The sequence below is a fragment of the Xanthomonas graminis pv. graminis genome (genome assembly GCF_030168915.1).
Lineage (GTDB): Bacteria > Pseudomonadota > Gammaproteobacteria > Xanthomonadales > Xanthomonadaceae > Xanthomonas_A > Xanthomonas_A translucens.
The window spans coordinates 3,375,677-3,600,772 of the sequence record NZ_CP076255.1 but is presented as its reverse complement, the minus strand read 5'-3'; the positions used below and the strand labels follow the sequence as shown (position 1 = coordinate 3,600,772).

At 66.8% G+C, this 225,096-nt stretch carries 200 protein-coding genes, 1 tRNA gene, 1 other RNA gene and 11 pseudogenes (2 of these 213 only partly in view); 103 read left to right on the top strand and 110 right to left on the bottom strand.

Features of this window, described 5'->3' with window-relative positions; all coding sequences use genetic code 11:
- From KHF85_RS15670 to KHF85_RS15650, 5 genes and pseudogenes are all read left to right on the top strand, one after another.
- Positions 1-321, top strand: partial view of an ABC transporter substrate-binding protein gene (locus tag KHF85_RS15670; RefSeq protein WP_284567374.1) — the 3' portion only. Its footprint begins 780 nt before the window's first position; only the last 321 of its 1,101 coding nucleotides appear in the window; the start codon falls outside the window, past its left edge; it ends in the stop codon at positions 319-321.
- 178 nt (positions 322-499) lie between these two features.
- A complete protein-coding gene (locus KHF85_RS15665; protein WP_003465225.1) occupies positions 500-1,138 on the top strand; it encodes a LuxR C-terminal-related transcriptional regulator in 639 nt (212 codons plus the stop codon).
- Positions 1,139-1,433: 295 nt separating this feature from the next.
- Positions 1,434-2,552 carry a hypothetical protein gene (locus KHF85_RS15660; RefSeq protein ID WP_284567373.1) on the top strand — a complete coding sequence of 373 codons (1,119 nt, stop codon included), beginning with the start codon at positions 1,434-1,436 and terminating at the stop codon, positions 2,550-2,552.
- A gap of 152 nt (positions 2,553-2,704) precedes the next feature.
- A pseudogene (locus KHF85_RS15655) lies at positions 2,705-2,824 on the top strand (LuxR C-terminal-related transcriptional regulator); the annotation flags it as partial.
- A 93-nt stretch (positions 2,825-2,917) separates the two neighbouring features.
- Complete coding sequence (locus KHF85_RS15650; protein WP_064540664.1) at positions 2,918-3,259, top strand: DUF5713 family protein; 342 nt, start codon at positions 2,918-2,920, stop codon at positions 3,257-3,259.
- 173 nt (positions 3,260-3,432) lie between these two features.
- Here KHF85_RS15650 and KHF85_RS15645 read toward each other — a convergent pair whose 3' ends face one another.
- The 3 genes from KHF85_RS15645 to KHF85_RS15635 all read right to left on the bottom strand — a co-directional run bounded on the left by KHF85_RS15645 (position 3,433) and on the right by KHF85_RS15635 (position 8,589).
- Complete coding sequence (locus KHF85_RS15645) at positions 3,433-4,389, bottom strand: IS1595 family transposase (protein ID WP_284566649.1); 957 nt, start codon at positions 4,387-4,389, stop codon at positions 3,433-3,435.
- Between the two features lie 123 nt (positions 4,390-4,512).
- Positions 4,513-7,161 carry a hybrid sensor histidine kinase/response regulator gene (locus tag KHF85_RS15640; RefSeq protein WP_284567372.1) on the bottom strand — a complete coding sequence of 883 codons (2,649 nt, stop codon included), beginning with the start codon at positions 7,159-7,161 and terminating at the stop codon, positions 4,513-4,515.
- A 243-nt stretch (positions 7,162-7,404) separates the two neighbouring features.
- Positions 7,405-8,589 carry an OprO/OprP family phosphate-selective porin gene (locus KHF85_RS15635; RefSeq protein ID WP_284567371.1) on the bottom strand — a complete coding sequence of 395 codons (1,185 nt, stop codon included), beginning with the start codon at positions 8,587-8,589 and terminating at the stop codon, positions 7,405-7,407.
- A 476-nt stretch (positions 8,590-9,065) separates the two neighbouring features.
- Here KHF85_RS15635 and KHF85_RS15630 point away from each other — a divergent pair, with 476 nt between their 5' ends.
- The 6 genes and pseudogenes from KHF85_RS15630 to KHF85_RS15605 form a co-directional block, all read left to right on the top strand.
- Complete coding sequence (locus KHF85_RS15630) at positions 9,066-10,430, top strand: dicarboxylate/amino acid:cation symporter (protein WP_284567370.1); 1,365 nt, start codon at positions 9,066-9,068, stop codon at positions 10,428-10,430.
- A 150-nt stretch (positions 10,431-10,580) separates the two neighbouring features.
- Entirely contained in the window at positions 10,581-12,872 is a 2,292-nt protein-coding gene (locus tag KHF85_RS15625; RefSeq protein WP_284567369.1) for an NADP-dependent malic enzyme, read from the top strand.
- A gap of 211 nt (positions 12,873-13,083) precedes the next feature.
- The gene (locus KHF85_RS15620) at positions 13,084-13,440 is read left to right on the top strand and encodes a helix-turn-helix transcriptional regulator (protein WP_284567368.1); all 357 of its coding nucleotides are present in this window, start codon (positions 13,084-13,086) and stop codon (positions 13,438-13,440) included.
- A gap of 262 nt (positions 13,441-13,702) precedes the next feature.
- Positions 13,703-13,969 carry a hypothetical protein gene (locus KHF85_RS15615; RefSeq protein ID WP_284567367.1) on the top strand — a complete coding sequence of 89 codons (267 nt, stop codon included), beginning with the start codon at positions 13,703-13,705 and terminating at the stop codon, positions 13,967-13,969.
- Positions 13,966-15,231 carry an HlyD family secretion protein gene (locus KHF85_RS15610; protein ID WP_284567366.1) on the top strand — a complete coding sequence of 422 codons (1,266 nt, stop codon included), beginning with the start codon at positions 13,966-13,968 and terminating at the stop codon, positions 15,229-15,231. The genes KHF85_RS15615 and KHF85_RS15610 overlap by 4 nt, the downstream gene beginning before the upstream one ends.
- Before the next feature lie 40 nt (positions 15,232-15,271).
- Positions 15,272-17,143 (top strand): annotated as a pseudogene (locus tag KHF85_RS15605) (peptidase domain-containing ABC transporter); the annotation flags it as partial.
- A 145-nt stretch (positions 17,144-17,288) separates the two neighbouring features.
- Here KHF85_RS15605 and KHF85_RS15600 read toward each other — a convergent pair.
- Positions 17,289-17,549: a helix-turn-helix domain-containing protein gene (locus KHF85_RS15600; RefSeq protein ID WP_256032034.1), complete on the bottom strand. Its 261-nt coding sequence runs from the start codon at positions 17,547-17,549 to the stop codon at positions 17,289-17,291.
- 183 nt (positions 17,550-17,732) lie between these two features.
- Between KHF85_RS15600 and KHF85_RS15595 the strand changes: the two genes are divergently transcribed.
- The 4 genes from KHF85_RS15595 to KHF85_RS15580 all read left to right on the top strand — a co-directional run bounded on the left by KHF85_RS15595 (position 17,733) and on the right by KHF85_RS15580 (position 21,440).
- Positions 17,733-17,930, top strand: coding sequence for a zinc-finger domain-containing protein (locus KHF85_RS15595; protein ID WP_284567365.1), 198 nt, complete (start codon positions 17,733-17,735; stop codon positions 17,928-17,930).
- A gap of 11 nt (positions 17,931-17,941) precedes the next feature.
- Complete coding sequence (locus tag KHF85_RS15590) at positions 17,942-19,054, top strand: glycosyltransferase (RefSeq protein ID WP_284567364.1); 1,113 nt, start codon at positions 17,942-17,944, stop codon at positions 19,052-19,054.
- On the top strand, positions 19,035-20,414 hold the full coding sequence (locus KHF85_RS15585) for an O-antigen ligase family protein (protein ID WP_284567363.1): 1,380 nt from the start codon (positions 19,035-19,037) through the stop codon (positions 20,412-20,414). The genes KHF85_RS15590 and KHF85_RS15585 overlap by 20 nt, the downstream gene beginning before the upstream one ends.
- Positions 20,415-20,483: 69 nt before the next feature.
- Positions 20,484-21,440, top strand: a complete 957-nt coding sequence (locus KHF85_RS15580; protein ID WP_284566649.1) for an IS1595 family transposase — start codon at positions 20,484-20,486, stop codon at positions 21,438-21,440.
- A 51-nt stretch (positions 21,441-21,491) separates the two neighbouring features.
- Here the strand turns inward: KHF85_RS15580 and thiE are convergent, their stop codons facing one another.
- Positions 21,492-22,115 (bottom strand): thiamine phosphate synthase, encoded by a 624-nt coding sequence (gene thiE / locus KHF85_RS15575; protein WP_284567362.1) that lies wholly within the window; start codon positions 22,113-22,115, stop codon positions 21,492-21,494.
- A gap of 73 nt (positions 22,116-22,188) precedes the next feature.
- On the opposite strand from thiE, the gene KHF85_RS15570 reads away from it, so the two are divergent.
- Both KHF85_RS15570 and KHF85_RS15565 read left to right on the top strand, forming a co-directional pair.
- Complete coding sequence (locus KHF85_RS15570) at positions 22,189-22,380, top strand: rubredoxin (protein WP_009578381.1); 192 nt, start codon at positions 22,189-22,191, stop codon at positions 22,378-22,380.
- Positions 22,381-22,688: 308 nt separating this feature from the next.
- A complete protein-coding gene (locus KHF85_RS15565) occupies positions 22,689-22,898 on the top strand; it encodes a hypothetical protein (protein WP_284567361.1) in 210 nt (69 codons plus the stop codon).
- Here the strand turns inward: KHF85_RS15565 and KHF85_RS15560 are convergent.
- The 9 genes from KHF85_RS15560 to KHF85_RS15520 all read right to left on the bottom strand — a co-directional run bounded on the left by KHF85_RS15560 (position 22,870) and on the right by KHF85_RS15520 (position 29,997).
- Positions 22,870-23,784, bottom strand: coding sequence for a SirB1 family protein (locus KHF85_RS15560; RefSeq protein WP_409976713.1), 915 nt, complete (start codon positions 23,782-23,784; stop codon positions 22,870-22,872). The genes KHF85_RS15565 and KHF85_RS15560 overlap by 29 nt on opposite strands.
- 38 nt (positions 23,785-23,822) lie before the next feature.
- The gene (locus KHF85_RS15555) at positions 23,823-24,272 is read right to left on the bottom strand and encodes a DUF192 domain-containing protein (protein WP_284567359.1); all 450 of its coding nucleotides are present in this window, start codon (positions 24,270-24,272) and stop codon (positions 23,823-23,825) included.
- A gap of 465 nt (positions 24,273-24,737) precedes the next feature.
- Positions 24,738-25,385, bottom strand: coding sequence for a ribose-5-phosphate isomerase RpiA (gene rpiA / locus KHF85_RS15550; RefSeq protein WP_053836517.1), 648 nt, complete (start codon positions 25,383-25,385; stop codon positions 24,738-24,740).
- 120 nt (positions 25,386-25,505) lie between these two features.
- Entirely contained in the window at positions 25,506-25,976 is a 471-nt protein-coding gene (locus KHF85_RS15545) for an EVE domain-containing protein (RefSeq protein ID WP_284567358.1), read from the bottom strand.
- Complete coding sequence (locus KHF85_RS15540; protein WP_284567357.1) at positions 25,973-26,566, bottom strand: 5-formyltetrahydrofolate cyclo-ligase; 594 nt, start codon at positions 26,564-26,566, stop codon at positions 25,973-25,975. Before KHF85_RS15540 ends, KHF85_RS15545 begins: the two co-directional genes overlap by 4 nt.
- A gap of 349 nt (positions 26,567-26,915) precedes the next feature.
- Positions 26,916-27,100, bottom strand: a non-coding RNA gene (gene ssrS / locus KHF85_RS15535) — 6S RNA.
- Positions 27,101-27,198: 98 nt separating this feature from the next.
- Positions 27,199-27,492, bottom strand: a complete 294-nt coding sequence (locus tag KHF85_RS15530) for a cell division protein ZapA (RefSeq protein WP_064539249.1) — start codon at positions 27,490-27,492, stop codon at positions 27,199-27,201.
- Entirely contained in the window at positions 27,489-27,710 is a 222-nt protein-coding gene (locus KHF85_RS15525) for a TIGR02449 family protein (RefSeq protein WP_053836518.1), read from the bottom strand. The genes KHF85_RS15530 and KHF85_RS15525 overlap by 4 nt, the downstream gene beginning before the upstream one ends.
- A 67-nt stretch (positions 27,711-27,777) precedes the next feature.
- Positions 27,778-29,997 (bottom strand): putative bifunctional diguanylate cyclase/phosphodiesterase, encoded by a 2,220-nt coding sequence (locus KHF85_RS15520; RefSeq protein WP_284567356.1) that lies wholly within the window; start codon positions 29,995-29,997, stop codon positions 27,778-27,780.
- Positions 29,998-30,156: 159 nt separating this feature from the next.
- Here KHF85_RS15520 and KHF85_RS15515 point away from each other — a divergent pair, with 159 nt between their 5' ends.
- Complete coding sequence (locus KHF85_RS15515) at positions 30,157-30,702, top strand: YecA/YgfB family protein (RefSeq protein ID WP_284567355.1); 546 nt, start codon at positions 30,157-30,159, stop codon at positions 30,700-30,702.
- Positions 30,702-32,033 carry an aminopeptidase P N-terminal domain-containing protein gene (locus KHF85_RS15510; RefSeq protein WP_284567354.1) on the top strand — a complete coding sequence of 444 codons (1,332 nt, stop codon included), beginning with the start codon at positions 30,702-30,704 and terminating at the stop codon, positions 32,031-32,033. Before KHF85_RS15515 ends, KHF85_RS15510 begins: the two co-directional genes overlap by 1 nt.
- A gap of 152 nt (positions 32,034-32,185) precedes the next feature.
- Here KHF85_RS15510 and pepQ read toward each other — a convergent pair whose 3' ends face one another.
- The 6 genes from pepQ to rph form a co-directional block, all read right to left on the bottom strand.
- Positions 32,186-33,517, bottom strand: coding sequence for a Xaa-Pro dipeptidase (pepQ, locus tag KHF85_RS15505; protein ID WP_284567353.1), 1,332 nt, complete (start codon positions 33,515-33,517; stop codon positions 32,186-32,188).
- A 458-nt stretch (positions 33,518-33,975) separates the two neighbouring features.
- Positions 33,976-34,317 (bottom strand): PilZ domain-containing protein, encoded by a 342-nt coding sequence (locus KHF85_RS15500; RefSeq protein ID WP_284567352.1) that lies wholly within the window; start codon positions 34,315-34,317, stop codon positions 33,976-33,978.
- On the bottom strand, positions 34,314-36,809 hold the full coding sequence (locus KHF85_RS15495) for a DUF1631 domain-containing protein (protein ID WP_284567351.1): 2,496 nt from the start codon (positions 36,807-36,809) through the stop codon (positions 34,314-34,316). The genes KHF85_RS15500 and KHF85_RS15495 overlap by 4 nt, the downstream gene beginning before the upstream one ends.
- An 85-nt stretch (positions 36,810-36,894) precedes the next feature.
- Entirely contained in the window at positions 36,895-38,052 is a 1,158-nt protein-coding gene (gene hemW / locus KHF85_RS15490; RefSeq protein WP_284567350.1) for a radical SAM family heme chaperone HemW, read from the bottom strand.
- A 104-nt stretch (positions 38,053-38,156) separates the two neighbouring features.
- Positions 38,157-38,747 carry an RdgB/HAM1 family non-canonical purine NTP pyrophosphatase gene (rdgB, locus tag KHF85_RS15485; protein WP_284567349.1) on the bottom strand — a complete coding sequence of 197 codons (591 nt, stop codon included), beginning with the start codon at positions 38,745-38,747 and terminating at the stop codon, positions 38,157-38,159.
- A gap of 46 nt (positions 38,748-38,793) precedes the next feature.
- On the bottom strand, positions 38,794-39,519 hold the full coding sequence (gene rph, locus KHF85_RS15480) for a ribonuclease PH (protein WP_003470803.1): 726 nt from the start codon (positions 39,517-39,519) through the stop codon (positions 38,794-38,796).
- Positions 39,520-39,619: 100 nt separating this feature from the next.
- On the opposite strand from rph, the gene KHF85_RS15475 reads away from it, so the two are divergent.
- The 13 genes from KHF85_RS15475 (at position 39,620) to KHF85_RS15415 (ending at position 51,562) form a co-directional block, all read left to right on the top strand.
- Positions 39,620-40,480, top strand: coding sequence for a YicC/YloC family endoribonuclease (locus KHF85_RS15475; RefSeq protein ID WP_284567348.1), 861 nt, complete (start codon positions 39,620-39,622; stop codon positions 40,478-40,480).
- A 276-nt stretch (positions 40,481-40,756) separates the two neighbouring features.
- Positions 40,757-41,865 (top strand): IS3 family transposase gene (locus KHF85_RS15470; RefSeq protein WP_284567347.1). Its coding sequence is split into 2 segments (ribosomal slippage): positions 40,757-41,009 and positions 41,009-41,865, totalling 1,110 coding nucleotides; the frame shifts between segments, so codons are not numbered across the junction.
- A gap of 161 nt (positions 41,866-42,026) precedes the next feature.
- On the top strand, positions 42,027-43,757 hold the full coding sequence (locus tag KHF85_RS15465) for a hypothetical protein (protein WP_284567346.1): 1,731 nt from the start codon (positions 42,027-42,029) through the stop codon (positions 43,755-43,757).
- A gap of 335 nt (positions 43,758-44,092) precedes the next feature.
- Positions 44,093-44,662: an RNA polymerase sigma factor gene (locus tag KHF85_RS15460; protein ID WP_284567345.1), complete on the top strand. Its 570-nt coding sequence runs from the start codon at positions 44,093-44,095 to the stop codon at positions 44,660-44,662.
- Positions 44,663-44,748: 86 nt separating this feature from the next.
- Positions 44,749-44,991 (top strand): RebB family R body protein, encoded by a 243-nt coding sequence (locus KHF85_RS15455; RefSeq protein ID WP_284567344.1) that lies wholly within the window; start codon positions 44,749-44,751, stop codon positions 44,989-44,991.
- A gap of 25 nt (positions 44,992-45,016) precedes the next feature.
- Positions 45,017-45,157: a hypothetical protein gene (locus tag KHF85_RS15450; protein ID WP_284567343.1), complete on the top strand. Its 141-nt coding sequence runs from the start codon at positions 45,017-45,019 to the stop codon at positions 45,155-45,157.
- Between the two features lie 66 nt (positions 45,158-45,223).
- On the top strand, positions 45,224-45,946 hold the full coding sequence (locus tag KHF85_RS15445) for a hypothetical protein (protein ID WP_284567342.1): 723 nt from the start codon (positions 45,224-45,226) through the stop codon (positions 45,944-45,946).
- A gap of 12 nt (positions 45,947-45,958) precedes the next feature.
- The gene (locus KHF85_RS15440) at positions 45,959-46,495 is read left to right on the top strand and encodes a hypothetical protein (protein WP_284567341.1); all 537 of its coding nucleotides are present in this window, start codon (positions 45,959-45,961) and stop codon (positions 46,493-46,495) included.
- 98 nt (positions 46,496-46,593) lie between these two features.
- Complete coding sequence (locus KHF85_RS15435) at positions 46,594-46,935, top strand: RebB family R body protein (protein WP_284567340.1); 342 nt, start codon at positions 46,594-46,596, stop codon at positions 46,933-46,935.
- Positions 46,936-47,205: 270 nt separating this feature from the next.
- The gene (locus KHF85_RS15430) at positions 47,206-47,907 is read left to right on the top strand and encodes a hypothetical protein (RefSeq protein WP_284567339.1); all 702 of its coding nucleotides are present in this window, start codon (positions 47,206-47,208) and stop codon (positions 47,905-47,907) included.
- A 344-nt stretch (positions 47,908-48,251) separates the two neighbouring features.
- Positions 48,252-48,878, top strand: a complete 627-nt coding sequence (gmk, locus tag KHF85_RS15425) for a guanylate kinase (RefSeq protein WP_009578832.1) — start codon at positions 48,252-48,254, stop codon at positions 48,876-48,878.
- A 112-nt stretch (positions 48,879-48,990) separates the two neighbouring features.
- On the top strand, positions 48,991-49,290 hold the full coding sequence (gene rpoZ / locus KHF85_RS15420) for a DNA-directed RNA polymerase subunit omega (protein WP_003470812.1): 300 nt from the start codon (positions 48,991-48,993) through the stop codon (positions 49,288-49,290).
- Between the two features lie 100 nt (positions 49,291-49,390).
- A complete protein-coding gene (locus KHF85_RS15415) occupies positions 49,391-51,562 on the top strand; it encodes a RelA/SpoT family protein (protein ID WP_284567338.1) in 2,172 nt (723 codons plus the stop codon).
- A 246-nt stretch (positions 51,563-51,808) separates the two neighbouring features.
- Here KHF85_RS15415 and KHF85_RS15410 read toward each other — a convergent pair whose 3' ends face one another.
- The 3 genes from KHF85_RS15410 to KHF85_RS15400 form a co-directional block, all read right to left on the bottom strand.
- Positions 51,809-52,765: an IS30 family transposase gene (locus KHF85_RS15410; protein WP_009597007.1), complete on the bottom strand. Its 957-nt coding sequence runs from the start codon at positions 52,763-52,765 to the stop codon at positions 51,809-51,811.
- A 99-nt stretch (positions 52,766-52,864) separates the two neighbouring features.
- A complete protein-coding gene (locus KHF85_RS15405) occupies positions 52,865-53,179 on the bottom strand; it encodes a hypothetical protein (RefSeq protein ID WP_053839094.1) in 315 nt (104 codons plus the stop codon).
- Between the two features lie 4 nt (positions 53,180-53,183).
- Complete coding sequence (locus KHF85_RS15400; protein ID WP_284567337.1) at positions 53,184-53,879, bottom strand: hypothetical protein; 696 nt, start codon at positions 53,877-53,879, stop codon at positions 53,184-53,186.
- 431 nt (positions 53,880-54,310) lie between these two features.
- On the opposite strand from KHF85_RS15400, the gene KHF85_RS15395 reads away from it, so the two are divergent.
- The 5 genes from KHF85_RS15395 (at position 54,311) to KHF85_RS15375 (ending at position 59,904) form a co-directional block, all read left to right on the top strand.
- Positions 54,311-54,694 (top strand): RidA family protein, encoded by a 384-nt coding sequence (locus KHF85_RS15395; protein WP_185815390.1) that lies wholly within the window; start codon positions 54,311-54,313, stop codon positions 54,692-54,694.
- A 9-nt stretch (positions 54,695-54,703) separates the two neighbouring features.
- The gene (gene recG / locus KHF85_RS15390) at positions 54,704-56,860 is read left to right on the top strand and encodes an ATP-dependent DNA helicase RecG (RefSeq protein WP_284567336.1); all 2,157 of its coding nucleotides are present in this window, start codon (positions 54,704-54,706) and stop codon (positions 56,858-56,860) included.
- 119 nt (positions 56,861-56,979) lie between these two features.
- Positions 56,980-57,918, top strand: coding sequence for a nucleoside hydrolase (locus KHF85_RS15385; protein ID WP_284567335.1), 939 nt, complete (start codon positions 56,980-56,982; stop codon positions 57,916-57,918).
- 163 nt (positions 57,919-58,081) lie between these two features.
- The gene (locus tag KHF85_RS15380; RefSeq protein WP_053841934.1) at positions 58,082-58,324 is read left to right on the top strand and encodes a type B 50S ribosomal protein L31; all 243 of its coding nucleotides are present in this window, start codon (positions 58,082-58,084) and stop codon (positions 58,322-58,324) included.
- Positions 58,325-58,614: 290 nt separating this feature from the next.
- Positions 58,615-59,904: a citrate synthase gene (locus KHF85_RS15375; protein ID WP_284567334.1), complete on the top strand. Its 1,290-nt coding sequence runs from the start codon at positions 58,615-58,617 to the stop codon at positions 59,902-59,904.
- A 388-nt stretch (positions 59,905-60,292) separates the two neighbouring features.
- Here the strand turns inward: KHF85_RS15375 and KHF85_RS15370 are convergent, their stop codons facing one another.
- The 3 genes from KHF85_RS15370 to KHF85_RS15360 form a co-directional block, all read right to left on the bottom strand.
- Positions 60,293-60,418 (bottom strand): hypothetical protein, encoded by a 126-nt coding sequence (locus tag KHF85_RS15370; protein ID WP_284567333.1) that lies wholly within the window; start codon positions 60,416-60,418, stop codon positions 60,293-60,295.
- Between the two features lie 67 nt (positions 60,419-60,485).
- On the bottom strand, positions 60,486-61,133 hold the full coding sequence (locus KHF85_RS15365; protein WP_064538985.1) for a hypothetical protein: 648 nt from the start codon (positions 61,131-61,133) through the stop codon (positions 60,486-60,488).
- 189 nt (positions 61,134-61,322) lie between these two features.
- Positions 61,323-63,752 carry a penicillin-binding protein 1A gene (locus KHF85_RS15360; RefSeq protein WP_284567332.1) on the bottom strand — a complete coding sequence of 810 codons (2,430 nt, stop codon included), beginning with the start codon at positions 63,750-63,752 and terminating at the stop codon, positions 61,323-61,325.
- Positions 63,753-63,968: 216 nt separating this feature from the next.
- Here KHF85_RS15360 and KHF85_RS15355 point away from each other — a divergent pair, with 216 nt between their 5' ends.
- The 13 genes from KHF85_RS15355 to tkt all read left to right on the top strand — a co-directional run bounded on the left by KHF85_RS15355 (position 63,969) and on the right by tkt (position 80,037).
- A complete protein-coding gene (locus KHF85_RS15355) occupies positions 63,969-65,027 on the top strand; it encodes a pilus assembly protein PilM (RefSeq protein WP_345782167.1) in 1,059 nt (352 codons plus the stop codon).
- Complete coding sequence (locus KHF85_RS15350) at positions 65,027-65,770, top strand: PilN domain-containing protein (protein ID WP_284567330.1); 744 nt, start codon at positions 65,027-65,029, stop codon at positions 65,768-65,770. Before KHF85_RS15355 ends, KHF85_RS15350 begins: the two co-directional genes overlap by 1 nt.
- Positions 65,767-66,441: a type IV pilus inner membrane component PilO gene (locus KHF85_RS15345; RefSeq protein WP_284567329.1), complete on the top strand. Its 675-nt coding sequence runs from the start codon at positions 65,767-65,769 to the stop codon at positions 66,439-66,441. Before KHF85_RS15350 ends, KHF85_RS15345 begins: the two co-directional genes overlap by 4 nt.
- Positions 66,438-66,977, top strand: a complete 540-nt coding sequence (locus KHF85_RS15340) for a pilus assembly protein PilP (protein WP_284567328.1) — start codon at positions 66,438-66,440, stop codon at positions 66,975-66,977. Before KHF85_RS15345 ends, KHF85_RS15340 begins: the two co-directional genes overlap by 4 nt.
- A gap of 20 nt (positions 66,978-66,997) precedes the next feature.
- The gene (locus tag KHF85_RS15335; protein ID WP_284567327.1) at positions 66,998-68,899 is read left to right on the top strand and encodes a type IV pilus secretin PilQ; all 1,902 of its coding nucleotides are present in this window, start codon (positions 66,998-67,000) and stop codon (positions 68,897-68,899) included.
- Between the two features lie 178 nt (positions 68,900-69,077).
- On the top strand, positions 69,078-70,097 hold the full coding sequence (locus tag KHF85_RS15330) for an AAA family ATPase (RefSeq protein WP_284567326.1): 1,020 nt from the start codon (positions 69,078-69,080) through the stop codon (positions 70,095-70,097).
- Positions 70,098-70,219: 122 nt separating this feature from the next.
- Positions 70,220-71,149, top strand: coding sequence for a DUF58 domain-containing protein (locus KHF85_RS15325; RefSeq protein WP_284567325.1), 930 nt, complete (start codon positions 70,220-70,222; stop codon positions 71,147-71,149).
- On the top strand, positions 71,146-71,601 hold the full coding sequence (locus KHF85_RS15320) for a DUF4381 family protein (RefSeq protein WP_284567324.1): 456 nt from the start codon (positions 71,146-71,148) through the stop codon (positions 71,599-71,601). Before KHF85_RS15325 ends, KHF85_RS15320 begins: the two co-directional genes overlap by 4 nt.
- Positions 71,598-72,641, top strand: a complete 1,044-nt coding sequence (locus tag KHF85_RS15315; RefSeq protein WP_284567323.1) for a vWA domain-containing protein — start codon at positions 71,598-71,600, stop codon at positions 72,639-72,641. Before KHF85_RS15320 ends, KHF85_RS15315 begins: the two co-directional genes overlap by 4 nt.
- A complete protein-coding gene (locus KHF85_RS15310; RefSeq protein WP_284567322.1) occupies positions 72,638-74,452 on the top strand; it encodes a vWA domain-containing protein in 1,815 nt (604 codons plus the stop codon). Before KHF85_RS15315 ends, KHF85_RS15310 begins: the two co-directional genes overlap by 4 nt.
- On the top strand, positions 74,449-76,239 hold the full coding sequence (locus KHF85_RS15305) for a BatD family protein (protein ID WP_284567321.1): 1,791 nt from the start codon (positions 74,449-74,451) through the stop codon (positions 76,237-76,239). Before KHF85_RS15310 ends, KHF85_RS15305 begins: the two co-directional genes overlap by 4 nt.
- A gap of 305 nt (positions 76,240-76,544) precedes the next feature.
- Positions 76,545-77,882, top strand: a complete 1,338-nt coding sequence (locus KHF85_RS15300) for a dicarboxylate/amino acid:cation symporter (RefSeq protein WP_284567320.1) — start codon at positions 76,545-76,547, stop codon at positions 77,880-77,882.
- A 154-nt stretch (positions 77,883-78,036) separates the two neighbouring features.
- Positions 78,037-80,037 (top strand): transketolase, encoded by a 2,001-nt coding sequence (gene tkt, locus KHF85_RS15295; protein ID WP_284567319.1) that lies wholly within the window; start codon positions 78,037-78,039, stop codon positions 80,035-80,037.
- Between the two features lie 206 nt (positions 80,038-80,243).
- Here the strand turns inward: tkt and KHF85_RS15290 are convergent, their stop codons facing one another.
- The 20 genes and pseudogenes from KHF85_RS15290 to KHF85_RS15195 form a co-directional block, all read right to left on the bottom strand.
- Positions 80,244-80,978, bottom strand: coding sequence for a DUF2894 domain-containing protein (locus tag KHF85_RS15290; RefSeq protein ID WP_284567318.1), 735 nt, complete (start codon positions 80,976-80,978; stop codon positions 80,244-80,246).
- Positions 80,968-81,618, bottom strand: coding sequence for an OmpA family protein (locus tag KHF85_RS15285; protein WP_284567317.1), 651 nt, complete (start codon positions 81,616-81,618; stop codon positions 80,968-80,970). The genes KHF85_RS15290 and KHF85_RS15285 overlap by 11 nt, the downstream gene beginning before the upstream one ends.
- On the bottom strand, positions 81,615-83,951 hold the full coding sequence (locus tag KHF85_RS15280; RefSeq protein ID WP_284567316.1) for a DUF802 domain-containing protein: 2,337 nt from the start codon (positions 83,949-83,951) through the stop codon (positions 81,615-81,617). Before KHF85_RS15280 ends, KHF85_RS15285 begins: the two co-directional genes overlap by 4 nt.
- 10 nt (positions 83,952-83,961) lie before the next feature.
- The gene (locus tag KHF85_RS15275) at positions 83,962-84,687 is read right to left on the bottom strand and encodes a DUF3348 domain-containing protein (protein ID WP_284567315.1); all 726 of its coding nucleotides are present in this window, start codon (positions 84,685-84,687) and stop codon (positions 83,962-83,964) included.
- Positions 84,688-84,949: 262 nt separating this feature from the next.
- Positions 84,950-85,681, bottom strand: coding sequence for a M23 family metallopeptidase (locus KHF85_RS15270; protein WP_284567314.1), 732 nt, complete (start codon positions 85,679-85,681; stop codon positions 84,950-84,952).
- 4 nt (positions 85,682-85,685) lie between these two features.
- On the bottom strand, positions 85,686-86,636 hold the full coding sequence (locus tag KHF85_RS15265) for a L,D-transpeptidase family protein (protein ID WP_284567313.1): 951 nt from the start codon (positions 86,634-86,636) through the stop codon (positions 85,686-85,688).
- A gap of 176 nt (positions 86,637-86,812) precedes the next feature.
- Positions 86,813-89,533, bottom strand: coding sequence for a TonB-dependent receptor (locus KHF85_RS15260; RefSeq protein ID WP_284567312.1), 2,721 nt, complete (start codon positions 89,531-89,533; stop codon positions 86,813-86,815).
- 137 nt (positions 89,534-89,670) lie between these two features.
- The gene (locus KHF85_RS15255) at positions 89,671-90,840 is read right to left on the bottom strand and encodes a phosphatidylinositol-specific phospholipase C1-like protein (protein WP_284567311.1); all 1,170 of its coding nucleotides are present in this window, start codon (positions 90,838-90,840) and stop codon (positions 89,671-89,673) included.
- 206 nt (positions 90,841-91,046) lie between these two features.
- A complete protein-coding gene (locus KHF85_RS15250; protein ID WP_284567310.1) occupies positions 91,047-92,993 on the bottom strand; it encodes an acetyl-CoA hydrolase/transferase C-terminal domain-containing protein in 1,947 nt (648 codons plus the stop codon).
- Positions 92,994-93,171: 178 nt separating this feature from the next.
- Positions 93,172-94,407, bottom strand: a complete 1,236-nt coding sequence (locus KHF85_RS15245) for an ABC transporter permease (RefSeq protein ID WP_284567309.1) — start codon at positions 94,405-94,407, stop codon at positions 93,172-93,174.
- On the bottom strand, positions 94,407-95,078 hold the full coding sequence (locus KHF85_RS15240; RefSeq protein WP_284567308.1) for an ABC transporter ATP-binding protein: 672 nt from the start codon (positions 95,076-95,078) through the stop codon (positions 94,407-94,409). Before KHF85_RS15240 ends, KHF85_RS15245 begins: the two co-directional genes overlap by 1 nt.
- Position 95,079: 1 nt before the next feature.
- Entirely contained in the window at positions 95,080-96,561 is a 1,482-nt protein-coding gene (locus KHF85_RS15235) for an efflux RND transporter periplasmic adaptor subunit (protein WP_284567307.1), read from the bottom strand.
- Positions 96,562-96,648: 87 nt separating this feature from the next.
- Positions 96,649-97,173: a hypothetical protein gene (locus KHF85_RS15230; RefSeq protein WP_284567306.1), complete on the bottom strand. Its 525-nt coding sequence runs from the start codon at positions 97,171-97,173 to the stop codon at positions 96,649-96,651.
- Positions 97,174-97,495: 322 nt separating this feature from the next.
- Positions 97,496-97,779: pseudogene (locus KHF85_RS15225) on the bottom strand (flavin reductase family protein); the annotation flags it as partial.
- A 69-nt stretch (positions 97,780-97,848) separates the two neighbouring features.
- Positions 97,849-98,466, bottom strand: coding sequence for a molybdenum ABC transporter ATP-binding protein (locus KHF85_RS15220; protein WP_284567305.1), 618 nt, complete (start codon positions 98,464-98,466; stop codon positions 97,849-97,851).
- An 85-nt stretch (positions 98,467-98,551) separates the two neighbouring features.
- Positions 98,552-99,247: a molybdate ABC transporter permease subunit gene (gene modB / locus KHF85_RS15215; protein ID WP_064539029.1), complete on the bottom strand. Its 696-nt coding sequence runs from the start codon at positions 99,245-99,247 to the stop codon at positions 98,552-98,554.
- Positions 99,248-99,257: 10 nt separating this feature from the next.
- A complete protein-coding gene (modA, locus tag KHF85_RS15210) occupies positions 99,258-100,034 on the bottom strand; it encodes a molybdate ABC transporter substrate-binding protein (protein ID WP_409976623.1) in 777 nt (258 codons plus the stop codon).
- A 115-nt stretch (positions 100,035-100,149) separates the two neighbouring features.
- The gene (locus tag KHF85_RS15205) at positions 100,150-100,983 is read right to left on the bottom strand and encodes an MBL fold metallo-hydrolase (protein ID WP_284567304.1); all 834 of its coding nucleotides are present in this window, start codon (positions 100,981-100,983) and stop codon (positions 100,150-100,152) included.
- Positions 100,980-101,330 (bottom strand): ArsR/SmtB family transcription factor, encoded by a 351-nt coding sequence (locus KHF85_RS15200; RefSeq protein ID WP_284567303.1) that lies wholly within the window; start codon positions 101,328-101,330, stop codon positions 100,980-100,982. Before KHF85_RS15200 ends, KHF85_RS15205 begins: the two co-directional genes overlap by 4 nt.
- Before the next feature lie 6 nt (positions 101,331-101,336).
- Positions 101,337-101,699, bottom strand: coding sequence for a rhodanese-like domain-containing protein (locus tag KHF85_RS15195; RefSeq protein ID WP_284567302.1), 363 nt, complete (start codon positions 101,697-101,699; stop codon positions 101,337-101,339).
- A gap of 498 nt (positions 101,700-102,197) precedes the next feature.
- Between KHF85_RS15195 and KHF85_RS15190 the strand changes: the two genes are divergently transcribed.
- The gene (locus KHF85_RS15190) at positions 102,198-103,124 is read left to right on the top strand and encodes an IS110 family RNA-guided transposase (protein ID WP_284566813.1); all 927 of its coding nucleotides are present in this window, start codon (positions 102,198-102,200) and stop codon (positions 103,122-103,124) included.
- A 287-nt stretch (positions 103,125-103,411) separates the two neighbouring features.
- Here the strand turns inward: KHF85_RS15190 and KHF85_RS15185 are convergent, their stop codons facing one another.
- From KHF85_RS15185 to KHF85_RS15175, 3 genes are all read right to left on the bottom strand, one after another.
- Positions 103,412-104,224 carry a S1/P1 nuclease gene (locus KHF85_RS15185; RefSeq protein ID WP_284567301.1) on the bottom strand — a complete coding sequence of 271 codons (813 nt, stop codon included), beginning with the start codon at positions 104,222-104,224 and terminating at the stop codon, positions 103,412-103,414.
- A 105-nt stretch (positions 104,225-104,329) separates the two neighbouring features.
- On the bottom strand, positions 104,330-104,950 hold the full coding sequence (locus KHF85_RS15180) for an OmpW/AlkL family protein (protein WP_284567300.1): 621 nt from the start codon (positions 104,948-104,950) through the stop codon (positions 104,330-104,332).
- Positions 104,951-105,066: 116 nt separating this feature from the next.
- Complete coding sequence (locus KHF85_RS15175) at positions 105,067-105,696, bottom strand: OmpW/AlkL family protein (RefSeq protein ID WP_284567299.1); 630 nt, start codon at positions 105,694-105,696, stop codon at positions 105,067-105,069.
- Positions 105,697-105,864: 168 nt separating this feature from the next.
- Between KHF85_RS15175 and gap the strand changes: the two genes are divergently transcribed.
- On the top strand, positions 105,865-106,866 hold the full coding sequence (gap, locus tag KHF85_RS15170) for a type I glyceraldehyde-3-phosphate dehydrogenase (RefSeq protein ID WP_053838239.1): 1,002 nt from the start codon (positions 105,865-105,867) through the stop codon (positions 106,864-106,866).
- 74 nt (positions 106,867-106,940) lie between these two features.
- On the opposite strand, the gene KHF85_RS15165 is transcribed toward gap, so the two are convergent.
- Both KHF85_RS15165 and KHF85_RS15160 read right to left on the bottom strand, forming a co-directional pair.
- A complete protein-coding gene (locus tag KHF85_RS15165) occupies positions 106,941-107,417 on the bottom strand; it encodes a hypothetical protein (protein ID WP_284567298.1) in 477 nt (158 codons plus the stop codon).
- 52 nt (positions 107,418-107,469) lie between these two features.
- The gene (locus KHF85_RS15160) at positions 107,470-107,934 is read right to left on the bottom strand and encodes a hypothetical protein (RefSeq protein ID WP_284567297.1); all 465 of its coding nucleotides are present in this window, start codon (positions 107,932-107,934) and stop codon (positions 107,470-107,472) included.
- A gap of 253 nt (positions 107,935-108,187) precedes the next feature.
- Here KHF85_RS15160 and KHF85_RS15155 point away from each other — a divergent pair, with 253 nt between their 5' ends.
- Positions 108,188-108,655, top strand: coding sequence for a hypothetical protein (locus KHF85_RS15155; protein ID WP_155742303.1), 468 nt, complete (start codon positions 108,188-108,190; stop codon positions 108,653-108,655).
- Positions 108,656-108,743: 88 nt separating this feature from the next.
- Here the strand turns inward: KHF85_RS15155 and KHF85_RS15150 are convergent, their stop codons facing one another.
- Positions 108,744-109,820, bottom strand: coding sequence for a methyl-accepting chemotaxis protein (locus KHF85_RS15150; RefSeq protein WP_284567296.1), 1,077 nt, complete (start codon positions 109,818-109,820; stop codon positions 108,744-108,746).
- 250 nt (positions 109,821-110,070) lie between these two features.
- Here KHF85_RS15150 and KHF85_RS15145 point away from each other — a divergent pair, with 250 nt between their 5' ends.
- The 7 genes from KHF85_RS15145 to KHF85_RS15115 all read left to right on the top strand — a co-directional run bounded on the left by KHF85_RS15145 (position 110,071) and on the right by KHF85_RS15115 (position 120,322).
- Positions 110,071-112,758: a DUF2339 domain-containing protein gene (locus tag KHF85_RS15145; RefSeq protein WP_284567295.1), complete on the top strand. Its 2,688-nt coding sequence runs from the start codon at positions 110,071-110,073 to the stop codon at positions 112,756-112,758.
- Positions 112,755-114,119, top strand: coding sequence for a DUF3999 domain-containing protein (locus KHF85_RS15140; RefSeq protein WP_284567294.1), 1,365 nt, complete (start codon positions 112,755-112,757; stop codon positions 114,117-114,119). The genes KHF85_RS15145 and KHF85_RS15140 overlap by 4 nt, the downstream gene beginning before the upstream one ends.
- Positions 114,120-114,388: 269 nt before the next feature.
- Complete coding sequence (locus KHF85_RS15135) at positions 114,389-115,567, top strand: phosphoglycerate kinase (protein ID WP_284567293.1); 1,179 nt, start codon at positions 114,389-114,391, stop codon at positions 115,565-115,567.
- The gene (locus KHF85_RS15130; RefSeq protein WP_284567292.1) at positions 115,564-116,208 is read left to right on the top strand and encodes an HAD-IA family hydrolase; all 645 of its coding nucleotides are present in this window, start codon (positions 115,564-115,566) and stop codon (positions 116,206-116,208) included. Before KHF85_RS15135 ends, KHF85_RS15130 begins: the two co-directional genes overlap by 4 nt.
- A 251-nt stretch (positions 116,209-116,459) precedes the next feature.
- Positions 116,460-117,926 carry a pyruvate kinase gene (gene pyk / locus KHF85_RS15125; RefSeq protein WP_009579689.1) on the top strand — a complete coding sequence of 489 codons (1,467 nt, stop codon included), beginning with the start codon at positions 116,460-116,462 and terminating at the stop codon, positions 117,924-117,926.
- Between the two features lie 229 nt (positions 117,927-118,155).
- On the top strand, positions 118,156-119,160 hold the full coding sequence (locus KHF85_RS15120; protein ID WP_053835380.1) for a class I fructose-bisphosphate aldolase: 1,005 nt from the start codon (positions 118,156-118,158) through the stop codon (positions 119,158-119,160).
- A 271-nt stretch (positions 119,161-119,431) separates the two neighbouring features.
- Positions 119,432-120,322: a YopT-type cysteine protease domain-containing protein gene (locus KHF85_RS15115; RefSeq protein WP_284567291.1), complete on the top strand. Its 891-nt coding sequence runs from the start codon at positions 119,432-119,434 to the stop codon at positions 120,320-120,322.
- Between the two features lie 184 nt (positions 120,323-120,506).
- Here KHF85_RS15115 and KHF85_RS15110 read toward each other — a convergent pair whose 3' ends face one another.
- On the bottom strand, positions 120,507-121,064 hold the full coding sequence (locus tag KHF85_RS15110; RefSeq protein WP_284567290.1) for an O-acetyl-ADP-ribose deacetylase: 558 nt from the start codon (positions 121,062-121,064) through the stop codon (positions 120,507-120,509).
- Between the two features lie 126 nt (positions 121,065-121,190).
- Between KHF85_RS15110 and KHF85_RS15105 the strand changes: the two genes are divergently transcribed.
- On the top strand, positions 121,191-121,679 hold the full coding sequence (locus tag KHF85_RS15105) for a hypothetical protein (protein WP_284567289.1): 489 nt from the start codon (positions 121,191-121,193) through the stop codon (positions 121,677-121,679).
- A gap of 91 nt (positions 121,680-121,770) precedes the next feature.
- On the opposite strand, the gene KHF85_RS15100 is transcribed toward KHF85_RS15105, so the two are convergent.
- Positions 121,771-122,202, bottom strand: a complete 432-nt coding sequence (locus tag KHF85_RS15100) for a methyltransferase family protein (RefSeq protein WP_284569569.1) — start codon at positions 122,200-122,202, stop codon at positions 121,771-121,773.
- 291 nt (positions 122,203-122,493) lie between these two features.
- On the opposite strand from KHF85_RS15100, the gene KHF85_RS15095 reads away from it, so the two are divergent.
- Positions 122,494-123,600, top strand: coding sequence for a nucleoside hydrolase (locus KHF85_RS15095; RefSeq protein ID WP_284567288.1), 1,107 nt, complete (start codon positions 122,494-122,496; stop codon positions 123,598-123,600).
- Positions 123,601-123,631: 31 nt separating this feature from the next.
- The gene (locus KHF85_RS15090; RefSeq protein ID WP_284567287.1) at positions 123,632-123,895 is read left to right on the top strand and encodes a molybdopterin cofactor-binding domain-containing protein; all 264 of its coding nucleotides are present in this window, start codon (positions 123,632-123,634) and stop codon (positions 123,893-123,895) included.
- Here the strand turns inward: KHF85_RS15090 and KHF85_RS15085 are convergent.
- The 4 genes from KHF85_RS15085 to cobA form a co-directional block, all read right to left on the bottom strand.
- The gene (locus KHF85_RS15085; protein WP_284567286.1) at positions 123,892-124,305 is read right to left on the bottom strand and encodes a hypothetical protein; all 414 of its coding nucleotides are present in this window, start codon (positions 124,303-124,305) and stop codon (positions 123,892-123,894) included. The two genes, KHF85_RS15090 and KHF85_RS15085, sit on opposite strands and share 4 nt — an antisense overlap.
- 50 nt (positions 124,306-124,355) lie before the next feature.
- Positions 124,356-126,101 (bottom strand): S10 family serine carboxypeptidase-like protein, encoded by a 1,746-nt coding sequence (locus tag KHF85_RS15080; protein ID WP_284567285.1) that lies wholly within the window; start codon positions 126,099-126,101, stop codon positions 124,356-124,358.
- A 483-nt stretch (positions 126,102-126,584) separates the two neighbouring features.
- On the bottom strand, positions 126,585-127,544 hold the full coding sequence (gene cysK, locus KHF85_RS15075; RefSeq protein WP_284567284.1) for a cysteine synthase A: 960 nt from the start codon (positions 127,542-127,544) through the stop codon (positions 126,585-126,587).
- Positions 127,545-127,572: 28 nt separating this feature from the next.
- Positions 127,573-128,784, bottom strand: a complete 1,212-nt coding sequence (gene cobA / locus KHF85_RS15070) for a uroporphyrinogen-III C-methyltransferase (RefSeq protein ID WP_284567283.1) — start codon at positions 128,782-128,784, stop codon at positions 127,573-127,575.
- Positions 128,785-128,952: 168 nt separating this feature from the next.
- Between cobA and KHF85_RS15065 the strand changes: the two genes are divergently transcribed.
- Positions 128,953-129,936, top strand: coding sequence for a LysR family transcriptional regulator (locus tag KHF85_RS15065; RefSeq protein WP_284567282.1), 984 nt, complete (start codon positions 128,953-128,955; stop codon positions 129,934-129,936).
- 8 nt (positions 129,937-129,944) lie between these two features.
- Here the strand turns inward: KHF85_RS15065 and KHF85_RS15060 are convergent, their stop codons facing one another.
- A complete protein-coding gene (locus KHF85_RS15060) occupies positions 129,945-130,136 on the bottom strand; it encodes a hypothetical protein (protein ID WP_284567281.1) in 192 nt (63 codons plus the stop codon).
- Between KHF85_RS15060 and KHF85_RS15055 the strand changes: the two genes are divergently transcribed.
- Positions 130,135-130,722, top strand: coding sequence for a phospholipid scramblase-related protein (locus KHF85_RS15055; protein WP_284567280.1), 588 nt, complete (start codon positions 130,135-130,137; stop codon positions 130,720-130,722). The genes KHF85_RS15060 and KHF85_RS15055 overlap by 2 nt on opposite strands.
- A gap of 46 nt (positions 130,723-130,768) precedes the next feature.
- On the opposite strand, the gene KHF85_RS15050 is transcribed toward KHF85_RS15055, so the two are convergent.
- The 5 genes from KHF85_RS15050 to KHF85_RS15030 form a co-directional block, all read right to left on the bottom strand.
- Positions 130,769-131,977 (bottom strand): sensor histidine kinase, encoded by a 1,209-nt coding sequence (locus tag KHF85_RS15050; protein WP_284567279.1) that lies wholly within the window; start codon positions 131,975-131,977, stop codon positions 130,769-130,771.
- A gap of 27 nt (positions 131,978-132,004) precedes the next feature.
- Complete coding sequence (locus tag KHF85_RS15045; protein WP_284567278.1) at positions 132,005-132,328, bottom strand: hypothetical protein; 324 nt, start codon at positions 132,326-132,328, stop codon at positions 132,005-132,007.
- Positions 132,303-132,728: an arsenate reductase (glutaredoxin) gene (gene arsC / locus KHF85_RS15040; RefSeq protein WP_284567277.1), complete on the bottom strand. Its 426-nt coding sequence runs from the start codon at positions 132,726-132,728 to the stop codon at positions 132,303-132,305. The genes KHF85_RS15045 and arsC overlap by 26 nt, the downstream gene beginning before the upstream one ends.
- 199 nt (positions 132,729-132,927) lie before the next feature.
- Positions 132,928-133,911, bottom strand: a complete 984-nt coding sequence (locus KHF85_RS15035) for a DUF6976 family protein (protein WP_284567276.1) — start codon at positions 133,909-133,911, stop codon at positions 132,928-132,930.
- 11 nt (positions 133,912-133,922) lie between these two features.
- A complete protein-coding gene (locus tag KHF85_RS15030) occupies positions 133,923-134,144 on the bottom strand; it encodes a hypothetical protein (RefSeq protein WP_064538731.1) in 222 nt (73 codons plus the stop codon).
- Between the two features lie 315 nt (positions 134,145-134,459).
- On the opposite strand from KHF85_RS15030, the gene KHF85_RS15025 reads away from it, so the two are divergent.
- From KHF85_RS15025 to KHF85_RS15015, 3 genes are all read left to right on the top strand, one after another.
- The gene (locus tag KHF85_RS15025; protein ID WP_284567275.1) at positions 134,460-134,867 is read left to right on the top strand and encodes a DUF2946 family protein; all 408 of its coding nucleotides are present in this window, start codon (positions 134,460-134,462) and stop codon (positions 134,865-134,867) included.
- Between the two features lie 68 nt (positions 134,868-134,935).
- Positions 134,936-136,993: a TonB-dependent receptor gene (locus KHF85_RS15020; protein ID WP_284567274.1), complete on the top strand. Its 2,058-nt coding sequence runs from the start codon at positions 134,936-134,938 to the stop codon at positions 136,991-136,993.
- A complete protein-coding gene (locus KHF85_RS15015) occupies positions 136,993-138,462 on the top strand; it encodes a PepSY-associated TM helix domain-containing protein (RefSeq protein ID WP_284567273.1) in 1,470 nt (489 codons plus the stop codon). Before KHF85_RS15020 ends, KHF85_RS15015 begins: the two co-directional genes overlap by 1 nt.
- Before the next feature lie 513 nt (positions 138,463-138,975).
- Here the strand turns inward: KHF85_RS15015 and KHF85_RS15010 are convergent.
- The 3 genes from KHF85_RS15010 to KHF85_RS15000 form a co-directional block, all read right to left on the bottom strand.
- Positions 138,976-139,716 (bottom strand): phosphoadenylyl-sulfate reductase, encoded by a 741-nt coding sequence (locus tag KHF85_RS15010; RefSeq protein ID WP_284567272.1) that lies wholly within the window; start codon positions 139,714-139,716, stop codon positions 138,976-138,978.
- Positions 139,713-141,437, bottom strand: coding sequence for an assimilatory sulfite reductase (NADPH) hemoprotein subunit (gene cysI / locus KHF85_RS15005; RefSeq protein WP_284567271.1), 1,725 nt, complete (start codon positions 141,435-141,437; stop codon positions 139,713-139,715). The genes KHF85_RS15010 and cysI overlap by 4 nt, the downstream gene beginning before the upstream one ends.
- A gap of 114 nt (positions 141,438-141,551) precedes the next feature.
- Positions 141,552-143,423: an assimilatory sulfite reductase (NADPH) flavoprotein subunit gene (locus tag KHF85_RS15000; RefSeq protein WP_284567270.1), complete on the bottom strand. Its 1,872-nt coding sequence runs from the start codon at positions 143,421-143,423 to the stop codon at positions 141,552-141,554.
- A 176-nt stretch (positions 143,424-143,599) separates the two neighbouring features.
- Here KHF85_RS15000 and cysD point away from each other — a divergent pair, with 176 nt between their 5' ends.
- The 7 genes and pseudogenes from cysD to KHF85_RS14965 all read left to right on the top strand — a co-directional run.
- Positions 143,600-144,529 (top strand): sulfate adenylyltransferase subunit CysD, encoded by a 930-nt coding sequence (cysD, locus tag KHF85_RS14995; RefSeq protein ID WP_284567269.1) that lies wholly within the window; start codon positions 143,600-143,602, stop codon positions 144,527-144,529.
- A gap of 101 nt (positions 144,530-144,630) precedes the next feature.
- Positions 144,631-146,589 carry a sulfate adenylyltransferase subunit CysN gene (cysN, locus tag KHF85_RS14990; protein WP_284569568.1) on the top strand — a complete coding sequence of 653 codons (1,959 nt, stop codon included), beginning with the start codon at positions 144,631-144,633 and terminating at the stop codon, positions 146,587-146,589.
- A 222-nt stretch (positions 146,590-146,811) separates the two neighbouring features.
- Positions 146,812-147,369: a nitrate- and nitrite sensing domain-containing protein gene (locus KHF85_RS14985; protein ID WP_284567268.1), complete on the top strand. Its 558-nt coding sequence runs from the start codon at positions 146,812-146,814 to the stop codon at positions 147,367-147,369.
- Between the two features lie 315 nt (positions 147,370-147,684).
- Positions 147,685-147,930 carry a hypothetical protein gene (locus KHF85_RS14980; RefSeq protein WP_284567267.1) on the top strand — a complete coding sequence of 82 codons (246 nt, stop codon included), beginning with the start codon at positions 147,685-147,687 and terminating at the stop codon, positions 147,928-147,930.
- Between the two features lie 12 nt (positions 147,931-147,942).
- Positions 147,943-148,239 carry a GNAT family N-acetyltransferase gene (locus tag KHF85_RS14975; protein ID WP_345782186.1) on the top strand — a complete coding sequence of 99 codons (297 nt, stop codon included), beginning with the start codon at positions 147,943-147,945 and terminating at the stop codon, positions 148,237-148,239.
- Positions 148,240-148,648: 409 nt separating this feature from the next.
- Positions 148,649-149,488 carry a C1 family peptidase gene (locus tag KHF85_RS14970; protein WP_284567265.1) on the top strand — a complete coding sequence of 280 codons (840 nt, stop codon included), beginning with the start codon at positions 148,649-148,651 and terminating at the stop codon, positions 149,486-149,488.
- Between the two features lie 379 nt (positions 149,489-149,867).
- A pseudogene (locus KHF85_RS14965) lies at positions 149,868-150,233 on the top strand (alanine:cation symporter family protein); the annotation flags it as partial.
- Positions 150,234-150,282: 49 nt separating this feature from the next.
- Here KHF85_RS14965 and KHF85_RS14960 read toward each other — a convergent pair.
- Positions 150,283-151,344 (bottom strand): hypothetical protein, encoded by a 1,062-nt coding sequence (locus KHF85_RS14960; protein ID WP_284567264.1) that lies wholly within the window; start codon positions 151,342-151,344, stop codon positions 150,283-150,285.
- 467 nt (positions 151,345-151,811) lie between these two features.
- Between KHF85_RS14960 and KHF85_RS14955 the strand changes: the two genes are divergently transcribed.
- Complete coding sequence (locus tag KHF85_RS14955; protein WP_284567263.1) at positions 151,812-152,651, top strand: TrmH family RNA methyltransferase; 840 nt, start codon at positions 151,812-151,814, stop codon at positions 152,649-152,651.
- Positions 152,648-154,153 (top strand): carboxylesterase/lipase family protein, encoded by a 1,506-nt coding sequence (locus tag KHF85_RS14950; RefSeq protein ID WP_409976622.1) that lies wholly within the window; start codon positions 152,648-152,650, stop codon positions 154,151-154,153. Before KHF85_RS14955 ends, KHF85_RS14950 begins: the two co-directional genes overlap by 4 nt.
- Before the next feature lie 316 nt (positions 154,154-154,469).
- Here KHF85_RS14950 and KHF85_RS14945 read toward each other — a convergent pair whose 3' ends face one another.
- From KHF85_RS14945 to KHF85_RS14925, 5 genes are all read right to left on the bottom strand, one after another.
- Positions 154,470-155,540, bottom strand: a complete 1,071-nt coding sequence (locus KHF85_RS14945) for a LacI family DNA-binding transcriptional regulator (RefSeq protein WP_409976621.1) — start codon at positions 155,538-155,540, stop codon at positions 154,470-154,472.
- A 94-nt stretch (positions 155,541-155,634) separates the two neighbouring features.
- The gene (locus KHF85_RS14940; protein WP_284567261.1) at positions 155,635-157,020 is read right to left on the bottom strand and encodes a M28 family peptidase; all 1,386 of its coding nucleotides are present in this window, start codon (positions 157,018-157,020) and stop codon (positions 155,635-155,637) included.
- 63 nt (positions 157,021-157,083) lie between these two features.
- A complete protein-coding gene (gene mscL, locus KHF85_RS14935) occupies positions 157,084-157,503 on the bottom strand; it encodes a large-conductance mechanosensitive channel protein MscL (protein ID WP_284567260.1) in 420 nt (139 codons plus the stop codon).
- Positions 157,504-157,612: 109 nt separating this feature from the next.
- A complete protein-coding gene (locus KHF85_RS14930; RefSeq protein WP_284567259.1) occupies positions 157,613-158,320 on the bottom strand; it encodes a fumarylacetoacetate hydrolase family protein in 708 nt (235 codons plus the stop codon).
- A gap of 112 nt (positions 158,321-158,432) precedes the next feature.
- The gene (locus KHF85_RS14925) at positions 158,433-158,705 is read right to left on the bottom strand and encodes a hypothetical protein (protein WP_053835337.1); all 273 of its coding nucleotides are present in this window, start codon (positions 158,703-158,705) and stop codon (positions 158,433-158,435) included.
- 198 nt (positions 158,706-158,903) lie between these two features.
- Between KHF85_RS14925 and KHF85_RS14920 the strand changes: the two genes are divergently transcribed.
- Positions 158,904-159,245: a Rieske (2Fe-2S) protein gene (locus KHF85_RS14920; RefSeq protein ID WP_284567258.1), complete on the top strand. Its 342-nt coding sequence runs from the start codon at positions 158,904-158,906 to the stop codon at positions 159,243-159,245.
- A 7-nt stretch (positions 159,246-159,252) separates the two neighbouring features.
- On the opposite strand, the gene KHF85_RS14915 is transcribed toward KHF85_RS14920, so the two are convergent.
- From KHF85_RS14915 to thiS, 4 genes are all read right to left on the bottom strand, one after another.
- Complete coding sequence (locus tag KHF85_RS14915; RefSeq protein ID WP_284567257.1) at positions 159,253-161,121, bottom strand: SLC13 family permease; 1,869 nt, start codon at positions 161,119-161,121, stop codon at positions 159,253-159,255.
- 66 nt (positions 161,122-161,187) lie between these two features.
- The gene (trmB, locus tag KHF85_RS14910) at positions 161,188-161,973 is read right to left on the bottom strand and encodes a tRNA (guanosine(46)-N7)-methyltransferase TrmB (RefSeq protein ID WP_284567256.1); all 786 of its coding nucleotides are present in this window, start codon (positions 161,971-161,973) and stop codon (positions 161,188-161,190) included.
- Between the two features lie 10 nt (positions 161,974-161,983).
- A complete protein-coding gene (locus tag KHF85_RS14905; protein ID WP_284567255.1) occupies positions 161,984-162,778 on the bottom strand; it encodes a thiazole synthase in 795 nt (264 codons plus the stop codon).
- 55 nt (positions 162,779-162,833) lie between these two features.
- Positions 162,834-163,034, bottom strand: coding sequence for a sulfur carrier protein ThiS (thiS, locus tag KHF85_RS14900; RefSeq protein ID WP_003477142.1), 201 nt, complete (start codon positions 163,032-163,034; stop codon positions 162,834-162,836).
- A 154-nt stretch (positions 163,035-163,188) separates the two neighbouring features.
- Here thiS and KHF85_RS14895 point away from each other — a divergent pair, with 154 nt between their 5' ends.
- Positions 163,189-165,009: an autotransporter outer membrane beta-barrel domain-containing protein gene (locus KHF85_RS14895; RefSeq protein WP_284567254.1), complete on the top strand. Its 1,821-nt coding sequence runs from the start codon at positions 163,189-163,191 to the stop codon at positions 165,007-165,009.
- Positions 165,010-165,289: 280 nt separating this feature from the next.
- Positions 165,290-165,363: transfer RNA gene (locus KHF85_RS14890), tRNA-Gly, on the top strand.
- Positions 165,364-165,654: 291 nt separating this feature from the next.
- Here the strand turns inward: KHF85_RS14890 and KHF85_RS14885 are convergent.
- From KHF85_RS14885 to KHF85_RS20680, 9 genes are all read right to left on the bottom strand, one after another.
- A complete protein-coding gene (locus tag KHF85_RS14885; protein WP_284567253.1) occupies positions 165,655-167,007 on the bottom strand; it encodes a glutamine synthetase family protein in 1,353 nt (450 codons plus the stop codon).
- Positions 167,008-167,085: 78 nt separating this feature from the next.
- Positions 167,086-168,009 (bottom strand): homoserine O-succinyltransferase, encoded by a 924-nt coding sequence (locus KHF85_RS14880; protein WP_284567252.1) that lies wholly within the window; start codon positions 168,007-168,009, stop codon positions 167,086-167,088.
- A gap of 67 nt (positions 168,010-168,076) precedes the next feature.
- The gene (locus KHF85_RS14875) at positions 168,077-168,676 is read right to left on the bottom strand and encodes a LysE family translocator (RefSeq protein ID WP_345782166.1); all 600 of its coding nucleotides are present in this window, start codon (positions 168,674-168,676) and stop codon (positions 168,077-168,079) included.
- A gap of 36 nt (positions 168,677-168,712) precedes the next feature.
- Positions 168,713-169,573: a gamma-glutamyl-gamma-aminobutyrate hydrolase family protein gene (locus tag KHF85_RS14870; RefSeq protein WP_284567250.1), complete on the bottom strand. Its 861-nt coding sequence runs from the start codon at positions 169,571-169,573 to the stop codon at positions 168,713-168,715.
- A gap of 17 nt (positions 169,574-169,590) precedes the next feature.
- Entirely contained in the window at positions 169,591-170,631 is a 1,041-nt protein-coding gene (locus KHF85_RS14865; RefSeq protein ID WP_284567249.1) for a fatty acid desaturase family protein, read from the bottom strand.
- 25 nt (positions 170,632-170,656) lie between these two features.
- The gene (locus KHF85_RS14860; RefSeq protein ID WP_345782185.1) at positions 170,657-171,979 is read right to left on the bottom strand and encodes an O-acetylhomoserine aminocarboxypropyltransferase/cysteine synthase family protein; all 1,323 of its coding nucleotides are present in this window, start codon (positions 171,977-171,979) and stop codon (positions 170,657-170,659) included.
- Positions 171,979-173,133, bottom strand: coding sequence for a 2-aminoethylphosphonate--pyruvate transaminase (locus KHF85_RS14855; protein WP_284567248.1), 1,155 nt, complete (start codon positions 173,131-173,133; stop codon positions 171,979-171,981). Before KHF85_RS14855 ends, KHF85_RS14860 begins: the two co-directional genes overlap by 1 nt.
- A gap of 376 nt (positions 173,134-173,509) precedes the next feature.
- Positions 173,510-174,133 (bottom strand): hypothetical protein, encoded by a 624-nt coding sequence (locus KHF85_RS14850; protein ID WP_284567247.1) that lies wholly within the window; start codon positions 174,131-174,133, stop codon positions 173,510-173,512.
- Positions 174,061-174,417, bottom strand: coding sequence for a serine hydrolase (locus KHF85_RS20680; protein ID WP_409976712.1), 357 nt, complete (start codon positions 174,415-174,417; stop codon positions 174,061-174,063). Before KHF85_RS20680 ends, KHF85_RS14850 begins: the two co-directional genes overlap by 73 nt.
- Positions 174,418-174,623: 206 nt before the next feature.
- Between KHF85_RS20680 and KHF85_RS14845 the strand changes: the two genes are divergently transcribed.
- Positions 174,624-176,711 carry a phosphocholine-specific phospholipase C gene (locus tag KHF85_RS14845; RefSeq protein ID WP_409976620.1) on the top strand — a complete coding sequence of 696 codons (2,088 nt, stop codon included), beginning with the start codon at positions 174,624-174,626 and terminating at the stop codon, positions 176,709-176,711.
- Positions 176,712-177,202: 491 nt separating this feature from the next.
- Here KHF85_RS14845 and KHF85_RS14840 read toward each other — a convergent pair whose 3' ends face one another.
- The gene (locus KHF85_RS14840; protein WP_284567245.1) at positions 177,203-179,527 is read right to left on the bottom strand and encodes a TonB-dependent receptor family protein; all 2,325 of its coding nucleotides are present in this window, start codon (positions 179,525-179,527) and stop codon (positions 177,203-177,205) included.
- A gap of 299 nt (positions 179,528-179,826) precedes the next feature.
- On the opposite strand from KHF85_RS14840, the gene rimK reads away from it, so the two are divergent.
- The 4 genes from rimK to KHF85_RS14820 all read left to right on the top strand — a co-directional run bounded on the left by rimK (position 179,827) and on the right by KHF85_RS14820 (position 183,459).
- A complete protein-coding gene (rimK, locus tag KHF85_RS14835; RefSeq protein WP_284567244.1) occupies positions 179,827-180,720 on the top strand; it encodes a 30S ribosomal protein S6--L-glutamate ligase in 894 nt (297 codons plus the stop codon).
- A gap of 339 nt (positions 180,721-181,059) precedes the next feature.
- A complete protein-coding gene (locus tag KHF85_RS14830) occupies positions 181,060-181,440 on the top strand; it encodes a hypothetical protein (RefSeq protein ID WP_284567243.1) in 381 nt (126 codons plus the stop codon).
- Positions 181,441-181,454: 14 nt separating this feature from the next.
- Positions 181,455-182,132, top strand: coding sequence for a response regulator transcription factor (locus tag KHF85_RS14825; protein WP_003466405.1), 678 nt, complete (start codon positions 181,455-181,457; stop codon positions 182,130-182,132).
- Complete coding sequence (locus KHF85_RS14820; RefSeq protein ID WP_284567242.1) at positions 182,125-183,459, top strand: sensor histidine kinase; 1,335 nt, start codon at positions 182,125-182,127, stop codon at positions 183,457-183,459. The genes KHF85_RS14825 and KHF85_RS14820 overlap by 8 nt, the downstream gene beginning before the upstream one ends.
- 122 nt (positions 183,460-183,581) lie before the next feature.
- Here the strand turns inward: KHF85_RS14820 and coaE are convergent, their stop codons facing one another.
- The 3 genes from coaE to KHF85_RS14805 are packed head-to-tail and all read right to left on the bottom strand — an operon-like array spanning position 183,582 to position 186,345.
- Positions 183,582-184,202, bottom strand: a complete 621-nt coding sequence (coaE, locus tag KHF85_RS14815) for a dephospho-CoA kinase (protein WP_284567241.1) — start codon at positions 184,200-184,202, stop codon at positions 183,582-183,584.
- Positions 184,203-184,215: 13 nt separating this feature from the next.
- The gene (locus tag KHF85_RS14810; RefSeq protein WP_284567240.1) at positions 184,216-185,079 is read right to left on the bottom strand and encodes a prepilin peptidase; all 864 of its coding nucleotides are present in this window, start codon (positions 185,077-185,079) and stop codon (positions 184,216-184,218) included.
- A 6-nt stretch (positions 185,080-185,085) separates the two neighbouring features.
- The gene (locus KHF85_RS14805; protein WP_284567239.1) at positions 185,086-186,345 is read right to left on the bottom strand and encodes a type II secretion system F family protein; all 1,260 of its coding nucleotides are present in this window, start codon (positions 186,343-186,345) and stop codon (positions 185,086-185,088) included.
- 385 nt (positions 186,346-186,730) lie between these two features.
- Here KHF85_RS14805 and KHF85_RS14800 point away from each other — a divergent pair, with 385 nt between their 5' ends.
- Entirely contained in the window at positions 186,731-187,147 is a 417-nt protein-coding gene (locus KHF85_RS14800) for a pilin (RefSeq protein WP_284567238.1), read from the top strand.
- Between the two features lie 126 nt (positions 187,148-187,273).
- Here KHF85_RS14800 and KHF85_RS14795 read toward each other — a convergent pair whose 3' ends face one another.
- Positions 187,274-187,717: a hypothetical protein gene (locus KHF85_RS14795; protein ID WP_284567237.1), complete on the bottom strand. Its 444-nt coding sequence runs from the start codon at positions 187,715-187,717 to the stop codon at positions 187,274-187,276.
- 187 nt (positions 187,718-187,904) lie between these two features.
- Between KHF85_RS14795 and pilB the strand changes: the two genes are divergently transcribed.
- Complete coding sequence (gene pilB / locus KHF85_RS14790) at positions 187,905-189,641, top strand: type IV-A pilus assembly ATPase PilB (RefSeq protein ID WP_039005784.1); 1,737 nt, start codon at positions 187,905-187,907, stop codon at positions 189,639-189,641.
- Between the two features lie 9 nt (positions 189,642-189,650).
- Here the strand turns inward: pilB and KHF85_RS14785 are convergent, their stop codons facing one another.
- From KHF85_RS14785 to KHF85_RS14770, 4 genes are all read right to left on the bottom strand, one after another.
- Positions 189,651-190,268 carry a Fic/DOC family protein gene (locus KHF85_RS14785; protein WP_284567236.1) on the bottom strand — a complete coding sequence of 206 codons (618 nt, stop codon included), beginning with the start codon at positions 190,266-190,268 and terminating at the stop codon, positions 189,651-189,653.
- Positions 190,265-190,447, bottom strand: coding sequence for a YhfG family protein (locus KHF85_RS14780; RefSeq protein ID WP_003477093.1), 183 nt, complete (start codon positions 190,445-190,447; stop codon positions 190,265-190,267). The genes KHF85_RS14785 and KHF85_RS14780 overlap by 4 nt, the downstream gene beginning before the upstream one ends.
- Positions 190,448-190,635: 188 nt before the next feature.
- Positions 190,636-192,024, bottom strand: a complete 1,389-nt coding sequence (locus KHF85_RS14775) for a sigma-54-dependent transcriptional regulator (protein ID WP_284567235.1) — start codon at positions 192,022-192,024, stop codon at positions 190,636-190,638.
- Positions 192,025-192,098: 74 nt separating this feature from the next.
- The gene (locus KHF85_RS14770) at positions 192,099-193,712 is read right to left on the bottom strand and encodes a sensor histidine kinase (protein WP_284567234.1); all 1,614 of its coding nucleotides are present in this window, start codon (positions 193,710-193,712) and stop codon (positions 192,099-192,101) included.
- A 242-nt stretch (positions 193,713-193,954) separates the two neighbouring features.
- On the opposite strand from KHF85_RS14770, the gene sucC reads away from it, so the two are divergent.
- The 4 genes from sucC to KHF85_RS14755 all read left to right on the top strand — a co-directional run bounded on the left by sucC (position 193,955) and on the right by KHF85_RS14755 (position 196,967).
- A complete protein-coding gene (sucC, locus tag KHF85_RS14765) occupies positions 193,955-195,118 on the top strand; it encodes an ADP-forming succinate--CoA ligase subunit beta (RefSeq protein WP_053833739.1) in 1,164 nt (387 codons plus the stop codon).
- A 23-nt stretch (positions 195,119-195,141) separates the two neighbouring features.
- Positions 195,142-196,014, top strand: coding sequence for a succinate--CoA ligase subunit alpha (gene sucD, locus KHF85_RS14760; RefSeq protein ID WP_009580520.1), 873 nt, complete (start codon positions 195,142-195,144; stop codon positions 196,012-196,014).
- Between the two features lie 298 nt (positions 196,015-196,312).
- Positions 196,313-196,795, top strand: coding sequence for a hypothetical protein (locus KHF85_RS20730; RefSeq protein ID WP_458296507.1), 483 nt, complete (start codon positions 196,313-196,315; stop codon positions 196,793-196,795).
- Positions 196,728-196,967 carry a hypothetical protein gene (locus KHF85_RS14755; RefSeq protein WP_284567233.1) on the top strand — a complete coding sequence of 80 codons (240 nt, stop codon included), beginning with the start codon at positions 196,728-196,730 and terminating at the stop codon, positions 196,965-196,967. Before KHF85_RS20730 ends, KHF85_RS14755 begins: the two co-directional genes overlap by 68 nt.
- A gap of 240 nt (positions 196,968-197,207) precedes the next feature.
- On the opposite strand, the gene KHF85_RS14750 is transcribed toward KHF85_RS14755, so the two are convergent.
- A complete protein-coding gene (locus tag KHF85_RS14750; protein ID WP_284567232.1) occupies positions 197,208-199,094 on the bottom strand; it encodes a hypothetical protein in 1,887 nt (628 codons plus the stop codon).
- 428 nt (positions 199,095-199,522) lie between these two features.
- On the opposite strand from KHF85_RS14750, the gene KHF85_RS14745 reads away from it, so the two are divergent.
- Positions 199,523-201,160 (top strand): NAD+ synthase, encoded by a 1,638-nt coding sequence (locus KHF85_RS14745; RefSeq protein ID WP_284567231.1) that lies wholly within the window; start codon positions 199,523-199,525, stop codon positions 201,158-201,160.
- Between the two features lie 165 nt (positions 201,161-201,325).
- Positions 201,326-201,526, top strand: a pseudogene (locus KHF85_RS14740) (NAD+ synthase); the annotation flags it as partial.
- Positions 201,527-201,695: 169 nt separating this feature from the next.
- Here KHF85_RS14740 and egtD read toward each other — a convergent pair.
- Positions 201,696-202,679: an L-histidine N(alpha)-methyltransferase gene (gene egtD, locus KHF85_RS14735; protein ID WP_284567230.1), complete on the bottom strand. Its 984-nt coding sequence runs from the start codon at positions 202,677-202,679 to the stop codon at positions 201,696-201,698.
- Positions 202,676-203,965, bottom strand: a complete 1,290-nt coding sequence (egtB, locus tag KHF85_RS14730) for an ergothioneine biosynthesis protein EgtB (RefSeq protein WP_284567229.1) — start codon at positions 203,963-203,965, stop codon at positions 202,676-202,678. The genes egtD and egtB overlap by 4 nt, the downstream gene beginning before the upstream one ends.
- A 154-nt stretch (positions 203,966-204,119) precedes the next feature.
- On the opposite strand from egtB, the gene KHF85_RS14725 reads away from it, so the two are divergent.
- Positions 204,120-205,319: an aminotransferase class V-fold PLP-dependent enzyme gene (locus KHF85_RS14725; protein ID WP_284567228.1), complete on the top strand. Its 1,200-nt coding sequence runs from the start codon at positions 204,120-204,122 to the stop codon at positions 205,317-205,319.
- Between the two features lie 742 nt (positions 205,320-206,061).
- Here the strand turns inward: KHF85_RS14725 and KHF85_RS14720 are convergent.
- The 5 genes and pseudogenes from KHF85_RS14720 to KHF85_RS14705 form a co-directional block, all read right to left on the bottom strand.
- Positions 206,062-207,549, bottom strand: coding sequence for an ABC transporter permease/substrate-binding protein (locus KHF85_RS14720; protein ID WP_284569565.1), 1,488 nt, complete (start codon positions 207,547-207,549; stop codon positions 206,062-206,064).
- A gap of 8 nt (positions 207,550-207,557) precedes the next feature.
- Complete coding sequence (locus KHF85_RS14715; protein WP_284567227.1) at positions 207,558-208,295, bottom strand: ATP-binding cassette domain-containing protein; 738 nt, start codon at positions 208,293-208,295, stop codon at positions 207,558-207,560.
- 56 nt (positions 208,296-208,351) lie between these two features.
- Entirely contained in the window at positions 208,352-208,477 is a 126-nt protein-coding gene (locus tag KHF85_RS14710) for a hypothetical protein (protein ID WP_284569616.1), read from the bottom strand.
- Positions 208,478-208,535: 58 nt separating this feature from the next.
- Positions 208,536-208,736: pseudogene (locus KHF85_RS20675) on the bottom strand (integrase); the annotation flags it as partial.
- A gap of 178 nt (positions 208,737-208,914) precedes the next feature.
- Complete coding sequence (locus KHF85_RS14705) at positions 208,915-210,510, bottom strand: hypothetical protein (protein WP_139310055.1); 1,596 nt, start codon at positions 210,508-210,510, stop codon at positions 208,915-208,917.
- 164 nt (positions 210,511-210,674) lie between these two features.
- On the opposite strand from KHF85_RS14705, the gene KHF85_RS14700 reads away from it, so the two are divergent.
- Complete coding sequence (locus KHF85_RS14700) at positions 210,675-211,631, top strand: IS30 family transposase (protein ID WP_009597007.1); 957 nt, start codon at positions 210,675-210,677, stop codon at positions 211,629-211,631.
- Between the two features lie 108 nt (positions 211,632-211,739).
- Here KHF85_RS14700 and KHF85_RS14695 read toward each other — a convergent pair whose 3' ends face one another.
- Positions 211,740-212,780, bottom strand: coding sequence for an acyltransferase family protein (locus KHF85_RS14695; protein WP_074059012.1), 1,041 nt, complete (start codon positions 212,778-212,780; stop codon positions 211,740-211,742).
- A gap of 239 nt (positions 212,781-213,019) precedes the next feature.
- Between KHF85_RS14695 and KHF85_RS14690 the strand changes: the two are divergent.
- Positions 213,020-213,175 (top strand): annotated as a pseudogene (locus tag KHF85_RS14690) (SulP family inorganic anion transporter); the annotation flags it as partial.
- Between the two features lie 427 nt (positions 213,176-213,602).
- Here the strand turns inward: KHF85_RS14690 and KHF85_RS14685 are convergent.
- A complete protein-coding gene (locus KHF85_RS14685) occupies positions 213,603-214,079 on the bottom strand; it encodes an NYN domain-containing protein (protein WP_284567226.1) in 477 nt (158 codons plus the stop codon).
- Between the two features lie 292 nt (positions 214,080-214,371).
- On the opposite strand from KHF85_RS14685, the pseudogene KHF85_RS14680 reads away from it, so the two are divergent.
- Positions 214,372-214,470, top strand: a pseudogene (locus tag KHF85_RS14680) (recombinase family protein); the annotation flags it as partial.
- Between the two features lie 52 nt (positions 214,471-214,522).
- Here KHF85_RS14680 and KHF85_RS14675 read toward each other — a convergent pair.
- A pseudogene (locus KHF85_RS14675) lies at positions 214,523-214,687 on the bottom strand (XopE/AvrPphe family type III secretion system effector); the annotation flags it as partial.
- Between KHF85_RS14675 and KHF85_RS14670 the strand changes: the two are divergent.
- Positions 214,669-215,631: a type IV secretion system protein gene (locus tag KHF85_RS14670; RefSeq protein ID WP_345782165.1), complete on the top strand. Its 963-nt coding sequence runs from the start codon at positions 214,669-214,671 to the stop codon at positions 215,629-215,631. The pseudogene KHF85_RS14675 and the gene KHF85_RS14670 overlap by 19 nt on opposite strands.
- Positions 215,632-215,636: 5 nt before the next feature.
- Complete coding sequence (locus tag KHF85_RS14665) at positions 215,637-215,951, top strand: VirB8/TrbF family protein (protein ID WP_284567224.1); 315 nt, start codon at positions 215,637-215,639, stop codon at positions 215,949-215,951.
- Here KHF85_RS14665 and KHF85_RS14660 read toward each other — a convergent pair.
- Positions 215,908-216,354: pseudogene (locus tag KHF85_RS14660) on the bottom strand (transposase); the annotation flags it as partial. The gene KHF85_RS14665 and the pseudogene KHF85_RS14660 overlap by 44 nt on opposite strands.
- A gap of 91 nt (positions 216,355-216,445) precedes the next feature.
- On the opposite strand from KHF85_RS14660, the gene KHF85_RS14655 reads away from it, so the two are divergent.
- Complete coding sequence (locus tag KHF85_RS14655; RefSeq protein WP_009597007.1) at positions 216,446-217,402, top strand: IS30 family transposase; 957 nt, start codon at positions 216,446-216,448, stop codon at positions 217,400-217,402.
- Here KHF85_RS14655 and KHF85_RS14650 read toward each other — a convergent pair.
- On the bottom strand, positions 217,377-217,670 hold the full coding sequence (locus KHF85_RS14650; protein WP_284567223.1) for a hypothetical protein: 294 nt from the start codon (positions 217,668-217,670) through the stop codon (positions 217,377-217,379). The two genes, KHF85_RS14655 and KHF85_RS14650, sit on opposite strands and share 26 nt — an antisense overlap.
- A gap of 145 nt (positions 217,671-217,815) precedes the next feature.
- Here KHF85_RS14650 and KHF85_RS14645 point away from each other — a divergent pair, with 145 nt between their 5' ends.
- A complete protein-coding gene (locus KHF85_RS14645; protein ID WP_009602002.1) occupies positions 217,816-220,896 on the top strand; it encodes a Tn3 family transposase in 3,081 nt (1,026 codons plus the stop codon).
- A gap of 73 nt (positions 220,897-220,969) precedes the next feature.
- Here the strand turns inward: KHF85_RS14645 and KHF85_RS14640 are convergent.
- Positions 220,970-221,815 (bottom strand): annotated as a pseudogene (locus KHF85_RS14640) (hypothetical protein); the annotation flags it as partial.
- 341 nt (positions 221,816-222,156) lie between these two features.
- Positions 222,157-223,035 (bottom strand): outer membrane protein assembly factor BamD, encoded by an 879-nt coding sequence (locus KHF85_RS14635; protein WP_064538199.1) that lies wholly within the window; start codon positions 223,033-223,035, stop codon positions 222,157-222,159.
- A gap of 115 nt (positions 223,036-223,150) precedes the next feature.
- Here KHF85_RS14635 and rluD point away from each other — a divergent pair, with 115 nt between their 5' ends.
- Positions 223,151-224,158 carry a 23S rRNA pseudouridine(1911/1915/1917) synthase RluD gene (gene rluD / locus KHF85_RS14630; protein ID WP_284567222.1) on the top strand — a complete coding sequence of 336 codons (1,008 nt, stop codon included), beginning with the start codon at positions 223,151-223,153 and terminating at the stop codon, positions 224,156-224,158.
- 211 nt (positions 224,159-224,369) lie between these two features.
- Positions 224,370-225,096, top strand: the 5' portion of a protein-coding gene (gene pgeF, locus KHF85_RS14625; RefSeq protein ID WP_284567221.1) for a peptidoglycan editing factor PgeF. The gene runs 47 nt beyond the window's last position; only the first 727 of its 774 coding nucleotides appear in the window; it begins with the start codon at positions 224,370-224,372; its stop codon lies off the right edge, out of view.

Here is a 225,096-nt window from a genome sequence, read left to right as displayed (position 1 = left end):
GACTACACCCTGGTCGCGCTGCGCACCGCGGTGATTCCGCGCGATACGCCGCACGCGGCCGAGGCGCGCCGGTTCCTGGACTATCTGCTGTCGCCGCGCGGGCAGCAGGTGCTGTCGCGCGAGGCGCAGCTCAAGCCGATCCTGCCGATGCCCGGCGGCGGCGCAGCGCCGGCCGCGCCGCCGTCGTTTCGTCCGATCGCGCTTGGGCCGGGCTTGCTGGTGTACCTGGATGCGCTCAAGCGCCGCCAGTTCCTGGATGCCTGGCGCAGCAGCATGCGCCGCCATCCGCCGCGCCAGCGCGTGTCTGCCGTTCCCAAGTAGGCGGCGCCAGGTCCGCCAGGAGCAAGCGGCAGTGGGCTGCTGCGCACGCCTGGGGCCGCGGCGTCGCTGGCATTGGCGGCCGGTAGGCCACGGCCATGCACGGCGTCGGCAGCGCCGCCAGCAGGGTGCAACGGCACGGCAGCGGCACGCGGGCGGCCGCGCATGCCAGACTGTGGGGATGGATGCGCCTACGATTCTGGTCGCCGACGACCATCCCCTGTTCCGCGCCGCGGTGCTGCACGCGTTGCGCCAGGCCTTGCCGCGCGCGCGGGTGACCGAAGCGGCCAGCGCCGCCACGCTGGACGCCGCGCTGGCCGCGCAGGCCGACGTCGACCTGGTCCTGCTGGACCTGGCGATGCCCGGCGCACGCGGCTTCTCGGCGCTGCTGCACGTGCGCGGCGAACGCCCGGACGTGCCGGTGGTGGTGATCTCCTCCAACGATCACCCGCGGGTGATCCGCCGCGCGCAGCAGTTCGGTGCGGCCGGTTTCATCCCCAAGTCGTCGCCGGCCGAGACCATCGGCATCGCGGTGGCGGCGGTGCTCGATGGCGGCACCTGGTTCCCGCCGCTGACCGCGGCGCGCTCGGAGGCCGATGCGCAACTGGCCGCGCGCCTGGCGCAGCTGACTCCGCAGCAATTCCGCGTGCTGCTATGCCTGGCCGACGGCCTGCTCAACAAGCAGATCGCCTACGAACTGGGCCTGGCCGAGAACACGGTGAAGGTGCATGTGACGGCGATCCTGAAAAAGCTCGAGTGCCATAGCCGCACCCAGGCCGCGGTGCTGGTCAAGGCGCTGGAGCCGGAAGGCGAAGGGTGAACGGTGGCGGCGTGCATTTCTGTGGAGACCGCGGCACCGTGCCACAGGCATTCCGGTTGCTTCACCAACCGCAAGGCGTGGCGCTGTCGTATCCCCCGCTCAGGAATGCCTCGTCGCGTCGCCGAGCCGATGGCTGGGCATCCACGCCAGGCAGTGGCGTGGACCATGCCGGTGCTGGCCATGGAGAAAGAGCACCCCCCGGTCAAAGCGTGTGCCACGTGTGTCCTGAGACCGCTGTTCAATTAAAAAATCGGATATGTAGGGTGGTTGTCAAAACGATCATCTCGCTTCTGCAATGATCGATTTCTCTGTGGGAATGCCCTGCAGCGCATCGGCCGAATGGCATCGGCGAATCTGGAGTGATTTTTTGAGGATCAGGACAAGGTCTTTGCTTTTTCTGTGTTTGATCGGAAGTTATGCCGTGCCCTGCGCGCAGGCGGCGTCACATTCCGATGTCGCGCAATCGATGGGCGCGCGTGTCGCCCAGGCCGAAGCGCAGGCCCGTCAGGGATGGCAGGCAACGCTCGCCCAGGCCGATACGCCGGCGACGGGATGTTTCCATGCCAAGTATCCAAGCATGATCTGGGAGTCGGTCCCCTGCAGCTTGGCGACGCACCGCATGCATCCCCTGCCGTCCGCTCGACAATCGAATGCGCGAACCATCGCGCAAGGAGCAGGGCTTTCGAGTGCGCTCAGTGACGCGCCAAGCGGCAAGGTCTATGCGCTCCAGGGGCATGGCCTGATAAGCCGGGCGGTTGGGAGCTTTCCCGCGGCCACCGGGATCACGTCCGTGAATACCGACTCGCACCCGGACGCGTACAGCGTACAGCTGAATACGAACAACGCCACGGCAACGGCCACGTGCAATAACCATGTGGGCTGTAGGGCATGGCAGCAGTTCCTCTACGGGAACGATGGCCCGGAAAACGCGGCGTATATACTCATCGAATATTGGATGAACGGTTTCGGGAGCAGCTGTCCGGCGGGTTGGATCAGCTGGGGGACCGATAGCTGCTACACCGTCAGCCAGGGGGTCAGTGTCCCTCATTATCCGATCACCCAGCTGGCCAATTTCAGATTGACGGCCAAGGCAGTGGCCAATGGCAACGACTCGGTGGTCTTCGCCAACGGTTCCGATGCGTACAGCGTAAGCGCAAAGGACAATGTCCTCGACATCGCTTCGGTATGGACGGCAGCGGATTTCAATGTCGACGGCAGCAGTTCGACCGCCAGGGCATACTTCAACACAGGTACGTCGGTCACCACGAAGCTGGAGGTGAACGATGGAACCACCGTGGCACCGACCTGCGTCAGCGAAGGCAGCACGACCGGTGAGACCAACAATCTCATCATTGGCCCCTGCACCGTCTCGGGCGGGGCCATGCCGTCCATCCAGTTCACCGGAAAGATTTGATCGTGGGCCGTTCCGAAGCGTAAGCCTGCGCAAGCGCCGCCTCCGTGCGGCGCTTGCGCCTCGCATGACGCCTGGATGCTCCTGCGTGCCGATCCGTCTGCGCTCTGTCGCCTGCGCCGCACACGTCCCTGTGCGGGTGATCCGCCGCCTGGGGCCTGGCCGAGAACACGGTCAAACTGCATGTGACGGCGATGCTGAAAAAGCTCCAATGCCACAGCCGTCCCCAGGGCGCGGTGCCGGTCAAGGCGCTGGAGCCGGAAGGCGAGGTCTGAACCGCCGCCCTGAAAGCATTTTCCACCGCGCCCGGATACGCGATGCTATGCACTGGTGCCCGCGCTTCCTGCGGGCCGAAAGGGACCCCGACCATGCCCATCCGCAACGAACAGATCGCCTACTACCCGTTTCTGCAGGAAATGCTGGACGACGACTATTTCCCCTCCTTCCTGGTTGGCAAGGGCCAGAAGATCCTGTTGCGGCTGTGCGAGGCGATTGAGACGCAGGCCCCGCCGGACCTGCCGGCGCTGTACCGGCTCACCCATGCCGCCACCGAGGAATTCAACGCCCTGGCGCTGGAGTTCGAGGCGCACGACAGCGAGATCGAGACCGCCGCGCGCGACAACATCGGCGTGGACTTCCTGTACATCGCCAAGACCTATGGTTTCGATACTGCCGACGCCGAGGAGTTGATCGCGCCGCGCGAGTGGTGAGCGAGGCGGCCCCGCAGGGGCTGTTCCTTCTCCCACTGTGACCATGGCCCCCCTTTTCGGGAGAAGGTGGCCCGCATGGCCGGATGAGGGTGCGGGCGCTGCCTCGCGCGCCCAAACTCCGCGGGCCGCTATCGCCGGACCCTCACCCCAACCCTTCTCCCGACGGGACCTGATTAGCGCTGTGTCTCAGCTGTCGTACGCAGTTGCTGCTCTGTGAGCCTTCCCGCGCCGGCCAGGGCACTGGCCAGGCGCGGCACCATGGCGGCCAGGTTGAAGCGGCGATTGAAGCGGTAGGCATGCGCATGCAGGTAGCGCGCGCCGTATTTGGGGAAGTCCACCGCATGGTGGGTGCCGCTAAGCGCCGTTTTGAGATTGCCCAGGATCGTATTGACCCAACGCAGACGAGGCTGCTGGACGCCTTTGCGGCCGCTTCCGGTCACGATGGCATCGTGGGTCAGGCCTGCCCAGCCCACACCGGTGAACGCTGTCAGCCCATCACTGACGACATGGGTGCCCGGTGCCAGTGCCTGCTGAGCCCACGTGTGCACGACGCTTCTTCGGAAGCTGGAGACCACATCCAGGCGGAGATAGCGCGGGCGCCCTTGATGCAGGGAAACCGCTGCAATAAACGGCACTTTATTGCGCCACTGCGGTTGGCCTGGACCACCGGCGCGTTCGCCGCCCAGATAGGCATCATCGATCTGGACCTCTCCGTCGAGCCGGCGTGACTGCTCACGATCGGCCATCGCCGACATCACTTTGTGCTTGATCCGCCATGCAGTGCGATAGCACACGCCCAGTTGCCGAGCCAGTTCCAGCGCAGCAATTCCGTTCTTGGCTTGGCTCACCAGATAGATGGCCAGCCACCACACCCGCAAGGGAAGCTTGGTGTCTGCCATGGGCGTGCCGGCGGTCAAGCTGGTCTGTACCCGGCAGCGCGCGCACTGCCACAGGTGCTGGCGTCCCCGCTCAAAGCCACTGGCATGCGTGTGTCCGCACTGCGGACACACGAAGCCATTGGGCCACCTGGCCTGAACCAAGGCCTCGACACATTGCGCCTCGGAGCCGTAGCGGCTCAGAAAAGCCGGAATCGAAAGCCCCTTTTGGAACTGGATCCGATTGAGCGTCATCGCCGTATCTCACTGAAGAACCTGCATTTCTAAACCAAGGCAGCATCACCAGCTGAGACACAGCGCTAATCAGGCCGACGGGAGAGGAGCTCACTGCTCCCTTACGCCTGCTGCGAAAGGAGTTCAGCCACGTCGCAACAGCATCTGCGTCATCAGCGCGCGCAGCGCCGGCGCGCGCACCGGCTTGGACAGGAAGCCCCAGCCATGCGCCTGGGCCAGTGCGCGCAGCGCCGGATCCGGTTCGGCGGTGACCAGGATCGCCCGCGGTTCGGCGTTCCAGCGCCCGCACAGCTGGGCGAACAGGGCCGGGCCGTCGCGCTCGCCCATGCGCACGTCCAGCAGCACCAGCTCCGGCGCCTGCGCCGCTTGCGCTGCAGCCAGCGCCTGCTCCGGGCCGGCCGCCAGTTCCACCAGGCACGCCCAGCGTTCCAGCAGCGCGCGGCTGGCCTCGCAGACGCGCGGGTCGTCGTCGATGCACCACACCCGGCAGCCATGCAGGATCGGGTCGTCGCCGTTGTCGCTGGCCACCGCGGTCGGCGCCTGCGCCTGTGCCGCGGCGGCGGCGTCGCCCAGCGCCACGGTGACCGCGAACACGCTGCCGCGGCCGAGTTGCGAGCGCAGGCCGATGCGGTGCCCGAGCAGGCGGCCGATGCGCTCCACGATCGCCAGCCCCAGCCCGGCGCCGCGGTCGTGGGCGACGCCGTCGCCGAGGCGGCGGAATTCCTCGAAGATCTCCTGCTGCAGCGCCTCGGGAATGCCCGGGCCTTGGTCGTGGACCTCGATGCGCAGGGTGTCGCCGTCGCGTCGGCAGCCCAACAGCACGCGTCCGCGCGGGGTGTAGCGCACCGCGTTGGACAGGAAGTTCTGCAGGATGCGCCGCAGCAGGGTCTCGTCGCTGCGCACCGTGGCGCGGGTGGGCACGTAGTCCAGGCGCAGGCCGCGGTCCTGCGCGACGATGCCGAATTCGTGCGCCAGGGTCTGCAGCAGCGGCCCCAGCGCGAAGTCGCGCACCTGCGTCTTCAGCGTGCCCGCTTCCAGTCGCGAGATGTCCAGAAGGCTGTTGAGGATGGCGTCCTGCGCGACCAGCGCGTTGTCGACATGGTCGGCGATCTGCCGTGCATCGTCATCGTGCAGTTTGCCGCGCAGCGCCGAGACGAACATGCGCGCGGCGTTGAGCGGTTGCAGCAGGTCGTGCACCGCCGAGGCGACGAAGCGGGTCTTGTAGCGGTTGGCGTTCTCGGCCTCGCGCTTGGCGTCGGCCAGGTCGCGGGTGCGCTCGGCGACACGGTGCTCCAGCGCGTCGGCCAACGAGCGCAGTTCGCGCGCGGCGTTCTTGTAGCTGGTGATGTCCGCATAGCTGGTGACGAAGCCGCCGTCGGGCAGCGGATTGCCGCGGATCTCCAGCACGGTGCCGTCGTCCTTCTCGCTCTCGCGCATGTGCGGGCGGCCGCTGCGCAGGTGGTCCAGGCGGCGCTGGATCGCCGCCTCCACCGGGCCGGGGCCGAGCAGGCCGCGGCGCGCGTTGTAGCGGAATACGTCCTCGATCGGGCGGCCGATGCGGATCAGTTCCGGCGGGAAGCGGAAGATCTCCAGGTAGCGCGAATTCCACGCCACCAGGCGCAATTGCGCATCGATGATGACCACGCCCTGCGGCAGATGTTCCAGGCTGCGGCTGAGCCCGGTATCGGCCTGCTGCGCGGCCTGCACCACGCCGTCCTGCGCGGTGCGCAGCTCCTGAGCGTGCTGCTGCAGCAGCGATTCCAGTTCGCGCCGGCTGCGTTGGCGCAGCCGCGCCAGGCGCTGCCGCTGCTGGAACAGCAGGCGCAGGAACACCAGCGCCAGCCAGATCCCGGCCGCGGCCAGCGCCGCGGCGCGGCCGGCGGCGCGGCTGCCGCCGATGTCGTGCAGCAGGTGCAGGCGCCAGCCGCTCTCCGGCAGCGCCATGCTCTGCCATAGCAGCGGCGCGCGCTGCGCCGGCGCGTCGATGCGCATCACCTGGCCACCGTCGTCCAGCGTGGCCAGACTGCGCCGTTGCGCCGGCAGCAAGGTCTGCCTGGCATATTGGCGGGTGGCCAGCAGTTCGTCGCGTTCGTGCGCGCTGAGCGGCTGCAGCTGGCGGTAGCGCCAGGCGTCGCGGCTGGACAGGAACACCACGCCATGGCGATCGCTGACCAGCACCACGTCGGGCACGCGCAGCCACTCGCGTTCCAGCGCCGCCAGTTCGATCTTGATCACGATCACGCCGAGGGTGCGCCCGGCATCGTCTCGGATCGCCTGCGACAGGAAATAGCCGGGGACGCCGGTGGTCATGCCGATGCCGTAGAATCGGCCGCTGCCCTGCGCCAGCGCCTGCTTCACGTAGGGGCGGAAGCCGTAGTCGGCACCGACGTTGCTGCTGGCCAGGCGCCAGTTGCTGGCGGCCACCGCCACGCCGCCGGCGTCGATCAGGGTCAGCGTCGAAGAGCGGGTCACGTCGTTGGCGCGTTCCAGCTTCAGGTTCAGTCGCTGGTGCGCAGCCGGGTCCAGCGGCCGGGTCAGCGCCTGGCGCAGTTCCGGATCCAGCGCCAGCACCTGCGGCAGGGTGCGGTAGCGGTCGATGCGTTGCTGCAGGGTCTGCGCGTACAGCTCCAGCTGCTGGCGCAGTTGCCGGCTTTCGTCGCGCAGCGCGCGTTGTTCGGCGAAATGCCAGGCCGACAGCATCGCCAGCGCCATGCTGCCGAAGACGGCGAGCAGGAGCAGGGCGACGTGGCGATAGCGCGAAGCGGGATACATGCGGAGTGGATGCGGCCGGGACGGTGTCCCGCCAGCTTAGCGGTAGCGGCGCGTGCGTTGCTGGCGCGGGCGCTCCCGGCGGCGGCGTTGCGATCGCGCAAGCGGCCGCGACGGCCTGATGTCCGAACGCAGAACGGCAACGCCTGCCCATGTGCACAGGGCAGGCGTTGCCGCGCCGGGGCTTGCTGTCTAACGCGCCCCGGACGGTCAGTGCCGAGCGGGGCGACGATCAGGCCGTGCCGATCAGAACTGCACTTGCGCGCGCAGGTCGATCGAGTTCGGCTTGGTGTGCACGCCGGCGCGCTCGGCATCGGCGCGCACGTAGTTGGCCTGGAACTTGAAGTGGCTGGTCAGGTACCAGTTGGCGCCCAGGGTCCAATCGTGCTGGCGGCCGCCGAGCACGCTGCCGTCGTCCAGGTCCAGGCGGCTGTAGCGCGCCAGCACCTCGACCGCGCCGTAGGCGTTGGCCGGCTTGACGTTGGCCACGTTGCCGGCGCTGTACGGACGCGACTCGCCGGTCAGCACGTAGCTGGCGAACACGTACTGGCCGTCGGCGGTGTAGTCGGGGCGGCCGTTGTCGCGGGTCACTTCGGCGCGCAGCGCTTCGCCCTGCATCGAGAACGGACCCTTGATCCAGATCCCCTCCAGGCCGGTGCGGCGCACCTGGTCGGCATCGACCAGGGTGCCCGAGTCGACCAGGCGCACATCGGTCAGCCCGGCTTCCGGGCGGGCGCGCAGGCGCACGCGTGGGCTGAAACTCACGTCCAGGCCGTTGTGGTAGCCGCGCGGGTTTTCCTGCGAGTAGGCCAGGCCCAGGTGCAGCACGTCGCCCTCGGCCTTGAACGGGGTCCACACGCCGCGCACCGCCTGGGTGGTGCCGGGGTTGTCGCCCTGCAGGTCCTTGCCGCCGTACGCGCCGGCCTGCAGCAGGTACTGCGGGCGCTCGAAGGTCCATTCCACGCCGGTGCGGCGGCCCTGGTAGATCGCCTGGATCGGCAGCGCGGTTTCCAGGAAGCTGTCGGCGCGCGAGCTGGTCACGCCTTCCAGGCCGACCGGCACCTTGATGTAGCCCAGCCGCACCTTGCCGTAGTCGCTGCCGAACAGCGCCTTGGTCTCGAAGCGGAAGAACACGTCCAGCCACAGCTTGGACTGGAAGTCGAAGTACACCATCGCGTCGTACACGCCCTTCTTCTTCAGCGTGGCGCCGAATTCCTTGCGCCGGAACGTGTTGTCGTCCTCCAGGCGCGCATCGTCGTCGGAGAAGTTGTTCCAGTCGTAGCCGTAGTTGCCGGTTACCGCCAGCTCGGTGCCGTCGTTGAAGGCGACCTTGGTCGGCCAGTCGTCGAATCCGTTGGCGGCAGTGGCAGCGGCAGCGGCGGGAGCGGCGGCGGTCAGGCACAGCGCAGCGAAGAGAAGGGTATGGCGCATGGTTGTGATGTCTTCAATTGGTGAGGAAAAAAGCGCGCCGGCACTCGACTGACGGGACGGCAAGGCTTGCGCGGGCGGTGCAGCGTGATGCCGACCGCGACCTTCCCTCGGCCGCGGTGCGGGCGCATCGCCGGAACAACGCGCCGCCCGCATGCAATAGCGGGCGAATCCGGCGGTTCTTTACAGCGGTGTTGCGATCCTGCGACGGCGCATCGCCCCTGAATACGCATGCGACGCCGGCAGCGCCGGCGGCAGATCGGTACGCGACGCAGCAACGGCTGGCATTCCCATGGCCGGCATTGCGCGTCGCACCTCCCTCCCGTGAGCGTGCCGGGACACTGTAACTGCGTCGGCGGCGTCGCGAACAGGGGACTAGTACCAATAGGTTATCTGCTTAGAAGCTGGCGCCGCGTACAAAGGCAGCATTCCGCGACCTGCGTCGGGTTGCCGGTCTACATCCGCTCCGGAGCGCTCACATGCATATCCCCGCTTCCCCTGCCGGCCCCGCGCCGCGTCCTGTGCCGTTCTACAGGCATACGTACGTCCAGGTGCTGGTCGCCATCGTCATCGGTGCCTTGCTCGGCCATCTGGAGCCGTCCTGGGGCACCCAGCTCAAGCCGCTGGCCGACGCGTTCATCAAGCTGGTGAAGATGATCATCGCGCCGGTGATCTTCCTGACCATCGTCACCGGCATCGCCGGCATGACCCAGCTGAAGGTGGTGGGCCGGGTGTTCGGCAAGGCGATGGTGTATTTCCTGTTCTTCTCCACCCTGGCGCTGGTGGTGGGCATGATCGTCGCGCACGTGGTGCAGCCCGGCGCGGGCATGAACGTCAATCTGGCGACGCTGGACCAGAGCAAGATCGCCAGCTACGTGCAGAAGTCGCACGACCTGACCCTGGTCGGCTTCTTGATGGACATCATCCCCAATTCGCTGATCGGCGCGTTCACCGGCGACCAGGTGGTCAACGGCAAGTTGGCCGGCCCCAATGTGCTGCAGGTGCTGTTCGTCGCCGTGCTGTTCGGCGTGTCGCTGGCCCTGGTCGGCGAGCGCGGCAAGCCGGTGGTAAACCTGCTGGAGGCGCTGATCGCGCCGGTGTTCAAGCTGGTGCACATCCTGATGAAGACCGCGCCGATCGGCGCGCTGGGCGCGATCGCCTACACCATCGGCGAACACGGCCTGCATTCGCTGGTGCAACTGGCCTGGCTGGTCGGTTCGTTCTACGTCACGTCCTTGCTGTTCGTGGTGGTGATCCTCGGCGCCGTGGCGTACCTGTGCGGGTTCTCGATCTTCAAGCTGATCCGCTATCTGAAGGCAGAGTTGTTGCTGGTGCTGGGCACGTCATCGTCCGAATCGGCGCTGCCGTCGTTGATGGAGAAGATGGAGCGCGCCGGGTGCGAGAAGTCGGTGGTCGGCCTGGTCGTGCCCACCGGCTACTCGTTCAACCTCGACGGCACCAACATCTACATGACCCTGGCGGCGCTGTTCATCGCCCAGGCCACCAACACCGAACTGACCCTCGGCCACCAGATCACGCTGCTGCTGGTGGCGATGCTCAGCTCCAAGGGCGCGGCCGGCGTGACCGGCGCCGGCTTCATCACCCTGGCGGCGACGCTGGCCGTGGTGCCGGAAGTGCCGGTGGCCGGCATGGCGCTGATCCTGGGCGTGGACCGCTTCATGAGCGAGTGCCGTTCGCTGACCAACTTCATGGGCAACGCGGTGGCGACCGTGGTGGTCTCGCGCTGGGAGAACGCGCTGGACCGCGATCGCCTGCGTCTGGCGCTGGACGGCGAGGCCGTGCCGCTGCCGGCGGTGACGGCCGAACCGCTCGCCGCCCGCTGATCCGCTGCAGCGTACGACGCGCCGGCATTGCCGGCGCGTCGCGTTTTTTCAGGTGCCGGCGCGCGCGGCGACAGCCGCCAGACAGGACCGGCCATGGCCGCGGAGAGTAGAATTCCAAGCCTCCGCGCCTTTCGACAAAAGAAGCCCTCGATGTCAAACGACGATTTCAAACAGGCCGCTCTCGACTATCACCGCCAGCAGCCGCCGGGCAAGATCAAGGTGGCCGCGACCAAGCCGATGCTGACCCAGCGCGACCTGTCGCTGGCCTATTCGCCAGGCGTGGCGTTCGCCTGCGAGGCGATCGTCGCCGATCCGCAACAGGCCAGCGAGCTGACCGCACGCGGCAACCTGGTCGCGGTGATCAGCAACGGCACCGCGGTACTGGGCCTGGGCAACATCGGCCCGCTGGCGTCCAAGCCGGTGATGGAAGGCAAGGGCGTGCTGTTCCAGAAGTTCGCCGGCATCGACGTGTTCGACATCGAGATCAACGAGAACGATCCGGACAAGCTGGTCGACATCATCGCCAGCCTGGAGCCGACCTTCGGCGGCATCAACCTGGAAGACATCAAGGCGCCGGAATGCTTCATCGTCGAGCGCAAGCTGCGCGAGCGGATGAACATCCCGGTGTTCCACGACGACCAGCACGGCACCGCGATCATCGTCGGCGCCGCGGTGCTCAACGCGCTGGTGGTGACCGGCAAGAAGATCGAGGACGTCAGGCTCGCCACCACCGGCATGGGCGCGGCCGGCATTTCCTGCGTCAACATGCTGGTGTCGCTGGGCCTGAAGCCGGAGAACATCCTGGCGCTGGACCGCGACGGGGTGATCCACAGCGGCCGCACCGACCTGGACCCGGACAAGCAACGCTACGCGCGCGACACCGACAAGCGCACCCTGGCCGAGATCGTCGAGGGCGCGGACATCTTCCTCGGCCTGTCCGCCGCCGGCATCCTCAAGCCGGAAATGGTGGCGACGATGGCGGCGCAGCCGGTGATCTTCGCGCTGGCCAATCCCAATCCGGAAATCACCCCGGAGGCCGCCAAGGCGGTGCGCCCGGACGCGATCATCGGCACCGGCCGTTCGGACTACCCGAACCAGATCAACAACGTGCTGTGCTTCCCGTACCTGTTCCGCGGCGCGCTCGACGTCGGCGCCACCGGCATCAACGAGGCGATGAAGATCGCCTGCGTCAAGGCGATCGCGGCGATGGCGCGGCGCGAGGCCTCCGACCTGGGCGCGGCCTACGGCGGCGAGACGCCGAGCTTCGGCCCCGACTACCTGATCCCGCGGCCGCTGGATCCGCGCCTGCTGGTGGAGCTGTCCTCGGCGGTGGCGCAGGCGGCGATGGACTCGGGCGTGGCCACGCGTCCGATCGCCGACATGGAGGCCTACCGCGACAAGCTCGGCCAGTTCGTCTACCGCACCAGCCTGATGATGAAGCCGGTCTACGACCGCGCCCGCGCCGACAAGCAGCGCGTGGTCTACGCCGAGGGCGAAGAGGAAGTGGTGCTGCGCGCGGTGCAGAGCGTGATCGACGAAGGCCTGGCGTTCCCGATCCTGATCGGCCGCCCGGACGTGATCGAGGCGCGCATCCAGCGCCTGGGCCTGCGCATCACCGCTGGCGTGGACTTCGAGATCACCAACATCTACGACGATCCGCGCTTCAACGACTACTGGCAGTACTATCACTCATTGACCGAGCGCCGCGGCGTCACCGTCACCGCGGCCAAGGAGCTGATGCGCTCGCGGCCGACGCTGATCGCCGCAGTGATGGTCGCGCGCGGCGAAGCCGATGCGTTGCTCACCGGCGTGGTCGGCCGCTTCCACAAGAAGCTCGGCTATGCGCGCAGCGTGATCCCGCTGGAACCGCGGGTCAGCTCGACCTCGGCGATGACCGGGGTGATCAACCAGCTGGGCGGGTTCTTCTTCCTGGACACGCACGTGCAGGAAGACCCGAGCGTGGAGCAGATCGTCGAGGCCACGCTGCAGGCTGCTTACCGGCTCAAGCTGTTCGGCATCGAGCCGAACATCGCGCTGCTGTCGCATTCCAACTTCGGCAGCCACGACTCGCGCGATGCGCTGAAGATGCGCCAGGTGCGCGAGGCGCTGCTCAAGCGCAAGCCCGAGCTTAACATCGATGGCGAAATGCAGGGCGACACCGCCTGGGACGAAGCGCTGCGCAAGCAGATCATGCCCAACAGCACGCTCAAGGGCCGCGCCAACCTGTTCGTGCTGCCGAACCTGGAAGCGGCCAACATCGCCTACAACCTGGTGCGCGTGTTCACCGACGGCGTGGCGATCGGTCCGATCCTGATGGGCATCTCCAAGCCGGTGCACATCCTGACCACCAGCGCCACCTCGCGCCGGGTGATGAACATGACCGCCATCGCCGCGGTCGATGCGCAGATCCGCAAGCAGTTGGAGGCGGAGAAGGCGGGCTGAGCCAGCTTGGGAGGCGCGTTCGCCGGTAGAGCGCGCCGCTGCCATTGTGTCTGCGGCTCGCGTAAGCGCGCTTGTGTCGGTTGATCGAAGGCACTGGTCGTCGACATTGGACAAGTATTGACAGCGCTTCCGATTCGAGCAAAATGCGTGTGACACATTCATTAATTTAGTGTGTACATCACGATGGTGCTCCTACGGACAGGTGTGCGATATGGATCATGGTGCATTGGCGGCGCCTATCCGTTCAGCGCGCAAGGCGCTCGGCCTGTCGCAATGCGAACTGGCGACTAGGCTGGGGGTGCATCGCACCACTATCGCCCATCGGGAGCGCGCCGGTCGTTGCGTGCCCAGCGTCGGCAACCTGCGTGTCCTCAGTGAAGAACTTCAGGTCGAGTTCGAGTGGCTGGCTGTTGGGGGTATTGCCGGCAAGGCGTTGCCGTTGAGTGCTGTACCAAGTTCACGCCGTGACCTCGAGTCGCGCCTGCTACAGCTCTCACGGCATGTCCCGGTGTCCTTTCTTGCCGCCGTCATCGCGCTCCTGGAGAACGCCAGCGCCTATCTGGAGTGATGGCTATCGCCAGCGCGGTAGCTTGGTTCGTCGCCCTGTCTGTTTGCGGCCATGCGGTGTCGCGATTGCCAGCGGTGCGGGTGTGGCGCGGAGCGATGGCGCATGTCGCGTTGATCCGACATGCAGGCTGGAAAATGTCAGGTCTGGCACACCTGCGCCCTTGCATCGCACACAACCAACCAGCCTAATGGAGGCGAAGGCGGGAACATCCGGTGTGCATGGATGCTTTAGGGCCCCGTCGCCCGTTTCGAAGGATCGCAGCGTGCTTCACTCCATAAACAAGGAGTTTCTCGACGGCCTTGCGCTTGTGGTACCGGTCGCGCTTGTCGTCCCGCTTGGCGGCGGCAAGCCGAACTGGACGATGCTGGCCGCGATCCTGGCTTGCGTGGCAATTGCGTGCAGCGTCCAGATCGGCTTCGCGTTGCCCGAGCTTCTGTACGGTGCGTTGATCGTGCCATACGTCTTGCTGGCGATGTCTCACTCCAATGGCCGGGTGGCGCGCGGCAAATTCTGCGGGTATGCGGAATGAGCCACAGCCTGTTCCGTGAAGAAGTCATGCAGGCCCGCCGTACCAGTTGGTTGGGTGGTATCTCCCTGGTGCAGCCTTTACAGGCATGGGTATTTGCAAGTGCGGCCGCAATTGCGGCGACATCGGTGGTGGTATTCCTGTGCATTGGCACCTACACGCATCGGTCCACTGTGACTGGACAACTGGTTCCGACCAAAGGCCTGGCCACGGTGATGGCGCCCGCCACAGGGGTTGTCACCCGGCTTGACGTGCGCGAAGGCCAGCGCGTCGAGGCTGGACAGATCCTTGGCGTAGTGACGGTGCCGCGCGCGACGCTGGCAAGCGGCGATACCGAGGTTGCCTTGCAGCGTCACCTGCGCCAACGAGGGGATGGGTTGAAGTCTTCCGAACAGGCACAGCTGCAGCAGTTGGATGCGCAAGAGCAAGGGTTGCGCATCCAACTGGTCAATCTGCAGCAGGAATTGTTGCAGGTGAATGGTGAAGTCGCCACCCGGCGTAGCCAGATTACCCTCGCCAATGAAGTGCTGCAACGCTGGCGCCAGTTGCAGGATGGCAAGTACGTCAGCGAGCTGCAGATCAAGCAACAGGAATCCAGTGCGCTGGAATACACAAGCCAGATGCAGGCGTTGCAAAGGCAGGCGACCGAGATGCAACGCAGCCTTGCGCAGATCGAACAGCAGTTGCGCGTGTTGCCAGGGCAGCGCATGGGCATTCATGCCGAGTATCGGCGGGACAACGCCGCAGTGGAGTTAGAACAAGTACAAACCCAGGTGGGTGGCGCGCTGTTGGTGACAGCTCCTGTCGGCGGGATGATTGCCACGCAGGTAGTCAAGCCGGGGCAGGCAATTCAGGCTGGGCAACCGCTACTAAGCCTGGTACCGGGAGACGGCCGCCTTGAGGCCGAATTGCTGGTTCCTAGTCGTGCAATTGGTTTCATCGAGATAGGCAATAAGGTGATGTTGCGGTACCAAGCGTATGCATACCAGAAATTTGGCCACCAACGTGGCGCTGTGATGTCGATCAGTCGCAGCGCGTTGACGTCGAAGGAATTGGGGGCGTTGACCGGCAATGCTCAGCCGGGAGAACCATACTATCGAGTGACGGTGAGGTTGGCACAGCAAGTGATCGTGGCCTATGGCAAGCAGGAGCATCTCAAGCCTGGGATGCTCCTGGAGGCGGACGTGCTTGGTGAAAAGCGAAGTTTGATTGAATGGATTTTTGAGCCGTTCTACTCGCTCCGGTCAGTAATAAGTAATTCTTAGATTTGGGTAGTCCCAAAGCCTGGGATGCAGGGGTGCTGCACTGGTGCTTGCCAAGGTCGGTAAATCAAAATTCACCATACTCGACCCCGCTCTGGGGGAACGAAAGCTATCAATACATGAAGTCTCCCGGCACTTCACCGGCGTAGCGCTAGAGTTGACCCCAGCTGCAGATTTCAAGTCGCAGAAGGCATCTCTTTCGATCTCAGCACGCCAACTCACAGGTCCAATCAGCGGATTGTGGAGTGCACTTCTTCAGATATTCCTGCTGTCGGTAGCGCTGCAGGTATTCGTCATTTTCGCGCCGTTTTACATGCAATGGGTGGTTGACCAAGCGCTGGTTTCGGCTGATCGCGACCTGTTGGTGGTACTCGGCTTGGGCTTCGGATTGGCGCTGCTGCTGCAAGTGGGCATCGGCTTGCTGCGCGGCTGGTCTGTGGTCTATCTGTCCTCCAAGCTCGGTTTGCAATGGATGGGCAACGTGTTCGCGCATCTGCTCAAGCTGCCATTGGACTTCTTCGAGAGGCGCCACCTGGGCGATGTGACATCGCGCATGTCATCGGTGCAGACGATCCAGCACACACTGACCACGAGCTTCGTCGAGGCGATCATCGACGGACTGATGGCAGTGGTCACACTGGTCTTGATGCTGCTCTATAGCTGGAAGCTGGCGCTGGTCACGCTGCTGGCGGTAGCGCTGTATCTGTGTATTCGGGCAATCGCCTACCGGCCGGTGCGTGATCGCACTGAGCAGCAGCTAGTCGCCGCCGCCAAGCAGCAGAGCCATTTGCTGGAATCGCTGCGCGGCATGCAGAGCCTGAAAATCGCTGGCGAGGAGCCGCTGCGCCGTTCCACCTACGACAACCTGCTCAACGAGACAGTCAACCAGGATGTCAAACTGGCGCGGATGTCGCTCGGCTTCAACACAGCCAGCCAGCTGGTGTTCGGCATCGAGCGCATCGCGGTGATCTGGATCGGGGCCAGGCTGGCGCTGGACAATGTGTTCTCGGTCGGCATGCTGGTCGCCTACCTGGCCTACCTGGCCTACCTGGCCTACCTGGCCTACAAGGACCAGTTCGCCATGCGCGTGAGCGGCCTGATCGACAAGTGGGTCGAGTTCCGCATGCTGCGCCTGCATGGCGAGCGGCTGGCCGACATCGTGCTGACGCCGCCGGAGGACGACCACGCGCTGCCCGAGGCGTTGCCCCCGGCCGAGCCGCGCATCGAGGTCGAGGGGCTGTCGTTTCGCTACGCCGCGGGCGAGCCGTGGGTCGTCAAGGAGTGTGGTTTCGCGATTGAGCCAGGCGAATCTGTGGCGATCATCGGTGCATCCGGCTGCGGCAAGACGACGCTGGTCAAACTGCTGCTGGGATTGCTCAAGCCGAGCGAAGGGGTAATCCGCATCGGCGGCCACGATCTACATAAGCTAGGGCCGCGAAACGTGCGCGCGATCGTCGGTGCCGTGATGCAGGACGATCAATTGTTCGCCGGCAGCATCGCCGACAACATCGGGTTCTTCGATCCGGATTTCGACCTGGAACGGGTCGAGGCGGCGGCACGGTTGGCGGCGGTGCATGAGGATATTGCCGCGATGCCGATGGGTTATCACAGCCTGATCGGCGACATGGGCAGTTCGCTGTCCGGCGGGCAGAAGCAGCGGGTGATCCTGGCGCGTGCGCTGTACCGTCAACCGAAGCTGCTGTTCCTGGATGAGGCCACCAGCCATCTGGATGTGTTGCGCGAGCGCCTGGTCAACGACGCTGTAAAACAGCTGAAGCTCACCAAGTTGATCGTCGCGCACCGGCCGGAAACCATCGCCAGCGCCGACCGCGTGCTGGTGATGGAACAGGGGCGCATCGTGCAGGAACTACGGCCACCCACATCACCTGCCGAAGCGACAACAGCCAGCGCCTGATGGGCGCTATCGGTTGTCTAGGCACGTCAGCGGATTCGAGCGAGACAAAAATACTGCCGATTCGCGTGCTGCGAGTCAGGAATCAAAACGCAAGCAGCAACGCCGCGGCGATGTACGCCGCAGCGCTGCCGGCACCGCAGACCCTTCAGGCCAGACGCTTGCCCACCGGCAGCGGCAGGCTTTCGTGCTCGTTCTGGTTCAGCTTGGACGGCTTACCGGTCAGCAGCACGTAGGCATCGACGCCGGTGAGTTCGGCAATCTTCAGCAAATGCCGGGCATTGGGAACGGAACGATTGTTCTCCCAGTGACCCAGGGTGCTGTGCGCAACGCCCAGCAAGGCCGCCAGTTCGCGCAGCGTGAAACCGGCATTGCGCCGCGCCTGCATCAATCGCACACCTATATCCAAGGGACACCTCAGAGCGGCATGGTTGCGCCGCGTCCCCTGAGCATAGTTGATGTCATCGCCTGGCATCAAGCGGACAGTGAGTGGACAAGCCCAGGACAGCGCCGGCGCGGCGTACGCCGGCCCGGCGCGGGCGTGGGACGGGCTGCTAGAATTCCCCGTCTCCTCCCGCCGTGTCCCGCCGCCATGAGCCATACCGCCACCGCGCCCGCCAATGCACAGACGCGCTACAGCGTGCACCGCGCCGACCTGCCGCTGAGCTGCCCGACCCCGGAGATGGCGCTGTGGAACTCGCACCCGCGGGTCTATCTGCCGGTGGAGGAAGAACCCAGCCACGAGGCCAAGTGCCCTTACTGCGGCGCGGTCTTCGTGCTGGTCGACTGACCGCCGGGTCGATGCACCGCCTGACCGTGGTGCAGCTGCTGCCGGCGCTGGAGTCCGGCGGCGTCGAACGCTCCACCCTGGAAATCGCCGCGGCGCTGGTCGCCGCCGGGCACCGCGCGCTGGTGGTGTCGGCCGGCGGCCGCCTGCTGCCGGCGCTGGCGCAGACCGGTGCCGAGCACATCGCCCTGGACATCGGCCGCAAGTCGCTGCTGAGCCTGCGCCACGTGCCGGCGCTGCGCCGGCTGTTCGTGCGCGAGCGGGTGGACATCGTGCATGCGCGCTCGCGGTTGCCGGCCTGGCTGGGCTGGCATGCGCTGCGCGGGCTGCCGGCGGCGCAGCGGCCGCGCTTCGTCAGCACCGTGCACGGGCTCAATTCGCCGAGCCGCTACAGCGCGATCATGGTCCGCGGCGAGCGGGTGATCTGCGTGTCGGCCACGGTGCGCGATTACGTCCTGCGCCACTACCCGCACACCGACCCGGCGCGTTTGCGGGTGATCCCGCGCGGCATCGACCCGGTGCACTTCCCGCGCCGTGCGCAGCCCGATCCGGGCGCGCGGGCCTGGGCCGCGACGCTGGCGCCGGCCACGGCGGGCGGCGGTCCGCTGCTGCTGTTGCCCGGGCGCGGCACCCGCCTGAAGGGCCACGCCGATGCATTGCGCCTGCTTGCCGCGCTGCGTGCCGACGGCCGCGACGCACGGCTGTGGCTGCCGGGCGCGCGCGCGGCCGGGCGCGAGGCCTACGTGCAGGAGCTGGAGGCCGAAGCCGCGGCGCTGGGCATCGCCGACGCGATCGCGTTCACCGCGCCGACCGCGCGCATCGCCGAGGCCTATGCCGCCAGCGATCTGGTGCTGCAGCTGTCGCGCAAGCCCGAAGCGTTCGGCCGCACCGTGGTCGAAGCGCTGGCGGTAGGACGGCCGGTGCTGGGCTGGGCGCATGGCGGCGTCGGCGAACTGCTGGCGCAGCTGCAGCCGTCCGGTGCGGTTGCTGCGTTCGACCCGGTGGCCCTGCACGCCGCCGCGGCGCGGCTGCTGGCGCAACCGCCGGCACCGCCGGCGCAGATCCCCTACACGCTGCAGGCGATGCAGCACGCGACCCTGGCGGTGTATGACGAACTCCGGCATTGATTCCTCTCTGCTCGCGCCGCTGACGCCGGCGCGCAGCGAACGCTGGGCGCCGGTCTGGGTGCTGGCGTTCGTGGCGCTGTGGCCCGCCCCGGGCCTGGCCGCAGGGGTGCTCGCGCTGGGCGCGCTGGCGATCCTGGCGCGGCTGCTGCACGGCCGTTTCCGCGGCGGCGCGCGCCTGCTCAGCGGTCCGGCATGGGCGCTGACCACGCTGCTGTTCCTGAGCTACTGGCTACCGCAGCCGCTGTCGGCGCTGGACGCGGTGGACGTGCCGCTGGCTTTGCGCGAATCGGCGGTGGACCTGCGCTTCCTGCCGTTCCTGTGGCTGGTGGCGATGGCGGTGGCGACGCCGCGCGCGCGCCGCACCACCTTCAACGGGCTGGCGGTCATCGCCGCGATCTGGACCGTGGATGCGCTGGCGCAGGCGCTGTGCGGCACCAGCCCGCTGTTCTGGTCGATGGACCAGCTGAAGTGGGCGATCAACCACCACGGCCTGTGCACGCCGCAGGAAATCGCCCTGGCCGACCGCCTCAGCGGCGTGTTCGGGCCGTGCAACCTCAAGTTCGGCCAGGTCCTGGCCAGCCTGTCGCCGTTCCTGCTGTTCGCGGCCGGGCGCCGCGGCGGCGCCTGGGGCTGGCTGCTCGCCGCGGCGGCGGTGGGCGTGGTGCTGGTGCTGGCCGGATCGCGCGCGTCGTGGATCACCTATGCGCTGGTGCTGCTGCTGTCCGGCTGGCGGCTGCTGGGCCTGCGCCGGATGCTGGCGCTGGGCGTGGCCGCGGTGCTGGTCGCAGGCGTGCTTGGTGCGCTCTCGCCGCAGGTGCGCGAGCGCTTCGCGCGCACCACGCTGGCGCTGAGCGGGCGCCCGGCCGACGTGAACGCGGCATTGGCCGGGCGCACCCAGATCTGGGACGCCTCCTGGTGCATGATCCGCCAGCATCCGTTCAATGGGGTCGGCGTGCGCGGCTTCCGCGAAGCCTATGTCGCCTGCGATCCGGATCCGGCGCATGAAGGCGCCTGGGGCCGCGAGCCGGCCTTCCATGCCCACCAGATCGTGCTCGAAGTGCTCAGCGAGACCGGCGCGATCGGTTTGCTGCTGTGGCTGGCCGGTGCCGCGCAGGCGTGGCGCGCGTGGCGCTACGCCTCGCCGCAGGCGCGCGAGCGGGCGCGGCCGGCGATGCTGGCGCTGCTGGCGACGGTGTTCCCGTTCAACACCCACCTGGCGTTCTATTCGTCGTTCTGGGGCTCGCTGGCGCTGATGCTGGTCGGTCTGTATGTCGGCGCGCTGCTGGCCGAGGAGCGCGACGCGGAGGCCGCTGTACGGACTGTTGCGCCGACCGCCTTAGCCCCTTTCCCACCGGCCTGATTAGCGCTGTGTCTCAGCTGGTGATGCTGCCTTGGTTTAGAAATGCAGGTTCTTCAGTGAGATACGGCGATGACGCTCAATCGGATCCAGTTCCAAAAGGGGCTTTCGATTCCGGCTTTTCTGAGCCGCTACGGCTCCGAGGCGCAATGTGTCGAGGCCTTGGTTCAGGCCAGGTGGCCCAATGGCTTCGTGTGTCCGCAGTGCGGACACACGCATGCCAGTGGCTTTGAGCGGGGACGCCAGCACCTGTGGCAGTGCGCGCGCTGCCGGGTACAGACCAGCTTGACCGCCGGCACGCCCATGGCAGACACCAAGCTTCCCTTGCGGGTGTGGTGGCTGGCCATCTATCTGGTGAGCCAAGCCAAGAACGGAATTGCTGCGCTGGAACTGGCTCGGCAACTGGGCGTGTGCTATCGCACTGCATGGCGGATCAAGCACAAAGTGATGTCGGCGATGGCCGATCGTGAGCAGTCACGCCGGCTCGACGGAGAGGTCCAGATCGATGATGCCTATCTGGGCGGCGAACGCGCCGGTGGTCCAGGCCAACCGCAGTGGCGCAATAAAGTGCCGTTTATTGCAGCGGTTTCCCTGCATCAAGGGCGCCCGCGCTATCTCCGCCTGGATGTGGTCTCCAGCTTCCGAAGAAGCGTCGTGCACACGTGGGCTCAGCAGGCACTGGCACCGGGCACCCATGTCGTCAGTGATGGGCTGACAGCGTTCACCGGTGTGGGCTGGGCAGGCCTGACCCACGATGCCATCGTGACCGGAAGCGGCCGCAAAGGCGTCCAGCAGCCTCGTCTGCGTTGGGTCAATACGATCCTGGGCAATCTCAAAACGGCGCTTAGCGGCACCCACCATGCGGTGGACTTCCCCAAATACGGCGCGCGCTACCTGCATGCGCATGCCTACCGCTTCAATCGCCGCTTCAACCTGGCCGCCATGGTGCCGCGCCTGGCCAGTGCCCTGGCCGGCGCGGGAAGGCTCACAGAGCAGCAACTGCGTACGACAGCTGAGACACAGCGCTAATCAGGCCGACGGGAGAGGGGCTAGCTGGTCCATACCCGCGCCGCCCCTGCCTCAGTTGAAGCAGGCGCGGTACGCAGCCAGGGCCGCGCGCGGATCCTCGGCATCGAACACGCCGCTGATCACCGCCAGCAGGTCGGCGCCGGCGGCGACCAGGGCGCCGCCGTTGTCGGGCGTCACCCCGCCGATCGCCACCCGTGGCAATCCCAACGCCGCGGCGTCGTGCAGCAGGCCGGGATCGGCGCGGCGCGTGGTGAGCTTGCTGCGCGTGGCGAAGAACGCGCCGAACGCGACATAGCTGGCGCCGGCCGCGGCGGCGGTGCGGGCCAACGCGAGGTCGTCGTAGCACGAGGCGCCGATCAGCGCGTCGGCACCGAGCGCCGCGCGCGCCGCGGCCAGGTCGCCGTCGTCTTCGCCCAGGTGCACGCCGGCAGCGCCGACCGCCTGCGCCAGGGCCACGTCGTCGTTGACGATCAGCGGCACCCCGGCCTGCGCGCACAGCGCCTGCAGTGCCGTCGCCTGGGCCAGGCGCTGCGCCGCGTCGGCGCGTTTGTTGCGGTATTGCAGCCAGGTCGGGCCGTGGCCGAGCAGCGGCGCCACGCGCGCCAGCAGGCGTTCGCCGTCGGCCTCGTCGGGGGTGATCAGGTAGACGCCGCGGGGCGCCGATGCTGCGTTCATGATGCGCCTTTCGGTGTGCAGGCGAGGGTGGGACAATGCCCCTCCGTTCGGCCCGTAGACCCGTGATTATCCAATGAGCGATGCCACTGCCACCACCTACCGCACCTGGATGTGCGTCGTCTGCGGCTTCATCTACAAGGAACTCGACGGTCTGCCGGAAGAAGGCATCGCCCCCGGCACCCGCTGGGAAGACGTGCCCGACACCTGGACCTGCCCGGACTGCGGCGTGACCAAGGACGATTTCGAGATGGTGGAGATGGAGTGATGTCGGGGCTCGGGACTCTGGACTCTGGACTCTGGACTCTGGACTCGGGACTCGGGACTCGGGACTCGGGACTCGGGACTCGGGACTCGGGACTCGGGACTCGGGACTCGGGACTCGGGACTCGGGATTTTCGCAAGTTCGGCGCATTTCTGCTTTTCTGTAGGAGGGGCTTCAGCCCCGACGCGTTACCGGTAAGGCGTCGGGGCTGAAGCCCCTCCTACAGAAAAGCAGCTGTGTCGGAGCCGCAAAAAAAAAGCCGTTTTTTTAAAAAAATCGGCCCTTTTTGCATCAAATCGCTTGACATCGATATGCCCCGGGACATCATCCTGCAGTCCCGAGTCCCGAGTCCCGAGTCCCGAGTCCCGAGTCCCGAGTCCCGAGTCCCGAGTCCCGAGTCCCGAGTCCCGAGTCCCGAGTCCCGAGTCCCGAGTCCCGAGTCCCGAGTCCCGAGTCCCGAGTCCCGAGTCCCGAGTCCCGAGTCCCGAGTCCTCAATGCATCCGCTGCGCCCGCGCGCTGAGTTCCACCAGGCGCTCGCGGATCTGCAGTACGTCGTTGGCTTCGGGGTTCAGTTGCAGGTAGCGGCCCAGGTCGCGGCGCGCGCCGGGCACGTAGTCCATCTGCAGGTAGGCCAGGCCGCGGTCGCGCAGGGCTTCGGGCTGGTCGGGCATGAGCTTGAGCACGCGGTCGGCGCTGCGCGCGGCGCGGTCCCATTCGTCGCGTTCGGCATAGACGCCGTGCAGGTTGCGCAGCACCCGGGTCAGGATCGCGCGGTGCGGCGCCGGATCCAGGATCTGCAGCAGCGCGCGGTCGTCCGGGGTCTCGCCACCCAGGTGCGGGCGCGCGCGCTCGCGCAGTTCTTCCACCGCCAGCGGGCGGCCGCCGTTGAACGGGTCCATCACCAGCAGGCCGTCGTCCACCGGCAGGCGCACCAGGAAGTGGCCGGGGAAGGACACGCCATCGAGCGGAATGTCCAGCCGCCGCGCCACTTCCATCTGCACCAGCGCCAGCGAGATCGGGTTGCCCAGGCGGCGCTCGAACACCTGGTTCATGTAGCTGTTGCGCGGGTCGTAGTACTCGTCGTGGTTGCCGCTGTAGCCGAGTTCTTCGAACAGGTGGCGGTTGATCGCGGCCATCTTCAGTGGCCATGGCTCGATCATCGCCACCTCGTGGCGCAGGTGTTCGGCGTGGTTCTGCGCCAGCGTGTCGTAGTGCTCGGCATCCAGTTGCGGATACTCGTCGCGGGCGATCAGCAGCGCGGTGGCCAGCAGCGGCAGCGCATCGTCGTCGAGCGCGGCCAGGGTATTCCAGCTCGGCAATGTCAGTCGGTCGACCATGGCCCAAGACTGGCCGCAAAGTGCGGCGCGATCAAGTCCGGCGGTTTCCGACAGCGGTGTCGGGTTCAGCGCGACAGCGGCGACGGTTTTCCCGATGCCGGCGCGGCTCAGCGGGCCTTGGGAACGCCCGGGCCGAAGCTCAGTTCGGCGCCGTCCTGCAACTTGAGTTGCGCGGCCTGGCCGGCGTTGAGCTCCAGCACGTAGCGCGCCGGTGCGTTGCTGGGATACGGCGGGCAGGCGTTGCCGGCCGAGCACGGCGGCACGTCGCGCTGCTGCGCCACCAGCTTGCGCTTGCTGTCGAAGTACAGGATGTCCAGCGGGATCTTGGTGTTCTTCATCCAGTACGCTTGCGGTTCCTCGCGGTTGTGGATGAAGAGCATGCCGTGGTCGGGCTCCATCTGGTCGCGGAACATCAGGCCGCGCGCGCGGGTCGCGTCGTCCTGGGCCAGCTCGACCTGGTAACGGTGCCCGGCCAGTTCCACCCAGTCGCTGCCGGCGCTGGCGCAGCCGCTGAGGGACAGCAGGACGAGGACGAACAGAGAGCGGAACAGGGACATGGCGTTGCCGGGGAAGATGGGATAGGGCGCACCTTGTTGCATGGTGCGTGGGGAGTCAATAGGGGGCTCGTCGGGACTCGGGACTCGGGACTCGGGACTTTCGCAAGTTCGGCGCATTTCTGCTTTTCTGTAGGAGGGGCTTCAGCCCCGACGCGTTACCGGTAAGGCGTCGGGGCTGAAGCCCCTCCTACAGAAAAGCGGCTGGGCTGGAAAAAAGCCGCTTTTCCCATCAAAAAAAATGGCACTTTTTTCATCAAATCGCTTGACAGCGATTTGCCCCGGGACATCATCCTGCCGTCCCGAGTCCCGAGTCCCGAGTCCCGAGTCCCGAGTCCCGAGTCCCGAGTCCCGAGTCCCGAGTCCCGAGTCCCGAGTCCCGAGTCCCGAGTCCCGAGTCCCGAGTCCCGAGTCCCGAGTCCCGAGTCCCGAGTCCCGAGTCCCGAGTCCCGAGTCCCGAGTCCCGAGTCAGATCACGCGCGGCGGCTCGCCGCCGACGATCACCACGTCGGCCGGGCGGCGCGCGAACAGGCCGACGCAGACCACGCCGGGGATCTGGTTGAGGTCGCGCTCCAGCGCCACCGGGTCGGTGATGCTGAGGTGGTGCACGTCCAGGACCACGTTGCCGTTGTCTGTGACCACGCCGTCGCGCCAGACCGGCTGGCCGCCGGTACGCGCCAGGATCTCGCGCGCGACCAGGCTGCGCGCCATCGGAATCACCTCGATCGGCAACGGGAAGGCGCCCAGCGTCTGCACCTGCTTGCTCGGGTCGATGATGCACACGAAGCGTTCGCTGGCCTCGGCGATGATCTTCTCGCGGGTCAGCGCGGCGCCGCCGCCCTTGATCAGGCAGCGGTTCGGATCGCACTCGTCGGCGCCGTCCACGTACAGCGACAGGTTGCCGGTATGGTTCAGTTCCAGCACCTCGATGCCGTGCTGGCGCAGGCGCGCGCTGCTCTGCTCGGAGCTGGACACCGCGCCCTTGATGCGGTGGCCGATGCGGCCCAGCGCGTCGATGAAATAGGCCACGGTGGAGCCGGTGCCGACGCCGACGATCATGCCGTCTTCGACGTATTCGATGGCTTTTTCGGCGGCCAGGCGTTTGCTTTCGGACATTGGAGGCTCGGGATTGGGGATTGGGGATTAGGGATGACCAGCCATTCGGCTGTTGAAAAACGGGATTCGTGAAACGCGGCAGGCGGAGAGGGCGGGGCGAATCCCCATGCTCCATCCCGGCTACTCGAGCGCCAACAGCAGCTTCCACTGCGCGGCGGTGACCGGGAACACCGACAGGCGGTTGCCGCGCGCGGTCAGCGCAAAGCCTTCGCCGAGCGCATCGCTGTGCTGCTTGATCTCGTCCAGCGCGATGGTGCGCGCGAGCTTGCGCTCGAACGCCACGTCCACCAGGTACCAGCGCGGCTGTTCGCGGGTGGCCTTGGGGTCGTGGTAGTCGGATTCGGGGTCGAACTGGGTGTCGTCCGGATACGCGGCGCTGGCCACGGTGGCCACGCCGACGATGCCCGGCACCTTGCAATTGGAGTGGTAGAACAGGATGCCGTCGCCGACCCGCATGCCGTCGCGCATGAAGTTGCGCGCCTGGTAGTTGCGCACCCCGTTCCAGGGTTCGCTGCCGACCCGCTGCAGATCGTCGATCGAGAAGGCGTCCGGTTCGGACTTCATCAGCCAGTAGCGCTTGCGTGCGGTCATGCGGGCAAATCGGTCGCGGTCAGGAGGGTGAGGGAATCGGTGCAGACCGCGTCCAGCGCCACGTCCCAGGCGGCGACGGGCAGCGCCGCGACCTGTTGCACCGCGAACGCGGCGCCGACCAACCAGGGCGCAGGCGCTTGCCGCTGGCGAAACGCGAAGCTGCGATCATACCAGCCGCCGCCCATGCCCAGGCGTCCGCCGCCGGCGTCGAAGCCGACCAGCGGCGCCACCACCAGCGCCATCTGCTCCGGCGCCAGCGTCGCCGCGGCGGCGACGTCGGGTTCGGGAATGCCGTAGCGGTTGGCGATCAGCGGCTGCCCCGGGCGCCATGGCGCAAAACGCAGGGTCTTGCCGCTGAGTACCGGCAGGCAGTACTGCACGCCGGCCGGCAGGCTCAGCTGCCAGCGGTGCAGCGCGATCTCCCCGTCCATCGCCCAGTAGCCGGCGACGTGGCCGTGCTGCGGCGCGAACGGCAAGTTCAGCAGTCGCTGCGCCAGCGCATCGGCCGCCGCCAGGCGCTCGGGCGCGGAGAGCGCGCGGCGGCGCGCGCGCAGTTGCTGGCGCAGTGAGTCGCGTTGGTCGGAAGTCATCGGACAGGCGTGGGAAGAGACCGCGCTATTGTCGGTGCCTGGGCGCGTACTGACTACTGCGGTGTTGCCGGGGCGACTGCGCTGGCGGCGATCGGCGCGGCGGCATCTACCCCGCACCCCGTGGGCTGCGCGAGCATGAGGCCGTGGGCGATGCGCCCGGGCCACCCGCTGGCGGGCACGTCGAACCCGGCGGCAGCGGGGTCGACGCGATCCACGCTCCGGGCGCGCGAGGGCATGCGGCGTCTGCCTGGCGGGCGCCAGTCTCCCGCGCTGGACACGAGCGCAGGGCGCGCGTTGCGGTGGCTGCACAAAAGGAAACGGCGCCTTGCGGCGCCGTTTCCGGGATATTGCATTCTCCGCCATGACGATGCGTGCGAAACGACCTTGAACCCGGGGTTCAAGTGGGATAGCTGGGGAACCATCGGGCTTCCCGCTACAAGGCGGACCTGCACACCCGATTCCGTCGCCATCCCGTGGTCGTAATTAAGGGACAAGGCGAATGTTTGCACACGCTGTCGTTTACAGCAGAGAACGCAACTGAAGTATAGCGCTGTCGCCGCGCTTGGCTAGTCCGTTCGTCGGTCGCGCAGTATGCGGCAATTCACGTTGATGATCGAAATGCGATGGGTCTATCAACGCGCCGTATCGACCACGCCATCGAGGCGGCGATTGAGATCGGCGAGCGTGCGCGCCATTTCATGATCGCGCCGCGCCTGTTCGTCGCGCAGTTGTTGCAGTTCGTGCGCCAGGTTCAAGGCGGCCAGCACCGCGACCCGGTCCACCGCGGCCATGCGGTTGCTGCCGCGCACCTCGCGCATCTTCGCGTCGAGCAGGCGCGCGGCGGCGAGCAGGCTGTCGCGCTCCTCGGCCCCGACGCCGACGGTGTATTCGCGGTCCAGGATGCGGACGCTGACCGGTTCGCTCACGTGTGCTGCTCCAGCGACTTGAGGCGGGTGATCATCGCTTCGACCCGTGAGCGCGCCTGCTCGTTCTTGGTCAGCAGCTGCGAGCGCTCGCCGATCAGCTGTTCCTGCTGCTGGCGCAGGCTGCGGTTTTCGTCAGTGAGGCGCTGGCAGCGCTCGACCAGCGTTTCCACGCGTGTGGCGAGGGTGCGAAGCTGGGCGAGGGCGTCGGGGCTGTCCATGGCGCCCACGATAGGCATGCGCCCGAGCGGCGGTCAAGACGCCGGCGGACGGCGCGACGGCCGCCGCTCAGGCGGGCAGCAGCAACGGCTGCTGCAGCAACTGCAGGCAGGCGTCCGGTTCCAGCGCCGGTGCGACCAGGTGGCCCTGGATCTCGTCGCAGCCGTGCTGGCGCAGGAACGCCAGCTGGCCGGGCTGCTCGACGCCTTCGGCGACCACCTTCAGCGCCAGCGAGTGGCCCATCGCGATGATGGTGCTGGTGATCGCCTCGTCGTCCGGATCGCGGGTCAGGTCGCTGATGAATTCCTGGTCGATCTTCAAGGTGTTGATCGGCAAGCGCTTCAGGTAGGCCAGCGACGAATAGCCGGTGCCGAAGTCGTCGATCGCCAGGGCCAGGCCGAGGGCGCGGCAGGCATGCAGGGTGGCCGCGTTCTTGCCGACCTGCGACATCACCACGCTTTCGGTGAGTTCCAGTTCGACGTTGGCGGCCGGGACCCCGGTCTCGTCCAGGATCCGCGCCATCAGCGCCGGCAGGTCGCCGCGCTCGAGCTGGATCGCCGACACGTTCACCGACATGCACAGTTCGGTCAGGCCCAGCGCGCGCCAGCCGCGCAGGGTGGTGCAGGCCTGGCGCAGCACCCACTCGCCGATTTCCAGGATCAACCCGGTCTCCTCGGCCAGGGGGATGAACTGGCTCGGCGAGACCGTGCCGAAATCGGCGCTATGCCAGCGCAGCAGCGCTTCCACGCCGACCACGCGCTGCTCGCGCAGCGAATAGCGCGGCTGGTAGACCAGCTTCAGTTCCTGGTCGAGCGGGATCTTGCGCAGGGTGCTGGCCAGCGTGGCGCGGTGGCGGGTGGCCTGGTCCATGCGTGCCGAATACACCTGCACGTTGCGGCGCCCGGCGGCCTTGGCCTGGTACATCGCGGTGTCGGCGTGCTTGAGCAGTTCGCTGGGCAGCAACGCATGCTGCGGGAACAGCGAGATACCGATCGAGGGAGAGATCGCCACTTCGCGGCCATCCTCCAGCTGCAGCGGCGCATCGAACGCGGCCAGCACGCGCGCGGCGACGGCTTCGGCCTCGGTCTGGTCGGGGATGTCCTCCACCACCACGGTGAATTCGTCGCCGGCCAGGCGCGCGACCGTGTGTTGCGGCCCCACCGCCTGCTGCAGGCGTTCGGCGACCGCGCGCAGCACCCGGTCGCCGACCGCATGGCCGAGCGAATCGTTGATGTCCTTGAACCGGTCCAGGTCCAGGAACAGCACCGCCACCGCACTGCCCTGGCGCCGCGCACGCACGATCGCGCGCGCCAGCCGTTCGGACAGCAGCGTGCGGTTGGGCAGGCTGGTCAGCGTGTCGTAGTTGGCCAGGTAGCGCAGTTCCTGCTCGGCGCGCTTCTGGTCGGTGATGTCTTCCAGCACCACCACGTGGAAGCTGTGCCGGTGGTCGGCATCGACGACCGTGTTGCGGCGCACGTGGCAGAGGATCTCCAGGCCGTCCTTGCGCCGCTTCCAGGCTTCGCCGCGCCAGGGCCGGCCGTGGTCGTGCGACGGCGGCGCCGGGGTCTCGGGCGCGTGGTCGAGCAGCGTCATCGGCTGGCCGAGCACTTCGCGTTCGCTGTAGCCGGTGATGCGGGTGAAGGCCGGGTTGACCGAGATGAAGCGGAAGTCTTCGTCCAGCACCGCGACCGCCTCGCTCATGCTGCGCAGCACCTCGCTGGCGATGCGCCGCTCCAGGTCGGCCTGGCGGTGGGAGGTGATGTCGCGCGCGGTGCCGGCGAGCCGGCGCGGCTTGCCGTCGGCGCTGTAGTCGACCACGCGGCCGCGCACCCGCGCCCACAGCCACACGCCGTCGCCGGCCAGGTCCACCCGGTATTCGGCCACGTATACCGAGGTCAGTCCCTGCAGGTGCTCGCGCAGCGCGCGCTCGGCCTGCGGCACGTCGTCGGGGTGGATGCGCAGCGGGTCGTCCTCGCGGATCACCATGGTGATCTCCTGCGCATGCGGCGCCGCTTCGTCGGCGCGCATGCGGCGCAGCTTGCGCTGCTGCAGGTCGTAGTCCCAGAAGTGCTCGCCAGAGGCCCACAGCGCCAGTTTCAGGTGGCGGTCGCGCTGTTGCAGCTGCTGCTGGTGCTGCAACTGCTGTTGCATGCGCCGCCGCCAGTACAGCCCCTGCAGCGCGGCCACGACCGTGGCCACCGTCAGGACCGCGGCGGCGGCGGCCCAGCCCCAACGCCCGTCCGTGCCGGCATGGCCGGCAATTCCCGCAGCGACGTGCTCGATCGACATGGCGGGAACAGGACTTCGGTCAGGGAAGGGGTGGTGGAGTGTAGGCGCCTGCCGGAAGCCTTCACAAGCGGCGCGGCACATGCGGATTGCTACACTGCGCCGCTCCGCTCCGCCGCTGGCCCTGACTCCCGTGGCGAGCGCCCAACAGGCCTTGCGTCCATGATCGAACTTCCCAGCGCCGACGACGTCACCCAAGCCAGCCGGCAATTGGGCCTGGCCGCGTCGGCGGCCGAACTCCACGGTGCGTTGTGCGGCTGGCTGGCCGGCGGCGGCGCCGACCTGGCGGCGTGGCCGGCGGCGGTGCTGGCCGATGCCGGCATCGCCACCCCGCGCAGCGGCGATGTGCTGGACCGGCTGCGCGAGGCCAGCGCCGCGCAGCTGGAGGACCGCGACTTCGCCTTCGACCTGGTGCTGGCCGATGCCGGCGCGCCGCTGTCCGAACGCGCCGACGCCCTGTTCGACTGGTGCCGCGGCTTTCTCGGCGGCTTCGGCCTGGCCGCCGGCGCCAAGCCGCCGTTGTCGGAGGAAGGCGAGGAGTCGCTGCAGGACCTGGCGCGGCTGGCCCAGGCCAGCACCGACGATTTCGACAGCGCCGACGAGGACGAGGACGCGCTGGCCGAGATCGAGGAGTTCGTGCGCGTGGCGGCCTTGCTGCTGCACAGCGATTGCGTGCTCGGCCCGCGCCACCGGCAACGCCTGAACTGATGAAGCGGCTCACCGGCATCGGCGCGGGCGAATACGCGCGTCGGCGCAAACAGTTGATGGACATGGCCGGCGACCACGCCATCCTGGTGCTGCCCAGCGCACCGGAGCGGGTGCGCAGCCACGACACCCATTACCCGTACCGGCAGGATTCGGACTTCTGGTACCTGTGCGGTTTCCCAGAGCCGGAGGCGGTGCTGGTGCTGGTGCCGGGCCGCAAGCATGGCGAGACGCTGCTGTTCTGCCGCGAGCGCGATCCCGAGCGCGAGGCCTGGGACGGCCCGCGCGAAGGCCAGGAAGGCGCGGTGCAACGCTACGGCATGGACGATGCGTACCCGATCGAGGACCTCGACGAGATCCTGCCGGGCCTGCTGGAAGGCCGCTCGCGGGTGTACTACCACTTCGGCCGCGACGTCGATTTCGACCTCAAGCTGATCGGCTGGGTCAATCGGGTACGCGAGCAGGTGCGGCATGGCGCGCAGCCGCCGCACGAGTTCCTGGAGCTGGGCCACCTGCTGCACGAGCAGCGCCTGTTCAAGTCGCGCGACGAGATCGCGCTGATGCAGGTCGCCGCCGACCTCAGCGTGGCCGCGCATCGCGCGGCGATGCGGCTGGCGCGGCCGGGCCTCCACGAGTACCAGTTGCAGGCCGAGATCGAGCGCGAGTTCCGCGCCGGCGACGCCTGGCCGGCCTACGGCAGCATCGTCGGCAGCGGCGCCAACGCCTGCGTGCTGCACTACCGCGCCAACGCCGCGCGCCTGCGCGGCGGCGAACTGGTGCTGGTCGACGCAGGTGCCGAGTACCGCGGCTATGCCGCCGACATCACCCGCACCTTCCCGGTGAGCGGCCGCTTCAGCGCCGAACAGCGCGCGCTGCACGACCTGGTCGGCGCCGCGCATGCCGCGGCGCTGGCGCAGGCGCGGCCCGGCGTGGCCTACGAGGCCGGGCACCTGGCGGCGCTGCAGACCCTGACCGAAGGCCTGCTGCGGCTGGGACTGCTCAAGGGCACGCTGCAACAGCAGCTGGCCGATGGCGGCTACCAGCGCTTCTACCGGCACAAGACCGGGCACTGGCTCGGCCTGGACGTGCACGACGTCGGCGACTACAAGCTGGCCGGCGCCTCGCGCCTGCTGGAGCCGGGCATGGTGTTCACCATCGAGCCGGGGCTGTACATCGCGCCCGACGACAAGGCCGTCCACGCGAAGTGGCGCGGCATCGGCATCCGCACCGAGGACGACGTGCTGATCACCGACGCCGGCCACCGCGTGCTGACCGCGGCGCTGGAGCGCAGCGCGGAGGAGATCGAGGAGCTAATGGCTGGGAATGGGGAATAGGGAATCGGGGAAGCGCTGGGAATGGGGAATCGAGAATGGTGAATAGGAAAAGCAGCAGGCCTCGCGTGAGATGCGCGGTCGCAAGCGAGCACCTCAGGTGATTGCTTTTGCTCCTGCGTTTCCCGCTTCCCGATCTCCATTCCCGGCGGCCGTCAGGCCGCCAAAGCCGCAAACGCCGGCCGGGTCAGGTTCTCCGGGTCGCCCTCGGTGCAGGCCACTTCGTCTTCGATGCGGATGCCGCCGTAGGGCTTGAACTGCGCCACGCGCTTCCAGTGGATGCTGGCGGCGTGGCCGGACGTCTTCACTTCGTCCAGCAGCATGTCGATGAAGTACACGCCCGGTTCGATCGTCACCACCATGCCCGGTTCGAGCACGCGGGTCATGCGCAGGTAGGGATGGCCGGCGGGGCGCTCGATGCGGCCGCCGCGGTCGTTGGCGGCGAAGCCGGCCACGTCGTGCACCTGCAGGCCGATCGGATGGCCGAGGCCGTGCGGGAAGAACGCGGCGCTGACGCCGGTGGCCAGCGCGGCTTCCGGCGACACGGTGATCACGCCGAAATCCTTGAGCACGCCCATCAGCGCCAGGTGCGCGTCGAGGTGCAGTTGCCTGTAGTCCACGCCGGCGCGCACGCTGTGGCCCATGCGGATCTGCACGGCGTCGATGGCGTCGATCAGCGCCTGGAACTCGCTGCCGGTGTCGGCGGCGTAGCTGCGGGTGATGTCGCTGGCATAGCCGTGCGCGGAAGCGCCGGCATCGATCAGGAAACTGCGCCGCTGCGCCGGTGCCTGGCGCTCCAGTTCGGTGTAGTGCAACACCGCGCCGTGCGCGTTCAGCGCGATGATGTTGCCGTACGGCAGTTCGTTGGCGTCCTGGCCGACCGCGCTGCAATACGCCATGTGGATCTCGAACTCGCTGCGGCCGTCGCGGAACGCGGCTTCGGCGGCGCGGTGGCCGCGCACCGCCAGCTGCTGCGCCTGGCGCAGCAGCGCCAGTTCGTAGTCGGTCTTGTAGGCGCGGTGGTATTCCAGGTACTGCACCACCGCTTCGGGATTGTTCGGCACGTAATCGCCCAGCGCGCTCTGCGCTTCGCCGAGGATCGCGCAACGCGCGGCCGGTCCCGGCAGCAGCGCCAGCGCTTGTTCCGGCGTGCGGATGATGTGGATGTCGCAATGCTCGACCCACCAGCCGTTGGGGGCGGCCGGCACCACGTGCCAGTAGTCGCGCGGCTGGTGGAAGATCAGTTGCGGACGGCGTCCCGGGGTGTATACCAGCCAGCTGTTCGGCACCCGGGTCAGCGGCAGCCAGGCCTTGAACTGCGGATTCACCGCGTACGGATAGTCGCGATCATCGAACAGTTGGTAGTGCAGGCTGCCGCTGGGCACAAGCAAATGCTCGAAGCCGCCGCGCGCCAGCGCGGTGTCGGCGCGTTGCGCCAGCGTGCGCAGATGCGCGGCGTACAGGGCGCTGGGGTCTTGCTGGATCATGGCGGCAGCTCGGTCGGCGATGCGGAAACGCAGGCGCCAAGTTTGCCGCAAACGGCGCGCGCGTGTTGACGCAGCGCGTACCTGCGCATGGCAGGCGGCGATGCGTAGGCGTCGCCGGGAAGCGGCAGCCGTTGCCAAACCCGCCGGGGCTTCTTCTTCCATTGTTGTGCAAGCGATGGGCCCTGTAGGAGCGGCTTCAGCCGCGACGAACGAAGCCATCCGGCTATCCGGCTTCGGAAACAGTCGGGACTGAAGTCCCTCCCACAGTGCACCCAGCCGTCTGGCCGCAAGTCAGTGTGGGAGCGACTTCAGTCGCGACGCGCGGAGCCGTCCAGTTGCCGGGCCTCAGAAGCGAACGCGACAGATGGGCCAGGAAAAGGCCGGGGATCGCAGCGGCTTGGGCGATCGGTCGCGGCTGAAGCCGCTCCTACAGGTGCGCCAGCGATGCTGTCGGCGCGCTAGCTGGCCGGGCCGGCATTGATCCATTGCCGTAGCAGGTCGCGATGCGCCGGCGAGATGGTCAGGAAACGGAAGCCGGCCCAGGCCTGGCCCGGCGCCTGCGCGCGTTCGTTCCACAACAGGTGCACGCCGACGTCGATCTGCACCTGGCGGCCCGCCTGCGGCATCGCAAAGCGCAGTTGGTACAGCGCGTCCTCGTGCAGCGGCGCCGAGGCCAGCAGCAGCATGCCGCTCTCGGAGACGTTGCCGAGCCGGCCGATCACCGCGTCTTCCATCATGTCCAGCACCGGCACCATGTCCGGGACCTTGCGGCGCGGCGCGCGGCGGGCTTCGGCGATCATGCGTTCTCCAGAGTTGCGGCGGGGGCGGGCGCGCCGGCCAGGGTGCGCAGCGCGCGCACGGTGGCGTGCCAGGCGCGGTCGATCAGGCGCGCGCGGTCCTCGCTGACGATCCGCGCCTGGCCTTGCGCCAGCAACCGCGACAGTGCGTCCAGCGAGTATTCGGCGGCCTTGTGCCCGCGCTGGTTGACGAACAGCGCGCGCTCGGTGATCGGGCTGTACCAGGACAGGCGCTGCCGTTTCAGGTCGCCTTGCTGGTTGGTGACGAATTCGAACCAGGTGCCGAACGGCAGCCCGCGCAGGCGCGTGTAGGCCGCCTGCTCGGCCTCGTTGCGCGGTGCCGGCAGCGGCCGCTCGGCGTCCTCGCGCTGGTCGCCGAGGCGGGTGCGCGCCTTGAGCCTGGCGCTGAGTTCGGTGCGCGAGGTCAGCGCATCGTCGCCGCCCGGGGTGGACAGGCGCCGCGCGATCGCCTCGGCCTCGTCCTGGTGGTAACCCACTTGCAGCAGGGCGCTGCGCACTTCGCCAGCCAGGTCCGGGTCGGACCCGCCGCCGCCGCTGCGGCAGGTGATCTCGGCGATGCATTGGCTCAGCTGCTTGCGCTCGCGCCAGGCATCGGAGTCCTCGCCCTGGCGCAGCAGGGTCAGGGTCAGCACGTCGGACCAGGCCTGTCGCAGCAGCGCCTGCACGAACTTGGGCGGCTGCGAGGTTTGGCACAGCGCCTCCAGCGTGGCGCTGGCCAGATCCTTGGCCACCTCCAGCCGCTCCTTGCCGCGCGCGGCCTCGATGTGGCGGCGCTCGGCGATCTCGGCCTTGTGCGCCAGCGTGCGGTACTGCGCCTGGATGTCCTGGTGCGCCTGTTCAAAGACCTGTTCGTCGCCTTCGTACTCCTCGACCACCCGGTCCACGGTCTGGTTGAGCTTGAGCAGCAGCTGCGGATCGGTGTCCTCTTCGCTGAGCCAGGCGGCGCCGGACTCGGCGATCGCATTGAGCAGCTCGCGCGCCGGATGCTGGCTGCGCACGAAGAACCCGCTGTCCTGCAGCGCGGCGCGCACCAGCGGCACCTGCAGGCGCTCCAGCAGGCCGGCGGCCGGCGCATCGCTGCGCACTTCGCGTTCGATTTCCGCGTAGAGCAGGCCGAGCAGGTCGAAGGTGTCGGCATCCTGCGGCGCCAGCGCCGCCTGCGGGCCATGTTCGGCGCGCAGCGTGGCCAGCAGCGCCGCCTGCACGTCGCGTACCTGGCGGCGCCCGCGCAGGCCGGCCAGCGCACTGTGCGCCGGCGGTTGCGCCTGCAGTTCGCCCAAGGCCTGCAGCAGCGAGGCTGTTGGCACGGCAGCGGCCACGTGAGTGGATGCGACCGCGACGCCGCTGGCCGCGGCGGTGTGCGGGGTGGCTTGCATGGCGGGATGGCCTGGCGCAGGCAGCGTCGTCGCTGCGGCCGCGGTGGACGCGGCGCCGGTTGGCATGGCGCCCGCGGTGCCGGCCGTTGCGGCCGCCGCCGCGGTGCGGCCGCGCGCGGCAGCGAGCAGTTGCCGCAGTGCGGCCAGGTCGGGCGCTGCGTTGTCGGCAGCGTTCGCCTGGGCCGGCGCTGCCGAAGTGGCGGTATCTGCCGTGCGTGCCTGCGCCGCAGGCGCTGCGTTCGGCGCGGCGGCTGCGCCGTCAGTGGCGCCGGGATCGGGTCCGGACCAGCCGCTCGGCGCCGCCTGCCCGGACCAGCCGGTGGCCGGGCGCGCAGCGGGCGCCGGCCGTGCCGCGCCACGGCCGCGGGCGGCCGCATCGGGGGTGGTCGTCGGGCGTGCCACGTAGGGCAGGTAGACCAGCCCAGGCAGCACGCCGGCATGCGCCAGCAGCACGTTGGCGCGCTCCACGATCCCGCCGTAGCGGACCAGCGCCTGGCGCTCGAAGGCGCGGTACAGGGTCAGTTGCGCGTCCAGCCCCAGCTGCAGTTCCTCGCCGGCCTCGCGCAGGATCCGGCACAGCAGGTGCGGTCCCAGCGGCGTGTGCTCGGCCTCGAACGCCGGCCGCGCGGCGAGCACGCCGAAGCGCTGACCGAGCAGTTGCAGCGGGGTGCTGGCGCGCTTGGCTTCGCGCCGGGCGATATCGTGCAGGACGATGTCGCGGTCGATGTCCACGTCGGCGACCAGGGTCAGCACCTGCATCGCTGCGCTGGCCTTGTCCTGGCGCAGCGGGCCGGGCGGCAGCCGCAGCGTGGCCAGGGCCGCTTCCAGTTGCGCCTTGTAGAACGGCGCGAAGCGCTCGCGGCGCGCGCGCAGACCCTGCAGTTCCTGATAGACGTCCTGCTGCAGCTGGCTGTTGCGGGCGCGCTCGGCCTGGTCGAACAACGCGCGCTCCAACTCGGCCAGGGTCGATTGCAGCGGGGCCTCCAGCGACTGCCACAGCAAGGCCTTCAGCGCTTGCAGGATGTCGCGCACGCGCGTGGGCAGGGCGGCGCAGGCGAGCGTCGCCGGGCTTGCCGACGGAGTGGCAGACAATGACATTGTGTGATCGCCGTTTGATTTCCGGGTCCGGTATGTAGCACGTTTTTGGCGGCGCAAGTACGCCGCACCCGCGCGCTGCCGCGTTTCAGAGCATGAACAGGGCGACCACGTCGTTGGTGAAGCGCCGTCCCAGTTCGGTGGGAACCGCGTGCCCGGCCGTCAGCTGCAGCCAGTCGCGCGCCTGCGCCTGGGCCAGGGCCGGGGCGATCGCGTCCGGCGCCAGGCCGGTGCGCGCGGCGAAGTCGCGCAGCGCGAAGCCCTGGTTCAGGCGCAGCGCATTGAGCATGTACTCGAACGGGCGCCGCTCGGCGCCGATCCATTCGTCGCCGCCGATCGCCGCCGGGGTGCCGGCCGCGGCCAGGAACGCCTGCGGATGCTTGGTCTTCCAGCGGCGCAGGATGCTCTGCTCGGCGCCGGAGCTGATCTTGCCGTGGGCGCCGGCGCCGATGCCCAGGTAGTCGCCGAACTTCCAGTAGTTGAGGTTGTGCGCGCACTGGTAGCCGTCGCGGGCATAGGCGCTGACTTCGTACTGGGCGTAGCCGGCGGCGGCCAGCAGCGCCTGGCAGCGCTCCTGCATGTCCCAGGCGGCGTCGTCCTCGGGCATGCCCTGCGGCGGGCGCGCGGCGAACACCGTGTTCGGTTCCAGGGTCAGCTGGTAGTGGCTGATGTGGGTGGGCTGCAGCGCCAGCGCGCGGGCGATGTCGACCTCCGCTTCGGCCAGGGTCTGCTGCGGCAGCGCGTACATCAGGTCCAGGTTGAGGTTGGCGTAGCCGGCGTCCTGCGCCAGCTTCACCGCGCGCTCGGCGTCGGCGCTATCGTGGATCCGGCCCAGGCGCTGCAGCGCGGCGTCGTCGAAGCTCTGGATGCCGAAGCTGAGCCGGTTGACTCCGGCCGCCAGGTAACGGTCGAAGCGGCCGTGCTCGGCGGTGCCCGGGTTGGTCTCCAGGGTGATTTCCAGGTTCGGCGCGAAGCGCAGGCGCGCGCTGGCCGCCTGCAGGAAGCGGTCGATCGCCTCGGCCGGGAACAGGCTGGGGGTGCCGCCGCCGAAGAACACGGTCTGCACGGTGCGGCCCCAGACCAGCGGCAGGTCCTGGTCCAGGTCGCGGATCAGCGCGTCCACGTAGTCGTCGAACGGCAGCGCGCCCTTGGCCGCATGCGAATTGAAATCGCAGTAGGGGCATTTGCGCACGCACCAGGGCAGGTGCACGTACAGCGACAGCGGGGGCGGGATCAGCGGCGGCATCAGGCGGACAGTGTAGGGCGGTGGGCTGGTGCGGCGGCGTGTGCGCGCCGCTGTGACGGGGGCCTGCGGCTTGAAAGAGACCGGTGGCGCCGGCGCAGCGGCCGCTACAGCGACGCCAGCCGCTGTTTCAGCAACGCCAGCGCCTGGCCGCGGTGGCTGATCCGGTTCTTCAGCGCCAGCGGCATCTGCGCCGCGCTCTGGCCGTGCGCGGGGTCGAAGAACACCGGGTCGTAGCCATGCCCGCCGTCGCCGGCGCGCGCGTGCAGGATGCGCCCGCGCCAGCTGCCTTCCACCAGCAGCGGTTGCGGATCTTCGGCATGCCGCAGCAGCACCAGCACGCAGTAGAAATGCGCGGTGCGCTGCGCGTCGGGCACGTCGCGCAATGCATGCAGCAGCTTGTCGATGTTGGCTGCGGCATTGCCGTGCTCGCCGGCGTAGCGCGCCGAATACAGCCCGGGCGCGCCGCGCAGCGCGTCCACGCAGATCCCCGAGTCGTCGGCCAGCGCCGGCAGGCCGGTGACCTGGGCGGCGTGGCGCGCCTTCAGCAGCGCGTTCTCGACGAAGGTCAGGCCGGTTTCGTCGGCATCGTGCACGCCGAGCGTGGACTGCGCGACCAGGTCGATGCCGGCGCCGTCGAGCAGCGCATGCAGTTCTTCGAGCTTGCCGGCATTGCTGCTGGCCAGGACCAGTTTCATGGCTTGGGCTCCGGCGCCAGCAGGCTGACCAGGGCGATGCGCTGGTTCATTGCGCCAGGGCGGCGCGCTGCGCCGCCAGCAGTTCGGCGATGCCGCGCTCGGCCAGGCCGAGCAGCGCATCCAGTTCGTCGCGGCGGAACGCATGGCCCTCGGCGGTGCCTTGCAGTTCGATGAAGCCGCCGCCGTCGTTCATCACCACGTTCATGTCGGTGTCGCAGTCGCTGTCCTCGGCGTAGTCCAGGTCCAGCACCGGCGTGCCGCGGTAGACGCCGACCGAGACCGCGGCGATCGCGCCGAGCACCACCGGCTTCTTCAGGTCGCCGCGCTTCTGCAGCCAGTTCACCGCGTCCATCAGCGCCACGTAGGCGCCGGTGATGGCGGCGGTGCGGGTGCCGCCGTCGGCCTGCAGCACGTCGCAGTCCAGGGTGATGGTGCGTTCGCCCAACGCGTTGCGGTCCACGCAGGCGCGCAGCGCGCGGCCGATCAGGCGCTGGATCTCCAGCGTGCGCCCGCCCTGCTTGCCGCGCGCGGCCTCGCGGTCGGAGCGCGAGTGGGTAGCGCGCGGCAGCATGCCGTATTCGGCGGTGACCCAGCCTTCGCCCTTGCCGCGCAGGAAGCCGGGTACGCGGTTCTCGACGCTGGCGGTGCACAGCACGCGGGTGTCGCCGAAGCTGACCAGCACCGAACCTTCGGCATGGCGGGTAAAGGCGCGTTCGATGCGCACCGGGCGCAGCTGATCGGCCGTGCGGCCACTGGGACGGGAAAAGGACATGGGGTTGGATCCGGAGGTGGCGTGAGGCCGGCCGCGGCAGCGGGCCGGGCCGGCGGGGCGCTAGGGTACCATTCGCGCTTTGCACGCACCGGAACACCGCATGATCCGCAGCATGAGCGCCTTCGCCGGCGCCGAGCGCATCACTCCCTGGGGCACGCTGGGCTGCGAACTGCGCTCGGTCAACCACCGCTTCCTGGAAATGGGCGTGCGCCTGCCCGAGGAACTGCGCGCGCTGGAGCCGCAGTTGCGCGAACGCCTGGCCGCGCGCGTCAGCCGCGGCAAGCTGGACCTGATGCTGCGCCTGCGCGCGCCCGACGCGGCGCAGATGCTGGCGCTGAACGAGCAGCTGGTCGAACAGCTGGCAGTGCTGGCGCAGCGGCTCGGCGCGCGCTTCCCGCAACTGCAGGTGCAGTTCGCCGATCTGCTGCAGCTGCCCGGCGTGCTGCAGGGGCAGGCGGTCGATCCGGCCGCGCTGCAGGCGCAGGCGCTGGAGCTGCTGGACGAGGCGCTGGCCGAGTTCGTCGCCGCGCGCGAGCGCGAGGGCGGCAAGCTGGCCGCGGCCATCGTCGAGCGGGTCGATGCGGTCGAGCGCATCGCCGCCGAGGTCAAGCAACTGATCCCGGCCATCCGCGACGGCCAGCGCGCCAAGCTGGCCGCGCGCCTGGCCGACCTGCCGCATCCGGTCGATCCCGGCCGCGCCGAGCAGGAACTGGTGCTGTGGCTGCAGAAGCTCGATGTGGACGAGGAACTGGACCGGCTCGACAGCCACATCAAGGAGATCCGCCGCGTGCTGCGCCAGCCCGAGCCGGCCGGCCGGCGCCTGGATTTCCTGCTGCAGGAATTCAACCGCGAGGCCAACACCCTGGGCTCCAAGTCGGTGGACAGCCGCACCTCCAACGCGGCGGTGGAACTGAAGGTGCTGATCGACCAGATTCGCGAGCAGGTGCAGAACCTGGAGTAGGGTCTGGATCGGACACCTCTCGACGCCATCCCGGAGAATGTCATTAGAGGCTCTACTGGCTGGCGCATCGCATGCTATGACCTGCGCCCAACATTGCGAGGCGAGTTCGCCCGCATGTGGAGGCTTCGATAGCGCCGAATGCCATTCATGGAATCTGGAGATTTCTATGTCGTGTTCTCCCCGGCGTTCAGCTGTGACCCACCCCCAGAAAACTGGGGCAATCTAAAGTAGAGACTTCGGCACCCTGGGCCCCCGTCGCAGACGAGGATTGACCCGATGAAGAAGTCACGGTTTACCGAGCAACAAATCGCCTACGCACTCAAGCAGGCCGAGCTGGGCATGGCGGTTGGCGAGATCTGCCGGAAGATGGGCGTGGCCGAGGCCACGTTCTATGTCTGGCGCAAGAAGTACGGTGGACTGGGGCCTTCAGAGCTGAAGCGGCTGCGCTTGCTGGAAGAAGAGAATCGCAAGCTCAAGCAGCTGGTTGCGGATCTGAGCCTGGACAAAGCGATGCTGCAGGAGGTGGTCACAAAAAAGCTCTGAGGCCTGCCCAGCGCCGTTCTTGGGTAGGCCAATTGCGCGAGCGTTTTGGGGTAAGCCTGCGCCGCGCATTGCGGATGATGTCGATGTCCCACTCCAGTTATTCGTACAAGGCCAAGGCAAGGGATTGCAGTGCGGTTCGTATGCGGATGCGGGAGATCGCCTTGAGCCGTGCTCACTACGGATGCGAGCGGGTGTTCGTTGTGCTGCGCCGGGAAGGCTGGCGGGACAACCACAAGCGCATCCATCGTATTTACAAGGAAGAAGGCCTGTCTTTAAGGCATTGCCGGGCTCGTCGTAGTCGCAGCGCTCGTCGCCGCCAGCCGATCAAGGTTGCCACCGCGCCCAACACGCTATGGGGCATGGACTTTGTGAGCGATGCACTATTCGATGGCCGCCGCTTTCGTTCGTTGACGGTTGTGGATCACTTCACTCACGAGTGCCTGGATATCGTCGTGGATCAGTCGCTTCGTGGCGAGCATGTAGCCGAAGCGATGGCCCGCCTGGTGGCTCAGCGCGGCAGACCAGAGGCCATCAAGGTGGACAACGGGAGCGAGTTTGCCGGCAAGGTGATGGATCGCTGGGCGTATGAGAATGGCGTGGAGCTGGACTTCTCCCGGCGCGGAACGCCGACCGACAATGCGCTGGTGGAGAGCTTCAACGGCCGGTTGCGGCAGGAGTGTTTGAACGAGCATTGGTTCTTGTCACTGGCCGACGCGCGGAGCAAAATCGAAGCGTGGCGGCGCTTCTATAACGAGGAGCGGCCCCACAGTGCACTGGCATGGAAAACCCCTGAGGAATTTGCCCGAGAATACGGGTCCCAAGCGAATTCACAGGCGCAGTAGAAGGTCGGATTTTCTACTTTCAAATGGCACAGCAATCGGGGGTGGGGCAATTACCCCCGGACTCTAAACCTGACCGCTACTCAGGGCGGGGGGGACGTCGCGTCTGCAGTCGTTCCCGCGCCTGCCACCGCCACGTAAGCGCCGATGACAAGGACGGTGCGATGCCGCCGTCGGCCCGCCACACGTCGCAGTCCGGGGCGATGGCGCCCTTCTCGAGCGCCGCTATAACGGGCTTGGCCGCCCTTGGCGGCGACGTCGCGACACCGATATCGCATTCCGCGTCCGTGCGGCGATGCGGGCGCGCAGTTCACGCGCGCGCGCTTGCCGCGTCTTCCTGCATAGCACGCCGGCCATGGCGCGACGCCGTCCGCGCCCCTTGCGCGGACCCATCGACGCGTAACGGTGCGTGCCCATGCCTCGCCGACGCCGCTTCCGTCACGCGCATGCCGCTGGCATGGCGCGGCCCTGGGTGCCCGTCGGCAGGTGATACCGACCCAAGGAGACGCACCATGAGCGCCATCGTGATCTATGGAGACGCCGTACAGGAGGCCCGCAACCGGATTCGTTCGGTGCAGGTATCCGTGATGTTCAAGACGCTGGACCGGATGACCTTCGCCGAAGGCAAGCAGCACGCGGCGCTGCTGGCACAGGCGATCCTGTCGCCGCAACTTCAGGCGGAAAATCCGCGCGCCGCGGGCAACCTCGAACGCGCCAGGGACCGCATCAGGAATTTCTATTCGAACGACTATGTGCAGGAGGTCTTCGCCCTGGGCGACGCGATCCGCGACCTGGGCGAATACATCGAGAACGGCGGCGCCGGCGCGGCGGTCAAGGATTTCGAGAGCAATCTGCGCAACAAGGCGGCATTCGACAGGTCCAGCAATCGGGCGCGGCAGGAGACGGCGGGTTATGCGCTGAGCGAATGGCCGCCGTTGGGCATCTTCAAGAACCGTCTGCTCGACCGCAGCGTGGTCAAGTACATGGAGCGCTTCTACGGGCCGTACATCGGCGCCGACATTTCCGGAACCACCACCGATGGCCTGGCGGTGCTGGCGCTGTTGCAGACCGTCGTCGACGGCGGCGGAAGCCTCGCCGAGCAGGCGCAGGCGCAGGCAGCGCAGGGTTGGGAGTTGCCGCCCATCGCCACCATGGTGCTGCAGTACCACCACTCGCTGCTGGAATGCGGGCTGGCGCTGGCGCTGAAGAACAGTGCCGTGCAGAACCAGGGGCAGGATGCTCCGGTGCTGGGCAGGTTCGACTACTACGATTTGTCTACGCTGGCCGATTCGCGGGTGTTCTCGCCGGTGCTCAAGGTCGGCACTAGCGTCCTCAAGCGCGAGTTGGCCGGGCGCCGGCTGGTGGTGCTGCGCGACGCCATCGACATCCAGTCCAGTCCCTACGCCGATTGCGAGATCGCCTTGCTGGTGGATGGCGCCGATGCGGTGTTCGACATCGGCGCGCAGTACGAGGTCTTCGCCGGGCTGCGCAAGGTCCAGGTCATGAGCGGTGATGGCGTCTATCGCAATGGCGATCCGAGCCTGCTGCAGGTGGCGGAGTACTACGCGGCGGATCTGGACGTGCCGCCGATCCATGGCGACCCGGCCGCCGCGCGCAGCCTGGCGAAAATGAACTCCGCGGAACTGAGGGGATTGCAGGGTCTGGCATTCGACAATCTGGACAAGGCGCTCGCCACCTTGCGGCCGCCGCCGCTGGGTGCGCAAGTGGAGGCGGCATCGCCGGCGCAGCCCGCGGCCGATCCCGCTGCCGATCCGGAGAATCCCGCCGACGGACAGGGCGCTGCCGTGCCTGCCGCGGGCAACGACCTGTTGTCCAGGTTGAGTGCGCTGCAGCCGGCGCAACTGGCTGCGCTGCGCAAGATGTTGAGCAACTGAGGCCAAATGCGAGCGTCCGCAACGCGGGCGCCCGCTGTCCGACGCCTCGCTACCGCTGGTCGGCGTGGAGGAGTGGCTGCGCCGACCGACACCGAATCGAACCGCGGTCGGTCGGATCCGCTCGCCATGCGCGTGTCGCGTCGCACACGAGCGGTCCGGGCTGCGCTGCTGAAAAACGCGGTCGCCTCGCTTCGAATGGCGGCGCGCGCGCATGCCGTCAGTGTGTCGATGGCGCGGTCGAGCACCGTAGACAAGTTTTCACAGGCTCCCGCGCCGCACGTCATTTCCCACCGAAGTTCCCGGCATATACGCCGCCACGGACAGGGGAAAGGGAAATGCTCGACAGTGATGCGTCCGCAGGTCCGCAGTCCGGCAGCGTGCCGGAGGAGATCTGGCAGGGATGGGTGCAATGCGCGAAGGTGCTGCGGGGCAGGGCGATCCGCTTGACCAACGGCAATATCGACGAGGCGGAGGACATTCTGTCCTCGACCATTCTCAGGACCGCCAATCACGTCTTGCTGCACCGGACGCAGGTGCGCGAGCCGCGCTCGTTCTTCCTGTGTGCGCTCAACAATGAGTTCATCAGCCGTTGTCGCAAGCACGCCTACGAGCGCCGCTTGCGCGATTTTCATGCGGACGTGTACAGCGATCTGCTTGCGCCCGATGTCGATCCGGCAAGCGCCAGCGTCGAGACCGCCTGGTCGAATCAGGATGCGCTGGCACTGGTGGAGCAGACGGTGGCGCGGTTGCCGCCGCAGGGGCGCGAGCTGTTCCGGCTGCGCTTTCGCGAGGATCGCTCCACGGCGGAAATTGCCGCGGCGCTGAACATCTCGCCGACGCTGGTGTGCAAACGTGTCCAATTGCTGCGCGAGAAGTTGCGTGGCGCGCTGGCCGCCGCGCAATGAGTGCTCGCTGAGGTTTCACACTCCGGCCGCCGCCGCGTCCAGTGATAGGCCCCAGTCAATCCGCCGTTTACCGAGGAATCGATGCCATGGCAGAACAGAACGTCAATGCGCAGGTCACCGATGCAGTAACCCAGACCAACGTCAAGGTGGTGGCCGAAGCGCCGGCCCAGGCGATCGCATCGCTGTATCAGGTGGTCAGCCATGCCACCGGACTGTCGGTGCAGAACGCCGTGCACAGCCAGCAGGCGATGAACCAGATCACCACCGCGATCGTGTCCAAGGCCTGCCAATTGATCATGGAAGTAGCCGACGGCGGTAGCAAGCCCTAGTCGCTAATCACGGGAGATCTTCGCCATGAGTTGGATGGATCGGCTCTGGAATCGCAAGCTGCCGCTCGTCGGCGTGCAGGCCCCCGAGGCGGCATCGTCGGCACGCGACGACAAGGCCGCGCCTGGCGCGGTCGATCCGGCGCCGGCCGATCCTGCCGTTGCCTAAGCCGTTGCTGCTTCCCCTTCCCCTTCCCCTTCCCCTCCTGTTGCAGCTGCCGAGGACACGGTGCATATGCAAGACGAGAGCACCAGCGCCGTACCGGCGCCGCAGGCAGCGGTGCCCCCAACCGATGCGGCGGCCGGTGGTGCCGCGGAGGTCGCCGCCGCCCCCGTCGCGGGACCGGCTTCCAGCGCCGCCACCGACCGTCGCGCCGACGCGGTCGATTCGCCGGACGCGGTTGCGGACGGCTCCGATGCCCCGGCCAACGCCAGCACGAACGCCAGCGGTGGCGTCCCGCCAGGCACGGCGGGCACCGCAGGAAACACAGGAGCCGCGGGAGCCACGGGAACGGCAGGTGCCGGGGGCGCTGCAGGAACGGCAGGAGCGACGACTGGCGGCACGGCTCCCCCCGCAGCGGCGCCGGTAGACACGTCCGCGCTCAACCAGAAAATCGTGCAGGCGGTCGACTTCAGCAACGCACAGACCATGCAGTATCTGATGCCGGCGATGATCCAGACCCCGCCCGACGTGATGGCCACGCAGAGCGCAGGACTGGCGGTGCAGGACGCGGCGAGCTACATGAACGCGATCATGCAGATCGCGCTGGCGGCGCAGGCGGTGATCGCCAAGAAAGCCGCCGAGGGTCCGGTGCAGGCGGCCGAGGAAATCCCGGTGCTGCTGGAAATGCAGAAGATGGTCGCGTCCGCGGTCGAGGTCTACGGCAACGTCAGCCAGGTCGCCGCGACCTCCGCCAAGACCATCGGCAACGCGGTTTCCTCCATCACCAGCGGATAAGGAAGCGTCTGTATGGATCCCACGCATGCCAAGGCGGTCAAGCAGGGCGCCAGCGATGCCGCGCTGTCGCATCTGTTGTCCGCGCAGAGCCAGGTCGAACAGGCGCGCAGCCGCTACCAGAGCTTGCGCGCGCTGTTGCCGTCGATGCTGATGGAGGCGGTGCGCCTCACCCAGGACGAACAGCGCGCGGCGGTCGTCGGTCAGCAGGGCCGCGACGCGGCCAGCGGCCTGATCCAGCACGCCGAACACGCCTTGCGGCAATTGACCACCGCGCTGCGCGGCGATCACGAGGCGATGGCGGCGCTGACCCGGCAACTGGATGGCGAGGCCGCGCGGATCCACCCGACGCCCAGCTTGCCCGCGCTCCCCGGCGACGATGGCGCGCAGGGCGACGAGGCGCAGCGCGTCGCCGCGGCGCTGCGCGGCGCGATCGTCGCCGAGGTCGCGCAGGCGCTCGAACAGCAATTGCAGCCCTTGCGCGCACAGGTCGACGCCTTGCTGGCGCAGCTCGGCACCGCGGCGCCGGCACCGCCGTCCACTTCGCGGTGATCGCCATGCCGCGCGAGTTCACACCGTTCCCGCTGTTGCGTCTTTTAAGAGCCGAACGCCTCCGGCTAAACGAGGCCTATCCCGAAGGAGTAGCAACCATGCCCGAGCCCTTGACCGTCAATCCGATGGTGACCGATGCCGTCACCCAGTCCAATGTGAAAGTGGTGGGCGAAGCCCCCGCCATCGCCATCAGCACCCTGTACCAGACGATGGCGCATTCGACCGGCATCCTGCTGCAGAACGCGGTGGCCGCGCAGCAGCAGCAGAACACGCTGGCGCAGGCGGCCACCAACCAGGGCGTCATGCAGATCTACAGCGTCGACACCATGTCCGGTGCCGGCGCCACGGAAAAGGTTGGCCAGTCCGGCGTCGCCGACAACCTGACCAGCCTGCTCACCGTGCTGCAGGCGTTCAGCGGCAACAACGGCGGGCGTGGCTGATCGCGCCACCCGTGTGTTGCCAGGCTCCTTTCCGGGATACGGAAAGGAGCCTTTCTTTCGTGTCTGGCCATTGCGCAGAACCTGCCGCATCGACCGCGATGGCGATACTGGCGTCCCAGCGCTCGCGGTTGGCGCGCGTGGATCGCCGCGCGACCGCTATCCCTGCGCTGCTCGTGGTGACGGTGCGCCGGTCATGCGTGCGAAGTCACCCAGACACGCGCCCAGCCTGCCGCGCTATGCTGTGCCGGCCCGGCATGCCGGGAGGGCGAGATGACACCGCGCTGGCAAGACTCCCGCGCGCAGCTGTCCGCCCATGTGCAGGGATTGCTCAGGCTCGCCACCACCGCGGTACCGGCGCTGTATCTGTCCGGCCGCATGTTCGCCGACGCCTACTGGTCGGCGCTGGGCATGGGGGCCTTGCCGCTGAGCTACGCCAGCGACGACTACATCTACATGGGCCTGCTGGCGCTGACATGGAGCGCGGCCTCGCTGTTCGGCATCGGCCACGATCAGTGGCTGGCGGCGGTGGCGCTGGGAGGCGTCGGCCTCGGCCTGGCGGCGCTGCTGGGCTGGCATCTGCTCGGTGCGCTGCGCCGCTGGCTGCGGCGGCGCGCCGTGGCGCACCCGGCCGGTGGCGAACGGCGCATCTCGGCGGAGACCCTGGTCCTCGCGTTCGCGATGGTGGTGGCGCCGCTGGTGCTCGCGGCCCTGGCGGCGCGGCAGGAGGGCGCGCGCCACGCCAGCCAGCGCATGCAGCAATTGGCCGCCGCGGCGCGCCCAGGCGGCATCGCCACGCGTGCGGACACGGCGGGCGCCAGCGCCGGTGTGCTCGACTGCAACGGGCGCTGGTGCGTGGTGTGGCAGCAGGGCCGGCCGGTTGCTGTGCCGATCGACACGATCCTTCGCTTCCAGGCGAGACGCGCGCTGGCCGATGCCGCGTCTGTGCGGTCCGCTCCGACATGCTCGCCATGACGGGTGGGCTGCCGCGCAGCTTCGGTGCACGCGGCGGCATGCCCGGCGAAGCCGGCGATCGTCGTGACGGCGCAAGGGTGCCCCTGATCGCGATGAGAGCGGCTCCCGATTGGAGCGCAATGGTCCGCCGCCATGCCGGCGGTGGCGGCGGCCGCCAGGGCCGGCCGGCGCTGGCCGAGCCGAGCCCCGGCACCGCGGCAAAGCGCTTGTCGATCATGCCGTTACGTGGCGTGGCGGACATGCCCGGGGTCAGTCACCGGCGCCGACAACGGGCCGCCGCGCTTGCGGTGGCCGCTGGGACTGGTATCGTGCGCCGCCCGACCGTCGACGCCGAGACCCGAGCGATGCGTGGCACTCTCTACATCGTGGCGGCCCCTTCCGGCGCCGGCAAGAGCAGCATCGTCAACGCCACCCTGGCGCGCGATCCGCAGATCGCCCTGTCGATCTCGTTCACCTCGCGCGCGCCGCGGCCGGGCGAGCGCCACGCCGAGCACTACCACTTCGTGTCCGCCGACGAATTCCAGGGCATGATCGATGCCGGCGACTTCTTCGAGTACGCCCGCGTCCACGGCGACTGGAAGGGCACCGCGCGGCAATCGGTGGAGCCGCAGCTGGCCGCCGGCCATGACGTGCTGCTGGAGATCGACTGGCAGGGCGCGCGCCAGGTGCGGGCCAAGGTGCCCGACGCGGTCAGCGTGTTCATCCTGCCGCCGTCGCGGGCCGCGCTGGAGCAGCGCATGCGCAAGCGCGGCCAGGACAGCGAGGCGGTGATCGCGCAGCGGCTGGCCGCCGCGCAAGAGGAGATGTCGCACTACGCCGACTTCGACTACGTGATCGTCAACGAGGACTTCGACACCGCGGTGGACGAGATGTGCGCGATCTTCGTGGCCAGCCGCCTGCGGCGCCTGCCGCAGCAGCAACGCCACGCCGGCCTGATCCAGGCGCTGCTGCAGGATCAGCCAACTGGCTGATTCCAAAGGAAACTGAATGGTGGGCGGTTGATTTCGGCCGGCCCGCGGCCTACAATCTCCGCCCTTTCCCTCATTCGAGCGCGTGGCCGCCAGCGGCCCGCCGGGAGCCCGCATGGCCCGCATCACCGTAGAAGATTGCCTGGAAGTCGTTAACAACCGTTTCGAGCTGGTCATGATGGCGTCCAAGCGCGCCCGTCAGTTGGCCAACGGCGTGCAGGCCACCCTCGACAACACCGAATCGGCCGACAAGCCGACGGTGCTGGCGCTGCGCGAGATCGCCGCGCGCAAGATCGACAACGCGCTGATCGACGAAGTCGAGAAGTCCGAGCGCGAGCGTGCCGAGCGCGAAGCGCTGGAGTGGGCCGCGGCCGAGGTCGTTGCCGACGAGGACATGTCCAAGAACGACGACTGACCTACGCCACGCAAGCGCATGCTGCACCGAACAGCCCGCATCCGCGGGCTGTTTCGTTTTCGGGTTTGCCGTCCTTGCGCCGCTGGCATAGTCTTCGCGCATGAACCCAGGCCCTTCCGCCCAGGTCGCCACCGCCACGCCCTCGCCGGCCGGCGAGGCGATTCCCGATTACGTCCTGCACCTCGAGCGGAGCGCCAGCTATCTGCCGGCCGAGCAGATCCCGCTGCTGCGGCGCGCGTGGCAGGTGGGCGCGGCCGCGCATGCCGGGCAGACCCGCAAGTCGGGCGAGCCCTACATCACCCATCCGGTGGCGGTGGCCGGCGTGCTGGCCGAACTCGGCCTGGACGTGGAAGCGCTGATCGCCGCGATCCTGCACGACACCATCGAAGACACGCCGCTGACCCGCGCCGAACTGGCTGCCGAATTCGGCGAGGCGGTGGCCGAACTGGTCGATGGCGTCACCAAGCTGGACAAGCTGAAGTTCCGCGACCGCCAGGAAGCGGCGGCCGAGAGCTTCCGCAAGATGCTGCTGGCGATGTCGCGCGACCTGCGCGTGATCATGATCAAGCTCGCCGACCGCCTGCACAACATGCGCACGCTCGGTGCGCAGAGCGCCGAGGCGCGCAGCCGCATCGCCCGCGAGACGCTGGAGATCTACGCGCCGATCGCGCAGCGCCTGGGCATGAGCCTGATGAAGTCCGAGTTGCAGAACCTCGGCTTCCGCGCCTTGCATCCGTGGCGCCACGCGATCATCGAAAAGCACATCCGCAGCCAGCCGGTGGTGCGCCGCGAGTCGATGGCGCAGGTGGAAGTGCAGCTGTCGCAGCGGCTGGCCAAGGACGGGCTGGAGCACCGCCTGGTCAGCCGGATCAAGACCCCGTGGAGCATCTACAACAAGATGCGCGACGAGAACAAATCCTTCGACCAGGTGATGGACGTGTTCGGCTTCCGCCTGGTGGTGCGCGGGGTGCCGGACTGCTACCACGCGCTGGGCGCGGTGCATGCCACCTTCAAGCCGCTGGACGCCCGTTTCCGCGACTTCATCGCCATTCCCAAGGCCAACGGCTACCAGTCGCTGCACACGGTGCTGTTCGGCCCCTACGGCTCGCCGATCGAAGTGCAGATCCGCACCGAGGAAATGGACCTGATCGCCGAGCGCGGCGTGGCCGCGCACTGGACCTACAAGTTCGGCGGCGATTCGCCCAACAGCGCGCAGAGCCGCGCGCACGCGTGGATCGTCGAATTGATCGAATCGCAGCGCGCCGCCGGCTCGTCGCTGGAATTCCTGGACAACGTCAAGGTCGATCTGTTCCCCGACGAGGTCTACCTGTTCACGCCGAAGGGCAAGATCCTGGCGCTGCCGCGCAATTCCACCGCGCTGGATTTCGCCTATGCGGTGCATACCGACGTCGGCAACCGCGCGGTGGCCTCGCGCGTGGACAAGAAGCTGGTGCCGCTGCGCACCAAGCTGGTCAGCGGGCAGACCGTGGAAGTGATCACCGCGCGTTCGGCCACGCCCAAGCCGCAGTGGCTGGAGTTCGTGGTCAGCAGCAAGGCGCGCACCGCGATCCGCCATCAGCTCAAGCAGCTCGAGCACGAGGACGCGGTGCAGCTCGGCCACCGCATGCTCGACCGCGCGCTGGAGGCGATGGACAGCGCGCTGGAACGGCTGCCCAAGGGGCGCCTGGATGCGTTCCTCAGCGAGCACCGCTATCCGCGCCTGGAGGCGCTGCTGGCCGACATCGCGCTGGGCAACTGGATGCCGAACCAGGCCGCGCAGGCGCTGATGGCCTATGCGGAACTGCGCGGCGGCGGCCACTCCAAGCATTCGCAGGAAAAGATCCTGATCAATGGCACCGAGCGCGGCGTGGTCAGCTTCGCCAACTGCTGCCAGCCGATTCCCGGCGACGACATCATGGGCTACCACACCGCCGGCAAGGGCATCGTCGTGCACCGGCTGGATTGCCCGAACCTGGCCGAGCTGCGCAAGTCGCCCGAGCGCTGGGTGCCGATCGGCTGGGATACCAGCGTCATCGGCGACTACGACACCGCGCTGGTGGTGGACGTGGAGAACCGCACCGGCGTGCTGGCGCAGCTGGCCGCGGCGATCGCGCAGAGCCAGTCCAATATCGAGCGCGTGGACTACCTGGACCGCGACTTCAACGCCGCGGTGTTGCGCTTCAACATCCAGGTGCGCGATCGCAACCACCTGGCTGAGGTGATGCGCCGCTTACGGCGGCTGACGGCGGTGCAGAGCGTGCGGCGGCAGTAGTTGGGCCGGGACTCGGGACTCGGGACTCGGGACTCGGGACTCGGGACTCGGGACTCGGGACTCGGGACTCGGGACTCGGGACTCGGGACTCGGGATTTTCGCAAGTTCGGCGCATGTGTGCTTTTTTGTCGGAAGGGCTTCAGTCCTGACGTGCTTGCCAAGCACGTGATCTGGCGGCGGCTGACCAATCGTGGCGTGTCTATGCCGAAAGATTCATAACACGCTTAATCAAAAGCCCCGGCGGATTCAACTCCGATTCGCAACGCTGTTGAGGACCTCCTCGGAGAAGACTTCGAGGGGCGTTTTGAATCCGAGTATCTTGCGCGGACGATTGTAGAGTCGCTGTTCGATCCATCGCAGGTGCGCATCGGTGATGGTGCTGAAATCGATGTGTCGTGGCAAGTACTGGCGCGTCAATCCGTTGGCATTTTCGTTGCTGCCTCGCTGCCATGCGCAGTACGGATCTGCAAAATAGAAGTCGCTCTGCAAGCAGGCGGCAATGAGCCGATGATCGGCGAATTCCTTGCCGTTGTCGGCGGTGAGGGTGTGCACCGTGTGGCCTAGGCCGCCCAGGCGCTGGACGATGGCGTTGCGCACGTTCTCGGCGGTGCCGTCAGGCGAGTAAGCCAGCAGATGCAGGCGACTGCGGCGTTCGGTCATGCTGACCACCACGGCCTTTCCGTGTGAGGCCCGGAGGGTATCCAGCTCCCAGTCGCCGATGCGGCTTCGCTGCTCCACCACGCTGGGGCGCTGTGTCCAGCTGCGCCGATGTGTCAGCTGTCCGCGGCCATCGCGCACGCCCCGCCGACGGCGCTTGCGGCGGCGCTTGCGTAGATGCGTGAACAACTGGCCACCGCGCTTGTGGTCAGCGTAGATGTGCCGATAGATCCATTCGTGACTGGCCAGGCCGGTGCGACCGGCAATCTGTTCCGGGCTGAAGTCCTCGCTCAGCAGGACCTCGATCTGTGCGATGCGCTCAGCGTCGATGCGTGGACGCCGGCTGGCCTGCGTGCGCCGATGCTCGCTGATGCGCTGTGCGTGATCTGGCAGATAGTGCCGAGCGTGCTGATTGCGGCGCAGTTCGCGGCTGATCGTGCTGGGCGCGCGCTCCAACGCATCGGCGATGGCCCGCATCGACATCCCGGTTTCATATAACGCATGCAAACGGTATCGTTCGGCCTGGTCCAGGCGGCTGGATGACATGGGCAACTCCACTTGGCGGTGAAGTCGCTCAAGTCAGGTCGCCGGGCCACTTCACAACCGTTGGTGTTGCGAATCGGAGTTGAAGCCGCCCCCCCTTTCTCAAGGGGGCGGGATATAGAGCAGCCCGAAAGAAAAGGCCAAGCCCAGACCAAGTGCCAGCAGCGTGGCCACGCTGAGCGTCACAGGATACGACCATTTGGAGAAGAAGTACTGACTACGCTGAATCGTCCGAAGGATTCCGATTGGCACCAATGCGTAGATCACACATGACGCGATGAAGTACCAATTGAACGTGTGTGAAGAGTTCTCTGCCTCCCCCAATGACTTGCCGACCTGACAAAGGATGACTCCCCCAACAAGCGACAGAAAGGCCCGTATCGCGAGAGCATTTTTCAGTTTGGTCTGGGTATTCATATGATCAATTCGTTAGGAGGTGTATCTCGCACACAGCCCCGCTGGGAGTGTAGCTGCAGGCCACCATGTAACTCGTGTTTACTGTCACGTTGCTCGGTCCGTTCCAGCGAACGCCTAGGTCGGAAATATGATTGATCATCTCCGTCCCAGCACCCTGAGCCGCAGGCGTATTGGGATAGACATAGTTTCGTGTTCCGCCTTCCTCGCCAGTGACATCTTTTATTGTTTCGGGAATTGGATTGCCTGCGGCGTCTATCGCAGATCCCTTTACGTAGTAATAGTCTTTGGACGACGGATTCCATTCGACTCTGAAAAACGACCCATCTCGGAATTGAATGTTATCAATGATTTTAATGGGCGTCTGGATGTACCCCAGGCTGATGGCGCTTGTAAAGCTTGAGATTGCTGCTCGCATTCGCTCATTGAAATACCAGAATGGCCCCAGATTGTTTTCACTCAACGCAGCTTTGGCCGCAGCGTCTCGGTAGGCAGGTGTTGTCACGGCATCCATGGCGGTCATTGGTCGTGTCCCATCAGCCTGAGTAGTGGCCTTGGCGACGGCCACGGTCCTGGCGACAGAGGCAGGAATAGAGAAGCTTTCTGGAACTTGTAGATTGCCAATGACGGTTGGGGAGCCGCCGTTCTCGTCGTATAAAGCAAGGCTGGCCGTCAAGCCGTTCTTCTCATCAGGCGTCAACATGACTTCCTTGACGATTAATTGCCCTGCAGAGGTCGTGAGCCTCGGATCACGACACACGAAGGTAGTCTGCGGCAGGAGCAGACATCGGAATTGTGTGCCCATCACCCGATACAACCATGTGGTACATGGTTCGGTTCTTGAAGTCCCAGAGATAAGTGACTTCCGATGCCGAGTTCACGCGACATGGTCTGCTTCTTCCCTAGGCTGCAGTCATTACAGATTACTGCAGCCGCATGAGCTGAAGACGAGAAAGCGAAAGCCACCGCGAAAACCGTCGTGATTGCGTACTTCTTCACCGTGCACTCCTTGTGCTTAGCAATGGAGCATGATTGCCCCATGGCCGAGTCTGGTCGATTCGCTGGCGAATCGCAATGTACCCAGGCAGTGGTGGCCCGAGTAAAATACCCACCCATTCTTCCGTTGGAGCCGCCATGTCCCGCCAGATCATCCACACCGAGCAGGCGCCGGCCGCGATCGGTCCGTATTCGCAGGCGGTGCGCGCCGGCAACACGGTGTATTTCTCCGGGCAGATCCCGCTGGATCCGGCTACCGGCGAGGTCGTGCCCGGCGATATCGGCGCGCAGGCGCGGCGCGCCTTCGACAACCTCAAGGCGGTGGCCGAGGCGGCCGGCGGTTCGCTCGACCGGATCGTGCGGCTGGGCCTGTACCTGACCGATCTGTCGCAGTTCGCCCAGGTCAATGCGGTGATGCAGGACTATTTCCAGGCGCCGTTCCCCGCGCGTTCCACCATCGAAGTGTCCGGCCTGCCGAAAGGCGTGGGCTTCGAGGTCGATGCGGTGATGGTGCTCGACTGACCTTCGCCCGTGCCGCGCGTGCAGGTTCCGGCGCCGGCGCTGTCGGCGGCAGGCGAGGCGCCGTTGTCGGCGCTGCCGGGCGTCGGCCCGAAGGTCGCCGAGAAGTTCGCCGCGCGTGGCCTGCTGACCCTGCAGGACCTGTGGCTGCACCTGCCGCTGCGCTATGAGGACCGCACCCGGCTGACCCCGGTGGCGGCGCTGCAGCCGGGCATCCCGGCGCAGGTCGAGGTGCGGGTGGAAGCCGTGGATCGCGGCTTCCGCTACCGGCCGATGCTGCGGGTGGCGGTGGCCGACGACTCGCGCGCCACCCTGGTGCTGCGTTTCTTCCAGTTCCGCGCCGCGCAGGTGGCGCAGTTCGCGGTGGGCGCGCGGCTGCGTGCGTTCGGCACGCCCAAGCCCGGCCAGCATGGCCTGGAGATCGTGCATCCGAGCTACCAGATCCTCGGCGGCGATGAGGCCGCGGGCCTGGACGACAGCCTGGACCCGGTGTATCCGGTGGTCGAAGGCATCGGCCCGGCGACGCTGCGCAAGCTGATCGGGCAGGCGCTGGACCGGCTGCCCGACGAAGCCTCGCTGGAGCTGTTGCCAGCCGCGATGCTCGCCGAGCTGCGCTTGCCGTCGCTGCGCAGCGCGCTGCTGATCGCGCACCGGCCGCCGCCGCAGGCCGACCTGGGCGCGCTCGCCGCCGGTCTGCATCCGGCCCAGCAGCGCTTGGCGCTGGAAGAATTGCTGGCCCACCATTTGAGCCTGCGCCGCCAGCGCATCGCGCTGCAGCGGCAGCGTTCGCCGTCGCTGCGCGGACGCGGCCTGCTGGCCAAGCGCCTGCAGCAGTCGCTGCCGTTCCAGCTCACCGGCGCGCAGCAGCGGGTGTTCGCGCAGATCCGCGCCGATCTGGAAAAGCCCTCGCCGATGCTGCGCCTGGTGCAGGGCGACGTCGGCAGCGGCAAGACCGTGGTCGCGGCGCTGGCGGCGATGCTGGCGGTGGACAAGGGCAAGCAGGCGGCGCTGGCGGCGCCGACCGAACTGCTCGCCGAACAGCACCTGGCGAACCTGCGCGCCTGGCTGGAGCCGCTCGGCATCCGCGTCGCCTGGCTGGCCGGCAAGGTCACCGGCAAGGCGCGCGCCGCGGTGCTGGCGCAGATCGCTTCGGGCGAGGCGCAAGTCGTGGTCGGCACGCATGCGCTGATGCAGGCGGCGGTGGCCTTCCATGATCTGGCCCTGGCCATCGTCGACGAGCAGCACCGCTTCGGCGTGCACCAGCGCCTGGCGTTGCGCGACAAGGGCGCCAGCGGCGCCGGCGTGCCGCACCAGCTGGTGATGACGGCCACGCCGATCCCGCGCACGCTGGCGATGGCCGCCTACGCCGACCTGGACGTGTCGGCGATCGACGAATTGCCGCCCGGGCGCACCCCGGTGCAGACCATCGTGCTCAGCGCCGAGCGCCGCCCGGAGCTGGTGCAGCGCATCCGCGTGGCCTGCGCCGAAGGCCGCCAGGCGTACTGGGTGTGCACCCTGATCGACGAAGCCGAAGGCGGCGACAAGCCGGCGCCGGGGCAGGGCGGCGGTGCCGGCAACCGCATCGACGCCAGCGCCGCGCAGGCCACCTACGACGCCTTGTCGGCGCAGCTGCCGGAGCTGAAGGTGGGCCTGGTGCACGGACGCATGAAGGGCGCCGAGAAGCAGGCGGCGATGCGCGCGTTCAAGCAGGGCGAGATCGACCTGCTGGTCGCCACCACGGTGATCGAGGTCGGCGTCGACGTGCCCAACGCCTCGCTGATGATCATCGAGAACGCCGAGCGCCTTGGCCTGGCGCAGTTGCACCAGCTGCGCGGCCGGGTCGGGCGCGGCGCGGCCGCGTCGAGCTGCGTGCTGATGTACCAGGCGCCGCTGTCGGCGATGGCGCGGCAGCGGCTGCAGACCATGCGTCAGACCAACGACGGCTTCGTCATAGCCGAGAAGGATCTGGAACTGCGTGGTCCCGGCGAGTTGCTCGGCACCCGCCAGACCGGCCTGGCCGCGTTCCGCGTCGCCGACCTGGCGCGCGACGCCGGCCTGCTGCCGCGGGTGCATGCGCTGGCCGAACGGCTGCTGGCCGAATCGCCGGGGCTGGCCGATCGCATCATCGCGCGGTGGGTGGGGGGGGCGGCGCGGTTTGCGGCGGCTTAGGTGGGGGCGGGACTCGGGACCGGGGACCGGGGACCCGGTCCCCGGTCCCCGGTCCCGCTTTCCACGCTCTTGCTGCAATGCCAGACTCGGCGGCCGAACGGACCAATGAAGAATCCCGCATGCGCGACAAGATTCCCTTGCTGATCGATACCGATCCCGGCGTGGACGATGCCCTGGCCCTGCTGATGGCCTTCGCCGACGACCGTCACGACGTGGTCGGCTTGACCATCGCCGCCGGCAATGTCGGCTTGCAGCACACCGTGCGCAATGCGCTGAAGCTGTGCGAGGTGGCCGGGCGCGAGGACGTGCCGGTGTTCGCCGGCTGCGCCGATCCGCTGCTGCATCCGGCGGTGGACGCCGCCCATGTGCACGGCGTGGACGGTTTCGGCGATGTCGGCCTGGTGCCGGCGGCGCGCGCCGCGCAGAGCGAGCACGCTGCCCTGGCGATCCTGCGCCTGTCGCACCAGTACGCCGGCGCGCTGCTGCTGGTCGCGCTCGGTCCGCTGACCAACATCGCACTGGCACTGAAGCTGGATCCGACCCTGCCGCAGCGGGTGCGCCGCTTCGTGGTGATGGGCGGGGCGATCACCTGTCACGGCAATATCACCCCGGCCGCCGAGTTCAACATCGCCTTCGACCCGGAAGCGGCGCACATCGTGTTTTCCGGGTTTCCGCATATCGAGGTCGCGGACTGGGAGGCCACCGTCGCGCATGGCCTGCCGCATCGCGAGGTCGAGCAGTGGCTGGCCGCGGACGCCGACAAGGCGCGCTTCTACGAGGCGATCTCGCGCAAGACCCGGCGGCGTTCGGAGGATTCGCGCGGCGCGTACTGGTATGCCGCCGACGCGTTGGCGATGGCCTGGGCGCTGCAGCCCGAGGGCGCGCTGGAGGTGCAGTCGCGGCCGCTGCTGGTCGAACTGGCCGGGGTCCACAGCCGCGGCGCCACCCTGGTGGACTGGAATCGCCGGCTCGGCCTGGCCGACAACGCGGCCATGCTGATCCACTACGACCAGGCCCGCTTCCAGGCGCTGGCGCGCGCGGCGGTTGGCGCCGGCTGACGCGAGCGCGGCGGCCGTCAGGGCGCGGGCGGCCGCGCCTGGAGCGCTGCGCCCCAATGGCGCACCCCGGTGCTGTGAATTCCGCACAAGTTCTCCTTGCGCCAAGGCCGGGTGAGTTGCTATAGTTTCCCTCTTGTCCAGCAGCCCCCTACGGTGCGAGCCCATGAAGGCCGACATCCATCCCAAGTATCACAACGTCGTGTTTCAAGACGTCACCTCCGATTTCAAGATCCTGACCCGTTCGACCATGTCCTCGAAAGAAAAGGTCAAGTGGGAGGACGGCGAAGAATATCCGCTGATCAAGGTCGAAATTTCCTCGGCTTCGCATCCGTTCTACACGGGCAAGCACAAGATCATGGACACCAGCGGCCGCATCGACAAGTTCCAGAAGCGCTACGCGCGCTGATCGAACGGTCGCAGTGGTAAAGGAAGGCCGCGCCCTGCGCGGCTTTCTTTTTTGGCGTTCCCGATGCATCGCTTCCCGGCTGTCGCGGCCGGCGTAGATTCTCCCGTCCTGGCGGCGGCGAGGATGTATTGCTGTGTCGCCGCCGCACCCGCGCGCGACGGCGTCAGTCCGAGCGACGACTCAAATGTTGCTGTGCGATAATGGCGAAATCCGTGGTAATTGCCGTGGACTTCCTTCACGCGTCTGTTCCCAAAGTACGGACAGGCGCCTTCCACTGAGGAGCGCACACTGTGTCCGATCTTGATCAGGTCACGCTGAATGCCGGCGACAAGTCGGTCGTTCTGCCGGTACTCAAACCCACCTTGGGCAACGATTGCGTCGACATTTCCAAGTTGACCAAAGAAACCGGTCTGTTCACCTACGACTCCGGCTTCACCGCGACCGCCAGCTGCAAGTCGGCGATCACCTACATCGACGGCGACAACGGCGTGCTGCTGTACCGCGGCTACCCGATCGAGCAGCTGGCCGAGAAGTCCAACTTCCTCGAAGTGGCCTACCTGCTGATGAACGGCGAGCTGCCCACCGCCGACGAGTTCAAGACCTTCGACCACGAAGTGACGCATCACACGATGATGCACGAGTCGCTGAAGAACTTCCTCGGCGGCTTCCGCCACGACGCGCACCCGATGGCGATGATGGCCGGCAGCGTGGCCTCGCTGTCGGCGTTCTACCACGACACGCTGGACCTCAACGATCCGGAACAGCGGCGCCTGGCCGCGATCCGCCTGATCGCCAAGGTGCCGACCATCGCCGCCGTGGCGCACCGCTATTCGATCGGCTGGCCGATCCGCTACCCGCGCAACAATCTCGGCTACGTCGACCGCTTCCTGCACATGATGTTCGAAGTGCCGAGCGAGCAGCTGGAGATGAATCCGGTCGTGGCCAAGGCGCTGGACCTGCTGTTCATCCTGCACGCCGATCACGAGCAGAACGCCTCGACCTCGACCGTGCGCCTGGTCGGTTCCACCGGCGCCAATCCGTACGCGTCCGTCGCCGCGGGCATCACCGCGCTGTGGGGCCCGGCGCACGGCGGCGCCAACGAAGCCGTGCTGAAGATGCTGGAAGAGATCGGCACCGCCGACAATGTCGAGAGCGCCGTGGCCAAGGCCAAGGACAAGAACTCGAGCTTCCGCCTGATGGGCTTCGGCCACCGCGTCTACAAGAACTTCGATCCGCGCGCCAAGATCATCCGCGAGATGACCCACAAGGTGCTGGGCGAACTGGGCGTCAACGATCCGCTGCTGGAAGTGGCCCTGAAGCTGGAAGAGGCGGCGCTGAAGGACGACTACTTCGTGCAGCGCAAGCTGTACCCGAACGTCGACTTCTACTCGGGCATCATCTACAAGGCGTTGAACATTCCGGTGGAGATGTTCACGGTGATGTTCGCCATCGCGCGCACCGCGGGTTGGGTGTCGCATTGGCTGGAGCAGCAGGTCGATCCGGAAATGAAGATCGGCCGTCCGCGCCAGATCTACACCGGCTACGACAAGCGCGACTACAAGGGCGACGGCCAGCGCTGAGCGCGCTGCCGCTGCGCTGTGGCAATCGAACGCCCCGTTTCGCGGGGCGTTTTTTTATGCGGCGGACCGTGATGCGGCGGCTTTTTCCGGATGCCTCTTGTCGCGACTGATGGCCTGAGGCCACCCGGAGTCGCTCTCACAAAGCTGCATGTAGTCGCCTTGCTGAAGCGCTTTCATGTGGGAGGGGCTTCAGCCCAGACAGTGTTTGCAGCCGGAGGGTGTGCCGCTTCGTTCGTCGCGGCTGAAGCCGCTCCTACAGGGAATCACGGCCAACGCACTGGGCGCAATATGGAGCGATTGCGGATGGCCCTAGGCTGCCCGGCGCCGTTTCTGCCATGTTGCTCCCGCAGTGGGCAGCGTCGAGTGGCAGGCTCTGGCTCGGGTTGCGCTAATGCGCGACCGGCAGGTCGATCTGCGCCACCAGCGCCTGGCTGTCGGCATCGTGCATGCGTGCGATGCCGTCGAGATCCAGCGGCGCGTAGAAGGCCTTGACGACGATGGCATCGGGCGCCATGGCGAGCATGCCGCGCGGGCCGTTGGTGAAAGGAGCGATTGGCAATGGGGCGCGGCGCGCGCGACGCTCAGCGGTGCTGCGGAGCGTCGGCGATGTCCTGCTCGCTCAGCAACTGCCGCAGCTGGCTTTCCGAGGCGCGCCGCATCGGCTTCTCGTCGATTTGCGACAGCGGCGCCTGGCGCAGCGCATCGTAGGGCAGCACGGTCAGGTCGAAGGCCAGCTCCTCGGCGGCGAACAGCCACACCGGGAAGTCCTCGCTGCGTTCGCGGTCCAGGCGCAGCCGGCGCGTGCGCGATTCGGCCGGGATCCGGTGTTCCTCGAGGAAGCGCGCCACCGCGTCGGCGTCGTCGCTGTGCAGGTGCAGTTGCACCGGGCTGTTGGCATCGGCGGTGCCGTCGCGCACCGCGCCGACCAGGCGCGGCGCGAAGCACCGCAGGAAGTCCATCGCGCGTAACGCGGCCTCGCGGCGCAGGCGCAGGCCGCCGGCGTGGTCGGGTCCGGCGAACAGGCGCTGGTATTCGCGCAGCGCATCCTCGATCTCGCGGTTGCGCGGCAGCGAGGCGTCGTCGTGGATGCCGAGCCGCTCGGCGGCCTTCAGCTTGGCCTGGTGGAAGTCGCGGATGCCGCCTTCGGCCATCAGCCGAGCGGCTTCGTGGGCCAGCCGGCGGCGGCGTTCGTGCGTGCGCGTCTGGGCATGTTGCCGAGCGTGGTGCATGGGGCCGCCTCCCTCAAAGCCTGCCCCGACTGTACAACAGCGCGGTGACGCCGGCATGCAGTACTGTCACGCGCCGGGCGAGGCTGCATTCTGCTCGAATCGTCCGGCGACGCAGCGTCCGCCAGCCATCGCCGCCTCGGCTCCAGGACCCGCCGAGTCCCGAGTCCCCGGTCCCGAGTCCCGCGCTCCTCAGAAAATGTCGAACGCCGCGTCGTCGGTCTTCTGATCCTGCTGGCCGTAGTCGAACTCCTGGATGCGGTCCATGTCCTCGACCTTGACCCATTCGGTGGCGCCGTTGAGCGTGGCCTGGACCATGCCGGCTGGCGGATCGTTGCTGGCGATCGGCTTGTCCTTCAGCGCCACGCGCATGTACTCGATCCAGATCGGTAGCGCCGCCTTGCCGCCGTATTCGCGGTAGCCGAGCGAGCGGAAGTCGTCGCGGCCGACCCAGACGGTGGTCACATACGGGCCGCCGAAGCCGGAGAACCAGGCGTCGCGGTGGTCGTTGGTGGAGCCGGTCTTGCCGCCGACGTCGGCGCGGCCCAGGACCTTGGCCGCCGTGCCGGTGCCGCGCTGGACCACGTCGCGCATCATCGAGACCAATTGGTAGGCGGTGCGCTCGTCGATCGCGCGCGGCGCCACCTTGGCCTCGGGATCGGTCGCCGGCGCGGTCTCGGCCGGGGTCGGCGTCGCGGCGGCGGTGGCCGCGGGCGGCGGTGGCGGCGCGGCGCTGCCGAAGTTGAAGCCGTCGACCACCTGGCTGGCCGGGGTGGCGCTGCCGCCGACGCTGCCGCAACTGCGGCAGGCGGTGGGCGGGTGCTCCTGGAACAGCACGTTGCCGTCGCGGTCGGTGACCTTGTCGATGATCCAGGTGTCCACCCGCGAGCCGCCATTGACGAACACCGCATAGCCGCGCGCCACCGACAGCGGGGTCAGCGACGCGGTGCCCAGCGACATCGACAGGTTGGGTGGTAACTCGGCCTCCTGGAAGCCGAACTGGCTGATGTACTTGCGTGCGAAGTCCACGCCGATGCTGTCGAGCAGGCGCACCGAGACCAGGTTGCGCGACTGCACCAGCGCCTCGCGCAGGCGCATCGGCCCCTTGAAGCCGCCGCCGTCGTTCTGCGGCGACCAGGTCTTGCCGCGGCGATCGCGGAACACCACCGGCGCATCGAGCACGATCGAGGCCGGGTTGAAGCCCTTCTCGAACGCGGCCGCATACAGGAACGGCTTGAAGCTGGAACCCGGCTGGCGGCGCGCCTGGGTGGCGCGGTTGAACTTGTTGCCGGCATAGCTGAAGCCGCCGACCAGGGCGCGCAGCGCGCCGTTGTTGGCGTCCAGCGACACCAGCGCCGATTGCCCGCGCGGCAGCTGGGTGATTTCCCACTCGCCCGGCTTGTCGCCGGCCTGGATCCGCACCATGTCGCCGCGCTTGAGCAGCGTGGCCGGGCTGCGCCCGGTCCAGCGGCTGGACGCGACCGGCAGCACCAGTTCGGTCTTGTTGACCAGCACCACGGTGGCGCTGCCGTCGCTGCCGGTGGCGGCGACGATGCTCGGCAGCATGCCGCCCTGCGCATTGATCCCGGCGAGGTGGCTGGCCAGCGCGGCCGCGTCGGCATCGGCGGCGACGTCGAAATGCTTCTCCACGCCGTTCCAGCCATGGCGGCGGTCGTAGATCACCAGGCCCTGGCGCACCGCATGGTTGGCCGCGGCCTGCAGTTCGGTATCGATGGTGGTGGTGACGTGGTAGCCCTTGTCGAGCACGTCGCCGCCGAAGCGGGCGATCATTTCCTGCCGCACCAGCTCGGCCACGTAGGGCGACTCGACCTCGACCGGGCGCTCGTGCGGGGTCGCATGCATCGGCACCGCCTTGGCCGCGTCGGCCTCGGCCTGGCTGACGAAGCCCAGCGCGGCCATGCGGCTGAGCACGTAGTTGTCGCGGCGCTGCTTGGCGCGCTCTGGGTTGCTGATCGGGTTGCCGCTGGACGGGAACTTGGGGATGCTGGACAGCGAGGCCATCTCGTCCAGGCTCAGTTCGTTGAGCTTCTTGCCGTAGTAGTACTCGGCCGCGGCGGCCACGCCGTAGGCGCGGTTGCCGAAGAAGCTCTTGTTGAGATACAGCTCGAAGATCTCGTCCTTGCTCAGCTCGGCCTCGATCTTGCGCGCAAGCAGGATCTCGGCCAGCTTGCGGGTATAGCTGTATTCCGAGCTCAGGAAGAACTGGCGGGCGACCTGCTGGGTGATCGTCGAGCCGCCCGGCACGCGCTTGTCGCTGGTGGTGGCCAGCAGCCACACCGCGCGGGCGATGCCTTTGTAGTCCACTCCGCCGTGCTGGTAGAAGCGCGCGTCCTCGGTGGCCAGGAACGCCTGCTTGAGCCGCTCCGGCACGTCCTTCATGGTGATCGGATAGCGCCGGGTCTCGCCGAACAGGGCCATCAGCTTGCCGTCGCTGGCATAGACGTACATCGGCTCCTGCAGCTCCACCTGGCGCAGCGTCTGCACGTCCGGAAGCTTGGAGGACACCACGTAATAGAGCCCGCCGGCGGCCGCGGCTCCGATCAGGGCGAGGACGAAAAAGGTGACCAGCGCCCAGCGCAGCCAACGACGAAAACGGGGCATCGAGAGAGATTCCGATTGCAGATTTCTTGGGCGCAGAGTATAGAGTACGCCGGGGAACGGCTGGGGCCGGTTCCGGGGATGCGACGGGTTTGCTGCCGCAGGACATGCCTTGACGGAGGTCACGCCATGCCAGGGCGGTTGCCAATTGCAAAAAAATCGTTATTAATGCGCGGGCGCAACAGTAGCGTCCAAGTGCCCGTCGGCAGGGGAAAATCCGTGGGGCTTATCCCAAAGAGTCAGCAACCGCTGATCGGTGTCGATATCAGTTCGATCGCGGTCAAGCTGTTGCAGCTGTCGCGTAGCGGCAACCGGTACCGCGTAGAGCATTATGCCGTGGAACCCCTGCCGCCCAACGCCGTGGTCGAGAAGAACATCGTCGAGGTCGAAGCCGTGGGCGAGGCGATCCGCCGCGCCGTGACCCGTTCCGGCACCCGCGCCAAGCATGCCGCGGCGGCGGTGGCCGGCTCGGCGGTGATCACCAAGCTGATCCCGATGCCGGCCGAACTGGACGAGAGCGAACTGGAAGCGCAGGTCGAGTTGGAGGCGGTCAATTACATCCCGTATCCGATCGAGGAAGTGAACCTGGACTTCGAGGTGCTGGGGATCATCCCCAACAATCCGGAGATGGTGCAGGTGCTGCTGGCCGCGTCGCGCTCGGAGAACGTCGAGCTGCGCCAGTCGGCGCTGGAACTCGGCGGCCTGATCGCCAAGGTCATGGACGTGGAGGCCTTCGCGGTCGAGAACGCGTTCGCGCTGGTCGCCAGCGAGCTGCCGGTGGCCGCCGACGGCGTGGTCGCCCTGGTCGATATCGGCGCCACCATGACCACGCTCAACGTGCTGCGCGGCGGGCGCAGCCTGTACAGCCGCGAACAGGTGTTCGGCGGCAAGCAGCTGACCGACGAAGTGATGCGCCGCTACGGCCTGACCTACGAGGAAGCCGGCATGGCCAAGCGCCAGGGCGGGCTGCCGGAAAGCTACGCGATCGAGGTGCTGGAGCCGTTCAAGGAAGCGACGGTGCAGCAGATCAGCCGCCTGCTGCAGTTCTTCTACGCCGGCAGCGAATTCAACCGGGTCGACCACATCGTGCTGGCCGGCGGTTGCGCGGCGTTGGCCGGGTTGCCGGAGATGGTCGAGGAACAACTGGGGGTGGCGACCGTGGTCGCCAACCCGCTGGCGCAGATGACCCTGGGGCCGAAGGTCCAGGCGCATGCGCTGGCCCAGGACGCGCCGGCGCTGATGATCGCCACCGGCCTGGCTCTGAGGAGCTTTGACTGATGGCAAAAATCAATCTGCTGCCCTGGCGGGCAGAGCGGCGCAAGCAACGCGAACGCGAGTTCTACGCGATGCTGGGCTTCGCCGCGCTGGCCGGGGTGCTGCTGGCCTTGCTGGTCTGGTTCTACTACGACCGCCAGATCACCGGGCAGAACGAGCGCAACGCCTACCTGCAGACCGAGATCGAGAAGGTCAAGGCGCAGAACCAGGAAATCGACAAGCTCGACGAACAGAAACGGCGCCTGCTGGCGCGCAAGCGGGTCATCGAGGAGTTGCAGGCCAAGCGCTCGCAGATGGTGCACCTGTTCGATTCGCTGGTGCGCACCATCCCCGATGGCGTGGTGTTGACCGCGGTCAAGCAGGAAGGCGACATCCTGACCCTGGAAGGGCGCTCGCAATCCAATGCGCGGGTCAGCGCCTACATGCGCAACCTCGAAGGCTCGGGCTGGATGACCAATCCGGAGCTGTCGGTGATCGAGGCCAAGGCGCAGGACAAGGAGGCCAAGGGCCCGATCGTCGACGCCAAGGCCCTGCCGTACGTGTTCACCCTCAAGGTCAAGCTGCCGGTTCCGGGCGACGCCTCCGAATCGGTGCCGGGCGCGGCCGCGCCGGCACCGGGTGCGGCCGCCACGCCTGCGCCGCCCGCCGCTGCCGCGCCTGCTGCAGCGAACGCAACGACTGCACCCGCGACGCCGCCGGCCGCTGCGCCGGCCGCCACGCCAGCGCAACAGGGACCGGCGTCATGAGCAAGAAATTCAACGTAAAAGACCTCGACTTCAACAACATCGGCAACTGGCCGCAGCAGGCCAAGATCGGCTTCTGCGTGCTGCTCACGCTGTTCATCCTGATCATGTCCTGGTTCCTGCTGCTCAGCGACAAGCGCGACGAGCTGGGTTCGCTGGAGCAGAAGGAAACCGAGTTGCGCGCCTCGTTCGAGAAGGAGCAAAGCCGCGCGGTCAACCTGCAGCCGCTGAAGCAGCAGCTGGCGCAGATGGAGCAGGTGCTGCAGCAGATGCTGCGGCAGCTGCCCAGCAAGACCGAGATGCCGGACCTGATCATCGACATCTCGCAGACTGCGTTGTCCAGCGGCCTGGCCAACGAGCTGTTCCAGCCCGGTCCGGAGTCGCCGAAGGAATTCTACGCGGAGAAGCCGATCGCGCTGCGCATGGTCGGCAGCTACCACCAGTTCGGCGCCTTCGTCAGCGGCGTGGCGTCGCTGCCGCGGGTGGTGATCCTGACCATGCACGACATCAATCTCAAGCCCAAGGACAGGAAGGCCGGACTCACCGTGCGCGGCGAGCTGGAACTGTCCGGCACGGTCAAGACCTATCGCTATCTGGACGACAAGGAGATGGCGGACCAGGAGAAGGCGGCGGCCGCGGCGAAGAAGGGTTCCAAGCAAGGCGGTGGCGCATGACGCGGCGGACCGCGGCATTCAAGTGCGTGGCCGGGCTGGCGCTGGTGGCGCTGCTCGGCGGTTGCGGCCGTGGCGTGAGCAGCACCCCGGGCGATGCGCCGAACCTGGAAAACTGGGTCAAGGAGGTGCGTGCGCGGCCGGCGCAGCCGCTGGAGCCGCTGCCGGTGATGCAGCAGTTCGAGACCTTCGAATATTCGGCCCAGGGCCTGCGCGATCCGTTCAGCGATGCCTGGTCGAGTCCGGATGGCAACAACGGCCTGCGCCCGGATCCGAACCGACGCAAGGAACCGCTCGAGCAGTTCCCGCTGGACGGCCTCAAAATGGTCGGCACGCTGGGCAACGGCGGTGGCCTGGTGGCGCTGGTGATGGCGCCGGACAAGGTGACCTATCGGGTCCGGCCCGGCATCTACATGGGGCAGAGCGATGGCCGCGTGACCGGGGTGCACGAGGATCGCATCGATTTGATTGAACTGGTGCCGGATGGCGCTGGCGGTTGGCTGGAACGTCCGGCCGCTGTGGCGCTGGACGATCAATGATTGATTATGGGGATAGCACGATGACTTTTTCCAAAGCCCTGAGCCTGCGTCCCATCCGGCGCGGCGCGACGGTGCGGCTACGCGCATTGGGGTTGGCGACGCTGCTGGGGAGTTCGGCGGTGATGGGCGCGGCGCTGGCGGCGACGCCGGCGGCGGGTCCGACGGCGGCGGCAGCGCAGGCGCCGGCCAAGCTCACGGTGTCGAAGATCGACTTCAAGCGCGGCGACGGCGATGCGGGGCGGCTGATCCTGCACTTCAGCGGCGCCGGCGCCAGTCCCGATCTGCGCACCCAGGGCAACACCTTGGTAGTCGATGTCGGCAACGCCGCGTTGCCTGCGGAGCTGCAGCATCCGCTCAACGTCACCGACTTCGCCACGCCGGTGCAGCGCATCGACGCCAAGCCCTACGCCGGTGGCGCGCAGCTGGTGCTCAGCACCAATGGCCCATTCGAGTCGATGGCCTACCAGTCGGGCAACGACTACGTGGTGGAGATCTCGCCGCGGACCTCGGCGCCGGCGGTGGGTGCGGTCAGCGCGAGTACGGTCAGCCAGGCGGCGGCGCAGGTCGCCGCGCGCGGCTACAGCGGCCGCCCGGTGACGTTCAATTTCCAGGACGTGCCGGTGCGCACCGTGCTGCAGCTGATCGCCGAGGAATCCAACCTCAACATCGTCGCCTCCGACACCGTGCAGGGCAATGTCACCCTGCGCCTGGTCAACGTGCCGTGGGACCAGGCGCTGGACATCGTGCTGCGCGCCAAGGGCCTGGACAAGCGCCGCGACGGCGCCGTGGTCTGGGTCGCGCCGCAGCAGGAACTGGCCAAGTTCGAGCAGGACAAGGAAGACGCGCGGATCGCGATCGAGAACCGCGAGGACCTGACCACCGACTACATCCAGATCAACTACCACAGCGCCTCCACGATCTTCAAAGCGCTGACCGAGGCCAAGGGCATCGGCGGCGGCTCCGGCGGCGGCAGCGGTGGCGGTGGTGGCAGCGGCCAGACCGACAACGGCTTCCTGTCGCCGCGCGGGCGCATCGTCGCCGACGAGCGCACCAACACGCTGATGATCAGCGACATCCCGAAGAAGATCGCGCAGATGCGCGAGCTGATCAACGTGATCGACCGTCCGGTCGACCAGGTGCTGATCGAGGGCCGCATCGTCATCGCGACCGATACCTTCGCTCGCGACCTGGGCGCCAAGTTCGGCATCGGCGGTGCCCATACCTATGGCGACAACACCGCGACCGTCGGCAGCGGCGCGACCGGTGGCAACACCGCGGCCACGCGCGGGCTCAATGTCAATCTGGGTGGCACCACCTTCACCAGTGCGCCGACGCTGCCGAGCCTGGCCTATACCCTGCTCGGATCCAACTTCAACCTGGATCTGGAGCTGTCGGCGCTGCAGGAGGAAGGCCGTGGCGAAGTCATCTCCAACCCGCGCATCGTCACCTCCAACCAGCGCGAGGCGGTGATCAAGCAGGGCAAGGAGATCGGCTACATCACCATCACCGGCGGCACCGGCGGGACCGCGGCGACGCCGAATGTGCAGTTCAAGGAAGTGCTGCTGGAGCTGAAGGTCACCCCGACCATCACCGACGACAATCGCGTGTTCCTGAACATGAACGTGAAGAAGGACGAAGTCGACCAGTACCGCGTGCTCGAAGGCTACGGCACCATCCCGGAAATCAACCGCCGCGAGATCAATACCGCGGTGCTGGTGGACGACGGCCAGACCGTGGTGATCGGCGGCGTGTACGAGTTCACCGACCGCAACAGCATCTCCAAGGTGCCGTTCCTGGGCGATATCCCGTTTCTGGGCAATCTGTTCAAGAAGCGCGGCCGCAGCAAGAGCAAGGCCGAGCTGCTGATCTTCGTGACCCCGAAGGTGATGCGCGTGGCCAAGCGCGCGCCCAGCGCCGGCTGACGCGCGCGGGCCGTGCCGAGCGCCCGCGCACAGGCGAGGCGGTGCTGGCATCAGGACGGGAGAAGCATGCGCTTCTCCCGTCTTCGTTTTTGCCGGAGGATGAGGCAAATCTGAATTTGCGGCCGATGCTCGCGCTGCGCGCAGAACCATTTCACCGCCGATGGGTCAAACTCGGCACATGAACACCACGCCCTCCAGCTTCGATCCCACTCCCGCCGCGCCCGAGCAGCAGCGCCTGCACGCGGCGTTCCTCGCCCTGCGCGACGGCTTGTCCGAAACCATCGTCGGCCAGTCCGCGTTGGTGGAGCGCTTGCTGATCGCGCTGCTCGCCGATGGCCACCTGCTGGTCGAAGGCGCGCCCGGCCTGGCCAAGACCACCGCGATCCGCGCGCTGGCCGCGCGGCTGGAAGCGGATTTCGCCCGCGTCCAGTTCACCCCGGACCTGTTGCCGGCCGACCTCACCGGCACCGAGGTGTGGCGGCCGCAGGAAAGCCGCTTCGAGTTCCTGCCCGGGCCGATCTTCCATCCGATCCTGCTCGCCGACGAGATCAACCGCGCGCCGGCCAAGGTGCAGTCGGCGCTGCTCGAAGCGATGGGCGAGCGCCAGGTCACGGTCGGCCGGCATACCTATGCGCTGCCGAAGCTGTTCCTGGTGATGGCCACGCAGAACCCGATCGAGCAGGAAGGCACGTTCCCGCTGCCGGAAGCGCAACTGGACCGGTTCCTGATGCACGTGCGGATCGGCTATCCGGAAGCGGCCGCCGAGGCCGAGATCCTGCGCCTGGCGCGCGAGCGCGCGCGCGAAACCCTGGACCACGGCGAGGCGCCGCCGCCGCGGATGCCGCTGGAGGACGTGTTCGCCGCGCGGCGTGAGGTGCTGTCGCTGCACATGGCGCCGCCGCTGGAGCGCTACCTGATCGAACTGGTGCTGGCCTCGCGCGACGCCAGCGGCTACGACCCGGCATTGGCGCGGCGCATCGCCTGGGGCGCCAGCCCGCGTGGCTCGATCGCGCTGGAGCGTTGCGCGCGCGCACGGGCCTGGTTGGCCGGACGCGACTTCGTGACTCCGGACGACGTGCGCGCGGTCGCGCCGGACGTGCTGCGCCATCGCGTGCTGCCCAGCTACGAGGCCACGGCCGAGGGCTGGGACGGCGATCGCCTGGTCGCCGCGCTGTTGGACAAGGTGCCGCCGCCTTGAGCGAGCGGCGGCGCCAATCCGGGCGGCCGCAGCGGCGCAGCACGTCGGCGTATCGCGTCGCCGTGCGGCCAGCGCGCGGCAGCGTGGCGCATGCGAGGTAAGCGACGATGGCGGTGCAGGTGATGCCTCCGCAGACGCCACGCGCCGATGCCGCGACCGGCGCGGACGGCGTGCGGCCGACCCTGGCCGAACTGGTGGCGCTGCGCGCGAGCGTGGCGCGGGTGCCGCCGCCGCGGCGCGGCCGCCATGGCCTCAGCGGCAGCGCGCCGGCAGCGTTGCGCGGGCGCGGCATGGAGTACGCCGAGTCGCGCGAATACGTGGCCGGCGACGACGTCCGCCATATCGACTGGCGGCTCACCGCGCGCAGCGGGCGCACCCATACCAAGCTGTTCCAGGCCGAGCGCGAGCGGCTCAGCCTGATCGTGGCCGATACCGCGCCGACGCTGTATTTCGGCACCCGCGTGCGTTTCAAGTCGGTGCAGGCCGCGCGTGCCGGCGCGGTGGCGGCGTGGACCGCACAGCGCCAGGGCGACCGCCTGGCCGCCTTGCGCGGCAGCCGCAGCGAGGCGCCGGTGCCGCCGGCGGCCGGGCCGCGCGGCGCCCTGCGCGTGCTCGACGCGCTGGCGCGCTGGTATGCGCAGCCGCCGCAGGACGATGCCGGCCTCGGCGTGGCGCTGGAACACGCGGCCAAGCTGCTGCGGCCCGGCTCGCGGCTGGTGGTGCTGGCCGATCCGGCCAGCGCGCACGCAATTCCTGCGGCGCGCTGGGCCGGGCTGGCGTTGCACAACGACGTGGTGCTGCTGTTGCTGGCCGACGCGCTGGAACTGCAGCCGCCGCGCGCGGCGCTGCCGTTCTGGGCTGGCGGGCGCCGGGTGGAAATCGATTTGCAGGCGGGCAGCGCGCAACAGCGCTGGCACCACCAATTCGTCGCGCCGCTGGAAACGCTGGCCGCCGAACTGCCCGGCCGCGGTGTGCAGGTGCGCGTGCTGCGCAGCGATGCGGCCAGCGAATCCTGGCTGCTGCCGGCGCCGGACGCGAGCGCGCCGCGATGACGCCGCAACAACTGCCGCTGCGCGATGTGCATCTGCCGCCGGCACCCGCCTGGTGGCCACCGGCGCCGGGCTGGTTGCTGCTGGGCGCCGCGGTGTTGTTGGCGCTGGGCATCGCGTTCGGCCTGTGGGCCTGGCGGCGCGCGCGGCAGCGCCGCTGGCAGCGCCAGTTCGATGCGGCGCTCGCCACCGGCGCTGCGCCGGCGCAAGTGGCCGCGGTGTCGGAATTGCTGCGCCGCGCGGCGCGCCGGCGCGACCCGGCCGCCGCCGCGTTGCAGGGCGAAGCATGGCTGCGCTTCCTCGACGGCGGCAAGCGCCAGGACTTTTCTGCCGGTCCGGGCCGGGTGCTGCTCGATGGCGGCTATCGGCGCGAACTGGAGCATGCGCAGCTGCAGGCGCTGCTGCCGCTGGCGCGGCGCCGCTTCCTCGAACTGATGGACGGGCGCCGGCGATGATGGCGATGAGCACGCTCTCGCTGCACTGGCAGAACCTCAGCGATCTGCTCGCCGGGTTTGCCTGGCCGTGGATGTTGCTGGCGATGCCGCTGCCGCTGCTGGCACGTGTGTTGCTGCCGGCACAGCGCGGCAGTGCGCCGGCCCTGCGCGTGCCGTATGCCGCGCAGCTGCAGGCGGTGGCGGCCGCACCGGCGCGTGGCGGCCTGTGGCGGGTCGGCCTGTGGCTGACCTGGCTGGCCTGGTTCTGCCTGTGCGCCGCGGCGGCGCGGCCGCTGCAGCTGGGCGAGCCGATCTCGCCGCCGCAACAGGCGCGGCAGTTGATGCTGGCGGTGGATTTGTCCGGCAGCATGAGCGAGCCGGACATGACCCTGGGCGGACGCGTGGTGGATCGCCTGACCGCGGCCAAGGCGGTGCTGGCCGACTTCCTCGACCGCCGCGACGGCGACCGCATCGGCCTGCTGGTGTTCGGCCAGAAGGCGTATGCGCTGACCCCGCTGACCGCCGACCTGGCCACCGTGCGCGATCAACTGCGCGACAGCGTGGTCGGCTTGGCCGGGCGCGAGACCGCGCTCGGCGACGCGATCGCGCTGTCGGTCAAGCGCCTGCGCGAGCAGCCGCAGGGCGACCGGGTGCTGATCGTGCTGACCGACGGCGTCAATACCGCCGGCGTGCTGGAACCGAGCAAGGCGGCGGAGCTGGCCAAGGCCGAACACGTGCGCGTCTACACCATCGCCTTCGGCGGCGCCGGCGGCTATTCGCTGTTCGGTCTGCCGATGCCCGGTGGCGGCGGTGGCGGCGGTGGCGACGACCAGGTCGACGAGGACACCTTGCGCAAGATCGCGCAGGACACCGGCGGCCGCTTCTTCCGCGCCCGCGACACCGAGCAACTTGTCTCGATCTACGCCGAGCTGGAGCGCCTGGAACCGGTGCGTTCGGCCGGCCCGGCGGTGCGCCCGCGGATCGAACGCTATGCGTGGCCGCTGGGCGCGGCGCTGCTGCTGGGCTTGATCGCCTTCGTGTGGCCATGGAGGCGGCAATGAACGCGGTGCTCGGCTTCCTGGAGGCGTTGCATCTGCTGCGGCCGCAGTGGCTGTGGGCGCTGTCGTTGCTGCCCTTGCTGGGTTGGAGCTGGCTGCGCCGGCGCCGGCGCAGCAATGTGTGGCGGCACGCGGTGGACGCCCACCTGCTGCCGCATCTGCTGGCCAAGGAGGATGGCCGGCAATCGCTGTCCGGCCTGTGGCTGGCCGCGCTCGGCTACCTGCTTGCGGTGGTGGCGCTGTCCGGGCCTAGCTGGCGCCAGGAACAGCAGCCGCTGTGGCAGTCGCGCACGCCGCTGGTGATCGCGCTGGACCTGTCGCCGCGGACCGAGGCCGGCGACCTGCCGCCGTCGCGATTGCTGCAGGCGCGCGCCAAGCTGGCGACGCTGCTGCGCGAGCGTGCCGGCGGCGAAGTCGCGTTGCTGGCCTACGCCGGCGAACCCTACACGGTCGCGCCGTTGACCGACGACGCGGCCAACGTCGCCCTGTTCCTGGACGCGCTGTCGCCGCAGGTGATGCCGGTGCCTGGACAGCGCAGCGACCTGGCCATCGATTGGGCAGCACAGTTGCTGCGCCAGGCCGGGTTCGCCCGCGGCGACATCCTGTTGCTCAGCGACCAGGCCGACGCGCAGGCGCAGCAGGCCGCGGCGCACGCGGCCGGGCAGGGCTACCGGGTGTCGGCGCTGGGACTGGGAACCGCGCAGGGCGCGGCCTATCGCGACGGCCAGGGCGGCGTCGGCCACGCACAACTGGATGCCGCTTCGCTGCAAGCGCTGGCGAGTGCCGGCAACGGCCGCTACGCCATGCTGACGCCCACCGATGCCGATCTGCGCGGCCTGGGCGTGCTGCAACCGGCGCAGCAGCAGGATGCGACGGCCGCCGCCGAGCACAGCGGCCGGGTCTGGCTGGACCAGGGCTACTGGCTGCTGCCGCCGCTGTTGCTGCTGGCCCTGTTCGCGTTCCGCCGCCGCGCTGGCGCTGGCGTGCTGCTGGTGTTGCTGCTGCCGCTGGCGATGCCGTTGCCGGCGCATGCAGCGGCCGCCGAGACGCTCGGCGGCGACTGGTGGCGGCGTGCCGACCAGGTGCGCCAGCAGCGTCTGGACGCGGGCGTGCAGGCCTATCGCAAGGGCGATTTCGCCGCCGCGCAGCAGCAGTTCGAAGGCATCGACAGCGACCAGGGCTGGTACAACCTGGGCAATGCGCTGGCCCGCCAGGGCCGCTACGACGAGGCGATCGACGCCTACGACAAGGCGCTGCGGCAGCATCCGCAGATGCCCGATGCGGTGGCCAACCGCGCCGCGGTCGATGCCGCGCGCAAGCGCCAGTCCGGGCAGAACCAGTCCGCGCAGAACAAGCCGGGACAACAGGGCAAGGACAGCACGCAGCAGAACCAGAAAGGCCCGTCGCAGGCCGGTGCCGGCGGCGCGCCCAAGGGCCAGGACCCGGCGCAGGCCAAGGCGCCGTCGCCGGCGGATGCGCAAGGCCAGCCGGGGCAGAAGAATGCGCAATCGCCGGCGCCGGGCGCGCCCAAGGATGCGCCGCCGCCGGGTCCGCCGAAGCCGGGCGATGCGCAGGCGCAGCAGCAGGCCGATGCGGCGCAGCGCCAGCAGATGCAACAGGCGATGGCGCAGCAGGGCACGGCGGGCAAGCAAGCGGCCGCACGCGCCGCCGCGGCCGCGGCGGAAACCCCGCAGCAGCGCGAGCAGCGGCGGGCGGTGGAGGCCTGGCTGCGGCGCGTGCCGGACGATCCGGGCAACCTGCTGCGCGCCAAATTCAAGCTCGAACACGAACGCAGGCAGCGGGAAGGACCATGATCGAACCCAAGCAACGCCGCTGGCGCGCAGGCGTGTGCGCCGCGCAGACGCATTCGGCAAGGCTGGCCCGGTGGGCGACGCTGGCGCTGCTCGCCGCGCTGGCGCTGCCGGCATCGGCCGCCACCCGCGCGTGGCTGGACCGCGACAGCATCGGCGCCGGCGAGGGCGTCACCCTCAACATCGAGACCGACCAGGGCGTGGTGGCACCGGAGTACGCACCCTTGCGCGCGCAGTTCGCGCTCAGCGACGAGGTCAACAACCGGCAGATGCAGATGGTCAACGGCCAGGTCACGGCCAAGTCGCTGTTCGGCGTGGTGCTGACCCCGCGCGTCACCGGCACCTTGGACATCCCGTCGCTGCGGGTCGGCAACGAGCGCACCGCGCCGCTGCGGCTGCAGGTCGCCGTGGCCGCCGCGGCGCCGGCCGGCAGCACCGGTGCCGGCGATCCGGCGCAGCTCGGCAATGCCGACGTGCTGGTGCAGACCGTGGCCGACGACGCGCACCCTTACGTGCAGCAGAGCGTGGGCGTGGTGGTGCGGTTGTACCTGGGCGTGCCGCTGACCTCGGGCGAGCTGGATCTGGATCCGCCGGCCGGCGCGGCGCTGCAGCGCATCGGCGACGATGTGCAGAGCCGGCGCGAGATCGACGGACGCATGTTCACCATCGTCGAGCGCCGTTACCTGCTGGTGCCCGAGCGCAGCGGGCCGTTGACGCTGCCCGGCGCGCGCTTCCGCGGGCGCGGCCCCAGCGGCTTCTTCGACGATTATTTCGGCCGCGGCGGCGACCTCACCGCGCGCAGTGCCACGCAGACCCTGCAGGTGCGCGCGCAACCGGCCAATGCGCCGCAGCCGTGGCTGCCGCTGCACGACCTGCGCCTGCGCTACACCGCCACGCCGCAGCGTGCCGTAGTGGGCGAGGCGGCCGACATCGTGGTCGAGGCCAGCGCGCGCGGCGCCACCCAGGCGCAGTTCCCGGAGCTGCCGACGCCCAGCGTCGATGGCGCGCAAGTGTTCGCCGAGCCGCCGCAGTTCGACGAGAAGTTCGTCGACGGCAGCCCGCAATTGAAGATCACCCGGCGCTACTCGATCGTGCCGCAAACCGCCGGGCCGTTGCGGGTCAGCGGGCTGCGCGTGCCGTGGTGGGACGTGGCGGCCGGCAGCGCGCGCGAGGCCAGCTTGCCCGATCTGAACCTGCAGGTGCTGCCCGGCCGCGCCGCACCCGCCGCGCCTGCCGCGCCGGCCAGCGCACCGGCGCCGAGCGTGGACGCGGCGCCGGCCGGCAACGCGGTGACGCCGACCCACGCGGTGTCCGGCTTGCTTGGCGCGTTGCCGCTGTGGATGGCGCTCGCCGCGCTGTTCGCGCTGTTGTGGCTGGCGACGCTGGTCTGGGGTTGGCGGCGCGGACGCGCTTCGCGTACGCCGGCCGGCGCATACGCTGCGTCGTCCGCGTCGTCCGCGTCGTCCGCGGCGAGCACTGCGCCACGCGCCCGCTACGGCCTGCCGGACCTGCGCAAGGCGCTGGACGGCGGCGGCCTGGACGAGGTGGCGGCGATCCTGTGCACGCAGGCCGGTGTCGCCGATCTCGATGCGTTGCTGACCCGCTTGGACGACCCCGCGCAACGCGAAGCGGTGCTACGCCTGCAACGCGCCCGCTGGGGCGACGCCGGCGATGTGCCGGGCGCGCGCGCCGCCCTGCGTGCGGCGTTCTGGGCCGGGCCGCACTGGCGCGATACGCCGCGCAAGCAAAGCAAGGACGACCTGCCGCCGCTGTATCCGCGCGACGCGTGAGAGCGTCGTTGCGGGCCTGAGCGAGGCGGCGCGCAGCGTATTCGCCAGGGCCTGTCATCGATTCCCACGGATGTCGCGTTGGGTCTGGCAGGCCCAACCCGCAGGGCCGCTCTTGTTCGCCCTCGGCGCTACGTCATCGCCGGGGCAGAGCCATCCTCCATGCCTTCTCGCTCTTGCTCGCCCCGTGCACGCACAAGCGCGGCGCGATCTGCCTGGAGAGCGAGGACACGCCCTAGGTGACGCCGGCTCGCAGCCCGCCATTGCGGGTTTGTTAAGCTCGGGGTTCACTCCTGCAAGGCAACACCATGACCGACACCTCCGTGAAGGCCAAGACCGGCATGCCCTTGCACTGGAAAATGGCGATCGGCTTCGTGCTCGGGCTGGTGCTGGGCCTGGCCGTGCACCTGAGCGTGGGCGGCGATGCGGCCTGGGTGCAGGCGCTGACCACGTACCTGACCACGCCGTTGTCCACGCTGTTCCTCAGCCTGATCTTCATGCTGATCGTGCCGCTGCTGTTCTCGGCGCTGGTGATGGGCATTTCCGAGATGGGCGACATCCGCGCGCTGGGCCGGATCGGCTGGAAGACGCTGGGCTATACGGTGGTGCTGTCGGGCATCGCGGTGCTGCTCGGGCTGGTGCTGGTCAATGTGCTCAAGCCAGGCATCGGCGTGGACCACGCACTGGCGCAGCAACTGCTGCTGCAGAACGCCGAGCGCGCCGCGCAGATCGTCGACCAGAGCAGGCATCAGCCGCGCGGCATGGACATGCTGCTGTCGATCGTGCCCGACAACGTGGTCGCCGCCGCTTCCAGCAACGGCGCGATCCTGTCGCTGATGTTCTTCGCGGTGATGTTCGGCGTGGGCATGGTGCTCAGCGACGACGCCAAGGTGGCGACGCTGCGGCGCGGCATCGAAGGCGTCTTCGAGATCTCGATGACCCTGATCGGGCTGGTGATCCGCCTGGCGCCGTACGCGGTGGCCTGCTTCATGTTCAACCTGGCGGCGCTGTTCGGCTTCGAACTGTTGATCCGGCTCGGCGCCTACGTCGGTGTGGTGGTGCTGGCGCTGGGCCTGCACATGGTGGTGACCTACGGGTTGGCGGTGAAGTTGGCCGGGCGCTCGCCGCTGGCGTTCTTCCGCGCCACCCGCGAGGCCACGGTGATGGCGTTCTCCACCGCCTCCAGCAACGCCACCTTGCCCACCGCGCTGCGCGTGGCCGACGAGATGGGCCTGCCGAGCAAGGTGTCGCGCTTCGTGCTGACCGTCGGCGCCACCGCCAACCAGAACGGCACCGCGCTGTTCGAGGGCATCACCGTGATCTTCCTCGCCCAGTTCTTCGGCGTGGAGCTGAGCATCGCGCAGCAGTTCATGGTGATGCTGGTGTGCATCCTCGGCGGCATCGGCACCGCCGGCGTGCCGTCCGGCTCGCTGCCGGTGGTGGCGCTGATCTGCGCGATGGTGGGGGTGGACCCGGTCGGCATCGGCATGATCCTGGGCGTCAACCATTTCCTGGACATGTGTCGGACCGCGTTGAATGTGACGGGGGATCTGGCGTTGACGACGTTGGTGGCGAAGGGGGAGGGGGATGGGCGGGACTCGGGACTCGGGACTCGGGACTCGGGACTCGTGAAGCGCTGTCCGTGACCGGTTATGGCATTTGCGCAGTGCGATAGGCGATAGGGATGCGTGGCCGCTAGCCTCTTGCGAGTCCCGAGTCCCGAGTCCCGAGTCCCGCACTCCCCAGCCTGTGGGACAATAGCGAACCCGACGCCCCGCGCCCGCTGCCAATAGAACCCACATGACGACGCCTACCCGCCGCCAGCTTGCCAATGCGATCCGCTTTCTCGCCGCCGACGCGGTCGAGGCCGCCAAGTCCGGCCATCCCGGCATGCCGATGGGCATGGCCGACATCGCCGAAGTGCTGTGGAACGACTTCCTCAGCCACAACCCGAACAATCCGAAGTGGTTCAACCGCGACCGCTTCGTGCTCTCCAACGGCCACGGTTCGATGCTGCAGTACGCGCTGCTGCACCTGTCCGGTTACGACCTGCCGCTGGACGAGCTGAAGCGCTTCCGTCAGCTGCACAGCAGGACCGCCGGCCATCCCGAGCGCAGCGAAACCCCCGGGGTGGAGACCACCACCGGCCCGCTCGGCCAGGGCTTCGCCAACGCGGTCGGTTTCGCGCTGGCCGAGAAGCTGCTGGCGCAGCGCTACAACCGCCCCGAGCACCAGATCGTCGATCACCGCACCTGGGTGTTCATGGGCGACGGCTGCATGATGGAAGGCATCTCCCACGAAGCCGCCTCGCTGGCCGGCACCTGGGGCCTGGGCAAGCTGGTCGCGTTCTGGGACAACAACCATATCTCCATCGACGGCAACACCGCCGGCTGGTTCAGCGACAACACCCCGGCGCGGTTCGAGGCCTATGGCTGGCATGTGCTGCGCGATGTCGATGGCCAGGATGCCGATGCGATCAAGGCCGCGATCGAGGCCGCGCTCGGCGAGAGCGACAAGCCGACCCTGATCTGCTGCCGCACCACCATCGGCTTCGGTGCGCCGAGCAAGGCCGGCAAGGAATCCTCGCACGGCGCGCCGCTGGGCAAGGAAGAACTGGAAGGCGCGCGCAAGGCGCTGCAGTGGCCGTACGGCCCGTTCGAGATCCCGCAGGAGATCTACGACGGCTGGCGCGCCGGTGGCGCCGGCACGCTGCGCCAGGCCGAGTGGGAACAGGCATTTGACAAGTACGCCAGGCAGTTCCCGGCCGAGGCCGCGGAGCTGACCCGGCGCTCGCATGGCGAACTGCCGGAGGACTTCATCGCCCAGGCCGACGCCTATATCGCCAAGCAGGCCAGCGAGGCGCAGACCATCGCCTCGCGCAAGGCCTCGCAGATGGCGATCGAAGCGTTCGCGCCGCTGCTGCCGGAACTGATCGGCGGTTCGGCCGACCTGGCGCATTCCAACCTGACCCTGTGGAAGGCCAGCAAGTCGGTCGCCAGCGACGACCCGAACGCCAATTACGTGTACTACGGCGTGCGCGAGTTCGGCATGACCGCGATTGCGAACGGTCTTGCGCTGCACGGCGGCTTCATCCCGTTCGACGCCACCTTCCTGGTGTTCAGCGACTATGCGCGCAACGGCGTGCGCATGAGCGCGTTGAACCCGGCGCATGCGATCCACGTCTACACCCACGATTCGATCGGCCTGGGCGAGGACGGCCCGACCCATCAGCCGGTGGAACACCTGGCCTCGCTGCGCTACATCCCCAACAACGACGTGTGGCGCCCCTGCGACACGGTGGAGTCGGCGGTGAGCTGGAAGGCCGCGATCACCCGCCAGGACGGCCCGAGCTGTCTGGTGTTCAGCCGCCAGAACCTGCCGTTCCAGGTGCGCAGCGACGCGCAGATCCAGCAGATCGAACGCGGCGGCTACGTGCTGGCTGATGCCGGGGGCGGCGTGCCGGACGTGATCCTGATCGGCACCGGTTCGGAAGTGGGCCTTGCCGTGGAGGCGAAGAAGGTGCTCGATGCCGCGGGCCTGAAGACCCGCGTGGTGTCGATGCCCTCGACCGACGTGTTCGACCGCCAGGACGCGGCCTACCGCGAATCGGTGCTGCCGAACGCGGTGCGCAAGCGGGTGGCGGTGGAGGCCGGCGTCACCGGCTTCTGGCGCAAGTACGTGGGCCTGGACGGCGCGGTGGTCGGCATGGACACGTTCGGCGCCTCGGCACCGGCCGACCAGCTGTACACGTACTTCCAGATCACCGCCGAGCACGTGGTCGCGGCGGCGAAGGCGCTGTAACGCCGCGTCTTCCGCGGGAACGAAAAAGGCCGGCGCAAGCCGGCCTTTTTCTTGTGCGTGTCTGCGCCGTTGCGTAATCCGGATGAGCCACCTGTAGGAGCGGCTTCAGCCGCGACCGGGCTTCACCAGGAAGATCCGGTCGCGGCTGAAGCCGCTCCTACGGGGTGCGTTATCGCCGCCTGATTGGTCAGCGTGTGGCGGCACGTTCAACCACGCTTGCGCGGCTTGCCGCGCGTCGGCTTCTTGCCGATATCCGCGCCGGGCTTCTGCGGCGTCGCCAGCGCGCCGGCGTCGTGCAGTTGCTGCAGCCACGACAGCGCATCGACGTAGGCCAGGAAATGCTGCAGGTAGCCCGGCGACAGGCTGCGCATCAGCGCCAGCGCGCGGTGCACCAGCACGCCGGAATTCAGCGGGCCGGCATCGGAAGGGGCCTGCTGCAGGGATTGCCGCAGCTGGCTGCGGCTGCGCAGTTCGGTCCACAGTCTGCGCGCATCATCGAGTGCGGGCAGCTGCGCAGGCTGCGGCGGCATGGCGTTTGCCGCGGCGTGCGCGTCGTGCGGGGCGCCGCTGGCGAACCGCTGCAGCAGGTCGCCGAGCGGGCTGCGCGCGCTCGCGGTCGGCGCGGCATCGGCATCGGCATCGGCATCGCCCCCGGCGACGGCGCAATCACCATCTGCATCTGCATCGCCATCGGCATAGGTGGCGGTGGCGCCATCGGCATCGGCGGCGGTCGCGGCCGGCATCCTGGCCAGGTCCGCGGCATAGGCAGCGAGCAACGCGGACAGCTTCTGCTCCAGCAGGCGCCGCGCTTGGCCCTGATGCGCGTCGGCGCGTCGCGCCAGCGCTTCGATGAAGCGCAAACGCAGCGGATCCAGGCGCTCGGCGTGCCGCTGCCGCCAGGCGTCGAGCACTTCGCTGACGGGTGTCGCCTCAGCGCGCATGCGGCATCGCGGCAGATGTGGACAGCTTCGGCAGCGGCGCCATCTCCACGCGTCGGTTGCTGGCGCGTCCGGCCTCGTCGCTGTTCGGGCTCACCGGTTGCTGCGCACCGAACGCGGCGGCGAACACCGCGTCGGCCGGCACGCCCTCCTCGATCAGCGCGCGGGTCACGGTCAGCGCGCGCTGCGCCGACAGTTCCCAGTTGTCGGCGAACTGGCGGTTGCTGTCGCGCACCTGGCGGTCGTCGGTGAAGCCGCTGACCATCAGGATCTCGCCGCGCGCCTTCAGATATCCGGCCAGCGGCGCGGCCAGGCTGTTCAGCAGCTCGCGCCCTGCAGGCTGTAGCTGATCGGAATTGAGCGCGAACAGCACGCTGCCGCGGATGCCGATGCGGCCATCGACCAGGGTCACCCGGCCTGCCGCCAGCGGCGCGGCCAGCGCCTGTTCCAGGGTCTTGCGTTGCCGCGCCTCGGCCTGCCGCTGCCGGACTTCCTCGTCCAGCTTGTGCGACAGCTGCAGTTGCACGCCGATCACGCCGATCAGGATCAGCACGAAGGCGCCGAGCAGCACCGACATCAGGTCGCCGAACACCGCCCAGATCGGCGCGCCGGATTCGGCGTCGATTTCCAGCTCGTCGCTCATGCCGCTTCGGCCCCGCCGTCGGCGGGCTGGCCGGGCAGCTGGCGCAATTCCTCGATGATCTGCTTCTGCGACAGCAGGCTCAGGTCGATGACTTCCCTGGCCTGGGCGACGTAGTAGGCCAGTTGCTCGTCGCTACGCGCCAGCGATTTGTCCAGCGCCTGTTCGATGCCTTGCAGGCGCTCCAGCAGCGCCGCGTTCGATTGGCCGAACGCCTCCACCGCGCCGCCGAAGGCATCGCCCAGGCTGGCCACTTCGGTGGCGCCGACCGCGACCTGTGCGGCGACCGATTCGAGCTTGCCGGTCTGGGCTTGGATGTGGTCGGTGAAGCGGGTGCCGACGCGATCGAGCAGGTCGGCCGAGGTGGTGACCAGGGCGTCCACGGCAGTGCGTTGCTCGGTGGAGGCGTGGTTCACCGCCTCGAGCAAGGTGTGCAGCGTGTCGAGCAGGCGGCTGCGTTCTTCCAGCATGGCGGTGTCGCGGACCATGCTCTCGGAGAGTTTCTGGCGCAGTTCGGCGACGACATCGGCGGCGGCCTTGGGCGCTTCCGAGGCGGTCTGCACCAGGCGCGAGATCTCGGCGATGGTGTCGCTGGCATGCGCCTGGGTCTGCGCCGCGATCGCGGTGGCGGTGCGTTCGAGCGTGGCGCAGATCTCCTGCTGGCGCTGCGCGTCGCGTTCGCCGTTTTGCGCCCACTGCGCGTTCAAGGCGGCGACCATCGCGGCGAACGTCTCCGTCCACGTGGCCAGGCGCGCCTGGTCGCGCGCCTGTAGCGCGTCCTGCAACTGCGCATGCGAGTGCTGCATGGCCGCGACCAGTGCTGCGGCGCGTTGTTCCAGCGTCGCCGCGGCCGCGTCCAGCGCCTGCGCGTTGCGCTCGGCCAGGGCGGCGTTGACGTCCTCCTGGCGCGACAGCGCATCGCTCCAGGCCTGCCTGGCGCCGTCCGCGGTGGCGTCCAGGCGCACCGAGATCGCGTCCAGCGCCTGCGCATTGCGCGCCGCCAACTGCGCGTTGATCTCTTCCTGGCGCGACAGCGCATCGCTCCAGGCTTGCTTGGCGCCGTCCGCGGTGGCGTCCAGGCGCACCGAGATCGCATCCAGCGCCTGCGCATTGCGCGCCGCCAGTTGCGCGTTGATCTCTTGCTGGCGCGACAGCGCATCGTTCCACGCCTGCTTCGCACCATCCGCGGTGGCGTCCAGGCGTGCCGATACGGCATCCAGCACGCCGTTGGAGCGCATCGCGAAGCTGTCGCCGAAGCCTTGCAGCGCACTGCGCAGATCCTGGACCAGCGCCTGGTTGGTGTCGCGCTGGCCGGCCAGCGCGGCATCCCACGCCTGTGCGGCGCGCGCGGCGGCGCGCTCGAAGCCGCTGCTCAGGCCATCCAGCTGGCGCTGCACGGCCTGGCCGACGTGCTCGTGCAGCGTCGCGGTTTCGCGCGCCAGGCCGTCCAGCGTGGTCTGCACCACCGGCTGCAACGCGGCGCCGAGCGCGCGTGCGTTTTCGGCGACGCCGGCCTGCAGCGATTGCTCCACCGCGCCGGCCAGGCGCGTGTAGGCGGCCTCGGTCCTGGCGTGGAAGGCGTCCTGGTTGCTCGCCAGGCGTTCGCCGCTGGCCGCGCCCTGTTGCTCGATGCCGGCCGCCATCGCCTGCAGCCGATCGATCAGCGCCGGCATCAATTCGGTCTGCCGCTGCAGCAGCTTGAACGCTTCGGTGCGCTGGAACGCCTGCGAATGGGCGTGCAGCGTGGTCGCGATGGCCAGATCGAGCCCTTGTACCGCCTGCAGCCGCTCGCGCCGGCACAGCGCGGCGAGCAGGCCGAGCATCGCCGAACTGGCCACGCCGGCGATCGAGGTGCCGAACGCGAAGCCCAGGCCCTTGACCGGTGCGGCCAGCGAGTCGCGGATGGCGTGCAGGTCGGTGGCGCTTTCCAGCGCCAGGCCGGTGCCGCGCAGCGTCGCCATCATGCCCAGGAAGGTGCCGAGCATGCCCAGCAGCACCAGCAGGCCGACCAGGTACGGGGTCAATCCCGGTGCGGGCAGGGCGACGCGCTCGCCCTCGATGCGCAGCCGCACCGCGTTGCGCAGGCTGGGGTCGAGGCGCTGCAGCCAGCCGCCCAGGTCGGACTGCGCCGCGCTCGCGTCCTCCACGCCATGCGCCAGCGTGGCGGTGGCCTGCCGGTAGCGGTACAGCTCCAGCGCGCCGGCCACGTAGCACGCGCCGATCAGCAGCGCGAAGCTGGCGCCCAGCGGATTGCTGCCGAGGTAGCCCACGCCGATCCAGCACACGGCGGCGAGGCCGGCCAGGAACACGACGGAATTGAACAGGTTCTTGAACATGAGGTCTCGGTCAGCGGCTGCGAAGCGCTGCAAGCAGCCCTTCGATGGGGTGAAAACGGATATCCAGTTCGGCGCGCAGCACGTGCTGCATGTCCTGGCGGAACACGTCCAGCCAGGCGCCGGCGCTCGGCGCGGTGTGCGCGGTGTGCGCCGCGTCCGGCACCGGCTGCGCGGCCTCGCGCAGGCGTTCGAAATGCTGTCCCAGCAGCGCCGGCACGGCCGCCAGCAGGGTCTGTTCGCGTGGGCTCAGGGTCAGTTCCATGACCGCGTCCACCTCCGCGAGCCGCGCCATGTCGGCCGAGGACCGCGCCAGCGTGTCGCGCAGCTGGCCGCGCAGGCGGCCGCTGGCGGTCAGCATCGCCCGCTGCAGCGACAGGTAGCGCTGGCGGAACGGCGCATAGTCGAGCGGGGCGTTCGGGTCGGCGCCGTGGCCAGGCGCGACGGCCTGGCGGCTGGCGTCCGCGCCGGTGTCGCTGGCGATGGACTGCTCCAGCGCGCCGCGCACACGCGCGCATTCGGCCTCGCTGGCGCTCTCGAACGGCGCGTCCTCGTCGATCGTGGGCAGCCTGCCGTCCAGCGCCCTGGACACGGCCACGGCGCGCGTCCAGTCGATCCATTGGCCGAGCCGGTCGGCCAGCGCAGGGCTGGATGGCGGTATGTCGGCGTCGGTGAGACGTGCGAGTAGGCGAATGAACGCCGGGCCCTGGACAGGCGGCCGTGGAAGAGCTTTCGCCATGCTTGTGCGTAAAACGCGCAATTTTACACGCGAATGACACGCCGGTCCGGCCGGCCGCGCGGCGCCAGGTGGAAAACCGCTGCGCCGGTGCACTGCGGTTCAAGCGCCTGCGGCGGGGAAGGCGGCCGCCGGCCCTTGTGCGCAACGCCTGCCGTGGCAGGAATGCGCGGGGCGGACCTGGCGTCAGGCGCTCTGCAACTCCAGGTTCGCCGCCGCCACGATCGCGCACGCCACCGTGGCGGCGCTTCGGCGGCGCCAGCGCCTACAGCCGCTGCTCGCCGCGCAGCAGCGGATACGGATTGAGCGATTCGCCCTTCCACCACTGCTTTTCCGGGCCAAGCCGGTGCACTTCGAAATGCAGGTGCGGCGCGCCGGGGTCGGCATTGCCGGTGCTGCCGACATAGCCGAGCACCTGGCCGCGGCGGACCGGCTGCTTTTCCGCCAGCCCGTCGGCATAGCGTTGCAGGTGCGCGTAGTAGTACGCATAGCGGCCGCTGGGTTCGAACTGGTACACGGTGAGGCCGCCGCGCTCGCTGTCGAACAGCTTTTCCACGTTGCCGTCGGCCACCGCCAGCACCGGCGTGCCGGCCGGCGCCAGGATGTCGATCGCGTCGTGGCGGCGGCCCTGGCTGCGGGCGTCGGTGAAGGTGTCCTGCAACTGGTCGCCGGTCACGCCCTGCACCGGGATCAGCAGGTCGGCGCCGTTATTCGCCGGCGCCGCTGCCGCTGCCGCTGTCTCTGCGGTCGCGGCAGGCGGCGTGGGTGGGGTGTCCGCTGCGGTGGGCGAAGACGACGCGGGGGTGGTCGCCTCCGGAGGCGACTGCGCCGCTTCCGGCGCAGCAGCAGGCGGCACCGTAGGCGTGGCAGTCGCTGTCTCGCCGCTGGCCGCTGCGGCCGCTACCGCGCTCGGCCTGACCTGTACGCCATCGCGCAGCATCCAATAGCCCAGCGCGACCGCCACCACCAGCAACGCCAGGCTCGGCAGCGTCTTCATCCGCTCACTCCTGCATGGTCACCGGTACCGACGCGTTCACCGCGGCGGCGACGGTCAGCGCATCCCAATTGGTCAGGCGCACGCAACCATGCGATTGCGCCTTGCCGACCCGCGATGGCTCCGGCGTGCCGTGCAGGCCGTAGTGGTCCTTGGACAGATCAATCCACACTTCGCCCACCGGATTGTTCGGGCCTGCGGCCAGCGTGGCCTTCTTGGTGGATTGGTCGGCGTCCCAGAACAGCTTGGGGTTGTAGTGGTAGGTCGGGTGCCGCGCCACCCCCTTGATCTTCCAGTCGCCGATCGGCAGCGGATCGTGCTCGCTGCCGGTGGAGGCGGGAAACTGGGCCAGGATCGCGCCGTTGGCGTCGAGCAGGCGGACGGTGGAGTCGGACTTGTCGACGACGAGCTTGGCCGCCTTCGGCAGTGCGGGCGTGCCGAGGACGTTCGGTACCTGCACGCTGGCGCCGGCCTGGCCGAGATCGATCGATGGGTTGAGCGCCTGCAGCAACGCAGGCGCGGCATGGAAGCGTTCGCCCAGGCGCTCCTGCACCGATTCGTAGCCTAGCGCCGGCAGCTTGGCTTTTTCCTCGGTGTCCTTGGGAATCTTGGGGAAGGGCCCGGCGACGTCCTCGGCGGTGAGCGTGTAGGCGATCAGTGCGGGTGCGGCGTCCTGCGCCAGCGCTTGCCAGGTGGCCTCGTCGAGTTCGCCGTTGACGGGCAGTCCGCGTGCGCTCTGGAAGCCCGACACGGCGCGGCGTTGGTTGGAGCCCGGCTGGCCATCGATTTCGCCCGGCGAGAAGTGCGCGCGATCCAGCAGGACCTGCGCGCGCAGCGGCGAACGCTCGCCGCTGTCAGGCGCCGCTGCGGCGTGTGCGGGCGGCTGTGCCGAGGCGACGCCGCCCGCGCTGGCGAACAGCACGGCGAGGCAGGCGAGTGGAAGCGAAAGACGGGACATCGGCGACTCCGGAATGAATGGCCGTCACCATGCCCATGCGCCGCGAGTAGCGGCGTGAAATGGCTGGCTCCCCGCTGACTGGGAATGCGGCCGGCATTGTCACGGCCGCATCCGCAGCGCATGCGGGAGCGAAGCCGCCACGCCTCCGGCGCTGTGCGCCGGAGGCTGGCCGGCCGTCAGTAGGTGTAGCCCAAGGTCAGCATGTACACCCGCCCGGTTTCGACATAGGCGCCGTCGGCGCCGGGGTCGTAGGCCATGTAGCGGGTGGACTTGCCCTGGGTTTCATAGAACGTGGCCGCATTGAGCAGGTTCTTGGCCGACACGCCCACGTCGATGCCGTGCGGCAGATGGTAGGTCGCGTTGAAATCCAGCGACTTCACCGGCTGCAGGTAGTAGTTGAGCCGGTCGCTGGTCAGGCCGAGCAGCTGCAGGCCGGTGTAGTTGTAGCTCAGGTCGGCGCGCAGCTTGCTGTCGTCGTAGAACAGGTCCAGGTTGTAGATGCGCTGCGGCGCGCGCGGCAACCAGGTGCGGTCCGGTTGGTCGGCACGTTTGCTGTCGGCTTCGCTGTGCTGGAGCGTGAGGTTGGCGGTGACGCCAACATTGCTCCAGATGCCCGGCAGATCCTGCAGGCGCTTGCTCGCGGCCAGTTCCAGGCCGTACAGCTTGGCGCTGCCGCCGTTCTGCGGCATGGTCACCGGCACGCCGTTCTCGAACGTGGTGCCGGTGGGGACCAGGCCGCCGAGCGTGTTGTCGTTGCTGGTGGCCGATTGCGAGGTATAGATGAAGCCGGTGATGCGCTTGTAGTAGGTCGCAGCGCTGAGCACGCCGCCGTTGTGGTCGTAGAACTCCGCGGACAGGTCGGCGTTGTCGGCCTTGCTCGGATTGAGGTCGGGATTGGGCTTGGAAATGCCCAGTACGGTGTTGTTGGGGTCGATGGTGTAGACCGTTTCGCCGGAGATCAGGCCGAACGCCGGGCGGCTGAAGCTGCGGCGCAGCGAGGCGCGGTAGACGGTGAGGTCGTCCGGGCGATAGTTGAGGCTGATGCCGGGCAACACTTCGCCATAGGTCCGGCCGTTGCCGACGAACTGGCCATTGCTGCCGTCGCCGCTGGATTGCCAGGAATCGGCCGAGTAGCGGGTCAGTTCGTAGCGCACGCCCGGCAGCACGGTCACCGCGCCGAAGTGCAGCGTGGCCATCGCGTAACCGGAATAGATCGCTTCGGTGCTGGAGGTGGTGTTGGCGTTGTAGTCGTTGGCGGTATAGACCCCCGCGCCCTTGGGATCGTCGATGTACTTGTAGGGCAGCGCCTGCGCCAGCATCCAGTTGCGGTCCAGGATCTTGAACGGACCGGCGTAGTGGCCGTCGAAGGCACCGGAGGTCGTGCGCCCGGGGATCGCGCTCAGCGGCGGGCCGCCGGCGGTGGGGAAGGCGTAGTTGGGTCCGCCGAAGTAAGGACCGTTGGACACGAAGTTGCCGTCCTTGTGGAAGAACGGATGATCGTAGGCGCCGCGGTCGGCGTGGTCGGCGGCCAGGCCGACCTTGACGCTGTCCAGCACGTCGCCGTCGACCCGGTAACTGATGTCGGTATGCGCATTGAGGCGGTTGTCGTGGCTGCCGGCGTCATGGCCCTGCACCTTCCACAGCAACGACGAATCCAGGTTGTAGAAGTAGTTCTTCAGCGCGCTGGAGCTTGGGCCGATGCTCGGATAGGTCGGATCGCTGAGGTCGAAGGCGAAGCTGCCGGGGGTGAAGCCGTACAGGCTGGCCGAGACGTAGTCCGGCCGGCTGCGGGTGCCGCGGCCGAACGAGGTGCCGTAGTCGAAGTGCAGGCGGTCCAGCGTGGTCTGGCCGCCGAGTTGCAGCGTCGCCAGCTTTTCTTCGATGTCGTGCGTATTGAAGTAGCCGCCGCGCACCGCGGTGGGCTGGTTGAGATAGGTTTCCAGGCGCGCGCTGGACTGGTCCTGCTGCCCGCTGACGGCGTAGCTGCCGTAGATGGCGCGGGCGTACAGCGCGCTGTGCTCGCCCTGCCAATCGAGCGCGAGATTGCCGCCGTAGCGTTCGATCTGGCTGGTGTACACGCTGTACTTGTAGCGCGTGCTGATCAGCGGGCCGACATCGCGCAGGTCGCTGGCGTTGGCTTGCGCCGGATCCAGCGGCACGTACTTGCTGTTGGGCGCAGGCGCCTGCGCCATGTTGTTGTTCTTGCCGTAGTAGGCCGAGGCATACAGACCGAACGCCTGGTTGTCGCCGAACTTCCAGGCCAGTTCCTGCTGCAGCGTGCCGCCCTTGTCCTTGCCGCCCAGGTCCGAGGCGAGTGCGCTGAACTGGCCTTGCGCGGTGGTCTTGGCGTGGAAATCGCGGTCGAAGTCGAACGCGCTGGGGGTGCGCATGTCGATGGCGCCGCCGATCGCATCGCCGGGCATGTCCGGCGTCGGCGCCTTGGACACCTGCACCGACTGGATGCCGAACGGGGCCAGCATGTTCAACGAGATCGCGCGCGTGGACGAGTCGGTCTCGGGCATGCCGAAGCCGTTGAGGGTGTAGGCGTTGTAGCTGGCGTCCATGCCGCGGATGCTGACGTAGGCGTTCTCGCCGGTGGTGGCCTGGCCCAGGTGCATGTCGCTGTAGGCCGACAAACCGGGCATGTGCGCGACGACATCGGCGATGCCCGCCGACGGAACGGCATCGATCTGCTGTTTGTCCATCACGCTGTTGACGCTGGCGGACAGGCGCTGCTCGTTGATCGAGCCGGGCGCCGGCGCCTGATCGGCCTGCACGTTGACCGAATCCAGGGTGGTGGTGCGCTCGTTGAGCGCGTCCGCGAACGCGGGCGTGGACAGGGTCAGGGCGAGGGCGATGGCGCAGGTGAGGCGATCGATGGGACGGGTGTGCTGCATGCTGGGAACTCGCGGTTGGTAAGCAGGTGTACCCGGCACCCGGACACGCGGGTGCGGGCGATGACATCGCCCATGCCTTCCATTGCGACAGGTGAGTGGAGGTGTGGTTTGCTGCGGGGTCGCGGCAGCGGTGCGGCTCAATGCGCCAGATCGGTGCCGTTACAGCTCGCCTTGGGGAACAGCGGATTGCAGCGGGCGACGGCGTCGCCGTCGAAGCGCACCACGTAGCCGGAGCTGGCCGGTTCGTGATCGGGGAAATCGGTGCTGAGCAACTGCGCGCCGCTGGCCAACATGCTGTCGCGGCGCGTGCTGTCGTTGCGCGCAGGCTCCTTCAGGTCCGCATCGGTGCGCGTGCGCACCAGGTATCCGGCCTTCACCAGCTGCGCGATGTCCCCGGCGCTGCCGTCGTTGCGTTCGGTGAACGCTGCATCGTCTTCGCCCGGAGCCGCATTGGTGAAGCACACGCGGCCGCGCAGCGACGGGTGGCCGGGCAGGTAGCTGAGGCCGGCCGCGCGTTGATCGAGCAGGAACACGACCTTGCCGCGCGCATCGTCCAGCGACGGCCAGCCATGGTCGCGGATGGCGGCATTGAGCGAGGACGCATCGCCGCGGACCTGGTCGGGACTCAGATACTCGCCGGGCTGGAACACCGAGCGCAGTTCCGCGTCCAGCGTATCCATCGCCGCGGTGTCGAAGGGTTCGGGCTGCACCGTGGCGAAGTCCAGTTGCAACGGCGATTGCTTGGTCTCCAGCAGGACGAACACCGGCACATGTCCGGGATGCTGCCGCGACCACGCGCGCACTTCCTGCAGGCAGGCCCGCAGCGGCTGGCAGGTGCTGCGCTGGTCCAGGTCCTGCACATGCATGACCTTGAATCCGGGCTTTTCCATCACGCCCGGTGCGGCAATCGCCGGCGCCGGCGGCAATCCGGCCTTGGCGATCCGATCGACGATCGCCGGATGCGCGTAGCGGCCACCCTTGGCATCGGCATAGATGTCCAGTTCGATCTGCCTGACGCCGTCGTCGAGTTGTTGCGTCAGCGGCGGATGGCGGTAGTCCAGCAGCGCGAACATTGCCGGATCCATGCGTTGCCACAGTGCGGCTTCGCTGGGCGCGAAACCGGCGTGGTAGCTGTTGTGGCTGCCGATGTACTGCAACGCGTTGAGCCGCGGTGCGGCGTGCAGCGCGAGAGGCAGGATCGTCAACAGCCCCAGCAGTGCGCGTTGCAGACGTTGCAGGCGCTGGGCAGGCCGGCGCGCGGGGCAGGCCGTTTCCAGCGCCGGGGAGACAGATGAACAGGGGCGCATGCGGCAAGGTCGAAGAACGTGGTGCGCCCATCATCGAGCGTCAGCTTGACGCGCGTCTTTCCGGATTATTGCTGCATTGCGTCACGTCTTGCGGCCGTCGCGCGGCAAGCGACAGCCTGCCACGCAGACGGCGATGCGCCGACCTCGGCACTGGCCCAGGCGCATGCGCGCCGTGCGCTGCTCGCAGCGCCGCTGCGGCGCGGTTCTCAGGGCGACCTGGTCTGGCGCAGGGCGTAGGCCAGCAGGCGCGCCTCCAAGCGCTCGCCGATGCCGTGTGGCGCATCCAGCGCCATGCGTTGCAGGCAGGTCGGATCGCCGGCCCGCCGCGACAGCAGCGCGCGCGCCACGGTGACGAGTTTGCTGCCGGTGCCGGCGGTATGGCGCTTGAGCCAGGCCAGTGCGCGCAGCAGGCGCTGTTCGACCTCGCTGAAGTCGCTGCCCAGCGGATAGTCGGGCAGGGTGCCATCGGCGCGGAACGGAGCCAGCGCAGCGCGCAAGCGCTCGGCGCGGTTGCGCTGCCACGGCGCTGGCGCTACGAAATCGGCAGCGAGCTTGCGCGCGCGTTTGGCCTGTTGCAGCAGCGCGGGCTGGAACGCGGCATCGGCGATGCCGGTCATCGCCACGACGCAGTCCTCGTCGGTCATGCCACGCAGGTCGGCGATGCCGTATTCGTTGAGGTAGATATCGCGCAGATGGCGCGGGATGGTGGTGTGGGCGTAGTTCCAGCGCAGGTTGGACTGCAGCGCCGGCGCCTCGCCGCGGGTGGCACGGAACATCAGCACACTGCGTGCGTCGTCCAGCGCATGCGCCATTGCCACGAAGTTGTACTGGCCGCCGACGCCGGACACCACGCGGCCGTCGTCCAGCGCGTCGGACACCGCCGCGCCCAGCGCGGTGGCCATCATGCACGAGTTGAAGAAGCGCGCCTCGCGCCGTTGCAGGCGGCGCAAGCGCTCGTCGCCGTACAGCTGGTTGATCGCGCTGATGCGGTGCATGCCGATGCCGGCGCGCGCCTCCGGCGCCATCTCGCGCAGCCAGGCGTAAAACTCGGGCGAGCCGAGGTAGAAGGCGCCCTGCAGGTATTCGCCGTCGCGCTGCAACCGCGCCTGGTCGTCGGCATCGGCGCTGCCGTCGGCCACGCGCTGCATCAGCTCGGCATCGTCGAGCACCTTGCGCTTGATCACGCCGCACTGGACCAACTGGCGGAAGCCTTCGTTGAGCATCTCGCTGCAGCCGAACAGGCCGATCGAGAACGGCGCCAGTCCGCCGCACTCCTGGACTGCCGGGTGCGCTGCCAGCGCCGGATCCAATGCCGCCAGCACCTGCCGGTAGCGCGCATTGTCGGTATGCCGCAGCGCCAGCGCATGGCACAGCGCATCGGCCAGCGTGCCGATGCCGATCTGCAGCGTGCCGCCGTCGCGCACCAGCGCGCTCGCATACAGGCCGATGGCGTAGTCGGCATCGGCCACCGGTTGCCGCGGCAGTCCGAACAGGCGCGGATACGGGCCCGGCGGGGTCACCACCACGTCGAAGAACGACGCCTCCACCGCCGCGCTGCCGCCGATCCACGGCAGCTGCGGATCGACCTCGGCGACCAGCAGCGGCCGCGGCAGGCCGCGCCGGCGCACCGCGTCCAGCGTGTCCTGGGTGATGTCGTTGTTGCACGAGAACGACAGGCGCGTGCCGTCGGGTTCGCGCGCCACCTTCTGCACGATCAGGTTGGGCGCGCGCTGCGCCACCGCATCGGCCGCATGCGTGTAGTTGAGGCTGGTGTAGTTGCGCTGCGCCTGCGCCGAATGCAGCAGCGCGCCGGACTGCATGTAGAACTCTTCCACCTGGATATGCGCCGGCAGCGCATCGCGCTGCAGCGCCTGCACGTACTTCAGCTTCGGGAAGTCGTCGCCGAAATGGCGCTGCACGAACGGGCGCACGAAGCGGCCTTCCAGCCCGCCGCCGCCCGCCGGCGGGTTCAGCGACAGTGCGGTGCAGAGCTGCATCGGCCGTGCCGGATCGGCGGCGACGCGGTCGTACAACGCGTTGAGCAGGCGGTGCGGCTTGCCGATGCCCAGCGGCGCGCCGATGCGCAGTGGGCCGGGGATGCGCTGCAGGATCCGCTCGGCAGCGGCGTCGAGGTCTTCGAGGGAGTCGGTCATCGGCATAGCTTGGAGGCTTAGACTTGGACTTGCTATGAACTTCGAATTGGTCCAGCTATCCAGACGGGATGAAGTACGCATGTATGAATTCGACGTACTTTTTCGATGACGACTTTGCTTTGGATGCGTCCTGCCTGAATCTGGATCCTACTGACAATCGCTATTGGGTGCGGATGATTTACAAGCTTCTCAGTGAGTTCATCGGGTCCAAATTAGAGGCTTGATACGAAGGGAAATAACCAAAAAACAACCCTATGACAATTGAAATGGTAGTAGCCACTCCTGCAACAAAGAAATTGATAGAGACTTGAATATTCAAGTGCATGGCGGAAATCCATGCGCTTGTACTGCCAAGCAGAAGGCCTAGAATTCCGCCGGCTGATGATAAAATTATTGATTCCAATAAAAATTGCTTACGGATATCCCAGGGGGTCGCGCCTATTGCCAGTCTTAAGCCTATTTCACCTGCTCTCTCTGTAATGGAGACTAACATTATATTCATAATGCCAATTCCTCCAACCAATAAGCAAACTGCAGCAACTGTTAGAAGTAAGGTGGACATTACATGGTCCGCCTTCTGCCGTGTTGCAATAGTTTCCTTGACATTGCTAATGTAAAAATCATCATCGCCATTGGCGCGGATTTTATGCTTTTTTCGTATCACAGACTCTATCTGGGCTTGCATGCTTGCCATGCTATGTACAGAGGACACGGTTACCGTAATTTGCTCTACCGCACGCGGTGGGATCGGGAATTCTCCCATTAAATTAGATCTTGCTGAACGTAATGGTACTAGCACTACATTATCGAGGTCGCGGCCGACGGAGCCATTGCCTTTCGTATTTAGAGTGCCAATTACTATAAATGGACTTCCTGAGAGTCGAATTCGTTTCCCAATTGGGTTGTAATGAGAGAATAGTTGATTTGCAACAGAATTGCCTAGTAGCACAACCCGGGCAGCACCTTCTAATTCCGCACGTTTGAAATTCCGGCCTCTCTTCAATTGGTAGCCACTAACCCGAATGCCTTCGGACTGAACGCCAATCCATGATGCGCGCACGCCAATTTTACCATCGCTTATTTGCGTGCTACCTTGAAGTATTCCGCTTATTCCAGATATTCCGCGAACCTTCTTTCGAATATCGTCAACGTCGCTTTCGCTGAGCAGGTACAGGCCGCCAAATAAAAGTCTTGAATTGACAGATGGACTTCGTGACCCGGATTTAATGTCCAGTCTATCGGCTCCCAGTGCGCTTATAGCTTGGACAATTTCTCGTTTCGCGCCTTCCGAAATTGAAGTGACTACTACCACGGAAGCGACGCCTACTACAATGCCAAGCGAAGTTAGAAAAGACCTGAGCTTATTAGCTTGAATTGCTCTAAGGGCTGTGTTTAATAAGGCGGCATTAATCATTAGGTGTAGATGCATCCGTCGATATATTGAATAACACGTTCTGCTCTGGATGCAACGGCGCAGTCATGCGTTACAATTATTATTGTTTTTTTACTTGAGTGAATACTGCAAATTATGTCTAGTATTTGCTCTGCAGATTTGGAGTCGAGCGCACCAGTGGGTTCGTCTGCGAGCAATAGAGGTGGGTTTGTTGATATTGCGCGGGCGATCGCTACGCGTTGTTGTTGCCCGCCGGATAGCTGATCTGGCTTATGATATATTCGTTCCTCTAACCCTACGCGTTGTAAACATTCAATTGCCTGGCTTGCTTTGGGTGGATTATCTTGGTACTGCCATGGAAGCTCAACGTTTTCTAGCGCTGTGTATCCAGGCAATAGGCTGAAGTTTTGGAAAATAAAACCGATATGTTTTGCCCTGAATTTGGCAAGTTGTGACTTATTTAGCTTGCCTACATCTTGCCCAAAACAAATGTATTGGCCAGATGTGGGGGTCGAAAGACAACCTAGCAAGCCAAGTAAAGTGGATTTACCTGATCCAGAAGGCCCCATGATTGCAACGAACTCCCCTTGCTCGATGACTAAATTTACTTTGTCCACTGGAGCTATTTGATTGGATGTTTGTGTTTCGAATTTTTTTGTTAAATCTGATGCTTTAATGGCGATTTTTTGCATTTTAATTATTTTTATTTGAGGTAATTAAATTCTCGCCTGGCTTTAATCCATAGATTATTTCTGTAAAATCACCATCGGATAAGCCAAGTAATACGGGTCGAGATTCTTGGTTTGAATTATTTATAATTGTCACTTCCCCCACGCCGGAAGAGGCGATTGCCTCTAGATTTTTATCCCAATGCGATTTTTGTGACGGATTAAGTTGACTCCTAAACTGAAAAAATCTAGTTTTTGCAGACGTCAGCCATTCCCGTTCTTTTGCGATTGCAGGATCTACTCCGGAAGCATCTAAAACAACAATTTTTCCTGCCATCTGTGGGCCGAAAAAATTGACTAACTCACTATCGACGCGACTCTTTTGAGGCTTGGTAGTCATAGTGCCTGCTGCCATGGCCGCATTAAAAAGTTCTACTTGTTTTTTGTTGAGCCGTAAAGATTTTGTTTCTTCGGAAAGCGCATATTCTCGCAAGTTGTTTAATTTTGACTTGCGTTGTGTCTTTGCTTCGTCTGTGTGGTAGGTAAGTGCTTCGACTGGGATGCGCAAAACTCTGTCACGTCGCGCGGATTCAATCTCGGCATTTGCTGTCATTCCTGGAATAAGCGCGGTGTCAGGATTATCTACAGCAACAATGACTGGGTAAGTAACAATATTTCCGCTAATTTTTGGCGCATACCGAATTTGCTGTACTTGACCAACAAATAAGCGATCGGGAAAGGCATCAACATTGAATGTTACTGGGTTCCCTACTTTTATCTTGCCGACATCTGCTTCGTTGACTGATAATTCTATCAGCATTTTCTTTAGGTCTTCCGCTATTTTGAATAGTACGGGGGTTTGTAGCGATGCAGCTACAGTTTGCCCGGGTTCAATCAGGCGTTCAAGTACAATTCCATCTACAGGTGAACGAATAATTGTTTGTTTCAAGTCATAGATTGATGAACTCAGGGATGCGCGCTTCTCAATAATTTCTGATTTTGCAGACTGAAGTGCAGCATTTGCTTGAGCATACGAATCCTCCGCTTCTTCCAAGTCGTGACGGGATATCAACTGCTTAAGTGCCAAGATATGCTTGCGGTTGACATCTGCGTTGGCTAGCTTGCTTGCGATTTTATATCGATCTTCGTTGAACTTACTTATTGCCAAAGATGCTTTAGCACTAACGTGTTGTGCAAGATATCGTGTTGGATTGATTCGGGCCAGAATTTGACCTTTTTTCACTGGTTCATTGAAGTTGACTGGTACTTCTATGATTTCGCCAGATATCTCGCTACCGACTTCAATTGTTGATAGTGCTTTTAATTGCCCGGAGGAAAGGATGGTCAATCTAATGCTGCCGATAAGGGCATTGCTTGTTTCGTAGTGTTGCGCTTGCTCTAGTCTGTCTTTATTTTTTAGGTATAAAAAGAAAGCTATTGCTCCACATGCCAAAAAAAACAATGCGAGCATTTTCAATTTTTTACTTCTAGATTTTATTTCAATCATGCGGCGTTGTGTAAAGTTGAGCCGCAAAAATAATTCTATTGTGGCGTTTTTTGCTGCAAATTGTCATGCATTTTCTCTTCATGAAAGTCAGTTCCCCGATTTTTCGGAGCTTACTCCATTGCTTTTACTGAAGCGAAATTTGTATGCTAGTTTGACAGGGATTGGTGCAATTGGGGCTTCTGAACTATCGCACTCTGATTCTTTTTCTTTATAAGTGCAAATGCCTGCTCCTATATAGCTCCAAGTTAATAGCGCAGCAGATACCTTGGGGAAAAGAGTAGTATTTTCGATGCTATTCACAGGTGCGCATTCAGAATCGATGTTTAAGGGGCGCACGGAGCTAACTTCACCTTGACTAGTGATTATCATTTCTATGCAAATGGTTGCATTTTCTTTTAGGCCTTTGCCCATATCCATGTCATAGCTAGGCATTGGCATTTGTATTGGAGCGGGTGCTATGAAAACTTGTTTGCTCTCAAGCTCCTGGCGACTTGCAGCAGCAGGTAATACCATCTGGCGATCAACCGAGGTGTGAGCATCGGGCCTAATTTGATGGCTGCAAGAGCAGATTAGTGCAGTTATAATTCCAGTGGTTAAATTAATTTTTTTCATTTTTAAAATGCAGGGGTGACCCCCTGCATCAAACCTCCATTGCTTAGGCACCGGAACCGGGTGATTTTACTTTCGTGCAATAAACTACACCGCCTTGTGCGACGCAACTCCAGCCTGGAGGAGATGACACTGGTCCGTTGGGTGTCGGCCCGTTGGCGGAGTTGTCTGCCATTGCCATAGCCGAAACACTCATCATAATCAGCGCGGCTGGTAATGAGAGAAGCATTCTTTTCATGGTTTCATCCGTTGAATTGCCCACGGCCTGTGGGCTCCTCGAAGCTAGCATTGGGTGCAGAGGTTGGCAATAGGAAACTTCACTGGGCTTCGTTCCGGCGCAGTTGCCGATCCCGATTAATTGTCCAGCAGGTCCGCGGTCGGCAGGTTGATCGTGCACTGCTTGCTGCGCCGGACCAGCGCGAAGCTGTGGTTGGCGCTGGAGATGCAGCAGGCGATCAGCGACGGCGAGAAGTCCAGCACCATGTGCCAGCCCATGGTCATGATGTCGCGCTGCCCTTTCCATGCCGAACCGAGCAATACCACCGGGCCGGGTTCCAGGAACCGGCGCACCTGGTCGAGCGGGAAATCGTGCTTGCGGTAGCGGCGCATGGCGGCGGCCTCGCTGCGGTTGCGATGGCGCACAGTCTGGCCATCGGTGGTGAACGCGGCGTCGGCGCCCTAATCCAGCCGATGAATCGCATCGGCGATACGTTCCACTTCCTCGGCCTGGTGGCTGACGTAGAGCATCGGCAGGCGCACTTCGTCGCGCACGCGCTGCAGGTACGGGATCAGTTCGCCGCGGCGTTGCGCGTCCAGCGCCGACAGCGGTTCGTCGAACAGCAGGATCGCCGGCTGCGACAGCAGCGCACGGCCGATCGCCACGCGCTGCGCTTCGCCGCCGGACAGGTTGCCCGGGCGCCGCGCCAGCAGCGGCGCGATGCCGAGCAGTTCCACCACCGCCTCGACGCCGAAGCGCTCGGCCTGGCCGCGGCCGTGGCGGCCATAGCCGAGGTTGCGGCGCACGTCCATGTGCGGGAACAGCCGCGCGTCCTGGAACACGTAGCCGATGCGGCGCCGGTGGGTGGGCACGTCGATGCCGGTGGCGCTGTCGTAGAGCACGCGCTCGTCGATGACGATGCGTCCGCTGCGCGGGCGCAACACGCCGGCGATGGCGTTGAGCATGCTGGTCTTGCCGGCGCCGGACGGGCCGACCAGCGCGACCACGCGCGCCGTCTCCTCGACCCGCAAGCGGCGCTGGAAACGGCCGCGCTGGATCTCGATGTCGATGCTCAGCATCGGCGCACGCTCGCAGCATGCGGCCGGCACGGCACGCCGTGGACGCGCGTGGCGGACCGATCGCGCATAGCGGCGCGGCGCCGGCTCATGCGTCCGCCTCCGGCCCGCGTTGGCGCCGCACCAGCCATTCGGACAGCAGCAGCGCGGCCAGCGAGATCGCCAGCGCCACCGCCGCCAACCGCCAGATCCCCGCTTCGCCGCCGGGCACCTGCAGCAGGCCGTAGATCGCCGACGACAGGGTCTGGGTTTCCCCAGGGATATTCGATACGAAAGTGATGGTGGCGCCGAATTCGCCCAGCGCCTTGGCGAAGGCGAGCGCGGTGCCGGCCACCAGTCCGGGCCAGGCCAACGGTAGCGTGATGCTGAAGAACACCCGCCATGGCCCGGCGCCGAGCGTGGCCGCGGCCGCTTCCAGGCGCCGGTCGGTGGATTCCAGCGCCAGGCGGATCGCGCGCACCATCAGCGGGAAGCCCATCACCGCGCTGGCCAGCGCCGCGCCGGTCCAGCGGAACGCGAACTGCACGCCCAGGTGCTCGAGCAGCCAGGCGCCGACCGGCCCCTGCGTGCCGAACACGATCAGCAGCGCATAGCCGGTGACGATCGGCGGCATCACCAGCGGCAGATGCAGCAACGCATCCAGCAGCGACTTGCCGGGAAAGCGGCGCCGCGCCAGCAACCAGCCGCAAGCCACGCCGAACGGCAGGCTGCCCAGCGCCGCGACCAGCGCGACCTTGACGCTGAGCGCGATCGCGGTCAGTTCCTGCGCGGTGAATGCGAACAACGGCAACGGCTCAGTGCGCGAGCGAGAAACCGCGGCGCTGGAAGATCGCCTGCGCCGGCGGCGTGCCCAGCCAGTGGACGAAATCGGCCGCGGCCGGATGCGTGCTGGCGCGCAGCGCTGCCACCGGATACACGATCGGCGCATGGCTGTCGGCGGGGAACACGGCTACCACCCGCACCTTCGGTTCGGCCTTGGCGTCGGAGCCGTAGACGATGCCCAGCGGCGCTTCGCCGCGCGCGACCAGCATCAGCGCCGCGCGCACGCTGTCCGATTCGGCCAAGTGCGCCTGCACGCCGTCCCACTGGCCGAGTGTCTGCAGCGCGGCGCGCGCGTACTTGCCGGCCGGCACGCTGGTGGTCTGGCCGACCGCGAGCCGGCCCTGCGCCCCGAGTGCGGCGGCGAGCGCACCGGGCTTGCGCAGATCGACCTTGGCGGCGCTCGACAGCGGTGCGACCAGCACCAGCGTGTTGCCGAGCAGGTTGCGGCGCTGCGCCGGATCGACCAGCTGGCGCTGCTGCAGATAGTCCATCCACTCCAGGTCGGCAGAGAAGAACACGTCCGCCGGCGCACCTTGTTCCACCTGCCGCGCCAGCGCCGAACTGGCCGCGTACGACACCTGCAGCGGCGTGCCGCTGGACTGCTGATAGGCGACAGCGGCCTCGTCCAGCGACTCCTTCAGGCTGGCGGCGGCGAACACGGTCAGCGGCGTCTGCGCCAATGCCGGCGGCACGGCCATGACGACGGCGAGCGAGAGCAGGCACAGCAGGCGGCGTAGCGAACGGGACATGGGGCGCTCCGGGGAAGCAGGGGACGGGCGGCGATCGGCTGGACCTGGCGCAGTGGCGTGCTGGCCGCTGCGATGGCAGCGCGATCATGCGCGGTATGCCCGCATCCTACCGTCTTCAGCGCGGCGCGGCGTGCAGCTCGTCGGTGCGCCCTGCCTGGATGTTGGCGCGCACGGAGGGCTGCATCAGCCGCGGCGGCCCCAGTGTCGCGTCGCGCGCCTGCCGCAACGCGACGAACTGCGCTTCGCCGACGCCGTCGCGCACGTGGATGTTGTCGCGGCGCTGGGCGCCGATGCTGGTTTCGCAGGCCACCGCGCGGCCGCCGGCGCCGTAGTCGTGGCAGATGAAGACGCGGGTGCAGGCCGGCAGCGCATACAGCCTGTGGATCGAGCGGAACAGCGTCGCCGCGTCGCCGCCGGGGAAATCGCAGCGTGCCGTGCCGCTGTCGGGCATGAACAGCGAATCGCCGCAAAACAGCGCATCGCCGATCAGGTAGGCGACGTTGTCCTCGGTATGTCCGGGCACCGCGATCACCTGCGCCTGCAGCGCGCCGATCGCGAAGCGCTCGCCGTCGGCGAACAGGTGGTCGAAGCCGCAGCGCGCATCGCCGCCGTCCGCGGTCAGGCCGAATTGCGGCGCGAAGCGCGCGCGCACCGCGCGGATGCCGGCGCCGATCGCCAGCGTCGCCTGCGGCCAGCGTTGCTTGAACCATTGCGCGGCGGACACGTGGTCGGCGTGGGCGTGGGTTTCCAGGATCCAGCGCAGCTGCAGGCCACGCGCGGACAGCCGCTCGGCCAGGCCCTGCACCGGCGTGTCGTGCAGCGTGGCGGTCTCCGCATCGAAGTCGAACACCGGGTCGATTACCACGGCCTCGCGGCCGTCTTCGACGACATAGCTCCAGGTGCTGGAACCGGCGTGGTAAAACGGATGGATGTTGGGAACCTGACTCATCGGCCTGCCTTGGCGGGAGAGGAAGGGCCGACGCTGCAGTAGATGCCGTGCAAGGTGTCGAGGATGCGCTGCGCCGGGCCCGGGGCCAGCGAATAGTAGATGGCCTGCCCGTCGCGGCGGGTCTGCACCAGGCCGTCCTCGCGCAGCACCGCCAGGTGCTGCGACAGCGCCGACTGGCTCAGGTCCAGGCGCGTGTTGAGCTCGCCCACCGAGTGTTCGTGGTCCACCAGCAGGCACAGCAGCAACAGCCGCTTTTCGTTGCCGAGCGCCTTCAGCAGGCGCGCGGCCTCGCCGGCATGCGCGCGCATTGCAGCCGGATCCATCGCGGATTGCAGGCGCCGCGCCATCGGACCTCAGAAGGCGACCGGCAGGCCGGCGGCGGTCCAGCCGAGGAAGCCGCCATTCAACGAGCGCACCGCGCTGTAGCCGAGTTGCTGCAGGCTCAGCGCGGCCAGCGTGGAGCGGCCGCCGCTGGCGCAGTACAGCAGGATCGGCTGTTCGCGGCGTGCCAGCGCCGGGTCGTTGTCCAGGCGGAATTCGAGGATGCCGCGCGGGATGTTGATCGCGTTGGGCAGGTGGCCGACGGCGAACTCGCCGGGTTCGCGCACATCGATGATCCATTCGCCGGGCAGCGGCGTGGCGGCGGCGTCGGTGTCGACTTCGTGGATCTGCGGGCGCGCCCGATCGACCAGGGCTTGTGCGGAGGAATGGGGCATTGGGGGGGCTCCGGTGGATGAACGATGTTCATAATATCAGCTGACCCTAATATAATGAATTTCTAATTTATCTAGCAGCCCGCGATTGGGGGCGCCGGCACCGACCGGGTTGCGTCGAACCCGCATCGTGGAGTCGCCGTTTCAAGCCGTTTGTCCTGCCGAGATCGTGCGCTGGGCGCAGGGGCGTGCCGGCCAGGTTCGGTCGCGCGCCGAAGCCCGCCGCATTCCTGTAGGAGCGGCTTCAGCCGCGACAGGCCTTACCGATAGATCCTGTCGCGGCTGAAGCCGCTTGTGTCTGGAGATTGCTCTACAGTTTGAGTGGAGAGCGATGTGCGGCACGCCGACAGGCCGTAGTGTTCAAGCACGTGTAGGAGCCAGGGCGGCCGCACATCGACCTCGTTGCCTAGCCCGAACAGTTGAACGAGCGTTCGCTCGAACTTCACAAGCGTGGGCAGCGACGAGGTGGCTCTCTCCTGTCCCCCAGTCTACCTAACGCTTATGCCTCTTTGGATCGGTATCGATGTGGCCAAGGACACCTTGGCCGTCCACGTGCTTCCCCTGGACCAGTTGCTGTCCTTTCCCAATACCGCCCAGGGCCACCAGCGCCTGTGCGACCACCTTGCCGGGCACTGCGTCGGCAACGCGCTGCTGGAGGCCACCGGCGGCTACGAACGGGCGGTGATGACGGCACTGGCCACGGCAGGGATCCCGGTGACCCGGATCAATCCGCGCCGGGCACGCGCTTTCGCCACGGCCTTGGGCACAACCGCCAAGACCGATCCGCTGGATGCGGCCTTGCTGGCGCGCATGGCTCACCTGGTGCAAGCGCCCGCGCCGGCTCCCGATCCCTTGCGTGAGCAACTGCGCATGCTGGTCCAGCGCCGCGAGCAACTGGTCCAGCAACGTGACGACGAGCGCCGTCGCTTGCATCAGGCGACCCTGGCCATGGTGCGCGCGTGCCTGATCGAGCAGATCGGCGACGTGCGCCGCCGTATCCAGCGGATGAACCAGGCGATCAAGCAGGTGCGGTGCCAGCTCGACGATGCGCTGGCGCACGCCCTGGGCACGGTCCCGGGCATCGGCGAGGTCACCACCGCCAGCCTGATGGCCTATCTGCCCGAACTGGGGACGCTGGATCGTCGCCAGATCGCGGCCCTGGTCGGCCTGGCTCCCTACAACGTGGACAGCGGGCAGCACTGCGGCAAACGCCGCATCCGCGGCGGGCGTGCCACGATCCGACGAGTGCTGTACATGGCCTGTTGGAGCGTTGTGCGCACTCAAGCCTCCTTCAAGGAGCGTTATCAACAGTTACGGGCACGCGGCAAGCCCGCCAAGGTCGCCATCACCGCATGCATGCGCGTGCTGCTTATCCGACTCAACGCCATGGCACGAGATCGCACACCATGGCGTGAGGTTATCGGATGAGAAGACAGTTGCTCCTACACTGCACCCAGCGCGCAAACCGCAAGTTCCTTGTGGGAGCGACTTCAGTGGCGACGAGCGAAGCGCTGGAGGTGCCGCGACCGGGCAGTGTCGGGACTAAAGTCCCTCCTACAGTGCACCCAGCGAGGAGGCTTGTAGGAGCGGCTTCAGCCGCGACAGATCCTACGGTACCTGCGGGTAATGTCTGTCGCGGCTGAAGCCGCTCCTACAGAGAGAGAACGCATCCCGCCGACACGGCAATGGATGCGCCAGCCGCGTCGCCGTTGCGATTACTTGCCCAGCGCCGCGTTCAGCGTCGCCGCCAGATCCGCGCCACCCTGGCGCAACTGCGCTTCGGCGACCGGGCGCCAGGTGGCCATGTAGTCCGCCGGCAGCTTGGCGCCGGGCGGGTAGAAGCCCGGACGCAGCATGATCCGGCACGAGGCTTCGGCCCAGGCCGCTGCCGGCGGCGGCAGCGCGCTGCCGGCAGGCGAGGGCGCCGGCAACGGTTGCGCCTGCAACTGCGCCAGATAGTGCGCTTCGTCCAGGCCACGGCTGCGCAGCAGGCCGCTGTCCCACAGCGCATGCAGGTTGCTGCCCTTGCCCTCGAACTGGATCTGGAACGTGTTGGCGCCCTTGTCGTTTGCGTAGCCGGCGTGCAGCGGCTGCTGGATGTCGCCGGCGAAATGCACCACGAACTTCAGCGCCTCGGTCCGCGCCGCCTGCGGCTGGCTGTGGTCGGCGAGGATCGCGGCCTGGCGGTGCAGCGCCTCGACCACACAGTTGCCGTCGGGACAGTTGCGGGTTTCCTCGTAGTGGCACTGGTCTTCGCCGAGGTTGACGTAGTGCCAGGGGCCGGTGCGCTTGCCCATGTCCGGGTTGCTTTCGCGCAATTGGTCGGCCCAGTTGGCGACGCCGGCCAGGGTCGGCTCGGGTTCGCCCTGCAGCAACTGCTGCACCTGCGCGCGGGCCTGCGGGGTGAGTTGCGCCTCGGCCAGATCGGCGACCAGGCGATGGCCGAGCGGACCCCAGGCGAAGGCGGCGGACGGTGCAGCGGCCAGTGCCGCGGCGAGCGCGGCGGAAACGAAGAGAGAGGATTTCATGCGCGGATTCTAGCCAGCGCCGATGACGTTGCCATGGCCGCGTCATCGTGCCGTTGCGCAACCGCTAAGCCTCGCGTGTGCGCACGCGACGTGCGGCGCAGCGAATCAGAAATACAGCAGGTAGGCGAGCCCGTAGGTGACCGGATCGAGCCTGGCCTTGCCCAGCGTGCCGTTGTCCACGTCCACGTCGCTGCGCATGCTGGTCCAGCGCGCGTCCACGCGCAGCGCGCTGCGCTCGCCGATCGCGAAGTCCACGCCGGCATGCACCGCCGGACCGACGCTGTCCTTGAACGTGACGTCGTCGCGGGAGAACGCGCCCTTGCCGTCGGCGCCCAGGAACGTGGTGTAGTTGAGGCCGACGCCGACGAACGGGGAGATGTCGCCGTTGCCGTTGAAGTGGTACTGCAGCGAGAACGTCGGCGACAGCGCCCAGGCGCTGCCGATGTCGCCGCCCTGTTGCAGGCCGATCTTCTGCTGTCCGACCAGGGTCTGGATCTCCACGCCGAGGTTGCCGCGGAAGAAATATTCGTAGCTGAACGAGACCGCCGGCGTGGCGTCGGCACTGAAGCGCTGCTCGCTGCCGCTCAGGGTGCCGTTCGAGGAGCCGGGCACCATGCCGTGGATGCCGTAGCTGGTGGTGAAGTGGCCGGCCGACTGCGCCGCGGCGGGCAGGGCGATGGCGGCAAGGGCGGCGACGGCGAGACGGCGGAACAGGCGTGGCTTCATTGGGGACCCCGGTGATGGCGAATGGGCGGATGCGAATCCCGGTGTCGGCCCGGCGGCGATCGATCCACATCCTTGTGCAGCGTAGTCTGCCAGAGAAGCGCGGCGGCCGTGCGCCCTCAGAACTTCATCACGTAGGCCAGGCCGTACACCAGCGGATCGATGTGCGCGGTACCCATGCTGGCGCCGTCGACCTTGACCTTGCTGTCGATGTCGGCCCAGCGCAGGTCCACCCGCAGCGCCGATTTGTCGGTGAGCGCGACGTCCACGCCGACGTGCGCGGCCAGGCCCCAGGAATCTTTCAGCGTGAGCTTGGTGCCGGCCAGCGCGCCGGTGGTGTGCTCGCTGAAGAAGGCGGTGTAGTTGAGGCCGGCGCCGACGAACGGGGACAGCTTGCCGGCGCTGTTGAAGTGGTATTGCAGCGAGACCACCGGCGGCAGCTGCCTGGTGCTGCCGACCGTGCCGACGCCCTTGACCGCGATGTCGTGCTTGAACGGCAGCGCGGCCAGCACCTCGATGCCCAGGTCCTGGTGCACGAAGTATTCGAAGGTGACGGTCGGCTTGATGTCGCTGCCGATGCGCAGCGGCAGGGTGCCGCCGGCCAGCGTGCCGTTGTCGGACGTCGGGTTGACCTGGTGGGCGCCGATGCCCACGCTCCAGTCGCCCTGCGATTGCGCCAGTGCCGGCAGGGCGCACAGCCAAAGGGCGGCGGCCAGGCCGGACGGCAGGAGGGGGGACATCTTGCGCATGAGGGTGTCTCGGTTGGGTGTGGCCGCAGTGTCGTGCCGCTGCCGCCATGCTGCCTTGATCCTGATCAAACGCGTCGAACGCGCATGCCCGGCGCGATGCGGTTGGCCTGATAGAATGCTCACCCCCTTCCATCCGCCGCGTCAGGCGCGGCCGCAGGAGCTACTGAAATGGCAATCAAGGTTGGCATCAACGGTTTCGGTCGCATCGGACGCAATGTGCTGCGCTCGGCGGTACAGAATTTCGGCAGCGATATCGAGATCGTCGCCATCAACGACCTGCTCGAGCCCGACTACCTGGCGTACATGCTGCAGTACGACTCCGTGCACGGCCGCTTCGACGGCGAGGTATCGGTCGACGGCAATCACCTGGTGGTCAACGGCAAGAAGATCCGCCTGACCCAGGAACGCGACCCGGCGGCGCTGAAGTGGGACGAGGTCGGCGCCGAGGTGGTGATCGAATCCACCGGCCTGTTCCTGACCAAGGACACCGCGCAGAAGCACCTCGACGCCGGCGCCAGAAAGGTGATCCTGTCGGCCCCGTCCAAGGACGACACGCCGATGTTCGTGTACGGCGTCAACCACGCCACCTATGCCGGCCAGGCGATCGTCTCCAACGCCAGCTGCACCACCAACTGTCTGGCGCCTTTGGCCAAGGTGATCAACGACAAGTGGGGCATCAAGCGCGGCCTGATGACCACCGTGCACGCGGCCACCGCCACGCAGAAGACCGTGGACGGCCCCAGCAACAAGGATTGGCGCGGCGGCCGCGGCATCCTCGAGAACATCATTCCGTCCAGCACCGGCGCGGCCAAGGCGGTGGGCGTGGTGATCCCGGAGTTGAACAAGAAGCTGACCGGCATGAGCTTCCGCGTGCCGACCTCGGACGTGTCGGTGGTCGACCTGACCGTGGAACTGGACAAGCCGGCCACCTACGCCGAGATCTGCGCCGAAGTGAAGGCGCAGAGCGAAGGCGCGCTGAAGGGCATCCTCGGCTACACCGAGGACAAGGTGGTGGCCACCGATTTCCGCGGCGACGCGCGCACCTCGATCTTCGACGCCGACGCCGGCATCGCCCTGGACAGCACCTTCGTCAAGCTGGTGTCCTGGTACGACAACGAGTGGGGCTATTCCAACAAGTGCCTGGAAATGGTCAAGGTGGTGGCGAAGTAAGCCGCCACGCCGCCCACAAAAAAAGCGCCCGAGGGCGCTTTTTTTGTGCTTGCCGGGTGGCGCCGGCGCTGCGATCACTCGGCTTCGATGCGCATGTCCTCGCCGCTGCCGGTGACCTTGACCCGGCTGCCGACCGCCAGCCCGGAGACCTCGGCGCTGGGCTTGGACACCACCACCTGCGACTTGTTGTCGAAGCGGATCTTCACCATGTAGTGCGCGGCCGGGCCGTTGCCGGCGATCTTGGCGCCCACGCTGCGGCCCGCGGCCTCGCCGGCTCCGGCTGCTAGCGTCGTCGCACCGACGCCGACACTATCTCCCCTGCTGCTGCTCTTGATGCCCAGGATGCTGCCGGCCATGCCGCCGAGCTTGGTCGCCGCATCGGTGATCTTCTTGGTGCGCTCGGGAACGTCGGTGCCCTTGTTCTCGATCGGCTCCAGCGCCACGATCTCGCCGTGGCGCGGACCGGCGGCCAGCGTCGGCACGGCCAGCGCCAGCAGCGTCAATGCGATCGCCGGCCAGGCGAGACGGGCGAGCGGCTTCTTTGCGGTCATCGGTGTTGCCCCTGTAGGTATGAATCGGAAAGCCTGCCTGCGGCCGCGGCGTCTACTTCTTCTTCGGCCGGCCCCAGCCGCGGAAGTACGGCTGGCACTTGCTGCCGGCGAAGTCGTAGCGGGTGATGATGCCCTCGGCATTGGCCACGAAAGTGACCTCGCAATGTTGCTCGGTCGGCACGAAGACGGTCTGGCTATGCCCAATCTGCTCGAAGATAGGCGTGTTTCCGTCCATGCCGACGATCCTACCGTCGGTCGTCCAGTAATCCGTGCGGTAGTGCTCTTCGATGCCGAAGTTGTAGGTATAGGCGGTTTCGTGGGTCTCGGTGTTTTCCGAGGTGTACAGACCGCGGTCCACCGGCCACTGCATCATCAGTTCGCCGGCGTCGTGGCCGAGCCAGCTGCGGGCGACGTCTTCGGGACTGCCGAACATGTCGGCCGAGGCCGGCGGCGCGGCGCCGAGCACAAACAGGGCGCACAGCATGGGCAGCACGGGAAAGCGACGGAGCGTTGGCATTGCGAATACGTCCTTGCGGTGGGGGCGGCGATGCCGGATCCATGGGCTGCGTCGGTGGAGCGCGCGCAGCGCGCCGGCGCGTTTTTACCATGCCCGGGGGGTGCCGGCAAGCGGCGCTGGCGGCGCCGGCCAAGCGTGGACATCGGCGCCGACGCATGCGCTAATGCGCCTCTGGCCAGCGGATGTTCCCGCGCTGGCATGACAGGCGATGGACAGGGGGCACACAATGGATGCAAGGAGCGAAACAATGCAGATGAACCGTGTATGGACGGGCGCCCTGGTGCTGGCCGTGGCGATGGCGGCCGCGCTGCCGATGCAGGCGATGGCCAAGAAGCACAGCGGCACGCCGAGCTGGATGAACGCCGATGGCGAGGTCACCAATTCCTCGCAGGTCGAAGCCGGCTACGGCGAGACCGTGAAGGGCGTCAACGATTACGAAGGCGAGATCACCGGCAAGCCGGCACCCGGCAGCAAGTTCACCCAGCTCAAGATCGGCATGCCGATGAAGCAGGTGACCGACCTGATCGGCGAACCCACCGACCAGGGTTCCTATGTCACCGGCAAGGCGTTCATCCCGTTCTTCTACGGCGGCGACCGCTACCGTTACGAACTGGCTTACAAGGGCCAGGGCCGCCTGGTGTTCGCCGGCAAGTCGATGGGCAGCGGCGGCAACCTGATCTGGATCATCCACAACAAGAACGACAGCGGCTACCGCGAATAAGCGGGCGCAGCAGCAAGGCCCGGGCCGCGTCGCGCGCCCGGGCTTTTTTTTGCCTGCGTTGCGGCCGACGCGCAGGCGCCGGGCGCGCCTACAGCGCCTGCAAGATCAGCGAATGCCAGCCGGTGCGGTAGGTTTCGTAGCCGGGCGAGGCCGCATGGGCGATGCAGTGCGGGCGTCCGTTGAGATCGCTCAGCACCGCGCCGCGCGGCTGCTTGAACAGCGCCTCGCGGCCGGCGAAGTCGATCCGCTCCTGCAGCATGCGCCCGGCCGAATCGGCCAGGACCTGGCCGTGCGGATCGACGATGCACACCCGGCTGCGGCCCCATTCCTGCTCCGACAGCGGCGTGCGCTGCACCACCGTCTGCGCCAGCGCGTCCCAGCGGAACACGATGCCGAGCACGCCCAGCACGCGGCCATCGACGCGGCCGCCGTCGCGCACCGTGCACGCATACACCAGCACGCGCTCGCCATCGGCCAGGGTGCTGGCATGCACGCCCTGGAAGCCGAACTCCTCGCCGCTGCGGGTGCGCATGGCGTCCTCGAACCAGGCCTGCGCGGACACGTCGCTGCCGGCCGAGGCGTACTGCTGCGGCCGGCCGTTGGCGAGGATGCGGCCATCGGTGCCGGCCAGCACCAGGTCGAAGTACACCGTGTACGACTCCAGGATCTGGCCCATGCGCCGCGCCGCGTAGGCGAGCGCGTCGTCGCCGCGGCCAGGGCGCGCGGCGGCGACGATGGCCGCGTCGGTCGCCCACCAGCGCACGTCGCAGCTGCGTTCGTAGAGGTTGCGGTCGATCAGGTCGATGTTGCTCAGCGCCAGTTCGCTCAGGCGCGTGCGGCGCACGTCGTCGTCCAGCCGCTGCAGGGTGTGGCGCATGTCGGCGCTGGTGCTGGCGGCGACCTTGTCCAGGTCCTGGGTGGCGTCGGCGACCCGCCGCGACAGCACGTCCATTTCCTGCGCGATGACGCTGAAGCCGCGCCCGGCGTGGCCGATCCGCGCCGATTCGATGCGTGCGTTCATCGAGATCACATGGGTGGTGCGGTTGATCTCGTCGATGCGTTGCAGCGACTGCCGCAGCTGTCCGAGCAGTTGATCGGACAGGCCGACCACGGAGCGGATATGGTCGTCGATGCCCGCTTCGGTGGGGGTGGCTGGCAGATTCATTTGCGCTGTCGGTGGGAGGGGAGAGAACAGCAGGCGCAGCATGGGGTAAGGGAGGTAGCGGCCGCCAATGCAATGGCTTTAGCGCCGATTGTGCTGGCGTCTGTTGCCCAGATGCGTTGCCGCGCCTGGGCTGCGCCGCCCGCGGCCGGGCCGCGGCGAGGCCGAACTCGTCTACCATCTGCGCCAGGACCGGCGTCGCCGGACCATAGGCGCGCACAGCGCGCCGTGCCGCCTTGGGGATGGAATCCGGATGGAAGCGTTGATCGTGCTGGTGGTGTTGGCGGTATTGGCGGTGCCGATCCTGATGATCGTGCTGTGGGTGGCGCTGGCAGGCGTGCGCCGGCGCGTGGCGGCCCTGGAACTGCAACTGGCGCAGATGCGGCATGCCGCGGCGCAGGCGGCGCAGGCCGCTGCCCGATTCGACGCAGCCAGCGATGCCGAGCATACCGAGACCGATGCCCAGCTCGCCGACAACGATGGCGTGGAGGAGCGTCCATTCGTCCCGCTCGCTGCGCTCGTCCCGGTCGTGCCTGTACCACCGCCGCTTCCGCCGCCGTTCGTCGCGCCGGCCGCCGCAGCGAGCGAGGCCGCGGACCCTGCCGCCGCGCCACTGTCGCCGGCACCGCGCGGTCCGGATCCGATCGAGCGGTTGCTGGCCGGCACCAAGCGCTGGTTCACCGAAGGCAACGTGCCGGTCAAGATCGGCATGCTGGTGCTGCTGGCCGGCGTCGCCGCGCTGCTGAAGTACGCCGGCGACCAGGGCTGGCTGCGCGTGCCGATCGAACTGCGCTATGCCGGCATCGCCGCCGCGGCGCTGGCCGGCCTGGGCTTCGGCTGGCGCCAGCGCGAGCGCAAGCGCAGTTTCGCGCTGGCCCTGCAGGGCGGTGCGATCGGCGTGCTGCTGCTGACCGTGTTCGCCGCGTTCAAGCTGTCCGCGCTGCTGCCGGCCGGCGCCGCGTTCGCGCTGAGCATCGTGCTGGTGGCCAGCATGTGCGTGCTGGCGGTGGTGCAGGAATCGCGCACTTTGGCGGTGCTGGCCACCCTGGCCGGATTCCTGGCGCCGATCTGGCTGTCCACCGGCAGCGGCAACCATGTCGGCCTGTTCTCGTATTACGCGGTCTTGAACGCGGCGGTGTTCGCGATCGCCTGGTATCGGCCGTGGCGGGTGCTCAACCTGCTCGGCTTCGGTTTCACCTTCGGCATCGGCACGCTATGGGGCGTGCTGCAGTACCAGCCGGCGAAGTTCGCCAGCACCGAGCCGTTCCTGCTGCTGTTCTTCGCCTTCTACCTGCTGATCCCGATCCTGTACGCACGCCGGCAGACCGCCGTGCGCAGTCCGGTGGTCGATGGCAGCCTGCTGTTCGGCACGCCGCTGGTCGCCTTCTCGCTGCAGGCGTGGCTGTTGCGTGACCAGCAGCTGACGTTGGCGTTGTGCGCCTTGGGCCTTGCGGCGATCTACGCAGGGTTGGCGGCGGCATTGATCCGACGCACGCGGTTCACGCTGCTGGGGCAGGGCTATGCACTGCTGGCGGTGGGGTTTGCCACCCTGGCAGTGCCGCTGGCATTGTCCGCACGCGCCACGGCCAGCGTGTTCGCACTGGAGGGCGCTGGCCTGGCCTGGCTGGGGCTGAGGCAACGGCGATGGTTGCCGCAGATCAGTGGTGCCTGCCTGCAACTGCTCGCCGCCTGGGGATTCTTGACCGGTCTGGATGTGGCCTGGCGCGATACGCATGCACTGGCCAATGCCACCTTCACCAGCGGGATGTTGCTGGCACTGGCCGGCTTCGCCGGTGCCTGGAGCTACCGCCGGGTGCGTTCCGACGCGGCGGCGCTGGCCTATTACCTGTGGGGCCTGATGTGGTGGTGCGGCATCGGCGTCGCCGAGATCCAGCGTTTCGTGGTCGTCGATACACGCGCCGATGCGACACTGGCGTTGTGTGCGGTCAGCGGGTGGCTCGTCGCCGAGTTGCACCGGCGCTGGCCGGCGCCTGCGCTGGCCCTGACCACGCTCGGTGGCTTGCTGCTGGCGCTGCCGTTGGCAGTGTGGCAGGTCGCCTCACACGGACAGCCGTTCGCCGGGTATGGCCCGTTGGTGTGGGCACTGTTCGCGGGCTTGGGCCTGCGCAGCCTGGTCTGCCTGCGCCATAGCGGCGGCACCCCGGCGCGGGCGGCGCAATTCGTCTGGTGGCTGGTGTGGCCAACGGTGGCGTCGCTGTTCGGTGGATTTCTGGCGTTGGTTTTCTCGTTGGCATCCGGCTGGAGCTGGGCGCTGATGCTGGCGCCGTGGCTGCTGGTGGCGGCGCTGTCGCTGTTGCGCTGGAGCTGGCTGGCAGCGCCGCTGGGTACGGCGTTCGCGCCGTGCCGCAGTGCCCTGCAGTGCAGCTATTTCGCGTTATTGGGGATGGCGTGGTCAATCAGCCTGATCGTGCGTGGCGCCAGCGCGCCGTTGCCGTGGGTCCCGTTGCTCAATCCCTTGGAAATGACCCAGCTGTTGTTCCTGGTCCTGGTCGGGCGTTGGATGCGCACGCCACAGCTACCGGCGGTACTGCGCCCGCGGTGCATGTCGTTGCTGGCCGGCGCCGGCTTTCTCTGGATCACCAGCATGACCCTGCACGCGGTGCATCACCTGGGAGGCGTGCCGTGGGGGGCGGTCCTGTCCGACAGCGTGGCGCAGACCAGCCTGACCGTGGTGTGGAGCGTGCTCGGCGTGCTGGGCTGGGTACTCGGCTCGCGCCGCGGCCAGCGCGGCCTGTGGCTGGCCGGTGCGTTGCTGATGGCGGTGGTGCTGGGCAAACTGCTGCTGGTGGATCGCGGCAACCTCGGCAATGTCGCCGGCATCGCCTCGTTCATCGCCTACGGCCTGTTGTGCACCGTGGTCGGCTATTTCGCGCCGGCGCCGCCGCGCGCCACCGAACCGGCCGAGGAGGCCCATCCATGAAACGCCTTATCATCCCGGCAATGCTGCTGGCGTTGCTGCCGCTTGCCGGTTTCGCCGCCAGCCAGCGCGACGACTATGCCCAGCAATGGCCGCTGACCCTGCAGGATCCGGCCGCCGGCGCCTACCGCGTGCAACTGGACGATGCGGTGTACCGCAGCGCGCACCTTGCCTCGCTGGGCGACGTGGAGGTGTTCAACGCCGCCGGCGACCCGCTGCCGGCGGCGCTGTTCGCTGCCGAGCATGCCGAAACCACGCCGCGCCGGCAGCCGCTGCCGTGGTTTCCGCTGCCGGCGGTGGCTGGTGGCGGTGCCGACGACCTGGAACTGATCGCCGAGCGCGATACCGACGGCACTGTGCGCCGCATTCGCACCCGCATTGCCAGCAGCGCCACGGCCAGTGCCGAAGCCGGTTGGTTGATCGATGCCAGCGCGCTGCGCGAGCCGTTGCGTGCGCTGTCCCTGCAGTGGGCCGCCGATGCGCAGCCGCGGCAGGCGCGCTACCGGGTCGAGGCCAGCGACGATCTGCGCGACTGGGAGCTGCTGGTGCCGGAGGCGACCCTGGTCGACCTGGCCAACCAGGGCAAGCGCCTGCAGCAACTGCGCATCTGCATCGATCGGCAGGTGCGCTACCTGCGGCTGCTGCCGTTGTCCTCGCCGCCGCTGCCGACGCTGACCGGGGTGGAGGCCGAACTGGCGCCGGCGCCCGCCGCCGCCGACTGGCACTGGCAGCAACTGGATGCGCTGCACGCCGATCCGGCGCAGCACAGTTTCGACTTCGCAGCGCCGGGCCGCTATCCGGTCGCGCAGCTGGACATCGCGCTGCCCGGCAACAGCGCGATCGAATGGCGCGTGCAGAGCCGCGACAGCGCCGAGGCGCCGTGGCAGGACCGGGCCGGGCCGTGGGTGGCCTACCAGGTCGGCGCCGGCGCCAGTCGCTCGCCGCCGCAGGCGCTGGCGCAGCCGGTGCGCGATCGCTACTGGCGCCTGCTGGCCACGCAGGATCCGGGCCGGCAGCGGCCGGCGCTGCGCCTGGGCTACCAGCCGGAAACCTTGATCTTCCTGGCGCAGGGCGCGCCGCCCTACGCGCTGGCCGCCGGCAGCGCGCGTACCCAGCGCGCCGCCGCGCCGTTGGCGACCACCTTGCAGGCCCTGCGCGCGCAACGCGGGCCGCAATGGACGCCGGCCACCGCCACGCTCGGCGCGGCGGTCCCCCTGGCCGGTGCCGCCGCGCTGCAGGCGCCGGCCACCCCGCGCGACTGGAAGACCTGGCTGCTGTGGGCGCTGCTGGTTGGCGGTGCGCTGCTTGTGGTCGGTTTCGCCTTCAGCCTGTTGCGCAAGCCGGCCGCGCCCGGCGCGGGCTGATTCGGCAGCGGCGCTGCCACGCCACGCGCCTGTGGCGGCGTGGCGGCCTTGCTGCGTACGTCGTTTGGTCCCGCGCCGCCGCGCTGCGGCCATGCGCGGCGCGATGTCTCGATTTGCCGCTGCGCGGCCGACGCCGGACAATGCCGGCCTCGGCACCGCCGCTGCGCGCTGGCGCCAGCCTGCCTAAAGCGCACGTTCCGATCGCCGCGCCTATGCTGCGCACGGCCTCCTCTTCCCCCAGCAACCCCCACGATAGCGAGCAACCGACAATGCCCATCCTGCGAATGACCGATCTCGACCTGTCCGGCAAGCGTGTGCTGATCCGGCAAGACCTCAACGTGCCGATCGACGACAACGGCCAGATCACGTCCGAGCAGCGCATCCTGGCCTCGGTGCCGACCCTGCGCCACGCGCTCGAGCAGGGCGCGGCGGTGATGGTGACCTCGCACCTGGGCCGGCCCAAGGAAGGTGAGTGGACGCAGGCCGATTCGCTGGCGCCGGTCGCCGCGCGGCTGACCGCGCTGCTCGGCACCGAGGTGCCGTTGCTGCGCGATTGGGTCGATGGCGTGGAGGTGCAGCCGGGCCAGATCGTGCTGCTGGAGAATTGCCGCATGAACGTCGGCGAGGGCAAGGACGACGAGGCGCTGGCGCGCAAATATGCGGCGCTGTGCGACGTGTTCGTGATGGATGCGTTCGGCACCGCGCACCGCGCCCAGGCGTCCACCCACGGCGTGATCCGGTTCGCCCCGGTGGTGGCCGGCGGCCCGCTGCTGATGGCCGAGCTGGACGCGCTGGCCAAGGCGCTGCAGCACCCGGCCAAGCCGCTGCTGGCGATCGTCGCCGGCAGCAAGGTCTCGACCAAGCTGGAGCTGCTGTCGAACCTGGTCAACAAGGTCGAGCAGCTGATCGTCGGCGGCGGCATCGCCAACACCTTCATCGCCGCGGCCGGCTATCCGGTCGGCAAGTCGCTGTGCGAGCCGGACCTGCTCGACACCGCGCGCAAGATCGTTGCCGACGCCAATGCCCGCGGCGCAGCGATCCCGCTGCCCACCGACGTGGTGGTGGCCAAGCAGTTCCTGCCCGACGCCGAGGCCACGGTGAAGGCGCTGGCCGACGTCGCCGACGACGACCTGATCCTGGACATCGGCCCGCAGACCGCCGCGCACTACGCCGAGCTGATCGCCAAGGCCGGCACCGTGGTCTGGAACGGCCCGGTCGGGGTGTTCGAGTTCGATGCGTTCGGCCACGGCACCGAAACCCTGGCGCGCGCCATCGCCGCCTCGCCGGCGTTCTCCATCGCCGGCGGCGGCGACACCCTGGCCGCGGTCGACAAGTACGGCATCGCCGAGCAGGTGAGCTACATCTCCACCGGCGGCGGCGCGTTCCTGGAGTTCCTGGAAGGCAAGACCTTGCCGGCGGTGGCGGCGCTGCAGGCGCGCGGCGCGTGAGCGCGAGCGCCCTGTTCTTCGACCTGGACGGCACCCTGGTCGATTCGGAGGCCGGCATCGTCGGCAGCATCCGCCATGCGTTCGCCGAACTCGGGCGCCCGCCGCCCGCGCCGCCGCAACTGCGCGCCTGGATCGGGCCGCCGTTGCGCGACAGCTTCACCGACTGCTTCGCCGGCGACCAGGCGCTGGTCGAGCAGGCCCTGTCCCTGTACCGGGAGCGCTACGACGCGCAGGGCTGGCGCGAGCACACGGTGTTTCCGGAGATCGGCGCGGCGGTCGCGGCATTGGCCGCGGCCGGCCATCGCTTCGCGGTGGTGACCTCGAAGAACGAACGCTTCGCCCGGCGCATCGTCGCCACGCTGCCGTTCGCCGCGCACTTCGAGGAGATCGTCGGCGCCAGCGACGACGGCGCGCGCCGCGCCAAGCCCGACCTGATCGCCGAGGCGCTGCGGCGCATGTCGTTGCAGCCGGCGCAGTGCGTGATGATCGGCGACCGGCGCATGGACATCGACGGCGCCAACCACCATGGCATGCGCAGCATCGGCGTGCTGTGGGGCTTCGGCGACGAGGCGGAGCTGCGCCAGGCCGGTGCCGGGGCGCTGGCCCAGGTCCCGGCGCAGTTGCCGGGTTTGGTCGCTTGACGGCGGGGATGCGGGATGGGTGAAAGCGCTGCCGAACTGCCGCTTGACCGACAGGCAGTGGCGCAGGAGGACGTGGCCCCCGCGGCGCTGCCGGGGGCGTGCGGGGCGGCGCCAGTGCGGCGTCGAGTCCGCATACTGTCCCGCATTGTCTGCAGGACATGCGCGGCTCCGCAGCGGCCTATGTCGATTCGCCATCCTGCCGTCGCAGTGCCTGTGCTAGTTTTGACGGCTTTTCCAGGGAACGACGTCTCATGATCGAACGCCAGCGCCGCACCAAGATTCTCGCCACCCTCGGCCCGGCCACGGATCCGCCCGGCGTGCTCGAGGACCTGTTCCGCGCCGGCGTCAACGTCGTGCGCCTGAATTTCTCCCACGGCGACCCGTCCGGCCAGGCCAAGCGTGCCGCCGAAGTGCGCGCCGCCGCGCAGCGCGTGGGCAGCGAAGTGGGCATCCTCGCCGACCTGCCGGGGCCGAAGATCCGCATCGAGCGCTTCGCCGCCGGCAAGGTGGCGCTGAAGGCCGGCGCGCGCTTCGACCTGGTCGCCGATCCCAACGCGCCGGCCGGCGACGAGCACCAGGTCGGCGTCAGCTACCTGGGCCTGCCCAACGACGTCAAGCCGGGCGACGTGCTGCTGCTCGACGACGGCCTGCTGCAGTTGCAGGTGGTCGAAGTCGATGGCGCGCGCATCGTCAACACCGTGCTCAACGACGGCATGCTGTCCGACCGCAAGGGCCTGAACAAGCAGGGCGGCGGCCTGTCGCTGGGCGCGCTGACCGAGCGCGACAAGGAGCTGATCGGCATCGTCGCCAAGATCGGCGTGGACTTCATCGCCGTGTCGTTCTGCCGCAACGCGCAGGACATGCACGACGCGCGCCGCATCGCCCGCGAGCACGGTTGCGAGGCCGCGCTGGTGTCCAAGATCGAACGCACCGAGGCGATCGAGAACCTGAGCGAGATCGTCGAGGCCAGCGACGTGGTGATGGTCGCGCGCGGCGACCTGGGCGTGGAGATCGGCGATGCCGAACTGCCGGGCCTGCAGAAGAAGATCATTCGCGAGTCGCTGGCGCAGAACAAGGTGGTGATCACCGCCACGCAGATGCTGCAGTCGATGGTCGAGAACCCGATCCCGACCCGCGCCGAGGTGCTGGACGTGGCCAACGCGGTGATCGACGGCACCGATGCGGTGATGCTGTCGGCCGAAACCGCCGCTGGCGCCTACCCGGTCAAGGCGGTGCAGGCGATGGCGCGGATCTGCCTGGGCGCCGAGCGCCAGTTCGAGATGGATACCGATTTCGAGGCCGCGCAGCGCAACCTCGAGCGCGCCGACCAGGCGATCGCGATGGCGACGATGTTCCTGTCCGAGCACATCGGCCTGAGCGGCGTGGTCACCCTGACCGAATCCGGCGGCACTCCGCGCTTCCTGTCGCGGTTCCGCTCCAAGATGCCGATCTACGCGTTCACCCGCCACGACGGCGCGCGCCGCGGCATGGCGATGATGCGCGGCGTGTTCCCGATCAACTTCGACAGCCGCGGCCTGACCCCGCGCGAAGCGGCGCGCGCGGCGATCCGCCTGCTGGTCGAGGCCGAGCGCATGGGCCCCGGCGACCGCGTGGTGTTCACCAGCGGCGAGCACATGGAAACCCACGGCGCGACCAACACGCTGCGCTTGCTCGAGGTCGGCGCGGACGGCCGCGCCAGCGGCCTGGGCGAGCTGTAACCGCCGCGGCATTGCCGCGCCGCTGCACGACCGCGCGCTGCCTGTGCAGCGCGCGGTTTTTTTTTGCCTGTCCGCGCGTCCGGCCGCGCGCCTGCCAGCATGCGGTAGTGCGTGCGCGATCGCGCGTTGCGTCTACCGGATGGAAACGGTTGCAAGCATTCCGTGAAGAAATCGGTAGCGTTTGCCGCGATATACTTGCGGTTTCCCCCTCCCGTGCCACAGGAATTCCATGAGCATCGAACAGCTTGCCGAAACCGCACAGGCGATGGTCGCCCCGGGCAAGGGCATCATCGCGATCGACGAATCCACCAGCACGATCGCCAAGCGCTTCGCCAGCGTCGGCATCGAGAATGTCGAAGAGAACCGCCGCGCGTATCGCGAGCTGCTGCTGACCACGCCGAAGCTGGGCGACCATATTTCCGGCGCGATCCTGTACGACGAGACCATCCGCCAGAAGACCAGGGACGGCGTGCCGTTCCCGAAGTACATGGCCGAGCACGGCATCATTCCCGGCATCAAGGTCGACAAGGGCACGCATCCGCTGGCCGGCATGCCCGGCGAGCTGATCACCGAAGGCCTGGACGGCCTGCGCGCGCGCCTGGAGGAGTACTACAAGCTCGGCGCGCGCTTCGCCAAGTGGCGTGCGGTGATCACCATCGGCGAGGACACCCCGTCGGGCGTGTGCATCGAGACCAACGCGCACGCGCTGGCGCGCTATGCGGCGCTGTGCCAGGAGCAGGGCCTGGTGCCGATGGTGGAGCCGGAAGTGCTGATGGACGGCAACCACGACATCGAGACCTGCTACGAGGTCACCGAAGCCACGCTGCGTTCGCTGTTCGGCGCGCTGTACGAGCAGAACGTGGTGCTGGAAGGCACCATCCTGAAGGCCTCGATGGTCATCGCCGGCAAGGACTGCGACGAGCAGGCCAGCGTCGAGGAAGTGGCAGAGTCCACCGTGATGTGCCTGAAGAGCACCGTGCCGGCGATCCTGCCGGGCATCGTGTTCCTGTCCGGCGGGCAGACCGACGAGCAGTCCACCGCGCATCTCAATGCGATGAACCAGATCGGCACCCTGCCGTGGCCGCTGAGCTTCTCCTACGGCCGTGCGATGCAGCAGGCCGCGCTGAAGCTGTGGGCGCAGGACATGAAGGGCAACTTCGCCAAGGCGCAACAGGTGGTCTACGAGCGTGCCAAGGAAAACGGCCTGGCCGCATTGGGCAAGTGGCAGGACTGAGGCCCGCATAGAAGTGCACGAAAAACGCCGGCATCGCCGGCGTTTTCGTTCTGTGGCCCGTTCTTTTGCGAGCGCAGGCGTCGCAGGGGCGGATGGGAGGCGGATGCAGGCGGTATAAATCGATGCCCAGGTGGCGGCCTGCAGTTCGCAATCGACGGCGCCGCTTCGGCCGCGGCATGTGCCACTTCCGTGGTAGTTCGCATACTCGGTGGCAGAGTCAGGCAAGCGGACGTTCGCCGCTCATCTCCCTTCGTAAAAAATGATGCTACCCATGCAAAAAATCGTCGCGCGCAATTCTTATGTCTCGCCCCAGGACGTTTCAGCGGACAGAAACGGTGACGCCACACACGTCCATGACACATCATCCAGCGCATTCACCCATGGGGCCGAAGATGCGTTGGCGCCGTTGTTGCCTCGTTTCGACCCCCCCAAGAGGCGCGAAACCCGGCACGAGCCGCTGCCTCTCGGTGCGCCCGAACGTTCCAGAACGAGGGAGAGGAAGAGCGTTGAACAGCGCGGCGCCGAGCTTGCCGGGAGAAGCCAATCGGTCGACCGCGGGCTATGCGCAAGCAGCCGTGCCGGCGGCACGGACGTTGATGCGGTCCTCAACAACTACAGGGTCGCGGAGCTGAGAGGCGCCAACGCGAGTCAGGCCTGCATGGGCTTTGCCGTGCAATGGTTGGGCGTTCGTGGGCAAGGCGAGCCTGCTAGCAGGATTTTATCGCTGAATGCTGATGAAGCTGAGAACATTCAATATGCATACGAAGACGCCGCCGAATCGGCAGGTGGAAACCGGGAGCAGCGAGAAAACGCCCGGATCGCAGCGCGACAGGGGATTCTTGCCTCTCGCGGACTGCAGCCGATGGGCCAGCCTGCGATGTTTCATGTAAGTGGGCAAACAGACGCGCTGGCCCACATTGCGCGCGAACGCCAGGCATGCCTGGTCAGCTTGTGCTTCGATTGCAGCGGGAGGCGTGTTCGGCACGCTGTGGCCACTTCGAGCGCTGGCGGCAATGTCTCGCTTTTTGACCCCAACTACGGTGAATTATCGTCGAGCGCTGCAGAGTTGCCAGATATGTTCGAGGGGCTGATGGCGAGATACGGGAGTCGAATGAATGGTTACCTCAAACTTGAAAGCATGGTCATACAGAGGGTGGAGTAGGCACGCTCCAGCGACACCGACGAAAAGACGGCTGCTGATCTTGCCGCTCGCACCGGCAACCCCATTGCTTGTCGCATTGGTGCGCGCGCTTGCCTTTGCCTGCACGGCTCATTGAGCAGGGGAAGCGCTCCGGTAGCGCCTGCTGCCTGAGCGGATCGCGGGGGCATGCCTTTGCCGGTAAGGCTCAGGCCACCTGCGCCTGCGCCGCCTGCAGCAACGACACCTGCATCAACGCCTGCTGGTAGGCCTTGTAGGCCGCATCGCTGTAGGCGACCAGGATCACCCGCTTCGGTACCGCATGCGCGCGCTGCCAGGCGGTGGTTTCGGCTACCGCGATGCGCGCGGCCTGGTGCAGCGGGTAACCATATACGCCGCAGCTGATCGCCGGGAACGCCACCGAATGCAGGCCCATCTGTTCGGCCAGGCGCAGCGAGCGCCAGTAGCAGTTGCCGAGCAGGGCCGGCTCGTCGTGGGCGCCGTCGCGCCACACCGGGCCGACGGTATGCAGCACGTGCCGTGGCTTGAGCCGGTAGCCGGCGGTGGCACGGACTTCGCCGACCGGGCAGCGCACGCCGGGCTTGAGTTCCGGCAGGCGCAGGCACTCTTCCAGCAGCTGCGGGCCGGCGGCGCGGTGGATCGCCCCATCCACGCCGCCACCGCCGAGCAGGGATTCGTTGGCGGCGTTGACGATGGCGTCCACGTCCAGTTCGGTGATGTCGCCTTGCCAGATTTCGATCTTCATGGCCGGATCTTTATGGGATTCCAATGACGGAAACGTGATGAACAGGGGGTTCGCGCCGGACCGACACAACGGCGGCTTCACTGGCGAACGGCAAGACTGCGATGTCTCCATCTCAGCGCCTGCGACATGAACCGCACCCAGCCCTCACCCGCCATCGCCCAGGCCCTGGCGCGTGGCGAGATCATCAAGGCAATCAAGCTGTTGCGCGCGCAGAGTGGCATGGACCTGGGCAGCGCCCAGCGGCAGGTGGACGCGTGGCTGCGGGCCGGGGCGGCGCAGACGGTCGCGGAGATGCTCGAGCGGCATGCCGGCGCCAGCCAGACCTCAGTGGGTGCATCGACCGGGGCGCAGGCGGACCGGCTGCCGCCAGCAGCGGTGCTGGCGCTGGGCCAGGGGCATCTGCTGCAGGCGATCGAGCTGACCCGCGAGCAGCATCCGGGCATGCCGCTGCGCGAGGCCAAGGCCTTGGTCGAGCGCTACCGCGACCGCACTGCGCCGCGCGCTGGGACGCTGCCGACCGTGGCCGGCGGCGATCGCTCCGGCGCATGGCGATGGGGCATGCTGGTGCTGGTACTGGTCGCCGCGGTGGCGTTCTGGTGGCTGCGCGGCGGCTGATGTGCTCTACAAGGTGGCCGGAGCGCAGGCTTGCCGAAGCGAGCGCAGTTGCGATCCAGCGCGATGTAGCCGATTCGCCGTGCGCCAGCGCCTACAGCCAGCGCCGCACCTGCGCGCAATAGCGCGCGTAGGCGCTGCCGAAGCGCTCGCGCAAGCGCGCTTCCTCGAACGGGATCAGCACCCGCTGCAGCGCCAGCAACGGCAGCGGCAGCAGCAGGAGCGCCCATGGCCAGCCGATCTGCACGCACAGCCCGACATAGCTCAAGAGCAGGCTCAGGTACATCGGGTTGCGGCTGTAGCGGTAGGGGCCACGCACGACCAGGCTGGACGGATCGCGTTCGGGCAGCACGGTGGTGCGCCGTTGCACGAATAGCGCCAGGCACCGCAGCGACAACAGCAGCCCGGCAGCGGCCACCACGCCGCCGGCCAGTTGCATCCAGGCCAGCGCACGGCCTTGCGGCAGCGGCAGCGCCAGGGCCTGTTGCAGCCACGCGCCGATCAGCATGGCGGCAAGGAACTGCATGGGCGATGTCGTGCGCACCAGCAGCGGGATGGGGTCGGGCTGGTTGCGCCGCTGTTCGCCTGTTCGATCGCTCAACGCTGCCTCTCCCGTCCTCAGGTCTCCGTGTAGCGCTACTGTAACGCGCTGCGGGCCAGGCATGGCCGGCGTGATGGTCCGCCGCGACAATGCGCCACATCTTGTCGGCGGCGCGTACGGCGCGCGGGCTGTGCAGCGGCGGCGCAATGGTGTTCACTTGCGCCGTACACGCCGCGCCGGCCCGCGCGCCGTCCTTCTTCCTGCAGCGCGCATTCCATGTCCTCTCCCGCCTCCGCTCCCGCTGGTTCCCCCGTTCCGCGCCGCCGCGTCATCCTCGAAGACGACATCGACGGTTTCACGCCCGCGCAGCTGCTGTTGTTGCAATCGCCGGAGGTCGAGGTGCTCGGCATCTCGGTGGTCAGCGGCAACATCTGGCGCGACGAAGCGCTGGCGCACACGCGCCGCCTGCTGGAAATCGCCGGCCGCGGCGAGGTGCCGGTGCTGCCCGGGCCGGTGCACCCGCTGCTCAACAGCGAGCTGGCCACCGAGCGCTGGGAAGCGCTGTACGGCAAGCTGCTGTGGAAAGGCGCGTGGACCCGGCAATGGATCGAGCGCGACACCGTGCAGAGTGCGCCGCGTTACCACGCGCACGACGTGGTGCCAGATCTGGCGCTGGGCAATCCGTCGGTGGTGCAGGCGGCCAGCGAGCCGGCGGCGTTGTTCATGATCCGCAAGGTGCGCGAGTTTCCTGGCGAAGTCAGCATCGTCGCCACCGGCCCGTTGACCAATCTGGCGCTGGCGCAGCGGCTGGATCCGCAGTTCGCTTCGCTGGCCAGGGAACTGGTCTACATGGGCGGCAGCCTCAACCCGCGGCAGCGCCGCGACAGCGTGTCGGCGCGGCAGTTCGCGCGCGAGTTCGTCAATGCGCCGCGGCGCGAGTTCAACATCCGCTGGGACCCGGAGGCGGCGAGCATCGTGATGCGTTCGCCGTGGCGCAAGCTGGTGATGGTGCCGGTGGATCCGTCCACCGCCACCGAGCTGACCCCGCAGCTGCTGGCGCGGATGAGCGCCGCCGACACGCCGATCGGCCATGCGCTGCGCCGGCGCGAGCCGGGTTTCCCGCTGTGGGACGAACTGGCCACGGCGCTGTGGCTGCAGCCGCAGCTGGCCACGGTCAGCGAGACCCTGTACATCGACGCCAATACCGAGTTCGGCCCCGGCTACGGCGACATCCTGTCGTGGGCGCCGGGCTACCAGCCCGGCCTCGGCGAACAGGCGCAGCAGGTGGTGCGCGAGGTCGACGTGGAGGCGATCGAACGTCTGCTGGTGGAACGCCTGACCGCGCCGCAGCCGCCGGCGCTGGGCGTGCCGCTGCCGGGCTGAGGCGCTTGCCGCGGCCACCGATCTCAACCGCATGGCCGCGTACACCGCGGCGAGCGAGATCCGCGCGCGTCTGGCCGCACCGGCTGCCGAACGCGGCGGGGCGGCGGCGGAGCAGCTGCGCTTCGCCGCCGGCAAGGTCGGCGCAGACAGCCTGGAACCGCAATTCGCCGCGCTGTGCAGGCAACCGCACATGGCGCGCATCGCGCTGGCCGTCAGCGGCTACCGCGCCACGCCCAAGATCGATTACGACCGCGCCACTCAGTGCGGCCGCTCGTCCGGATCGGAAGCGCGCTAGCGTTGCTGCTGCTGCCGCGTATAGGCCTTGACGTCGTCGAGGGTGATGCGACCGCTGTGCAGGCGGTCGATCCGCTCGAAGTTCTGCACGATGTAGCCCAGGCCGCCGCTGAGCGCCTGTTGCTTGGTGATCGCCGCGCCGTGCGCCAGGCTGCCATCTGCGTCCAGGGCAGCTTCCAGGCGTCGCTGCGCTTCGTCCTCCAGTGCGTCGCCGCTACTGGTCGTCTGCGCTGCGGTGGCGGCCACGCTGGATCGGGCGGATGGCGCAAAGGGGCCGTCGATGCCACGGTGCGGGGCCGTCGCCGGCGCGATCTCCGCGACGGCCTGGATGGGCAGGGTCTGCGCCGTGGCGGCACCGGTCAGCAGCACGAGCAGGGCGGGAAAATAGCGGGGACACAGGCGGTAACGCATGATGATGGGGATCCTTGGCTGTAGGAAGCGGGGCGCGGCTGCAGTGCCATTCAATGGGGAGCGGCGTCGGCGGGGGTAGCCGTGCCGACGCCGCGGTTGTCCGGCCAGGGCGAATCCAGCAGGGCCAGCGGAATGGCATCGCGGATTTGCTTGCCGGCGTAGTAATCGCGCAGGTCGGCCTGCATTTTCGGTCGCGAGAGATCGTCCAGGTAGATCATGTGCCCGCCGGCGTAGTTGCTGACCATGACGTCGGCCTTCAGGCCGCGGATGGTACGCAGCCGCGCCAACTGTTTTTCGGTTGCGTAGAAGGGGGTAGCCAGGTCGTGGTAGCCGCTCAGCGCGAGCACCTTCAGTGCCGGATTGAGCCGCAGCACGCCGAGCAGGTCCGGAATGGTGTCCGGCATGACCTTTCCGGCATGAGAGAAGTCCCATTGGTCGACCGTGTCCATGTTCAACGAGACGTAGCTGGCGTTGGGCGCGCTGAAGCCGAGGTAGTCGGGGAACTGCCGCTGCAGGGCGTTGATCAGCGGGCGTTCGATCAGCAGGCTGGAAGGGTCGTCATCCTGCTTGAGCCGCGGATCGTCGTTGCGCAGGCTGATGCGGCCGTCGTAGCGACCGATCTTGCTGCCTGGCAGCAGCCCATCGGCGAAGGGCTGCGTGCTGAAGTAGCCGCGCAAGGCCTGCGTGCTGAGGCCGGACAGCGGCCGCCACCGCTCCAGGACCGCGTCGCTCGGCAATACCGGCTTGCCCAGCAAGGTGGGAAAGCCGTACTGGCTCAACGTCCAGCTCGGGCCGTAGCGCTGGAACTCGTTGTGAACGACGCTCACGAAGGCACGCATCTGCAGCGCATAGAACTCGTCGCTGGCGCTGACCTCGGTTTGCCGATGATACGCAGCGGACGCTGCGTAGCTGGGAAGGTAGTCGCCGATCGTATCGCCGCTGTACTTCATGCCCTTGGCGTAGTCCGGGTAGTAGGCCGATCCGCTGGCCGTCGAGTCGCTTAAGTAATTGAGGATCGACGATTGCAGCACGATGCCGGTGAGGTGCACGCCGGCCGATTCCAGCGCCAACGCCAGCATATTGGTGCGTGTGGTGCCATACGATTCTCCATACAGGTACAGCGGCGCGTCCTGGCGCGGGTTGACCTGCAGGTAGCGGCGAATGAAGTCGCGCATGACCCGCACGTCGCTGTCGCACCCCCAGAAACTGCCGTTGGTGTTGGGCAGTATCGCTTCGGACAGGCCGGTGCCGGGCGGGTCGATGAACACCATGTCGGTGCTGGCAATCAGGCTTTCGGCGTTCTCGACCATCGGGTAGTTGGGCCAGCTGCCGAAGGCCGGCTCAGCGGTGGCCAGCCTCGTCGGTGCGAACGAGCCCAGGTGCAGCAGGGCCGCGGCGGACCCGGGGCCGCCGTTGTAGAAGAACGTCACTGGTCTCGGCTTGCCGTCCTGTGACGCTGCGCTATACGCCACGTAGGACATCGACGCCTGCGGCCGCCCGGACGTATCCCGCGCGATCAGGTGGCCGGTGCGGGTGGTGTAGGCGAGCGCCGGCTTCCCTGCGTGCCAGACATGGTGCATCAGCGCCGAACGCTCGTTGGCCACGCGGGGATCCAGGCCCGCAGCGGCCTTGGAGGAATAGGCGATGCGATCGACATAGGGGCTGTCCGTCGCTTGCGTGAGCTGCTGCGCGCCAGCGGGCAGCTGGGTGCCGGCGAGCAGCACAGCAACGGCGAGCAGGCGGCCGGCGCCGGCAAACGATACGCGCCAGCAAGCGGCGCGGGCATTGCGATACATCATGACGGATCCTTGCGAACTGGAGAGGGCGCTGCGCCATCCAGACGCTGGCGCTTGTGCCTCGAGCGCGCAACGCAATGGCCGCAGATGCTGCGAACGACATGCTGCAGGACATGCCGCCGCTCTGTATTCCGGAATGATTCCGGTTTGTAGTCGGGGCGACGCTGCTCAGGGTCGCCCGGATCCGGTGTCGCTTGATGAGACCCTGTCGTCATTTATCGCAGGTGTCTCGCTCCCGGTGCGCGACGCAAGCGTGTTCCAAGGGCGCGGAGGCCATCGGCGGTGGCCGCTTGCGGTGAGCGCTCGGGTGTCTGCGCGCGCATGAGAAAGTCAGGGTTTCGCGCGCTTCGGAACACGGTGCGCAGAGGGCATTGCCGCTGTCCGTTGCTCGCTGCGCGGCCGCGAACCGGCCGCAGCCTGGCGTCGCGTTCGAAACGATTGCGCGGCATCCGCGGCGCGCGCAGGCCGGCCGGACTGGCGGCGTTACGGCAGCCCGGCCAGCCAGTCGTCGTCGGAGCCTTCGTTGATGTCGGCGAACAGCGGGGTGGAGAAGTAGCGTTCGCCGGTGTCGGGCAGCATCGTCAGGATCACCGCGCCGGGGGCTGCGGTCTCGGCCACGCGCAGCGCGGTGGCCACGGTGGCGCCGCCGGAGATGCCGGTGAAGATGCCTTCCTCGGCGGCGAGGCGGCGCGAGACGGAGATCGCATCGGTGTCCTCCACGCTCAGCACCTCGTCGTAGACCTCGCGGTTGAGCACCTCGGGCACGAAGTCCGGGGTCCAGCCCTGAATCTTGTGCGGCTTCCATTCCTGGCCCTGCAGCAAGGCCGCTCCAGCCGGCTCGGTGGCGGTGATGCGCACCTCCGGACGCGCCACGCGCAGCACTTCGCCGACGCCGGTGAGGGTGCCGCCGGTCCCCCAGCCGCTGACGAAATGGTCGAGCCGGCGGCCGGCGAAATCGCGCAGGATTTCCGCGGCGGTGGTGCTGCGGTGGTAGGCGGGGTTGGCCGGGTTGGCGAACTGCCGGGCCAGGAACCAGCCATGCTGCCGCGCCAGTTCCTCGGCCTTGCGCACCATGCCGCTGCCGCGCTCGGCGGCCGGGGTCAGGATCACCTTGGCGCCGTACGCGCGCATCAGCTTGCGGCGCTCGATCGAGAAGGTCTCCACCATCGTCGCCACGAACTTGTAGCCGCGCGCGGCGGCGACCATCGCCAGGGCCACGCCGGTGTTGCCGGAGGTGGCTTCGACGATGGTGTCGCCGGGCTTGAGCAGGCCCTTGGACTCGGCGTCGAGCACGATCGCCAGCGCCAGCCGGTCCTTGACCGAGCCGCCGGGATTGAACGCTTCGACCTTGACGTACAGGCTGACGTGCGCAGGCGGCAGCCGGTGCAGCTTGACGATCGGGGTGTGGCCGATGGTGTCGAGGATGTTGTCGTAGATGGCCATGCGCGGGGTCTCCGGAACGGGATACGGGTCAGGCGGCGTGGGCCAGGGTAGGCACGGCCGGCTTCGGGGAAGGTGAGGGCGGTGCGGGCAGCGGCGCGGCGCCGAACCAGTGCAGATCGGTCGCCAGCGCGGCCACCTCGCCCAGGATCAGCAGCGCCGGCGAACCCACCTGGTGCGCGCGGGCGGTGTCGGGCAGGTCGGCCAGGGTGCCGACCACCACCCGCTGCTGTGGACGCGAGCCGTTCTCCACCAGCGCGAACGGGGTCTGCGTGGCACACCCGGCGCGCAGCAGGCGCTCGCGCACCGTATCCAGCCCGGCCACGCCCATGTACACCGCCAGGGTCTGCCGTTCCTGCGCCAGCGCGGCCCAGTCCAGCGTGTCGAACGATTCCTTGCAGTGCGCGGTGACCAGGCGCAGCGACTGCGCATGCGCGCGGTGGGTCAGCGGGATGCCGGCGTAGGCCGCGCAGGCCAGCGCCGCGGTGATGCCCGGCACCACCGCGTAGGGCACGCCGTGCGCGCGCAGGTATTCCAGTTCCTCGCCGCCGCGGCCGAACACGAACGGATCGCCGCCCTTCAGCCGCACCACGCGGCGGCCGCGCCGCGCGTGCTCCAGCATCAGCGCGTGGATCTGCTCCTGGCGTACGCTGTGGCCGCTGGCCGATTTGCCGACGTCGATCCGCTCGACGCTGGCTGGCAGCAGCTCCAGGATCGCAGCGCTGACCAAGCGGTCGTGCAGGACCACCTCGGCATTGCGCAGCGCCTGCAGCGCGTTGAGCGTCAGCAGGCCGGGATCGCCGGGGCCGGCGCCGACCAGGGTCACCGTGCCGGGACGCAGCGCTTGCGCCTGTACGGTCGTGGCGGGCGCGCCGGCGCTGTCGCCGGCGGCCGCCGTGGGCGCGGCGAGCGCATCGGCGGTGCCGGGCGCGGCTTGCGCCAGCACCCGTTGCGCGGCGGCGGCCTGCAGCGCCAGCCGGTTCAATGCCGGCTCGTCGCTGGCGGCGATCAGGTAGCACACCGCGTCCAGCCAGGCGGGGTCGAAGCGGCCGCGCAACCAGTGTACGCGGCCGGCTTCGGCCCAGGCCTGCAGCGCCGCGGTCAGCGTCGGCGCGCCCAGCCGCGGCGCGGCGCCGGCCGCGAGCAGCGCCTGCACCTGGCGCTCAGCGGCTGCGCCGCCGCCGACCACCAGCACGGGCCGCTCGCGCAGGTCCGGATACAACGCAATCGGGGCAGGGCTCACGGCGGTCGCAACACAGGAAGCAGGAGGAAGGCGTGACCGTAGCGCCGGCTTATAGCCTTCGGAAATGACTTCATGCAGCTGCCAGATAGCTTTCGGTTATAAGGTGAGAGGCCCATTTCCACTAGAGTCGTGGCTGCTTCCGCCAGGCGCCGCTTCGCCCTCGCTCAGATGACGCTGACCCAACTCCGCTACCTCGTCGCCATCGCCGATGCCGATCTCAACATCACCCTGGCCGCGGCGCGCGTGCACGCCACCCAGCCGGGGCTGTCCAAGCAGCTCAAGCAGCTGGAGGACGAACTCGGTTTCCTGCTGTTCGTGCGCAAGGGCCGCAGCCTGGAGACGGTGACCCCGGCCGGCCGCGAAGTGATCGAGCGCGCCCGCGCGGTGCTGGCCGAAGCCAACAACATCCGCACCTACGCCGCCAACCAGCGCCGCGAGAGCCAGGGCCAGCTGACCCTGACCACCACCCACACCCAGGCGCGCTTCGTGCTGCCGCCGGCGGTGGCGCAGATCAAGCAGGCGTATCCGCAGGTCAGCGTGCACCTGCAGCAGGCGGCCGAGAGCGCGGCGCTGGACCTGCTCAGCCAGGGCGATGCCGATATCGCCATCGTCAGCACCGCCGGCAGCGAGCCGGGCGCCGGCATCGCGGTGCCGCTGTACCGCTGGCGGCGGCTGGTGCTGGTGCCGCGCGGGCATGCGCTGGACGTGCCCAAGCGGGTGCCGGACATGGCCGCGCTGGCGGTGCAGCCGCTGATCAGCTACGAATCCTCGACCCGGCCCGGTTCTTCGCTGCAGCGCGCCTTCGCCCGGCTCGGGCTGGAGCCGAGCATCGCCCTGACCGCGCTCGACGCAGACCTGATCAAGACCTACGTGCGCGCCGGCCTCGGCGTCGGCCTGCTCGCGGAAATGGCGGTGCATGCCGGCGATACCGACCTGCGCGCCTGGCCGGCGCCGCCGGAGATTCCTGAATGCATCGCCTGGGCGGTGCTGCCGCGCGACCGCGTGCTGCGCGATTACGCGCTGGAACTGGTGCACGTGCTGGCGCCGCAGATCGACACTCGCGACCTGCGCCGGGTCATGGAAGGCAACCAGGAACCGGACTGGCCGACCCCGCCGACCTGGGAAGAGCTGACCCAGACCATCACCAGCTGACCGCGGCGCTACGGCGGCTGCGGCGGCCCTGGCCGGGGGCTGCCCTGCGCCGACGACATCCGCAGCGGCGAGCGCCGGCGGCGCAGTGCAGGCGGCACGCCCGTCGCCGCGCGCAGCGGCCGCTTTTGCGGTTCGCCATTGCCATCGTCGCGCGCGGCCGCTACGGTGCGGCGATCTTTAGCCGAAACAAGGATGTCCATGCACCCCGTCCTCCAGCAGAACCTGTTCTTCGTCAAGGAGCAGGTCGGCATGTTCAAGGCCGCCAACAATTACGACGTGTTCGATCCGCAGAGCAACCAGCAGGTGCTGGAATGCCGCGAACCGAACCTGGGCATCTTCACCAAGATTTTCCGTTTCAGCGACTACAAGCGCATGACCCCGTTCCAGGTGGAAGTGCGCACGCCGAACGGGCAGAAGGTGCTGACGATCAAGCGCGGGTTTTCGCTGTTCCTGTCCAAGGTCGAGGTGCTGGACGAGCACGATCGCCTGGTCGGTTCCTTCAGCCAGAAGTTCTTCTCCATCGGCGGCAATTTCGACGTGCTCGATGCGCGCGAGAAGCTGGTGTGCACGCTGCGCGGCAAGTGGACCAGCTGGGATTTCCGTTTCGTGCAGGGCGAGCGCGAACTGGCGCGGGTGTCCAAGAAGTGGGCCGGGCTGGGCAAGGAGCTGTTCACCAGCGCCGACAACTACATGCTCGCGATCGACAATGCGCTGCCGGCCGAGGACGACGTGCGCATCCTGATCATGGCCGCGGTGCTGTGCATCGACATGGTGCTGAAGGAATAACCCGCATTGCCGCGCGCGCTGCGGCGCGCACGCGGTGCCGCCGCGCTCAGGCGTTCGGCGGCTTCGCCAGCGGCAGGGTCACCGAGAAGCGGCTGCCCTGGCCCGGGCGGCTGCGCACTTCGACGCTGCAGCCCAGCGTTTCGGCGGTGCGGCGCACGATCCACAACCCCAGGCCGAGGCCTTCGCTGCGCGGGTCGGCCTGGCGGAACGCCTGGAACAGGTAGCGCAGGCTGTCGCCGTCCATGCCGATGCCGCTGTCGATGATCTCCACCACCACCTGGTCGCGCCGGCGTCGGCAACCGATCAGCACTGCGCCGTGCTCGGTGTACTTGACCGCGTTGCCGAGCAGGTTGCCGAGCAACGTGGCCAGCAGCGTGGCGTGGCTGCGCACGCGCAGCGTGGTCGGCACGTAGCGCAGCCGCAGTCCCTTGGCCGCGGCCTGTGGCCGCCAGGTGTCCAGGATCGGGCCGAGCAGGTCGGCCAGGGCGACGTCGCGCAGCACCGGCAGGCTGTGCTCGCCGCCGGCGACCGCGCTGGCGGCGAGCTCGTCCAGGCCGCTGGCGACCTGGTTCAGCGCCTTGCGCGCCTCGTCCAGCGGCACGCCGCTGACCGCATCGAGCTGGCGCTGGACCTTGGCCAAGGCATAGGAGGCGGTGCGCAGCGGGGCCTTCAGGTCGTGGCCGGCGATGGCCAGCAGGCGGCTGCGGTAGTGGTTGGATTCCTGCGCCAGGGCCAGCGCCTTGCGCAGTTCCAGCTGCGCCATCGCCTGCCGCGCCAGCGCGCGCAGCGCTTCGATCTGCTCGTAGGTCAGCTGCCGCGCGCGCCGGTCGAGCACGCATACGGTACCCAACGGCAGGCCGTCGGAGGTCTTCAGCAAGGCGCCGGCGTAGAAATGCAGGCGTTCGGCGCCGGTGACCAGCGGGTTGCAGGCGAAGCGCGGATCTTCGCGCGTATCCGGCACCAGCAGCAGGTCGTCCTCGAGCAGCGCATGCGCGCAGAGCGAGGTCGCCAGTGGGGTTTCCCGGGTGCCCAGGCCGATCTCGCTCTTGAACCACTGCCGTTCGCTGTCGATCAGGTTGACCACCGCGATCGGGGTCTGGCAGATCATCGCCGCCAGGCGGGTGATGTCGTCGAACGCCGGCTCGCGCGGCGTGTCCAGGATCGCGTAGCTATGCAGTGCGTCCAGACGCAGCGTTTCGTTGCCGGGCTTGGCGGCGCAATAGATCGGGCCGGCAGCGGATGCGACGGAAGACATGCGAACGGCTCGGCGATGGTGAGTGGCTCAGTTTATGGTAACGGGTGCACATTTCAATGACGCCTTCTTCACGCTGACGCAACGCTTGCAGGCGGTGCGGCGCCCGCCGCCGTCGCCAGGGGCATCGCTGCCCGCCAGGCGTTCGCTGTAGCGGTCGAGCAGGGGTGGCGCCAGCTCGCGGGTGAGCAGGGTGAACTTGAAACGTGTGCGCAACGTGGCGTACCGCAGCAGGATGTGCGGCGGAAGCGTGGCGCGGGCGGCGCCCGGCGTCGGCGGCTGCGGGCGCACCACTGCGGCCGGGTCCGGCTTCGGCAGTTCGGACAGCTCAACCGACCGGGCGGCCGTCCGCATCGATCAGCGCTTGGCCGTCTTCCCTGGCGAAAGCGCCGCGCTGCGGCGCGGGCAGGATCTCCAGCACCGTTTCCGGCGGTCGGCACAGGCGCGTGCCCAGCGCGGTGACCACGATCGGCCGGTTGAGCAGGATCGGGTGTTGCAGCATTGCGTCGAGCAGTGCGTCGTCGCTCAGCGCGGGGTCGTCCAGGCCCAGTTCGGCGTAGGGCGTGCCCTGCTGCCGGATCGCCTCGCGCAGCGGGATGCCCAGTGCCGCGGTCAGCGCCTGCAGGGTGGCGCGGTCCGGCGGGGTCTTCAGGTAGTCGACCACGCGCGGTTCCGCGCCGCTGTTGCGGATCAGTCCCAGCACCGTGCGCGAGGTGCCGCAGGCGGGGTTGTGGTAGATCGTGATGGCGCTCATCGGGGGGACTCGGTGCGATAGCGCACGGCAGGCGGCCAGGCGGTGCGCGCGGGCGAGCGCGCGCAAGGCTGCACGGTGTGGTCGGTGTGCATCGTTTCGATGATTCCAGAAATTGCGCAATGAGGCCAGCGCGTGGCTGCGCTCCGCAAACGACGACGGGCGCATCGCTGCGCCCGCCGGGTGGAGCGTTGCGCGGCGCTCAGATCGGCACGTCCTCGATCTGCAGGTACACCATGGTCTGGTTGAGCAACTGGTAGGCCACTTCGCCGAAGGTCACCGGTCCGATCAGTTCGCCGGTGCGCTTGCCCTCCAGCTCCGAGTACAGGAAGTTGAGGATGCAGTTGCAGCTGAACTCGGGGCTGCGCACCGTCTGCGGCAACTGCCGCGAGAATTCCTCGACATAGTTGGCCACCGGCGCGGCGATGCGGTATTCCACGCCGCGGAACACCGGCGCGTACAGCGTGACCTTGTGCGCGCCCTGGTCGATCGACTGGATGCTGGCGTTGATCTTTTCGCCGTTGTAGTCGGCGACCAGCGGCAGCCGCAGGTCGATCTGGTTGGCGGTGAGGTACTCGGCGAAGTCGCGCGGCGCGCCGTTGACCAGGGCCTGGCCGATGTCGAAGCCGTCCTGCGCGAAGGTAAGCACATCGCCATCCCCCTGCTTGAAGCAGTTGACGATGCCGACCGAGACCATCTTGTCCTTCGGCAAGGTTGCGTGCAGCGCCACGCAGCCTTCGCTGTAGGACTTGCCGCTGGTGCCGTCGTAGATGCGCGCCGCCACCTTGCCCAGGTCCGCCAGGTCCACGCCGGACACCCAGCCGACGATGTTCTTCATGAACAGCCCGGGGTAGTCGGGCGAATCCTGCGCATAACGCACGTGTGCCTGGCTGGTCGCCGGCAGGATGATCACGCTGAAGCCGTGATCGGGCGAGTCGCTGGCGATGGATGGCAGTGCGTCCACGTCGTACCAGCGCACGCTCGAGCCGCTGACGCAATGGTCCTGCTCGCTGACGAAGATCAGTTCGCGGCTGTGGGTGCCGCCTTGCTTGTCCATGAAATAGGGGATGGTGCCGCCGATCCAGTTGCCCTTGGGCAGGCTGTCGAGCAACGCTTGATCGCCGGCCAGGTACAACGTGGCGCCGGATTGGATCTTTTGTGCTGCTTGTTCGCGTGTCATCAGCATGTCGCTTCTCCTCAGAAGTGGGCTTGCAGCTCGGCCTTGTAGAGATTTTCGTATTTGCTGAAGAACGCGTGCGCCTCGTCGACGCAGGCCTGTACGGTCTGCGGCGACGCATCGTTTTTCAACTTGCGCGCGCACTGGCTCAGCATCATGTTCCCGGCGAATACCTTGAACTGCAGCTTGGTATCGCCGCGGAGCAGCGGAACCCACTTGGGATGGCTTTTGCTCGGAATCATCTTCGTCCTCCACGGATGAAGTCTTTCGAATGGCCGACGCGTAGGTGCGGCATCGGTGCAGGATCGACACGGGGCGCGAGGGCTTGAACGCCGGGCCTGGCTGTAAGCGCTTACTGTCGTGGAACCGAGGGTGCGGTCACTATCGCCGCGGCTTTCGCGCCGCATGCGGGCGATCGGATGGGGACGCCGGAGCGCGTCGTGGCGGCGTTGTGCGGTCGTCCTCCCCCCCACTGTCACACATCCGGCCGGGTCGCGTATGCGTCCAGGTGTCGCAGGGCCTATCCGGAGCGCGGCAACAGGCTCTAGACTGGCGCGATGACCCGTCGCCGGCCCACATCACCATGGCGCACGCTCGCCGTCCTGGCGATCGTGCTGATGCTGGTTGCGCCGCTGCTGAGCCGCTGGCAGCAGGGGCGGCCCGGCGACTGGGGCGCTGCGACGGCGGGCGTGCTGTGCACCAGCCGCGGCCTGCAAGCGATCCTTGCGTTGCCTGCGGTGTCGTCGCCTGGCCACGCCGGCGCCCATGACGACGGCGGCATGGCGCACGCGCAGGCGTGCGATTACTGCCTGCTGGCCGCGCGCCTGCTGCCCTTGCTGGGGGGGCTGTTGCTGGTGGTGCCTTGGTTGCGCCCGCGCGCGCCGCTGGCCGCGCCGCGCCCGCCGGTGGTGGACACCCGCAGTTGGCGCGCTCACGCCGCACGTGGGCCTCCCTTGCTCTCCTGAAACACGAACGCCTCTTGTTGCGTGCCGCGGTGTCGCCGCGGGACGTCTTCGTGCTGATGGAGCCATTGATGATCCGTTTCTTTTCCTTGCCGCGCATGGCAGCGTGCGGCTGTGTGTGTTTCGCCGCCAGCGTGACCGCGCCGGCCGTTGCTGCCGACAGCGGCGTGCAGCCGCCCGCCGCCGATTCCGCATTGACCCTGGGCAAGGTCCAGGTCACCGCCAATCCGCTGTCCTTGCCCACTGCGCGCAGCGTGCTGAGTTCCGTGGACATCCTCGGCGGCGACCTGCTGCAGGATCAGCACGTGGACTACAGCTGGGAGTTGCTGATGCGCGCGCCCGGCGTGCAGGTCACCCAGTTCAAGATGGGCACCGATGCCGGCCGCTTCTCGTTTCGCGGTTTCAATGGCGAAGGCCGGGTCAATGCGGTCAAGCTGCTGATCGACGGCATTCCCAGCAACGACAACGTCGGCAGCATGCCGTACCTGGACGCGGTATTCCCGCTGGACATCGCCGCGATCGAGATCGTGCGCGGTACCAACGATCCGCGCTACGGCTTGAACGCCATCGCCGGCAGCGTCGATGTGCTGACCCGCAGCGGCGGCAACGACGGCCGCGCCAGCGTCACCGTCGGCAGCTTCGGCACGCGCGAGGTGCAGGCCAGCCAGGGCATCGAACGCGGCGGCTGGAGCCAGAACTATTTCGCCGCCTGGCGCGACAGCGACGGCTATCGCGATCATGCCGACGCGCGCAAGCGCGCCTTCGCCGGCAAATGGTTCTACACCGATCCCGATGAGCGCTGGCACGCCGGGCTCAGTGCGCGCTACTACCGCAACGAAGCACTGGAAGCGGGCTATCTGGACTACGCCAGCGCGCAACTTGCGCCGCGCAGTTCGCCGGACTATGCGCGCGACGACCGCAGCGAGCGCCAGACCGGCCAGGTCAGCCTGCATCTGGACGCGCAGTTGGCCGACGCCGTGCAGGGCAGCGCCAAGTTGTATTGGAATCGCTACCAGAACCAGCGCTGGGTGCGCTTCACCGCCGGCGCGCAGCAGGAACGCGATACCGACGAGACCCAGCGCGGTTTCCTGGCCAAGGCCAGCTGGCGTCCCGAGGTGGACTGGGCGGCGTCGTTCGCGCTGGAAGGCGGGGTCGATGCGCAATGGCAGGACAACACCTCGCAACGCTATCGCACCGTGGCGCGGGTGCGCACCGCGCCGTTGCGCGACTGGGATTTCGATCTGGACACGCACGGCGCCTACATGCAGGCGGTGATCCGCCCGTTCGAGCGTCTGCAACTGGTGCCGGGCTATCGTGTGGACTGGGTCGATGGGGATTTTCGCGACCGGCTCGGTGACGCGCGTTATCCGGCCTACGCCTACGGCGCGATCAAGCAACCCAAGCTCAGTGCGGTGTTCGCGCTGACCGCGCAGACCAGTGCCTACGCCAACATCGGCCGCACCTTCCAGATCGGCAGCGGCAACGGCGCCTACCGCAGCCAGCCCGGCAACGTGGGCCCGTCGTACAACGACGGCTGGGAAGCCGGATTGAAGTTCGCCGACGCCAAGCGCCTGGACGCGCGCATCGCCTATTGGGAACAACGCGCCTCCGACGAAGTGGCGACCATCTTCGGCGTCGATGGCAGGGTCGGCGTTGGCGAGGTCGGCAATGTGGGCAAGACCTTGCGCCGCGGTTGGGACGCGCAGCTGAACCTGCGTCCGGACGAGCGCTGGACGCTGTGGCTGGCGTATTCGCGGCAGCGCGCGCTGATCGTCACGCCCGATCCGAGCGCCCCGGCCACGCGCGGCAAGGAGATCGAGAGCGTGCCGCATTACCTTGCCAATGCCGGTATCGACTGGCAGGCGACGCCGCGACTGAAGCTGTCGGCCTGGGGCAATGCGCAGGGCGACTACTACGTGGAGCGCACCAATACGCTGGGCCGCTACGGCGGCTACGCACTGGCCAATGTCGGCGCGACCTGGGCGTGGCGCGCGCAGCGCGAGCTGTCGCTGCAGCTGAAGAATCTCACCGATCGCCACTATGTCTACGCGTGGTACGACAGCGGTTCCTCCGGCTACTCGCCGGGCGACGGGCGCGCGCTGTACGCCAGCCTCAGCTGGGGCTGGTGATGGTCATGCCGAACCCGCCGGTGGCGGCGCCGGCGCGTTTCTACCGTGCCGTCTGGCGCTGGCATTTCTACGCCGGCCTGCTGGTGCTGCCGTTGCTGGCCTGGCTGGCGCTGACCGGCGCCGCCTTCGTCTATCAACAACCGATCGACGGCTACTTCCATCGCGCGCTGAAGACGGTCGCGGTGCCGGCGCAGGCGCAGGCCGCCGCGCCGCAGCGCCTGCTCGACGCGGCGCTGGCGGCGCAACCGGGACAGGCGCTGCGCTACACCACGCCGCCGCGGCGCGATGCGTCGGCGGAAGTGACCGTGGGCACCGGCGATGGCCGCCGCGTGGTGGTGTACGTGGATCCGTACCGGGCACGCGTGCTGGGCCGCTTGCCCGAGCACGGCACCGTGGCGTGGACGATCCGGCGCCTGCACAGCCTGGCGCTGGTCGGGCCGTGGGCCAACGCGCTGATCGAAGTGGCCGCCGGCTGGGCGATCCTGCTGGTGCTGACCGGCGCGTACCTGTGGTGGCCGCGCGGCCGCCGCGGCGGCGTCACCCAGGTGCGCGGGCGGCCGCCACAGCGCGTGTTCTGGCGCGATACGCATGCGCTGACCGGCAGCGTGGTCGGCGCGATGCTGCTGTTCCTGGCGCTGACCGGGATGCCGTGGTCGTGGTTCTGGGGCGCGCAGGTGAACCGCCTGGCCAACGGCCATCACTACGGCTATCCGGCCGGACTGCGCGTGGACGTGCCGATGTCCACGCAGCGCCTGAGCGACGAAGAGGTGCCTGCCTGGTCGCTGCGCCAGGCGCGCCTGCCGCAGTCGCAGCTGCTGCAGGCTGCGTCGATGCCGATGCCGATGCCGATGCCGGCGACGGACGGGTCTTCCGTGGCAGCTGGGGCGGACACTGGCGATGACGTGCATGCCGCACATGGCGGCATGGCGCTGGCGGCGATGCCGTCGCCGTCCTCGTCAGCGGGCGCGATCGGCCTGGATGCGGCGGTGGCGCGGTTCCAGGCGCGCGGCATCGCCGCCGGCTACAGCGTGGCGCTGCCGCGCGGGGCGCGCGGCGTCTATACCGCATCGGTGTATCCGCCGGACCTGGCGCAGCAGCGGGTGATCCATCTCGACCAATACAGCGGCAAGGTGCTGCTGGACATGCGCTACGCCGATTACGGTCCGTTGGCCAAGGCGCTGGAATGGGGCATCAACGTGCACCTGGGGCAGCAGTACGGCACGCTCAACCAGGTGCTGCTGATCGCCTCGTGCCTGGGCATCGTGCTGTTGTGCGTCAGCGCCGCGCTGATGTGGTGGAAGCGCCGTCCGGCCGGCGGATGGGGCGTGCCGCCGCTGCCGGCAGACCGGCGCAGCTTGCGCGGCGTGCTCGCGCTGCTGGCGATCGGCGGAATGCTGTTCCCGCTGGTCGGGGTATCGCTGCTGCTGATGCTGGCGCTGGATTGGTGGTGGGTGTTGCGGCGTGAGTGAGGCGGGGTTGTTTGGAGACAATGGGAGCTTGCCGTCAACGCACTGGGTGCAGTGTGGGAGGAACTTCAGTCCCGACTTTATCCGAAGCCGGAAGGTTCGCCGCTGCGTTCGTCGCGACTGAAGTCGCTCCTACAGGGGCTGCGCGAGGTGCCGGCTGGGTGCACTGTGGGAGGGACTTCAGTCCCGACTGTGTCCGAAGCCGGAAGGTTCAGCGCTGCGTTCGTCGCGGTTGAAACCGCTCCTACAGGGGCTGCGCGCGGTGCCGGCTGGGTGCCCTGTAGGAGGGGCTTCAGCCCCGACTGCGTCCGAAGCCGGAAGGTTCGCCGCTGCGTTCGTCGCGACTGAAGTCGCTCCTACAAGGCTGCGCGCGGTGCCGGCTGGGTGCCCTGTAGGAGGGGCTTCAGCCCCGACTGCGTCCGAAGCCGGAAGGTTCACCGCTGCGTTCGTCGCGACTGAAGTCGCTCCCACAAAAAGGCTTGTGCGGGCCCGCGGAGGACGCGCGGCGCGTTCGCGTCAGATGTCCTCGTGGATGCCGCACTCGCGCTTGAGGCCGAAGAAGCGGGTGTCTTCCTCGCGCATGCCCGGTTCCCAGCGGCGGGTGGTGTGGACGTCGCCGATCGACACGTAGCCTTCTTCCCACAGCGGGTGGTAGGGCAGGCCGTGCTGCTGCATGTACTGCCACAGGTCACGGTCGCTCCAGTCGGCGATCGGATTGATCTTGTAGCGCTCGCCGCGCTTCTGCACGAACGGGGTTTGCGCGCGGCTGTCGGACTGGCTGCGGCGCAGGCCGGTGAACCAGGTGCCGACCTTCAGTTCGTCCAGCGCGCGGCGCATCGGCTCGACCTTGCGCAGGTTGTTGTACTGCTCAATGCCGACCATCCCTTGTTCCCACAAGCGGCCATGGCGCGCTTCCATCCACGCGCGGCTGACCAGCGGCCGGTACACCTTGAGGTTGAGCTTGAGCTTGTCGGTGAGCGCGTCGGCGAAGCGGTAGGTCTCGGCGAACAGGTAGCCGGTGTCGATCAGGATCACCGGGATGTCCGGCAACTGTTGGGTCAGCAGGTGCAGCGTCGCCGCCGATTGCGCGCCGAAGCTCGACGACAGCGCGGCCTGCGCCGGGCCGTGTTCGAGCGCCCAGGCCACGCGCTGCACTGCGCTCATCGGTGCCAGCAATACGTTGGTCGCGTCGAGGTCCAAGTCCGCAATCGGCGCGTTGGCGGAATCGTAGTGGGCGGAGGCGGGCAGGGCGCTCATGCGTGCAGTTCCGAAGGAATGAGGTGACGGTGGGTGGGGTAGGCGGGTAGTGCGACCAGGCCGCTGCGGTGCAGGAAGTCGCCGAAGCCCTCGCCGGGGACGCGTTCGCTGGCGTAGCGCGCGAACAGCGGATCCAGCGCGTCGAGGATTTCCGGCTCGCCGATGTTCTCGCGGTACAGCGTGTTCAGGCGCTGCCCGCGGTGATCGGCGCCGAGCATCAGGTTGTAGCGGCCGGGCGCCTTGCCGACCAGCGCGATCTCGGCCAGATACGGCCGCGAGCAGCCGTTCGGGCAACCGGAGATGCGCAGCAGGATCGGCGCCTCGCGCAGCCCGTGCCGGTCCAGCAAGGGCTCCAGCTTGTCGGCGAAGTCGGGCAGGTAGCGTTCGGCCTCGGCCATCGCCAGGCCGCAGGTGGGCAGCGCCACGCAGGCCATCGCCGCGCGCGCCAGCGCGGTACGCGCCTGATTGCCGATGTCCAGCGCATGCGCGCGTACCAGGGCGTCGATCGCAGCGCGCTGCGCGGCGGGAATGCCGGCGATGACCAGGTTCTGGTTGGAGGTCATGCGGAAATGCACGCCATCGCCGTCGCGCTGCAGCAGTTCGGCGATCTCGCGCAGGCCGCTGAGGTGGCGTGCGCCGGTGTCGTGGTCGGCGATGCGCCCGGCCGGCAGCGACAGGGTCAGGTGCGCGCGGCCGTCATCGCCTTCGCTCCAGCCGTAGCGGTCGCCGTTGTGCTCGAACGCGAACGCGCGGGTCGGTTGCAGCGCGATGCCGGCGCGGCGCTGGATCTCGGCGACCACGACCTCCAGGCCATGGTCGTCGATGGTGTACTTGAAGCGCGCGCGCTTGCGCACGGTGCGGTTGCCGAGGTCGCGCTGGGTGGTGACCACCGCGGTGGCGACATCGATCAGTTGCTCGCGCGCGATGAAGCCGATCACGTTGGCCACGCGCGGGTAGGTCTCCGCGTCGCCGTGGCTGGCGCCCATGCCGCCGCCGATGCTGACGTTGTAGCCGGCCAGTGCGCCATCGGCGCCGGGTACGCCGATGAAGCCCAGGTCGTTGGCGAACACGTCCACGTCGTTGATCGGCGGCAGCGCGAAACCGATCTTGAACTTGCGCGGCAGGTAGGTGTCGCCGTAGATCGGCTCCGGTTCCTGGCCGCTGCCGACGATCTGCTCCTCGTCCAGCCAGATCTCGTAGTAGGCGCGGGTATTGGGCAGCAGGTGCTCGGACACGCGCGCGGCATCGGCGTACAGCGTGGCGTGCGCGCGCGAGGCCAGCGGATTGGCGGCGACCTGCACGTTGCGGTTGACGTCGCCGCAGGCGGCCAGGGTGTCGATCAGCGCGGCGTTGATCGCCTGCATCGTCGCCTTCAGCTCGCGCTTGATCACGCCGTGGAACTGGAACGCCTGGCGCGTGGTCACGCGCAGCGAATGGTTGCCGTAGGTGGTGGCGATGGCGTCGAGCTTGAGCCACTGTTCCGGCGTGATCACCCCGCCCGGCGTGCGCGTGCGGATCATGAACTGGTAGGCCGGTTCGAGTTTCTGCCGGCGGCGCTCGTCGCGCAGGTCGCGATCGTCCTGCTGGTAGCTGCCGTGGTACTTGATCAGGGTCTGATCGTCCTCGCGCAGCGCGCCGGTGACCGGATCGGCCAGGCTCTGCAGCAGCGACCCGCGCAGGCGGCGGCTTTCGGCTTTGATGTCTTCGACGGAGTGGCTCATTTGCGGGACTCGGGACTCGGGACTCGGGACTCGGGACTCGGAAAAGCGCACGATCGCGCACTGAGGCTTTACCGACTTCCGTTCTTCGAGTCCCGAGTCCCGAGTCCCGCCAACTCAATAGACATCGCGCGCATACCGCCCCTCCCGCTGCAGCGAGGTCAGATAGGCGGCCGCGTCCTCGGCGCTGCGCCCGCCGTGTTCGACCACGATCTGCTGCAGCGTGGCGTGCACGTCCTTGCCCATGCCGATCGCGCCGCACACGTACAGGTGCGCGCCGTTCTGCAGCCAGTCGTAGACGTCGCGGCCGTGTTCGCGCAGGCGCTGCTGCACGTAGACCTTGTCCGCCACGTTGCCGTCGCGCAGCGGCTGCAGGTCGCGCGAGAACGCCAGGTCCAGGCGCTGCAGTTCGCCGCTGCGCAGCGCCTGCTGCCATTCGGTCTGGTACAGGAAATCCTGGTTGAAGTGGCGGGCGCCGAAGAACAGCCAGTTGCGGCCGCTGGCGCCGCTCTCGGCGCGCTCCTGTACGAAGCCGCGGAATGGCGCCACGCCGGTACCGGGACCGATCATCAGGATGTCGCGGCTGGCGTCGGCCGGCACCCGGAAACGTTCGTTGGGTTCGATGTAGACCGGGGCGCTGTCGCCTTCGGCCAGAGCCGCCAGATAGCCGCTGGCCGCGCCGCCATGGGTGTGGCCGTGCGCCTGGTAGGCCAGCACATCGACGGTGAGGTGTACTTCGTCGCCGACCCGCTTGCGGCTGGAGGCGATCGAATACAGGCGCGGGGCCAGGGGCCGCAGCGCGTCGAGCAGGGCGCTGTGGTCCCAATCCGCCGGCCAGCGTCGCAGCACGTCGATCACCTGGTGATCGGCCAGCAACGCCGCCAGACCGGCGGTCTGGGTAGGGTCGAGCAGCTGCTCCAGCGCGGGGGCGGCTGAGCGGCGGGCGACCGCGGCCAGGAACGGCCGCGAGGCCCGGGTCAGTTCGCGATGCGCGGCGAGCCACTCGTGCAAGGGCAGAGTCTGCGCATCGACGGTGACGTGGGCATGACCGTCGAGTCGCGTCGCCGTCAAAATGGCCTCGACCAGCGCCGGCGGATTGCGGTGGCGGATGCCCAGCGCGTCGCCGGGTTCGTAGTGCAGGCCGCTGCCGGCCAGCGACAGTTCCAGGTGGCGCACGTCCTTGTCGGCCTGGCCATGCGCGGCGTAGCGCGGACCCTTGAAGTCGCGGCCGCTGATGCGCTGGTTGGCCAGCACCTCGGCGGCGAACGGGCGCGCGTGGTTCCAGGCGGCCGCGGCGGCGCTGCGCAGCGGGGTCACCGTCGCCGATAGCGCGGCCGCGCTCGTCAGCAGTTCGCGCGCCTGCGCCAGCGCCTGGGCGCGCCACGGCGCCGCCACGGTGTCGATGTCCAGGTCGGCTTCGCCCAGCGGCAGCAGCCGCTGCGCGCCGAGTTCGGCCAGGCGCGCATCGATGCGCTTGCCGATGCCGCAGAAGTCGGCGTAGCTGGAATCGCCCAGGCCGAGCACCGCGTACTTCAGTTCCGGCAGCTTGGGCGCGCGGCGGCCCTGCAGGAATTCGACCAGGCCGATCGCGTCGTCCGGCGGATCGCCTTCGCCCTGGGTGCTGATGACCACATACAGCAGGCGCTCGCTGGCCAGTTCGCGGGTCGGGTAGGCATCGGCGCGCAGTAGGCGGACCGTCAGTCCGGCGGCCTCGGCGTCGGCCGCCAGTTGTTCGGCGGCGCGGCGGGCGTTGCCGGTCTGGCTGCCGTAGACAATGCTCAGCCGCTGCGCGCCGTGGCTGGCCGCGGCGCCGCCCGGCAGCACCGCCAGCGACGGCGGTGCGTGGCCCTGGCCCTGGGCCAGGCCGGCAGCATAACCGGACAGCCACCACAGGCTGGCCGCATCCAGCCCCTCCACCGTCCGCGCCAGCAGCGCCTTGCGCTCGTCGGGCAAGGGGCTGGGCGGCAACGCGGGCGAGGCGGCGGTCATGACCGGTCCGGGTGGGGAGAAGGGATGAATGATGTTAGGGATTCGTTGCGCGAGGCAGAAAGGAGCAGGGGTTATCGGCTTATGCCCCCCGCTTATTTCAATGCCCGCAAGCTGCAGCACACACTGCCGGCCCCGGTCGCCGCGGTCGCTGCTACCCTCGGCACGTCCCCTTTCCAATGAGTCTTGCGTTGTCCCCGAAGCATTCTTCCGCCCTGTCCCACCTCGACCGGCTCGAGGCCGAGAGCATCCACATCCTGCGCGAGGTGGCCGCCGAGTTCCGCAATCCGGTGCTGCTGTATTCGGTGGGCAAGGACAGTTCGGTGCTGCTGCATCTGCTGCTGAAGGCGTTCGCGCCGGCGTCGCCGCCGATCCCGCTGCTGCATGTGGATACGCGTTGGAAGTTCCGCGAGATGATCGCGTTCCGCGACCGCCGCGCCGCCGAAACCGGGGTGGACCTGCGCGTGCACATCAACCCCGACGGCGTCGCCCAGAACATCGGCCCGTTCACCCACGGCGCCACCGTGCACACCGACGTGATGAAGACCCAGGGCCTGAAGCAGGCGCTGGACCAGGGCAAGTTCGACGCGGCGATCGGCGGCGCGCGCCGCGACGAGGAGAAGGCGCGAGCCAAGGAGCGGGTGTTCTCGTTCCGCAACGACAAGCATCGCTGGGACCCGAAGAACCAGCGTCCCGAGCTGTGGAATCTGTACAACGCCCGGGTCCATGCCGGGGAGAGCGTGCGCGTGTTCCCGTTGTCCAACTGGACCGAGCTGGACATCTGGCTGTACATCTACCGCGAGTCGATTCCGGTGGTGCCGCTGTATTTCGCCGCCGAGCGCCCGGTGGTGGAACGCGACGGCGCGCTGATCATGGTGGACGACGCGCGGCTGCCGCTGCGCGACGGCGAAGTGCCGCAGCTGCGGCAGGTGCGCTTCCGCACCCTGGGCTGCTATCCGCTGACCGGCGCGGTCGAGTCGCAGGCCGACACGCTGGAAAAGATCATCGCCGAGATGCTGCTGACCACCACCTCGGAGCGGCAGGGGCGGGTGATCGACCAGGATCCGGGCGCGTCGATGGAGCAGAAGAAGTTGGAGGGGTATTTCTGATGGGGATGAAAACGGGACTCGGGACTCGATCAGACGCCGGGACCCGGGACTCGGGACTCGGCGTAAAGCCGGGATCAGGGAATGGGGATCCGGTGCCGGATATGGTCGGCCGCGGCCGATCACCTGTAGCCCCCGTGGGCCCGCAGTTCGCGGCATCCTCCGAGTCCCGAGTCCCGAGTCCCGAGTCCCGCAGCGACAACATCGCCGCCTACCTGCAGCAACACGAACAAAAACCCCTGCTGCGCTTCATCACCTGCGGCAGCGTCGACGACGGCAAGAGCACCTTGATCGGGCGCCTGCTGTACGACAGCAAGCGCCTGTTCGACGATCAGCTCGCCGCGCTCAGCACCGACAGCAAGCGCCACGGCACCCGTGGCGGCGAGATCGACTACGCGCTGCTGCTGGACGGCCTGGCCGCCGAGCGCGAGCAGGGCATCACCATCGATGTGGCCTACCGCTATTTCGACACGGACCAGCGCAAGTTCATCGTCGCCGATTGCCCCGGCCACGAGCAGTACACCCGCAACATGGCTACCGGCGCGTCCACCGCCGATGTGGCGGTGGTGCTGGTCGATGCGCGCAAGGGCCTGCTGACCCAGACCCGCCGCCACAGCTACATCGTCTCGCTGCTCGGCATCCGCCATGTGGTGCTGGCGGTCAACAAGATGGATCTGGTCGATTTCAATCAGGCCACGTTCGATGCGATCGTCGCCAGCTACCGTGCGCTGGCCGCGCAACTGGGCATCGCGCACGTGCAATGCATCCCGCTGTCGGCGCTGGACGGCGACAACCTGTCGCAGCGGTCCGCGCGCACGCCGTGGTACGACGGCCCGGCCCTGATCGAACACCTGGAAGGCCTGGACCTGGCCGCGCGCGACGCCGACAGCGGCCTGCGCCTGCCGGTGCAGTGGGTCAATCGCCCGCACCAGCAGTTCCGCGGTTTCGCCGGCACGCTCGCCGCCGGCCAGGTGCGGCCTGGCGATGCGGTGGTGGTGCTGCCGTCGGCGCGCCGCTCCACCGTCGCAAGAGTGCTCGACGGCAACGGCGACGTGGACCAGGCCGTGGCCGGGCAGGCGGTGACGCTGACCCTGGCCGACGAGATCGACATCAGCCGTGGCGACGTGATCGCCGCCGCCGCCGACCCGCCGGAAGTGGCCGACCAGTTCGCCGCGCATGTGCTGTGGATGGACGATGCCGCGCTGCTGCCCGGCCGTCCGTACTGGCTGAAGCTCGGCACGCGTACGGTGTCGGCCAGCGTCAGTGAGATCAAGCACCGCATCGACGTCAACACGCAGGAGCGGCTGGCCGCCAAGCGCCTGGAATTGAACGAGGTCGGCTACTGCAACCTGTCGCTGGACGAGGCGATCGCGTTCGCGCCGTACGCGCGCAACCGCGCGCTCGGCAGCTTCATCCTGATCGACCGGCAGAGCAACGCCACCGTCGCCGCCGGCACGCTGGATTTCGCCTTGCGCCGCGCCGGCAACGTGCACTGGCAGCACCTGGACGTGGACCGCGCCGCGCGTGCGAAGATCAAGGGCCAGGCGCCGAAGGTGTTGTGGTTCACCGGACTGTCCGGCGCCGGCAAGTCCACCGTCGCCAACCTGGTGGACAAGCGCCTGCACGCGCTCGGCTATCACACCTTCATCCTCGACGGCGACAACGTGCGCCACGGGCTGAACCGCGATCTTGGCTTCACCGACGAGGACCGCGTGGAGAACATCCGCCGCGTCGCCGAGGTGGCGCGGCTGATGGCCGACGCCGGGCTGATCGTGCTGGTCAGCTTCATCTCGCCGTTCCGTGCCGAACGGCGCATGGCGCGCGAGCGCTTCGCCGCGGGCGAGTTCGTCGAAGTGTTCGTCGACGTGCCGCTGCACGTGGCCGAAGCGCGCGACGTGAAAGGGCTGTACGCCAAGGCCCGCGCCGGGCAGATCCCCAACTTCACCGGCATCGATTCGCCGTACGAGGCGCCGCAACAGCCGGAGCTGCACCTGCACGCGGACGGCGAAAACGCCCAGGCGCTGGCGGCGCAGGTGCTGGCCTGGCTGGACGCGCACGACTGAGCGGCGCCGCGGCCATCGCGGCACACGCGGCGCAGGCGCAGATGCGCCACTCGTGCTGGCCAGTGTCCGTCCAGCCACGGCCGGCGGCAGCGATGCGCAAAGCGTGCTTCAGTCAGCGTCAGCGCAGCCGCTAGGGTTTGGGGGTCGCAATGACGTGCGATGTCTCGGGCATGACGCCTGCGGCTGATCGGATCAGTGGGCTTGCTGGCGACACTGGTGACCTTGGCGTTCTTCGTGCCGTTGCTCGGCAGGGAAGTGGACTTCGTGCGCAAGGAACGCATCGGCGCGCAGGCCATCGGGTCGGCGGTCGAGCTTGCGGCGCAGATGCAGCGCCATCGCGGCAACATGAACCGGCTGCTCAATGGCGATGCCGGCGCGCGCAAGGCGGTGGGGGAAGCCCGTGCCGGCGCGGCCAAGGCCATCTCCGCACTCGATGCCTATTTCGACTGGGCCGGCCGCGAGCTCGGGCTTGGCCAACGCTGGGCGGCATTGCGCGACGCTTGGCGCGCACTGGAGCAGGACAGCGAGTCGCTTTCGCCGCAGCAGAGCTTCGCCCGGCATACCGCGCAGGTGGAAGGGCTGCTCGATTTCGTCTCGGCGCTGGCGCAGCTCAGCAATCTCGCGCTCGATCCCCGGGTCGAGTCGTACATGCTGGTGAACAGCGTGACCCGGCGCTTGCCGGCCTATATGGAGCGGATCGGGGTGATGCGCGGCCAGGGTGCCGGCGCCCTGGCCGCGGGCGACAATTCCAGTGCGGTCCGCGAGAATACGCCGCGGTAGCCCAGCCGCCGCAGCAGGCGCATCTGCCGCGCGAAGCGCGCCGGCGCGACGCACAGGCTGCGGTATACCTGCAACTGCCGTGGCGCCTGCGCGATGTTGTGGTACATGACGATCGGAATACGTGCCGCAGCGGGGGAGATCGCGGAATGCATCGGACGGCTCGGGACGATCGTGCAAGGAAGGGCGCGCTGCATTAGCGCGCGCAAACCTTTCGCCGGCCTGTCGTGTGCGCTGGCAGCAGCGCGGACGTTGCGCGCGCGCGTCGCCTGGTTGCGCCGCGGTATGCCCGGATGCCCCTCTGCAGGAGCGCCGCCGATGCCAGATGACCCCAGCGCCACGGCGTGGCGCGATCTGCGCCTGAGCATCGACGGCATGCAACTGCGCCGTTGGCGCGGCGACGATCCCGATGCGCTGCTGCGCCATGCCGACGCTGCGCAGGTGGTGCGCGGCCTCAGCGAACGCTTCCCGCATCCGTATACGCGCGCCGACGGCGAGGCGTTCCTGGCCGGGTGCTTGGTCGAGCTGCGCCATCCGCTGCTGGCGATCGAGATCGACGGCTAGGCCTGCGGCAGCATCGCCTTGCGTCCCGGGCGTGGCGCGCGCGCGCATGTCGGTGAACTGGGCTATTGGCTGGGGTGCCGTTACTGGGGCCAGGGGCGGATGACGCGGATCGTCGCCACGTGTCTGGACTGGGCGATCCCCGCACTTGGATTGCTGCGCATCGAACCCAGCGTGCTGGACAGCAACCCGGCCTCGGCGTGGGTGCTGGAAAAGAACGGCTTCGTCCGCGAGGGCGTCCGCCGCGGCGCGCTGCGCAAGCATGGGCGCTTGCACGACCTCTACCTATTCGGCCGCATACAGGCGCCTTAGTGCGGCGCGCCGCATCGCCGCCGGCGATGATGGAGGCGTGGATGCGGGTTTTCCGGCTCGCTATGCGGTTGCCGAGGGCACATGGTCGTGGCCACGGGTGCCAGAGGCGCTAGGGTCGGCATGCGTCGCCCGCGTGACGCCGAGGCTTCTATGGCGATCGCACGCGGACAGTTCGCCGGTGTGCCTGCCGAGACGGTATCTCGATTTGCGGAGGTTGTGCTGAATTATCGCGTTTCAACGCGTATTCGGCCAAGCCTTCCTTTCGCGCTTTCGCCACGCTTCGCGGTGCCAGCCGTGTGCGCGCTCGGCGACGAGGACATGCATGGACATGCATGGCCGTTGCGATCGCGATACCTCATCTGGCAACCGCCGGTTGTCGAAACAATGACTTTTCAAAGGAGAGAACATAATGAAGAACACACGCCTGACCTGGTCCGGTCTCATCTGCCTCGCGGGCCTGTCTTGCGCGGGCCTGGCGATGGCCGACAACGCGCGACATGGCATGGGCGCAATGTTGCCGAAGCTGCGACAGCCGGTGACCATGCCCGAGGTGAGCGCCGCGAACATCGCGTCTGCACTGCCGAGCAGCGTCGACCTGAGCCGCTGGGCGGTGGCGATCGGCGATCAGGGAACTGTCAAATCATGCGTGGCGTGGACCGTCGCCCATGACCTCGCCGGTTGGTATGCCAATTTCAATGGGAAAAGCGTCAACCTGTTCGCCCCGATGTACCTCTATTCCCAGATAAACGGCGGCGTCGACGATGGGGCTGATACGATGGACGCGTTTCGTCTCTCGATCGAGCAGGGGATCGATACCGAGCATGACTATTTCCAGGGCAACTACGACTGGAATGCTCTGCCGACCGACGCTGAGCGCGCGAATGCGGCAAGATTCAAGCCGCAGTTGTTCAAGGACTATACCGTGCTGTTCTCCGACGACAACGCCAACGGCGGCAGTGCACTCAGCAACGCACTGAAGGCGGCGCTGGCGAATCATCAGCCGGTCGCGATCGGCCTTCCGGTGCGCCCTGGATTCGACAATCTGTCCCCCAGCAACCCGGTCGATAGAGACAGCAGCGGCAAGATCCGGGGCTATCATGAAGTTCTCGCGGTTGGCTACAACGCCGATGGACTGCTCATCCAGAACCACTGGGGCACCCAGTGGGGCAACAAGGGCTATGGCATCCTCGCCTGGAGCGTGGTGGAGCACGATGTCGATGAGGCAACCGTCGCCACAGCGAATCATTGAAGTGAATGCCGCGGCTGGTGCATTGCGCACCGGAGCGAGGTGGTGAGTACACGCTGGATGCGGAAGGATCGGCGCAGGCACGATCCTTCCGTCAGGTCGGTCATGTCGGAGCCGTGATCGGGAGCAGTTCTGCGCTGTTTCACGCGGAAGAATCATGCCGGTTCGGTGAGCATTCGTGCGGCGGTTTGCCGCGAGCACGATTCCTATCCCGTCTCGCCGCGCATTCGCATGCGGCAGGATCGCGCGAGCTGGTTAAGCGCCAGGCATCCTTCGGATGCACCAGGATGCGACGGCGGCCTGCGCGCAGATCGCACTTGCACGGTGGCGCCCGCTCGCCGCGTGCACCTCTGGAGCGAGATGCATTTGGCAGTCAGCGCCGATCCATGCACATTACGACATGGCCGAGACCAACCTCAGCTACATCAACCGCAACCGCAACCGCAACCGCCGCCGTCCGCTCAGCGTGCTGGTGCTGCGCCTGGGCATCCTTGGCAGGGTGGTGTTCGGCGCGTTCCACGACGCCAGGCTGGCGTGGTCGCTGGGCGACATCGGCGTGGGCCTGATGGCCTGGCGCAACAGCATCGCCATCCTGATCCTGCAGAAGCCGGCGCTGCTGGCGCTGCGCGACTACAAGCGACAGAAGAAGGCGGGCCTGGACCTGGTGTTCGATCCGCCGCCGCTGGGCATCAAGAACGCCGATCTGTGGCGCGAAGGCCTGGTGCCGCCCGCGCCGCGCGGCGAATGAGCGCCACGCGGCCTTGCATGCGGTGTCATGCCCTTGGGACAGAACGCGATCAGTAGAAGAGCGTCGCCGAGGTGGAGGTGGTCTGCACATCGTAGTCGCACTGCACGTCGAGTCCGGAGCTTTGGTCCAGCGCGCGCCACGGTGGCGACCGCACGCGGTTCATTTGGTAGTCGTACACACCGATATTGGTGAACGTGATGCTGCCTTCCGGCGGGTACTGGTCGCAACTGTCCAGGTAATAAACCTCCAGCGCGCCGCCCATCACCAGGTGCGAGTCCGAATCGATGTCGTACGTGGTACTGAGGCTTACGCTCTGGCCAGTGGTGACGTTGCGGGTGTCGACGTTCCAGTCATAGCACGGGCTACCGGTGCCGCAGGTCGCATACATGTCGCCTACGATCTGATCGCCTGTCTTGGCCGGAATGAAATCGCTGCTCCACACCGTGCCGTCCTGGCAGCAGTTCCAGCTGCTCAGATCCCAGCCGTTGTTTTCGCCGCGGTAGCCCATTACCGGCTGCAGGATCGTTGGATCATCGCTCTGCAACCCAGGGAAGAAGTACACCACCTGTCCCGCCACGTTGGTCGGGTTCTGCGGCACTATCCAGCTCGCCACGATGCGTCCGAGCGGCGTGCCGGTGTGGTAGCCGCCGATATTTATATAGCCGTGGGGGATCGGCGGCGGCACCGAGCGGCGCGACCTTGATGCTGCCAGCGCCGCAGTGCTCCGCACCTGCTGGCCCTCGATGCCGCGTCCGTCGGGCCGCACCCGGGTGCCGTTGGCAGTGAAGTTGTCCTGGGTACAGGCCTGCGCCGGTTCGCGCGTGCCATTGGCGTGTTTCAGGCTGCCGTCCTTGAGGATGCGCTCGCCGTTGTGGATCTGACGGACGCAGGCAGGCGGGAAGTAGCCGAACGGGGTCTGCACGTAGTCGTCGGGGACGCCTGCAGGTTTGTGCTCGGCGGGCAGGGCGCCGACCCGCGCCAGACGCGCATCGGGCGAGGATGTCTGCGCCAGCGCGGTGGCGCTCAGGCCCATCAGGGGCAGCAATAGCAGCAGCGCGGCGCAGGCGCGGCGGCGTGCCGCCGAGGGCGCGGTACGGTGATCGAAGTGCATGGAATCGCCTTATCGTGAAAATGCGCAAAGGGATTTCGGAAACCGGCGTATTGCGACACGGATGCGCACGTGGGCGCCGGATCGGGGTTGCCGGATTCCCGTGAGCAAAGTGGATGGGACGGGCGAGGGGTCTCTCGATAAGACCTGCCTGGAGGGCGGAAGGAGCGGCGACGATGAACCATAGATGGCGCATGTTATTGTTGTACTTCTGCGCGTAAATTTGCGAATTCCGCATAATGCGCAGCCATGGAGAGCTGCTTCACGATCGGGCTGGCGAGGCGTTTGCATTTCGTGTTGTGCTGCGTAGACACGTGTCGGCACGCGATCGGCATACCCGGGGCAGCCGGCGGCGCCCGAATGAGCGAAAATCCCCCGAGCGCGCCGGCCTGGCGCGCGACCCGCGCGTTTTCCAGGAGACTTCCCATGCGTCATGCCCTTCGTTCCTGCTGCGCCATGGGCGTGCACCGATGACCTCGCCCTGGGGCAAAAGCCCGCGCAGCCCGCGTCCGCCCGCGCCGCCCGAACGCGCCGCACCGGTGCCGCGCGCGGCCGACGCCAACCGCGGCGAACTGCGCCTGTACGGCCTCAACGCGGTGCGCGCGGTGTACGCGCGGCGCCCGGAGGCGATCCGCAAGCTATACCTGACAGAGGCGCGGATTCCGGCGCTGCAGCCGCTGCTGAAGTGGTGCGCGGCCAATCGCGTCGGCTACCGCGTGGTGGAAGAAGCCGATCTGAACAAGCTCGCGGCCAGCGCGCACCACGAAGGCGTGGTCGCCGACGTGATGCGCGCCGAACCATTGCCGCTGGCGGCGTGGCTGCAGACGCTGGCGCCGGGTCCGGCGCTGGCGTTGTGGCTGGACGGGGTCGGCAACCCCCACAACTTCGGCGCGATCCTGCGCTCGGCCGCGCATTTCGGCGCCGCCGCGATCCTGCTGCCGGACACCGCGACACTGGCCCTGTCCGGCGCCGCCGCGCGCGTGGCCGAGGGCGGCGCCGAGGCGCTGCCGCTGGTGCGGCTACCGCCGGCGGAGCAAGCGCTGGCGCAATTGCGTGCGGCCGGCTTCGCCCTGGCGGCGACGCTGGTGGACGGCGGCGCCGACGTGTTCTCCGCCGCGCTGCCGCCGCGCCTGGTCTACGTGATGGGGGCCGAGAGCGAAGGCATGGACCGCGACTTCGCGCAGGCCTGCGAACTGCGCCTGTCGATCCCCGGCAGCGGCGCGGTGGAAAGCCTCAACGTCGCCGCCGCCACCGCGGTGCTGCTCGGCGCCTGGCGCAGCCGCGTCGCCGCGTCGGGCGCTGCACGGTGAAGCCGGCGCTGCTGTGCCTGCTGCTGGCCCTCGCGCCGCTGGCGGGCGCGCGCGCGGCGCCCGCCGCGGCTGTGCCTGCGGCGCAGGTGACGCTGGCCGCGGGCAGTTTGCGCGGCCAGGTCCAGGCCGACGGCAGCGTGCTGTTCCGCGCGATCCCGTTCGCCGCGCCGCCGACCGGCGCGAACCGGTGGCGGCCGCCACAGCCGCCGGCGCGTTGGCGTGGCGTGCGCGATGCCAGCCAGCCGGCGCCGACCTGCGCGCAGCCGGCGATCGGCTGGAACAATGCGCTGGCGCAGCGCTCCAGCGAAGACTGTCTGTACGTGGAAGTGCAGACGCCGCGCCTGGATCAGGCAGCGAAACAGCCGGTGATGGTGTGGATCCACGGCGGCGCCAACGTCGCCGGCGGCGCCGACGTGTTGCCGTCGTCGCTGGCGCAACAGGGCGTGGTGCTGGTCACCGTGCAATACCGGCTGGGCGTGTTCGGCTTCCTGTCGCTGCCCGAACTCAGCGCCGAATCCGCGCGCCATGCTTCCGGCAACTACGCACTGCTCGACCAGATCGCGGCGCTGCGCTGGGTCCGCGACAACATCGCCCGCTTCGGCGGCGACCCGGCGCAGGTGACCATCTTCGGCCAATCGGCCGGCGCCCAGGACGTGGGCCTGCTGCAGCTGTCGCCGCTGGCGAAAGGGCTGTTCCGCGCGGCGATCGAACAGAGCGGCACCGCCGGCTTCGGCCTGCCGCCGCGCAGCCTGGGCGAGAACGAGGCGCTCGGCGCGGCGATCGCGCAGCGTGCCGGGATCGGCGCGACGCAGCGCTTGCCGGCATTGCGGCGCTTGCCGTTCGCGCAGTTGTTGCAGGCGGCGCAGGGCGTCGACGTGCCGGCCTTGGACGACGACGGCTACATCTGGCTGCAGGCGATCGTCGATGGCCAGGTGCTGCCGCGCGCGCCGGCGGCGCTGCTGGCCGCCGGCGCGCAGCAGCGGGTGCCGCTGCTGCTCGGCAGCGTGGCGCAGGAACTGACCTATGGCGGCGCTGGCGGCGCGCAGGCGCGGCTGCGTCGCGACTATCCTGCGCAAGCCGCGCAGGTGCTGGCGCCGTCTCCCGGTGCGGCGGCCGTGCCCGATCCGCGCTACGGCGACGCGCCGATGCAGTTGGCCACCGACCTGACCTTCCGCTGCCCGGCGCTGGCAGCGGCGCGCGCGCAGGCGCGACAGGGCGTGCCGGTCTGGCACTACGAGTTCGATCTGGCCGCGCCCGGCGGCCGCGTGACCCACAGCGCCGAACTGCCGTTCGTGTTCAAGGGCCTGCCGATCGGCCAGCCGCCGCTGAACCTGCAGCGCTACTGGGCCGCGTTCGCGCGCAGCGGCGATCCCAATGGCGCTGGCATGCCGAATTGGCCGGCATTCGCGCCGACCCAGGCATCGTTGCGCTTCGACCAGGACGGGACACACGCGGTGACCGGCTTGCGCCGCGAAGCGTGTGCGCTGCTCGATTTGCCGTAGCCAAGACTGCCGCCGCTGCTGCAGCTCGCAGCGGCATGCCGTCGCGGTGGTCCGCCGCAGCCCTGCCATGCGGGTTGCTGTGCCGTGGCCCGACCGCGATGCGTGCCGAGTGGGTGCAGGCGGATCGCTGCACAACCGGAGTCGACTGCGCCATGGGCATTTTCGACTCGGATAGTTGCAGTCGACCAAATCTTGTGGGAGCGACTTCAGTCGCGACGGGCGTTACCAGGAAAGCGCATCGCGACCGATGGCGCGAAGCCACCTGCAGTCGCGCCTACGACATTCCGTCGCCTTTAAGCACAGCGAAGAAAACGCGCTAGCCCGCCGCCTGCGGCAACGGCGCGTGCGCCGGCGGCGCGGTCGAGCCGCGCGTCACCAGCGTGTAGTTCATCACCTGGTGGATGCCGCGGCTGGGCAGGCCGGCGCGGCGTTGGCGGATCTCGTCGAGCAGCAGCGTCACCGCGGCGCGGCCCATTGCGGTGACCGGCTGGTGGATGGTGGTCAGCTCGGGCCAGATCGTGGTCGCCACCGGGGTGTCGTCGAAGCCGGTGATCGACAGGTCATCGGGTACGCGCAGGCGCAGGCCGTGGGCGATGGCGACCGCGGCGGCGGCCATGTCGTCGTTGCTGCACAGCAGCGCGCTCGGACGCGGCGCGGCGTGCAGCAACGCGGTCGCGGCGAGCAGCCCGGAGCGATAGGTGAACAGGCCTTCGGCCACGCGCGCTGCGGCCACCGGCAGGCCGGCCGCGGCCATGGTGTCGAAGAACGCGCGGCTGCGCGGCGCGCTCGGGGTGTGTTGGGGATCGCCGCTGATGAAGCCGATGTCGCGGTGGCCGAGGTCGAGCAGATGCCGGGTGATCGCGCAGGCCGCCTGGTAGTCGTCGATGCGCACCGAACTGACGCCGTGCACCGGCGTGCCGGTGGACACGGCGACCACCGGGATGCCGCGCGCGTCCAGTTCCTCGATGGTCTGCCGCGAATCGCACAGCGGCGGCGGCAGGATCACCCCGTCCACGCCGGCGTCGAGCAGGCGCTCGGTGGCGGTGCGCTGGCTGCCGATATCGTCGCTCTTTTCCACCAGCACCTGGCTGCCGTCCAGGCTGCTCTGTTCGAGGATGCCGAGCATGAACTGGTTGAGATAGGCCGCGCTGGGATTGCTGTACAGCACGCCGATCCGCGCCAGGCTGGCGGTGCGCAACGAGCGCCCGGCCAGGTTGGGGCGGTAGCCGAGCGTCTTGATCGAGGCCTCGACGCGCTCGCGCAGCGACGCGCCCACCCGCGGGTGGCGGTTGATCACGCGCGAGGCGGTCATCGGCGAGACGCCTGCGTGCTGCGCCACATCCAGAAGCGTTACCGTGGAGCCTGCACGACCTTGCCCTTTGCCCATCGTGGTCCTGGCGATGTTGCGATAAAGGGAAAGCCTGCACATCCCCCGCGGCAGGCCCGTCAGCTTACTCTTGGGGCGGTTGCACTGTCTTGGCCTAGCTGCCGAAACCGCCGTCGGCCTCCGCGGCCAGATAGGCGAACACCGCATAGGCGGCGACGTTCTGCGCCAGCGCCTTGGGATCGATCTTGTCCAGGGTGTCGTCGGCGGTGTGGTGCAGATCGAAGTAGTCGCTGCCGTCCTGCGCCAGCCACGCCCAGGCGCCGCCCTTGGCCGCGAGCGGACCCACGTCCGGGCCGGGGCCGCCGCTGTCCGGCGCGTAGGCGATGCCGAGCGGCGCCAGCGCTTCGGCGATCTGCCGGGTCGCCTCGCGCGAGGCGGCGGCATCGCCGGAGCCGGTGTTGAACGCATAGATGCGGCCGGCGCCGAAATCGCTCTCGGCGGCGATCTGGTGCAGCGCCACGTCCTTGGCGTGCGCTTGCGCATAGGCCTTGCCGCCGTACAGTCCCTGTTCTTCGTTGGCGAAGGCGACCACGCGAATCGTGCGCTTGGGCGCGCGCTTGAGCTGGCCGATCAGGTGCCCGGCGGCCATGCTGATGCCGACCCCGGCACCGTCGTCGATCGCGCCGGTGCCCAGGTCCCACGAGTCCAGATGACCGCCGATCACCACCACGTTCTTGGGCTCGCTGCGCCCGGTGATCTCGCCGATCACGTTGTACGAGGTGGCCTGGCCGTCCCAGCCGCAGTCCAACGCCAGGCGCAACAGCACCGGGCCGCGCGCGACCAGCCGCGCCAGCTGGTTGGCGTCGGGCACCGCCAGCGCCGCCGCCGGCACCGGGGTCAGGCCTTCGTCGAACAGGGTGATGCCGGTATGCGGCACGCGGTGCGAATCGGTGCCGGCCGAGCGCATCACGAAGCCGATCGCGCCCTTGCGGATCGCCTCCGACGGCCCCTTGCTGCGCACCGCGCCGCCGTTGCCGTAGTCCTTGCCGTCGCGCGCCTTGACCATCTGGTAATCGACGAAGGCGATCTTGCCGCGCAGCGAACCGGCGGGGGCGGCCTGCAGTGCGGCGAGGTCGGCGAAGCGCACCACCTCGGCCTCGACCGTGCCGGCCGGGCTGCCGCCCAGCGCGGTGACGCGCAGCGGCTGCGCATTGGCGCCGAGCACCTGCGCGTGTTCGCTGCGCCGCTCCCATTTCGGGAACGTCACCGGCTCGGTCCACACCTTGTCGAAGCCCAGCGCCTTGAACTGGGCCGTGGCCCACGCGACCGCGCGCGCATCGGCGTCGCTGCCGGCCATGCGCGGGCCGACCTCGGTGGTCAGCGATTCGACCACCTTCCAACCGGTGTCGTCGGCCAGCGCCTGCTCGCGCAGCGTGGCGGCGGTGGACAGCGCCGCGTCCGGGATGCGGGTGGTCTTCTCGGCCGCGGCGGCGGACGAGGCAACAAACATGGCGGCGATGACGACGGCAAGACGGCGCATGAAGGACTCCGCGACAGGGTGAACCACGAGCTTAGCAGCGCGTGTCGCGCCTGCGCAAGGCACTCACTGCGGCGTGGCGTCGTGCTTCAACGCATCGCGGATCTCGCGCAGCAGCAGCACTTCCTCGCTCGGCGCCTTGGGCGCGGGCGGTTCCTTGCGCGCGATGCGGTTGATCGCCTTGAACAGCATGAAAATGGCGAAGGCCACGATCACGAACTGCAGGATGGTGTTGAGGAAATCGCCGACGCCGATCACCACCGGCGGCACGTCCTTGCCCGCCGCGTCCACCGTCGCCGCCTTCAGCGTCCACGCCCAGCGCGAGAAATCCACGCCGCCGGCGAGCATGCCGATCGGCGGCATGATGATCTTCTCCACCAGCGCGGTGACGATCTTGCCGAACGCCGCGCCGAGCACCACGCCGACCGCCAGGTCCAGCACGTTGCCGCGCATGGCGAATTCCTTGAACTCACGGATCATGCCCATCGGGGGCTCCTCAATCGTTGCGCGGGCCTGTCGCCGCGGTGCAAGCCTAGCGCAGTCGTTGTCGTTCCCGGATCAAGCCGCACGCCGATCGCCTGCATGCGATGCGCACTCAAGCGACGATCACGCCGTGGCGCTCGGCGACGTTCTCCAGCCGCGCGCTGAAGCGATCGCCCGGCCGCAGCGCGGCCACGCCGGCCGGCGTGCCCATGAACACCAGGTCGCCGGCGCGCAGCGCGAACAGCTTGGACAGTTCGTGCAGGATCTCCGGCACGTTCCAGATCATCTGGTCGAGCAGCGATTGCTGGCGCACCTGGCCATTGACCTCCAGCGACAGGTTCAACGCCTCCAGCGCGCCCACTTCGCCGGCCGGGATCAGTTCGCTGATCGGCGCGGAATGGTCGAAGCCCTTGGCGATGTCCCACGGCAGGCCCCTGGCCTTGGCCGTGGCCTGCAGGTCGCGCCGGGTCAGGTCCAGGCCGACGCCGTAGGCGAACACCAGTGCGGCCGCATCCTCGACGCCGAGCACGCCGGCCGGCGCATCCTGGCCCAGCGCCACCACCAGCTCCACTTCGTGGTGCAGGTCCTGGGTCGCGGACGGGTAGGGAATGGATGCGCTGCCGATCACCAGCGCATCGGCCGGCTTCATGAAGAACGTCGGCTGGCCGCGCTCGGCCTTCGAGGCCGGCGCGCTGGCGCCCATCTCGCGCGCATGGTCGGCGAAATTGTGGCCCACGCAGTAGATGCGATGCACCGGAAACAGCCCCAGCCCACGCACGGGCACGCGCGGCGCTTCGACAGCGGCAAACAGGTCTTTCATGGGATGCATCCAGTAAAAAACAGGATGCAGCAGTCTAACGCGTCGGCTTCAACCCAATTCCAGCGGGGGCGAGAACATCGCTTTCACGATTCCCCACTCCCCATTCCCCGCTTTAAAGCGGCAAGGCTGGCTTGCGCAACACGCGGTACTCGCCATCGACCACCTGCTGGCGCGCCGCGGACGGGCGCTTGCCGCGCTGGCTCAGCAGCTTCATCGCGATGCCGCCGAGGATCATCGCCGCGCCGACGAACACGCTCACGAACACCAGCCCGGCGAGGATCGCCAGGCCAAGCAAACCGACGGCCAGTTTGACCAGCGGATGGCGCGGCTTGCGCGGCGCGAAGACATGCCGGAACTGATCGAAATGGAAGGCGCGTGCACGCATGGCAGAAGTCTGTGTCAGTTGGAACCGAGGCGGCAGTATCCGCGCTGTCTTCTGTGACAGAGTGAAAAGTTCGTTAAGCGTAAAGTTAACACTTTCCCGTTCAAGGCCTTGCGTGTCGCCGCCAGGTGAAGCGCGGCGCGGGGGCGCACCGCGGACATGCAAGAATGGCGGCTGTTTCCGCGTGGCCGCCGGCTTTCCATGACCGAGTCATCTTCCGCTGTGCTGGCGCAACTGGCGCAACTCGCACCCGGCAGCCTGGTCGAGGCCGAGGCCACGCTCGGCGGCGCTGTCGAATCGTTGCTGCTGTACCGCGACGGCGACGGCGTACGCGCTTGGTTGAACGTATGCCCGCATGCCGGGCGCCGGCTCGACTGGGCGCCGGGGCAGTTCCTGAAAAGCCGCGAAGGCCATCTGGTCTGCGCCGCGCATGGCGCCACGTTCGAACTGCAGCACGGCAACTGCATGTCGGGGCCGTGCCGCGGCCAGAGCCTGCTCGCGGTGCCGGTGGCGGTGCGCGAAGGCCAGGTGTTCCTGGCGTGAGTGCCGCCTAGAACGCGCCCCACCAGGCCATCGACATCAGGTTGACCATCAGCACCACCATCGCGGTATAGATCAGCGACAGCGGCGCGCCGACCCGCCACAGTTCGCGCGGCTGGTAGTTGGCCGGGCCGGTGACCATCGAGATCACCGGGTTGGACGCGGTCATCAAATTGTTGGACGCCGACAGCGCCACGATCAGCGCGAACGCGGTGGGATTGCCGCCAGACGCCAGCGCCAGGTTGACCGCGATCGGCACCATCACGATGGTCGCGCCGACGTGGCTGATGACCAGCGAGAACGCGGTGGTCAGCAGCGCCAGCGCGATCTCCAGCGCCCACACCGGCACGCCTTCGGGCAGCCGCGCGATGGTGTGGCCGGCGACCCAGGCCGCCGTGCCGCTGCTGTCCATCGCCCAGCCCAGCGGGATCAACCCGGCCATCATGAAGATGGTCTTCCAGTTGATCGAGGCGTAGGCCTCGTCCATGCGCAGCACGCCGGTCAGCAGCATGCCGGCCACGCCGGTCATCAGGGTCAGCGCCACCGGCAGCTTGCTGGTCAGCGCGATCAGGATGGTCAGCGCGAAGATGGTCATCGCGATCTTGAACTTGTGCGGGCGGTGCTCGCCTTTCGGATAGTCGGTGACCACGACGAAGTCGCGGCTCTCCGAGGCCTGCGCCAGGTCCTGCCAGATGCTGTGGAACACCAGCATGTCGCCGGCGCGCAGATGCACCTTGCGCACGTCCTCGCGGATCACCTGCTTGTCGCGGTTGATCGCCAGCAGGCTGATCCCGGCCTGCTTGCGCAGGCGCAGCTCGGCCGCGCTCTTGCCGATGAAGCGCGAGGTCGGCGGGATCACCGCCTCGGAGATGCCGGCGCGGCTGGGATTGAACAGGTCGCCGAGATTGCGCAGCCGCGAGGACAGGCGCAGGAACTGGTTCTGCGCGAAATCGGCCACCTGTTGCCGCGCGCCCATCACCCCGAGCACGCTGCCGACCCAGATGCGCATGTCCGCCGGCGGCGCCAGGCGGGTGTCGTTGCCGGTCTTCAGCGCCAGCAGCAGCGGCGCGTCGTGCACCGTCTCGGCCTCGCCCAGGGTCATGCCGACCAGCGGGCTGTCGGCGCTGACGATCAGCTCGAACACGTCGCCTTCGATGCCGTAGGTGCGCGCGAAGTAGCTCTCGGTGCGCGCCGGGGTGACCCCGTTGTTGATCAGCTGCTCCTCTTCCATCAGCGTGCGGTCGCCGCGCACGCGGAAGTAGATCAGCGAGGCCAGCAGCAGCGCCACGCCGATCGGCAGCGGCGCGAACATGCGCAGCGGCTCGATCGTGGCCGTGCCCGAGGGCAGGTTGTTGTTGGCCGACTGCAGCAGGTCGTTGAGCAGGATCAGCGGCGAGTTGCCGACCATGGTCAGCGCGCCGCCCATCACGATCGCCGCGGCGATCGGCAGCAGCAGGCGCTGCAGGGTCAGCCCGGTGCGCGCGGCCAGGCGCGAGGCCACCGGCAGGTACAGCGCCATCACCGAGGGGTTCTGCATGAACGAGGAATTGAGTCCGGCGATGCCGGTGGTCAGCAGCATCAGCCGCTCTTCCACGCCGTGCGCGCGGCGCAGCAGCCACGACGCCAGCCGGTTCAGCGCGCCGGTGCGCTCCAGCCCGGCGCCGAGGATGGTGGTGGCGATGATGCTCATCACCGCATTGCCGGAGAAACCGCTGAACAGCTCTTCCGGCGCGACCAGCCCGGTTACCCCGAGCACCACCAGCACCACCAGCGCGACCACGTCGGCGCGGATGCGCTCGAACACGAACATGGCCATCGTGAAGCCGACCAGCCCGAGCACGAGCTTCATATCGGTGGTCAGCGTCAGCGCGGTGTCCATTGGGGGCCGGGAGTGGGGATTCGGGAATGGAGAATGGCAGAAGCGATGGTTTGACGCAGGCTGGCGCTACGCGGATGCCGGGGGCGGTGGCTGTTCCGATTCCGCATTGCCCGCTTCCGATTCCCGGTCGTACAGCAAATCCCACACGCCATGGCCCAGCTTCTGGCCGCGGGTTTCGAAATGGGTTTGCGGGCGCCAGTCCGGGCGCGGCACATGGCCGCGCGGGCCGGCGCGGTTGACCAGGCCGGCGGTGGCGTCGAGCACGTCCCACATCTGCTCGGCGTAGTCGGCCCAGTCGGTGGCCGCGTGCAGGCGGCCGCCGGCGCGCAACTTGCGCACCAGCAGCGCGGCGAACGCCGGCTGCAGCAGGCGGCGCTTGTTGTGGCGCTTCTTGTGCCACGGGTCGGGGAAGTAGATGCGCACTTCGTCGAGCGCGCCGTCGGCGATCTCGTGCTCCAGCACTTCCACCGCGTCGTGGTGGTACAGGCGCACGTGCTCGCTGCCGTCTGCGGCCAGCGCGTTCAACACGCGGCCCACGCCGGGCGCGTGCACCTCGATGCCGATGTAGTCGCGGGCCGGGGCGTGGCGTGCGGCGAAGCGCAGCGCCTCGCCGTTGCCGAAGCCGATCTCCAGCACCTTGGGCGCGGTGCGGCCGAAGGTGGCGTCGAGATCGCGCGGCTGGCCGCTGTAATCCAGGCCGAAGCGCGGCCACAGTTCGTCGAACGCGCGCTGCTGGGCGGGCGTGAAGCGGCCCTGGCGCAGCACGAAACTGCGCACCTGGCGGCGGCCTTCCTCGATGGTGAAGGGCTTGGGCGGGGTCTTGGCGCCGGCGCTGGAGAACGGATCGGTCATGCGCGCGGCCTCAGCCGATCAACCCGTCGACCGGCGAGGAGGCGCTGGCGTAGCGCTTGCGCGGGATGCGCCCGGCCAGGAACGCCTCGCGCCCGGCCTCGACCGCCTTGCGCATCGCGCTGGCCATCAGCACCGGGTTGCGCGCGCCGGCGATGGCGGTGTTCATCAGCACGCCGTCGCAGCCCAGTTCCATCGCGATCGCCGCGTCCGAGGCGGTGCCGACGCCGGCATCGACGATGATCGGCACCTTGGCGTTGTCGATGATTTCCAGCAGGTTGTAGCGGTTCTGGATGCCCAGCCCGGAGCCGATCGGCGCGGCCAGCGGCATCACCGCCACGCAGCCGATCTCCTCCAGGCGCTTGGCCAGGATCGGGTCGTCGCTGGTATAGACCATCACCTCGAACCCGTCGGCGACCAGGATCTCGGCGGCCTTCAGGGTCTGCACCACGTCCGGGAACAAGGTGCGCTGGTCGCCGAGCACTTCCAGCTTGGTCAGGTTGTGGCCGTCGAGCAGTTCGCGCGCCAGGCGGCAGGTGCGCACCGCGTCCTCGGCGCTGTAGCAGCCGGCGGTGTTGGGCAGGATGGTGTAGCGCTCCGGCGGTAGCACATCCAGCAGGTTGGGCTCGCCCGGGGTCTGGCCGATGTTGGAGCGGCGGATCGCCACGGTGACGATTTCGGCGCCGGCGGCCTCGGTGGCCTGTCGGGTCTGTTGCAGATCGGCGAACTTGCCGGTGCCGGTGAGCAGGCGGGAACGGTAGGGCTTGCCGGCGATCACCAGCGCATCGTGGGGGGCGTGAGCGTTCATCGCCGGATTATCGCCCATCGTACCCGGCGCTGCCGAGTCGGGCGCCGCGCGGAATTCAGCCGCCGCCCAGCGCGTGCACGATCTCGACCCGGTCGCCGTCGCGCAGCGCGTGCTCGGCATGCGCGCCGCGCGGCACGATCGCGCCGTTGACCTCGACCGCGACGCGGCGCTGCGCCAGCCCCTCCTCGAGCAGCAGGGCGGCGACGGTGGTGTGGGGCTGCAAAGGGCGGACCTGGCCGTTCAATTCGATGTTCATGCCATCATTGTGCCGTGCGTGCCGCCAGGTGCGCGATGCATTGCGGCAGTGCAACGTGAGCGTGAGGGGCAGAGGTGAAATCATGCCTTCCATGCGGCTGCGTATGTTCTGGCCGTGCCCCGCGTCACTTTCATCATCGCCTGGGAGGGCCTCCATGACTTCGTCCATCCGTCCACTCCGTTCGCTACTGGCCGCCGCGATCGTGCTCGCCGCCGCGCCCGCGTTCGCGCAACAGACCTATAGCCGCACCGTGTTCTTCGGCGACAGCCTCACCGACGCCGGCTACTACCGGCCGCTGCTGCCGGCCTCGGTGCAGGCGGTGACCGGCCAGTTCACGACCAATCCGGACTGGGTCTGGGCGCAGTACATCGCCGACCACTACCACACCGACGGCCACGCCAACGGCAACGGCCAGATCGGCGACGACTACGCCGCCGGCAATGCCCGCGTCGGCGTGGCCAATCCCAGCGCGCTGGGCGTGGCGCCGTCGCTGGCGACGCAGGCCAGCAGGTACCTGGCGTCCAACGGCGGCAAGGCCGACCCGAACGCGCTGTACAGCCTGTGGGGCGGGGCCAACGACCTGCTCGCGGTCGCGGCCGGCGCACCGGCCCAGGCCACGATCGGCAACGCGGTCACGGCCGAGGTCGGCATCGTCGCGGGCCTGCAGAACGCCGGCGCGCGTTACGTCATGGTCACCACCATCCCCGATGTCGGCCTGACCCCGCGCTTCCGCGCCGGCGGCGCCACGGCGATGGCGCAGGGCACCGCGCTGGCCGGCAGCTACAACAGCGCCCTGTTCGCCGGGCTCAAGAGCGCCGGGCTGCAGGTGATCCCGGTGGATACCTTCCACCTGCTGCAGGAAGTGATCGCCAGCCCGTCCACCTACGGTTTCAGCAACTCCACCGGCACCGCCTGCCAGCCGCAGATCACCGCGCAGTCGCTGACCTGCAACCCGACCAGCTACGTCAGCGCCGACGCTGCCGACAGCTACGTGTTCGCCGACGGCATCCACCCCACCGGCCGCACCCACGAGATTCTGGCGCAGTACGCGCTGTCGATCCTGGAAGGCCCGCGCCTGCAGCAGGTGCTGAGTCACTCGGCCGAAGTCACCGGCCGCGCGCGCGCCGACCAGATCGCCTGGCACGTCGATGGCCGCCCGGAAGCGGACGGCATGCGCTGGTGGGGCAACCTGCGCGGCGACATGCAGCGCTATTCGCACGGCGACCTGTACGACGGCCTGGCCCCGGCCGGCCTGTTCGGCGTGGACTGGTCGCGCGGCGAGTGGGTGTTCGGCGGCTTCGGCGGCTTCGGCCGCGTGGATGCCGACTTCGGCAACCGCGGCGGCGACTACACCCAGGACGACAGCACCCTGGGCGGCTTCGCCGGCTGGTATGGCGAGCACGCCTGGGTCAACGCCCAGGTCAGCTACAGCTGGCTGAGCTACGACGTCAAGCGCAAGGTCAACCTCGGCCCGGCCACCATCGAGCACAACGGCTCGCCGGACGGCAGCAACCTGACCGCAGCGCTGCAGGGCGGCTACGAGTTCGGAGAAGGCACGTTCAAGCACGGCCCGGTGGCCGCGGCGATCTGGCAGAAGGTCAAGCTCGATGGCTACACCGAGAGCAACCCGAATTCCAGCGCGCTGGGCTACTACGACCAGGACGTCGAGTCGCTGGTCGGCCGCGTCGGCTGGAAGGCCAGCCTCGATGCGGGCGCGGTGAAGCCGTACCTGCAGGCGACCTACGACCACGAGTTCAAGAAGGGCGAGCAAGCCACCGCGTGGCTGCAGACCATGCCCGACCTGGGCGCCTACGCGGTGCCGGGCCTGGCCATCGACCGCAACTACGCCTCGGTGGTGCTGGGCGCGCGGGCCAAGGTGTTTGGCCTGGAGAGCAATGTCGGCATCGCCGCCACCACCGGCCAGAGCCGCGCGCACGACACCTCGCTGTTCGTGAACTTCGGCGGCAGCTTCTAAGCGCGGCGTCGTTGTTGTCCCTCGTGCCCGGCCATGCATGCGCCGGGCACAAGGGAATGTCAGGCTGCGCGCCGCCAAACCGGTTCCCTGTGGGAGGGGCTTCAGCCCCGACGCCTTATCGGTAGGGCGTCGGGGCTGAAGCTTCTCCCGCAACACATCCCCACCTGCAAGCAAGTATCGGCATCACGATCGCTCGGGCGCCGCCGCCCCATCCGCCGCCGCGTGGTCACACCGATTTCTTGCGCAACCGCCTGCCCACCGCATAGACTGCACCGGCGACGCGGGCGTAGCTCAATGGTAGAGCTGTAGCTTCCCAAGCTACTGACGTGGGTTCGATTCCCATCGCCCGCTCCAGCCTTGTGAATTTCAGTGCTAAGTTCTTGACCGCGCTGCCTATTCCTTCCGGCGGAAGACCACCTCGAACGACCTCCCAAGATAGCGTTTGAGGTATCGTTTTTGCCAAAACCCCTCTTGCTGCATAGGCTATTAGGTCTCCACGTGGGCTTCTTGGTTTCTGCTGATTTGCGTGGGCAAGTCGGCTCGCGTTTTCTGGTTCGTCCTCTCACTCTTCGACCCGGCGACGCGGCGTGTCTGGTGTCTGCCTACATGGGGATGGCACTATCGAACGCATTGACCAGACCTTCCCTAACTACGTTCAAATCCCCTGAGCAAATCCCAATCGGTTACATGCCTATCGTATTCGGATTGTTCCCATTGCGCGGCGTGGACGTAATGGTCGACAACCCCGCTTCCTAGCACCTCGCGGAGCCAACTCGAGCTCGAACTGATGCCGATGGCAGCTCTGAGTGTTTTCGGGATGTCCGGCAATCCCGTGTCGCGATATGCATCGCTCTTGCACGGCTCGCCCAATGGCAGTTTCTCGTCAATCCCCGCCAAGCCAGCTGCAATCAGTCCTGCGAACGCAATGTAGGGATTCATATCGGCACCACCAATGCGGCACTCGACGCGCAGATCATCCGAGCCCAGGCCACAAACGCGTAAGCCGGTCGTTCGATTGTCGCAGCCCCATGCGATCTTAGTGGGTGCGAACGTGTCAATCTGAAATCTTTTATAGGAGTTTATGTAGGGTGCCAACAGGAGAGTAATATCTCCCGCATACTTGAGGATTCCGGCCAAGTAGCTCCTCATTATAACGGACATTCCCTGCGGTTCTGCTTCGTCATAAAAAAGGGGTCGGCCATCAGACGACCATAGCGACGCGTGGACGTGGCTGGACGATCCTGCATAATTATCGTTCCATTTTGCCATGTAGGTGATTGACTTGCCGTGCTGCGCTGCTATTTCCTTGCTGCCGTGCTTGATGATTGTGTGCTGATCGGCCATCGACAACGGGTCTGAATGCCGAACATTGATTTCCCCCTGGCCAGCGCCTCCCTCACCCTTTGTGCATTCAATTGCGACACCAGCGCCATATAAACCTTTTCTGATCGGACGCATGACGCACTCCTGTCCCGTTGTCGATAGAATGTTGTAATCCTGATTGTAACTTCCAAATACCGCTGGTGAATTATAATTTTTTCTAGAAATTTCGGCATGAGTCTCGTCGAAAAGATAAAACTCAAGCTCCGATGCGAAACAGGCACGCATTCCGCGGTCGGATATCCGGCGTAACTGCCTTTGCAAGATATGTCTGGGCGATTGCGCCACTGGCTCGCCGTTGTCATTGTAGACATCGCAAATCACCAATGCTGTTGCGTCCAGCCAAGGCAGCAATCGCAAGCTGGAAAAGTCAGGCTTGAGGACGAAATCGCCGTAACCAGCACTCCAGCTGGCATTCGCGTAACCTGGCACCGGGACCATTTCCATGTCATTGGCCAATAGATAATTGCAGGCATGGCCTTGGTTGTAATCGTGACGCACAAATGTAGCGGCATGATAGCGTTTTCCCATGAGCCGACCTTGCATGTCGACCATGCATACCAATATCGTATCGATCGCGCCAGACGCGACCGAATTCCGGAGTTCATCGAAGTTCATGACAGATTACCGCCGCCATTTAAATGAGTGTTGTATATATGAGAGTTTTACGAGAGCTGCGCGTCTGCTGGCGGCAGCTCATCGACATCGACCGACCATATCCAGATCCGCCAAGGACGTTTTATGAATATGGCTGATCCAGTTCTCAAACAATAAAATTGCATGGTTGCGCCATCGATTCGTCGGTGGCAGATAGTGGCAATCGTTTGGAAAATAGTTGATGGGTAGATTAGTATTTCTTCCTGCGGATAGATCGCGGAAGTATTCGTCTGCAAGAGTATTCGAATCGTATTCGATATGATTAAAGAAATGCAAAGAATGATGCTTAGGGTCACTAAGCAAGCAAAGCCCGGTATCGAGCGAATCAATGAGGACGGAAACGCCGCTATCAATAGGGAAGTCGATGCGACGCATTTCCGTCCAGCGCGACACGGGAATGTAGAGTTCCTCGGAAAAACCTTTCAAGTAAGGGGAGTCGATATCATGGATATGATGCTTAAATACGCCGAATAACTTTTCTTTCAAGACGTACTTTGGCACCCCATAGAAAAAATGCATAGCAGCTTGCGCCCCCCAACAGATGTTAAAGCAACTATGGACGTTGGTCTGCGTCCACTGAAATACTCCAGCGAGTTCATCCCAGTAATCGACGCTGCAGAAAGGAATTTTCTCAATCGGCGCCCCGGTTATTATAAATCCATCAAATTTTCGATTATTAATATCCCGCCAGTCCTTGTAGAAGGATTTCAGGTGTTCGACAGGTGTATTCTTCGATGAGTGGCTGGATATCCTGACAAGCGTCAACTCAACCTGGAAGTGGGTGGAGCCCAAAAGGCGCGCTATCTGGATTTCGGTATTGACTTTATTTGGCATCAGGTTAAGCAACCCTACGCTTATAGATCGGCACTGCGGATGGATCATTGCCTCATCTTCTAAGACGGTGATACCTTCGTTTTCAAGAACACAACCTGCCGGCAGCCCTTTAGGGATTAGTATTGACATGAGATTGCGGCCCTCTTCAACGAACGACCTGCATCGGCCGTTTCTCGCATGAGAAATCTTGACTCAATCAGGAAAGCACTAGGAAAACTGCGACAAGCAGATAGATTGCGCCGGCTACCCGGCTTATATTGCGTTCGTTCCTGAAAAGGGTGCGTGCCCTTTGCGCAAGCAACGCATATCCACCATAGATTAAGAGAGAAATAAGCAGTCCTGCCAAACTCAACGCAATTGCTTGGTGCGTGTAAGAATAGTAAGGACTGACAAAGCTTGGATAGGTAAGCAAAGTGGCCAGCCATCCCTTGGGATTAGTCAGGGCGACAAGTGATGAATCGATGAACACCTTTCGCGGACTAGAAGCGATTATTTCTGTGCTGTGATGTTCCGGTTGGGGCAGAAAAGAGATTAAACCAATGTACGTGAGATAGATCGCTCCTATCCAGCGCAGATAACCGAGAAGCGACGAGTGCTCGTGAATGATCAAGCCGACCCCAGACAGCGCGACAATGGCGTGAATCGCAGTAGCCAGTCCAAAGCCAAACGAACAGGGAACTATAATCTTGCGGCCATACTTGAGAGCTTGAGCCACAACATATGCTACGTTCGGCCCCGGCACGGCGACCGCGCAAGTGAACGCAATGGCGAACAGAGCCATCAGATGGAGATCCATTATCTCGTCACTATATTATGCAATGTTGGACAGGCTTCAATCCATTGCCTTATAGAAGGATGCCGAATTGCTTCCGACATGCCGCCTCGCTTCATATGCCTGGCACGCATCGCCAAAGAGATGGAATATCTTCTGACTTACGGGATCGTGTCCGACATGCCATTCGGGATGCCATTGTACTCCGAGCTGAAAAGTCGAGGAGCGGCAGGAAATTGCCTCGACGACGCCATCGTCGGCTATGGCCTCGACTCGAACCCCGGGCGCCGGCTCGGTCACTCCCTGGTTATGAAGCGAATTAACTTGGAGCCGATCATTTCCCTGTCCGAGGATATCGGCAAGTATTCCGTCGGACACGATCCGAATTCCGTGCGATGGCAGATACTGCTGATCGCGGGGTACGTTCATGGGCTCGCTGTGCACTATGCCGAACTCCGTGGCCGGCAGATGTGTCACAAGCGTTCCGCCTTGCTGAACATTCATTTCCTGCAACCCGCGGCAAATGCCGAGGACTGGCATATCCAGCTCTCTTGCGATCGACAACGCGACGCACGACAGGCGATCCCTGGGCCGGTCTCGTTCCCCAGCGATAACGTCGTCGTCGACACGGTCCCAACGGCGCTGTCGTCCATCAAAAATGTCTGCATCGAGATTTGATTCGTCGCCAGTCAAGACTAGGCCGTCAAGACGATGCATCAGGTAACGAAATTTTCTAAGGCTTGTATCCCAAGGAAGATCCCCGTCTACAGTCGGAAGAATGACGCATTCGACAGCAGCGTAGGTATCAAGGGCTTCAATGTAGCGTCGTCGCAACCTGTCACGATGAACGCCATCATCGATATGGCGATTTGATGTCACTCCAACAACAGGTCGAATCACGCAATCGGAAACATGTTCCATTGTGGATGTGCTCCTGATCATTTGCGCAGGCTGATTTCGTAGAGGCGACGGTTCCGATCAAGCAATTGCGAGATCACGCTCGGCTGGCCCTGCGGGCCGCGCGAAAATAGACCTCCCCAGGATTTTCCGATATTGGCATATATTGGGTCGCGCATTCGGATGTTCTGTGCTTTCTTTAATAGCCAGAATGGGACCCCCGGCGAAAGATGGTGCTCAAGATGGTACTCGTCGTAATTGACGCCGAACAATAAGCGTTCTATAAATCCGCCCTTTCTATTCCTTGTCAAATAAACATTCTCCACCTCGCTTTCACACATGGGCGAGTGCTCAGCCAGCTCGGTGAACCAACCCAACACCTGAAACGTGGTGAGATAAGGGATTAGCCAAAAAAGCACAAGCAGATGTAGAGCATTCGCTGCGGTAAAGCCGGCAACTGCCACGATCCAGAATGCCGCGAAACCGTACGTGTCGATAAGGACGCCCCACTTGTCGACGCTCTTCTCTCTATCTCCCGAAACAAAGAATCGGTTGCTCCAAAGATAGCTCAAGTAACGAAACGTGGCCCCACCAAAGATCGCTTTCCAGAGAATAAAGGATTTGTACTCGCGCGGCTCGCGAACCGTATAAATCCCCGATTTGATAAAGAACTTCAAGTCGGGATCTTGCTCCGGATCGCCAAGGTGCGGATGATGTAGATAGACATGGGACACGCGATATGCCCAGTGCCGCTGGAATATAGGGTAAGCGGCGAACGTCGTCCCGAGGAAATTGTTCCATACTCTATTCTTTGCTAGTATTCGGTGCGCCGCATCGTGCGAGATCGTCGTCAACCCGCGCTGGTGCGCGCCGATGATTAACAATGCCAATGGGTAAAGCCACCAGCTGAGTTGAACCGTCGCAACTGCGCAGGCCACCATTACTGTATAGTCCTTGATTATGTATAAAGCGCCGGTTATATTGTCGGGACGCAAGCTAGCCAGCTCGCGCATGATTTCGCGAGAAAAATGGAATGTGTCGAATCGCTTATTTCTGAGCGCCCAATTTTTCTCTTTTTCCATGATGCTTCTCCAGGCTAATTAGCCATTAAACGGCATCAAGACCGCGCTTTATATCATCAAGTATGTCATCAACGTTCTCTATGCCGACGCAAAGGCGGATCGACCCATCAAATATTCCGGCTGCCTCACGCTGAGTTTTGGGGACGGTAGTATGGGTGGTCGAGACCGGATGCGTCACGAGTGTGCGTGCATCCCCCACATTTGAAACGTGATACATGAGACGGATGTTCTGCACGAATTTTCTGCCTGCAGCCTCATCGTCTAACTCGAACATGATCATTGCGCCGTAGCCGACTTGCACGTCGACCATTTCATCTACGAGGTCTCGGTCGCGTCCAACAGCAAGGCCAGGATACGAAACGCGTCTGACCTTGGGATGACCTGCTAGGAAACTGGCAACCGACGCAGCGTTCTCGCAGTGACGCTGCATGCGCAGGCTTAGTGTTTCCAGACCTTGTATCAGCTGAAAGCTTGCGAATGGGCTGATCGCCGCGCCTGTATCGCGAAGCCAAGTCATACGTGCTTTCAAAAGATAAGCACTATTCCCTAAGTCATTCAAGAGGCGCACAGCATCTCGCCAGCATATGTCGCCATGCGCCTCGTCAGGGCCATTTAGCAGTGGGAAGCGGGGGGCATCATCAAAAGCAAAATTTCCATTGTCGACGACCAGTCCTCCCAGTGTGGTGGCGTGGCCACAGATGTACTTCGTTGCCGAGTAAACGCTGATTGCGGCGCCCAGCGCCCCGGGCCTGCACACAAGAGGCGTTGTCGTGTTGTCAACCACGAGGGGAATGCCGCGCGCCTTGCCAATCGCGGCAAGCTCCGATACCGGTAACGGAATGACGCAGGGATTAGAAAAGACTTCGCCGAATAACGCGATGGTCCTGTCATCGATCTGCCGCTTGAAGGATTCTGGTTCTTGCGGGTCAGCAGATCTTGCCTCAATCCCTAAGCGCTTGAAGGTATTGAAAAGCAAATTCCAAGAATTCCCGTATAGATACTTCGATGTAACCACATTGTCGCCCGGTCGGCCACTGCACAAGTTCACCAGCGCAAGAAAGGTGGCGGCTTGTCCGGAAGCCACGGCAAGCGCATCCGCTGCGTTATCCACTTCGGCGTATCGGCGCTCGAGGACGCGGGTGGTTGGATTGATGATCCGCGTGTAGGTAAAACCGTCGCGCTTGACATTGTAGATATCCGAGACGGCGGCCAGATCATCATCGAGCTCATAAGCCGTGGTCTGATAGATGGGAACGGCAATGGCGTTGGTGACTGGATCGTGCCGATAACCTGCATGCAGAAGGGCTGTTTCCAGCGAAAGGCTTTTCTCGTGGGTGCGATATGAAATCAGGCCGCTCCGCTTTCAAGCTCAGGATTGTCAAGTGCCGCTTCTACCAGGCGGTGTTTGTGGTCTTCGAAAAACTCACGAAACGCCGTCGCCAGAACGAGTATCCATGCCGGCTTGATTGCGCCGATGCAGCCGATTCTGAAGCTTCGCGTTTGAAGATGGAATTTTGCATATATGTAGAGGTTGTATCTGACAAGATGCCGATAGAATTCATTGAAATCCTCCTCGGTATCAATCACTCCTTTCGCGGTGAGCGCCAGACACACCGGAGACCGCGCCCTCGCACTTAGTAACGGAACAGCGTATCGCTCCGTTGCGCGAATGATCTCTTCTCGCACCAAGCAGTACCGCTTTCTGCGGTTGGCCACACTTTCAAGGGTCAACAGTTCGAGTGCCTTGGCGCATGCCTGTACCACATGAGTAGGAGGCGTTGATCGCCACTCTCCTGTCTCCTCAAGGGTTTTCCACTGGTCGCGAACATCTAAAACGAAAGAATTGACCGGATGTGTTTTTTTTCTTTTCAGCAGGGCCAACTTGGCTATTACTAACGAAATGCCAGGCGGACCTTCGATGCACTTATTACTTGAAGTCACAAGGACGTCGAAAGGGGAAATTTTGACACTGATATCAACTGCGCCAAAAGAACTCATTGCGTCGACGATCGTAACGACTCCGTATCGCTTGGCCAGCTTGACGATTTCATCAAGTGGATTAATGACACCGGTGGTCGTCTCGCAATGAACGAAGCAGATGTGGGTGATCGTGCGATCTTTTTCGAGATAATCCACTATCTCGGCGACCGAAAGCGGCTTGTCGCTAGGAACCTTCATGCTGGCAGCCCGTATTCCGCGTAGCTGAAGTATCTTCAGCATACGCTCGCCATACATGCCGTTTATGCATACAAGCGGTTTATCGGACTGACATATAAATGTCGCCAACGCTGCTTCGATGCCGTAGGTTCCACTGCCTTGAATGGGGATGACCGAATGTGACTCCTGCCCTTCGACTAGGTTGATCGCCAGGTTACGCATCGAGGCGGTCGTGATCCTAAAGCTTTCGTCCCTTGAGCCCATGTCGAATTGCATCTGTGATTTTACTTCGTCGCGCAAAGCCAACGGACCCGGTGTCATTAAGAAATATTTCTCTGGACACATATGGAAATCTCAGTATGTATAAAATTGGGAAATATAATGCGGTGCGTTCACATAACCTATGGCTAGTGATGGTGACGAAGCTAATTGATCGACGATCGGTTCGTTTTGTTTCGTATTTTATTTTTATAAAATATTTATCTATACAATCCGCGGTTTATCTGTCGATTCGGATAATACCCGCCTAATGAGCTGAAGCAAGGTGATTTAGCCGAAACGCACATGAAATTTAGCTATAAAGCTTAGGTCGCGATTATGCGTTGATCTTTATCTAGTTCCAGCTGAGATATCCATCCAGGAATGGTTTGATCAGCTTTGTGGGGTTCACCCCGTTATAACGAATCACCTGCGAGAGGGCAGGTCTGACCCTGAAGAGTGGTCATGTCGAAGCGCAGGAGGTCAGTATCTTTTTGCGGGAGGTGGGGGGCATGTCCGCGGTCTGGACAAAGCCGCTCACCCAGGCCACGCGCAAGGCGATGCCGACCGCGCGATCGGCGACGCTGTGCCGGCTCACGTTGAGTTCGGCCGCCTCGCCGAAGTCGTCGGTTTCGGTCGGCGGTGCGTCGGCGCAGGCCCGGAAGGTCTTGGTGTTCGAGCCGGTCCAGATACGGGCCTCCACCGTCCAGCAAGGCAGTTTCTCGCCCCACTCGGTGAACGTCAGCGCGACCATGGGCCAGTCCAGGCGACCGGCGTAGGCGCCCGTCTTCTGCGCGAACAGCGTGGCCAGTGGCAAGGGGTAGAGCAGCAGCGTCAGCGCTCCCTGGAACATCCGCTTCGCGGCGCTCGCGTCGTGCTGCAAGGTGTCGATGTCGGTCTCGAAGCTGGCCATGACCGGCTCAAGGTAGCGCCGGGCCTCGGCCAGGAACTTGGCCTCCTCCGGCGTCGCCGCTTGCTTGTCCAGGTGCGACCGCAGTTCATCGATCTTCTCGCTCATGGCGGCCAGCAGCGTCTTCGGCTCGGGGCATCCGGGCTTGGTGACCAGCTCGTTGCGCAGCTTGCCCACGAACGCGACCTCAGAAAGCGCTTGTCGTAGACGCGGTGCGCGGCCTGCATCAGGTCCTGTGCATTGCTGAAATACCCGCCGGCCGCGGCGATGCAGCCCGACCTGTCGTAGATGCAGCGCTCGGGCGGCGATAGCGTCCGGTAGGAGGGAACCGTGGTCGGCGCGGTCGCGGTCGCCGGGCCGGTGCCGGTATGGCGCAGCTCCAGCGGGTCCAGGACCAGGCTGCGGACCGCGTCCGCGAAGGGCATGCCGGCGACCGCTTCGACGATCGCGTAGACGACGATCCAGTTGGCGAAGATGTAGTCGAACTTCGCGCCCGGCTCGTGTGCTGGAGCCTACCAGCGCATCGCCCATTGCATTCCCATCGCGGCACCTGCCGATCCTTGCGCGCGCCGCGCCGGTGCCAGCGCCAGCGCCTGTCAAACCCGCTTCATCTGCGCCATCTACTCTGACCGGTCAGTGAGCGCAAGCTCTTCGCCGGTCTCTCCCCGTGGTCGAACACAGTCGTCGTCGTTTCCTCACCCGTGCGTCCCTGGCCCTCGGCGCCGGGGCGGTCATGCCATTGTTGCCAGGCGCCATCCGCAGCGCATTGGCGGTGCCGCCGGCGCGGGTCACCGGCACCGTGCAGGACGTGCAGCATGTGGTGATCCTGATGCAGGAGAACCGCTCGTTCGACCATTACTTCGGTTGCCTGCGCGGCGTGCGCGGTTTCGGCGACCCGCGGCCGTTGCATCTGCCCAGCGGCCGCCCGGTCTGGTACCAGCCCGAGGCCGGTGCCGGCGATCGCTATGTGTTGCCGTTCCGCCTGAACGGCCAGACCAGCAGCGCGCAGTCGATGGAGGGCCTCGACCACCACTGGAAGGGCTCGCATGAGACCTGGAAGCACCACGACGCGTGGATCGCGCAGAAGACGGCGATGACCATGGGCCATTTCCAGCGCGAGGACCTGCCGTTCTACTACGCGCTGGCCGACGCCTTCACCATCTGCGACGGCTACCACGCCTCGCTGTTCGGCCCGACCAATCCCAATCGCATGTACATGTTCACCGGCACCAGCGGCCTGAGCGTCGGCAACGCTGGCGAGCAGGCGGTGAACAATCTCGACGACGCCAACTGGACCGCCGACATGGCGCGCGACAACCCGGCGTTCCCCGGCTATACCTGGACCACCTATTCCGAACGCCTGCAGCAGGCCGGGGTGAGCTGGCAGGTCTACCAGGAATTCGACAACTACGGCGACAACAGCCACCCGTACTTCGCCAATTTCCGCAATCTCGACCGCAGTTCGCCCTTGTACCAGCGTGGTCGCGCGATCGTGCCGGGTTCCACCGCCGACAACGCCAAGGCTTCGCGCGGCGAGCACCTGCTCGCAGCGTTCGAACGCGACGTGCGCAGCGGCAACCTGCCGCAGGTGTCGTGGATCGTGGCGCCGTACCTGCTCAGCGAGCATCCCCAGGGCACGCCGGCGTATGGCGAATCGCTGAGCGCGCGCCTGCTGGAGACGCTGGCGGCCTCGCCGGAGGTGTGGTCCAAGACCGTGTTCCTGATCAACTACGACGAGAACGACGGGTTCTTCGATCACGTGCCGCCGGCGCTGCCGGCGATCGATCCGGCCATCGGCACCAGCAACGTGGATCTACGTGGCGAGGACTACCATGGTGTTCCGGTCGGCCTCGGTCCGCGCGTGCCGATGCTGGTGGTGTCGCCGTGGAGCCGCGGCGGCTGGGTCGATTCGCAGGTGTTCGACCACACGTCGGTGATCCGGTTCCTGGAGCGCCGCTTCGGCGTCGCCGAACCCAACATCAGCCCGTGGCGCCGCGCGATCGCCGGCGACCTGACCTCGGCACTGGATTTCGCCGGGCACGACGGCGCCCGCGTCGCCTTGCCGGACACCCGCGACTTCATTGCCCGGGTCGACGCGACCGCGGCCTTGCCGGCGCCGCAGCGACCCGCGCAGCAGGCCTTGCCGGCGCAGGAGCCGGGCCAGCGCCCGGCGCGCGCGCTGCCCTACGATTTCGATGTGCGCCTGCAGGCGGGGCCGCAGCAACCGACGTTGCGCATGCTCAACCGCAGCACGGTCGGCGTCGCGCTGAATGCCTATGCCGATGGCGGCAGCGCCGGCCCGTGGTTCTATACGCTGGCGGCGGGCAGCGAATTGCACGATGCGCGCGACTGGCGCGGCGCGGCCGCCGATCCCGGCTATGCGTTGCGCGTGCACGGCCCCAATGGGTTCCTGCGCGAGTTCCATGGCGACGGCGTGGCCGATGTCGGGCTGCAGGCCGATGCCGACTACGACGTCGCCAGCCAATGCATGCGGCTGGAGCTGCGCAATGCCGGTGCACAGGCGTGCCGGCTGCAGATCCGCGATGGTTACCGCGATGGGGCGGAGCAGACACTTGAACTCGCGGCTGGCGCTCGCCAGGTGATGCGTTTTCCCTTGGCGGCGCAACATCATTGGTACGACCTGGAGATCGCGAGTGCGTCGATGCCGCAGTGGCGGCGGCGCCTGGCGGGGCATATCGAGACAGGCCGTCCGAGCATGAGCGATCCGGCGATCGGCCGCGCTGTCGCCGGGTAGCGGTCGGTCCATTCAATAAGCGGCATCCAGGCTGTGTGTCGCGGCTGAAGCCGCTCCTACAAGAGCGCAGCTTTTGGCTCTTGTGGACGCTGCGCCGGCCTTTGGCAGCGCAACATCATTGGTACGACCTGGAGATCGCGAGTGCGTCGATGCCGCAGTGGCGGCGGCGCCTGGCGGGGCATATCGAGACCGGCCGTCCGAGCATGAGCGATCCGGCGATCGGCCGCGCTGTCGCCGGGTAGCTGTCGGTCCATCGATAGGGCGATGTCCGTGGCCGTGTGTCGCGGCTGAAGCCGCTCCTACAAGAGCGCGCAGTGTCGGGGCTCTTGTAGGAGCGGCTTCAGCCGCGACTGGCCTCAATGACGCCACGCACTAATGAAAAAGCCGCCAGATGGCGGCTTCATGCGTGCGGTTTTGCACCGCGCAAACGCAAGGCGCCGCCGCTGCTTCCGCAACGGCGGCGCGATCGCCTTCCTTGGCGCTGCGTCAACTCAGAACTTGCCGCTGAAGGTGACGAAGAACTGGCGCGGCGCGCCAGCCATCAGCGTCTGGTTGTAGCCGTTCGGATCGGTGACCACATAGCCGTTGGTGCCGACGGTGGCGAAGTAGCGCTTGTCGAACAGGTTGGTGACGTTGGCGCTCAGGCCCAGGTTCTGGAACATGCCGACTTCGCCGAAGTCGTAGCCCGCGCTCAGGTCGAAGCGCCAGTAGCTCGGCACCGACGAGTCGTTGAGGTAGCTGATGTAGCGGCGGCCGGTGTACTTGCCGTCCAGCGCCGCGTGCCAGCCGGCGTTCTCGTAGGCCAAGCTGCTGGAGAACATCCACTCCGGGATGCCGACCACGCGCTTGCCCGAGGTCGGCACCACGCCGCTGTTGAGGGAATTGCCCTGGTAAGCGGAATCGAGGTAGTTGTCCTGGTAGGTAGAATCGTCGTAGGACAGCGAGTTGAGCCAGCGCAGCTGCGCGATCGGGCGCCACATCACCGCCAGGTCGGCGCCCTGGCTACGCACCGAGCCGACGTTGTTGAGCGTGGCCGCGCAGGTCTGGATCGCGCTGCACGGCGAGGTCACCAGCAGGCGGTCGTCGAAGGTGGTGTGGTACAGCGCCAGCGACGCCTCGATGCCGTCGCCGCGCACGCGGTAGCCCAGTTCGTAGGTCTGCGCGGTCTCCGGCTGCAGCGAGTGCTTGATCGTGTCGAACGCCGCCTGCGACTCCTGGAACGGGCTGAAGCCGAAGCCCGCCATGTTCTTGTTGTAGGACGCGTAGAGTTCCTGGTGCTCGTCGAGCTTGTAGTTCACGCCCACCTGCGGCAACAGATCCGAATCGGCCTTGATCTCGCCGGCCGCGTACGAGGTGGTCGGCACCAGCGACTGCGAGGTGGCGTCCACCTGCAGCTTCTTGGCGCCGAAGTTCACGGTCAGGCGGTCATCGAGCAGGCGCAGCGTGTCCTGCGCATAGAACATGCGGGTGTCGGTTTCGTAGTGCTGGGCGAAACCGCGTGCGAACAGGGTGCCGGATTTGTTGAAGTAGTACAGGTCGGTGAACGGGCCATCGAGCAGGAAGTAGTTGCGCTCCTGCACGGTCTTGGCGTTCTGGTACCAGCCGCCGATCTCGATCTCGTTGCCGGCGACGGTGAAGTTCAGCGACGCGGTGACGCCATGCCGGTTGAGGCGATAGTCGGTGGTGCGCATCGACAGCGGCACCGTGGCCGAGGACGCCAGGTACGGCGTGGTCCATTGGCCTTCGCCGTTGTTGTCGTGGTAGTAACCGGTCAGGTTCAGCGTGGCGTTGCCGCCCAGGTTGAACGCGCCGCTGAGCGCGGCCAGGTTGTCGTCGCGCAGGCCGGCGCCGGAGTAGTAGGTGGCGTCGGCCTTGCCGTAGTCGGCGGGCAGGGCGTTCAAGGACGCCGGGTAGCTGCCGTTGCCGTTGAGCGCGTTGGCGATCTGCGCCGCGCTGTTCCAGTCCGGCATCAGGTAGTCCCAGTCCCAGCCCAGCGCTTTTTGCGAGGTCAGCGACAGATCCATGATGTCGTATTCCTTGCGCTTGGAGCTGTCCAGGAACAGGCTGACGCGGTTGCCGTCGCCCCACTGGTACAGCGCCTTGACGTTGGCCTGGTTGTACTCGTTGTTGCCGTAGCCTTTCCACTTGTCCACTTCGCCGTGCACCAGCGAGGTGTACATCGAGAAGCCGTTGATGTCGCCGGTGTCGCCGCGCAGGTAGGTGCGGCGGGTGGAATCGGAGCCGAAGGTCTGGCTGAAGCGGATGCCCGGCGTGGCGTCCGGATCGTCTGAGTAGTAGCGCACGGTGCCGCCGAGGTTGCTGCTCGAGGCGGTGCCCAATGCGCCGGCGCCCTGCGACAGCTCCACCGAGCCGACGTTCTCGGAGATGATCGCGCGGGTCACCTGCAGGCCGTCGCTGACGCCGTAGCTCATGGTGCCCAGCGGCACGCCGTCCAGGGTGAAGCCGAGCCGGCTCTGGTCGAAACCGTGCAGGCTGATCGCGGTCGACCACTCGTAGGAACCCCACGCATCGGCCGACTGGAACTGCACGCCGGGCAGCTTGTCCAGCACCTTCAGCGCGCTGGTGCCGGGGGCGGTGGTGCCGAGGTCCTCGCGGGTGATGCGCTGCACCTGGCGGGTGGTGCCGGTGGACACCACGGTGATCGCATCGAGCATGGTCGCATCGCCGTTGCCGGCGGTGGCCGTGGCCGCGGCGTCGGCCGGTGCGGTCTCGGCCACCGCGGCGAAGGCCGGCAGCGCGGATGCGACGGCGAGCACCAGCGCATGCAGGCGCAGGGTTGTGGAGGAGGGGGTCATCGGAATTCACCAAGATAAAATGAGGGAGGCGTCGGGACCCAGCGTGCGATGCGTGACGGCCAACACACGGCCTGTGCGGCCCGCTCGCCACGATGCAACGGTTTTGTGAACGTTTCGGGGCGGTTCCGTGTCAGGTGTGGGACAGCGTGTCTGCAGATACCCATGGCCGAGCGGGCATACCAAGGCCGCTTACGTGCCGCCGCCACGGTCGCGCGCGAGAACGATCGGGCATGGCAGCGCCCCCGCAGCGCCGACGGCGCAACGTATGATGCCGGGCCAGCCACCGCCGTCGCGCCTCGATGAAGCTTGCCATCCTGTCCCGCAACACCAAGCTGTATTCGACGCGGCGCCTGGTCGAGGCCGGCCGCGAGCGCGGGCATACGGTGCGCGTGCTCGACCCGCTGCGCTGCTACATGCGCATCGCGGCCGGGGCCTTCACCATGCATTACAAGGGCAAGCCGATCACCGGCTACGACGCGGTGATCCCGCGCATCGGCAATTCCGTCACCCGCTACGGCACCGCGGTGCTGCGCCAGCTGGAGATGATGGGGGTGCGCACGCCCAATCCGTCCGACGCGATCCTGCGCGCGCGCGACAAGCTGCGCGCGCATCAGCTGCTGGCGGCCAAGGGCATCGACATGCCGATGACCGTGTTCGGCGATAACCCCGACGACACCGGCGATCTGCTGTCGATGCTGGGGCCGCCGCCGCACGTGGTGAAGTTGAACGAAGGCACCCAGGGCACCGGGGTGATCCTGACCGAGAAGACCAGCGCCTCGCGCGGCGTGGTCGAGGCGCTACGTGGTCTCTACGCCAATTTCCTGGTGCAGGAATTCATCGGCGAGGCCGAAGGCGCCGACCTGCGCTGCTTCGTGGTCGGTAATCAGGTGGTCGCGGCGATGCGCCGTCAGGCGCCGGAAGGGGACTTCCGCTCCAACCTGCATCTCGGCGGCAGCGCACAGTTGGCCACCGCCAGCCGCAGCGAGCAGGAGGTGGCGGTGCGTTCGGCCAAGGCCCTGGGCCTGGGCGTGGCCGGGGTCGACCTGATCCGCTCGCGGCGCGGCCCGCTGGTGCTGGAGGTCAACTCCACCCCCGGCCTGGAAGGGATCGAGGCGGTGTGCGGGCTGGATATCGCCGGCAAGGTCATCGAACACCTCGAAGCTAGCCTGATTCGAAAGAAATCAGTGGGTTAGGCTGATATTCGCGTCTGCGTTCTGGCTTAACACGGCTTTAATTCCCACCTGCGTATGCTTTGCCGGACCGCAGCTCTGCCCTCCTCAGCAGGAACGGTAATCGGGATATATTTTCGGCCCAAGCGGCGTCGCCGCTTGGGCCTTTTTGTGCGCGCAGGTCGGTGGCGGCGACGGTGCACCGAAACCCCGCTGCGCGCAGCTTGCGGCCCCGCTCGCGGGGCGGCTACAGTGCGCTCACACCGCCAATCGCGCAGGGATGGGATGCAGCAGGTGATCGGTCTGAGACTGGGGATGGCGCTCGCGTGCAACGCGGTAGCGGCACCGAAAGGTGAGGCGCCCATGAACGTGAAGAAATCGTTCGCACAGCAACTCAGTACAATTCGTCAGCCGTTGGACGATGGCAAGACCTACTCCGAACGCGGTGCAGAAAATCGCAGCAAGGTGGAAGCCGCGCTGTCGCGCATGGCGACGGTGCTCAATTCCCATCCCCACGTCGATACGCTGCGCAAGGAAGACAAGGTCGTGCTGTTCAACGATCAGGAAACGGTCAACACGCTGCTGTCCAAGGCGTCGTCGGACAGCCGGCTGATCTGCAGGCGCGAAGCGGTCATCGGATCGCTGAGCACCACGACGCAATGCAAGACCGTGGCGGAACGCCGCCGCGACAACGAGGATGCGCCGGAATTGATGCGGCGCACTCCAACTGGCAAGTACGACTGACGGGGTAAATGTTGGTGCGAATTCTAGTGATCGAAGACAACAGCGATATCGCTGCCAACCTGGGCGACTACCTCGAAGACCGCGGGCACACGGTGGATTTCGCCGCCGACGGCGTCACCGGCCTGCACCTGGCGGTCGTGCACGAATTCGATGCGATCGTGCTCGACCTCAACCTGCCGGGCATGGACGGCATCGAAGTGTGCCGCAAGCTGCGCAACGAAGCGCGCAAGCAGACCCCGGTGCTGATGCTCACCGCCCGCGACTCGCTGGACAACAAGCTGGCAGGCTTCGATTCCGGCGCCGACGACTACCTGATCAAGCCGTTCGCGCTGCAGGAAGTGGAAGTGCGGCTCAACGCGCTGTCGCGCCGCGGCAAGGGCGTGCACACCCGCGTGCTGGAGACCGGCGACCTGGAATACAACCTGGACACGCTGGAAGTGCGGCGCCAGGGCAAGCTGCTGCAGCTCAACCCGACCGCGCTGAAGATCCTGCAGTCGCTGATGGAAGCCTCGCCTGCGGTGGTGACCCGGCAGGAACTGGAAACCCGCGTGTGGGGCGAGGAACTGCCGGACTCGGACTCGCTGCGCGTGCACATCCACGGCCTGCGCGCGGTGGTGGACAAGCCGTTCGAGGTGCCGATGATCCAGACCCGCCACGGTATTGGCTACCGCATCGCCGCGCCCGATGCCTGAAGCTGGAGAGTTGCCGCGGGCGGTGCGGCGGCGCGGACGCTACCGCCGCCGCCTGCGCAGCCGCATCATCCTGTCCTTCGTGCTGTTGGGCTTCGGCCTGACCGCACTGTTTGCGTTCGCCACCAACTGGGCGCGCGCGCGGGTGGAGAACCAGCTGGTCGAAGACGTGATGAATCGCAATATCGACGCCTTCGCCCAGCGTTTCTATTCTGATCGAAGTCGCAATCCGGATCTGCCAGTTCAGCAGATTCGCGCATTTGTGTTCACCCGCGACAAGTTCGACCGCGTGCGGCAGGAGCGCCCTGATTGGGCGCGACTCCCTAACGGCAACCACAACATTGTCGGACTGGACGAACATGGAGACCCATTTGCCTACAAGCTGGCGGTGCGCAAGACACAGAGCGAGTGGTTTTTCCTCGCCTATGACATGACTCAAACGCTGCGTAGCGAAGTTCAACTCAAGCGCGCACTTCTGCTCTCGGTACTGGTGTTCAGTGCGCTGTCGCTAGTGATCGGCTGGTGGTCGGCGTCGCGGGTGATGCGCCCGGTCTCGGATCTGGCCGCGCGGCTGCGTGCCTATCGCGGCAGCAGCGACCCCAAGCCGCTGGCGCCGCATTTCCCCGACGACGAAGTCGGCCAGCTGGCCGAAGCGCTGGACGACTACTCGGGCCGGCTCACCGAAGTCGTGCAGCGCGACCGCGAGTTCAACGCCGACGTCAGCCACGAGCTGCGCACGCCGCTGGCGGTGATCCGCGGCGCCACCGAGCTGCTGCTGACCCGTCCCAATCTCGATGAGAAGGTGTTGCAGCGCCTGCAGCGCATCCAGCGCGCCGAACAGCAATGCAGCGACCTGATCGGCTCGCTGCTGCTGCTGTCGCGCAACGAGCGCGGGCAGGGCAACAGCAACGTGGCCAAGGTCGCCGAACAACTGATCGAGTCGCACCGCGCGCAGCTGGGCGGCAAGCCGCTGCAACTGCTGCTGGAAGGCGAGCGCAACCTGATCATCGACGCGCCGGAGTCGGCGCTGTCGGTGGCGCTGGGCAACCTGATCGGCAACGCGGTCAAGTACACCCAGGAGGGTCAGGTGGTGGTGCGGGTGCTGAGCGATGCGGTGCAGGTGATCGACTCCGGCCCCGGCCTCAGCGCGGAAGATGCCGCCAAGCTGTTCCAGCGCGGCTACCGCGGCACCCACGCCGGACATTCGCAGGGCGGCGGCATCGGGCTGTCGATCGTCAGCCGCCTGTGCGACCTGTACGGCTGGCAGGTCAACGTGCGCCCGGGCGCCTCCAAGGGCGTGGTGGCGACGCTGTGGTTCAGGCCGGCATGACCGAACTCGGACGAGCCCCGGCTTCTGTAGGAGCGGCTTCAGCCGCGACCGGATCTTACTGGTGAAGCCCGGTCGCGGCTGAAGCCGCTCCTACAAAAAACGCATCGCCGGGTCGGAACTCCTTATGCGACCTTCGCCGCCGCCAATGCGCGGTACTGCCGATCCAGCGCATCCGCCGCGTCCTGCAACCGCTCGGCGTCGCCATCGTTCACCACCACATCGTCGGCGATCGCCAGCCGCGCCGCGCGTGTGGCCTGCGCCGCGATCATCCGCTGCGCCAACTCGGCGCTGATGCCATCGCGCTGCATCAGGCGCGTATGCTGCAGCGCTTCGGGCGCATCGACCACCACGATCCGGTCCAGCCACGGATACGCGGCGCGCGCGCCGACTTCGGTCAACAGCGGGATCGCTGCCACGGCATAGGAGCTGGCGGCCTCGCGGCACGCTCGCTGCAGCAGCGCACGAATCGCCGGATGGGTGATCGCCTCCAGGTCTCGGCGCGCTACCGGATCTTCGAAGATACGCTGGCGCAGCGCGGCGCGATCGAGGCTGCCGTCCTCGCGCAGCAGTTGCGTACCGAAACGGGTCACGATCTGCGCCAGCGCCGGATGCCTGGGCGCGACCACCGCGCGGGCGGCCACGTCGGCATCGGCCACCACGATGCCCTTGGCCTCGAAGCGGCGGCTCAGTTCGCTCTTGCCGGAGGCCACGCCGCCGGTGAGGCCGACGATGAAATCGCTCACCGCGCCGCTCCGCTCAGCGCAGTCCGGACCAGCGCATGTAGGTATCGATGATTTCCGTGCCCCAGAAGAACACGATCCAGCCGGCGATGGCCAGATACGGGCCGAACGGAATGGGCGTGGCCCGGTCGCGGCCCTTGGCCGCCAGCCAGATCGAGCCCAGCACCGCGCCGACCAACGAGGAGATCAGGATCGTCGGCAGGATGCCCTTCAACCCGCACCAGGCGCCGATGGCCGCCAGCAGCTTGAAGTCGCCATGTCCCATCCCTTCCTTGCCGGTGATCTGCTTGAACAGCCACCACACCGACCACAGCGACACATAGCCGACCGCCGCGCCGAGCAGCGCCGGCTTGGCCGGCATGTACAGATTGTCCATGCTGCCGACCAGACCCAGCCACATCAGCGGTAGCGTCAGCTGGTCCGGCAGCAAGCGGGTGCGCAGGTCGATCCCCGACATCGCGACCAGGAAGCAGCTGAACACGATCGCGCCGAACCCCTGCCAGCCGAAGCCGAAGCGCCAGACGCTGGCGGCCACCAGCAGGCTGGTCAGCATCTCCACCAGCGGGTACTGGATCGAGATCGGCGCATGGCAATGCCGGCACTTGCCGCGCAGGGCCAGCCAGCTGAACAGCGGAATGTTCTCGAACCAGGACAGCTTGTGCTTGCAGTGCGGGCAGTGCGACGGCTCGACCACGATCCCGGGCGGCGGCGGATCGTAGAGGTCCGGCAGCTCCAGGATCTCGCGCGAATCGCGCTTCCACTGCCACTCCATGCGCTTGGGCAGGCGCAGGATCACCACATTGAGGAAACTGCCTACCAGCAAGCCCAGCCCCGCCGCGGCGGGAAAGCCGAGGCCGGGGTGTTGATCGAGAAATGCCATTAATGCTTATCCAACGACGGAGCCTAACTTGAAGATGGGCAGGTACATGCCGATGACCATGCCGCCGACGATGGTGCCGATGAACACCATGATCAACGGTTCCAGCAGGCTGCTCAACGCATCGACCGCATTGTTCACCTCCTGCTCGAAGTACTCGGCCACCTTGAACAGCATCGCATCCAGCGCGCCGGCTTCTTCGCCGATGGCGGTCATCTGGATGACCATGTGCGGAAACAGGTTGGTCTGCTTCATCGCCATGTTGACCGGGTAGCCCACCGACACGTCGTCGCGCATGCGCAGCACGGCTTTCTCGTAGACGCTGTTGCCGGTGGCGCCGGCGACGATGTCCAGCGCCTCCACCAACGGGACGCCGGCGCGGAAGGTGACGCCCAGTGTCCGCGAGAAGCGGGCCACGGAGCTGTTGTGCATGATCTGGCCGATGATCGGCACCTTCAGGATCAGCCGGTCCATGCCGTGCTGCATCGACGGCGAGCGCTTGTAGGCGAAGATGAAGCCGACGATGCTGCCAACCAGCACGATCAGCAGGAGCAACCAATAAGCCACCATAAAGCGTGAAGCGGCGACGATCATCTGAGTGAATGCGGGTAACTCCGCGCCAAACCCTTTGAAGACATCCTCGAATTGCGGGACCACCCACACCAGCAGGATCGAGCTGACCAGCAGCGCCACCGCCATGACCGCGGCCGGATAGAACAAGGCTTTCTTGATCTTGCCCTTCAGCGCCTCGGTGTTTTCCTTGTAGGTGGCTACCGTCTCCAGCACGGTTTCGAGTACGCCGGCGCCTTCGCCGGCCTTGACCAGGTTGCGGTAGAGCTCATCGAACTGGACCGGATGCTTGCTGATCGCTTCATAGAGCGACGAGCCGCCTTCGATGTCGGTGCGGACCTGGCCCACCATCTTCTTCATGCGCGGGTTCTTGTGCCCGCTGCCGATGATCTCCAGCGATCCCACGATGGGGACGCCCGACTTCATCATGGTCGCCATCTGGCGGCTGAAGAAGGCGATGTCCTTCGCGCTGATCTTGCTGCCGGCGGCGCCGAACAAGGGCTTGGGTTTCGGCTTGACCACCGACGGGGTGATGCCCTGGCGGCGCAATTCCGCACGCAGCAGGTTGGCGTTCTTGGCGGTCTGCTCGCCCTTCATCTTGATGCCGCGCTTGTCGGTTCCCTCCCAGACAAACGACACTTGCTGGCTGGTGTTGCGTGCGACCGGCTCTTTTTTGACTGCACTGCGCGTTGCGGACATCAGGTGTGCTCCCCGTCCAGCCATCCCCAGGTGGACATAGAGAGCATGGTATCGGTTTCGGCAGCGGCTGGCATCTGGGCGACCTGGCCCAAGGCCGTGCCCCGGTGGCGGGGAGCCGAAATTCCGCCGAAGTGACGCTGGGCGTCACTTTGCGCCCTATTCCGGCACAGGGGAAGGCTCGTCGCAGATATCTTCTTTGCTCCTGTCCGAGGGCATTCCATGAGGCATCATGCGCTCCGGGGAGCAGAGGGCGCGCGTGGGGAAGTTGGCACGCGGCCTGCTTGCATCGCCCGCACGTGGCGCTCTGCCGCGCGGCGCTCGAGGGGTAGCAAGCTCCGCGGGCCGAGTGTCTGCCAACTTACGCACCATCTCTAGGGGATTCACTATGAAGAAGCAGCAGGGCTTTACCCTGATCGAACTGATGATCGTCATTGCGATCATTGCCATCCTGGCCGCCATTGCGCTGCCCGCATACCAGAATTATGTTGCCAAGTCCCAGGTAGCAGCTGGTCTTTCGGAAATCACCCCTGGTAAAACTCAATACGAGGTGATGGTTAATGAAGGGAAAGCCTCGACCATCACACCGGACCTCATCGGCCTTAAGACTTCAAATCGTTGCACCGTCACTACTCCTAACCCCGGTGAAACTGGTTCTATTAATTGTGCTTTATTGAATGTAAGCCCTAAGGTTGCGGGAAAGAGCATCATTTGGACGCGCGCCGCCGACGGTACTTGGGCATGTTCAACCGATCTCGCTGCGACCGACAAGCCTAAATACGCACCTGCTACCTGTCAGGGCTAAGGTTTGTAAAAAGCCCCGCGTTGGCGGGGCTTTTTATTGGATAAGGAAATAAAGGGGCCTGGAATAACCAAGCCAGGAAATTCCCAAATAACGGGGCCAGAGGAAATATCCGCTTGAACTTCCCGTTCAAGCATGCTCCGATTTCCTCGGCCGCCCAGGCTGCTGGACGTGAACCGGACGATTCAGCGTTCGCGCTACCATGGCTTGAAAGCGCGGATGGCCGAGCGCGCGTTCCCGTTGAAGAGGCAGGCGAATGGCGTGCAATTCGTCGCCGGTGACGCCTTGATTCAGCCACTGGCGATAGCTGGTGGCTCGGCCTGCCGGGTCGGCGCCGAGTGCAAGATAGGCCGGATGCGGCGAAAGGGTGGGGTCGGCTGCGATTCCCAGGCTGAAACGCGCGCTGGACCACTGGTCATCCTCTGCCGCAGTGGTCATGGCGCCCCGGACGGGATTGAGTTCGATGTAGCGATGAACCCTCAGCAGGTAGCGCTCCAAATCGACGATGCAGGACTTGAAGCGTCCTTCCCACAAGGTGCCGGTACGCCCATGCTTGCGATTGAATACCAGCACATAGCGCTGCCCCAGTCACCGCATCGCAGCCGATAGCCGCCCAGGTGCCGGTGGCGTCAGCAGCAACTGCACGTGGTTGTGGCCGAGCGCGCATCGAACGTTGAACCTGCCTCCCAGGTTGCTATTCCCGCGGGACGTGCGGGAACGACCGATGCGTTATTCTTGCCCGGGTAGCCTAGGGGACCATATGAACGCTGTGACATCCGCCAATCTCGTCGGCATCACCGGCATCGCGCGCCGCCTGGTTCAGGATGGCGCGCTCGAGGAAACGGCTGCGCGGACCGCGATGGCGCATGCCGCCGAGGCGAAAATCCCGCTGCCGCAGTGGTTCTCGGACAAGAAGCTGGTCACCGCGGCGCAGCTGGCCGCCGCCAATGCGCTGGAGTTCGGGATGCCGTTGCTGGACGTGTCGGTGTTCGATGCCAGCCAGAGCGCGATGAAGCTGGTCAGCGAGGAGCTGTTGCACAAGCACCAGGTGCTGCCGCTGTTTAAGCGCGGCAACCGCCTGTTCGTCGGGATGAGCAATCCGACCCAGACCCGGGCGCTGGACGATATCAAGTTCCATACCAATTTGACGGTCGAGCCGATCCTGGTCGATGAGGACCAGATCCGGCGCACCCTGGAACAGTGGCAGGCGAGCAACGATGCGATCGGCGACGCGTTGGGCGACGACGACGAGGCCATGGGCAAGCTCGAGGTCGGTGCCGGTGACGAGGACATGGGCAGCGGCGGCGATACCGGCGTCGATGCCAAGGGCGACGATACGCCCGTGGTCAAGTTCGTGAACAAGATGCTGGTCGATGCGATCCGCCGCGGCGCCTCGGACATCCATTTCGAGCCGTACGAGGACGATTACCGGGTGCGGCTGCGCATCGACGGCCTGCTCAAGAGCGTGGCCAGGGCGCCGGTCAAGCTCAACCAGCGCATTGCCGCGCGGCTCAAGGTGATGTCGCAGCTGGACATCGCCGAGAAGCGCGTGCCGCAGGACGGGCGCATCAAGCTCAACCTGTCCAAGAGCAAGCAGATCGATTTCCGCGTCAGCACGCTGCCGACGCTGTTCGGCGAGAAGATCGTGCTGCGTATCCTCGATGGCAGCGCGGCCAAGCTGGGCATCGACAAGCTCGGCTACGAGCCGGAACAGCAAAAACTCTTTCTGGATGCGATCCACAAGCCCTACGGCATGGTGCTGGTGACCGGTCCGACCGGTTCGGGCAAGACGGTGTCGCTGTACACCGCGCTGGGCATCCTCAACGACGAGACCCGCAACATCTCCACCGCCGAGGATCCGGTGGAAATCCGCCTGCCCGGGGTCAATCAGGTGCAGCAGAACAACAAGCGCGGCATGACCTTCGCCGTGGCGCTGCGCTCGTTCCTGCGCCAGGATCCGGACATCATCATGGTCGGCGAGATCCGCGACCTGGAGACCGCCGAGATCGCGATCAAGGCGGCGCAGACCGGCCACATGGTGCTGTCCACGCTGCACACCAACGATGCGCCGCAGACCATCGCGCGGCTGATGAACATGGGCATCGCGCCGTACAACATCACCAGTTCGGTGACGCTGGTGATCGCGCAGCGCCTGGCGCGGCGGTTGTGCAACAACTGCAAGCGCCCGACCCAGCTGCCGCACAATGCGCTGCTGGCCGAGGGCTTCAGCGAGGCGGAAGTGGCCGCCGGCATCCAGCTGTACGAGGCGGTGGGCTGCGACGAGTGCACCGAGGGCTACAAGGGCCGCACCGGCATCTACCAGGTGATGCCGATGAACGACGAGATCGCGGCGATCGTGCTGCAGGGCGGCAACGCGATGGACATCGCCCAGGCCGCGCAGAAGATCGGGGTCAAGGATCTGCGCCAGTCGGCGCTGCTCAAGGCACGCGCCGGCATCACCAGCCTGGCGGAGATCAATCGCGTGACCAAGGATTGAGTGCGGGCGTCAGCGAAATTCCGGATCGGCTTCTTGCGGATTGATCTGGTCGATGCATGCGTCGAACACCGTCTGCAGCGGAACATGATCGCAGCGGACGGCTGCAATGCAGGCTTGTACCCATTGGGTCGCGTCGATGCGTCGCCATGCAACGGCTAGTCCGTTGAGCAGCAGCCAGTGCTCGAAAAATAGGCGCTGGGTGCGTCCGTTGCCTTCCCGGAATGGATGCACCATGTTCAATTCGCCGTAGAACTCGGCGATCAGGCGGATCTGTTCGGGACGGGAGAGTGAGCCAAGATCGGTTGCATCGAGCGCACTCAGCAAGCGGTTGGTTTCAGGTTCGATACGGGCGCTGTTGCAGAATCTTGTCGTGTCCTTGGCGATGTCCACGGTTCTGAGCGTGCCTGCCCATTCATAGACTTCGTCGAACAATTGGCGATGCAGGCTGCATAGGTACGCGAGATCGAACGGTGGTGCGTCGATCTCTATGGTTTCGAGCGCAGTGGCAGCAAAAGCTGCTTCGGCTGCTTGCAATGTGTCCGGGTCGATGATGTTCAGCTTGTTTCTTAGAACACCGGTGCCGGGGTAGCAGGCAGGGTCGTCCGAAACCGCGTACTTGCTGCTCATCCGCGCAGCGCGGTCACCAGGTATTTCTTGCGCAGCGCGTCCTTACTGGGCAAGGGGGCAAGATTGTCCATCGCCGTGGCGGTTGTCTTGATGCCTTCCAGCCGTTGGCTGGCGGCGAAATTTTCCCGGCGGGTCGCGTGGTAGTGCAGAACGAGCGTCTCGCGCTTGAGCTTTTTCATGGCTGTTCCCTTCGGTGCCGTGCCTGCTCATTATACCGGACTGGGCAATGGGCCGGGATTCGGCCTTTGGCATTGGCGATGCGCAAGAGCGGAGCAGCGGCTCTTCGTTCTGGCCTTGATCCGAATTTTTTACTTGGGCCGAATTCAGGGGCGGGAATCTCAATCCCGATTCCCCATTTCTGGCGCTTCTACTCCATCCCCAGCTTCTTCAGCTTGTAGCGCAGCGCACGGAAGGTGATGCCGAGCTGGGCGGCGGTGCGGGTCTTGTTCCAGCGGTTCTCTTCCAGCGCCTTCTGGATCGCGGCGCGCTCGAGCTGCTCGATGTAGGAGGGCAGGGCCGAGGAGGTCGGGTCGATGTCGACCACGCCGGGCGGCAGCGCGGGCGCGGCTTCGGCCGCGGCGCGGGCGCTGTTGCCGGGCTGCGGCAGGTGCAGGTCGGCGGCGCTGATCTGGGCGTCTTCGGCCATTGCCAGGGCGCGCTCGAGGATGTTCTCCAGTTCGCGCACGTTGCCGGGGAAGGCGTAGCGGTTCAGCGCGTCCAGCGCCGACGGCGACAGCAGCGGGGTGGCCCGGCCATGGCTCTTGGCCAGCCGTGCCAGGATCGCCGCGGCCAGTTGCGGCAGGTCGCCGCCGCGGTCGCGCAGCGGCGGCACGCGCAGTTCGATCACGTTGATGCGGTAGTACAGGTCGTGGCGGAAGCGGCCGTCGGCGACCAGGTCGGCCAGGTCCTTGTGCGTGGCCGAGAGGATGCGCACGTCGGTGGGCACTTCGGTCGAGGCGCCGACCGGGCGCACCGATTTCTCCTGGATCGCGCGCAGCAGCTTGACCTGCATCGCCAGCGGCAGCTCGGCCACTTCGTCCAGGAACAGGGTGCCGCCGTGTGCGGCCTGGAACAGGCCGGCCTGGTCGGCATGCGCGCCGGTGAAGCTGCCTTTCTTGTGGCCGAAGAATTCGCTTTCCATCAGTTCGGCCGGGATCGCGCCGCAGTTGACCGGCACGAACGGCCCGGCCGCGCGCGCGCCCTGCTCATGGATGGTGCGCGCGACCAGCTCCTTGCCGACGCCGGATTCGCCGAGGATGTAGACCGGCGCCTGGCTGCGCGCGACCTTGGCGATGGTGGCGCGCAGCACGTCCATCGCCGCCGAGACGCCGAGCAGGCGGCTGGCCTGTTCCGGCGGCGGCGCTGGCGGCGCGGCGCGTTCGCTGTTGTTGAGTTCCAGCGCATGCTTGACCAGGCCGCGCAGCACGTGGAGGTCCACCGGCTTGCTGACGAAGTCGAAGGCGCCGGCCTTGAGCGCTTCCACCGCCAGGTCCATGCTGCCGAAGGCGGTGATCATCGCCACCGGCGTGCGCGGGTAGTGGCGGGCGATCTCGCTGACCAGTTCGATGCCGTTGCCGTCGGGCAGGCGCATGTCGGTGATGCACAGGTCGTAGGGATTGCTCGCCAGCAGTTCGCGGGCTTCGGCGAGGTTGGCGGCGGTGCTGATGCGCAGCCCCATCCTGCCCAGGGTCAGCACCAGCAGTTCGCGGATGTCGCGTTCGTCGTCGACGACCAGGGCGCTTCGGGTTTCGTTCATGTGCGGAAAAGATAGCCCAGGTGCGGGGGAAGCGCCAAATCATCGGCGCGGCAGGGTGCTCGGTGACGTGCGTCTCAACCCGAGAGCATGGTGTGCGGGCCGGGCAAGGCCACGCGGAAGCAGGCGCCGCCGGCCGGCACCGGGACGTATTCCAGGCGTGCCTGGTTGGCCCGGCACAGTTCGCGGGCGATATACAGGCCCAGCCCGGTGCCGTGTTCGGAGGTGGTGAAGAACGGGCGGAACAGCTGCGCGGCGACCGCTTCGGGAATGCCGGGGCCGCGGTCCATGACATCGACGATGGCATGGCGTTCCTGCATCGCCACGCGCAGCCGCACCCGCGCCGGTTCCTCCATCACCCGGCCGTACTTGAGCGCGTTGTGCACCAGCGCGCTGAGGATCTGGTGCAGGTGCTTGGGATCGACCAGCGCGTGCACCGGCTGCGGGGCGAGGATGGCTTCCAGGCTGTCGGTCTCGATCGACAGGGTCTGCCGGTATTCCAGCACGAAGCGGCGCACGAACTCGCCCAGGTCCAGGTTCTCCGGATTGGAGCGCTCGCGCCGGGCCAGCCCCAGCACGCTCTCGACGATGCCGTTGGTGCGCTGGCACTGCATGTGGATGATCTGCAGCAGGCGGCGGTCGGTATCGCCGATCGCCGGCGACTCCTCGAGCAGCTGCGAGGCGTAGCTGATCGCGGCCAGGGGGTTGCGGATCTCGTGCGCCAGGCTGGCCGAGAAGCGGCCCAGCGCCGACAGGGTGAGGGATTCGGCGCGCCGCGACACCACCGTGGCATCGTCCAGGAACACCAGGGTCAGGTCGCCTTCCATCAGCAGCCGGGCGAAGCGCGGCTGCACCTCGGGCTGGTCCGGCGACAGCTGCAGCGGGGTTTCTTCCTGGTTCCAGCCGTTGCGCCAGCGCTGCAGCCGCTTGCCCAGTTCCGGCGCGGCGCTGAGCAGGTCCAGGCGGCCGCTGGCGCTGTTGCCGTCGGCGTCGCCGAGCAGGGCCGAGGCGGCCTCGTTGGCCAGGGTGACGCGGTTCTGCGCATCCACCACCAGCACCCCGGTGCGCATGCGGCGGATGATCAACTCGTTGATTTCGTAGAGATTGGCCACTTCGGCGCCGCGCCGGTCGGCCAGCCGTTGGCTGCTGCGCGCGCGCTGCCCGATCTGGTAGCAGATGTAGGCCACCGCCAGGTAGCTGGTGGCGAACATGGCCAGTTCGGCCAGGCTGCGGGTGCTCTCGCCGCCGTCCAGCGAGGTCCACAGGTATTCCAGCAGGGTCGCCGCGGTGGCGCTCAGGGCGACGCCGAGGCCGTAGCGCAGCGGCAGCAGCATCGCCGCGGCGGCGACGTTGAACAGCAGCATCATCGCGATGCCGGCGCTGGCCGCCGGCAGCGCGTGCGCGGCCAGGGTGGCCGCCGCGATGTCCGCGGTCGCGCTGCAGAACACGATCGGGATCAGGTGGCGTTCGTTGCGGCCCCACAACAGCAGCAGCAGCGCCACCAGCAGGTAGGCACCGGCCAGCCCGACCGCCAGTTGCGGGAACCGCGGCTCGCCGACCAGCACGCTCAACGGGCTGAACACCAGCGCGGCGATCAGCCCGGCCACCAGCACCCGGTACAGCGCGAAGAAATACAGTTCGCGGCGCGGGATGGACTCGATGCGATCGATGAGCGAGGCGCTTGTGGTCAAGCCGGACTCCAGCCAGGCGATGGACGGCGGGAGTATAGGGGGCGTGTCGTGGAATGCGATGGCAGGGGCGCGCGATCGGGGCGCTGTCGTCTTCCGGAGGCGCCATTTTGCGGGCGCCGGACCGGGGCTTTTGCGCCGCCGCCCAGGGTCGGCCACAATATGCGGCCCGTCCCCACCGTTCAGGCCCCCATCCAAGGGCCAGGATCGCTGCGCGACGGTCGTTCCTCTTCCCACGGTGACGCATGAATTTCCACGAATACCAGGCGAAACAACTGTTTGCCGACTACGGCATCCCGGTCCCGGCCGGACGCGTCGCGTCCACGCCCGAAGAAGCTGTCGAAGCGGCCAATGCCCTGGGCAATGGCCCCTGGATGGTCAAGGCCCAGATCCACGCGGGCGGCCGCGGCAAGGCCGGCGGCGTGAAGTTCTGCAAGACCACCGACGACGTCAAGGCCGCGGCGGCCAAGATGCTCGGCACCTCGATGGAGACCTATCAGTCCGCTGGCGTGGCCCTGCCGATCGGCCTGGTGCTGGTCACCGAGGCCGGCGAGATCGCCAAGGAACTGTACCTGTCGGTGCTGGTGGACCGCGGTACCCAGTCGATCACCTACATCGCCTCGTCGGAAGGCGGTGTGGACATCGAGCAGGTCGCCGCCGAGACCCCCGAGAAGATCCAGTCGCTCAACGTCAACTTCGTCGAAGGCCTGCAGCCCTACCAGGCGCGCGAGATCGGCTTCAAGCTCGGCCTCAACGCCAAGCAGGCCAACCAGCTGGCCAAGATCATGGGCGGCCTGTACACCCTGTTCAACGAAAAGGACCTGGCGCTGGTCGAACTGAACCCGCTGGCGATCCTGGACAGCGGCGACCTGTACGCGCTCGACGGCAAGGTCAACTCCGACGACAACGCCACCTTCCGCCACAAGGATCTGGCCGCCATGCGCGACAAGACCCAGGAAGACGAGGCCGAAGTGCGCGCCAGCGAGTACGACCTGAACTACGTGACCATGGACGGCAACATCGGCTGCATGGTCAACGGCGCCGGCCTGGCCATGGCCACCATGGACGTGATCGCGCTCAACGGCGGTGCGCCGGCCAACTTCCTGGACGTCGGCGGCGGCGCCACCAAGGAGCGCGTGACCGAGGCGTTCAAGCTGATCCTGTCCTCGGACAAGGTCAAGGCGATCTTCGTCAACATCTTCGGCGGCATCGTCCGCTGCGACATGATCGCCGAGGGCATCATCGCCGCGGTCAAGGAAGTGGACGTCAAGGTGCCGGTGGTGGTGCGTCTGGAAGGCACCAATGTCGAGGCAGGCAAGAAGCTGCTGGCCGACTCCGGCCTGGCCATCACCCCGGCTGACGACATCAACGATGGCGCCAAGAAGGTCGTCGCAGCCGTCGCTGCCTGAACCCACGAGACTAGGAAGAATTCATGTCTGTTTTGATCAACAAGAAGACGAAAGTCATCGTGCAGGGCTTTACCGGCCAGCAGGGGACTTTCCACGCGACCCAGATGGTCGAGTACGGCACCCAGGTGGTCGGCGGCGTGACCCCGGGCAAGGGCGGCACCACCCATATCGACCTGCCGGTGTTCAACACCGTGCGCGAAGCGGTCGACGCCACCGGCGCCGATGCGTCGGTGATCTACGTGCCGCCGCCGTTCGCGGCCGACGCGATCCTGGAAGCGGCCTCGGCCGGCATCAAGGTCATCGTCTGCATCACCGAAGGCATCCCCGTGCTGGACATGTTGCGGGTCAAGAACGTGCTGAAGTCGCACCCGGACGTGACCCTGATCGGGCCGAACTGCCCCGGCGTGATCACCCCGGGCGAGTGCAAGATCGGCATCATGCCGGGCCACATCCACATGCCGGGCAAGATCGGCATCGTGTCGCGTTCGGGTACGCTGACCTATGAAGCCGTGAAGCAGACCACCGCCGCCGGCCTGGGCCAGTCCACCGTCATCGGCATCGGCGGCGATCCGATCAACGGCCTGAACTTCGTCGACTGCCTCAAGCTGTTCAACGAAGACCCGCAGACCCAGGGCATCATCATGGTCGGCGAGATCGGCGGCGACGCCGAGGAAGCCGGGGCCGAGTACATCAAGGCCCACGTCAAGAAGCCGGTGGTCGGCTTCATCGCCGGCGCCTCGGCCCCTCCGGGCAAGCGCATGGGCCATGCCGGTGCGATCGCCTCGGGCGGTTCGGGCACCGCTGCCGGCAAGTTCGCGGCGATGGAAGCCGCTGGCGTCAAGACCGTCCGTTCGCCGGGCGACCTGGGCGCGGCGATCGCTTCGCTGGTGAAGTAGGCAACGCGCGGTCCGGTGTGCGGCGCGTCCGTGCCGCATGCGGGGGCCGTGCGCTGGCGGCCATGGTTGCCACCAGCGAGCGTCGAATCGGGCCCCGCAAAAGCGGGGCCTTTTTCGTGGCGCCGCCGTTGGACGCGCGCGCCTGCGTGGATGCCGGCACAGTGCGTCGCCACTGACATCGGCTTGCACAAGAAGCAGCGTAGCGATTGGCGCTGGATGCCATGTGGGAGGCACTTCAGTCCCGACAGATTCCCAAGCCAGTCCCTGAGAGGCTACGCGTCGCGGCTGAAATCCCGCAATGCGTTCGCCGCCCGCAGCGAGTGCTTGTCCGGGAGTCCATTCGTCCCTGCGCGGCCGCCATCGATCACTGCGGCGTTCGTTCCGGTCCCTCCATCGCCACAGGCCGGCGGGCTTCCTCCGATACTCGCCGCCACTTCTGACGATGGCAGGGAGCGGCACAGGTGGGCAGCAGATGGCGGGCAGCGGTATGCGGTTCGGGACTGGCGCTCGGCGCTGGCGGGATCTGCGCGGCGGCGCCGCGCGACTGGTCCAGCTAGGCAGCTCGATCGGCGACAACCGCGATGCCAATTCGCTGGTGGCGCTGGAACTGCACAGCGGGCGCCGGGTGTGGGCGCAGCAATTGGTGCATCACGACCTGTGGGACGCCAAGCTGCCGGCGGGCCGGCGGCCAGGCCACGCCCTCGGTCTATGCGGTGGGCGGCAAGCAATACGTGGGGATCGCCGCCGGCGGCCGCGAGGGCATGGGGGCGCTGGGCGATGACGTGGTCGCCTATACGCTCGACGGCGAGGGCAAGGAGGTGGTGTTCCAGCACGGCGTGGCCGCACGCATGGCGACGCTGGGCATCGTCGCGCTGGGGGTGCTCGCGATTGTGGTGGCGCTGTGGCGGCGCCGGCGGCGTCGGGCGCGGGCTGGAAGTCGCGGTAACGGATGAGGCGATGCGCGGCACGCCACTCCTTGTGGGGGTCGAACATTTTCGCGCCCGATCAATCCAAGTATTCCAGGTTTTATTCGGGTTGGGGCCAGGTGAATAAATGCAACAGTAGTGTCTTCCTGATCAGTGCGCTCACGGCGGGGCTGCATGACTTTCATGATGGAAACAACACCAGTGCCGAAGGTTCTCCCGAGACATTCTTGCCGACTCAAGGCATTTCGCGCCATTCTTGACGCGATGTCAGGGTGGGTCAGTTCGAATAAAGTCTACAATCTTTTCCTTGGCCTTCATCATATTCTTTAGCGTCCGGTCAAGATAGTTTTGCGAGCCCGTCGGGAGCTCGGCCGTACGGATCGGCTCTGTCTCGCGCGGCGCATTTGCGTAGGCTTCGCGCACCTGTACGGGTTTATCAGGAATGATCGGGGCTCTGCTTGTGGACACCCGGATCTCATCATAGTCATCGATCAGTCCGGCATTCTGTAGTGATTCAAGCAAATGCCCCAGGCTAGCCGCGTCGTCATCCAGATCATAAGACTTCGCCCACTTTCTGAGATAGATCACATCGGCCCCGGAATCATGTGCCAGCCAAGCCGACAACTCTTTGTTGTCATGCAGGATTTTTGCTAAACTTTTGTCGTTGACTTCTTTGTCAACGGAGCACTCGTGCTCGAATTTGACATTGTTCAGTTTTCCGGGTGTTGCAGTCCCCGCATGTTTCTTGAGTACATCCCAGGGATTCAGGAAGTTGTCGTTTTTATTAAATACTTCAATGGCATGCTTTTCTTGCCCGTCTTTTCGATAATGCGTCGATGTCGGCCTGGTGTCTTGCACGGAGAAGAAGGGGCCGCCAATTTGCATGCCCAACACTTCGCCATCGGCGGAATCAAACGATACTCGCAACGCGGATAAATCTATGTCGCCAGTCAACCTCGACCTTTGACCGAGTGAAAATGAAGGATCTGCCTGATGGCCCTTGCCAACGACAACGAGTTGTCGTTTGGCCTGTGGATTTCGACCGGCTGCGCTGGAGGCCGCACGAAATAATAGATATTTCGGGCCAAGTTCATGGCAGTCGACCGTCGTAGCCAATTTTACCGACCCGATGTCGCCAATTCGTCGAGGGGCGTCTGAATTCGGGTAGCAAACCTGCAAATCATTTATTTCTGGGAGGGGGACGCTTTCCTCTTCAGTTTCTACCGAAAATTCCCACAGTTCCACTTTGCTGGTAGGGAGGTCCATGCTGGCAGGGCTCCCATGAGGCTTTTGAGATGCCCGGTTCGCATATGCGGCATGGCTTTGTATGTGATACGAGTGATCGTGTCCCACGTTACCGGTGCCTGGTATGGTTGCTGGGATACCCAGTACTACTCCCTCGGGTAGTTCAACTGAATCGAGGCTGGATTCAGGATATGCTCGACGTACTTGTTCGAAATAAGTTCCGACCTTCTTCAGGCGACTCCAATACTCTGGCGCGTCTAAATGGCGGGTTAGCGGATACGCCCTTGGGCGCGAAATTCCCCGCACTGAATCGTGCGCTCGAGTGAATTCGCCGGTGGGTATCAAGCGATCGATCGTTCTTGAAAAATCATTTGTCGGAAATGTATTTGTATCGGATATTTTCGATGGCACTCTTTGCGATAACGCGGGAAGAGTGTTGCTGGGATTTCTATTGTCCAACTCCAGCGCAAGCATTTCAGGGTCGATTTGCGTTGGGGACTGGCGAACAAAATATCCAACCATATTGTTTTGCTCATCAATCCGATGACCGCCGGACCTCAAGAGTCTCATAATGGGCGCCACCTCCCTGTTGGAGGTTTTCTTGAGGGGTCTTGCCGCTGTTGTATCCTCCACATCCGCTGCGGAACGCTTGCCGAGAACGCTGCTCGGCGCTGCGGAGGACGATTCCCCTTGGAGAACAGAGGCCCCGGCCCCGGACGACGTTGAAGCTCCGCCAGACAGCCGCATTCCTGGACCGCGAGGCAACGCTGCAAGGGCCGGATCGATCGCCTGAGGCTGCTGGTGAGGCGCGATATCCACCGCTGATTCGCTTGACGAATCACGCGATGTCTGCTCCTGCATGCGATCGATTGACCGTGGGCGCGAACTCGTTTCCTGCGAAACTTTCATGGTCCGTGTCTCCTTTAAGCTTTTTGCTGCAAATGATTGCGAATTCGTAATGCTCGCTTACATGTTAATGAGCGCTGTGACTGGCATGTTTCCGCACACGAAGTCGTGATCGGCAAGGCGAATAGAAATGGGCGACGCTCCCATCCGCCTCGGCCAGCGGCGGCCCAGGCCGTTTTTCTTCGGGGGCGACGCGCGGTCCATCGGCGACCGGCGTGCGCGAACCGCAGGGCTCTGTTCCTGCGTTGCACACACCGCACGCGGCGCAGTGGCGTAGGGCGCCGGATCGTCGGCCGCGACGCTGTGCGGCGCTACACTGCGCTTTGCCGTCGTGCGGACGTGCCGGCTCCGCTGCTGCTGGCGCCTTGCCGCGGCCGCGAGCCTTCGCGCGCCCGGCGCGTCTTCCCCTTCCCGCTTCTGCAAGGTCGTCCATGTCTTCTTCCCTTCGCATCGCCATGGCCCAGTTCGATTTTCCGGTCGGCGCCGTGGCCCGGAACACCGATCGCATCATTGCGATGATCGACGAGGCGCGCGACGAATACGGCGCCGACCTCGTGCTGTTCCCGGAGCTGGCGGTCAGCGGCTATCCGCCGGAAGACCTGCTGCTGCGGCCCGGCTTCCTCGCCGATTGCGAACTGGCGGTGCAGCGCATCGCGGTGCGCGTGCACGGCATCGTGGCGGTGGTCGGCTGGCCGCAGAGCGCCGGCAGCGTGGTCTACAACGCGGCCAGCGTGCTGCGCGGCGGGCAGATCGAAACCACCTACCGCAAGCGCGAACTGCCCAATTACGCGGTGTTCGACGAGCGCCGCTATTTCGATGTGGATCCGGATGGCGGCAGCTGCGTGTTCGAGGTCAAGGGCACGCCGGTCGGTCTGGTGATCTGCGAGGACCTGTGGTTCCCCGAGCCGCTGGCCGAGACCGTGCGCAACGGCGCCGAACTGGTGCTGGTGCCCAACGCCTCGCCCTACGAGCGCGGCAAGCATGCGCAGCGCGATGCGCTGCTGGCCGAGCGCACCCGCGAGACCGGTGCGGCGCTGGCCTATCTCAATGTCGTCGGCGGCCAGGATGCGCTGGTGTTCGACGGCGCCTCGGTGGTCGCCGATGGCGACGGCAGCGTGCATCCGGCCGCGGCGGCGTTCACCGACCAATGGCTGGTGGTGGACTACGCGACGCAGACGCGTGCGTTCACGCCGTTGCGCTGGATCGACGACGGCGACGAGAGCATGGATGCGCTGGCCTGGCGCGCGGTGGTGCGCGGGCTGCGCGATTACTGCGGCAAGAACCGCTTTTCCAAGGTGTGGCTGGGCCTGTCCGGCGGCATCGATTCGGCGCTGGTGCTGGCGATGGCGGTGGACGCGCTGGGGGCGGATAACGTCACCGCGGTGCGGCTGCCGTCGCGCTATACCGCCGAGATGTCCAACGACTTGGCCGATGAGCAGTGCCGCGCGCTGGGGGTGAAGCTGGAGACGGTGGCGATCGAGCCGGCGTTCGAGGGCCTGCTGCAGGCCCTCGGTCCGTTGTTCGCAGGCACTCAGCCCGATGTCACCGAAGAGAACCTGCAGTCGCGCAGCCGCGGCGTGATCCTGATGGCGCTGGCCAACAAGTTCGGCGGGCTGCTGCTGACCACCGGCAACAAGAGCGAGTACGCCGTCGGCTACGCCACCATCTACGGCGACATGTGCGGCGGCTATGCGCCGCTGAAGGACCTGTACAAGACCGAAGTGTTCGGCCTGGCGAAATGGCGCAACACGGTGGGCGGTGCGCCGGTGATCCCGCCGGCGGTGATCGCGCGGCCGCCATCGGCGGAGCTGCGCGCCAACCAGACCGACCAGGATTCGCTGCCGCCGTACGATGTGCTCGACGGCATCCTGTACCGCTATGTCGACCAGGAGGAATCGCGCGACGAGATCGTCGCCGCTGGCTATGCCGCGGAGGTGGTCGATCAGGTGGTGCGGCTGGTGCGCATCACCGAATGGAAGCGGCACCAGGCCGCGCCGGGACCGAAGGTGTCGCGGCGCGCGTTCGGCCGCGAGCGGCGTTATCCGATCAGCAACGGGTATCAGGCGTAGGCGGGAGGCGATGCCGCGGTGCCGCGGTGCCTTCGTTGCAATTCCGGGATGCCTGGGTGCCGGTCGCGGCTGAAGCCGCTCCTACAGGGGCGGGCCGCGGCAGGCGTCCGCAGTCGGGAACATGCGACGCCTCGAACGCCGCTGTGCGAGTCCCGAGTCCCGGCCTTGTCTCGCTATGTCGACCAGGAGGAATCGCGCGACGAGATCGTCGCTGCCGGCTATGCCGCGGAGGTGGTCGATCAGGTGGTGCGGCTGGTGCGCATCACCGAATGGAAGCGGCACCAGGCCGCGCCGGGACCGAAGGTGTCGCGGCGCGCGTTCGGCCGCGAGCGGCGTTATCCGATCAGCAACGGGTATCAGGCGTAGGCGGGAGGCGATGCCGCGGTGCCGCGGCGCCTTCGTTGCAATCCCGGGATGCCTGGGTGCCGGTCGCGGCTGAAGCCGCTCCTACAGGGGCGGGCCGCGGCAGGCGTCCGCAGCCGGGAACCTGCGACGCCTCGAACGCCGCTGTGCGAGTCCCGAGTCCCGGCCCCCCTCACACCGCCTGCAGCAACCGCAATCCGAACGCATCGCCTTGCGCGTTCCAGCCGTGGCTGACCCGCAGGCCGGCGGCCGCGGCCATCTCGCCGAAGCTGTGGTCGCTGTATTTGTGGCTGTATTCGACTTGCATGGCTTCGCCGGCGGCGAAATCGAAGCGGTGTCCGGCCACGTGCACCTGCTGCGCGCGCTGGCTGACCAGGAAGGTCTCGATGCGCTGGCGTTCGCGCGCATACACCGCGCGGTGGCGGAACTGCGCCAAGTCGAAATCGCTGCCGATCTCGCGGTTGAGGCGGCGCAGCAGATTCAAGGTGAACTCGGCGGTGATCCCGGCCGCGTCGTTGTAGGCCGCTTCCAGCACCGACACGTCCTTGATCAAGTCGATGCCGATCAGCGCGCAGCCGTCGTGGCGCATGGTCTCGCGCATCGAGCGCAGCAGCTGGATGCCGTCGTCGCGGGTGAAGTTGCCGAGCGTGGAGCCGGGGAAGAACACCAGGGTGCGGCGCGCGCTGCGCTGCGGCGCCGGCAGCGCCACCGGGGTGGTGAAGTCGGCGCAGACCGGCAGCATCTGGATGCGCGGGAAGCGCTCGGCCAGGCGCGCGGTGCTGGACATCAGCATGTCGCGCGAGATCTCGATCGGGGTATAGGCCACCGGCGCGCGCAGGCCTTCCAGCAGCAATTCGGTCTTGCGCCCGCTGCCGCTGCCCAGTTCCACCACGTGCGCGCCGCTGCCCACCGCCTGCGCGATCGACGGCATCCGCGCTTCCAGCAGATCCAGTTCGGTGCGGGTCAGGTAGTACTCGGGCTGGCGGGTGATCGCCTCGAACAGGCGCGACCCCTCGGCGTCGTAGAAATACTTGGACGGCAGTTGCTTGGGGCTGCGCGACAGGCCGGCGATCGCGTCGGCAGCGATGTCGTCGGGCTGCGGGTGCAGGTCGGTGAGCGCGGCTTCGGTCAGGGCGCGGGCGGTCGCGGCGTTCATGCGGGGTCCTTGGCCAGGCGCACGCCGGCGAATTGCCAGCGCGCATCGGAGGGAAAGAAGTTGCGGTAGCTGGCGCGGATGTGGTCGTGCGGCGTGGCGCAGCTGCCGCCGCGCAACACCCATTGCGCGTTCATGAATTTGCCGTTGTATTCGCCCAGCGCGCCCGACCACGGCCGGAAGCCGGGGTAGGCCAGGTAGGCGCTGCCGGTCCATTCCCAGACATCGCCGAACAACTGCTGCAGGCCGGCTTCGCCGTGCGCTGCGGAGTGCGGGTGCAATGCGTCGGTGTCGACGAAGTTGCCGGCGATGGCCACGCCGGTGGCGGCCTGCTCCCATTCGGCTTCCGTCGGCAGGCGGGCGCCCGCCCAATGCGCATAGGCGTCGGCTTCGAACAGGCTGATGTGGCAGACCGGCGCATGCGGGTCGCGCTCGCGCCAGCCGCCCAGGGTGAACTCGCGCGCGCCGTCGGCGTGCCAGTACAGCGGCCGCTGCCAATCGTCGGCGCTGCGCCGCGCCCAGCCGTCGCTGAGCCACAGGGCGACGTTGCGGTAGCCGCCGTCGGCGACGAACGCGGCGTATTCGGCATTGCTCACTGGACGGCTGGCCAGCGCATGCGCCGGCACCAGCACGCGGTGCCGCGGCGATTCGTTGTCGTAGGCGAAGGCGGCATGCGCCGGCCAGCCGGGCGCGCCGATCTCGCACACTTGCTCGTCGCGCTGGATCCAGCGCAGCGCCGTGGCCGGCGCCTGTGCCACGGCCAGATCGTCGCGATACGCCGGAGCCAGCGGGTTGCTCCAGAACGCATGCTTGATGTCGGTCAGCAGCAGTTCCTGGTGCTGCTGCTCGTGGTGCAGGCCCAGTTCCAGCACCTGCAGCGTCTGCGCCGACAGGTCGCCGGCCTGCAGCCGCGCCAGCACCCGCGCCTCGACCTCGGTGCGGTAGTCGCGCACCTGCGACAGTGACGGGCGCGACAGCACGCCGCGGCGCGGCCGCGCATGCATCGGGCCGACGCTCTGGTAGTAGCTGTTGAACAGGTAGTCCCATTGCGGATCGATCGCCCGGTAGCCGGCGTCGGCGCCGAGCACGAAGCGTTCGAAGAACCAGGTGGTATGCGCCAGATGCCATTTCGCCGGACTGGCATCGTCCATGCTCTGCACCATCGCGTCTTCCTCGCTCAGCGGCGCGGCGAGCAGGCTGCTGCGCTGGCGTACGCTGCGGAAACGGGCCGCCAACGACACGCTGGACGCTGCGGGCGAGGGGGATGCCGCCGGGGAGGTCGCTTGCATCCGCCAAGCTTAGGGGACGAACGTGAATATGCCGTCATGCATGGTGGAACGTCGCGTTACGCTAGCACCTGTTCATGCGATGGGAGCCTTCCTCTCTCGATCGCGCCAACCGGCCCGACCGCACATGTCTACGCCAGACCCATCCCACGCATTCATGCCCGCATCCGTGGCCGCTGCCGCCGCGCCGGCCGGCTTGCTCGACCTCGCGGAGGCAGCGCACGCCTTCGTCCTCCCCGAGGGAGTGCGCTATCTGGATACCGCCAGCAAGGGCCCGCGGCTGGCCAGCGTGCTTGCCGCCGGACAGGCGGCGCTGGCCGATTCGATCGCGCCGTGGACGCTGTCGTTCGACGCCTGGCGCGCGCAGATCGAGACCCTGCGCGGCCTGGCCGCCGCGACCCTGTTCGACGGCGACGTGGACGGCGTGGCGATGGTGCCCTCGGCCGCCTACGGCCTGGCCAGCGCGGCGCGGCAATTGCCGCTGGCGGCCGGCGAGGCGGTGCTGCTGCTCGACGGCCAGTTTCCGTCGAACCTGTTGCTGTGGCAGCAGCGCTGCGCCGAGACCGGCGCGCAGCTGGCGGTGGTGCGGCGCGAACCGCAGCAGGACTGGACCGAGGCGGTACTGGCCGCGCTGGACGCGCAGCCGCGGGTGCGCATCGCCACCCTGCCCAATGCCTACTGGCGCGACGGCGCGCTGCTGGACCTGGACCGCATCGCCGCGCGTGTGCATGCGGCGGGCGCGGCGCTGGTGCTGGACCTGAGCCAGAGCCTGGGCGTGCTGCCGGCGCGGCTGGCGACGTGGCGGCCGGACTTCGTGGTGGCGGTCGGGCACAAATGGCTGCTCGGGCCGATGGGGCTGGCCTGGCTGTGGGCGTCGCCGCACTGGCGCGCGCATGGGGTGCCGATCGAGCACCACTGGCAGGCGCGCGATCCTGGCGCCGACTGGAACTTCCCGGCCGCGGCGGCGGCGGCGCCGTTCCGTGCCGGCGCGCGCCGTTTCGATGCCGGCGGCGTGGCCGAACCGTTGCGGTTGGCGATGGCCAGCGCGGCGCTGCAGCAACTGCAGCACTGGCAGCCGGCGCGGGTTGCCGCGCGGCTGGGCGCACTTGGTGCGGCGTTCGAGGATGAGCTGCAGGCGCAGGGTGTTGGCGATTGGACGGCGCCTGGGCATGCGCCGCATCTGTCCGCGCTGCGTCCGCCGGCGTCTGCATTGCAGTCCTTGCTGCCGTGGCTGCAACGCGCGCAGGTGATCTGCACGCATCGCCACGGTGCGCTGCGCATCGCGCCGTACCTGCAGCTGACGCCGGAGGCGATGCGTGGGCTGGCGCGGGAGATGGTTGCTGTGGCGCGCGGGTGAGCGCTGGCTTTGATCGTTCTTGGAAGAACTTGCAGCTAGCCTGCTGGGTGCGCTGTAGGGTGGGCTTCAGCTCCGACAGCGAGCGGACCCAGGATGTCTTCTGCTTCGTTCGTCGCGACTGAAGTCGCTCCTACAGGGGGCTTGCGGTGAGCTTGCTGGGTGCATGTGGAGGAGCTGCAGTCCCGATTTTTACCGCGCTCTGGAAGGCTTTCCGCTTCGTCTGTCGCGGCTGAAGCCGCTCCTGCAGGGGCTTGCGGTGGGTTGGCTGGGTGCACTATGGGAGGGACTTCAGTCCCGACACTGCCCGGGCGCGGTATCTCCACCGCTTCGCTCGTCGCGACTGAAGTCGCTCCCACAGGGGGCTTGCGGCTTGCTCGCAGGGTGCACTGTAGGGGCGGCTTCAGCCGCGACGAGCTGAGTGGTACGTTTTCCGAAACGGCATGCCGTCGGGACTGAAGTCCCTCCCACAAGAGGGCTCGCCGCTCCACGGCGCCGGTGGAATCCTTGTGGGAGCCCTTCAGTCGCGACGTGCACAGCGGCGGGCTTTTCGGCTTCGGACGTTGTCGCGGCTGAAGCCGCTCCTACAGGGGTTTGCGGCGGGTTGGCTGGGTGCATTGTGGGAGGGACTTCAGTTCCGACCGGTTCCGACGTCGGTCACTCGCCGGTGCCGCGGTGCCATCGATGGATGGCGCACACGCTGGTTCTGCTCTCGCTCGATGAGCAACACCGGGACGCGCAGGCCTCAGCGCCGTGCCGCCAGGCGCAGGCCGCGCGGAGTCAGCCAGCGCTCCAGGCCCTCGAACAGCGCCTGCACCAGCAGCGCCAGTGCCGCCGCCGGCACCGCGCCTTCCAGGATCAGGCCGATGTCGTCCAGGCGGATGCCGGTGAGGATCGGCTGGCCGTAGCCGCCGGCGCCGATCAGCGCGCCCAAGGTGGCAGTGCCGACATTGATCACCGCCGCGGTCTTGATCCCGGCCAGGATGGTGCGCAAGGCCAGCGGCAGTTCGATCCGCCACAGCCGCGTGCCGGGCGGCAGGCCGATCGCCGCGGCGGTTTCGCGCAGCTCGCGGGCGATGCCGGTCAGGCCGGCATGGGTGTTGCGCACGATCGGCAGCAGGCTGTACAGGAACAGCGCGGCGATCGCCGGCTTGGCGCCGATCCCGAACAGCGGGATCATGAACACGAAGACCGCCAGCGACGGCAACGTTTGCAGCACCCCGGTCAGCGATAGCACCACCTGGCCGAGCCGCGGCCGATAGGCGGCGACGATGCCCGACGGCAGCGCCACCAGCAGGGCCAGGCCCAGCGACAGGCCGACCAGTGCTAGGTGTTCGCGGGTGCGTTGCAGCAGGCGTGTCAGCCGGCTGTCCTGCGCCGGTGCGGCGATGCCCAGCCACTGCGCGGCGATATCGCTCTCGGCGCGCTTGTCCAGCTTCGCCTCGGCGTTGAGCCGTTGCATGGTCGCCGCGTCGATGCGCCCGCCCAGCCCCTGCAGCGCCTGCACGAAGTGCGGCGCGCGCTGTGCCAGGTCGCTGCGATACAGGAACACCGCGGCGTAGCGCGGAAAGTAGTGGCGGTCGTCCTGCAGCACCAGCAGGTCGTGCGCCGGGATCTCGGCGTCGGTGCTGTACAGGTCGGTGATGTCGATCGCGCCGCTGTCCAGCGCGCGATAGGCCAGATCGTGGTCCAGCCCGGTCGGCGTCTGCGGCAGCCGGTAGGCCGCGCGCACCCCGGGCCAGCCGTCGGCGCGCGACACGAACTCGTTGCTGAGCCCGAGCTTCAGCGACGGATGTGCAGCGAGGTCGGAGAGGCGGGCGATGCCCAGCGCCTGTGCGCGCTGCCGGCGCATGCCGAATGCATAGGTGTTGTCGAAGCCCAGCGGCGCGCTCATCGCCAGGCCGCGCTGCGCCAATGCGCGGCGCAGCGCGGCATCGTCGGCGTCGGGCAACTGCAGCAGTTCCGTGGCCAGGGTGCCGGTGTATTCGGCATAGGCGTCGATCGAACCCTGCTGCAGCGCGCGCCACAGGATGCGGGTGCCGCCGAGCTGGCGCCGGTGTTCGACCTGCACCCCCGCCTGGCGCCCGGCGCCGGTGGCGATCTCGCCGAGTACCACCGCCTCGGTGAAGTTCTTCGAGCCGACCACCACCTTGGCCGGCGCCGCCACCGCCGTGCTGGCGAGCAGGGCGCACAGTGCCGCGAGCGCGCGCAACGCCGCCGCGCGGCGGCGCATTGCGGCCCTCACCGCGCGTCCTCCAGCGTGCGCTGCGCGTGCAAAAACTTGCCGACGAACGGCTCGGCCGGCGCATCCAGCAGTTCGCGCACGCTGCCTTGCTGCACGACGCGGCCGTTGCGCATCAGCACCAGGGTGTCGCCCAGGTAGGCGGCCTCGGCGACATCGTGGGTCACCAGCACCACGGTCTTGCCGAGCAGTGCGAACAGTTCACGCATCTGCGTCTGCAGTTCGTGGCGCACGATCGGGTCGAGCGCGCCCAGCGGTTCGTCGAGCAGCAGCACCGGCGGGTCCAGCAGCAGCGCGCGGATCAGGCCCACGCGCTGGCGCTGGCCGCCGGACAGTTCGGCCGGATAGCGCGCCAGCAACGCCTCGGGCAGGCGGCACAGCGCGGCAAGTTCGTGCAAGCGGGCATCGATTTGCGGCCGCGCCCAGCACAGGGTCTGCGCCAGCAGCGTAGCGTTGTCGCGCGCGCTCAGGTGCGGGAACAGCCCGCCTTCCTGGATCACGTAGCCGATGCGGCGGCGCTGCGCCAGCAGGGTATTGCGGCGCAGCGGCTCGCCCTGGAAGCGGACCTCGCCGGCGTCCGGCCATTCCAGCCCGAGCAGCATGCGCAGCACGCTGGACTTGCCGGCGCCGCTTGGGCCGATCAGCGCGGTGCTGCGGCCCGGGGCGATGCGCAGATCGACCCGGTCCAGCGCAAGTGCGTCGCCGTAGCGGCGGGTGACCTGATGCAGTTCGAACATGCGTTCAAGCATAGCCGGGCCGCGCCGCCTGGCGCGCGAAGGCGCAGCCGGCGCGCTCAATCTGCGAAATCGGTCAGCAGTTGCAGCGTCGGCTTCGGCCGTGCCAGGTCGTACATCAGGCCGAAGTGACTTTCCACGCCCTGCAGGTTGGTCTGGTCCAGCAGTTCGTAGAGGTTGGCCATTTGTGTCGATCCCCCAAAAAATCAAAGTCGCTCTAAGCGTTTGATTTGAAACGTACTTTCAAGCCCGCTCGGCGAAAGCCGCTCTAATTTGCGTGGCGCGCTTGACCTCGTCGCCATGCAGATGGATTGAGGTGGTGTACAGCGATGCGTGACAAAGATTATCGCGGACGCTCGTCAGCTCGGTACCCCGCGCCAGCGAATGGCTCGCATGGCTGTGCCTGCAAGGCGTAGGCAGCCGACCGCGCCGACAGCCCTCGGCAAAGGGTTTCCATTCGGGCGAGGATCGTGGCCGCGACGAGCCCACCCAGCGCATGCCCGGCGCCGGATGGCGCAAGAAGAAAAAGGGGTTCGGGAGCAACGGAACGGTGAACCGACTTAAGAATTCCAACTTGGCCACGCACACGCCTTGCAAACCGACGCCCTCTCACTGCTGGGTCTCACGGCCACCGCGGCCTTTCAGCCGCCCACAAATGAGCCGTGACACGGGCGTTGACCAACGCATCGGAAAGATCCGCCGCTGCGTCAAAGAGCTGTCGGCGGTTCGACTCGCCAAGTTGAGCGATCCAAGTCCCAATTCCAGTTAGCGCGACGGCCCTGGCGCCCTCGTCGGCAATGCCGGTTGCGGCCGCCAGAACCCGCTCACGCTGTGCCTCCGTCATGTGAGCCATGCTCGCCCCTAGTGCTGACAACATGTGTGCCTTTGCCCACTCGCCGCCAATGGCGTCTACCGCGGTAACCAGCCCGTCGCTTTGTTGTTCGTCCAGAAAGGCCAATCCAACTGCGAGCCCAGCCAGAGCGCGAGTTCTCGCCCACTCATTGACGATGCCGTCTGCTGCGAGGAACAGACGCTCGCGCTGCGACTCACTAAGACAGGCCATTCCGGCGCCCATGCCGGTCAAGGCAACGGACATGGCGGCCTTGTCGGGAATTTCCGTGATGGCAATAACGACCTGCTCGCGCTGCGATGTACCGAGAAAAGAGAGTCTTGCCCCCAACTCGGCCAGCGCTCGAGTGTTGTGGACATGTCCGGCGGCGATCACGGCGGCCACGATGCGCGCTCGTTGCGGCGTGCTCAAGTGGGGCATTGCCGTGCATAGCCCGCGAAGTGCAACCGCCTTCGCGACTCTGTTGCCGGTACCTTCCAAAACCGAAACGAAAAGCTCGTGCTGGGTGTTGCTAAGGTGAACAAACCCAGCCGCCAGCCCTGTCAGAGCCAGAGCTTTGGGATGATCATTTCCGAGGTTCATCATTGCGGCAAACAGGCGATCGCGATGCGTTCCGCCAAGGTTGGCGATGCCGGCCCCTAGGCCTGCTAGCGCATCGGCGCGGGCCGACTCGTCGCGGATACCAATCGCGCAGGCAAGGAGCCGCTCGTGGTCTGGCTCGCTCAGCTCAGCCATGACCAGGCCCATGCCGACCAACGCATCCGCCCTGGCCCATTCGTCGCCGATATCGAGGGCGACGGAAATCAGCTGCTGGCGCTGTTCCGGGTGCAAATTGCCCATCCCCGTTGCCAGACCGACCAATGCATCCGATTTGGCCCAATCGTCCGTGATGCGCGTGGCGGCCACAACGAGTCGCTCGCGCTGCCCATCGTTCAGGCAGCGCATGGCAGCGCCAAGCGCACCAAGGGCGCGCCCACTGGGCTCCTCATCGACGCCTCCAGCCACCAAGGCGATGAGGCGTTCGCGGTGTGGAGACGAGAGGAACGTCAGCATCGTTCCAAGAGAGCGCATCACTTCGGCGTCCGCGAGGATTTCATCCGGCATCCTGCTTACGAACGCATTGACTTCGTTGACCGCGTGACAAAGTTCGTCGTAGTGCAGGTCGATGCTTCCCGCCACAGCGTCACGGAGCCCAGTGGAGGTCATTCTCAGCGCGTGCAAGTCGCTGAGCGTCTGGAAGATGTCATGGCTGCGAAGGGTTTCTATGAGCCGGTGTTGGACTTCCGCCGGCAGGTCGTCAAGGCTGGGACCACCAGACGCAGAGAGCGAGTTGTTCGCTGACAGCCTTGTCTCTGGTGATGTCGGCACTGCCGCTTGCCGGACTCGACGCGTCGAGAAGTCTTCGGAACTTCTTCGTCGGCGAAGACTTCCTGCCAAAGGGGGGCGGCTTCAACTCCGATTCGCAACACCAACGGTTGTGAAGTGGCCCGGCGACCTGACTTGAGCGACTTCACCGCCAAGTGGAGTTGCCCATGTCATCCAGCCGCCTGGACCAGGCCGAACGATACCGTTTGCATGCGTTATATGAAACCGGGATGTCGATGCGGGCCATCGCCGATGCGTTGGAGCGCGCGCCCAGCACGATCAGCCGCGAACTGCGCCGCAATCAGCACGCTCGGCACTATCTGCCAGATCACGCACAGCGCATCAGCGAGCATCGGCGCACGCAGGCCAGCCGGCGTCCACGCATCGACGCTGAGCGCATCGCACAGATCGAGGTCCTGCTGAGCGAGGACTTCAGCCCGGAACAGATTGCCGGTCGCACCGGCCTGGCCAGTCACGAATGGATCTATCGGCACATCTACGCTGACCACAAGCGCGGTGGCCAGTTGTTCACGCATCTACGCAAGCGCCGCCGCAAGCGCCGTCGGCGGGGCGTGCGCGATGGCCGCGGACAGCTGACACATCGGCGCAGCTGGACACAGCGCCCCAGCGTGGTGGAGCAGCGAAGCCGCATCGGCGACTGGGAGCTGGATACCCTCCGGGCCTCACACGGAAAGGCCGTGGTGGTCAGCATGACCGAACGCCGCAGTCGCCTGCATCTGCTGGCTTACTCGCCTGACGGCACCGCCGAGAACGTGCGCAACGCCATCGTCCAGCGCCTGGGCGGCCTAGGCCACACGGTGCACACCCTCACCGCCGACAACGGCAAGGAATTCGCCGATCATCGGCTCATTGCCGCCTGCTTGCAGAGCGACTTCTATTTTGCAGATCCGTACTGCGCATGGCAGCGAGGCAGCAACGAAAATGCCAACGGATTGACGCGCCAGTACTTGCCACGACACATCGATTTCAGCACCATCACCGATGCGCACCTGCGATGGATCGAACAGCGACTCTACAATCGTCCGCGCAAGATACTCGGATTCAAAACGCCCCTCGAAGTCTTCTCCGAGGAGGTCCTCAACAGCGTTGCGAATCGGAGTTGAATCCGCCCGGGGATTTCCCACGGAAAGCGCCAGAAATGGCCAAACTCCGAAGATCCAAACGCGACTCTCCGCAACGACGCGACATTCCGCGCTCTCAGGCCGCGTTATTCAGACCTTCCCTAACGGACGCGATTCGAAAAGCCTGGTTCCAATGCGCCGCAACAGCGTGTTACCGGGCAGCTCGATGACGCGATACATCAGCCATGCCAGCAAGAAAACCACCAAGGTGATCAGCGCGGCCATGGCCGGGGTATGCGCGTGGTCGCCCAGTAATTTCATGGCGACATAGATCACCGGAATGTTCAGCAGATACATCGAAAAGCTGAACTCGCCACACATCATGATGGGCCGGTGGCCGAACAGCAGCTTGCTCAGCGGTGTATCGAAGGAGAACATGAAAACGAAGATGCCCGAGAACAACGCGCCTTCCAGATAGTTGTAGAACTCGCGCTTGCTGCCGAATTCCACCGGCAGGATGCGTGCGATGACCAGGCCGATAACGATCAGCGTCAGGCCCTGCAGCAACGCAAGCGTGCGCATGCCCTTGTCGGACCAGGCTTGATTGCGGAACAACCCGAACAGCACGCCCGAGAAGAAGTACTGCATCTTGGAGCCGACAAAGGTGCCGGGCAGTTGGTCACGGTAGGAGATCAGCAGAAAAATCGCGGTCAGCACGATTGCAAGCACGGAGGCGTTGCCTTGGTTTCTGAATTTCCACAGTGCGAACCATAGGCCCACGAAGACCGCATAGAACTGCACCTCCGGCGGAATGCTCCACAGCGCGGACACATTGCCGGAGAACAACAGGTGACGCAGCAGGTTCTGATGGGTGATCGCGTAGACGAATGATGGGTCGATCAAGTTGTAGATCAGATAGGAACCGATCACCACAAACAGATAGGCCGGGGCAATCCGCGAAAAACGCGAGATGCCGTAGCGCACCACGGAGGCGTAGTCGAATTGCTTGTGGCCGTACAGAAAGGCCATCAAGAATCCGCTCAGGGTGAAGAACACCATGACGCCCACTTCGCCCGGATACAGATGGCTACGCGAGAAGAATCCGTCTTCCGCAAGATGCGAATAGACCACCAGCAAAGCGGCCAGTCCGCGAATTCCGGTGAGCGCATCGATGCGCTGTGCGGAGCTCATCGATCGTTCCTGCTGATCGGGAGTTGCGGAAAACAGGGGTTTGCGTGGGGCATGGATGGTTTGTCTTTGGCGGCAACAGCTTGAACATCGGGCATCGATTGTCGAGTATTGAATCGACTGTAGCAACTCGGCATGCGGGCTGCGCAGCCTGTCTTGTTCTGCAGTGCTTCAACGCGTTAGCATCGAGATTCGTCTACAGCGATCTCCTCCGACACCATGACGCCACCCTGACCTGACGCATCACGCGCTCGCAGTCTCGCCAGCAATGGTTCGGCAATGTGCGTGGCGATGTGCTCGCCGGCATCGTGGTCGCGCTTGCGCTGATTCCCGAAGCCATCGCGTTTTCGATCATTGCCGGTGTCGACCCCAAGGTGGGGCTCTACGCGGCGTTCTGCTAGGTACCAGGAAAAACCGAAGGTCTTCGCAGCCAACCGAACCCGTGACTGACAACGTGGAGCGACATGAACAGTGACGACAGCCCACAAGATCAACTCATGTCGTATGGAGAGATGCACGGTTGGCGGTTGGCGGTTGGAGGTGTGGAAGTCGGGATTCTGGCTGGATACGTACGAATACCGTATTCGGCCAGTGCCAAGAAGCGGCGACAGCCCCGACGCGGACCCACCTTTTTTTGGGTGTGCCTACCGATCCGTGGACGATGCGAAAGCTGCTTGCCTTGAGACCTTCAAAGAAAATATGCGACTCGGGCATCTGAAACCCATTGTGGTGTGATTTGGTAATTGGTTTCTGGCAGTTCAAGCGGAGGCGTGACCGCAAGCGGTCACCGGCTTGGGGTGCTGCGCACCGATGCCGCGTGCCGCGTCATCGCCAGTCGGCCCTAATCCTCGCCCCTGCGCGCTCCGCTTGCAGAAGCCGCCGCGTCATATCGATTGCCTTGCCAGGCTTACGAACGCGTTTCGGTAGCTGGGCGGCCGCGAGCTCATCATCCAAAATGTATTGACGTGTCCAGTCAGCGCGGCACGACAGCGAGACGCTGACTCTTCTGTCCGATTCACCATCGATCGGCGGCCTGCGTGGCGTGACCACGCCTAGCACGATGATCGGGAAGTCCTCGCGGATCGCCGCAAGGACCGGCTCGATATCGCTATCGTTGGAGCACACAACCAGCTGCTGATAGCGCGCCGACGCAGCATCGCGATACATGGCCAGCGCCAGGTTCACATCGGTCTGTTTCTCTTCGAGCTTCCAGACCCGAACCCGGCGTGTCCGATCATACGGCTGGCCGCTGACAAACTCCGGCAGACCCACGGATGCGCCCGTAGTATAGGTTGTAGCCATCGATGTAGACGGCAGTCGCTTTGGCGATGGTCACATGGAGCTTCCTGCGGACATGAAAAAAACGCCTTGCGGCGGTTTTTTCGTCCCAAGCCGTTACCCAACTGAATGGGGCGACAGGGGAGGAGTGGTGAGGCTAGCCTAATGGATGCGCCCGGGCGATGCAACATCTGGACTACTTTGGGTTCATGTGCGGAGGAAGCCCTGCCCCACTGCGTGGAATCTTGCGTTATGTGCGCTGGCGGCCTCGCCGCGATGGTGGCCACCTGCAGGCGGCCACGAACCGCAACCTTTCGCCAACGGGCTTAATGCCCGAGAGGCCGCTACACGGCTCAAGGTGAGCAAGACGGCTCTATACGCCGCGCTGGAATCCACCAGTGCAGCCGACTCCTGACATTCCGTGCGGTTGTCCTCTGAGAATGACACATCCGCGACCAGAGGACAGTTCACCAACTCAAGGGCGGGCGACCCAAGGCGTCCAGTCGCTCTGCGTCCTCCAGGATCGCTGTTGTCGTGCGCGGCGAAATGGGCTGCGCTTCATCCAGCCCGTAGGCTTGCCGCGCAGCATCGGCGGCTAAAGCCTCACGCGTCCGTGGTGAGTACTCTTGCAGGGCTAATTCTGGTTCCCTGGGGGATAAGCAATCACACGGCCTTCCTTGCTGAAAAAGCGATCGGCGCTGTCATAGCGCAGGGTGTCAAGCTCATGGTGTTGAGCTTCATCATGGCGGTTTACGGCAACGTAATGGCGACATTCACTGTGCCGCCGGCCCCCGAGATACTGGTTACCTATCTCGCCGCTGTATCCGCTGGAGTGATGGCGATCCTAGCCGTACACGCCCCCGCTGTGGCCGGAGGCCTGCTATCAGGCTCACCATCGCTGACCGCCGGTAGCGCGGCTGGCGTCGCCATCGGTGCCGGCGCTGCTGCGATCGGCGCAGGCGTGGGTGCCGCCGCGCTGGGCCGCATGGGCGCGGCCAGTGCAGCCAAGACCATCACCGCCGCTGGGCAGATCCACGGCGCCGGCAGCGCCGCTGCCGCCAACAGCACAGGAGCTGGTGCGGCCGCACTGAGTAATCCGGGTGTGCGTGGTGGCGTAATTGCTGGGCTGATGGCCGCAAGCACCACGCCGGCCGGCCAAGCCGCAGCGGCTGGACTTCAACGTGCCGCAAGCACCCGGCTAGGCCAGGCCGCTATGAAGTTCGGGTCAGCTGCCGCCGCCAACATCGATCGCGGTGTGTCAGCTGGTGCCAGCTACGCCGCAGCCGGTGTGACCCAAGCGGGCCGAATGGCCGCTTCGCCAGTCACCAATGCCGGCGCTGCCGTGAAAGATGCCTGGTCGCAGGGCGTGACGATGGGCGGCGGTGTTTCCCCGACCGCATCGTCACCGCCTGCGCCGCCCACGCCATCGCCGGAACGGCTGGAAGCGGGCAGGCAGCGATTCAGCGACGCAGCAACGGTCGCCAAAGCAACAACCACGGCTGTGAAAGGAGCCACAACCACCAGCAGTGGCGGTAGTGGGAACCCGACGATTGCCCCCACCAACGACGAGAGCTAACACGCATGAGCAGCACCAAAGACCTACTGCAAACGCCCGTCGGCCAGCGTCCCAGCTCGGCGCCGATGTCCCCACACCACGATTCAGCGCGCAAAGGCTGGACCGACAAGTTAGAGAAATCGGAGAGCGACAAACGCGCATGGCGCTGGGCAGCGGTGGGCGGCTACGCGTTGTCGGTGCTGCTGGCTGGCGGCCTCATTGCCGTGACCAATCGGCCACCGCCGAAGCCACTCATTGCGCGCATCAACACCGATGGCGCCCCCCAGGTCGTCCTGATTAGCGCTGTGTCTCAGCTGTCGTACGCAGTTGCTGCTCTGTGAGCCTTCCCGCGCCGGCCAGGGCACTGGCCAGGCGCGGCACCATGGCGGCCAGGTTGAAGCGGCGATTGAAGCGGTAGGCATGCGCATGCAGGTAGCGCGCGCCGTATTTGGGGAAGTCCACCGCATGGTGGGTGCCGCTAAGCGCCGTTTTGAGATTGCCCAGGATCGTATTGACCCAACGCAGACGAGGCTGCTGGACGCCTTTGCGGCCGCTTCCGGTCACGATGGCATCGTGGGTCAGGCCTGCCCAGCCCACACCGGTGAACGCTGTCAGCCCATCACTGACGACATGGGTGCCCGGTGCCAGTGCCTGCTGAGCCCACGTGTGCACGACGCTTCTTCGGAAGCTGGAGACCACATCCAGGCGGAGATAGCGCGGGCGCCCTTGATGCAGGGAAACCGCTGGCGGCTTCAACTCCGATTCGCAACACCAACGGTTGTGAAGTGGCCCGGCGACCTGACTTGAGCGACTTCACCGCCAAGTGGAGTTGCCCATGTCATCCAGCCGCCTGGACCAGGCCGAACGATACCGTTTGCATGCGTTATATGAAACCGGGATGTCGATGCGGGCCATCGCCGATGCGTTGGAGCGCGCGCCCAGCACGATCAGCCGCGAACTGCGCCGCAATCAGCACGCTCGGCACTATCTGCCAGATCACGCACAGCGCATCAGCGAGCATCGGCGCACGCAGGCCAGCCGGCGTCCACGCATCGACGCTGAGCGCATCGCACAGATCGAGGTCCTGCTGAGCGAGGACTTCAGCCCGGAACAGATTGCCGGTCGCACCGGCCTGGCCAGTCACGAATGGATCTATCGGCACATCTACGCTGACCACAAGCGCGGTGGCCAGTTGTTCACGCATCTACGCAAGCGCCGCCGCAAGCGCCGTCGGCGGGGCGTGCGCGATGGCCGCGGACAGCTGACACATCGGCGCAGCTGGACACAGCGCCCCAGCGTGGTGGAGCAGCGAAGCCGCATCGGCGACTGGGAGCTGGATACCCTCCGGGCCTCACACGGAAAGGCCGTGGTGGTCAGCATGACCGAACGCCGCAGTCGCCTGCATCTGCTGGCTTACTCGCCTGACGGCACCGCCGAGAACGTGCGCAACGCCATCGTCCAGCGCCTGGGCGGCCTAGGCCACACGGTGCACACCCTCACCGCCGACAACGGCAAGGAATTCGCCGATCATCGGCTCATTGCCGCCTGCTTGCAGAGCGACTTCTATTTTGCAGATCCGTACTGCGCATGGCAGCGAGGCAGCAACGAAAATGCCAACGGATTGACGCGCCAGTACTTGCCACGACACATCGATTTCAGCACCATCACCGATGCGCACCTGCGATGGATCGAACAGCGACTCTACAATCGTCCGCGCAAGATACTCGGATTCAAAACGCCCCTCGAAGTCTTCTCCGAGGAGGTCCTCAACAGCGTTGCGAATCGGAGTTGAATCCGCCCTCGGATTCCGGGTGACTGAACAATGCGGCGAGATCCGGTCGGTGAAACTGCAGCACATAGGTGGCCAATTGCCGGCGCACACGCCCGAGGATGCCGCGCGAAGAATCCCCGTCTACTTTGCGATGGCTCAGATACCGCGCGACCGCTTCGCGCGCGGAGAGTCCCTGGTACCAGGCCCGCACGGCCGCTAGCGCGTCCGCATCTGGCAGGCCGACCAGGCGGTCGGATGCGGTCGAGTCTGAGGGGTGGCGTGTTTTCACAAACGTCAGATTATGAAGTTGGCGATGGCCATTTGATAATAAGCCTTATCTCAATAGTTCGGCATAATCTCGCCCCTTGCCCGTCGCGCAGCCCGCGCATGGCGGACTGCTCCCAACAAGAATCGCCGCACTGGATCTCTCTCGAATGTCGTCGGCCGCCGACTCGCACCGCCTGTTCATCCTCACTCCGGAAGAAGTCCATGCCCTGTACGGCCTGCCGCGCTTGACCGACGACGAGCGACAACTGTATTTCGATCTCGGCCCGCGTGAACTCGAAGCGGTCCAGGCTCGCACGCCATCGGTGGGCGCCTACCTGGCACTCGAGCTGGGCTACTTCAAGGCCAAGTGCCAGTTCTTCGTGTTCGAGCCGGCTGAGGTGGCCGAGGATCTGCGCTACCTGCTGACGAAATACTTGGCCGCATACACGCTGGATTCGATCAAGCCGCCGTCGACAACGACGCGCACCGCGATCCAACGCCGGGTACTGGAGCTGGTCGGCTTTCGGCATTGCGACGCCGTAGCGCAGCAGGCCCTGCAGGACAAGGCCGCGCGCATCGCGATGCTGTCCACTCAGCCGACGTACATCCTTCGCGAGTCGCTGCAGTACCTAACCAACGAGCACATCGTCGCGCCGAAGTACACGACCCTGCAGGACATGATCGGCCGGGTGGTGACGCACGAACGCACCCGCGTCGCCGCGTTGCTCCAGAAATCCATGCCGGCCAAGGTCGCCCGGGCACTGGACGAGTTGCTCGCGGCCGATGAGCAGATCTACCGCATCAGCGCGCTCAAACGCGAGCCCAAGGACTTCAGCCACAAGGAGCTCAAGCAGGAGGTCGAGCGCCGGCAGCGGTTCCAGCCGTTGCACGATTTCGCGCGCACGTTCCTCGTCAAGGCCGCCTTGTCCAACGACAGCGTCAAGTACTACGCGTCGCTGGTGAAGTTCTATTCGGTCTACAAACTTCAGCAAATGCCGCGCGCCAGCGCCCGGCTCTATCTGCTGTGCTTCGCCTTCCATCGGTTCCGTCAGATCAGCGACAACCTGATCGAGTCCTTCGTGCACCTGGTCGAGCACTACGAACACCAGGCCAAGCTGGCGGCCGAGGAAGCGATGAACCAGGCCATGCTCAACGCCACCGAAAACCTGCACGCGGCAGGCGACGTGCTACGACTGTTCATCGACCCCTCCATCGCGACCGATGCCCGCTTCGCAGACGTGCAGACCAAGGCGTTTGGCCTTCTCGAGCGCGAGCAGTTCCCGACGGTGGCCGACCATCTGCGCAACATCGCCTTCGACAAGATCGCCTACCAGTGGAGTCAGTACACGCAGTTGTCCCGCACGTTCAAGCTCAATCTGCGACATTTGTTCTGCGAGCTGGATTTCGGCGGACGGGTGGAGGACGCTCCGCTGCTGCAGGCCGTGACCTTCTTGCAGAAGTTGCTGCGCGCGGGCCAGTCGCCGCGCGACGTCAAACCCGAGGCCTTTCCCCGGCATCTGATCCCAAAGCACCTGCGTCTGTACCTGTACCACGAGGGCAAGGTACGCGCGAACCGGCTCGATACCGACCGCTACGAGTTCCTGGCCTACCGGCTGCTGTGCCAGGCGCTGCAGGCCGGGGATGTCTTCGTGGAGCACAGCAACGAGTTCCGCCGCTTCGAGGATGACCTGATCAGCGACGAACGCTGGGCCCAGCGCGATGCCGTGCTTGCCGAGATCGGCGTACCACTGCTGCTGGCGCCGATCGAGGACACGCTCAGCACCTTTCGCGAGGCGGTGCGCACACGCTTTGTGGACGTGAACCGGCGGATTCTCGAAGCCACCAATGAGCACATCAAGATTCGCGGCCGCGGTGAAAAGCGCCGCTGGAGTCTGATCTATCCGACGGCCAAGGAGCCGGCCAACAGCCCCTTCTATGGCCAACTCCCGGGTATCGGCATCGCCGACTTACTTTGGTTCGTTGCCGGGGGCACCGGATTCCTCAACAGCTTCACCCACGTGCTCGAGCGCTACGTCAAGCAGGCGCCAGACGCCCGGCAGATCTTGGCCTGCGTCGTCGCGCTGGGCACCAACATGGGTCTGTTGAAAATGGCTGAGGTGTCGGGCATCAGCTTCGCATCGTTGCAGGGGACCGCGCGCAACTACCTGCGGCTGGAAACCTTGCGTGCGGCCAACGACGCCATCAGCAACGCCACCGCGAAGCTGCCGGTTTTCCATCTGTACAACATCGGCGACAAGCTGCACTCCAGCAGCGACGGTCAGCGCTTCGAAACGCAGATCAACACCTTCAATGCCCGGCATTCGCCGAAGTATTTCGGGCTACAAAAGGGCGTGAGCGCATGCACGCTGGTGGCCAACCATCTGCCGATCAATGCACGCATCATCGGCACGCAGGAACATGAAAGCCACTACGTGTTCGACCTACTGCACAACAACACCTCGGACATCAAGCCGGAGCGCCATTCCACGGACACGCATGGCACCAACCAGGTGAACTTCTGGACCCTGCGGGTCTACGGCTACGGGTTTGCACCGCGCTACCGCGACCTGTACAAGAAGGCGATGACGCTGGTGGGCTTCGATAGCCCGAGCTCCTACGGTGACGAGATGCTGATTCGGCCGTCCCGCAAAGTCAGCGAGGAGCTCATCATCAAGGAGTGGCCCAACATCCTGCGCATCATGGCGTCGCTGGCGCAGAAGGACGTGACGCAGGCCACCATCGTGCGCAAGCTCAGCAGCTACTTGCGGCAAAACCAGACCAAGCGTGCCTTGTGGGAGCTCGAAGACATTTGCCGAACGCTCTACATCCTCGACTTCATCGACGACGTGGACCTGAGGCAGGCCGTGCAGAAGGCGCTGAACCGAGGCGAGGCCTACCACCGGTTTCGCCGGGCGGTGGCCTACGTCAACGGCGGCGCGTTCCGCGTGAAGACCGAGGCCGAGCAGCAACTTTGGAACGAGTGCTCGCGGTTTATCGCCAATGCCGTGATCTTCTACAACACGGCCCTGCTGTCCAAGGTCTACGAACAGAAGTTGGCCGCAGGCGACCAGGCCGCCATCAACGCGTTGCGTGGCATCTCGCCCGTCGCCTGGCAGCACGTGAACCTGTTCGGCAACTTCGAGTTCAGCGATGCGCAAACGAAAGTCGACCTCGACGCCCTGGCTGCGCTCTTTGCCGAAGCGGCCTACTGGAGCCGAGCGTTCACGGAGGGACCGTCACAGGCCTAGCGCGGCAGATTTTCCATTTTAAATCAATCGCTTACAGCCGACTTTGATTTTTTGGGGGATCGACAGAAATAGCCAGGTTGATTTCGGCGACCACATCGGCGTAGTCGCTGCGCAGCGTGCGCACGATCTGCGCCACGCTGTCGTAGCAGGCGCCGTCGCCGGCATGGCCGCCATCGGTGTTGCCGGCGTAGACCTCGGCGCAGTTGACCTCGTTGAAGAACACCTTGCCGCCGTACTTCTGCGCCGCGCCGCGCATCTGCCCCAGGTACAGGTCCATCCAGTAACCGGTGTCGTGGTGGAACGGGTAGTAGTGGAAGCTGATGCGGTCGAAATCGAAGCCGGAGGCCTTGGCCATGTCCAGGAACCACAGCGAGCCGCGGCGGTCGCCGGGGCAACGCGCGTTCGCCGAATGGTCGTCGCTGTTGCAGGCGGTGATGTTGATGGTGAATTCCAGGCCGGCGCCGAGGTCGTCGGAGGCGTGTTTCATGCCGCGGTACATCGCGGTCATCGCATCGATGCGCGCCTGCGCGCCGTCGCGGCTGTAGTCCTGCTCGTTGCCGATCTCCCACAGCGTGATGCCGGCGGCGTAGCGCCGTGCCAACTGGTAGCCGCTCTCGCGCGACATCGGGTACACCATCGGCCGCAAGGCGATGCGGTAGTGCCGCGACAGCGCCACCAGCCGATCGAGCACGGCGAAGTTGCGCGGGTCCACGTCGACGCGGTCGCTGCGCAGATTGCGCTGGTCGAGCAGCTTGAACACGGCTTCGGCCTGGCTCAGCGGATAGGCCGGGCGGTCGTCGTGGCCGTTGACCCCGAACACGATGGCCGCTGCGGCGGCGCTGCGCTCGGCGGCGCCGGCGGGCAGGGCGGCGGCGAGGGCGAGCGACAGGAGCAGCAGAGGGGCGGGCAAGCGGGGCATGGCGCGTCTCCTGGCAGGGCCGGCGCGCGTTGTGGCGACGGGCGGCGGCGCAGGCGCACGCGAGTCGGTCGAGCCTAGCAAGCGGCAGTTGCGTTCTGCGCGCAGCGGCTGGGCGTGTTGCACCACAGATCGCGACACTGGTGGCGGTCGGTGCCCTCGGCCAGGGTCGCATGTCCAGGGCGCTGCCGCTGGCCATTGTGCGGACAGCTACGGTCCTGGGTGGACGCAGGGAGCGCAGCCTGGCCGGCAGCCGGTGTCCACGGATGACAGCGGCAATGGCTTGGCCGGGAAACGAAACAGGGGCCTTGCGGCCCCTGTTTTCTTGCACCCGGCAGGCTGGCTCAGTTGGCCATTTCCGAGTTGGACTGCCCGGTGGAAGCAGACTTCTCGCCGGCGAACGGGTTCAGTTTGCGGATCATCCACGGGTACTTCGGCCAATGCCCGGTCAGCCACGGATGCTTGGGGTCGTTGAGTTCCAGCACCCGGCGCGCATCGTCGGCCAGCGGCTTGTTGCCCAGGTGGGTATAGGCATCGGCCAGCACCGCCACCGCGTCGTACTGGTAGGCGCTCTGCGGATAGGTTTCCAGCAGGTAGTTGGCGCGGCCGGCGGCCGACACCCAGGCGTTGCGGCGCAGGTAGTACAGCGCGTTGTCCAGCTCGTGCTGGGCGAACACGTTGCGCAGCGCGATCATGCGCTGGCGCGCGTCGGCGGCGTAGCGGCTGTTCGGATAGCGCTCGGCGACGATGTTGAAGTCGGCGTAGGCCTGCTGCGGCGTGGACAGGTCGCGGCGGCTCGGGTCCAGCGACCACACCCGGCGCAGGAACACGGTGTCGCGGTTGGAGTTGGACAGCCCGCGCAGGTAGTACATGTAGGCGATGTTGCGGTGGGTCGGGTAGGTGCGGATGAAGCGGTCGATGCTGGACACCGCGTCGTCGTGCTTGCCGGCCTTGTACTGGGCGTAGGCGGATTCGATCATCGCCTGCTCGGTGTACTGGCCGTACGGGTACTGCGCGATCAGGCGCTTGAAGCTGCCCTCGGCGCCGGCCCAGTTGCTGGTCTGCATCTGCGTGTGCGCCTTCTGGTACAACTGGTCCACAGGCATCCCTTCCTCGGGATTCTTGTTCTTCTGGCGGTGGCAACCCGTCGCCACGACGACCATGACCAGCATCAGGGCGATGAAACGGACGTGCGCGGAGAGCGGGACGGAGCGTCGGATCATGGGTTCGGGCAGGACACGTCAGGAATACGAAGGGGCGATGATAGCCTAGTGGCCTGTCCGGCGACTGACTATGGCCGCCGCGACCCTCCCTTTCCGACCCAGCCGTGCCCTTTCCATGCCCAATACCCTCCCGGACACCCCCGAGGACGCCATCTCCGACGGCCCGCGCCAGGCGCGCGTGCCCGACCACGCCGCCGGCCGCCGCTTCGACGCGGTGCTGGCAGAGCTGTTTCCCGAATTTTCGCGCTCGCGCCTGGCCGAATGGATCAAGTCCGGCGACGCGCTGCTGGACGGCGCCCCGGCGCGGCCGCGCGACGCCCTGCGCGGCGGCGAGATCGCCAGCCTGCACGTTGTACTGGAGACCCAGACGCACGCGCTGCCCGAGGACATCCCGCTGGAAGTGCTGTACGAGGACGACCAGGTCATCGTGCTGAACAAGCCGGCCGGGCTGGTGGTGCATCCGGGCGCCGGCAACCCCACGGGCACCCTGGTCAACGCCCTGCTGTACCGCGATCCGTCGCTGGCGGCGCTGCCGCGTGCGGGCATCGTGCACCGGCTGGACAAGGACACCAGCGGCGCGATGGTGGTGGCGCGGACTCTGCCGGCGCACACCTCGCTGGTGGCGCAGCTGTCGGCGCGCGACGTACACCGCCAGTACCTGGCGGTGGTGGCCGGGCCGCTGGTCTCCGGCGGCACCGCCACTGCGCCGATCGACCGCCACCCGCGCGACCGCCTGCGCATGGCGGTGCGCGAGGACGGCCGCGATGCGGTCACCCATTACCGGCTGCGCGAGCGGTTCCGCGCGCACACCGCGCTGGAGTGCCGCCTGGAGACCGGGCGCACCCACCAGATCCGCGTGCACATGGCGCACCTGAAGCACCCGATCATCGGCGATCCGCTGTACGGCGGCGCGCTGAAGCTGCCCAAGGGCGCGACCGATGAGCTGATCGCCGAATTGCGCGGCTTCAAGCGCCAGGCGCTGCATGCCGAGACGCTGGAATTCAAGCATCCGCTGACTGGCGAGCCGGTGCGCTCCACTGCCGCGGTGCCGGCCGACCTGCTGCGCCTGCTCGCCGCGCTGCGCGTCGATTCGCGGCTGGCCGCCGAGCAGGCGCGGCGCTGAGCATGGCGACGGCGGGCGAGGGCAGGCCTGGCGCCTTGCATCCATTCCCGAGCGGACCTGCCAGGGAATGGACGACATGGCTTGGGGGGCCGTTGCAGGCGGCGCGGCCACGCAGTGGTTTCCGATACGCGCGCGCGGTCGCCGCCGGGAGCGCGACGCTGCGCCTGGTTGCGGCGATCGCCGGCGCTGCCCCATCCCGGGCCGCACGCGCATGACCGACTTCGCCCTCGCCGCCGACTGGCCGGCATCGCCGCGGGTACGCGCGCTGACCACGCTGCGCGATGGCGCCGGCGCCTCGCTGCCGCCGTTCGACCGGTTCAACCTGGGCAACCGCAGCGCGGCCGACGGCGACGATGCGGCCACGGTGCAGCGCAACCGCGACGAACTGGCCGCGCGCCTGGCGCTGCCGTCGCCGCCGCACTGGCTGCGGCAGGTGCACGGGGTGCAGGTGCTGCGCTTGGAGCAGCCGCCGGCCGCAGTCGGCATCGACGCCGAGCCGACCGCCGATGCCGCGGTCACCGCGGTGCCCGGGGTGGTGCTGGCGATCCTGACCGCCGACTGCCTGCCGGTGGTGTTCGCCGCCCGCGACGGCAGCGAAGTCGGGGCCGCGCATGCCGGCTGGCAAGGCCTGGCCGGCGGCGTGCTGGAAGCCACCGTCGCCGCCCTGCGCACGCCGCCGGCGCAGCTGCAGGCCTGGCTGGGCCCGGCCGCGGGGTCGCAGGCGTACGAGATCGGCGAGAACGTGCGCGATGCCTTCCTGGGCCACGATCCGGCCGCGGCCAGCGCCTTCGTGGCGACCCGCCGCGGCCACTGGCGGGTGGACCTGTATGCGCTGGCACGACAGCGCCTGGCCGCGGCGGGGATCGACCCGGCGCAGGTGCACGGCGGCGGCCTGTGCACGATCTCCGACGCGCAGCGCTTCTTTTCCTATCGCCGCG

Bases quoted from the DNA above. Each gene is read 5' to 3' on its own strand.
- KHF85_RS15240 (WP_284567308.1), bottom strand. From the start codon at position 95,078: ATGCAAAAAATCGCCATTAAAGCATCAGATTTAACAAAAAAATTCGAA.
- KHF85_RS15380 (WP_053841934.1), top strand. From the start codon at position 58,082: ATGAAGGCCGACATCCATCCCAAGTATCACAACGTCGTGTTTCAAGAC.
- cysD (WP_284567269.1), top strand. From the start codon at position 143,600: ATGAGTCTTGCGTTGTCCCCGAAGCATTCTTCCGCCCTGTCCCACCTC.
- KHF85_RS15395 (WP_185815390.1), top strand. From the start codon at position 54,311: ATGTCCCGCCAGATCATCCACACCGAGCAGGCGCCGGCCGCGATCGGT.
- KHF85_RS15620 (WP_284567368.1), top strand. From the start codon at position 13,084: ATGGATCATGGTGCATTGGCGGCGCCTATCCGTTCAGCGCGCAAGGCG.
- KHF85_RS15245 (WP_284567309.1), bottom strand. From the start codon at position 94,407: ATGATTAATGCCGCCTTATTAAACACAGCCCTTAGAGCAATTCAAGCT.
- KHF85_RS15525 (WP_053836518.1), bottom strand. From the start codon at position 27,710: ATGGACAGCCCCGACGCCCTCGCCCAGCTTCGCACCCTCGCCACACGC.
- mscL (WP_284567260.1), bottom strand. From the start codon at position 157,503: ATGGGCATGATCCGTGAGTTCAAGGAATTCGCCATGCGCGGCAACGTG.
- KHF85_RS15365 (WP_064538985.1), bottom strand. From the start codon at position 61,133: ATGCACCACGCTCGGCAACATGCCCAGACGCGCACGCACGAACGCCGC.
- KHF85_RS15660 (WP_284567373.1), top strand. From the start codon at position 1,434: ATGATCGATTTCTCTGTGGGAATGCCCTGCAGCGCATCGGCCGAATGG.
- KHF85_RS15265 (WP_284567313.1), bottom strand. From the start codon at position 86,636: ATGTCCCGTCTTTCGCTTCCACTCGCCTGCCTCGCCGTGCTGTTCGCC.
- KHF85_RS15145 (WP_284567295.1), top strand. From the start codon at position 110,071: ATGGAAGCGTTGATCGTGCTGGTGGTGTTGGCGGTATTGGCGGTGCCG.
- KHF85_RS15300 (WP_284567320.1), top strand. From the start codon at position 76,545: ATGACCGACACCTCCGTGAAGGCCAAGACCGGCATGCCCTTGCACTGG.
- rdgB (WP_284567349.1), bottom strand. From the start codon at position 38,747: ATGAAACTGGTCCTGGCCAGCAGCAATGCCGGCAAGCTCGAAGAACTG.
- KHF85_RS15645 (WP_284566649.1), bottom strand. From the start codon at position 4,389: ATGACGCTCAATCGGATCCAGTTCCAAAAGGGGCTTTCGATTCCGGCT.
- KHF85_RS15415 (WP_284567338.1), top strand. From the start codon at position 49,391: ATGAACCCAGGCCCTTCCGCCCAGGTCGCCACCGCCACGCCCTCGCCG.
- KHF85_RS15180 (WP_284567300.1), bottom strand. From the start codon at position 104,950: ATGAAGCCACGCCTGTTCCGCCGTCTCGCCGTCGCCGCCCTTGCCGCC.
- KHF85_RS15255 (WP_284567311.1), bottom strand. From the start codon at position 90,840: ATGCGCCCCTGTTCATCTGTCTCCCCGGCGCTGGAAACGGCCTGCCCC.
- KHF85_RS15195 (WP_284567302.1), bottom strand. From the start codon at position 101,699: ATGCCCCATTCCTCCGCACAAGCCCTGGTCGATCGGGCGCGCCCGCAG.
- KHF85_RS15165 (WP_284567298.1), bottom strand. From the start codon at position 107,417: ATGACCGCAAAGAAGCCGCTCGCCCGTCTCGCCTGGCCGGCGATCGCA.
- KHF85_RS15135 (WP_284567293.1), top strand. From the start codon at position 114,389: ATGCCCATCCTGCGAATGACCGATCTCGACCTGTCCGGCAAGCGTGTG.
- thiE (WP_284567362.1), bottom strand. From the start codon at position 22,115: ATGAACGCAGCATCGGCGCCCCGCGGCGTCTACCTGATCACCCCCGAC.
- arsC (WP_284567277.1), bottom strand. From the start codon at position 132,728: ATGAGCGCCATCACGATCTACCACAACCCCGCCTGCGGCACCTCGCGC.
- modA (WP_409976623.1), bottom strand. From the start codon at position 100,034: ATGTCCCGTTCGCTACGCCGCCTGCTGTGCCTGCTCTCGCTCGCCGTC.
- KHF85_RS15305 (WP_284567321.1), top strand. From the start codon at position 74,449: ATGATCGAACCCAAGCAACGCCGCTGGCGCGCAGGCGTGTGCGCCGCG.
- sucD (WP_009580520.1), top strand. From the start codon at position 195,142: ATGTCTGTTTTGATCAACAAGAAGACGAAAGTCATCGTGCAGGGCTTT.
- KHF85_RS15200 (WP_284567303.1), bottom strand. From the start codon at position 101,330: ATGGCGCGGCGCCTGCAATCCGCGATGGATCCGGCTGCAATGCGCGCG.
- KHF85_RS14665 (WP_284567224.1), top strand. From the start codon at position 215,637: ATGAGCAGCACCAAAGACCTACTGCAAACGCCCGTCGGCCAGCGTCCC.
- KHF85_RS15220 (WP_284567305.1), bottom strand. From the start codon at position 98,466: ATGCTGAGCATCGACATCGAGATCCAGCGCGGCCGTTTCCAGCGCCGC.
- sucC (WP_053833739.1), top strand. From the start codon at position 193,955: ATGAATTTCCACGAATACCAGGCGAAACAACTGTTTGCCGACTACGGC.
- KHF85_RS15610 (WP_284567366.1), top strand. From the start codon at position 13,966: ATGAGCCACAGCCTGTTCCGTGAAGAAGTCATGCAGGCCCGCCGTACC.
- KHF85_RS14830 (WP_284567243.1), top strand. From the start codon at position 181,060: ATGAACGTGAAGAAATCGTTCGCACAGCAACTCAGTACAATTCGTCAG.
- KHF85_RS14725 (WP_284567228.1), top strand. From the start codon at position 204,120: ATGCCCGCATCCGTGGCCGCTGCCGCCGCGCCGGCCGGCTTGCTCGAC.
- KHF85_RS14685 (WP_284567226.1), bottom strand. From the start codon at position 214,079: ATGGCTACAACCTATACTACGGGCGCATCCGTGGGTCTGCCGGAGTTT.
- KHF85_RS15405 (WP_053839094.1), bottom strand. From the start codon at position 53,179: ATGAATACCCAGACCAAACTGAAAAATGCTCTCGCGATACGGGCCTTT.
- KHF85_RS15630 (WP_284567370.1), top strand. From the start codon at position 9,066: ATGCATATCCCCGCTTCCCCTGCCGGCCCCGCGCCGCGTCCTGTGCCG.
- KHF85_RS15280 (WP_284567316.1), bottom strand. From the start codon at position 83,951: ATGTTCAAGAACCTGTTCAATTCCGTCGTGTTCCTGGCCGGCCTCGCC.
- KHF85_RS15500 (WP_284567352.1), bottom strand. From the start codon at position 34,317: ATGATCGCCGAAGCCCGCCGCGCGCCGCGCCGCAAGGTCCCGGACATG.
- KHF85_RS15140 (WP_284567294.1), top strand. From the start codon at position 112,755: ATGAAACGCCTTATCATCCCGGCAATGCTGCTGGCGTTGCTGCCGCTT.
- KHF85_RS15335 (WP_284567327.1), top strand. From the start codon at position 66,998: ATGACTTTTTCCAAAGCCCTGAGCCTGCGTCCCATCCGGCGCGGCGCG.
- cysK (WP_284567284.1), bottom strand. From the start codon at position 127,544: ATGGCCATCTACGACAACATCCTCGACACCATCGGCCACACCCCGATC.
- KHF85_RS15665 (WP_003465225.1), top strand. From the start codon at position 500: ATGGATGCGCCTACGATTCTGGTCGCCGACGACCATCCCCTGTTCCGC.
- KHF85_RS14635 (WP_064538199.1), bottom strand. From the start codon at position 223,035: ATGATCCGACGCTCCGTCCCGCTCTCCGCGCACGTCCGTTTCATCGCC.
- KHF85_RS14695 (WP_074059012.1), bottom strand. From the start codon at position 212,780: ATGAGCTCCGCACAGCGCATCGATGCGCTCACCGGAATTCGCGGACTG.
- KHF85_RS15515 (WP_284567355.1), top strand. From the start codon at position 30,157: ATGATCGAACTTCCCAGCGCCGACGACGTCACCCAAGCCAGCCGGCAA.
- KHF85_RS15270 (WP_284567314.1), bottom strand. From the start codon at position 85,681: ATGAAGACGCTGCCGAGCCTGGCGTTGCTGGTGGTGGCGGTCGCGCTG.
- KHF85_RS15260 (WP_284567312.1), bottom strand. From the start codon at position 89,533: ATGCAGCACACCCGTCCCATCGATCGCCTCACCTGCGCCATCGCCCTC.
- KHF85_RS14875 (WP_345782166.1), bottom strand. From the start codon at position 168,676: ATGGATCTCCATCTGATGGCTCTGTTCGCCATTGCGTTCACTTGCGCG.
- KHF85_RS14955 (WP_284567263.1), top strand. From the start codon at position 151,812: ATGACCTCGCCCTGGGGCAAAAGCCCGCGCAGCCCGCGTCCGCCCGCG.
- KHF85_RS15045 (WP_284567278.1), bottom strand. From the start codon at position 132,328: ATGCGGACGGCCGCCCGGTCGGTTGAGCTGTCCGAACTGCCGAAGCCG.
- KHF85_RS15310 (WP_284567322.1), top strand. From the start codon at position 72,638: ATGAACGCGGTGCTCGGCTTCCTGGAGGCGTTGCATCTGCTGCGGCCG.
- KHF85_RS15510 (WP_284567354.1), top strand. From the start codon at position 30,702: ATGAAGCGGCTCACCGGCATCGGCGCGGGCGAATACGCGCGTCGGCGC.
- KHF85_RS14745 (WP_284567231.1), top strand. From the start codon at position 199,523: ATGTCTTCTTCCCTTCGCATCGCCATGGCCCAGTTCGATTTTCCGGTC.
- KHF85_RS15155 (WP_155742303.1), top strand. From the start codon at position 108,188: ATGAACCGTGTATGGACGGGCGCCCTGGTGCTGGCCGTGGCGATGGCG.
- KHF85_RS14710 (WP_284569616.1), bottom strand. From the start codon at position 208,477: ATGGCCAACCTCTACGAACTGCTGGACCAGACCAACCTGCAGGGCGTG.
- KHF85_RS15325 (WP_284567325.1), top strand. From the start codon at position 70,220: ATGCCTCCGCAGACGCCACGCGCCGATGCCGCGACCGGCGCGGACGGC.
- thiS (WP_003477142.1), bottom strand. From the start codon at position 163,034: ATGAACATCGAATTGAACGGCCAGGTCCGCCCTTTGCAGCCCCACACC.
- KHF85_RS15015 (WP_284567273.1), top strand. From the start codon at position 136,993: ATGGTCATGCCGAACCCGCCGGTGGCGGCGCCGGCGCGTTTCTACCGT.
- egtD (WP_284567230.1), bottom strand. From the start codon at position 202,679: ATGAACGCCGCGACCGCCCGCGCCCTGACCGAAGCCGCGCTCACCGAC.
- KHF85_RS15080 (WP_284567285.1), bottom strand. From the start codon at position 126,101: ATGTATCGCAATGCCCGCGCCGCTTGCTGGCGCGTATCGTTTGCCGGC.
- KHF85_RS14800 (WP_284567238.1), top strand. From the start codon at position 186,731: ATGAAGAAGCAGCAGGGCTTTACCCTGATCGAACTGATGATCGTCATT.
- KHF85_RS14925 (WP_053835337.1), bottom strand. From the start codon at position 158,705: ATGCGTGCACGCGCCTTCCATTTCGATCAGTTCCGGCATGTCTTCGCG.
- KHF85_RS15650 (WP_064540664.1), top strand. From the start codon at position 2,918: ATGCCCATCCGCAACGAACAGATCGCCTACTACCCGTTTCTGCAGGAA.
- KHF85_RS15635 (WP_284567371.1), bottom strand. From the start codon at position 8,589: ATGCGCCATACCCTTCTCTTCGCTGCGCTGTGCCTGACCGCCGCCGCT.
- KHF85_RS15345 (WP_284567329.1), top strand. From the start codon at position 65,767: ATGAGCAAGAAATTCAACGTAAAAGACCTCGACTTCAACAACATCGGC.
- KHF85_RS15000 (WP_284567270.1), bottom strand. From the start codon at position 143,423: ATGACCGCCGCCTCGCCCGCGTTGCCGCCCAGCCCCTTGCCCGACGAG.
- KHF85_RS15400 (WP_284567337.1), bottom strand. From the start codon at position 53,879: ATGTTGACGCCTGATGAGAAGAACGGCTTGACGGCCAGCCTTGCTTTA.
- egtB (WP_284567229.1), bottom strand. From the start codon at position 203,965: ATGCAAGCGACCTCCCCGGCGGCATCCCCCTCGCCCGCAGCGTCCAGC.
- KHF85_RS14960 (WP_284567264.1), bottom strand. From the start codon at position 151,344: ATGCACTTCGATCACCGTACCGCGCCCTCGGCGGCACGCCGCCGCGCC.
- KHF85_RS15445 (WP_284567342.1), top strand. From the start codon at position 45,224: ATGCAAGACGAGAGCACCAGCGCCGTACCGGCGCCGCAGGCAGCGGTG.
- rph (WP_003470803.1), bottom strand. From the start codon at position 39,519: ATGTCCTTTTCCCGTCCCAGTGGCCGCACGGCCGATCAGCTGCGCCCG.
- KHF85_RS14700 (WP_009597007.1), top strand. From the start codon at position 210,675: ATGTCATCCAGCCGCCTGGACCAGGCCGAACGATACCGTTTGCATGCG.
- KHF85_RS15450 (WP_284567343.1), top strand. From the start codon at position 45,017: ATGAGTTGGATGGATCGGCTCTGGAATCGCAAGCTGCCGCTCGTCGGC.
- KHF85_RS15060 (WP_284567281.1), bottom strand. From the start codon at position 130,136: ATGGACATCCTTGTTTCGGCTAAAGATCGCCGCACCGTAGCGGCCGCG.
- KHF85_RS15455 (WP_284567344.1), top strand. From the start codon at position 44,749: ATGGCAGAACAGAACGTCAATGCGCAGGTCACCGATGCAGTAACCCAG.
- KHF85_RS14870 (WP_284567250.1), bottom strand. From the start codon at position 169,573: ATGGAACATGTTTCCGATTGCGTGATTCGACCTGTTGTTGGAGTGACA.
- KHF85_RS15570 (WP_009578381.1), top strand. From the start codon at position 22,189: ATGAGCGATGCCACTGCCACCACCTACCGCACCTGGATGTGCGTCGTC.
- KHF85_RS15105 (WP_284567289.1), top strand. From the start codon at position 121,191: ATGAACCGCACCCAGCCCTCACCCGCCATCGCCCAGGCCCTGGCGCGT.
- KHF85_RS15370 (WP_284567333.1), bottom strand. From the start codon at position 60,418: ATGGCGCCCGATGCCATCGTCGTCAAGGCCTTCTACGCGCCGCTGGAT.
- KHF85_RS15465 (WP_284567346.1), top strand. From the start codon at position 42,027: ATGCCGCCGTCGGCCCGCCACACGTCGCAGTCCGGGGCGATGGCGCCC.
- rluD (WP_284567222.1), top strand. From the start codon at position 223,151: ATGCCCAATACCCTCCCGGACACCCCCGAGGACGCCATCTCCGACGGC.
- KHF85_RS15540 (WP_284567357.1), bottom strand. From the start codon at position 26,566: ATGACTTCCGACCAACGCGACTCACTGCGCCAGCAACTGCGCGCGCGC.
- KHF85_RS15285 (WP_284567317.1), bottom strand. From the start codon at position 81,618: ATGAGCGACGAGCTGGAAATCGACGCCGAATCCGGCGCGCCGATCTGG.
- KHF85_RS20730 (WP_458296507.1), top strand. From the start codon at position 196,313: ATGCGTTCGCCGCCCGCAGCGAGTGCTTGTCCGGGAGTCCATTCGTCC.
- cysI (WP_284567271.1), bottom strand. From the start codon at position 141,437: ATGAGCCACTCCGTCGAAGACATCAAAGCCGAAAGCCGCCGCCTGCGC.
- KHF85_RS14645 (WP_009602002.1), top strand. From the start codon at position 217,816: ATGTCGTCGGCCGCCGACTCGCACCGCCTGTTCATCCTCACTCCGGAA.
- KHF85_RS14750 (WP_284567232.1), bottom strand. From the start codon at position 199,094: ATGAAAGTTTCGCAGGAAACGAGTTCGCGCCCACGGTCAATCGATCGC.
- KHF85_RS15430 (WP_284567339.1), top strand. From the start codon at position 47,206: ATGACACCGCGCTGGCAAGACTCCCGCGCGCAGCTGTCCGCCCATGTG.
- KHF85_RS15110 (WP_284567290.1), bottom strand. From the start codon at position 121,064: ATGAAGATCGAAATCTGGCAAGGCGACATCACCGAACTGGACGTGGAC.
- KHF85_RS15315 (WP_284567323.1), top strand. From the start codon at position 71,598: ATGATGGCGATGAGCACGCTCTCGCTGCACTGGCAGAACCTCAGCGAT.
- KHF85_RS15275 (WP_284567315.1), bottom strand. From the start codon at position 84,687: ATGGCGAAAGCTCTTCCACGGCCGCCTGTCCAGGGCCCGGCGTTCATT.
- KHF85_RS15555 (WP_284567359.1), bottom strand. From the start codon at position 24,272: ATGTCCCTGTTCCGCTCTCTGTTCGTCCTCGTCCTGCTGTCCCTCAGC.
- KHF85_RS15050 (WP_284567279.1), bottom strand. From the start codon at position 131,977: ATGTCTTCCGTCGCATCCGCTGCCGGCCCGATCTATTGCGCCGCCAAG.
- KHF85_RS15020 (WP_284567274.1), top strand. From the start codon at position 134,936: ATGATCCGTTTCTTTTCCTTGCCGCGCATGGCAGCGTGCGGCTGTGTG.
- KHF85_RS15350 (WP_284567330.1), top strand. From the start codon at position 65,027: ATGGCAAAAATCAATCTGCTGCCCTGGCGGGCAGAGCGGCGCAAGCAA.
- KHF85_RS15010 (WP_284567272.1), bottom strand. From the start codon at position 139,716: ATGAGCGCCCTGCCCGCCTCCGCCCACTACGATTCCGCCAACGCGCCG.
- KHF85_RS15320 (WP_284567324.1), top strand. From the start codon at position 71,146: ATGACGCCGCAACAACTGCCGCTGCGCGATGTGCATCTGCCGCCGGCA.
- KHF85_RS15230 (WP_284567306.1), bottom strand. From the start codon at position 97,173: ATGAAAAAAATTAATTTAACCACTGGAATTATAACTGCACTAATCTGC.
- KHF85_RS14780 (WP_003477093.1), bottom strand. From the start codon at position 190,447: ATGAAAAAGCTCAAGCGCGAGACGCTCGTTCTGCACTACCACGCGACC.
- KHF85_RS15565 (WP_284567361.1), top strand. From the start codon at position 22,689: ATGCCCCGGGACATCATCCTGCAGTCCCGAGTCCCGAGTCCCGAGTCC.
- KHF85_RS14880 (WP_284567252.1), bottom strand. From the start codon at position 168,009: ATGTCAATACTAATCCCTAAAGGGCTGCCGGCAGGTTGTGTTCTTGAA.
- KHF85_RS15625 (WP_284567369.1), top strand. From the start codon at position 10,581: ATGTCAAACGACGATTTCAAACAGGCCGCTCTCGACTATCACCGCCAG.
- KHF85_RS14810 (WP_284567240.1), bottom strand. From the start codon at position 185,079: ATGGCATTTCTCGATCAACACCCCGGCCTCGGCTTTCCCGCCGCGGCG.
- KHF85_RS14785 (WP_284567236.1), bottom strand. From the start codon at position 190,268: ATGAGCAGCAAGTACGCGGTTTCGGACGACCCTGCCTGCTACCCCGGC.
- KHF85_RS15460 (WP_284567345.1), top strand. From the start codon at position 44,093: ATGCTCGACAGTGATGCGTCCGCAGGTCCGCAGTCCGGCAGCGTGCCG.
- KHF85_RS15120 (WP_053835380.1), top strand. From the start codon at position 118,156: ATGAGCATCGAACAGCTTGCCGAAACCGCACAGGCGATGGTCGCCCCG.
- KHF85_RS15030 (WP_064538731.1), bottom strand. From the start codon at position 134,144: ATGATTCCGAGCAAAAGCCATCCCAAGTGGGTTCCGCTGCTCCGCGGC.
- KHF85_RS15250 (WP_284567310.1), bottom strand. From the start codon at position 92,993: ATGACCGACTCCCTCGAAGACCTCGACGCCGCTGCCGAGCGGATCCTG.
- KHF85_RS15585 (WP_284567363.1), top strand. From the start codon at position 19,035: ATGACGAACTCCGGCATTGATTCCTCTCTGCTCGCGCCGCTGACGCCG.
- KHF85_RS15340 (WP_284567328.1), top strand. From the start codon at position 66,438: ATGACGCGGCGGACCGCGGCATTCAAGTGCGTGGCCGGGCTGGCGCTG.
- KHF85_RS15190 (WP_284566813.1), top strand. From the start codon at position 102,198: ATGCCTCTTTGGATCGGTATCGATGTGGCCAAGGACACCTTGGCCGTC.
- KHF85_RS15150 (WP_284567296.1), bottom strand. From the start codon at position 109,820: ATGAATCTGCCAGCCACCCCCACCGAAGCGGGCATCGACGACCATATC.
- gmk (WP_009578832.1), top strand. From the start codon at position 48,252: ATGCGTGGCACTCTCTACATCGTGGCGGCCCCTTCCGGCGCCGGCAAG.
- KHF85_RS15290 (WP_284567318.1), bottom strand. From the start codon at position 80,978: ATGCGCGCTGAGGCGACACCCGTCAGCGAAGTGCTCGACGCCTGGCGG.
- KHF85_RS15590 (WP_284567364.1), top strand. From the start codon at position 17,942: ATGCACCGCCTGACCGTGGTGCAGCTGCTGCCGGCGCTGGAGTCCGGC.
- KHF85_RS15095 (WP_284567288.1), top strand. From the start codon at position 122,494: ATGTCCTCTCCCGCCTCCGCTCCCGCTGGTTCCCCCGTTCCGCGCCGC.
- KHF85_RS15235 (WP_284567307.1), bottom strand. From the start codon at position 96,561: ATGATTGAAATAAAATCTAGAAGTAAAAAATTGAAAATGCTCGCATTG.
- KHF85_RS15435 (WP_284567340.1), top strand. From the start codon at position 46,594: ATGCCCGAGCCCTTGACCGTCAATCCGATGGTGACCGATGCCGTCACC.
- KHF85_RS15175 (WP_284567299.1), bottom strand. From the start codon at position 105,696: ATGCGCAAGATGTCCCCCCTCCTGCCGTCCGGCCTGGCCGCCGCCCTT.
- tkt (WP_284567319.1), top strand. From the start codon at position 78,037: ATGACGACGCCTACCCGCCGCCAGCTTGCCAATGCGATCCGCTTTCTC.
- pepQ (WP_284567353.1), bottom strand. From the start codon at position 33,517: ATGATCCAGCAAGACCCCAGCGCCCTGTACGCCGCGCATCTGCGCACG.
- KHF85_RS15580 (WP_284566649.1), top strand. From the start codon at position 20,484: ATGACGCTCAATCGGATCCAGTTCCAAAAGGGGCTTTCGATTCCGGCT.
- KHF85_RS14720 (WP_284569565.1), bottom strand. From the start codon at position 207,549: ATGCGCCGCCGCGCGGCGGCGTTGCGCGCGCTCGCGGCACTGTGCGCC.
- KHF85_RS15595 (WP_284567365.1), top strand. From the start codon at position 17,733: ATGAGCCATACCGCCACCGCGCCCGCCAATGCACAGACGCGCTACAGC.
- pyk (WP_009579689.1), top strand. From the start codon at position 116,460: ATGATCGAACGCCAGCGCCGCACCAAGATTCTCGCCACCCTCGGCCCG.
- rimK (WP_284567244.1), top strand. From the start codon at position 179,827: ATGAAGCTTGCCATCCTGTCCCGCAACACCAAGCTGTATTCGACGCGG.
- KHF85_RS15330 (WP_284567326.1), top strand. From the start codon at position 69,078: ATGAACACCACGCCCTCCAGCTTCGATCCCACTCCCGCCGCGCCCGAG.
- KHF85_RS15185 (WP_284567301.1), bottom strand. From the start codon at position 104,224: ATGAAATCCTCTCTCTTCGTTTCCGCCGCGCTCGCCGCGGCACTGGCC.
- KHF85_RS14855 (WP_284567248.1), bottom strand. From the start codon at position 173,133: ATGTGTCCAGAGAAATATTTCTTAATGACACCGGGTCCGTTGGCTTTG.
- rpoZ (WP_003470812.1), top strand. From the start codon at position 48,991: ATGGCCCGCATCACCGTAGAAGATTGCCTGGAAGTCGTTAACAACCGT.
- KHF85_RS15495 (WP_284567351.1), bottom strand. From the start codon at position 36,809: ATGTCATTGTCTGCCACTCCGTCGGCAAGCCCGGCGACGCTCGCCTGC.
- KHF85_RS14930 (WP_284567259.1), bottom strand. From the start codon at position 158,320: ATGAAAGACCTGTTTGCCGCTGTCGAAGCGCCGCGCGTGCCCGTGCGT.
- KHF85_RS15440 (WP_284567341.1), top strand. From the start codon at position 45,959: ATGGATCCCACGCATGCCAAGGCGGTCAAGCAGGGCGCCAGCGATGCC.
- KHF85_RS15090 (WP_284567287.1), top strand. From the start codon at position 123,632: ATGGCCGCGTACACCGCGGCGAGCGAGATCCGCGCGCGTCTGGCCGCA.
- KHF85_RS15085 (WP_284567286.1), bottom strand. From the start codon at position 124,305: ATGCGTTACCGCCTGTGTCCCCGCTATTTTCCCGCCCTGCTCGTGCTG.
- KHF85_RS15205 (WP_284567304.1), bottom strand. From the start codon at position 100,983: ATGAGTCAGGTTCCCAACATCCATCCGTTTTACCACGCCGGTTCCAGC.
- KHF85_RS15640 (WP_284567372.1), bottom strand. From the start codon at position 7,161: ATGTATCCCGCTTCGCGCTATCGCCACGTCGCCCTGCTCCTGCTCGCC.
- KHF85_RS14980 (WP_284567267.1), top strand. From the start codon at position 147,685: ATGCCAGATGACCCCAGCGCCACGGCGTGGCGCGATCTGCGCCTGAGC.
- pilB (WP_039005784.1), top strand. From the start codon at position 187,905: ATGAACGCTGTGACATCCGCCAATCTCGTCGGCATCACCGGCATCGCG.
- KHF85_RS14915 (WP_284567257.1), bottom strand. From the start codon at position 161,121: ATGGACACCGCGCTGACGCTGACCACCGATATGAAGCTCGTGCTCGGG.
- KHF85_RS15520 (WP_284567356.1), bottom strand. From the start codon at position 29,997: ATGTCGATCGAGCACGTCGCTGCGGGAATTGCCGGCCATGCCGGCACG.
- KHF85_RS14895 (WP_284567254.1), top strand. From the start codon at position 163,189: ATGACTTCGTCCATCCGTCCACTCCGTTCGCTACTGGCCGCCGCGATC.
- KHF85_RS14905 (WP_284567255.1), bottom strand. From the start codon at position 162,778: ATGAACGCTCACGCCCCCCACGATGCGCTGGTGATCGCCGGCAAGCCC.
- KHF85_RS14775 (WP_284567235.1), bottom strand. From the start codon at position 192,024: ATGAACGAAACCCGAAGCGCCCTGGTCGTCGACGACGAACGCGACATC.
- KHF85_RS15065 (WP_284567282.1), top strand. From the start codon at position 128,953: ATGACGCTGACCCAACTCCGCTACCTCGTCGCCATCGCCGATGCCGAT.
- KHF85_RS15545 (WP_284567358.1), bottom strand. From the start codon at position 25,976: ATGACCGCACGCAAGCGCTACTGGCTGATGAAGTCCGAACCGGACGCC.
- KHF85_RS14805 (WP_284567239.1), bottom strand. From the start codon at position 186,345: ATGTCCGCAACGCGCAGTGCAGTCAAAAAAGAGCCGGTCGCACGCAAC.
- KHF85_RS15025 (WP_284567275.1), top strand. From the start codon at position 134,460: ATGACCCGTCGCCGGCCCACATCACCATGGCGCACGCTCGCCGTCCTG.
- KHF85_RS15115 (WP_284567291.1), top strand. From the start codon at position 119,432: ATGCAAAAAATCGTCGCGCGCAATTCTTATGTCTCGCCCCAGGACGTT.
- KHF85_RS15035 (WP_284567276.1), bottom strand. From the start codon at position 133,911: ATGCTGATGACACGCGAACAAGCAGCACAAAAGATCCAATCCGGCGCC.
- KHF85_RS15410 (WP_009597007.1), bottom strand. From the start codon at position 52,765: ATGTCATCCAGCCGCCTGGACCAGGCCGAACGATACCGTTTGCATGCG.
- KHF85_RS15360 (WP_284567332.1), bottom strand. From the start codon at position 63,752: ATGCCCCGTTTTCGTCGTTGGCTGCGCTGGGCGCTGGTCACCTTTTTC.
- KHF85_RS15100 (WP_284569569.1), bottom strand. From the start codon at position 122,202: ATGCAGTTCCTTGCCGCCATGCTGATCGGCGCGTGGCTGCAACAGGCC.
- KHF85_RS14715 (WP_284567227.1), bottom strand. From the start codon at position 208,295: ATGTTCGAACTGCATCAGGTCACCCGCCGCTACGGCGACGCACTTGCG.
- KHF85_RS14920 (WP_284567258.1), top strand. From the start codon at position 158,904: ATGACCGAGTCATCTTCCGCTGTGCTGGCGCAACTGGCGCAACTCGCA.
- cysN (WP_284569568.1), top strand. From the start codon at position 144,631: ATGGTCGGCCGCGGCCGATCACCTGTAGCCCCCGTGGGCCCGCAGTTC.
- rpiA (WP_053836517.1), bottom strand. From the start codon at position 25,385: ATGTCCGAAAGCAAACGCCTGGCCGCCGAAAAAGCCATCGAATACGTC.
- KHF85_RS14840 (WP_284567245.1), bottom strand. From the start codon at position 179,527: ATGACCCCCTCCTCCACAACCCTGCGCCTGCATGCGCTGGTGCTCGCC.
- KHF85_RS14865 (WP_284567249.1), bottom strand. From the start codon at position 170,631: ATGGAAAAAGAGAAAAATTGGGCGCTCAGAAATAAGCGATTCGACACA.
- KHF85_RS14940 (WP_284567261.1), bottom strand. From the start codon at position 157,020: ATGCGCCGTCTTGCCGTCGTCATCGCCGCCATGTTTGTTGCCTCGTCC.
- KHF85_RS15475 (WP_284567348.1), top strand. From the start codon at position 39,620: ATGATCCGCAGCATGAGCGCCTTCGCCGGCGCCGAGCGCATCACTCCC.
- gap (WP_053838239.1), top strand. From the start codon at position 105,865: ATGGCAATCAAGGTTGGCATCAACGGTTTCGGTCGCATCGGACGCAAT.
- KHF85_RS14945 (WP_409976621.1), bottom strand. From the start codon at position 155,540: ATGGGCAAAGGGCAAGGTCGTGCAGGCTCCACGGTAACGCTTCTGGAT.
- KHF85_RS15055 (WP_284567280.1), top strand. From the start codon at position 130,135: ATGCACCCCGTCCTCCAGCAGAACCTGTTCTTCGTCAAGGAGCAGGTC.
- KHF85_RS14820 (WP_284567242.1), top strand. From the start codon at position 182,125: ATGCCTGAAGCTGGAGAGTTGCCGCGGGCGGTGCGGCGGCGCGGACGC.
- KHF85_RS14970 (WP_284567265.1), top strand. From the start codon at position 148,649: ATGAAGAACACACGCCTGACCTGGTCCGGTCTCATCTGCCTCGCGGGC.
- KHF85_RS14655 (WP_009597007.1), top strand. From the start codon at position 216,446: ATGTCATCCAGCCGCCTGGACCAGGCCGAACGATACCGTTTGCATGCG.
- KHF85_RS15385 (WP_284567335.1), top strand. From the start codon at position 56,980: ATGCGCGACAAGATTCCCTTGCTGATCGATACCGATCCCGGCGTGGAC.
- KHF85_RS15160 (WP_284567297.1), bottom strand. From the start codon at position 107,934: ATGCCAACGCTCCGTCGCTTTCCCGTGCTGCCCATGCTGTGCGCCCTG.
- KHF85_RS14885 (WP_284567253.1), bottom strand. From the start codon at position 167,007: ATGAACTTCGATGAACTCCGGAATTCGGTCGCGTCTGGCGCGATCGAT.
- hemW (WP_284567350.1), bottom strand. From the start codon at position 38,052: ATGCCGCCGCTGATCCCGCCCCCGCTGTCGCTGTACGTGCACCTGCCC.
- trmB (WP_284567256.1), bottom strand. From the start codon at position 161,973: ATGACCGATCCGTTCTCCAGCGCCGGCGCCAAGACCCCGCCCAAGCCC.